Source organism: Pseudonocardia alni (genome assembly GCF_002813375.1).
GTDB classification, from domain to species: domain Bacteria; phylum Actinomycetota; class Actinomycetes; order Mycobacteriales; family Pseudonocardiaceae; genus Pseudonocardia; species Pseudonocardia alni.
This window is the reverse complement of sequence record NZ_PHUJ01000003.1, coordinates 5291390-5519352: the sequence shown is the minus strand read 5'-3', so window position 1 is coordinate 5519352 and position 227963 is coordinate 5291390. Positions and strand designations below refer to the sequence as shown.

Below are 227963 nucleotides of genomic sequence, written 5' to 3'. Positions count from 1 at the left end.
GTAGTCCCGCGAGGTACCGCCCGCGGAGTTGCGGAACTCAGGGTCGAGCGCGACGCCGGCGGCCGCGGCCGACTCGGCCCACTGGTACTTCAGGTGCTCGGTCGGGGTGACGACGGTGATCGCGTCGACGACCCGGTCGCGCAGCAGCTCCGAGGCGACGCGCAGGGCGAAGGTCGTCTTGCCCGCGCCCGGGGTCGCGACCGCGAGGAAGTCCCGCGGCGAGGTCGCGAGGTAGCGGGCGAGTGCGCTGCGCTGCCACGCGCGCAGCGGGCGGGTCTCGGGCGACACGAGCTGGGTCTGCGACACACGTCTCCCCTGGTCCGTGGGTCGTTCCCGGGCGGGAACCGGCGATCCCCGGCAGGTCCGCGGGTCGACGCCGACCGGGCTGCGGGGCGCGGATCAGGGTAGCCGGGGGCCGCACCGTCGCCGCCCGGTGGGCGGGCCCGGGGCCTCCCCGGCGGTGACGGGCCAGGTCAGCCCCGGGGCGGCCGCGGACGGCGGGCGGTGAGGACGAACGCGGGCGGGACGTTGGCGAGCACCGCGCGGCCGTGCACGACCTCCTCGAACGCCGCGGCGAGCCGCCGCCGGAGCCGGCGGGCGGGCGGCAGCGACCGGGTCACCGAGTAGCCGAACTGGGTCAGGGCGCCGTCGGGGTGCAGGCAGCCGGCGACGACGTCGGTCAGCCACGGCTCGTCGCGCGGGTAGGCCGCCCACGGCAGCCCGGAGACGACCACGTCGGCGCCGCCGAGCCCGCGGGCGGCGAGCAGCGCGGGCAGCTCGGCCGCGTCCGCGACGGCGACGTCGAGCCCGGGGTGGCGGGCCCGCAGCAGCGCGGCCAGGCGCGGGTTCAGCTCGACGGCCAGGTGGTGGCCGCGGCCGCCGAGGCGCTCGGCGATGACGTCGGTGAACGCCCCGGTGCCCGGCCCCAGCTCGACGACGACCGGGTCCCCGGTCGCGGGGACCGGTGCGGTGGCGGCGAGGGCCAGCGCCCGGGAGCTCGGCAGCGCCGACGCCGTGCGCAGCGGGTCGCGCAGGAACTCCCGCAGGAACGCACCCGTCCCGGCCGGGGACGCGTGCGGGGACGGGGTGGACGGGGCGACGGTGCTCATCGGGCTCCGGGGTCTCGTGCGGCGCGACCGGGCCACCGTGCCGGTCCGGTCCGAACGCCGCCCGACGACGGGGTGAACGCGCCGCGACCGGTGGCGGTGGGGATGATGGAGGCGATGAGCGAGCGCGACCGCACCCCAGCCGACGCCGGCCCCCTCGCGCTGCCCGCGGCGGGACTGCGGCTGGCGGCCGCGGTGTCCGCCCGGCCGCTGCTGCTCCTGCGCCGCGGCGGCGACTGGGTCGCCGAGCTGGGCCGGGTCGGCCTGGGCCGCTCCGCCCTCGCCCCGGACGTGCCGGCCGGTCCGGTCGCGCCGGTGGCGCGGTGCGCGGCCCAGGTGCTGCTCGCGACGACCGGGGCGGTCTCCGGGCTGCTCGACGACGCCGTCGCGAGCCCGGACGTGCCGCTGCCCGCCGCGGACGCCGAGCGGCTGCGCGCGACCCTCGCCGGGCTGGCCGCCCTCCTGCTCCCCGGCCAGGGTCCCCTCGTGATCACCGGATCGGAAGGGAACGGTGCCACCGACGGCACCGATCCCTGCCGGGACGACGATCACGGTCGAGTCGCCCCGGTGGCCGCTGCCCCATGCCCCGGCCCGACCATGATCACCGGGTCGGAGGGGAACGGTGCCACGGACGGCACCGAACCCCTCCCGGACGACGATCACGGTCGGGTCGCCCTCGGGACCGCAGGCACCCAGGACTCCCCGGCAGCGGCCGAGGTCGCGGACCGGGTCTTCACACCCCCCGGAGCCGACACCCCGCCGGTCCCCTTCGACACCGGCGCCCGCGACGCCCGGGGCGGCCCCGTCCCCGGCCGCGACGTCGCCGCCACGCCCGGCGCGGTCGTCCTGCGCACCCCGATGTTCGAGCTGCTGCAGTACCTGCCGCGGACCGAGACGGTGTACGACACCCCGGTGCTGGTCGTCCCGCCGCTGGTGCACCGCTACTGGCTGGCCGACCTCGCGCCCGGGTACTCGCTGGTCGAGCACCTGCTCGGGAAGGGCCTGCAGGTGTTCGCGCTGTCCTGGCGCCCGGCGGGCCCCGCCGACGCCGACCGCGACCTCGACGCGCACGCCGCCGCCGTCCTCGACGCCGTCGACGCCTGCGGGCGCATCACCCGCGCCCCGCGGGTGTCGCTGCTCGGCGTGCGCACCGGCGGGCTGCTGACCGCGGCGGTGCAGGCCCACCAGGCGGCGATCGGGCTCGACGACCGGGTCGCCGCCGCCGCCTACCTGGCGACCGTCCTCGACCAGTCCGACGCGCTGCCCGGCTTCGCCCCCGACCCTGCGACCGTCGCCGAGACCGCGGGCCTGGCCGCCCGCGACGGCGTCCTCGACGGTGCGACGGCGGTGCGGGCCTGGGCGTGGCGGCGCGGCCCGGACCGGGTGCTGCCGTGGGCGGTGCCGCGCGGTGGCGGGACCGCCGACCTGGACGGACGCGCCGCGCGGGCGATGCGGGCGTGGGTGTCCGACCTGCTGCCGCTGCCCGCCGGGCTGCACACCGACCTCGCCGCCCTGGCCGCGGCGTCCGGCGACGGCGGGGGCCCGGACCGACCCGACGTGCGGGTCCTCGGCACCCCCGTGCGGTTCGCCGAGCTGCGTCGCGACAGCTACCTCGTCGCCGCCGACGACGACCCGGTGCAGCCCTGGACGGGCGGGTACCGCACCGCGCAGCGCCTCGGCGGAGCCTGCCGGCTCGTCCTGGCCCCCGGCGACCAGGCGGGCGCGCTGATCGCGCCGCCGTCGGTGGCGACCGGGTTCCGCGCGGCACCCTGCTCCACCGGCGACGGTGCGGCGCAGCGGTGGCGGGCCGGGGCCGAGGCCGTCGAGGGCTCCTGGTGGGACGACCTGGCCGCCTGGCTGGTCGAACGCTCCGGCACGATGCGCGACGCGCCCCCGGAGCTGGGCGGACGTCGACTGCGCCCGCTGTTCCCGGCCCCGGGGACCTACCTGGGCGAGCCCGCCCCCGTCTGAGGGTGGGGTCCGGGATCGTCACACCCGGGGCCGTCCGCACCCCACCGCCCGGCCGCGGCACCTAGGCTCGGCGGTGATGACCACTTCCAGCTCCCGGCCCGTCGGCGGCGCGGGCCTCGAGGAGCACGACGTGCTCGTCGGCGGCCGTGCCCTGCGCGTCGTGCGTCGCCCCGCCTCCGGCCCGGGCCCCCGCCGCACCCCGCTGCTGTTGTGCAACGGCATCGGCGCCGCCACCGACGTGCTCGACCCGCTGGTCGCGGCGCTGCCCGCGGACCTCGACGTCATCCGGTTCGACCCGCCGGGCATCGGCGGGTCGGCGGTGCCGCGGATGCCGTACCACCTGACGTGGATGGCGCACCGGCTCGGGCAGGTGCTGACGAAGCTGGGCGTGCGTGAGGCCGACGTCCTGGGGTTCTCCTGGGGCGGGATGCTGGCCCAGCAGCTGGCGATCAGCCGTCGCCGCCGGGTGCGCAAGCTCGTGCTGGCCGCGACCGGCCCGGGGGCGCTGATGATCCCGGCGTCGCCGCGGGTGATGGCGGTCATGACCTCGCCGAAGCGCCACCAGGACCCGTCCTACGTCGACGCCGTCGCCGCCCGCATCTACGGCGGCTCGCTGCGCGACCACCCGGAACGGGCCGCGGAGGCGCTCGGCGCGGGGGCCCGGCGCGGCCCGATGCGCGGCTACTACTACCAGCTGATGGCGCTCTCGGGCTGGACCAGCCTGCCGCTGCTGCCGGCGATCACCGCGGACACCCTGATCATCGCCGGCGACGACGACCCGATCGTCCCGCGCGGCAACGCCACGATGCTGCACCGCGGGATCCGCCGCTCCCGGATCAGCCGCTACCCCGGCGGCCACCTGGAGCTGCTGCTCGACCCGGAGCCGTTCGCGGCGGAGATCGACGCCTTCCTGCGGTCCTGACCCCGCCACCGCGCTGCCCCCGGCCGAGCGGGACCGCGCGGATGGACGCACGATGGCCGGGTGGCGCCCCCCGCACGGACGACAGGTGAACGCACGACCCCCGCACGCCCGGCCCGGGACGCCGTTCTGCGCCCGTGGCGCGGCCCGGCGGACTCCGCCGCACTGGCCGCGCTCGACGACGGCGCCCCGGGCATCGGCGTCGCCTGCGGACCGGAGTGGCACGACGACGCCGCGGCCGACCCGGCGCGGCTGCACCTGCTCCTGGAACGTCCGGGCGAGCCCGGCCCGGTGGGCTACGTCGTGCTGGCCGCACCCCGCGGCCCGGAGCCGGGGGTCGAGCTGCACCGGCTCGTGGTCCACCCCGACCGGCGGGGTACCGGGGCCGGACGGGCCCTGCTCGGTGCCGCCCTCGCCGTCGCCGGGGTACCCGGAGCGACCGGCGACGCCCCCGACGGGCCGCCGTGGGCGGGCCCGGGGCGGTTGTGGCTCGAGGTGGCCGCGGACAACGTCGCGGCGCTGGCGCTCTACCGGTCGGCCGGGATGGTCACCGAGACCGTGCTGCGCACGGTGCCCGGCGACCCGTCCTCCACCCCGCTGCGGCTGCTGCTCGCGCGGGGCTGAGGGGTCTCACTCCCCGTCGCCGCCACCCGGGGGGAGCCCCTCGAAGATCTCCTTGCACCGCGGGCACACCGGCGATCCCGGCTTGGGCGACTTGGTCACCGGGAAGGTCTCGCCGCACAGCGCCACGACCATGTTCCCCAGGACCGCGCTCTCGGCGATCCGGTCCTTCTTGACGTAGTGGAACATGTCCGGCCGGTCGTCACCGGTCTTGTCGGTGGTCTCCGGCCGGGTGTCGACCTCGGGCAGCGTCGTCGTGGACATGGCGCCCATGATGCCCGAGACCGGCCTCAGGGCGGGGAGGCGGTGCCGCCTCCCGTGGTACCCGTGGGCTGTTCGTCGTCGGTGGTGGGCCGGGGGCCGGCGGGATCGTCGCCACCCTGGTCGATCACCGGACGCGGACCGGTCTCGATCGCCCGGTGGTCCTGCCGGTGCCGGTTGGGCGTCTCCGCCTTGCGCGGCAGCCGGTCGTTCGCGATGAGCACCGCGATCCACGGCAGCGGCACCGAGATCGCGAGCAGGGTCACCGCGACCCACGGGATCTGGTAGAAGACGCCGGCGAGGATCATGCACGGGATCCGCATGCCCATCGTCCACTTGTAGCGCCGCTTGCGGATCTCCAGTTCCTCTTCGTAGGACATCTGCGCGTCCGTGATGAGAACGGGGTCCACGCGTCGCCGCTCAGCCACTGTCGAACCACCTCCCTTTCCATGGTGACACCCCTACGCGATCCCCGCGCGGGCGCCCGCCGGTCGCCTCGCGCACACCCGCGGGCCCGCCGTCGACGGTGGGGTCGAGCGTCTCCCAGCGGCGCAGCCGCGCGGCGAGCAGCCGCGACCACCAGACGACGTCGTCCGGGGTCGCCGCGATCGACAGCGCGGCCGCGGGCAGCCGCTCCCGCAGGGTCTGCGCGGTGGACTCCGGATGGCCCGGGTCCCCGGTCCAGGCCAGTACCTGCACCGGCACCGTGATCCGCTCCAGCTCCTCCGGTGCGGGGAGGTCGGTGGCGGCCGCGCCGCGCAGGACCGCCGGGAGCAGGTCGGCGCGCACGTCGGGCCCGGTCCGCGGGCGGCCCCGGGCTGCCGGGGGCAGGTCCGCGTCGTCGGCACCGGCGTCGAGCGCCGCGACACCGTCGGCCTCCACGGCCGACGCGGACCGCTCGTAGTCGCGGGACCGGGCGCGGCGGGTTCCCCAGGCGGTCGGCGGCAGCATCAGGGTGAGGCTGGCGAACCGGGCCGGGTCGGCCAGCGCGGCGTGCAGCAGCGTCCCGGCGCCCATCGACGGCCCGACCCCGTGCACCCGCTCCCCCGGTACGACGTGGTCGAGCAGCCCCAGCAGGTCCCGGGCCAGCGCGGGCCACCGGTAGTCCGCGGGATCGGTGGTACCCCCGGAGCGGCCGTGGCCGCGCGCGTCGTAGCGCAGCAGCCGGACGCCCTCGACCCGGGAGGCGATGTCGAGCCGCATCAGGGCCTCACGGCGACGGCTGGAGGTGAGGCCGTGCAGCGCCACCACCGCCGGACCGCCGGAGGTGTCGCGGACGTCGAAGTCCAGTGTCGCCCCGGCGATCCCGAACGTGGCCATGCGCTACGCCTCCCGATCTTCGTCGGCCTAGGTTATGGCCATGCGGCTGACGAGCGTGACGCACCTGCGCCTGCCCTACGGGACGCTGCTCGGCTACGACGTCGCCGTCGGCCGGACCGGGCACCCGGTCCCGGTCTCGTTCGACCAGCGCCGCCACGTCGGCCGCGGGGACCGGCCGGGCTCGTGGATGGCGATCACCTGCCGGCTGCCCGCGGTGGACCTCGACGCGCTGGCCGGGGCCTGGCTGGCGGTGCTGCGCCGGCACGGGACGCTGCGCACGGTGTTCTCCCCCGGCCCGGACGGCCCCCGGCTGCACGAGGTGGACCTGCGTCCCGGCCGCTGGGTCACCCACCCGGTCGCGCCCGGCCAGGCCGTCGACGACGCCGTCCGCCGGATGCTCGACGAGCGCTGCACCCCCTACGCGGCGCCGTCGCACCGACTCTGCGTGATCCTCACCGCGGACCGGCCGACGCTCGTCGTGGCCGCCGACCACGCCCACGTGGACATGTGGTCGCTGCTGGTGGTCCTGCGCGACCTCGTGCAGGGCCTGGGCGGGACGCTGCCGCCCGGCCCCGTGCGCCCCTTCGCCGAGCACACCGCCGCCCTGGCCGGCCGGGAGCCGGCGCCCGACGGGGTCCGGCAGCGCTGGGCCGAGATCCTGGCCGCGGGCGGCGACGTGATGCCCCGCTTCCCGCTGCCGCTGGGCGAGCTCACCCCCGCTCCCCCGGAGCGCGTCGAGGTGCGTGACGTGCTCGGCGTCGACGACTGCGCACTGTTCGAGCGCCGGGCCCGCGGGTCCGGGGTCTCGACGCTGGCACTGGTCACCTCGGTCATGACCCGCACCACCCGGGAGCTGGCGCACGCCCCGTTGCGCGCGGTGTTCCCCGTGCACAGCCGCTACGACGACCGCTGGCACGGCTCGGTCGGCTGGTTCATCACCAACGCGGTGATCGACGCGCGCGACCCGGACCCGCGGGCCTGCGCCGACGCCGTCCGCGAGGCCGTGCGGCTCGGCTCCTGGCCGCTCGACGACGTGCTGGCCCCGTGGGGCGGGATGCCCGAGGCGCCCGGCATGTTCGCGATCTCCTGGCTGGACCTGCGACGGCTGCCGGTGCGCATCGACCACGCCGGGCTGGACGCGCAGTACGTCAGCTCGGCGGGCGACGCCGACGGCGTGATGGTGTGGTTCGTCCTCGACGAGGCGGGCCTGCACCTGCGCTGCCGTTACCCCGACACCGACGAGGCACGGGAGAACGTCGGCGCCTGGCTGGACCGGGTCGTCGACGGCGTCCGGTCCAGCGCCCACCCGGCGGGCGCGGACGTCGTGCCGGCCGGGGACCGGCTCGTCGTCGACCGGGCCACCCGGGCCGACGTCGCGGCGGTCGTCGCGCTGCTGTCGGGTTCCGGGGACGCCGACGCAGACGACCCGGACCTGGCGCCCTACGAGGAGGCCTTCGACGCCCTGGACCGCGACCCCGGCCGGTTCCTCGCCGTCGCCCGCGCCGGCGACGGCCGGGTGGTCGCGACCGTGCAGCTCACGATCCTGCCCGGGCCCGCCCTGCGCGGCGCGACCCGGCTGCAGGTCGAGGGGCTGCGGGTCGCCGTCGGGTGGCGACGGCGCGGGGTCGGGTCGGCGCTGGTGGAGTGGGCGCACGAGCACGGGCGGGCCCGCGGCGCCGTCCTGGCGCGGGCCGGGGACACCGCCGGGGACGGGCCGCACCGGTTCCTGGCGCGGCTGGGCTACGAGCCCGACCGGGCCGGGTACACGCGGCCGCTCTGACCCCCGCCGTGCCCGGGCCGCCGGTCAGGCGCCGTCGGGCCCGTTGCCGAGCAGCGGCTCGTCGGCGGAGCGGACCTCGGAGCCGGGCAGGCCGTCGGGGTGCTCGTCGCGGACCCGGTCCAGCGCGTCCAGTGCGATCCCGAGGTGCTTGCGCTTGCTCGCCTCGTAGAACGCCCGCGCGCCGCCGGCCAGCTTGGGCTCGGCGTGCAGCGGCTTGTCCGACACGCACAGCAGGGTCGCGTTCGGGATCCGGTAGCGGAACCCGTTGGCGGCGATCGTCGCGGACTCCATGTCCACCGCCACGGCGCGGGCCAGCCGCATCCGGTGCAGCGTCGCGGCCTGGTTGAACTCCCAGTTGCGGTTGTCGGTGGTGTGCACGACCCCCGGCCGCCAGGTCGCCTCGGCCGCGCCGAGCGCGTCCATCAGGTAGCCGTTGAGCCGGATGCTCGGGATGACCGGCACGTCGGCCGGGAGCACCTCGTCGAGCACGTGGTCGGCCCGCTGGTAGGCGGTGGCCAGCACGAAGTCGCCCAGCTCCTGGCGGTTCCGCAGGCCTCCGCAGTGCCCGATCATGATCATGGTGTCCGGGCGGAGCACGGCGAGGTGGTCGGTGACGGTCTTGGCGTTGGCCGGGCCCACGCCGATGTTCACCAGGGTCACGCCGTCGCCGTCGGCGCCCGGGTGGTGGTAGGCGGGCATCTGGACGCCGGCGCGGTCGGGCCGCTCGGCGTCGGGGAAGCGCTCCAGGAACGACTCGACGTGCATCGCGTAGTTGGTGAACAGCACGTGCCGCTGGAAGGACTCGGCGGGGGTGCCGGTGTAGTGCGAGAGGCGGTCCAGCGAGAGCGCCATGCGCTCCGGGCCGAACAGGAACAGCTTCTTGACCCGCAGGTCGAAGCGGTCCTCGTCGAGCGCGGCGAAGAACTCCGGGTCGGTGAACGCCCGGGCCGGGCGGGCCGCGCGAGCGGTGACGGTGGCCCCGGCGGCGAGCAGACCGCGCAGCTCCCGGTGCAGGTAGCGGCGGATCGCGCACGGGCGGGCGAACTCCCCGGAGATGCGCGGGTTGTGCGTCGACCAGGGGCGCACGACCTCGAGCTCGGGGTACCAGCCGTCGTCGTAGACCGACTGGAGGGCGTCGAGCAGCCGGGCGATCTCGTGGTCGAGCTTCTCCGCCGGGACCGGCGGGCGGACCTGCTCGATCATCGCGGGCGTCACGACGCTTCCCCGTCGTCGGCGCCGTGCGCATGCAGCGCGCCCGGGGCGACCGCGACCGCCGACACGATCTCCAGCACGCGGCGGGCGAGCCCGTCGGTCAGCCGGTAGCGGACCAGCCGCCCCTCGCGGTGGGCGGTGACCATGCCGTGCGCGCGCAGCAGGCGGAGCGCGTGCGAGACGGCCGAGTCGCTCATCCCGACGGCGACGGCGAGGTCGGAGACGCAGAGGTCCCCGGCGTGCTGCAGCGCGAGCAGCAGCGACAGGCGGTTGACCTCGCCCAGGACGTCCAGGACGGTCGCGACCTCGGCCACCTTGGTGGCGTCGGCGAGCACCGCGACGGCGTCGCAGACCTGGTCCGGGTCGATCACGCGTGCGCCGGCGAGCGCCTCCGGAACCTTGTGCACGCCCGTGATGCTAGCCCTGTCGGCGGATCACTCCGCCGCAGCGGCCTTCTTCTCGCGCGCCGCGGCCTTGATCGCCTTCTTCGTGTCGCGCACCTCGAGCAGGGTCCGGGAGTCGACGACGTCGGCCGCGGAGAGCCGGGTGCCGTCGGCGCCGTAGTCCCCGGCGGCCTCCCGCCAGCCGTCCGGGGTGACCCCGTACTGCTTGCCGAGGATCGCGACGAAGATCTTCGCCTTCTGCTCGCCGTAGCCGGGCAGCGCCCTGAGCCTGCGCAGCACCTCGCGCCCGTCGGGGTCGTCGCGGGTCCAGATCGCGGCCGGGTCCCCGTCCCAGTCGGAGACGATCGCGCGGCACATCTCCTGCACCCGCCTGGCCATCGAGCCGCCGTAGCGGTGGATGGCGGGCGGGGTGGTGGCCAGCGTCGCGAAACCCTCGGGGTCGTGGTCGGCGATGACGCGCACGTCGAGCCCGCCGAGGCGCTCGTGCAGCTTCAGCGGGCCGCGGAACGCGACCTCCATCTGGATCTGCTGGTCGAGCAGCATGCCGATCAGCAGCGCGAGGGGCTCGCGTTCCAGCAGCGCGTCGGCCTCCGGTTCCTGGGCGATGCAGATCCCGCTCATGCCGCACAGGATGGCACGCGACAATGGGGGGGTGCTCCCCCATCTCGACGCCGGTGACATCGAACGCGTCCGCGGCTGTCTGCTCGACGCCGGCTACACCCCGGACGGCGTGCGCGCCCTGCTGGGCCGCTCCGCGCACGACGCGCTGACCCGCGGCGAGCCGGAACCCGCCGCCCGGGCCAGCCGCGACGGCGGGGAGCTCGGCACCCTGGTGCGGCTGTTCCTGCTGGAGGACACCGAGCCCGAGCCGGCGGTGACCGCGGCGCTCGGCGACCTGGACCCGCTGCTGGCGGGCCGGATCCTGCGCCGCACCCCGGAGGGCATCCGGGCCGCGCTGGACGTGCGCCCCTACGGCGAGGGCCCCGGCGCCGACGGCGAGCCGGGCACCGACTGGTGGGTGGTGTCCGACATCGACACCCCGGCCGCGCGGCAGGACCGCGAGCACGTCACCGGCGTCGGCGGGGCGTCGCTGACGCTGGCCGCGGCGACCGTCCGCCGCCCGGTCGGCACCCTGCTCGACCTCGGCACCGGCTGCGGGGTGCAGGCGCTGCACGGCTCCCGGCACGCGCTGCGGGTCACCGCGACCGACGTGCTGCCGCGCGCGCTGGCGCTGGCCCGGCTGTCGCTGGGGCTGTCCGGGGTGGAGGTCGACCTGCGGGAGGGCCCGTGGTTCGCCCCGGTGGCCGGGGAGCGCTTCGACCAGGTGGTGTCCAACCCGCCGTTCGTGCCGGGCCCGCCGCGGGTGGACTACGTCTACCGCGACTCCGGTGCGGCCGGGGACTCCGCGCTGGCCGGACTGCTGGGTGAGCTGCCCGGCCTGCTCAACCCGGGCGGGGTCGCGCAGCTGCTGGGGTCGTGGCTGCACGTGCGCGGCGAGGACTGGCCGGACCGGGTGCGGTCCTGGCTGCCCGACGGCGTCGACGCCTGGGTCCTGCAGCGCGAGGTCGTCGACCCGGGCCTGCACGTCGGCACCTGGCAGCGCGACGCCGGGCTGGTCCCGACCTCCCGGGCGGCCCGCGAGCAGGCCGGGGCCTGGCTGGACTGGATGGCCGCCGAGCGGGTGGAGGGGGTCGGGTTCGGCTTCCTCATGCTGCGCCGCACCGACAGCGAGCCGACCGTCGTGGTCGAGGACCTGCCCGGCGAGCTGGGCGAGGGCCTGGGCCGGGAGATGACCGGCTGGCTGGACCGGGTGGACTGGCTGCGCGCCCACACCCGCGACGAGGACCTGCTCGGCGCGCGCCTGCTGCTCGCCCCGGAGACGGTGCTCGAGTCGGCCTCGTCGGTCGACCCGGACGGCGGCTGGGCCGAGCTGTCGACGACCGTGCGCCGCTGGGGCGGCCCCGGTTGGGAACACCCCGTCGACGCCCCGGCCGCGGCGCTGCTGGCCGGCTGCCGTGGCGACCTGCCGCTGTCCGAGCTGCTCGCGCTGCTGTCCTACGCCCACGACCTGCCGGTCGACGCGCTCGTCGCGGCGACGCTGCCCGCGGTGCGGGAGTTCGTCCGGCACGGCCTGCTCCAGCCGGTCGACGGCTGGCCGCACCCGGTGCCCGCGCGGACCGCGGCCGCGTCGCCGTCGGGGCCGGTCGGGTGAGGGCCGTCGTCGCCCGCGTACGACGGGCGTCGGTGACGGTCGAGGCGCCCGACGGCACACCGCTGCGGGTGTCCGGTGAGATCGGGCCCGGGCTGCTGGTGCTGCTCGGCGTGCACGCCGACGACGTCGGCACCGACCCCGCCGCGACCGCGCGGAAGGTCGACACGATGGCTCGCAAGCTGCACGAGCTGCGCATCCTGCGCGACGAGCGCTCGTGCGCGGACGCCGATGCCCCGCTGCTCGTGGTCAGCCAGTTCACCCTGTACGGCGGGACCCGCAAGGGACGCAGGCCGTCCTGGTCGGCGGCGGCCCGCCCGCAGGACGCCGAGCCGGTCGTCGACGCGGTGGTGGCCGCGCTGCGCGGGCGCGGCGCCACCGTCGGGACCGGGGAGTTCGGCGCGCAGATGGCCGTGGAGTCGGTCAACGACGGCCCGTTCACGGTCCTGGTCGAGGTCTGAGCCCGGTACCGGTCCCCGGTCTCAGCCGTCTCTCACCGGACTCTCAGCCGGAAAGGGGACGATGGAGACATGGTCGCCTACCTGCTGTCCTGGTTGTTGGGGCTGTTCCAGCTCGTGCTGGTCGCCCGGGTCGTCGTGGACTGGATCGACGTGCTCGGCTCCGGGCGCGGCGGCGCCGTGCTCGACACCGCCCGCCGCATCACCCACGGCCTGACCGAGCCGGTCGTCGCCCCGATCCGCCGCCGCGTCCAGCCGGTCCGGATGGGCGCGGTCGGGCTCGACCTGTCGGTGCTGATCGTGTTCGTGGCCGTGCTGCTGGCGCGGCTGGTCGTGGTGCCGCTGATCCCGTTCTGACCCCGGGCCCGGGGTCAGCGGCGTGGCCCGAGCCGCAGCGCGACGACCCGGCCGTCGTCGTCGAGGCCGGCCTCGGCCCGCCCGTCGGTGACACCGCCGTCGCGGTGCACCCGCACGGCCCACTCCGCGGTGTCGCGGGCGACCTGCTTGCGGGTCGGGTCGACGGTGAACTCCCCGTCGAGCAGCTCGCCGAGGTGGGCGAGCAGCGGCACCGGGGACGGCCGCTCCCGGAACGGTGCGGTCGAGGTCAGGGTCGCGTCCGGGGTGACGGCGGCCGCGAGCGCGACCGGGTCGCCGTCGCGCACCGCCCGTTCGAAGGCCAGCGCGCCGAGGAACCGGTCGGCCGCGGCGGCGCCCCGGCGCTGCAGGTGGTCGAGGAACGCGACGTCGCGGTCGATCTTGGAGGCGGCACCGAGCAGCCGGGACCGCACCGCGCCGGCCGGCATCTCCAGCACCCGGAGGGTCACCTGCCGGTAGCCCGAGTCCGGGCCGAGGCTCCCGTCGGCGAGCAGCCGGTCGATCGTCTCGATGAACCCGAGCTCCTGGTTGAGCGACAGGTTGCCGGCCAGTGCGTTGCGCCGGTCGGCGATCTCGATCGGGCTGCGCGGCTCGTCGTCGATCTCCGACGGGTTGATCTGCACGACCCACAGCTCGTCGGGGTCGGTGTCGAGCAGGTCGCGGGTGGGCGGGTTCTGCGAGAACAGCCCGTCCCAGTGAACGCCGCCCGCGGTGTGCACCGCGCGGAACAGGGTGGGGATCGCGGCCGAGGCGAGCACGGTCTCGGCGGTCAGGGTGTCGGTGCGGCTGGAGAACGCCCGGAACTCCCCCGTCAGCACGTCGACGGCGCCGAGCAGCAGCAGCGGCGCGGTGCCTGCCGGGTCCGGACCGATGGCGGCGAAGTCGACGTGCCGCGAGACCAGGTCGAGGAACTGGCGGGTGCCGTCGAACGGGCGCGGCACCAGGTACGGGGTGCCTGCCGGGACGAGCCCGAGCCCCTGCAGCGCACCCGCCGTCACCACGCCCAGGTTGGTGAGGCGCTCCAGCGGGGTGCGGGCGGCGTTGTCGGCCCAGAACTCCTCCAGCGCCGTCGCCGCGGCCTCGCGCCGGTCGGGGGTCTGGCCGTCGCGCAGCCGGTCCCAGGCGACGAGTGCGCAGATCGCGCCGCCCGAGGTGCCCGAGATCGCGACGACCTCGGCCGGGTCCGCGGCGGAGCCGAGCGCGTCCGAGCGCAGCAGCCGGGCCAGGACCCCCGCGGTGAACGCGGTGTGGCTGCCCCCGCCCTGGCAGGCGATCGCGATGCGGCGGGGCCGGGTACGGGGGCTCATGGGGCCACCCTCGCGCGGACAGGCGGACAGCGACAGCGCGACCCGGTCACACACGACGACGACCCCCACCCGGGAGCCGGGCGGGGGTCGTCGTCGGGCGGGGTCACTTGCCGGCGGCGCTCCGGGTGGCGCGCGCGGTCTTCTCCGCGGCGGCCTCGGTGCTGCGCCCGGCGTGCTCGGTCACGGCCTCGGCGGCCTTGGTGGCCTGCTCGGTGACCTGGTCGAACACCGAGGTGCCCGCGCCGACGACGGTACGGGCGAACTCGCGCTGGTGGCCGAGCACCTGCTCGTAGAAGTCGAAGACGCGCTCGACGGCGGCACCCGCGTCGGGCAGCTGCGGGCGGTCACCGGCGCCGAACTGGCGGGCCAGGCCGCTCGCGGCCTCGGTCCACCCGCGGACGGACTCGGTGACCAGGTCCTGGCCCCGCTTGGCGATGTCGACGAACTGCTCGGTGGAGGCGGTCATCGGTGCTTCCCTCCCGGGAGACGTTTCTCGGCGTGGACGGGGTGCTGACGTGCACCCCGGCATGCCAAGAAAACTACGCACGCCCGTTAAGTATGTCAAGCACGGCAGCTCAGTCCCGCTGCACGAAGCTCCGGTACACCCCCAGCAGGGCCGCCTTCTGCTCGTCGGACAGCCGTGCGTCGGCCTCGATCGCGGCCTCGACACCCGGCGGCGACTCGGCCACGGGGGCGGCCTGCTCGGCCGGGGCGGCGTCGCCCGCGACGTCCGGGTCGCCGACCGACCAGCCGGCCCGGCTGAGCATCTGGTCGGTGTTGAGGTGCAGCGCGTCGGCGATCGAGCGCAGCACCTTCAGCGACGGCTGGTGCAGCCCCCGCTCGACCTGGCTGAGGTAGGCGTTGGACACCTTGGTCATCGCCGCCATCTCGCGCAGCGAGAGCTTGGCCATCTGGCGCTGCGCCCGGATGAACCCGCCCAGGGCGTTCACCTGTGCACTCCACGCGTCCTCGGCGGCCCGGCGGCCGTTCTCGCGCAGCTCGTCGGCGGCGGTCTCCCCGGCGCTCCGCGGCCGGCGCCCGCCGTGCGTGGGGGCCTCCCCCGCGCGGCTCACGGCGTCCCCGCCCGGAGGGGCCCGCGCGGCGGTCGCCGGCGCGCGGGCACAGAACGTACGCGGTCCATGGCGACGCATTCTCCCCGCCGGACGGCGGTTGCGCACGCATCCGATGCAGCGTCGACAGTGGACAGCGCAGACGACCATCCATCCTGGACACGGCACCGCCCCGGTGACCAGCGGTGATCACCGGGGCGGCGGCGGGGTCCGGGTGGCGGCTCAGCCGCGCAGCACGTAACGGCCGGGAGCGGGCTCCAGCGGCGGGTGCGCGTCCGACCCGATCTTCTTGGGCGCCGCGACCTCCTTGCCCGCGCGCTCGGCGATCCACGGCGTCCAGTCCTCCCACCAGGAGGCCTTGCGCTCGGTGGCGTCGTCGCGCCAGTCCTCGGCGCGGGCCGGGAGGTCGTCGCTCTCGCCGAACCAGTGCCGCGACTTCGGCGACGGCGGGTTGACCACGCCGGCGATGTGCCCGGAGTTGGACAGCACGAACCGCACCGTGCCGCCGAGCTTCGACGCCCCGGTGTAGACCGACTTCCAGGGCGCGATGTGGTCGGACTCGGCGGTGACGATGTAGCTGTCGGGCCGGATGTCGGCCACGTCGAGCCGCTCCCCCGCGAGCTCCAGCTTGCCCTCGGCGAAGCGGTTCTCCAGGTACAGCGTGCGCAGGTACTCGGTCTGCATCGCGGCGGGCATGCGGGTGGAGTCGGAGTTCCAGGTCAGCATGTCGAACGGCTTCGGGTCCTCGCCGAGCATCCAGTCGTTGACGACGTAGTTCCAGACCAGGTCGGTGGCCCGCAGCAGGTCGAAGGTCGTCTTCATGCTGGTGGCGGGCAGGTACCCGTCCTTACGCATGCTCCGCTCGAGCCGGTCGACCGTCTTCTCGTCGGTGAACACGCCCAGCTGGCCCGGGCCGGAGTAGTCGAGCAGCGTGTTCATCAGGGTCAGCGAGTTGACGTGCTGGTCGCCCTTGGCCTCCAGCCACGCCGTCATCGCGGCGGACAACGCGCCGCCCAGGCAGAGCCCGGCGACGTTGACCGTGTCCCGGCCGGTGATCTCGCGGACGACCTCCAGGGCCGTGACCGGGCCCTCCTGCAGGTAGTCGCTCATCGTCACGTCGGCCAGCGACGAGTCCGGGTTGCGGTAACTGATCATGAAGACGGTGTGGCCGTGCTGCACCGCCCACTCCACCAGCGACTTCTGGGGCGCGAGGTCCATGATGTAGTACTTGTTGATCCACGGCGGGCTCATGAGCAGCGGGATCTCGTGGACCTTGTCCGTCTGCGGCTCGTACTGGATGAGCTCGATCAGCCGGTTGCGGAAGACCACGTGGCCCGGGGTGACCGCGAGGTCCTTGCCCACCTGGAAGGCGCCGGGGGTGACCTGGCGCGGCATACCCTGGTTCTGCACGGCGTCGCGCAGCATGTTGCGCGCGCCCCGCACGATGTTCAGCCCGCCGGTCTCGACGATCTTCTTCGGCCAGGCCGGGTTGGTGACGACCGCGTTCGGCGGGGCCAGCGCCTCGACGATCTGGCCGACCAGCCAGTCCAGCTTGCGGCGCGCGGTCGGCGAGACGCGGGCGGCCTGCGACAGCTCGGTCAGCCGGTCGGCCAGCAGGGTGTGCTCCTGGCGGGCCAGGTAGTACCAGGCGTTGCCCTCCCAGGCCGGGTCGGCGTAGCGCTTGTCCTTCTCGGGCAGCGACGCCGGACCTGTGGTCGTCCGGCCGACGGCACGCGCGGCCGCGGCGGACACGGCCTTGGCCGAGTCGACACCGAAGCCCAGACCGGTGCGCAGCACCGCGCCGGGCCGGGTGACCAGCGAGCGGGCGGCCTCGCCGAGCGCCCCGCCGAAGCCGACCGGGTCGACCTTCGCGGCGAGCCCCTCGGGGCTGGCGAGCTCGCGCAGGTCCCGCACGAGACCGGCCGCCTGCCGTCGCAGCACCTCCGCGGCCTGGTTCGACGCGGCGGCGCTGCCGTTCTCGGACTCGGGCTGGGATACGGGCTGCGTGGTCACTGTTCGTCACTCCTGACGGCCGGTTCGGTCTCCGTGCCTGGGTTCCCGCGCTCCCTCAGGGAACGGGAGGCGCAACGGGATGGACACATGGTGACCGCGTACTCACCGGTAGGCAGCCCCGGATTGTTGTAAGGCCTCTCACCTGCGCTAAGCGAAGCAAGCACTACTCCGGAGTAGGCCAGCGCTTGCTTGGCATACCGATCGCGTTTTACCGTTCGGTAACCCGGATAGCCCCCGGTCATCAGAGTTGATGGGAGAGGCCCATGAGCACGGCGATCACCCGACGGTCCGCACCCTCCAGGGAGCACGGACCGCGTGCCCTTCCCGAGACCCCCGTGGCCGCGGCCACCGGGAGCGACGACCGGCCGGACCCCCTCCGGTACCTCGTGTCGTACAACACCCGGAACCTGACCAAGGTGGTGGCCGAGGTCGGCCGGGCCACCGGCGCCTACTGGATCGACGCGGTCCAGCGGATCGCCCGGCCCGGCGACGCCGCCCGGCGCGGGCTGCTGTGGATCTCGGCGATGGCCGACCGGCGCGAGCCGACCTGGCACCTGGCCAACGAGGTCGTGCTGTCGACGCCGTTCGCGTCGCTGCGTGACTTCACCGCCGCCGAGCACCGCGACGACGACGTGGTCCCCACCCTGGTGCTGCCGCCCCAGGCCGGCCACTCCTCGACCGTCGTGGACTACTCGCCGCAGCAGAGCCAGATCGCCATGATCCGCGCCTCGGGCCTGACGAAGGTCTACGCGCTGGACTGGCGGCCCGCCACGACCGCGACGAAGAACGTCACGATCACCGACTACCTCGAGGTGATCGACCGCTCCATCCGGCGGATGGGCGGGAAGGCCAACCTGGTGGGCGACTGCCAGGGCGGCTGGCTGGCGACGATCTACGCCGCGCTGCACCCGGACCGGGTCAACACCCTGACCCTGGCCGGTGCGCCGATCGACTTCCACGCGGGCGAGTCGGTGATCGCCGCCTCGACCCGGCTGATGGCGGGGACGATGGGGATGGCGCCGTACAAGGCGCTGGTCGCCGCGGGGGGCGGCAACATGCCGGGCTCGGCGGTGCTGTCGAACTTCATCTCGATCCAGCCGCAGTCGGAGATCTCCCGGCAGCTGCAGCTGCTGGAGAACATCGACGACCCCACCCACGTCGAGCGCTACCGTGTGTTCGAGGACTGGTTCAAGTACACCCAGGACATCCCCGGCGCGTTCTACCTGTGGCTGGTGGAGAACCTGTTCTGGAAGAACCGGTTGATCAAGGGCACGCTCACCGTCGACGGCCGGACCGTCGACATGGGGGCGATCGGCTGCCCGCTGCTGCTGCTGGCGGGCTCCGCGGACCACATCACCCCGGCCCCGCAGCTGTTCGCGGCGGCGGAGAAGGTCGGGACCCCGGCCGCGGACGTCACCTACCGGACGGCGACCGCGGGCCACCTGGGGCTGTTCATGGGCCGTGACGCACTGCGCCACGACTGGCCGGTGCTGATGGAGACCGTCTACGGCCACTCGGTGCCGTCGAAGAAGGACACCGGGGCCGGCAAGGCGTCGCGGCGGCGCAGCAGCGTCCGCGCCGTGGCCGACCCACGGGACACCCCGCGGGTGCCCGCACCCTGACCGGTACGCCCGGCCGGGTCGCTCTCTAAGAGGACCCTGAGAGAACCGCAACTGCATGTGACCGACGACACGGCCCCGCAGGCACATTTCCGGCCTGCGGGGCCTCGTCGTGGGAACGATCCCCGGAACGGCTGCGTTGACCCCGTACAGGGCAAGCGGCGAGGCCCATCAATCGCCCGCCGCAGCCCGCGCAGGGGAGGAAATGCACATGACGGTGACCACGACCGCTCCGGCCGTACCCGGCCCGCGCCTCACGACCGAGGCCCCCGCTCGCGCCACCGTGTCGTCGTCCGGCGCGAAGCGGACCGCCCCCAAGGTCGCTCGCAGCTCCCGCCGTCGCACCGACGGCGACGGAGGCACCGCACTGGAAGCCACCGTACCCGGTGCCGCGGCCGCGGTGGCGGAGGATCTCGACGCCCAGAGTCCCGCCGCGGACCTGGTGCGCGTCTACCTCAACGGGATCGGCAAGACCGCACTGCTGACCGCGGCGCAGGAGGTCGAGCTCGCCCGGCGCATCGAGGCCGGCGTGTTCGCCCAGCACCGGCTGGACACCGCCGCCGCCGACGGCACGCTGGACGGGCTGGACCTGCAGTACCGCCGCGACCTGCGCGCGGTCGTCCGCGACGGGCTGCTGGCCAAGAACCACCTGCTGGAGGCGAACCTCCGGCTGGTGGTCTCGCTCGCCAAGCGCTACACCGGGCGCGGGATGCCGCTGCTGGACCTGATCCAGGAGGGCAACCTGGGCCTGATCCGCGCGGTGGAGAAGTTCGACTACACCAAGGGCTTCAAGTTCTCGACCTACGCGACCTGGTGGATCCGGCAGGCCATCACGCGGGGCATGGCCGACCAGGCCCGCACCATCCGGCTGCCCGTGCACCTGGTGGAGCAGGTCAACAAACTGGCCCGGATCAAGCGGGACATGCACCAGCGCCAGGGCCGCGAGCCCAGCGACGCCGAGCTGTCGGCCGAGTCGGGGATCCCGGAGCACAAGATCCAGGACCTGCTCGACCACGCCCGCGACCCGGTGAGCCTGGACATGCCGGTCGGGTCCGAGGAGGAGGCGCCACTCGGTGACTTCATCGAGGACGCCGAGGCGACCGACGCCGAGAACACCGTGATCTCGAGCCTGCTGCACGACGACCTCCGCCGGGTGCTGTCGACCCTGGAGGACCGCGAGCAGAAGGTCATCCGGATGCGGTTCGGCCTCGACGACGGCCAGCCGCACACGCTCGACCAGATCGGCCGCGCCTTCAAGCTCTCCCGCGAGCGGGTGCGCCAGATCGAGCGCGAGGTCATGTCGAAGCTGCGGGTCGGCGAGCGCGCCGACAAGCTGCGCGCCTACGCGAGCTGACCCGGGCCGGCCGGGCGTCCCCCCACCCGGCCCCCGGTGACGGACGGCCGGCGGAGCGATCGCTCCGCCGGCCGTTGCCGTCTCGGGCACCCCGGGGCTCCCCACGAGTTCGGGATGCACGGCACGGGGAGTTCTACCGGATCGATTCCGGAGCGGTCACGGCGACACGGTGGCGGCCGCGACACGGCACGGCGTGTTCCCCACCACCCGGGTCCGGATCGTTGGCCGAGCGCACCGTCCCCGCCTAGGGTCGGGTCATGTCGCGTTCCCTCCCCGGCCCGGTCACCCCCGGCGTGACCCCGGAGTCCATGCGCGACGCACTGGGCGCGTTCGCGTCCGGCGTCGTCGTCGTCACCGCGATCGGCCCGGACGGGCCCATCGGGTTCACCTGTCAGTCCTTCGCGTCGCTGTCGCTGGACCCGCCACTGGTGAGCTTCGCGCCGTCACGCGGGTCCTCGACCTGGCCGCGCATCCGCGAGGTGGGCCGGTTCTGTGTGAACGTGTTGGCCGCCGACCACGAGCACCACAGCGCCGGGTTCGCCCGCTCCGGGGTCGACAAGTTCGCCGGGGTGACCTGGGAGGCGGCCCCGTCCGGCTCACCGGTCCTCGACGGCGTCGGCGCCTGGGTCGACTGCACCCTGTGGAACGAGTACGACGGCGGCGACCACACGATCGTCGTCGCCCGGGTCGACGCGCTCGGCGCGGACCCGGAGCGGCTGCCGCTGCTGTTCCACCGCGGCACCTACGCCCTCACCCCGCGGGCCGAGTCGTGAGCGGCACCGTGGGCCGGATCATCGGGGTCGTCGCGGGCCCGGAGCCGGGCGGGCGCACGGCGGCCGCCGTCGCCGGGATCCTCGCCGGTACCGGGGCCGACACCGCCCTGGTCGAGCTGTCGCAGACCCCCGTCGCCGAGGTCACCGCGGCCTTCGCCGACGCCGACGCCGTCGTGTTCGGCAGTCCGGTCTACCGGGCCGGGCACACGGCGTCGCTGCGCGCGCTGCTGGAGGCCACCGAGCGCGGGAAGTGGGGCGAGAAGACCGCCCCGCTCCAGGGCAAGGCGGCCGCGGTCGTGCTGACCGGCGCGAGCGGGCACCACTTCCTCGCCGTCGACGGGCTGCGGTCGGTGCTGGCCGGGTTCTTCGCCGTCCAGGTTCTGTCCCCCGGGCTCTACCTCGACCATTCCGGCTACGTGGACCGCAACACCCTCACCGAGGCCTCCGCGGAGCTCGCGGCGGCGCACGGGCGGGCGCTGGCCGACCTGACCACGGCCGTACGCGGCTCCGAAGCGCTGCGGGCGATCACGCCCGTCGTCTGAGGAGCCACCGGCACGTCACCGCCCCGTCAGGGCGGTGGCGATCCGGGCGCCCAGTGCCACGTTGTGGCGGTACACCGCGACGTTGACCTCCAGGCTGGCGTCGCCGGTCGCGTCGCGGACCCGCGCCAGCAGGAACGGCGTCGCGTCCTGTCCGCCGATCCCGGCCCCGTCGAGCGCGGCGAGGGCGTCGGCCAGGGCGGCGTCATGGACATCGGGCGGGAGCTGCTCGGCGGCCGGGACCGGGTTCGCCACCAGCAGCGCCCCGGGCAAGCCGAGGTCGCGGGCGGCCCGCCAGGCCGCAGCGGCCTGCTCCGGCGACTCCACCCGCTGGCCGACCCGGTGCCCGGAGTCGGCGACGTAGAAGCCGGGGAAGGCGTGCGTGCGGTACCCGGCGACGGTGACACCGAGGGTCTCCAGCCGCTCCAGGGTGGCCGGCACGTCGAGCACCGACTTCACCCCGGCGCTCACCACCACCAGCGGCAGCGCGGCGAGCGCGGGCAGGTCGGCCGACTCGTCGAAGGTGCGCGCGGCACCGCGGTGCACCCCGCCGAGCCCGCCGGTGGCGAACACCCGGATGCCGGCCCGGTGGGCGAGGTGCGCGGTCGCCGCGACCGTCGTGCCCCCGCTCGCGCCGGTCGCCACGGCCACCGGCAGGTCCCGGGCGGACAGCTTCGCCACGCCGGGGGATCCCGCCAGCCGGGAGAGCTCGTCGCCGGTCAGCCCGACGACGACCTCGCCGTCGAGCACCCCGATGGTCGCCGGGACGACGCCGAGCGAGCCGACGAGCTCCTCGGCCTCCCGGGCGACGGCGAGGTTGCGCGGTGTGGGCAGGCCGTGGGTGACGATCGTCGACTCGCACGCCAGCACCGGGCGGCCTGCGGCCAGGGCGTCGGCGACCCGCTCCCCCACCCTCATGCGGCGGCCGGCGCACGGAGGGCGGCCTCGGCTCCGTCGACGGGCGAGGTGCCGAACGCGATCGCCGAGCCGGGCGCGTGCCGGTGCACCAGGTTCACCACCCGCTCGAACAGCTCCAGGCACTCCGGGGGCTTCCGGAGCCCGCCGCCGACGAGCACGCAGTCGTAGCGGCGGGCGGTCAGCGCCGCGGTGATCCGGGGCAGCTCACCGTCCGGCCCGACGAGGACCTCGGTCGCCTCGATCCCGGCCGCGCGGTAGGCGTCGCGGCCCCGTTCCAGGGCGGTGAGCACGGGCGCCGGGTCGTACCCGGGGATCCGCGCCGGGTCGAATCCGATCACCAGCAGGGTCGTCACGTCCCCGCACGCTGCTCGCCGCGGCACCGGCCGTCAACCCTGCGGCGCCGGGACCGGGGGGCGGGCTGCCGAGCGGGCGCAGGCCAGCGCGATGAGTGCGCCGAGCAGGGTGAACCCGGTCGCGACCAGCACGGCGACGTGCCAGCCGGCCAGCAGCACCGGCACCGGCTCGTCGCCCGCCGGTGAGGTCAGCACCGAGGTCAGCGTGACGCCGACGGCGGCGCCCAGGTAGCGGGTGGTGTTGTTGATGCCGCTACCGGTGCCCGCCCGGTCCGGCGGCACCGAGGCGACCGCCTCGCGGCCGAGCGTCGCGTTCACGACCCCGGTGCCGACGCCGACGACGACGAGCGCGGCCAGGACCGCCCCGGTGCCGGAACCGGTCGCGAGCAGCCCGAGCTGACCGGCCGTCATGACCAGCAGGCCCACGCCGAGACGGACCCCGCCGGTGACCCGTTCGCTGATCCGGCGGGTGAGCAGCGCGGTCACGATGCTGGTGCCCGACCAGCCGAGCAGCAGCAGCGCCGCCGTCGCGGGGGCGGTGCCGTGCACCGGGGCGAGCAGCGCGGGCAGGTAGGAGCTCAGCGAGATGATGCCGAGCCCGGTGGCCATGCTCGCGACGGTCGCCGCGACCAGCCCGGGATGGCGGAACAGCTCCGGCCCCGCCATCGGGTGCGCGACGACGAACTGGACGGCGACGAACCCCGCCAGCAGCGCCGCCCCGGCGACCAGCAGCACGACGGTCGTGGTGGTGACCGGCAGCCGCCGGGCCTCGGTGAGGCCGGCGAGCAGCACCGTCAGCCCGGCGGCGAGCAGCACCATCCCCGCGACGTCGACCGGGCGCGGCCGCCCGGCGGTGGACTCGGTGAGCAGCGTCGCGCCGGCGACGGCGAGCGCCAGCCCGGCGACCGCGACCGCGAGGTAGAGCACCCGCCACGGCAGCAGGCCCGCGAGCAGCGGACCGGCCGCGATCCCGGCGGCCAGCGCCGCGCCCCACAGCCCGGTGGCGGCCGAGCGGCGCGGACCCGGCGGCAGCGCGTGCCCGATCAGCGCGAGGCTGCACGCGACGACCGCGGCGGCCCCGACGCCCTGCCCGATCCGGCCGGCGACGAACCCGGCGGTGCCGGTGGCGAGCGCGCCGCCCGCCGAGGCCAGGGCCAGCACGACCGCGCCGGTCGTGAACACCGCGCGCCGCCCCAGCCGGTCGGCCAGGGTCCCCGCGGTCAGCAGCACCGCGGTGAGCCCCAGGCTCATCGAGCTGAGGATCCAGGAGCGCCCCGACGGCGAGGAGCCCAGGTCGGCCGCGATCGGGGCCAGGGTGGCCAGCGGCGCGGTGTAGCTGACCAGGGCCAGCATCGTGCCGAGCGACGCCACCGCCACCGTGCGTCGGGCCACGCCGCCACCCCCGTCATCACCGCGGACCGGTCAAGATCGGGACGGACGCTACGCCGTGCGGGCTCAGCTGGGGAGGCCGAGCAGCGCGGGCAGGTCCGCGACCGAGTCGATGACGGCGTCGGCGCCCGCCGCACGCAGCCGCGGCTCGCCGTGCGCCCCACCCCGCACCCCGACCGCGAGCCCCGCCCCCGCCCGGACGGCGGCGTCGATGTCGGCGGTCGCGTCACCGGCCACCGCGACCTGGGAGTGCTCGGTCCCGGCCCGCCGTGCCGCGGCGTGGAGCAGGTCGGGCTCGGGCAGGCCGCGGCCGTCGACGTCGGCGGGCGACAGGACCATGTCCGCCCGTTCGGTGAACTCCAGCGCCGACACCAGCCGGTCCCGCAGCTCGGGATCGAACCCGCAGGTCAGGGCCACGCTCAGGCCGGCGTCGCGGAGCGCGTCGAGGGTCTGCGCGGCGCCGGGGACCGGGCGGACGCGGCCCGCGTCCAGCGCGGCGTGCAGGTGGTCGGCGAACGCGGAGTGCGCGCGGCGGGCCCGGTACATGTCGCCGTCGAGGAGCTCGCCGAGCACCGTCATGACCGGGCGGTCCATCGTCGCGCGGGCCTGCCGGTCCAGCGCCGGGTAGCAGGGACCGTCGACGCGGACCCCGGCGGCGCGCAGGCCGGCCCGCAGGCCGGCGAGCACGAGCCCGTCGTCGACCATCGTCGTACCCGCCAGGTCGAGCACCGCCAGTTGCACGGGTGAACTCCACCGGCGCCGGATGACGATCACCCGACTCCTGGTCGACATCCGGGTGAACCGGCCGCGTCACTCCGGGGGCGTCACCACAGCTCGCCGTCGCGCCAGTCGCAGACCAGCGCGCGGGCCGGGTCGAGCGGCGCGTCGACGGGCAGGACGTGCACGGCGCCGCGCTCGTCGGGGGTGTCGACGACGCCGTAAGGGGTGAGCGCGGCGAGCGGGCCGCACCACGGTTCCCAGCCGTGCCTGCGGTAGAGCCGCGCGGCGCGGGCGGCCGCGCCGAGCGCCCCGAGCCGGTACCCGCCGCGCACGATCCGGTCCACCTCGGCCATGAGCAGCCCGCCGAGCCCGCCGCCCTGGCTCCCGGGCCGCACGGCCACGGCCTCGACGTAGCCGGTGCGCAGCGCGACGCCGTCGTGCAGCAGCCTGCGGCCCACGACGGCCGCGTGCCCGACCGGGTCGTGCAGCGGACCGGCCAGCACGTGCACCCCGCCGAGCGCGTGGTCGAACGAGGCGTCGTCGAACCCGCCGGCCCCGTCGGCGTCGGCGGGGAACGCGGCGTCGAGCAGGGCACGCAGGGCACGGAGCCCGTCGCGCCCGAGATCGGCGGTGGGCAGGACGGTCAGGCGCACCCGGGCGATCTTTCCGCAGCGCCCGGCGGCGTGGTCAGAAGGTCGGGAGCATCCATCCGAGCACCGGGGTCGACTGCAGGAACACCAGCACGCACAGCACCGCGAGCAGCCCGACGCTCCACAGGATCGTCCGCCGGAACAGCTCGGACTCCCGGCCGGCGACGCCCACGGCCGTCGCCGCGATGGTGAGGTTCTGCGGACTGATCATCTTCCCGACGACGCCGCCGGAGGTGTTCGCCGCGACCATCAGGTGCGGGTCCAGGCCCGCCTGCTCGGCCGCGGTCTGCTGCAGCGTCGCGAACAGGGCGTTGGCCGAGGTGTCCGAGCCGGTGACCGCGGTGCCGAGCCAGCCGAGGATCGGCGAGAGGAACGCGAACGCCGCGCCGGTCCCGGCGATCCAGGTGCCTATGGAGATCGTCTGCCCGGACAGGTTCATCACGTAGGCCAGCGCGAGGACGGTGGCCACGGTGAGGAAGGCGAACCGCAGCTTGTACGCGGTGGCGGCGAACTCCCGGACCGCCGTCGCGGGCGTGAGCCGGTACATCACCGCGACGCCGATGCCGCAGATCAGCAGCAGCGAGCCGGGCGAGGACAGCCACTGGACGCTGTAGGTCGTGGTCGACACCGGGTCCCCGGACGCGCCGAGGACCTGTCCGTCGAGCCCCGGCCAGCCGATCTCGATGTCGGTGCCGGTCAGGAAGGTCGACACCGGGCCGACCAGCTTCGCCACCGAGAACACCACGATGATCAGCAGGTACGGCGCGAAGGCCATGAACAGCCTGCCGACCGACAGCGCCTGCGAGCGCTCGGCGAGGGTGCGCTTCTCGGTCGCGACGGACCCACCGCCGTCGCCTCCCGGGTCCTCGACGGGTGCGTCGGCGGTGCGCTCGATGCGCAGCGTCTCCGTCGCCTCGGCGCCGCCGCGCGGCTGCCAGAAGCGCAGCAGGACCACGCCGGCCGCCAGCCCGGTCAGTGAGGCGACGATGTCGGTGAGCTCGACCGAGAGGTGGGTGGCGGCCAGCCACTGGGCGACGGCGAACGCGAGACCGATGACGAGCGCCACCGGCCAGACCTGGCGCACCCCGCGCCTCCCGTCGACGAGCAGCACCAGCAGCGTCGGCACGATGAACGCGAGCACCGGGGTCTGGTGTCCGACGACGGCGCCGATCTCGTTGTACGGGATCCCGGTGAGGGTGCCCGCGGTGATGATCGGCGTGCCGACCGCGCCGAACGCGACGGGGGCGGTGTTGGCCAGCAGCACGACGACCGCCGCCCGGACCGGGGAGAACCCGAGCGCCATCAGCATGACGCCGGTGATCGCCACCGGGGCACCGAACCCGGCCAGCGCCTCGAGCAGACCACCGAAGCAGAACGCGATGATGATCGCCTGCACCCGGGGGTCGTCGGAGATCAGCCCGAAGGCGGCGCGCAGGTCCTCGAACCGGCCCGCGGCGACGGTGAGCTGGTAGAGCCAGATCGCGGTGAAGACGATCCACATGATCGGGAACAGGCCGAACACCGCTCCCTCGGTGGCCGAGAGCAGGGCCAGGTGCACCGGCATCCCGAAGGCCGCCACCGCGACCGCGACGGCGACGACGAGTGCGGCCAGCCCGGCCCAGTGCGCCTTCCAGCGCAGGGCACCCAGCGTCACGAAGATCGCCACCAGCGGGAGCAGTGCGACGAGTGCGGACAGCCAGAGACTGCCGAGTGGTTCGGGATCTTGCTGGAACACGGATCTCCCCGGGGCGCCGTCGCCGATGACGGTTGCAGCCTGTCACGGTTCGCCCGGTGCCACCGGTCCGGCGGTCATCCGGGGCGTACCGGACAGGTGACGCGAAACGAGAGCACACTGTCGTTTGAGCGGTTACCGTGGGGTGCGACGCGCCCGCCGACCCTCCGGAGGCCAGCACCATGACCGACACCGCCACGGACTTCACGCTCCCGCTGCACATGCGCCGCGACCGGTTCCTGCCCGACGCCGAGCTGGAGCGCATCCGCGACTCCGGCGACGTCCCACGGGTGCGGACCGCCTTCGGCGCCGAGGCCTACCTCGTCACCCGCTACGACGACGTGCGGCACGTGCTCGGCGACGCCGCGACCTACTCCAACGCCGGGAGCGCCGAGCTGACCCGCCCGGACGCACCGCCGCTGTCGGAGCGCGAGCAGGAGCAGATGCGGGCCGGCCAGCTGCTGCTGCAGGACCCGCCGGAGCACACCCGGCTGCGCTGCTTCCTCACCCGCGAGTTCACCCAGCGCCGGATGGCCCGCCTGGAGCCGCGGATCACCGAGATCGTCGACGAGCACCTCGACGCGCTGGAGGCCGCCGGGCCGGGTGCCGACCTGGTCTCCCTGTTCGCCCTGCCGGTGCCGTCGATGGTCATCTGCGAGCTGCTCGGGGTGCCCTACACCGACCGCGACGAGTTCACCGCCCGGTCGACGCGCCTGCTCGACGTGTCCCTGCCCGCCCGGGAGCGGCTGGCCGTGGGCCGGGAGAACCGCGCCTACATGAGCCGGCTCGTCGACGCGGCTCTGGCCGACCCGGGCGAGGACATCCTCGGGATGCTGATCCGCGAGCACGGCGAGGAGATCAGCCACGACGAGCTGGTCGGGATCGCGTCGCTGCTGCTGATCGCCGGGCACGAGACGACGTCGAACATGCTGTCGCTGGGCACCCTGGCGCTGCTGGAGGACCCGGAGCAGGCCGCGCTGCTGCGCAGCGACCCCGAGCTGGCCCGGCCCGCCGTGGAGGAGTTGCTCCGGTGGCTGTCGATCGTGCACACCGGTGTGGTCCGGGTGACGACGACCGACACCGTCCTGCGCGACACCCCGATCCCGGCGCGGTCGCTGGTGATGTGCTCGCTGCCCACCGCCAACCGCGACACCGGGTCCGGGTTCGACGACCCCGCCCGGCTCGACCTCACCCGCGGCGCGGCCGGACATGTCGCGTTCGGGCACGGTGTGCACCACTGCCTGGGTGCCCCGCTGGCCCGGATGGAGATGGCGACGGCGTTCCCGGCCCTGCTCCGCCGCTTCCCGACGCTCGCCCCGGCCGGGCCGGTCCCGCCCGAGGCCTTCCGGGCCTACCACTTCGTCTACGGCATGCACACGCTGCCGGTGACCTGGTGAGGCCGGGCGATACCGTGCAGTGATGACCGCTTCGTCGCTCGACGGCTCCCCGGCGGGCCGTCCGCTGCGCGCCGACGCCGCCCGCAACCACCGCCGGATCGTCGACACGGCGGCCGCGGCGTTCGAGTCCGACGGAGCGGACGTCCCGCTGGAGGAGATCGCGCGCCGGGCCGGGGTCGGCGTCGCGACGCTGTACCGCCGGTTCCGGACCCGCGACGTGCTGGTGCGGGCGGTGCTGGACCAGGTGTTCGTCGCGGAGATCGAGCCGACCGCGGCCGCCGGGGACGGCGACCCCTGGGCCGACCTGGCCGGGTCGCTGGGCCGGGCGGTGGAGGCGATCGCCGGACGGCGGACGATCCTGCAGCTGGCCCGTGAGGCCGGCGCGTTCGACGTCGAGTCCGCCGAGCGCTACGGCCGGACGCTGACCCGGCTGCTGGACCGGGCGCGCGAGGCCGGTGCGGTGCGTCCGGAGCTCACCCCGCGGGACCTGTCGGCGGTACTGGTCATGGCGCTGGCCGTCGCCGAGGGGTCGGACGCGGCGGAGACGGCGTCGGGCGAGGACCGCGCCCGCTACCTGGCGCTGCTGCTCGACGGGCTGCGACCGGGCAACCCGCCGCTGCCCCCGGGCTCGGAGGAGCCCTAGCAACGATCGGGGCACGGTCGCTGTCGCGGGCGACGCGGACCCGCTACGGTTCCGGTCGTCCGCTCGGCAACGGCGCCGGGCGGATCCGCACTCCACCCCCGACCCGCCCGTCGCCGGGGCTCAGCCGCCGAACCGGTCGGGGTGCAGCCGCCGGGCGAGCGTCGCGACCGCGTCGGCGTTGCGGATGCCGGGGCTGATCTCGGCGAAGGTCGTGGTGAACACCTTCCCGTCGCGTACCGCGGGGACCGTCGCGAGCGCCGGGTCGTTCCGCAGACGCTCGGCCAGCGGCTCCGCGCCCTCCGGGCCGACGTCGCGCCCGCAGCAGGCCGGGATCACGATCACGTCCGGGCTCGCCGCGACGACGCCCTCCAGGGACACGGTGCGCTGCCGGCCGGCGAGGGTGTCGAACGCCTGCCGCCCGCCCGCGGCCTCGATGATCGTGGTCGCGACGTCGCCGGTGCCGAAGACCCGCAGTTCACCGGTACTGCCCGGGGAGTTCAGCATCGCCACCCGCGGACGGTCGGTGACGCCGTCGAGCCGGGCGGCGACGTCGGCGAGGGTGCCGCGCATGCCGGCGACGACCTGCGCGGCCCGGTCCTCGGCGCCCAGCAGGCGCCCGAGGTCGGTGAGGTCGCGTTCGACGCCGGCGAAGGACACGTCGTTGTCGCCGATGCTCTGCTGGTCGCCGCCGTCGGCGGTCGGGCAGTAGGCGCTGAACAGGAAGGTATGCGTGCCGGTGGCACCGAGCTCGGCGCGGGTGCCGAGACCCTCCCGGGTGAAGGCACCGGTGAAGCCGGAGACGACGAGGTCCGGGTCGACCCGCAGCACCTCCTCGCGCGACGGGTACTCCTCGGGCCAGTAGTCCTGCGGCCGGAAGTCCGGGTCGAGCTGTGCCGGCAGCGGGTTGTCCAGGTAGGCCGCGCCGACCAGCCGGTGCCCCGCCCCGAGCGCGAGGACGGCCTCGATGCCGTTCTGGAACATCGCGACGACCCGCTCCGGGCGCTGCACGTGCACGTCGACGCCGCAGTTGACGACCGCGTCGGCGGCGGGGCCCGTGCCGTGGTCGCCGTGCCCGGCGGGTGCCGCGACCGGGTCACCCGCGCCGCACCCCGCGAGGAGCACCAGTCCGGCGAGCAGCGGCGCCCAGCGGCGCGGGTTCCCGATCACCGCGACAGCATAGCCACGACACCTGAGCGACTCTTCAGATGTGCGGCTCTCGTCACGGCACGGTCCCCGCGCCGCCCGGCGTCAGAGCGCGTGCTGCAGGCGCTCCGCGAGCAGCCCCACGAACCGGGACGGGTCGGCGAGCTCGCCGCCCTCGGCCAACAGCGCCATGCCGTGCAGCAGCTCGACGGTGCCGCTCTCGTCCTTCCCCGCGGCGCGGGCGTCGCGCAGCCCGGTGACCAGCGGATGCGACGGGTTGAGCTCGAGGATCCGCTTCACCTTCGGCGGCTCCTGCCCCATCGCCCGGTACATCTTCTCCAGGGTCGGGGTCATGTCGAACTCGTCGCCGACGAGGACGGCCGGGGAGGTGGTGAGCCGGGTGGAGAGCCGGACCTCCTTGACGTCCTCGGTCAGCACCGCGGCCATCCAGGTGCAGAGGTCGGCGAACTCGGTCTGCTTCGCCGCCGCCTCCTCCTTCTCCTCGTCGGTCTGCAGGTCCACCTGGCCCTTGGCGATGGAGCGCAGCGGGGTGCCGTCGAAGCCGTCGACGGCGTCGACCCACACCTCGTCGACCGGGTCGGTGAGCAGCAGGACCTCGTAGCCCTTGTCCCGGAACGCCTCCATGTGCGGGGAGGCCTCGATCGCGGTCCGCGAGTCCCCGGTCATGTAGTAGATCGCGTCCTGGCCCTCGCGCATCCGCTCCGTGTAGGCGGCGAGCGAGGTCGGCGCGTCGGCGTCGTGGGTGGTCGCGAACGCCGAGACCCCGAGGATGGTGTCGCGGTTGTCGGCGTCGGACAGCAGTCCCTCCTTGAGCGCCCGGCCGCACTGCTCCCAGAAGGTCGCGTACTTCTCCGGCTCGTTGTCGCGCAGCGAGCCGAGCACCGACAGCACCTTCTTCACCAGGCGCCTGCGGATCGCCGAGATCTGGCGGTCCTGCTGGAGGATCTCGCGCGACACGTTCAGCGAGAGGTCCGCGGCGTCGACGACGCCCTTGACGAACCGCAGGTACTCGGGGACGAGCGCCTCGCAGTCGTCCATGATGAACACGCGCCGGACGTAGAGCTGGACGCCGCGGCGGGCGTCGCGCATGTGGAGGTCCATCGGCGCGACCTTCGGCAGGAACAGCAGCGCCTGGTACTCGAAGGTGCCCTCGGCGGCGAGCCGGATCGTCTCCAGCGGCTCCTGCCAGTCGTGGCTGACGTGCCGGTAGAACTCGGCGTACTCCTCCTCGGTCACGTCCTTCTGCGGGCGGGCCCACAGCGCCTTCATCGAGTTCAGCGTCTCGGGCGCAGCGTCGTCCGCGTCCCCCGCCGTGCGGGTTCCGGGAGGCATCCGGACCGGCCAGGTGATGAAGTCGGAGTAGGTCTTCACGATGCGCCGCAGCACCGAGGGGTCGGCGTAGTCGTGCAGCTGGTCCTCGGCGTCGGACGCCTTGAGGTGCAGGGTGACCGCGGTGCCCTGCGGGGCGTCGGCGACGGGCTCGATCGTGTAGGTGCCCTCACCGTCGGAGGTCCACCGCACGCCCTCGCCCGCGCCGGCCTTGCGGGTCACGAGCTCGACGCGGTCGGCGACCATGAACGAGGAGTAGAAGCCGACGCCGAACTGGCCGATCAGCTCCTGGCGGGCGTCGTCGCCGGCCTCCCGGAGCTTCGCGAGCAGCTCCGCCGTGCCCGACCTCGCGATGGTGCCGATCAGGTCGACGACCTCGTCGCGGGTCATCCCGATGCCGTTGTCGCGGACGGTGAGGGTGCGCGCCCCGGCGTCCGGCACGAGCTCGACGTGCAGGTCCTCGGTGTCGGCGCCCAGGTCCTTGTCCTGGTAGGCGGCGAGGCGCAGCTTGTCCAGCGCGTCGGAGGCGTTGGAGATCAGCTCGCGCAGGAAGACGTCCTTGTTCGAGTAGATCGAATGGATCATCAACCGCAGCAGCTGCCGGGCCTCGGCCTGGAACTCGATCGTCTCCCCGCCCGTCGTGTCGGAGTCGATCGTCTCGCTGGTCGACGGATCCGTGCTCACGTCAGTCGTCCTCTCTGGGTCGTCACGCTGGTGCGGTCGCGATTGTGCCGAACGGCGAGCGGCCGCGCGCCCGGTGCCCGACCCCTGCGCCGTCGTCGCCGGTGCGGTGACCGGTACCGTCGCCGCAGGAAACCCCCGAACCGGACGGATCACCCTCGTGCGCACGACCCGCAGCCCGGCCCGCCGCCTCGTCGCGGTGCTGCTGCTGTCGCTGGTCGCGGCGCTCGCCCCGATCGCCGGGTCGCTGACCGACGAGGCCGTCCCGGCCACGGCGGCGGCTTCGGTCGGGCAGGACGTCGCGCCCGCCGAGGCGCCCCGGCCCGCACTGCTGGGGCGCTCCGCGCACGACGGTCCGGTCGCCCCGGACGCGACCGGCCACCCCGGGCCCGCCCTGGACGTGCTGGTCCTCGACGCCGCCGGGCTCGGGCACGATGCGCCCGCGCCCGCCGACGACCGGACGACGGCCGCCGCCCCGAGGCCCGGGACCGGCGCGGACATCGGGTCGCGGGGCCCGCCGCGGGCCTGACCGGACGACCCCGCCGGTCGCCACCGCCCGCCACTCCCCCGCACCACCCCGCCGTGCCCCGGTCCCGACCGGGGCGCCCGCCGCCGAGGATCCCTGTGAAGCCACGCCCCGTGCTCTGGCGGGCGCTCATCGCGCTCGCCGTGCTCGCCCTGTCCTCCGTCGTCGCGCTCACCACCGCCCCCACGCTGGGGCTGGACCTGCGCGGCGGCACCCAGATCGTCCTGGAGACCCGCGACACCCCCGAGGTCGCCGCCGACGGCGAGGGCACCGACCGCGTGCTGGAGGTGCTGCGCGGGCGCGTCGACGGGCTCGGTGTCGCCGAGCCCAGCCTGGCCCGGTCCGGGGAGAACCGGATCATCGTCGAGCTCCCCGGGCTGACCGACCCCGCCGAGGCCGCGGAGACCCTCGGCCGGACCGCGCAGCTGACGATGCACCCGGTGCTCGGGATCGGCGACCCCGCCGCCGGGGGCGCCCCCGGCACCGACGAGCAGGGCCAGCCGCTCCAGCTCGGCCCACCGGCGCTGACCGGCGACATGGTGGGCTCGGCGATGTCCTCGCCCAACCCGCAGGGCGTCGGGCACATCGTGAACATCAGCTTCGACGGCGACGGCCCCGCCCGCTGGCAGTCCCTCACCGGCCAGGCCGCGTGCGCGCCGCCCGGCGACCCGCAGCGCCGGGTCGCGATCGTGCTCGACCAGCAGGTCATCTCCTCCCCGCAGGTCGTCGAGGACATCCCGTGCAACGTCGGCATGCTCGGCGGGCAGACCCAGATCACCGGCAACTTCTCCCCCGAGCAGGCCTCCGAGCTGGCCGTACTGATCGAGGGCGGCGCCCTCCCGCTGCCCGTGGAGATCATCGAGCAGCGGACCGTCGGCCCGACCCTGGGTGCCGACGCGATCTCCGCGAGCGCCTGGGCCGCGATCATCGGCTCGGCGCTGGCCGGGGCGTTCCTCATCGTGGTCTACCGGCTCGTCGGGTTGGTCGCCGTCGTCGCGCTCGGCGGGTACGCACTCGTCGCCTACTCGGTGCAGACCGGGCTCGGTGCCACGCTCACGCTGCCCGGCCTGGCCGCGTTCGTCCTCGCGGTCGGCATGGCCGTCGACGCGAACGTGCTGATCGCCGAACGTTCCCGCGAGGAGTACGCGGCGAAGCCACGCCTGGAACGCGCCTCGGAGATGGGCTATGCGAACTCGCTGTCCGCGGTCGGCGACGTCGCCGTGACCTCGCTGCTCGCCGCGGTGCTGCTGTTCGGGCTCGCGTCGGGCCCGGTCCGCGGGTTCGGTGTCACGCTGGTCATCGGTGTGGTGGTGTCGCTGTTCTCGGCGCTGGTGCTGTCCCGGCTGCTCACCCTGGCCGTCCTCCGGATCCCCGCGGTGAAGCGTAGGCCGGGCATCACCGGTATCACCGGGGTCGGCCCGGTCCGGCGCAGGCTCGAGGCGAGGGACCCCGGATTCCTGCGGCGGCCCGGGCGGTACCTCGCCGTCGCCGGGGTCGTGGTGGTCGTGATGGTGTCCGGACTGTTCGTGCGCGGCCTGGAGCTCGGCGTCGAGTTCACCGGCGGCCGGCTGGTCGAGTTCACGACGACGGACCCGGTGGGCGTGGAGCAGGTCCGCGACGCCGTCGCCACCACCGGGATCGGCGGGCTCACCGTCACCGAGACCGGCGACGGCGCGGTCGCGCTGCGCTCCGGCGAGCTCACCGACGCCCAGGTCGGGCAGCTGCGCGAGGTCGTCGGCGCGGCCGGTGGCGGCGCCGAGCTGCTGCGCGACGAGCTCATCGGCCCCAGCCTCGGTGCCGAGCTGGCCCGCGGCGGGATCATCGCGCTGGGCGTCGCGCTCGCCGCGCAGTTCCTGTATCTGGCGTTCCGGTTCCGCTGGACGCTCGGCGCCGGCGCGGTCGCGGCGCTGCTGACCAACGCGCTGGTCGTGGTCGGGGTGTTCGCCTGGACCGGGCGCACCGCCGACGGCGTGTTCCTCGCGGCGCTGCTCACCGTCATCGGCTACTCGGTCAACGACACCGTGGTCGTGTTCGACCGCGTGCGCGAGCACTGGGCACGCGATGCGAAGGCGCCGTTCCACCGGGCCGTGGGGTCGGCGGTGCTCTCGACGCTGCCGCGGACGGTGAACACCGGCATCTCGACGCTGACGATCCTGGTCATGCTGCTGTTCCTCGGCGGGGCGACCCTCGGGGACTTCGCACTGGCGCTGATCGTGGGCATCGTGGTCGGCACGGTGTCGACGATCGTCGTCGCCGGGCCGGTGTCGATCCTGCTGCAGCAGCGCTGGACCGGGCCCGCGCCGCGGACCTCCGGAGCGAAGCAGCCGGTCGGCAAGGCGGGACGGCGACACCCCTCGAAGGCCGACCGGGCACGGCGCCGCGCGGGCGACGGCGCGGTCGTCTGAGTGCGGCTCGCTCACGTGCGGTCCCCGAGGTCGAGGCGCTCGCCGCAGCGGTCGATCCCGGCGCGGATCATCGCGCCGTAGCCGTCGTCGGGCAGCGCCCCCACCCGGTCCCGGGCCCGGGTCAGGTGGTGGCGCGCCCGGTCGTCGCAGCCGAGGCGACGGTGCACGTCGGCCAGGTTCAGGTGCAGCGACGGCAGGAACCCGCCGACCGTCAGCCCGGCGTGGTGGCGCTGCGCCCGCTCGTCGGTCAGCTCCTCGGCGGCGGCCAGGGCGCGCTCGTCCCACACCAGCTCGGCGGCCGGGTCGTCCTGCACGTCCGCGGCGTAGTGGGCCAGCGTGCACCGGTGGAACGGGTCGCCGTCGGCGGTCACCTGCTCCCACAGGGCCTCGAACCGGGCGCGGGCCCCGGCCCGGTCACCGGCACGGCCCGCCTCGACGGCGGCGCCGACGGCGTCCATGACGGGGTCCGCGGTGACGGGCTGGTCCACGGGGGCCTCCGGTGCTCGGGGGTGGGTCGGGACGCATGCTGCACCGGACCCCCGACAGTTCCGCCCGAGCGGTTCCGCTCGCGCCGATGCGGACACCCGCTGTCCGCATCAGCGGCCAGGATGGTCGCCGTGACCCCGACCCTGCAGATCGCGTTCGACGCCGCCGACCCGCATGCCCTCGCGCGGTTCTGGGCGGCCGCCCTCGGCTACGAGGTGGAGGACCACACCGCCGTCGTCGACGGTCTGCTGGCCGCGGGCCACCTCGGCGAGGCCGACGTGCTCGTCGACGGCGACCGCCGCGGCTTCCGCGACGTCGCCACCGCCCGCGGGCCGGGTCCGCGGCTGTTCGTACAGCGGGTGCCGGAGCCGAAGTCGGCCAAGAACCGGGTGCACCTGGACCTGCAGGTCGGCCCGGAGGAGGCCCCCGCGGAGGTGGAGCGCCTGGTCGCGCTCGGCGCCCGGGTGCTGTGGACGACGGCCGACCGCGGCCCGGTCACCACCACCCTGTGCGACCCCGAGGGCAACGAGTTCTGCGTGTCCTGAGGTCGCCGCGACCGGCTCAGGCGGGCTCGAAGTCGTAGGTCCGCCCGCCGACCCGGAGCAGGTCGACGGCCGAGACCAGCCCGGCGTCGCCGCCGCCCTGGTTGAACCCGGCGGCGTAGGCGGTCATGTCCGGGTACGCGGCCATGATGTCGGCCAGCGTGCGCTGCTCGCCGCCGTCGCGGCACTGCCGGTAGGCGTCGACCCGGCCGATCTGCTGTGTCGTGCAGTAGGTGCCGGACCCGACGTCGTAGCGGGTCCAGGTGCCGGTCGGGGCCCGGTCGGGCAGGTAGGTGAGGACGTACAGGTCGCCGGCCTCCAGGGTGCCGCCGTTCACGTCGACGGCGATCGCGAACGACGGCATCGCCCCGCTCGACGACGCCGGGTCGCGGTAGGCCCAGTAGCTCGCGTCGGTGAACCGGGACAACGGCCCGGCGACCTCGTCGGTGACGTACTGACGCTTGTCCCCGTCGCCCGGGGTGCGCAGCTCGAGGGCTCCGCTGCCGCCGTCGGGCGGGGCGCCGTGGCGGGCGGTGAACCCGCGGCTGCCGGAACCCTCGTCGAGGGTCCCGGCGAACTGGTTCGACGCCGCCGGGGTGACGGTCACCCGCCCCGACGGGCCGAACGGGCCGACCGCGACGGCGGGCTGCAGCGAGGCGAGCCCCACGAGCGCGACGACGGCCGCGGCCGTGGCGATCAGTCCGTTCCGTCGTCCTCGACGCATCCGCCCTCCCCGAAGCCGGTCGTGGGGATCAACGACCGGGGACGCCCGGGGATACCGCCCGGTTCAGGCCAGCAGCGTGCCCGGCGCCGCCTCGTAGGGCTGGAAGAAGTCGTTGGCGGGCGCCCCGGCGAGGGTGAGCACCAGCGCGGGCACCGCGACGCCGTCGATCTGCTCGCGGAGGATGTCGGCGTGCCCCGCGTGCCGGGCGAACTCCTCGACCAGGTGCACCAGGTAGTAGCGGGCGTGGATCGGCCGCGCGTCGTGGATCCCGTGCCAGGGGGCGGGCGGGGCGGTCGAGTCGCCGGCCGGGTCGGTCTTCGCGACGGTGGCGAGCAGCTCGGCCCGGACCCGGTCGAACTCCTCGACGGTCGCGGCGACGGTCTCGTCGTCGCCGACGGTGAAGCTGCCGGTGAACAGGGCGACCGCGGCCGCGTCGAGCGGCTGCTCGGTGACGTCAGCGGTCAGCCGGTCCAGCGCGCCGCGCATGCAGTAGGCGGCGTGCTTGACCAGGCCACCGACGGACAGCGCGCTGCCGCACGGCGTCGCGCGGGCCTGTTCCTCGGTGAGGCCGAGGAGCGCGGAGCGGATCGCCGTGAGCTGCTGGTCGATGTAGTTCAGGAGGCCGGTGACCTCGTCGTGGCGGGCGGGTGCGTACATGGGGTCCTCCGGGTGCTCGGGGGCGGTTCGAGGACGACTGTGCCGCCCGATGCGGTCAGGTCCGGTCCTCGACGGCAGAGGAGCGCGTGCGGATCCGCTACCGGGCCGCGCCGATCCACGACAGCCACGCCGGCATCGCGAGCCGGGCGAGGCGGTCGTAGCCGTCGGCACCGGGGTGGGCGCCGTCTCCGTCGCGGACCCCGGTCGTCCACACCTCGTCGGCCGACAGCGCATCGAACACGTCGACGAAGGGCACCCCGGCGGCGTCGCACACCCCGAGGAACCGCGCGGTCAGGTCCCGCACCCGCCGGTTCACCGCGGCGTCGGCGATCGGCGGGGGTCCGACGACGAAGGCCGGCAGGCCCGCGGCCTCGGCCCCGGCGAGCAGCCGGGTCAGGTTCGCGACCGTGACGTCCGGCTCCACCCGGCACCGGCCGTCCTCCTCGACGCCGTCGTTCACACCGAAGGACAGGACCAGGCGCTCGTCGCACCCGGGGGCACGGCGTGCGCCCGTCTCGCGCTCCCAGCGGGCGAGGACGTCGCTGCTGGTGTTGCGGCGGATCCCCAGGTTGTAGGCGGTCGTCGGGACGCCCCGGCGCCCGACCGCCGCCACCAGGCGGCCGAACCACCCCCGGCAGTCGGGGTCACCGACACCGGCCACGACGGAGTCCCCCAGCGCGACGACGCGGAGGTCGCGGGTGCTGCTCACCGGCAGATCGTCAAACGTGCCCGGGGCGACCACGCCGCCACGCCCCCGTCCGCGCGGGGCCCCGGCCCGCGAGCCCGGTCCCGGAGCCGTCCGAGCGACACAGCACACCCGGGAATCCACTGGTCCGCAGACCGTCGCCGTGATTCGCTCCCGATCACCAGCCGTTCGGTGAGGAGTCGCCGTGATCGAACCGTCCGCAGCCCTGGGTGTCGTCGTGATCGCCCTCGGCATGGTCCTCACCCCGGGGCCGAACATGGTGTACCTGACCTCCCGGGCGATCTCACAGGGCCGGCGCGCCGGACTCGTGTCGCTCGCCGGTACCGCGGTCGGCTTCCTCTGCTACCTCCTCGCCGCGACAGCCGGGCTCTCGGCGCTGTTCGTCGCCGTCCCCGCCGCCTACACCGCGGTCAGGATCGCGGGGGGGCTCTACCTCGCCTGGCTCGCCTGGGGCATGCTGCGCCCCGGCGGACGGTCACCGTTCGAGGCCCGCGACCTCGCGCCCGAGCGCGACCGGCGCCTGTTCGGCATGGGGCTGCTCACGAACCTCCTGAACCCGAAGATCGCGCTGATGTACGCCGCGCTGCTGCCCCAGTTCGTCGACCCCGCCGACGGCGCCACCGGGAGCCAGCTCCTGCAGCTCGGAGCGGTCCAGATCGCCGTCGCGGTGACCGTCAACGGGCTGATCGTCCTCACCGCCGCGTCCGTCTCGGGGTTCCTGGCCGCACGGCCGCGGGCGATGACGGTCCAGCGGTGGGTGGCCGGCACCGTGCTCGGCGGGTTCGCCGTCAGGACCGCACTGGCCCCCGGCCCGGCGACGAGCTGACCCGACCCACGCGGGCCACAGGAGTCAGGCCGTCCCGGTCCTCCCCGGCGCCCCGGACGGCGTGGTCACGACCTCGCGCCGGTGCCGGCCCCGGTCGCGGACCGGGTGCCCGGCGGGGATCGGGCGCGGGCAGGGCTGGGGTGCGGACGAGCCGGTCTGTAAGCCGGATCCTGTTCCCGGGCACCTCACGGTGCTCCGTTCGGCGACCATCCATCTCGGCCTGCCGTCGCCGGCAGGCTCCAGCGGTCCACCCGCAGGCTCGGGCGGGCAGCCCTCATGCGCCTGCGCAGCCGTACACGTACGGCCTCTCGACCTTGCTCCGGGTGGGGTTTACCGAGCCACCCCGGTCACCCGGGGTGCTGGTGGTCTCTTACACCACCGTTTCACCCTTACCCCGCGGCTCCGGGGAGCCGCGTGGCGGTCTGTTCTCTGTGGCACTGTCCCGCGGGTCGCCCCGGGTTGCCGTTGACAACCACCCTGCCCTGTGGAGTCCGGACTTTCCTCGGCGGGACCCGGAGGTCCCGCCGCGGCCGCCCGACCGACTCGTCCGCGTACACGAGGATACTCACGCCGCGACGGCGGCCCGCACGACCTCCGCCAGTTCGTCGCCGCCGGGGCCGTCGGCGAGCGGCGCGCGCCATCCGCCCTGGTAGACGGCGCGGGCGAGCGGCTCCACCGGGTCGAGGGACTCCGGGCCGGCGAGCATCGCGAGGTAGGGCCCGAGCGCCGGCGCGATCCGCGGGTCGGCCGCCGCGGCGGCGAGGATCAGGTCGCTCGGGATGCGCCGGGTGAGGTCGACGTCGCCGCTACCGGGACTGGCTGGTCACGGTCGCGCAGTGCTCGCTGCTCACGTCCCGCAGAACGTCGTGAACGGCGGCGAGTCCGGCCCCGCGGGCTGGGCGTAGCGCTCGTAGCCCTCGCGCTCGGTGAACGGGTGCGCGAGGACCTGCAGCAGCCACTGCACCGGCTCCAGGTCCCCCTCGACGGCGGCGCCCAGCGCCTCCTCGACCAGGTGGTTGCGCGGCACGTAGACCGGGTTGACCCGGTCCATTGCGTCGGCGTCCGGACCGGCGGCCCGCCAGGACTCCAGCCACGGGTCCAGCGCGGCCGGGTCGGAGAGCAGGGCGCGGACCGGCCCGGCGTCGCCCCGGGCGGCCTCGGACAGCCGTCGGAAGAACAGGGTGTGGTCGGGCTTCTGGTCCTCGATCACCGCGAACAGGTCGGCGAGCAGCTCCGGGGTCCCGACGCCGATCTTGGCGAGGTAGCCGCGGTCCCGGGCGGCGAGGTAGGCGTCGGCGAAGCCCGCCAGCTCCTCGGTCGCGAGGCGCACCGCCTCCTCCTGGGAGTCGGCGAACAGCCCCAGCAGCGACTCGCCGAGCCGGGCGAGGTTCCACTGGGCGATGCCGGGCTGGTTGCCGTAGGCGTAGCGGCCACCGGAGTCGATCGAGGAGTACCAGGTCGCCGGGTCGTGGGCGTCGAGGAAGGCGCACGGGCCGTAGTCGATGGTCTCGCCGGAGATCGTCATGTTGTCGGTGTTCATGACGCCGTGCACGAACCCGATCTGCATCCAGCGCGCGACGAGCCCGGCCTGGACGGCGATCACCGCGCGGTAGAGCTCCAGCGGCGAGGACGCCTGCGGGTGGTGCCGGGCGATCGCGTACTCCGCGAGCCGGCGCAGCACGTCGATCTCCCCCGTGGCGGCCGCGAACTGGAAGGTCCCCACCCGCAGGTGGCTGGCCGCGGTGCGGGCGAGCACGGCGCCCGGCTCCGGGCCGCGGTCGCGCAGCACGGGCTCGCCGGTGGCGACGACGGCCAGCGACCGCGTGGAGGGCACCCCCAGCGCATGCATCGCCTCGGAGATCACGTACTCGCGCAGCATCGGCCCGAGCGGGGCCCTCCCGTCGCCGCCGCGGGCGAACGGGGTACGTCCGGACCCCTTGAGGTGCAGGTCGCGGCGGACGCCGTCGGGGGTGACCAGCTCGCCGACGAGCAGCGCACGCCCGTCGCCGAGCCGCGGCGAGTAGTTGCCGAACTGGTGCCCGGCATACGCCTGCGCGACGGTCGTCGCCGAGTCGGGCACGGTCGTGCCGGTGAGCAGCGCGACGCCCTCGGGGGTGCGCAGCTGCGCCGGGTCGAGGCCCAGCTCACCGGCCAGGGACTCGTTGAGCAGCACCAGCCGTGCGTCCGGCGCCGGGGCGGCCTGCCAGGGCAGGTAGAGCCCGTCCAGGTCGCGGACGAAGGTGTTCTCGAACGCGATCTCGGTGGCAGCGGTCATGGGTTCCAGGCTACGGACCCGCACGGTCGGCTGCCGGGGAGGACCGCGGCGTTGCACCGGGATACCGTCCGGTGGTGATCGACCTCTCCCAGCCGTGGGCGCTGGTGTTCCTGCTGGTGGCCGGGCTGCTCGCGGGTGCGGTGAACGCCGTCGCGGGCGGCGGGTCGCTGCTGGTGTTCCCGGCGCTGCTCGGGGTGGGGTTCCCGCCGCTGGCGGCGAACGTCACCAATTCGGTCGCCCAGTGGCCCGGCTACGCCGGGCTGGTGCTCGGGGCCCGCCGTGAGCTGCCCGGACAGGGCAGGCGGATCGCGGTCACCGCGGTCGCCGCGGCGCTGGGCAGCGGAGTGGGCTGCACCCTGCTGCTGGTGCTGCCCAGCAGCGTGTTCGACGCCGTCGTGCCCGTCCTGGTGATCCTGGCCAGCCTCACGATGGCGGTCGGGCCGTGGCTCAAGCGCCGGATCGGCGACCCGGCCGCCCGGGGGCGGGACCGCACCCCGGCACTGTTGGTCGCGGTGTTCCTCGCCGCGGTCTACGGCGGCTACTTCGGCGGCGCCCTGGGCGTGGTGCTGATCTCGGCACTGTCGCTGTTCGCCCACGACGAGCTGCGCAGGCTCAACGCGCTCAAGGGCGTGCTGTCGCTGGTCGTCGCGACGGTGACGGTCGTCGTGTTCGCCCTCGGCGCCCCGGTCGACTGGCTCGCCGTCGCGCTGCTCGCGCCGACCACGCTGGTCGGCGGCTACGTCGGCGCACTGGTCGCGCGGCGGATGCCGGAGACCCTGCTGCGCTGGGCGGTGGTCCTGCTGGGCCTGGCCGTCGGCGTCGCGCTGCTGTTCACGTGAGCCTCCTGCTGGCGGTCGCCCTGCTGGCCGCGGTCCTGGCCGCCGCGACGCTGCGCCCGTTCGGGCTGCCCGAGGCCGTGGTCGCGGTCCCGGCGGCACTGGTCGCCGTCGTCGCCGGGCTGGTGACCCCGGCCGGGGCGTGGACCGAGATCGGCGAGCTCGCCCCGACCGTCGGGTTCCTCGCCGCGATCCTGCTGCTCGGGCACCTCGCCGACGCCGAGGGCGTGTTCCGCTGGCTGGGCGCGCGGCTGGCGACGGCGTCGGCCGGGTCCCCGCGACGGCTGCTGGTCGCCGTCTTCGCCGCGGCGGCCGGGACGACCGCGGTGCTGAGCCTGGACGCGACGGTGGTCCTGCTGACCCCGGTGGTGCTGGCGACGGCGGCCCGGCTGGGGGTGGCGTCGCGGCCGCACTCGTTCGCCTGCGCCCACCTGTCGAACTCGGCGTCCGGGCTGCTGCCGGTGTCGAACCTGACGAACCTGCTGGCGTTCTCGGCGTCGGGGGTGGGGTTCCTGACCTTCGCGGGGCTGATGGTCGGGCCGTGGGTGGCGGTGATCGTCGTCGAGTACCTGGTGCTGCGGTGGGTGTTCCGGCGCGACCTCGCCTCGGAGCCGGAGCCGGCCCCGGCCGGTCCCGCGGTGCCCGCGCCGGCCGCGCCGGTCGTCGCGCTGGTGGTGCTCGGGCTGACCCTGGCCGGGTTCGCGGTGGCCTCGCCGCTGGGCGTCGAACCGGGCTGGGTCGCCGCAGCCGGGGCCGCGGTGCTGGCGGTGCGGGCGCTGGTGCGGCGCGAGACCGGGCCGCTGCGCCTGGTCGCCGCGGCCTCCCCCGGGTTCTGCCTGTTCGTGCTGGCCCTGGGCGTGGTCGTCGCCGGGATCGGTGCGCAGGGGCTGTCGGGCTGGATCGGTGCGCTGCTGCCCGCCACCCCGGACCTGACCGGGCTGCTGGTCACCGCGGCCGTCGCGGCGGTGCTGGCGAACGTGGTGAACAACCTGCCCGCGACGCTGGTGCTGCTCACCGCACTCGGCCCGGCCGCGCACCCCGGCCTGGTGCTGGCGATGCTGCTGGGCGTCAACATCGGGCCGAACCTGACCTACGCCGGGTCGCTCGCGACGCTGCTGTGGCGGCGTATCGCCACCGGTTACGGCGACCCGCCGCAGCTCGGCACGTTCCTGCGCCTGGGGGTGCTCACCGTCCCGCTGGGCCTGCTCGCCGCGACGACCGCGCTCTGGGCCGGGCTCGCGGTGCTTCCCCGGTAGCGGCACGGCCCGGACGGCACGACGGCCCCACCCGGAAGGGGCGGGGCCGGTCGCGGACGGTGGGCAGGGATCAGAACTCGTGGGCCATGTCGTGGCCGAGGTCGGTGTCCGGGTCCATCTCGCGGGCCGGGACACCCATCGGGCGTGAGCTGCCGCGCCGCTGCTGGGGCAGCCGCGCGATCACCTTCATCTCGTGTGCCAGGTCGTAGCCGTAGTCGTGCTCGTGGATCTGCGACATCGCTGTCCTCACCGTCTCCCTGTTCCCCGCCGACACCGAGACTGTCGTTCACGCTCCGTAGGTTGACCACCCCGTACGGTGCACACGAAGCATCGCTCAGGTGAGGAAGGGGGACAACTGTCCGGAGTCGACACCGCCCGAACGGGGCAGGACGGTATCGATCCAGCAGGCGGTGACGGGCCGGTGACTACCGGAGGTCGTCCAGGTAGGACGTCTCGTTGACCAGACGCACCGAGGCGCCCCCGTCGGGGTAGAAGTCGGCGATGTTGAGGCAGGCCAGGTCCAGGTGCATGCGGTAGAGCACCTCGTCGCCGGCGCCGAGCGCGGTGCGCAGCAGCATCTTGATCGGCGTGACGTGGCTGACCAGGACCACCGTCCGACCGGCGAACTCCTCGACGATCCGGGCCCGCTCGGCCTCGACCCGCTCCCCCACCGCGCGGAAGCTCTCGCCGCCCGGCGGTTCGACGTCGGCGGATCCGAGCCAGCGGCCGTGCAGCTCGGGGTCGCGCTCGCGGGCCTCGGTGAAGGTGAGACCCTCCCAGCCACCGAAGTCGGTCTCGATCAGGCGGTCGCGGACCTCGAGGTCGGCCCCGGTCGTCTCGGCGACGGCGGCCGCGGTCTGGCGGGCCCGGCGCAGCGGCGAGGACAGCACCACGGCCGGTTCGACGCCCTGGCCCGACAGCCGGGTCGCCAGCGCGCGGGCCGCGGCGGCGGCCTGCTTCTGGCCCAGCTCGGTCAGCTCGGGATCGCCGTGGCCGGAGTAGCGGCGCTCGACCGACAGCTCGGTCTGGCCGTGGCGCAGCAGGATCAGCCGCGTCGGGGAGCCCGTCTGCCCGGTCCACGCGGCCGCGGCGGCCGCGGAGTCCGTCGACGCGGTCGCGTTCGCGGGCGGCTTCGGCGCCGGTCCCACCGCGCCGGACGGGTCCAGGCTGGGGTTCGACTCCCCGTCCATCGCCCGGTTGGCGAGCGCGTCGGCGCGGGCGTTGTCCTTGCGCGGGATCCACACGAAGGTGACCGCGTCGAAGCCCGCGGCCAGCTCGCGGGCGGTGTCGGCGAGCTCCTGCAGCGGCGGGTGCTTGATCTTCCAGCGCCCGCTCATCTGCTCGACGACGAGCTTGGAGTCCATCCGCGCCTCGACCTCGGTGGCCCCCAGGTCGCGGGCGGCCCTCAGCCCGGCGATCAGGCCGCGGTACTCGGCGACGTTGTTGGTGGTGGTCCCGAGGCCGTCGTAGACCTCACCGAGCACCTGGCGTGCGCCGGCGTCGAGCACGACCGCGCCGTAGCCGGCGGGCCCGGGGTTGCCGCGGGAGCCGCCGTCCGCCTCGACGACCAGCCTCACCTGCCACGCACCAGGATCGCGCCGCACTCCTCGCAGTGGACGACCTCGTCGGCGGCCGCCGTGCGGACCTGCCCGAGGAAGGTCCGGTCGAGCTCGAGCCGGCACGCGCCGCAGCGGGACTCGCGCAGCTGTCCGGCCGCGACCCGGCCGCCGGCGCGGATGCGCTCGTAGTCGGCGAGCAGGTCCGCGGGCAACGCGGCGACGACCTCGGTGCGGGCGCGGTCGCGCCCGGCGCGGGTGGCGTCGATGTCGCCCTCGGCGGACTCGCGCTTCGCGGTCACCTCGCCGAGGGCGGTCTCGGCCTCGGCCAGCTCGCCGCGGGCGTGGTCGAGCTCGATCCCGACGGCCTCGCGCTCCTCCATGATCCCCAGCTGCTCGTCCTCCAGGACGCCCTGGCGGCGGGCGAGGGTGTCGAGTTCGTGCTGCAGCTCGGTGGCCTGCTTCGCGGAGATGCCCGAGCCGGCGAGCAGGGTGTGGTCGCGCTCGGTGCGGGCCCGGACACCGTCGATGTCGCGTTCGAGCCGGGCGATGTCGCGGTCGAGGTCACCGGCGCGGGTCTCGGCGCGGACCAGGGCGTCGCGCGCCGCACGGACCCGCTGCTCGGCCTCGTCCAGCTGCGCGAGTTCGGGCAGCGTCGAGCGCCGGTGGGTGAGCCGGCCGATCTCGGCGTCCACCTCGGCCAGCGTCACCAGCTTCGCCTGCGCGGTGGGATCGGCCTTCATGCACTCGCCTCCGGTTGTCCTGCTGTCGTGTCGGATCCGCTGCTCGGGGCGGCGGTGGTCCAGGGGTCGGTACGGGCCCGCGAGACCGCGACCGAGACGCTACCTGCGAGGGCCTCGGCCACGACCCCGGCCGCCTGCCCGCACCACGGCCACTCCGAGGCCCAGTGGGCGACGTCGACCAGCGCGGGGGTCGGGCCGCCGGGGCCGGTCCCGGCGAGCGCGTGCTCGGACGCGGGGTGGTGGCGCAGGTCGGCGGTGACGAACGCGTCGACGCCGGCCCGGGCGGCCGAGTCCAGGGCCGAGTCCCCGGCGCCGCCGCAGACCGCGACCCGGCGGATCGGGCGCTCCGGGTCCCCGGCACCGCGCACCCCCCATGCGGTGGCGGGCAGCGCCGCGGCGACCCGGCGGGTGAATGCCGCGAACGGCTCGGCGGCGGTGAGCTCGCCGACCCGGCCCAGCCCCAGCGACGACGGCAGCGGCGCCATCTCCAGCAGGTCGAAGGCCGGTTCCTCGTAGGGGTGCGCGGCCCGCAGCGCGGCGACGACGTCGCGGCGCCGCGACCGGGGCAGCACCATCTCCAGCCGGGTCTCCGCGACGCGCTCCAGGCGGCCGACCGACCCGATGACCGGGGCGGCGCCGTCGAGGGGAAGGAACTGGCCGGTCCCGGCGGTGGCGAACGAGCAGTGCGAGTAGTTGCCGATCGCGCCGGCACCGGCGTCGGACAGGGCGGTGTGCACGGCGGCGATCGACGGGCCGACCGGCACGAACGTGACGATCTTGTCCAGGGCCGGGCCGGGCTCCGGTTCCAGCGGGCCGGACACGGTCAGCCCGAGGGCGGCGGCGAGCGCGTCGGAGACGCCCGGGTCGGCGACGTCGGCGTTGGTGTGCGCGGTGAACAGCGCGACCCCGGCCCGGATCAGCCGGTGCAGCAGGGCGCCCTTGGGGGTGTCGGCGCCGACGCCGTGCACCCCGCGGAGCAGCAGTGGGTGGTGGGTGACCAGCAGCTGGGCGCCGGAGGAGATCGCCTCGTCGACGGTCTCCGGGGTGGGGTCGACGGCGAACAGCACCCGGGAGACGGTGTCGTCGGGGTCGCCGCAGACCAGGCCGACCGCGTCCCAGTCCATGGCCAGCCGGGGCGGGTAGGCGGCGTCGAGGGCGGCGACGACGTCGCGCACCGTGCTCACGCCGACACCGCCAGCCGGCGCAGTGCGGCGTCGAGGGACTCGACGAGGCGGCGGACCGTCTCCGGCGGGCGGACCGCGACGCGCAGGTGGTCGGGCCCGAGACCGGGGAAGGTGTCGCCGCGGCGCACCGCGATCCCGGCCTCGCGCAGCATGCGCCGCACCGCCTCGCCGGTGCCGTCGGGCAGGTGCAGCAGCAGGTACGGGGCGGGCCCCGCCGACACGCCGACGCCGTCGAGGCCCGACAGCGCCGCGGCCATGGAGACGCGGTGTGCGGCGAGCTCGCGGGCCGTCCGGTCCGCGGCGGAGACCGCATCGGGCTCGCAGCAGGCGATGACCGCCTCCAGGGCGGGGGTGGAGACCGGCCACAGCGGGCGGGTCGCGGCGAGCCGGGCCAGCAGCTCGGGGGCGCCGAGCGCGTAGCCGGCGCGCAGCCCGGCCAGCGCCCAGGTCTTGGTCAGCGAGCGGAACACCAGCAGGCCGGGCACGCCGGCGTCGCCGGCGAGTGTCTCCGGCTCGCCGGGGACGGCGTCGGCGAACGCCTCGTCGACGAGCACGGTCCGTCCCGGGCGGGCGAGCGCGCGCAGCGCGGCGGCCGGGTGCAGCACCCCGGTGGGGTTCGTCGGGTTCCCGACGACGACGAGGTCGGCCTCCTCGGGCACCGCGGCCGGGTCGAGCGCGTGCCCGGTCGCGGCGTCGGTCAGCACCCGCACCACGTCCACCCCGCCGCCGCGCAGCGCGGCCTCCGGCTCGGTGAACCCGGGGTGCACGACGGCAGCGAGCCGGGGGCGCAGCGACGGGAGCAGCGCGAATCCCTCCGCGCTGCCCGCGAGCACCAGCACCTCGTCCGCGTGGCGGCCGTGCCGCGCCGCGACGGTGGCGCGGGCGCGGGCGTCGTGGTCGGCCCGCGGGTAGCGGCCGAGACCGTCCAGGGTCGCGACGAGCCGGTCCCGCAGCCAGGGCGGGGGGCCGTCGCCGATCACGTTGACGGCGAAGTCGACGAGCCCGTCGGTGGCCTCGGCGTCGCCGTGGTGCCGCAGGTCGTGCCCGCCCGCGTGATCCGTCCCGGCCGCATGGTGATCGAACGGCATCGGGCCACCCTACGGCGCGCACCGGTGCGCGGTGGACAATGGCCCGGCCACCACACCCGAGCGTCAGGGTCGACGTCGGTGCCCCCGCTCCCCGGAGGAACGTCGCAGTGAACGTCGTCTTCGTCTGTACCGGCAACATCTGCCGGTCCCCGATCGCCGAGAAGATCCTCGCCGCCGAGGTCGAGGCCGCCGGGCTGGCCGACCGGGTGCGCGTGACCAGCGCCGGGACCGGCCACTGGCACATCGGGCAGCCCATGGACGAGCGCGCCGCCCAGGTGCTGGCCGAGCACGGTCACGACACCGCCCACAGCGCCCGCCAGGTCGACTCGGAGATCCTCTCCGCGGACCTGCTGGTGGCGCTGGACATGGGGCACCTGCGGACCCTCGAGCAGTCGGTGCCCGATCCCAAGCGGGTCCGACTGCTGCGCTCGTTCGACCCGGCAGCCCCCGCGGGTGCCGAGGTGCCCGACCCCTACTACGGCGGCCCGGACGGGTTCGCCGAGGTCCACGCCATGATCGTCGCGGCGATGCCGGGCCTGGTCGAGCACGTCACCCGGAACGCATGACCGACCGCGTCGCCCGGCTGACCGGTCGTGCGGTGCGCGACGGGCCGGCCGGGCACCCCCCGCACGCGACCCTGGACGACGGCACCGTCGTCGTGGTCAAGGACGCCTCGGCGGACCCGGGCGCGGCCCCGGCCGAGGCCGCCGGGATGCGCTGGATCGCGGTGCCGGGCGGACCGCCGGTCCCCCGTGTGCTCGGCGCCGACGACGCGGTCCTGGTCACCGAGCTCGTCCCCCCGGGCCGGGCGACGCCCGGCGCCGCGGAGCGGTTCGGCCGGGAGCTGGCGACGCTGCACGCCGCGGGCGCCGACGCGTTCGGTGCCCCGCCGCCGGGCGGGCCGGCGCGGGCGTGGATCGGGCACACGCGGATGGAGAACCGTCCGCACGACGGCCCGTGGGCCGACTGGTTCGCCACCGACCGGGTGCTGCCCTACCTGCGGGCCGCCCGGGACCGCGGCGCCCTCGACCCGGCCGGCGCCGCCGCCGTCGACGACGTGTGCGGGCGGATCGGTGCCCTGGCCGGTCCGGACGAGCCGCCGGCCCGGCTGCACGGCGACCTCTGGTCCGGCAACGTGCTCTGGTCGGGCGACGGGGGCGGCGACGGCGCTGCGTGGCTGATCGACCCGGCCGCGCACGGCGGCCACCGCGAGTCCGACCTCGCGATGCTGGACCTGTTCGGGCTGCCGCACCTCGACGTCGTCCTCGCCGCCTACGACGAGCACTCCCCGCTCGCCGACGGGTGGCGCGAGCGGGTCCACCTGCACCAGCTGTTCCCGCTGCTGGTGCACGCCGTGCTGTTCGGGGGCGGGTACGGCGCGCAGGCCGTCGCGGCCGCGCGCCGTCTCCGCCGACTCCCCTAGTACGCCCCGTGCTCCCCGCGCAGCGGGAACCCGGCGGCCCCGCCGTCGGCGAGCTTCACACCCAGCACCTGGTGCAGCTGGATGTTGTTCAGCTCGAAGCCCAGCCGGCACGCTGCCATGTAGAGCCGCCACACCCGGGCCCGCCCGACACCGACCTCGGCGACGGCGTCGGTCCAGTTGCGCTCCAGGTTCGCGCCCCAGTCCCGCAGCGTCATGGCGTAGTGCTCGCGCAGGTTCTCCTCGTGCCGGATCTCGAAGCCGGCCTCGTTCATCGCGTCCACCAGCGCCGCGACCGGCTCCAGCTCCCCGTCGGGGAACACGTAACGGTGGATGAACGGGTCGGTGTGACGGTGGTCGGGCCGGTGCGGCTGGGTGATGCAGTGGTTCAGCATCCGCCCGCCCGGCCGGAGCTTGGCGTACATCGACGCGAAGTAGGAGTCCAGGTTGGCCTTGCCGATGTGCTCGGTCAGGCCGATCGAGGACACCGCGTCGTAGACGCCGTCGGGGACGTCGCGGTAGTCGAGGTGCCGGACCTCGGCCAGCTCGGACAGGCCCTCCCGCTCGATGGCCTCCTGCGCCCAGGCGGCCTGCTCGCGGGACAGGGTCACCCCGAGCGCGCGGACGCCGTGCTCGCGGGCGGCGTGGCGGACCATGCCGCCCCAGCCGCAGCCGACGTCGAGCAGCCGCATCCCCGGCTTCAGGTCCAGCTTGGTCGCCACCAGCTCGTACTTGGTGGCCTGTGCGGTCTCCAGCGACGCGTCGGCGTCGGGGTAGGCCGCGCAGGTGTAGGTCATCGACGGCCCGAGCACGAACTCGTAGAACCGGTTGGACACGTCGTAGTGGTGCGAGATGGCCTGCGAGTCGCGCCGCTTGGAGTGCAGCAGCCCCTTGGGGCGGGCCTCCAGGTCGGGCGGCGGCATCCGGTGCTCGCGCCAGTAGGGCAGCAGCCGGCGCGCCAGCCACAGCTGCTCCCGGCGCGGGATCGAGTGCAACGTCACCTCGGCCATCGCCCGCAGCGCGGTGTAGAGGTCCCCCTCCACGTCGAGCTCCTCGGTCACGTACGCCCGGGCCAGCCCGAGCGAGCCCGGGGCGCTCACCAGCCGGGCCAGCGCCCGGGGCGATTTGACCCGCAACGTGACCGGGGCGTCGTCGGGCCCCGACCGCGACCCGTCGAACCCCTCCACCCGCAGCTCACGCGTGGAACCCAGGACGTGGGACAGGATCCCCGCCACCGGCTCGGTCGTCGCGGCCCGCCGTTCCAGTACTCCTGTCATCGCCGATCCCTCCCCTGTCGATCCCCGCGGTGCGCTCGTCAGCGGCCGGTGACCTTGGCGAACAGGTCGGGAGACCGACCGTCCGGGTCGTACCGCTGCTTCACCGCCCGGTAGGCCGCACCGTTGTAGTGCGACCAGAACTCGTCCTCGCCGTAGTGCACGGTCGAGTACAGCGACTTGTGCCCGCCCAGGTCGGCGACACACTCCTCGATCAGCCGGTTGTGTGCCCACCGGTCCCCCGGCTTCTCCGCCACCGAGGACCAGAAGCCGACATTGACGTAGAGCCGGCCCGGCTCCATCGGGTACAGCGGCCAGCTCCGCTCCCCGCGCAGCTGCAGCGGGCACAGCCACACCGGCTCGATCCGGATCTCCCGGTGGAAGAACTCGAGGAACTCCGGGAGCCGCTCCACCGGGATCTCCACGTCCTGCACGACCATCTCCTCGGCGGTCCCGCCGAGGGCCTCCCGGACCCGGTTCGACGCGCCGTGACGCTGGTCGAGGGCGACGAGACGGCGGTAGACGTCCGAGCGGCGCAGGCGGCGTGGCCAGAACCGGCGCACCACCGGGTGCTGCACGCCGAACGCCCGCGAGCACCAGAACCAGTCGGTGTCCCAGCGCCACAGGTAGTCGTGCACGGTGAGGTGGTCGACCGGGCGGCGCTGCAGCGACCGGTAGAACACCTCCTGACCGGTGTAGTCGGAGATCCGGGCGCCCGGCATCGGGGCGTCGACGAACTCCCCGGTGGTCAGGTACTGCTCGTCGGGGCCGAACACGACACCGTCGAGGAAGTCCACCTCGCCCGCCGCCACGAACCGCTCGATCGCCGCCGACGCGGCGGAGGCGCTCGCGTACCGGTGGTGGGTGAGCTTCACGAAGGGCTTCACGGGCGCCAGCTCGACGACCAGGCGGACCGCGTAGCCGAGCGTGCCGTAGGAGTTGGGGAACGCCGCGAACAGGTCGGCGTGCTCCCCGTCGGGGGTGACGTGCAGCAGCTCCCCGGCCGGGGTGAGGACGTCCATCTCGAGCACCGACTCGTGCGGCAGCCCGTCGCGGAACGACGTCGACTCGACCCCGAGCCCGGTGACCGCGCCGCCGAGGGTGATGGTCTTGAGCTGCGGGACGACCAGGGGCATCAGCCCGTGGGCGAGGGTGGCGTCCACGATGGTCTCGTAGGTCGCCATCCCTTGGACCTCGGCCGTGCGCCGGTCCGGGTCCACACCGAGCACACCGTCCAGCGCGGAGGTGTCGAGGCGTCGCGCGGCGGCGCCGGTGTCGCGGTCGCCGAACCGGAACAGGTTCGACGACGGCTTCCCCAGCTGGACGGCGCCGGCTCCGGCGCGCGCCCGGCGCAGGTTCTCCACCGCGGCGTCGTGCGCGGTTCGGGTGGCGGTCCCGGCGAGCATGGCGGTGACGATAGACCCATATCGTTTGCGACGCTCATGATTAACGGAGGGTCCTCCGTCACAGGACGCAACGATCTTCCCGGCGGGCGGTACCGGCACCGTCGTGATGTCATCGCGCCCGTGGCACACACCAACGAGAACCCCGCGCAGAACGTCACCTTCCCCTCCGGCGGCGACACCGCGCACGGCTACCTGGCCCTGCCCGAGTCCGGGGCCGGACCCGGCCTGATCGTCATCCAGGAGTGGTGGGGCCTGACCGACCACATCGTCGACGTGACGAACCGGTTCGCGGCCGAGGGATTCGTCGCGCTCGCCCCCGACCTGTACGGCGGGCGCACCACGCACGACTCCGACGAGGCGGGGGCGCTGATGGGTGAGCTGCCCGTCAACGGCGCCGCGACCGACCTGGCAGGGGCGGTGGAGTTCCTGCTCGGGCGCGACGACGTCACCTCCTCGGCCGTCGGCGCGGTCGGCTTCTGCATGGGCGGCGGCTTCGTGCTGGTCCTCGCCGCGCAGCAGGGCGACAAGGTCGCGGCCGCCGTGCCCTTCTACGGGGTGCTCAAGGAGGACTACCCGTCGTTCGCGAACCTGACCGCGGCCGTGCAGGGCCACTTCGGGTCCGAGGACACCATGGCCCCGCCGGACGCGGTGGAGTCCCTCGCCGACCGCATCCAGGCCGAGTCCGGCACCCGCCCGGAGTTCCTGCAGTACCCGGCCGGGCACGCGTTCTTCAACGACGAGAACCACATGGGCACCTACGACGCCGAGCAGGCCGAGATCGCGTGGACCCGCGCGACGCAGTTCCTGCGCGAGCACGTCAAGTAGCGGCTCAGCGGGAGCGCAGCAGCTCCCGGGCCACGGCGGGCAGCGTGGCGGGTCCGGTGCGCAGCCGGACCCGCTGCGCGGCCGCGGTGAGACCGACGTACTCGTCGGAGGTCAGCACGATGTCCGCCGCGGCCACGTTCGACTCCAGCTGCGCCACGCTCGACGCACCGGGGATCGCCACCGTGTTCGGGTGGTACACCACCCACGCCAGCGCGACCTGCGACGGCGTCGCGTCGTGCGCGGAGGCGACGTCGCGCAGAGCGTCGGTGAGCGGGGCCAGCGCGGCCAGGTTCTCCGGCAGCCACTCCGGCTTACTGCGGCGCACCGCGTTGGTGGGCCGGTGGCCGGCGTCATAACGGCCGGTGAGCAGGCCCTGGGCGAGCGGGCTGTAGGCCATCACGATGCGGCCGTGCGCGGCGGCGTGCGGGACGAGGGCCGCGACGGGCCTGCGGCGCAGGAGGCTGAACTCGACCTGGTTGGACAGCACGGGTCCGCCGAGCGCCTCCTCCGCGGCCAGCCAGCGGTCCAGCGTGTACGACGAGACGCCGGCGTGGCGGACCAGCCCGGTCCGCTGCAGCTCGGCCATCCCACGCATCGCCGACGCGTCGCCGACCAGCGGGTGCGGCTTGTGCACCTGGTAGAGGTCGATCTCGGTCACCCCGAGCCTGGCGGCGGAGGCGGCCGCACGGTGCCGCAGCACCGGGCCCAGGGGCAGGACCGGGAAGAACTTCGTCGCGATCACGACGTCGTCGCGCCACCCGGGGCCACCGCAGGCGCGCAGCGCGTCGCCGAGGATCCGCTCGCTGCGCAGCGGGCCGTAGAGCTCCGCGGTGTCGAACACGGTGACGCCCAGCTCGCGGGCGCGGGCGACGATCCGCCCGGCCTCCAGCGCGTCGCCGTAGCCCCACTCGCTCGTGCCGAACTGCCAGGTGCCCAGGCCCATCACCGACCAGCGTCGTGGACCGGGACCGGGACCGTCGAGGTAGCGCACCTGCGCCAGTGTCCCCCACCGTCCCGGTCCCCGCCCCGCGTCCGTCCCCTCAGCGGACCGGGGCCCCCGGGCCCAGTGGGATCCCCAGTGCCCACCAGGCGAAGAACAGCAGCGTCCAGACCGCCGTCATGGCAACGGCCAGGGGCAGCGTGTACGACGCGAGCGTCCCGATGCCCGCGTCCTTGCGGTAGCGCTGCAGGAACCCCAGCGCCATCACGAAGTACGGGCTCATCGGGGTGATCGCCGTCGAGCCGGAGTCGGCGATCCGGAACAGCGCCTGGGTGGTCTCCGGCGGCACCTCGACCAGCATCAGCATCGGCACGATCACCGGCGCCGCGATCGACCACATCGCCGTCCCGCTGGTGACCATCACGTTCACCACGGTGAGCACGGCCAGCACCATCAGGAACACGACCGGGATCGGGACGCCGGTGGTGCGCAGCGCGTCCGCGGCGACGACGGCGAGCACGTCCCCGACGTGGGTCCAGTCGAAGTAGGCCAGGAACTGGGCGATCGCGAAGAACAGCGCCAGCACGGGGGCCATCTGCCGGATCCCGTCGGCCATCAGCTTCGGGACGTCGGCGGCGGTGGCGATCGTCCCGACCGCGCGGCCGAAGACGATGCCGAGCAGGCCGAACAGCAGCGCGATGACCGCGCCGATGCCCTCGACCAGCGGGGACTCGACGACCGAGCCGTTCTCGCCGCGCAGCGGGGACCACTCCGGGGCCATGACCGCGGCGAGCAGGACGGCACAGCCGAGCAGGACCCAGCCGGCGCGGCGCAGGCCGGTCCGCTCGGCCGCGGACAGGCTCAGCCCGGCGACGTCGTCGTCGGGGGCGTCGGGGTCGGGGTCCAGGTCGGGCCGCTTGGCCAGGACGACCCGGGTGACCAGCGTGATCACCAGCGCGAGGACGACCGAGGAGGCGATGTTGAAGAACCAGTTGCCGACCGGGGTCACCACGACCGCCGGGTCCACGATCCGGGCCGCGGCGGTGGTGATGCCGGCGAAGATCGCGTCGTTCGGGGTGGGGACCGGGCTGGCGTCGTAGCCGGAGGCGATCGCGGTGTAGGCGACGACGATCCCGAGGATCGGCGAGCGCCCGACCGCCCGGAACGCGAGCCCGCCGAGCGGCACCAGGATCACGTACGCCGCGGCCGACGCGACGTGCGCGACGGTCCCGGCGAACGCGACCGCGAACACCACCAGCGACGCGGGCACCCGGGCGACGCCGGCGCGCATGGCCGCGGCGAGCAGCCCACTGCGCTCGGCGACCGCGACACCCATGATCACCGTGACGATGGTGGCCATCGGCGGGAACTGCGCGAAGTTGTCGATCATCGACGAGACGGCCATCGCGAGGCCGTCGCCGGAGAGCAGGTTCCGCACCGCCACGGGCTCGCCGTCGGGTGCGACGACGGCGACGCCCGCCGCCGCCAGCCCGGCGCTGACCACGGCGAGGATCGCCGACAGCACCCAGAACAGCCAGAACGGGTGTGGCAGCGCGTTCCCGACCCGTTCGACGACGGCCATCGCCCGCACGAGTCGGGGCAGCTCCCGGTCCTGGGTGGCGGCGGGGGTGCTCATCGCGGTCCCCCGAGGCCGAAGAAGTCCCCGACCAGGGCGGTGGCGCGGACCGTCTGCGTGGTGACGCCGCCGCCGGAGTAGGCGGTCGCGCCCGGCCAGGTGTGGCCGCCGCCGTCGACGGCGACGTGCCGCACCCGGGCCCCGTCCCGGCAGCCGCGCCAGGTCGCGATGGTCACGTCGGGCTCGATCCGGCGGGTCTGCGGGCGGGCCCGGCAGCCGTCGCGGGCGACCCACTCGGCGACCTTCGCCGGGATCGCGGGCAGGCCGCGGTCGGCGTCGCCGGTGTAGGGGATGGTGGCGTCGCCGGTACCGTGCACGAACAACGCCGGGACCGGCCGGCCGGGCCGGCACGGCGGTTCGCCGTCGCGGTAGTAGGCGCCCGCGACCGGGGCGATCGCGGCGATCCGGTCGGGCATCCGGCAGGCCAGGATCTCGGTGAAGCCGCCGCCGTTGGACTTGCCGGTGGCGAAGACCCGGCCGGGGTCGACGCAGAGCGTGGACTCCAGCTCGTCGAGGAGGTCACCGGTGAAGGCGACGTCGTCGACGCCCGGCGCCGAGTACGGGGCGCCCTGCCAGGAGCGCTTCCCCTCACCGCCGGGGACCCCGTCGGGGTAGGCGACGACGGCGGGCAGCCCGGACAGGCCGGAGAAGTCCTCGGTGGTGGCGCCGTCGTTGCCGCGTCCGTGGAAGACCAGGACCACCGGGGTGGGCCGGTCGGGGCGGTACCCCTCGGGCAGGTGGACGCGCACGGTGCGGGCCAGGCCACCGCCGTCCACGGTGCGGACGGCCGTGGTGCCCGGTGCCTGCGGTGGGGTGAGGCCGCAGCCGGGGCTCCGCGCTCCGGCCGGGCCGCCCGCCGGTCCGGCGGCCGCGCCGAGGCCGGCAGCTCCGGCAGGTCCGGCGGGTGCGCCGGAACCGGCGGGTCCGGCCGGCGCCCCGGATGCGGTCGGGGCCACGGCGGCGTCGGACGGTGTCGGGGCGACGGCGGCGCCGGTGGTCAGGGCGGCCGCGGCCAGGCAGGCCGCCGCCACGGCACGCAGGCGGCGTCCCCCGGGACGTCGCGTCGCGCCCACGCTCGGGCGTCCCGGAACGGGCGGTGTCGCTGCGGACGGTCTCGGTGCGGACATGGGGTTCCCTTCGGACGGCGTCGTCGACGGCCGGTGCTGTGGCCCCGCCCGGGTCGCGGGCAGGGTCGTGCGACGGGGGCACCGGGTGGCGCCACCGCGGGAGTGCTGTGGGTCCGTGCGGGTCGGAGGGGGCGTCAGTCCCTGAGCCAGGCCGTGACGAAGTCGGTGATCCGGTCGACGATCGCGGCGACGATCGCCTCCCCGTGCTCCGGATCGGCCCGGCGGGGGTCGCCGAGGACCCCGTTGCCGGACAGACGGTCGTAGGGCGCGGTGAGCCTCGGACCACCGCGCCGGCGGGCCAGTGCGCCGAAGGCGTCGAGCTCGGCGAGCCGGGTGGTCCCGGCCGCGAGCCGGTCGGTGTGCACCAGGTGCGGTGCGACGGCGAGCATCTGCGCCGTCTCGGCCTGCCCGCTGTGCCCGCTGACCTCGGGCGGCCCGGCCGCGGCGACGACGTCGGCGGCCAGCGTGGTGAGCGGGCTCCAGGCGAACTGCAGGTCCGGACGGGCCGCGAGGAGGTCCTGCGCGACCGTCGCGAGGGTGGCGTCGTTCCCGCCGTGCCCCGTGACCACGCAGATCCGGCGCCAGCCGTGCCGGTACAGACCGTCGACGTACTCGCGGACGAGCGTGGCGAACGTCGTGGTGGTCAGGCTGACCGTGCCCGCGAAGGCCAGGTGGTGCGGCGACACCCCGACCGGCAACGACGGCCCGACGACGGCGGTGCCGCCCAGTGCCTCGGCGACCCGGTCGCAGACCGCCTCGGCGCGGATCAGGTCCGTCGCGAGCGGCAGTCCCGGCCCGTGCTGTTCGAAGGCCCCGGCCGGCAGCAGCACCACCGGGCTGTCGACGACGGCGGCCGCGGCCTCGACCGTCGTCATCTCCCCCAGGCGCCGCGTGCTCACGCGCCCACCGCCGCGGCGATGGAGGCGAGGTGCTCGCGACACAGCCGATCGGCCAGGTCCGGGTCGCCCCCACGGACGGCCTCGAGCAGCGCGACGTGCTCGGCGTGGTCGCGCTCGCGGTCGTCGTAGCGGTGCCGGATCTCGACCTGGTCGTGCGCACGCACGTGCAGCAGCGCCTCCACCGTCTCCCGGAGGAGCGCGTTGCCGCTGGTCGCGGCCAGCGCGACGTGGAAGTGCACGGCCGGACGGAGGTCACCGACCGGCGGGTGCAGGGCGTTGGTGACGCTCTCCGCGAGCATCGCCAGCCCCGCGGCGTCGCGCTCCCGGGCCGCGGCGGCCGCGATCGGCGGCTCCAGGACGAGCCGGGCGCGGATCAGCTCGTGCACGCCGTCGGGGGTCCGGGACGGCCGGTGCGGGTTGGCGAGCAGCCGCCGCCCGACCCCGGCGCCGACGTAGGTGCCCGAGCCGTGCCGGAACTCCACCGCACCGGTGGCCTCCAGGCGGCGCAGCGCCTCGCGGACGGTCGGGGTGGTGACCTCGAACCGTCGCGCCAGGTCGCGGGAGGACGCGAGCTGGTCCCCCGGGCCGAGGTTCCCGGTCCGGATGATGTCCATGATGTCGTCGGCCAGGCGCTCCGACAGCGTCTCCCCTGCGGTCATAAAGTGACTAAATCACTTAGAGACCTGACCGGTCAACTCTCTCCCGCCGCCTCCGCACGCCGGTGATCGCGATTCCGCGCGCTGATCCGCTGGGCGCGCGCGTCCGGACGCACGCGGACCGCGGATCACCGCGCGAACTCCGGATCACCGTGCGGGCGGGCTGCGGACGGACCGGGGACGGCGAGGCGCCGTCGGCGGCGGACGAACCGGGCCGCTCGGGCGGCAGTGGTCGGAGCGGGCCGGTCAGGCCCCGGCGGCGGCGGCCGGGCCGTCGGCGTCGTCGGGGGTGTCCGCGGCGGCGTCCCAGTCGGCCAGGGCCCGGTCGAGCTCGGGCCAGGTCGTGTCCCGGGCCCGGCGCCCGGTCAGCACGCCCAGGTGCCCGCCCGGCGAGGTCGTGAACCGCACCTCCGGGCTGCCGGTCAGCAGCGGAACGCCGGCGCGCACCGCCCGCAGCGGGGCGATGACGTCGTCCCGCCCGGCGACGACGAGCACCGGCACCCCGACGTCGGACAGCTCCACGTCACGCCCGCCCAGGCGCAGTCCGCCGTCGGCGAGGTCGTTGCTGCGCAGCAGCAGGTGGAAGATCTGCCCGAACACCCGCCCCGGGTAGCCGTGCATGTTGCTCATCAGATGGTCGACGGCCTCGATCTGGGCCAGGCAGTCCCGGTCGTCGATCCGCGACGCGATCGCCAGCGGCTTGGTGACGAGCTTGTCCACCGCGGTCAGCTGGAACGCCCAGCTCACCATCGGCGCCGGGAAGCTGCCGACGCCCCGGTAGATCGAGGAGATCAGCCGGCCACCGGTGATCTGCGCGAGCGGCCGGATCGGCGCCACCAGCGGCACCCGGGAGATGTCGACCGGGGTGCCGATCGCGGCGACCGAGCGCACCGGCAGCGGGTCGCGGGCCTGCACCGCGGCGGCGACGGTGAGCAGGGCGAAGATCCCACCGAGCGACCAGGCGACGAGGTGTACCTCGTCGTCGGTCTCCTCGGCGACCCGGCGGATCGTGTCGGGCAGCAGCTCGTCGACCCAGCTCTCGATGCCCAGGGTGCGGTCGGAGAACGACTTGGGACCGTAGTCGATCAGGTAGACGGTCCGGCCCTGCTGCAGCAGGTGCTCCACCAGTGAGCAGCCGCGACGCAGGTCGTAGGCGAAGTCCGGGGCGCCCAGCGGCGGCACGAGCAGCACCGGTGCACCGCCGGAGGGGTCCACACCGGACAGCGGGCGGTACCGGAACAGGATGCCCTGCGGCGAGCCGACCACCGCGTCGCGCGGCATCCGTCGCAGGTCGGCGAGGTGACCGACCACGGCCCGGTCCCACACGTTGGCGGCGGCGTCGACGAGATCCACGGGCGCACCCTACCGGCACGCGCGGGTCACCGACGGCCCGTGAGGACGACCGGAGTTACCGACGGGTATGTGAGACTGCCGGGCATGCAGCGCGAGATCTTCGACGACGAACACGACGCGTTCCGCGACCTGTGCCGGACCTTCATCGCGAAGGAGGTCACCCCGCACCACGAGCAGTGGGAGGAGGACGGCCAGGTCGACCGCGCGGTATGGACCGCGGCCGGGGCGGCGGGCCTGCTCGGCACCGCGGTCCCCGAGGAGTACGGCGGCGGCGGGGTCGACGACTTCCGCTACAACGCGATCCTGGCCGAGGAGATCGTCGCCGCCGGGGCCAGCGGGATCGGTTTCCCGCTGCACAACGACGTGGTGCAGCCCTACCTGCTGCGCCTGTGCACCGACGAGCAGAAGCAGCGCTGGCTGCCCGGGTTCTGCAGTGGTGAGCTGATCACCGCGATCGCCATGACCGAGCCCGGCACCGGCTCGGACCTGCAGGGCATCGCCACCAACGCCAAGCAGGACGCGAACGGCGACTGGATCCTCAACGGCTCCAAGACCTTCATCACCAACGGCATCCTCGCCGACCTGGTGATCGTCGTCGCCAAGACCGACCCGGACGCCAAGCACCTCGGCTTCACCCTGTTCGTGGTCGAGCGCGGGATGGAGGGGTTCGAGCGCGGCCGCCGCCTGAAGAAGGTCGGCATGAAGGCTCAGGACACCGCGGAGCTGAGCTTCACCGACGTGCGGGTGCCCGACGCGAACCGGCTCGGCGAGGTCGGCCAGGGCTTCGTCTACCTGATGCAGAACCTCGCCCAGGAGCGGCTGTCGATCGCCGTCGCCTCGGTGGCCGGCGCCGAGGCCGCGGTGGCGATGACGCTGGAGTACACCAAGGAGCGCAAGGCCTTCGGCCGCCCGGTGGCGAACTTCCAGAACACCCGCTTCGAGCTCGCCGAGATGGACACCGAGGTCTCCATCGCCCGGGTCTTCGTGGACCGCTGCATCACCGAGCACAACCGCGAGGGGACCGAGCTGTCGGTGCCCGACGCGGCCAAGGCCAAGTGGTGGTGCTCGGACCTGCAGAACCGGGTCGTCGACCGCTGTGTGCAGCTGCACGGCGGCTACGGCTACATGCTCGAGTACCCGATCGCCCGCGCGTTCGTGGACTCCCGCGTGCAGGCGATCTACGGCGGCACGAACGAGATCATGAAGGAGATCGTCGGCCGGTCGCTCATCGGCTGACGGTGTCCAGGGCCCGCGCGATGTCGGCCACGAGGTCGCGCGGGTCCTCCAGCCCCACCGACAGCCGCAGGTGGCCGAGCCGGCGGAACTCCGGCGGGAAGTGCGCCGCGCGGCCCTCACCGCCCGCGCCGACGTGCACGATCAGCGACTCGTCGTGCCCGAGCGACACCGCCGAGGTGATCACGCGCAGTGCGGCGACGAACCGGTTCTGCAGCTCCGGCGGACCGTCGAGGGCGAAGGCGAGCATGCCGCCGTACCCGCCGTCGAGGGTGCGGGTCGCGAGCGCGTGCTGCGGGTGCGACGCCAGCCCCGGGTAGGCGACGTACGCGACCTCCGGGCGGGACTCCAGGTACTCCGCGACCTGCTGCGCGCCGGCGCAGTGCGCGCGCATCCGCATCGGCAGGGTCACCGCGCCGCGGGCGATCAGCCAGGCGTTGAACGGGCTGATCACTCCCCCGGCGTCGACCATCGCGTCGGCGCGGATCCGCTCGACCAGCTCGCGGCGGCCCAGCACGGCACCGCCCATCGCGTCGCCGTGGCCGTTGACGTACTTGGTCAGCGAGTGCACGACGAGGTCCGCGCCCCGCTCCAGCGGCCGTTGCAGCACCGGGGTCGCGAACGTGGCGTCCACGCTGAGCAGGGCACCCGCCTCGTGTGCGACGGCGGCGACGGCGTCGACGTCGGTGATCCGGGTCGTCGGGTTCGCCGGGGTCTCGACGTGTACCAGCCGGGTCTCCGGACGGATCGCGGCGCGCACCGCGTCCGGGTCGGAGGAGTCGACCAGGGTGGCGGTGATCCCCCACCGGGCCGGCAGCAGCTCGGTGAGCAGCCGATGGGTGGCGACGTAGGTGACGTCGGAGCTGACGACGTGGTCCCCGGACCGCAGGAACGTGAAGAACACCGCGTGCAGCGCGGCGACGCCCGAGGCGAGCGCGACCGCGGCACAGCCGCCCGGCGACACCCCGGAGGGATCCTCCAGGGCCACGAGCTTGTCCTCCAGCCAGCCCTGGTTCGCCCCGCCGTTGCGGGTGTAGAGCCGGGTCGCGGTGCCCGACCAGTCCAGCTCGGAGGGGTCCTCGGGCAGCGCGTAGGAGTTGGCCGCGACGATCGGGCGGCGGATCGCACCGGTCCCGGGATCGACGTCGTTGCCCGCGTGCACCGCGCGGGTGGCGAGGAAGGGCGGTCGGTCGCCGGAGGTCACGCCGGAGATCATGCCTCGGCGATCGGCTCCGGGGCACGCAGCGACGGGCCCGCGTCCGGCACGACCAGCGGGGTGCCGGTCACCGGGTCGGGCAGCACCCGCGCCCGCAGCCCGAACACCTCGGCCAGCAGCTCCTCGGTGACGATCTCGGCCGGCGACCCCGCCGCGACGATCCGGCCGTCCTTCATCGCGACGAGCCGGTCGGCGTAGCGGGCGGCGAGATTCAGGTCGTGCAGCACCATCACCACGGTGCGGCCCGCCTCGGACTGCAACCGCCGCACCAGCTCCAGCACGTCGACCTGGTGGGCCAGGTCGAGGAAGGTGGTCGGCTCGTCGAGCAGCAGCAGGTCGGTCTGCTGCGCCAGGGCCATCGAGATCCAGGCCCGCTGGCGCTGGCCACCGGACAGCTCGTCGACCGGACGCTCGGCGAGGTCGGACAGGCCCGTCCAGGTCAGCGCCTCGGCGACGGCGCGCTCGTCGTCCGAGGACCACTGCCGGTACCAGGCCTGGTGCGGGTGCCGCCCGCGGGCGACGAGGTCGCCGACGGTCAGCCCCTCGGGCGCCAGCGGCGACTGCGGCAGGATCCCCAGCACCCGGGCGACCTCCCTGGTCGGGGTGCGGTCGATCCGCTTGCCGTCGAGCAGCACCTGACCGGTCCGGGCGGGCAGCAGCCGCCCCAGCGCCCGCAGCACGGTGGACTTGCCGCAGCCGTTCGGGCCGATGACGGTGGTGACCGCGCCGGGCTGCACCTCCAGGTCGAGCCCGTCGACGATGGTGCGGTCGCCGTAGCCGAGCGTGACCTGCTCGGCCGACAGCCGGACCACACCGGGACGGACGGGGTCGCCCGCCGTCGTCGTCCGGGAGGTGGTGGCCTCCGCGACGCTGATGTCCTCGACGGTGCTCATCGACGGGCCTCCTGGCGGGTGCGGGCGAGCAGGTACAGCAGGAACGGGGCGCCGAGCACCGCGGTCACGATGCCGACCGGGAGCTCGACGGACCCCAGTGCGGTGCGGGCGATCAGGTCGGACAGCACGGTCAGTGCCGCGCCCAGCACGAGGGAGACCCCGATCGGCGGGGTCCCGACCCGGCAGAGCCGGCGCGCGATCTGCGGGGTGACCAGTGCGACGAAGGCGATCGGGCCGGCGGCCGCGGTCGCGACCGAGGCGAGCCCGACGGAGACGAGCAGCAGCGCGGTGCGGGCGCCGTTCACCCGCACGCCGAGGCCGCGGGCGGTGTCGTCGTCGAAGCGCAGGGCGCCGAGCAGGTGCACCAGGGCCAGCGCCGCGGGCACGAGCACCAGCATGGAGATCGACAGCGGGACGACCTCGTTCCAGCTGCGCGCGTTCAGGCTGCCGTTGAGCCAGACCTGGGCCTGGGCGGCCTGGTAGATCTGGGCGACGGTCAGCAGCCACTGCACCGCGGCGACGAGCACGGCCTGGATCCCGATGCCGATCAGCACGAGCCGGAAGCCCTGGATGCCCTTGCGCCAGGCCAGGACGTACACCGCGGCCGACGACACGAGCCCGCCGATCAGGGCGGCGAGCGGGATGCCGAGCGAGGCGAAGGCGCCGCCGACCCCGGCCACGCCACCCCCGAGCACGATGACGAACACCGCTGCCGCACTGGCGCCCCACTGGACGCCGATGATGTCCGGGCTCGCGAGGGGGTTGCGGGCGACCGACTGCAGGATCGCGCCCGAGACGGCCAGCGCGCCGCCGACCAGCGCACCGACCAGGGTGCGCGGGAGCCGCAGCTCGAGCACGACGAGCTGCTGACCGGCGTCACCGCCGCCGAACAGCGTCGCCAGCACGTCGGTGATCGCGATCGGGTAGTCGCCGCGGCCCATGTTGACCGCGGCGGCGAGCACCAGCGCGACGGCACAGGCGAGCAGCACGACCGCGGTGCGGATGCGCAGCACGCCGGAGAAGCGGCCCGCGCGGACGGCGCGACGGCCGGGGACGGCCACCGTGCTCGGCGGGCCGGGTTCGGTCACGGTGCTCACACGGCCCCCAGCTTGCGACGGCGCACGAGCGCGATGAAGAACGGCCCGCCGATCAACGCGACCACGATGCCGACCTGCAGCTCACCGGGGCGGGCCACCACCCGTCCGACGACGTCGGCGAGCAGCAGCAGCACCGCCCCGGCGAGCCCGGAGGCGGGCAGCAGCCAGCGGTGGTCGGGCCCGGTGAACACCCGGACGACGTGCGGGACGATCAGTCCGAGGAACACGATCGGCCCGCAGGCGGCGGTGGCCGCCCCCGCGAGCAGCGTGATCGCGACGACGCCGACCACCCGGGTCCGGCGGACCGAGTGCCCCAGCGAGGTGGCGACGTCGTCGCCGAGGGAGAGCGCGTTGAGGGCGGGCGCGCTGGCCAGCGCCAGCGCCGTGCCCGCGAGGATGAACCACACCACCTGGCCACCGACCGCGGCGTCGCGCCCGGCGAGCGAGCCGACCACCCAGAACCGGTAGGCGTCGAGGCTGGTCTCGTCCAGCAGCACCACCGAGGACGTACCCGCCTGCAGCAGGAAGCTGACCGCCGCACCGGCCAGGGCCAGCGACACAGGGGTGGCGCCGCCGGGTGCCCGGGTGCCGATCACGAACACCACGACGCTGGCGACCAGCGCCCCGGCGAAGGCGAACCAGACGTAGCCGAACAGCGTGCTGACACCGAAGACGTAGATGCCGAGGACGACGAAGAACGCCGCACCCGCGTTGACGCCCAGCAGGCCGGGGTCGCCGAGCGGGTTGCGGGTGAAGCCCTGCACGAGCGCGCCGGCCAGGCCGAGCGCGATCCCGACCAGTACCCCGAGCAGGGTGCGCGGGATCCGCAGGGAACGGATGACCACGTCGTTCTCGCTGCCGGTCGGGGCGACCAGCGCGGAGAACACCTCGTTCACCGGGATGACCTTGGTCCCGATCGCGATGCTGGCGAGTACCGCGAGCAGCAGCGCCGTGGTCAGGGCGGCGAGGCCGAGCAACCGCCTGCGCCGGAGCGACCGCCGTGGGGGCGCCGGTTGTTCCACCGACGGTGGTCGGACGCGGATCGCGTTCACCTTGCTCGTGGCCCCCTGCTCGACCGGATGCCCCACCCGTCCGGTGCGGCTCCGCTCACCATAAGTGAGGCTGCCCTACGACAGAACACCCCCGTGCGTCACGCCGCCCGCACGGCGGGATGCTCGGGCGGTGCCCATCGAACCCTCCGCGTCCGGTCCCCCGCCCGTCCGGCCGCGGGTCACCGCGGTCATGGTCAGCTCCGCCGACGGGGCCGTGACGGCAGGCGGAGCGGGGTCCGGTGGCCTGTCCACCCCGGCCGACCGCGACCTGTTCCGCGCCCTGCGACGGTCGGCCGACTGCGTGCTCGTCGGGGCGGGCACCGCGCGGGACGAGGACTACCGGGGCGTCCGGCCACGCCGCCCCGGGCCGGACGGGCGGCCGCCCGGGCCGCCCCCGCCGGTCGTCGTCGTGAGCGGGTCGGCCGGACTGGACCCGGGTGCGCGGCTGTTCACCGACACCGTCACGGCGCCGGTCGTGCTGACCACGGCCGCCGCCCCCGCGGACCGGCGCGCCGCGCTGCGCGCCGCGGGTGCCGAGGTCGTGCTGCTCGACGACCTCTCCCCCGCCGCACTGCTCGCCGCGCTCGCCCGCCGCGGCCACACCTCCGTGCTGTGCGAGGGCGGGCCGACCCTGCTCGGCGCGCTGGTCGGGGCCGACGTCGTCGACGAGCTGCGCCTCACCCTGGTTCCGGTGCTGGTCGGGGGCCCGGAGGGACGGATCGCGACCGGGCCGCGGCCCCTGCCCGTACCGCGCGCGCTGCGCCTGGCCGGCCACGAGGCGGCCGCCGACGGGACCCTGCTGCTGCACTACGTCCGCGCCGCCCCCGGGACCCCGGCTCCTCCGAACGAGTGAACCACCGTGAGGGAGGGCCACGGACGGGCATCCCACGGGGGACACCACACGCACCGCGGCGGGCCCCCACCCGGGGCCGGCCCGTGAGAGGAGCACCGATGACCTCCGGCACCCCGACCACCACCCCCGCCACGACCCCGGCCGCGCCCCCCGCGGGACGCCTCGCCGACGGCACCGGCCAGGGCCGCACCACCATCGCCGCGTCCGTCGTCCAGAAGATCGCCGGCATCGCCGCGCGCGAGGTCTCCGGCGTGTACTCCATGGGCTCCGGCGCATCCCGCGCCTTCGGTGCGCTGCGCGAGCGCATCCCCGGCGGCGGCACCAGCGGCGCCTCCACCGTCGCCGGCGTGGCCGTCGAGGTCGGCGAGAAGCAGGCCGCGGTCGACCTGGACGTCGTCGTCGAGTACGGCGTCGCCATCGCCGACCTGGCCTCCGCGGTCCGCCGCAACGTCGTCGGCGCCGTCGAGCGGATGACCGGACTGGAGGTCATCGAGGTCAACATCTCGGTGAACGACATCCACCTGGCCGGCGAGGACGACAACCGCGACGAGGCCCCGGTGGCTCCGGCCCCGACCGGCCGCGTCGTGGAGTGACGGTGTCCGAGCCGACCCCGCCCGACGCCCGGTCCCCCGCCGCCGTGGTCACCGGTCCGCCCGGTGCGGCGGAGGTCGCCGCGCAGCGGCGCCGGGAACCGGCACCGGCCACGCTGGCCGAGCTGGTCGCCGAGGCCGTCGTCGCGCACCCGTCGGTGGTGCGGCTCGACGGCGGCACCTTCGGGACCGTCGCGACCTGGCTGTCCGGGCGGCGGTTGGTCGGCGTGCTCGTCGGCAGTACCGACGAACCGGTCGAGATCGGGGTGGTGCTGCGCCTGGACCGGCCGATCCCGGCTACCGTCGCGGCGCTGCGGGCGTCCCTCGCGCCGTTGGTCGACGGGGTCCCCGTCGACGTGACGGTCGCGGACGTGGAGGTCCCCTGAGGTGGAGGTGGGTACGGGATGGACGAGCCGGATCCCGGCGGGCACGGGGGCCTGACCCCCGCGCAGCGGTCGGCCTACCGCTCGTTCGTCCGAACCCACCACCCCGACCGCGGCGGTGACCCGGAGGTCTTCCGCGCCGGGCTGGCCCGCTTCCGCGCGCTCGCGGCCGACCCGCACGCCGGCCGGACGCCCGACCCGGACGACCGCCGCTACGACGCACCGATCGAGATCGTGCCCGACCTGCCGCTGCCGACCCGGGTCCTGGTGGCCCTGATCCGCACCATCCGACGTCGCACGCACCCCCGGGTCGACCGGCCCGGCCGGCACGCCCACCGCTCCACCCGTCCCGGAGAGGACATTCCATGAACGCCACCCAGACCGGCCTGCTCGCCGGCCTCCTGCTCGGAGTCGCCGGTGCCACCGGCGGCTTCCTCGCCTTCGTCATCACCCTGGTGCTCGGCATCATCGGCCTGGTCGTCGGCCGGCTCCTCGACGGCGAGCTGGACCTGTCCGGCCTCGGCCGGGGCCGCGACCGGTGAGCACCCTCCCCGACCCCGCCGAGCGCGGTGTCCTGGAGATCGACCCGGCGGTGCTGCGCACGATCGTCGAGTACGCCGCGGACACCGCCCCGGCTACCCGGCACCGCGCCCGGCGGGTCGCCGGGCTCGACGTCGGCGAGTCCGGGCCGACCGCCCGGGTGACCCGGCGGCCCGGTCCGGCACGGGGCACGGTCGGGGCCGCCGTCGGCGCGGCGACCGGCGACGCCGGTGAGGTCGACGTCCGGCTGCGGCTCACCCTGGCCCACCCCGGGTCGGTGCGGGCCGCCGTCGCCGACGTCCGGGAGCGGATCGACGCCGACCTGCGTCGCACCACCGGGCACCGGCTGCGCGGCCTGACCGTCGAGGTCGAGGCCCTCCGGCCGGAGGACGCCCGGCCGCGCCCGGACGCCCCGCGCGTGCAGTAGAACCGTCGGATCCTGAACGAGTCGGAAGAAGGAGGCCGGGCCCCGTGCGTGTCCTGCTCCGCGTTCTCGCGCCGCTGCTGAGCCTGGTGGTGGCCGCGATCGGCGCGCTCGTCGTCGTCGAGGTGGTGGCCGCCTGGGTCGGCCGGGTCTCCGGCGCCGGGCTGCTCGTCCCCTGGCGGGACTGGCGCACCACCGTCCAGAACACCCTGTGGACCGCCGAGCCGGTGCTCTGGATCGCCGTGGGGCTGATCGTCGTCGGGGCCGTGCTGCTGCTCGTCGGGTTGCTCGCCCGCCGCCACGACGTCGCCCTCGACGCGCCGTCGCCCGGGCTCACCGTCGCCACCGCGCCGCGGGTGCTGGCCCGGCTGGTCGGCACCCGGGTCCGGGCCGCGGACCCGGTGACCGCGGCGTCGGTGACCGCGTCGGCCCGGTCGGTCGTGGTGAACGCCCGCGGCCGCGGCGACACCGACGCGCTGCGCGAGGCGGCCCGCGGTGCCGCCTCCGGCGTCCTCGACGCGCTGCCCCTCGCGCGGCGCCCGCGCCTGACCGTGCGCGCCACCCCGGAGCAGCCGGGCTCGAAGGGAGTGCAGTGATGGCCGACGCCGTGACCTCGACGGGGAGCACGCCGGGGACCTCCGGCCCGAACCCGCGCCGCGCCGCCCGGACCGCGCGACGCGCCCAGTACCGCTCCGCGGGCGGCGCCCGCGGCGGGCTCGTCCTGCTCGGCGTGGTGCTGCTCGCCGTCGGTGTGCTCACCGTGCTGCTGGTGACCGGGGTCTTCGGGCAGGGCCGCCCGCAGCGCCCGCTGCTGGACCCGCTGGTCGAGCAGTTCCTGCTGGCCAACGGCACCGCCGCCCGCCTGGTCGCGATCCTGGCCGGTCTCGTGCTGGTGCTGCTCGGGCTCTGGTGGACCGCGCGGTCGCTGCGCCCGGAGAGCCGGCCGGACCTGGTCCTGGACGGCGGCCCGGACACCGAGATCCGGATCGGCGCCTCCGCCGCGGCCGACGCCGTCGCCGACGGGGCCGCCACGCTGCCCGGGGTGACCCGGGCCCGCGCCCGGATGGTCGGCAGCACCTCCGCGCCCGCGGTGCGCGCCACCGTGTGGGTCGGCGAGGACGTCGCCGACGGGGAGGTCGCCGAGATCTGCCGCCGCCTCGACGCCGAGATCCTGCCCGGGATCCGCGACGCGCTGGGGATGGCGGACCTCCCCGTCGCGGTCCGTCTGGAGCTGGACGCGGCCCGCCGCGACGACCGCCCGCGGGTCTCCTGACCCACCGGCCGGGTCCGTGACCCGGCTCACAGGGGCCGGGCCGGTCGGCGACCGTACGGTCGTCGGCATGAGCGCAGTGCTGGACGGCAGGACGGCCCTCGTCACCGGGGCGGGCAGCGGGATCGGGGCCGCCGTGGCCCGCAGGCTCGTCGCCGACGGGGCGAAGGTGTACGCGGTGGACCTCGCCGAGGACCGGGTGGCCCTACTGGCCGCCCAGAGCGACCTGGTCACGCCGCTGGGCTGCGACCTGTCCGACCTCGACGCCGTGGAACAGCTGCCCACCGACGTCGACATCCTGGTCAACAACGCCGGCCGCCAGCACGTCTCGCGGCTGGAGGAGTTCGACCCGGAGATGTTCTCGAACATCCTGCGCCTGATGCTGGAGTCGCCGTTCCGGCTGATCCGCCGGTCGCTGCCGCACATGTACGCCCGTGGCTGGGGACGGGTCGTGAACATCTCCTCCGCGCACGGCCTGCGGGCCTCGCCGTACAAGTCCGCCTACGTCTCGGCCAAGCACGGCCTGGAGGGCCTGTCGAAGGTCACCGCGCTGGAGGGCGCCGAGCACGGCGTGACCAGCAACTGCATCAACCCCGCCTACGTGCGCACGCCGCTGGTCGAGGCGCAGATCGCCGACCAGGCCCGCACGCACGGGATCTCCGAGGACGAGGTCGTCACGAGGATCATGCTCACCCCGGTGGCGGTGAAGCGGCTGATCGAGCCCGCCGAGACCGCGGAGCTGGCCGCGCTGCTGTGGGGGCCGGCGTCGGCGTCGATCACCGGCACGTCGCTGTCCCAGGACGGCGGCTGGACCGCCCGGTAGGGGTGCGGCGCTCACCGCGGCCACACCCCGGTACCGGCATGATCGGTGCTCGTGCGGCGGTGGAGTGTGCTCGGGGTCCTGCTGCTCGCCGTACTGCTGCTCGCCGGGTGCGCCGTCGGGCCGTCGCAGCGGCCGCCGGTGGCCGTGCGGGGCGAACAGCTGCCTGCCGCTCCCCCGACGTCGGCCGCGGGCCCGCCCGCCGACCCGGACCTGCTGCCCGACTCCGACCCGGTCCGCACCACCGGGTTCACCGACTGCACCGCCGGCACGGCCGCGGCCCTGACCACGGCGGGCACCCCGCTGCCCGCCGGGCGCGTGCTGTCCGTCGGCTGCGCCCGGCTCACCGTGCCCGCCGACCGGGACCGTCCCGAGCTGGGCCCGGCCCGGCTCGGCCTGACCCGGGTCACGACACCCGGCGCGGCGGACGGGCGCCCGGCGCTGGTCGTGCTGGGTGACACCGGCACCGACGGGTCCGCACGGGCGGCGGTGAGCCTCGCCGCCCGGCTCCCCGCCGCCGTCCTCGACCGCTACCAGGTGATCGGCGTGGACCGCCGCGGCACCGGCGAGGACCTTCTCGACTGCGCCCCGGTCGACGCCCGCGCCGCCCTGCTCGACGCCGGACCGGACCGCCGCGACGAGGCCGCCATGACGGCACTGCTGGAGCGGGCCCGTGAGGTCGTGCAGGACTGCAACCTGCTGCTGTCGGGCACGTTGACCAGCTACCGCGCCGCGAGCGGTGCCGACGACCTGGAGTCGCTGCGGTCCGTGCTGGGCGCGGCCCGGCTGGACCTGCTCGCCGTCGGCGACGGTGCCGACGCGGCGGCCGCCTGGATCGGCGCCCACCCGGGCTCCGTCGGGCGGGTCGTGCTCGACGGGCCCGGTGACCCCACCCTCGACGAGCCGGCCCGGACCGAGACCACGACCGCGGCGGCGGAGAAGGCCTTCGACGCCTTCGCCGGGGCCTGCACCGCGTCGCCGACCTGCCCGCTGGGTCCCGACCCGCGCGGCTACGTCGACGAGCTCGTGTTCCGCCTGTCCCGCACCGCGCTGCCCGTCGGCGACGGCGACGCGGTCACCGCGGGCGCGACGCTGCGCGCGGTCCGGTCGGTCATGTCCCAGCCCGCGCGCTGGCCTGAGCTGCAGTCCGCGCTGGTCGCGGCCGGCGACGGCGACCCGGCGGGGCTGGTCCGCATCCTCGCCCCGCTCGGGGGTCCGCAGGGCCGTTTCGACGCCACCCTGGCCACCCGCTGCAACGACAGCCGGGTGCGGGTCACCCCCGGTGAGGCCGCGGACCTGGCCGGGCAGTGGGCGCAGCGCTTCCCGCTGTTCGGGGTCGCGGCGGCGCAGGAGCTCGTGGCCTGCGGGCCGTGGCCGTCGGGTGGACCGGTCACCCCGGCGGCGCCGCGGGGCGCTCCCCCGCCCCCGGTCGTCGTGATCGGGACCGCGCAGGACCCGCAGTCGCCGCAGAGCGGTGCCGAGCGGACCGCCCAGCAGCTCGCGACGGGGCGGCTGGTGCGCTGGCAGGGCAGCGGGACCGGGGCCTACCCGCGCACCCCGTGCGTCACCGACGTCGTCGACCGGGCGTTGCTGACCGGCCGGGCGCCCTCCCAGCCCGTGGTCTGCCCTCCGTAACCCCGTGCTCCGGGCGGCTCACCCTGGGTAGGTCCAGACCATGGTCGGGATGCGACGAAACCGGCGCAGAAGGTCACGATTGCGTATCCGCCGTTTTCCGGGGCGGTTGCGGGAACAGCGTTGTCGGCCATCCTCACCTGCGACAACGGGCGTACGAAACGTTTCCGGAATGGCTACGCCATCGTCGCGGAACGGTCCGTTCGGCTTACCGGTGCCGCCGTTCTGCGGCTAGGCTCCGTCCGGCGAGCGGGAGACCGCAGGTCGTGCCCACCGCACCGGTGGGCGTACGCGAACTCCCGGTCACGTCGTTCGGGTGGGTGTAACGCCGAACGGACCCGACGACGAGTGGTGCGGAAGGACCGTGCCCCTGCCCCGAGCGGCGGGCACGGACCCCGGGCGGAAGGAGCACGGTGGATTTCTTCACCTATGTCGGCAGCCAGCTGAACCAGTTGGTGTTCTACGGCCAGCAGCATTTCCTGCTGGTCGCGATCTCGGTCGGAATCGCGGTCGTGATCTCGTTGGTGGCGGGCACCCTGCTGCACACCAATCGGCTGACTCCCGAGTCGTGGAGCCGGCCGGTCCGGGCGGGCTCCCGTGAGGCGTTGCTGATCATGTTCTCCGCCGCGCTGACGATCCCGTCGCTGGCGCTGTTCGGTCTGCTGCAGCCGATCCTGGGGCTCGGCGTCACGCCGTCGCTGACGGCGCTGACGATCTACGCGATCTACCCGGTGCTGCGTAACGTCGTGGCCGGGCTCTCCTCGGTGGACGACGCCGTCCTCGAGTCCGCCCGCGGGATGGGGATGGGTTCGGTCCGGCGGATGTTCACCATCCAGCTGCCGCTGGCCTGGCCGGTGATCCTGTCCGGCATCCGGGTCGCCGTTCTGATCATCATCGGTATCGCGGTCGTCGCCGGCGCCATCAACGGCCCGGGCTTCGGCTCCTCGCTCTTCCTCGGCCTGCAACGGCTGGGATCGGTCAACTCGTTCAACCAGGTTCTGGCGGCCACACTCGGCTGCCTCGTCGTGGCTGCGGTCTACGAGCTCGTCTTCTGGATCGTGCAGCGTTTCACCACCCCGAGGGGGATCCGTGTCTGATTCCGGCAAGCCGATGATCGCCCTCGAAGGCATCAGCAAGACCTATCCGAAGTCCACCACCCCGGCCGTGCAGGAACTCGACCTGCACGTACCCGAGGGCACCATCTCGATGTTCATCGGGCCGTCCGGCTGCGGCAAGACGACCACGCTGAAGATGATGAACCGGCTCATCGAGCCCAGCACCGGCCGCATCCTGCTCGACGGCGACGACGTCACCGACGTCAACGCCGACGAGCTGCGCCGCCGCATCGGCTACGTCATCCAGCAGGTCGGCCTGTTCCCGCACTTCACGATCGGCGACAACATCGCCGTCGTCCCGCGGATCCTCGGCTGGGACCGCAACCGGATCACCGCCCGGATCGACGAGCTGCTCCACCTGGTCGGGCTCGAGCCGAAGACCTACCGCGACCGCTACCCCCGCCAGCTCTCCGGCGGCCAGCAGCAGCGCGTCGGCGTCGCCCGCGGGCTCGCCGCGGACCCGTCGGTGATGCTGATGGACGAGCCGTTCGGCGCCATCGACCCGATCACCCGCGAACGCATCCAGGACGAGTTCCTGGAGCTGCAGCAGCAGATCGCCAAGACCATCTGCTTCGTCACCCACGACCTCACCGAGGCGGTCAAGCTCGGCGACCGGATCGCGGTGTTCGGGCCCGGCGGCGCGCTGCAGCAGTACGACACGCCCGACATGATCCTGACCCACCCGGCCAACGACTTCGTCGCCGAGTTCGTCGGTTCCGGTGCCGCGGTGCGACGGCTGTCGCTGCTGGAGCTGTCCCGCCTGGAGCTGCAGTCGGTCGACCTCGACGGGACCGCCGCCCGTAACGGCTCCCCCACCTACGAGGCCGACGCCGAGGGCCGCCCGGTGCGCTGGGCGTACCTGCCGGGCACCGCCGACCTGCCGAAACTGGTGACGGTGCCGCGCACCGGCACCGTCTACGACGCCGTCGACGTCATGCTCGACTCCCAGACCGAGCTGGTCGGTGTGGTCGACGAGCAGCAGCGGCTGCAGGGCGCGCTCTGGTGGCGCGACCTGGTCGAGGGCCTCAAGACCAAGGCCGGTTCATGAGCGCCCCCGCCGCCGAGGAGACCGGCGCGGCCGAGCCGTCCGGGTCGCCCTCGGCCGAGCCGGTCGTCCGCCGGACCCGCCGGCTGGACCGGTCGCTCGTCGTCAACCCGCTCATCGCCGTCGCCGGCGTGGTGCTGGTGCTGGTCTACGCCGCGTCCCAGGGGCTCGACGGCGTCGAGGCCTCGGTCATCAACGCGTCCTCGCTCGGGCAGCGGCTCGGCGAGCACCTGATCCTGACCGGGCTGTCCACCCTCGTCGTGATCATCGTGGCGATCCCGGCCGGCATCGCGATCAGCCGCCCGTCCGCGCGTCGTATCCAGCGTCCGATCCTGGCCTTCACCGGGTTCATGCAGGCGCTGCCCGCGTTCGGTGTGATCGTGCTGCTCGCGTTCTCCCCGCTCGGTCTCGGCCTGCCGACGGCCGTCGTCGCGCTCGCGCTGGCCGCGCTGCTGCCGGTGCTCACCAACACCGTCGTCGGGCTCCAGCAGGTCGACAAGGCGCTGATCGAGGCCTCCCGCGGCATCGGGATGTCGGCGCGGCAGACCCTGCTGCGCGTCGAGCTGCCGCTGGCGACGCCGGTCATGGTCGCCGGTGTCCGCGTCGCGCTCGTACTGAACGTCGGCACCGCGGCCCTGGCCACCTACGTCGGCGCCGGCGGTCTCGGCGAGCCGATCAAGGGCATGCTCGAGCTCGGCCGCCCCACCGGAACCCTCGTCGCGGCGACCATCGTCGCCGCGCTGGCCCTGATCGTGGACTGGCTCGCCGGTCTCGCCGAGTACGCCGTCCGCCGCAACGCCGGCTGACGCGGGCCCCGCTCGCCCCCGAATCCCCGCAGTACCGCATTCCCTGGAGGACACGTGAAGTTCGGACGATCCCGGCGTCTCGCCCTGACGGCGATGGCCGCCGCCGCGGCGCTCGCCCTGGCGGGCTGTGGCGGCCTGAGCGGCAGCGGCCCCTCGGCCTCCGGCGGCTCCCTGGCCCAGGCCGGCGACCTGAGCGGACAGAACTACGTCGTCGGCGGCAAGAACTTCGACGAGCAGCTGGTGCTCTGCCAGATCACCGTCGCCGCGCTCGAGTCGGCAGGCGGCAACGTCACCGACCGCTGCAACACCGGTGGCACCGACGTCACCCGCCAGGCACTGCTGGCCGGGGACATCAACATCTACTGGGAGTACACCGGTACCGCCTGGGCGTCCTTCTTCAAGGAGACCCGCCGGATCACCGACGACAACGAGCTCTACGACCTCGTCGCCCAGCGGGACCTGCAGCAGAACCAGATCCAGTGGCTGGACAAGGCCAACTTCAACAACACCTATGCCTTCGCCATGACCGAGGCGAAGTCACAGGAGCTCGGCATCACGACGCTGTCGCAGATGGCGGACTACATCAAGTCGGGCAAGGCACCGGCCGGCTCGGTGTGCGTGGAGACCGAGTACAACTCGCGTGACGACGGCCTGCGCGGCCTGGAGAAGACCTACGGCTTCACCGCACCGAACCCGCAGGTCCTCGCCACCGGCGTGATCTACCAGGCGACCGCCGACAACAAATGCCTGTTCGGCGAGGTCTTCACCACCGACGGCCGCATCCCGGGCCTGAAGCTCAAGGTCCTCGACGACGACAAGAAGTACCACGTCACCTACAACGCGGCGCCGACGATCAAGGCCGACGTCTACAACGCCAACCCCGCCGTCCGGCAGGTGCTGGCGCCGATCGCCCAGGCCCTGGACTACAACACCATCCTCGACCTGAACGGCAAGGTGTCCTCCTTCGGCCAGAACGAGCGCGACGTCGCCCGTGAGTGGCTGACCCAGCAGGGCTTCATCGGCTGAGGTGCCCCGGTACGCCCACCGCGTCCCCGCCCCCGCTCCACCGGGTGCGGGGACGCGGTGTGTTCCGGGTCGATCACCGTGTGTGCGTGGGCGTTGCGCCGACGGACGGATCGTGGTCGGCTGGCCGGACCATCCTCATCCCCGCGAACCAGGACGATCCCGTGAGCCCCTTCCCCGGCCGCAGGCTGCGGACACTGGTCCCGGCCCTGCTCGCCCTCGCGCTGCTGGCGGGCGGCTGCACCGGGCTCGCCGGAGGCGGGCCGCGGGCCTCCGCCGGGTCACTCGCCCCGCGGGTCGACCTGTCCGGCCGGACCTACGTCGTCGGGTCGAAGAACTTCGACGAGCAGCAGATCCTCTGCCAGATCTCGATCGCGGCACTGGAGTCCGCCGGGGCGTCGGTGACCGACCGGTGCAACGTCGGGGGCTCCGACGTGACCCGGCAGGCGCTGCTGTCGGGGGACATCTCCACCTACTGGGAGTACACCGGCACGGCGTGGGCGTCGTACCTGCGCGAGACCCGCACCCTCCCCGACGACCAGGTCCTCGCCGAGCTGCGCACCCGCGACCGTGCGCAGAACGGCGTGGTGTGGCTGGACCGCGCCGGGTTCGACAACACGTACTCCTTCGTCGTCGACGGGGCGACCGCGGCGCGGCTGAACCTGAACACGATCAGCGACATGGCCGCCTACGTCCGCTCCGGGCAGCCCGGCGACGTCTGCGTCGAGACCGAGTACGCCTCCCGCGCCGACGGCCTCGCCGGGCTCCAGCGCGCCTACGGCTTCGAGCTCCCCCGCGACCGCCGCGAGACCCTCGAACAGGGTCTGATCTTCCAGTCCACCGCCGACGGTGTCTGCCTGTTCGGCGAGGTCGCCGCCACCGACGGGCGCATCCCGGCGCTGGGCCTGAAGGTCCTCACCGACGACCGCGGCTACCACATCACCTACAGCGCGGTCCCGGTCTTCCGGGCCGACGTGTTCGACCGGGCCCCGCAGGTCGCCGACCTGTTCGCCCCGATCACCGCGGCCCTGGACCAGCAGACCATGCAGCAGCTCAACGGCCGGGTCTCGGCAGGCGGGCAGAGCCCCCGGGACGTCGCGCGGGCCTGGCTGGCCGAGCGCGGGTTCATCGGGAGCTGAGCCGTGGCGCGCCGGCAGGTCGACGAGGTCCGCGACGGCGTGGAGCTCACCAGTCTCGACGCCGAGGCCTTCGACGGCGCCGGCGTCACCAAACGGGCCCTGCTCGACCACCTCGACGCCGTCGCCGCGCTGCTGCTGCCCGCGCTGGCCGACCGGCCCCTGTCGGTGGTGCGGGCCCGTCCCGGCCAGGCGCCGTTCATGCAGAAGAACCTCCCGCGCGGGGCGCCCGGCTGGATCCCGACCGTGGACGTGTGGGCGGACTCGTCGCAGCGCACCGTGCACTACCCGCTCTGCCACGACCGCCGCACGCTGCTGTGGTTCGGCAACCAGCGCGCCGTCGAGTTCCACCCGACCCTCGTGCCGCACGGTGCGACGACCACCGGCGAGCTCGTCGTCGACCTCGACCCGCCCGACGGCGCCGGCTTCGATCGGGTCGTCGCCGCCGCGCACCCGGTCCGGGCGGCGCTGGCCGAGCTGGGCCTCGCCGCCGCGGTGAAGACCAGCGGCGCGACCGGCCTGCACCTGGTGGTCCCGCTGTCGGAGCCGCTCCCGGTCGAGGACGCGTTCGCCGCGACCCGCGCGGTGTGCGCCCGTGCCGCGACACTGGCCCCCGACGTCGCGACGACCGCGTTCATCCGGGACGACCGCGGCGGCCGGGTCTTCCTCGACCCGACGCGCGTGGGCGGGGCCACCCTCGCCGCGCCCTACAGCCCGCGGGCCCGCCCCGGCCTGCCGGTGTCGTTCCCCCTCACCTGGGACGAGCTGGACCGGGTCACGCCCGCCGACTTCACGGTGGGCACGGTGGCCGGGCTGCTCGCGGGCCGTCCGACCTGGGCGGAGCTGCGGCCCGGGCCGGCCCCGCTGCCGGAGGTCCTGCTCACCGAGGGCAGGGCGATCCCGGTGCCGCGGGTCGCGGCCATGCACGAGGGGAAGCGCCGCAAGCGCGCCCGCGAACGCGGTGAGTGATCACCCGTCGTGGAGGATCCGGCCCGCCCCACGGACGCTGCGCTCCACCACCGGTGATCACTCGTCGATGTCGCCCCGGGCGCGCCGGTAGATCCACCGGTCGGCGTCGGCGTGCGGACCGATCAGGACGTAGCCCCTCGGGTCCCCACCGGGGTCGGACAGCTCGATCGTCCGCGGCGGACGGCCCGTGGCGTCGGGGTCGATGCGCACCTGCTCGCCGGCGTAGGGGCCGTCGTCGATGACCGCGTACATGGCAGACGATTGTGCCACCCCGGGCGCCCCGCCCGGCCCCGTCGGACGAGGGGGCCGGGCGGGGCGTGGACCCAGGTCAGTTCGCCGACCCGGTCCTGGTGATCGTGGTGATCGCCAGGGTGGGCGCGGTGGTCGAGCCGCCCATCGTGTTGCCGTGGGTGTAGGGCTGCCCGACGACCACCTCGGCGCGGAAGAGGTCACCCTGCACCAGATCGGCGAGGGCGCTCTGCTCACCGGAGAGCAGCGTGTTGGTCCTGTACTCGTACCACTTCGAGTGCCGGACACCGTCGACGGGCCCGTCCTCGCCCGCCCGCCTCACTGCTTGCGCGCCCGGCTCGGCTGCACCCGCAGCGGCTCGCCGGGCATCTTCGGGTACTCCGGCGGGTACGGCAGGTCCCCCAGCCCCCGTTCGGCCTCGTCCTCGGCGTACCACTCCAGCGCGGTCGCGCAGCTCCCCCGCTCCTCACCCGCGCCGGCGTGCGGGTCGCCGTGGCGCCCCAGCAGACCGGGCACGGTGCGCAGGGTGAACTCGGCGGGGTCGACCTCGCCGAGGTCGTCCCAGGTGACCGGCATGGAGACGGTCGCGGCGGGCAGCCCGCGCACCGACCAGGCCGAGGCGATGGTGCGGTCGCGGGCGGCCTGGTTGTAGTCGAGGAAGACCCGCTCGCCACGCTCCTCCTTCCACCAGTCCACGGTGGCCAGCTCCGGGATGCGCCGGCAGACGCGGCGGGCGATCGCGATCACCGCGTGCCGGACCTCGACGAAATCCCACTCGGGCCGGATCGGGCAGGCGACGTGCACGCCCCGCCCGCCGGAGGTCTTGGCCCACCCGGTCAGCCCGGCCTCGGCGAGGACCTCGCGCAGCGTCTGCGCGACGACGACGGCGTCGCCGAAGTCGGTGCCCGGCTGCGGGTCGAGGTCGATGCGCAGCTCGTCGGGGTGCTCGGTGTCGGCGCAGCGGACCGGCCACGGGTGGAAGTCGAGGGTGTTGAGGTTCGCCGCCCAGGCGATCGTCGCGGGCTCGGTGACCGACACCGACTCGGCGGTACGGCCGCTGGGGAAGGTCACCGTGCAGGTCCGCACCCAGTCCGGCGCGCCCTTCGGGACGCGTTTGACGAAGAACGGCTCGCCGGCCACCCCGGAGTTGAACCGCTTCAGGTTGGTGGGGCGGTCGCGCAGCGCGGCGGTCATGGGCTCCCCCACCGCGACGTAGTACTCGACCACCTCGCGCTTGGTGATGCCGAGCTCGCCGAACACGACCTTGTCCGGGCTGGTCAGGCGGACGTCACGCGGCCCGTCGGGCCCGTCCACCTGCAGCATCACGACCTCACGGCTCGCCACCCGGCGAACCTACCCCCGGCATCTATCGTGTGCCCATGAGTTCCGACCGGTCCCCCCGGTTCGACGACGACCTGCTGGGCCTCGACCCGGAGGACCCGGAGGCGCGGGCGTTCGCCGCGCACCTGGACCGCATGCAGCGCGTGCCGTCGTGCTCGGTGGAGGGCTACATCCGCGGCGTCGGGGACTTCGCGGAGTCGGCGAACCGGCTCCGGGGGCCGCAGCGCGCCGCCGCCGTCGGGGTGACGGTGCTGCTGTTGCTCGTCGCGGCCTGGGTCATCGCGAACGCGGCCGGGTTCGTCGTCGCCACCTGGGTCTGACGACCGGCGGCACACGACCGATCAACGGGTTACCGTGGATGCATGGGTCTGTTCAGCCGCAACACCACCACCTCCGACGCCGAGCTCCCGGCGGCGCCGGTGCAGAAGACCGACGACGAGTGGCGGGCCCAGCTCAGCCCGGACGAGTACGAGGTGCTCCGCAAGGCCGGGACCGAGCGCCCGTTCACCGGTGAGTACACCGACACGACCACCACCGGCGTCTACCGCTGCCGGGCCTGCGGGGCGGAGCTGTTCCGCAGCGACTCCAAGTTCGAGTCGCACTGCGGGTGGCCGTCGTTCTTCACCCCGCTCGCGGGTGAGGCCGTCATCGAGCGCACCGACTCCAGCCTCGGCATGACGCGCACCGAGGTGCTGTGCGCGACCTGCCACGGCCACCTGGGCCACGTGTTCGCCGGGGAGGGCTACGGCACGCCGACCGACCTGCGCTACTGCATCAACTCGGTGTCGCTGACCCTCGAGCCCGCCGCGGAGTAGGGGCCGCCGGCCGGCGGCCCCCACCGCCGGTCAGGGCAGGGACGCGACGAGGTCGCCGACCTCGACCCGCGGGCCGGTGTAGAACGGGATCTCCTCGCGGACGTGGCGACGGGCCTCGGTGCCGCGCAGGTGCCGCATGAGGTCGACGATGCGGTACAGCTCATCGGCCTCGAAGGCCAGGATCCACTCGTAGTCGCCGAGGGCGAAGGCCGGGACGGTGTTGGCGCGCACGTCGGCGTAGTCCCGGGCCTCCTTGCCGTGGTCGGCGAGCATCGTCCGACGCTCGGCGTCGGGCAGCAGGTACCACTCGTAGGACCGGACGAACGGGTAGACGCAGACGTAGCGCTTCGGGTCCTCACCGGCCATGAACGCCGGGACGTGGCTCTTGTTGAACTCCGCCGGGCGGTGCAGCGCGGTCTGGCTCCAGACCGGCACGCTCGCCCGGCCGAGCGCGGTGGTGCGGCGCAGGTCGGAGTAGGCGGCCTGCAGCGACTCGATCTCCGAGGCGTGCCACCAGATCATGTAGTCGGCGTCGTGCCGCACACCGGCAAGGTCGTAGACGCCGCGGACGGTGACGTCCTTGTTGGCGAGCGAGTCGAGGTACTCGGTCGCCTCGCGGGCGGCGGCCGAGCGGTCGTCGCCGAGGCGGCCGGGCTCGACCCGGAAGACCGACCACATGGTGTAGCGGATGGTGTCGTTGATCGCTTTGACGTCCACGCGGGCCATGTCCGGCATGGTACGCGGCCGGTGAGGGTGCCCTCAGCGACCGGTCCGTGCGGCGAGCAGGGCCGGGGCGAGCCGCTCGGCGGCGGCCCGGGCGGTCGCGACACAGGCGGGGACGCCGACCCCGTGCAGCATCGACCCGGCGACCTCCAGCCCCCCGACAGCGGCCACGGCGGCCTCCAGCGCGTCGACGACCGCTCCGTGCCCCACGCCGTACTGCGGCAGACCGCCGCCCCAGCGCTGCACGAACGACGCGACCGGGACGGCGTCGACGCCGTCGAGCACGGCCAGGTCGGCACGGACACGGGCGACGAGCTCGGCGTCGTCGACCTGCAGGCTCGCCTCCTCGCCGAAACGGCCGATCGAGGCCCGGAGCCGGACCAGGCCGTCCTCACCGAGGTGGGCCCACTTCGTCGACGCGTGGGTGACGCCCTTGACCGACAGGGGCTCGTCCGCGGCGACCAGACAGCCGGAGGTGCCGGGCATGCCGGTGACGTCGGCGGCCCGGAAGGCGAGCGCGACGACCGCGGAGGAGGCGAGTTCGATCCGCCCGGCCGCGGCGGCCGCGGCCGGTGCGACCGGCTCCAGCAGCCGGCGGGCGGCGGGTGCGGGGACGGCGAGGACGACGGCGTCGACGTCGAGCGCCTCCGGCTGCGGGACCGGTCCGAGGACGAGCCGCCAGCCGTCGGGGCGACGGTGCAGCTCCCGCACGGTGACGCCGGTGCGCACCCGGGCCCCGGACGCGGCGACGAGTGCGGCGATCATCTCGCGGTAGCCGCCGCGCACGGCGCCGAAGACCGGTCCGACGGCCACCGGCTGCGGCACCGCGGAGGGGCCGGCCCCGGAGCCCCCGGCGGCAGTCGGCACGGCGGCCCGGCTCCCGGCGACCGGCGGTGTGGTGGCGCCGCCCCCCGCCGCCGGTGTCCCGGCGGCGAGGGTGCCGCTGCGCTGGCCGGACGCGGCCATCCCGGTACTGGCCGCCTCGGTGAGCGACCCGGCCCCGGCGTCGAGCGCGGCGGCCAGCGCCGGAACGGTGGCGCGCAGGCCGAGCCGGTCGACCCGCCCGGCGTAGACACCGCCCAGGAGCGGGTCGGCGATCCGGTCGACGACCTCGGGGCCGAACCGGCGGCGCAGCAGCGCTCCGAGCGCGACGTCGGTGCCCGGCTCCCAGTCCAGCGGCGTGGTCGGCTCGGCGGCGACCGCGGCCCGTCCGGCGTCGGACAACACTCCCCCGAGGTCGGCGTCACGGCCGGGCACGCCCATCAGGGTGCCGCGGGGCAGGCCGACGGTCCGCCCGCCGGCGCGGATCGTCGCCGTCGCCGCGGCGGGGTGGGTGAGCGCGTCGGCCAGCCCGATCTCGGTGAGCAGCGCGGGGACCTCGGGGCGGCGGACGAGGAAGGCCTCGGCGCCGACGTCGAAGGGCGTCCCCGCGAGGTCGACCGTGCGCAGCACACCGCCGAGCCGGTCACGCTGCTCGAGGACGACGATCTCGGCGGCCGGGCCGAGCAGCGCGCGCAGCCGGTGCGCGCAGGCCAGACCGGAGACACCGCCGCCGACGACGGCGACCCGGGTCATCGCGACGGACGGTCGCCCGTCGGCCCGGCCACGGGCTGGGCGTGCACCGTCTCGACGGTCCGGGTGATCACGTCCGGGTCGGTGGGGGGCAGGACACCGTGGCCGAGGTTGAACACGTGCCCGCGGGTGCGGGCCCCCTCGGCGGCGATCCGCACGACCTCGGCGTCGACGGCCTCCTGACCGGCGAACAGCACCGCCGGGTCCAGGTTGCCCTGCACGGGCACCGCGCCACCGGCCCGTCGGGCCGCGACGTCGAGCGGGGTCCGCCAGTCGACGCCGATCACGTCGGCGCCGGCGTCGGTCATCGCGCCCAGGAGCTCGGCCGTGCCGACCCCGAAGTGGATCCGCGGCACGCCGGCCCCGGCGAGCGCGCCGAGCACGGCGGCGGAGTGCGGCAGCACGAACTCGCGGTAGTCGCGCTCGGACAGCGCGCCCGCCCAGGAGTCGAACAGCTGGACCGCGTCCACCCCGGCGGCGACCTGCTGCTGCAGGAACGTGCCGGTCAGCACGGCGAGCTTGCCGAGCAGGGCGTGCCACACGTCGGGGGCGGAGCGCATGAGGGACTTGGTCCGCTCGTGGTTGCGGCTCGGGCCGCCCTCGATGAGATAGGAGGCGAGGGTGAACGGGGCGCCCGCGAACCCGATCAGCGGGACGCGGCCCAGCTCGGGCAGCAGCAGGCCGATCGCCTCGGTGACGCGCGCCACCTGCTCGGGCGCGAGCTCGGGCAGCGCCGCGACGTCGGCGGCGGTGCGGACCGGCGAGTCCACGACGGGGCCGGTGCCCGGCACGATGTCCACCCCGATACCCGCCAGGTACAGCGGCACCACGATGTCGGAGAACAGGATGGCCGCGTCCATGTCGTGGCGGCGGACCGGCTGCAGGGTGATCTCGCAGGTCAGGTCCGGGGTGAGGCACGCCTCGAGCATCGCGTTGTCCCGGCGCAGAGCCCGGTACTCCGGCAACGAGCGACCCGCCTGGCGCATGAACCAGACCGGCAGCCGCGACGGCGTCGCACCGCGCACTGCGTCGAGGAACGGTGCTCCCGCGAGGTCGCGGCGGGCGGGGGGTGCGGAGACGATGCCTGCAGTCATGACCTCCTGATGATCCCACGCGGACCGGGCCGGTGCTCGGGCGCCCCGGCGCGCCTGCCAGGGACGACGGGTGTCGCACCCTAGAGTCCGACGCCGTGCCGGACCCGAACTCACCACCACCAGCAGCGTTCCGCAGCGCGGTCCGCTCGCTCGCGTCGGTCCGACCGCGCCCCGAGCTCGTGGTGCGGCCGCTCGAGGCCCCGCCCCGGCTCGCGCCGTACAGCTGGGCGACCAGCGTCGAGGCCGACATCGGGCACCGCGGCGACGGGACCGACGACCTCGACGAGCCGGACACCTCCGGCCGGTTGATCCTGCTCCACGACCCCGACGGCCAGGAACGCTGGGAGGGCACGTTCCGGCTGGTCTGCTTCGTGCAGGCCCGGCTGGAGCCCGGCCAGCTCGGCGACGACATGCTGCCGCGGATCGGCTGGTCCTGGCTGACCGACGCGCTCGAGCACGCCGGCGCCGGGTTCACCGCGCTCGGCGGGACCGTCACCCAGACCTCGTCGGTCCGCTTCGGCGGGCTCAGCGGCGGCGGTGTCGGCCCCGGCGAGGGGCCGCCGCGGGAGGACGACGTCGAGCTGCGCGCCTCCTGGTCGCCCACGGAGAGCGACGGTGATCTGTCCCGACACGCCGTCGCGTTCGCGTCCCTGGTGTCGACCGCTGCGGGTCTGCCGCCGGTCGGCGCAGTGCCGTTGAGCCGATCACCCGGCTGAACGTCGCAGGTCAACGGCATGCGTCGGAAATCTTTCACCCGGAGGGGTGGGACCGCGCCCACATGCATGTAACTTTCCAGGCCGGAAAGACGAATGCACACCAGACGTTAGGCCGCATGGAGGGATACCATCTCTTCCATGGCACCCGCCCGGGCGGCCGAGCGCCACTCTCCGTCCCTCGGGTTCCGGTGTTGGTCGGGGGCGTACGACCGACTCCAGGAAGGTTGACGACGTGGCTGTACTTGGCCAGCAAGTGCCGGCGCAGAGCTCCGGCAGCACCACCGCAGGTGGCGCTCCGATCGGTGGAGCAGTGCTCTCGCCGGGGATCGTCCCGCAGCCGCGGGAGGAGCTGTTCTCGGTTCTCGTCGTGGACGACCACCCGCTGCTCCGGGAGGCGATCGCCGGACGGCTGCGCTCCATGGGAGCGGGCACCGTGCACGAGGCCGCCTCGGTCACCGAGGCGCGGGCACGCGCCCACGCCGCGGGTCCCTGCGACCTCGCGATCCTCGACCTGACCCTGCCGGACGGCAGCGGGCTGGACCTGGTCAGCGAGCTCCGCTCGCTCGGCTGGAACCGACTGGTCGTGCTCGCCTCCTCCGACGACCCGTACGCGGTCCGCTCGGCGTTCCAGGCCGGCGCGCAGGCCTACCTGCTCAAGTCGGCGTCGCCCTCGGTCGTGACCGACGGCGTCAAGCGGGTGCTCGACGGCGGCGTCTACGCCGACCCGACGGTCGCCCCGCTGCTCGCCACCGGGTCCCGCGTGCCGGGCACCGACAACACCCCGCGCGAGCTCTCGGCCCGCGAGGTCGAGGTGCTGCAGCTCGTCGCGGACGGCCAGTCCAACAAGGAGATCGGTGAGGCCCTGAACCTCTCCGCCCTCACGGTGAAGAGCCACCTCTCCCGGATCGGCCGCAAGCTCGGCACCGGCGACCGCGCCCAGATGGTCGCGCTCGCCATGCGCGCGGGGGTCATTCGCTGACTCCCGGGACCGGCGCCGCCGGCGGTACGGACACGACCCGGCCGCCGGCCTCGGCGACTCCGGACGGTTCACCCGATCCGGTACCGCTGCTCCGTCCCGCCGACGGCCTCCCCCCGGTCACCGCGACCCCCGACGACCTCGCCCGCGTGGCGGCGGCGATCGCCGGGGGCAGCGGCCCGGTCGCCGTCGACGCGGAGCGCGCCTCCGGCTTCCGGTACTCCCAGCGTGCCTACCTCGTGCAGCTGCGGCGTGCCGGGGCCGGGTCCGCGCTGGTGGACCCGATCCCGCTGCGCGGCGAGCTGGGTCCGCTCGCCGAGGCCCTCGACGGGCCGGAGTGGGTGCTCCACGCGGCCTCGCAGGACCTCCCGTGCCTGGCCGAGCTGGACCTGCGCCCGGCGTCGTTGTTCGACACCGAGCTCGCCGGCCGGCTGGCCGGACTGCCCCGGGTCGGGCTCGGGCCGATGGTGGAGAACCTGCTCGGCCTCGGCCTGGAGAAGGGGCACGGCGCCGCCGACTGGTCGCGCCGCCCGCTCCCCGAGGACTGGCTGGTCTACGCCGCGCTCGACGTCGAGGTGCTCGTCGACCTGCGCACGGTCCTGACCCGGATGCTCGACGAGCAGGGCAAGCTCGACTGGGCCCGCCAGGAGTTCGAGGCGGTCCGCACCGCCCCGCCGTCCCCGCCGCGTGCGGAGCCCTGGCGGCGCACCTCGGGCATCCACAAGGTCCGCCGCCCCCGCCCGCTCGCCGCGGTCCGGGAGCTGTGGCAGGCCCGTGACTCCCTCGCCGCCGAGCGCGACATCGCCCCCGGCCGGGTCCTGCCCGACGCCGCGATCGTCGACGCCGCGGTGCGCAACCCCGACTCCCCGCAGGCACTGGCCGAGCTGCCGGTGTTCCGCGGACGCTCCCAGCGCAGGCTGGCCCGCTACTGGTTCGACGCGCTCCGCCGGGCCGCCGACCTCCCCGAGACCGAGCTGCCGCGCGGCGCCGCCACCACCGACGGCCCGCCGCCGGTGTCGCGCTGGGCCGACCGGGACCCCGACGCCGCGGCCCGGCTCGCCGCCGCCCGCGCGGCACTGGCCACGGTCTCCGAGCGGCACGACGTGCCGGTGGAGAACCTGCTGCAGCCCGACCTGCTGCGCCGGGTCTGCTGGACCCCGCCCACCGACGGCGACCTCCCGGCCGCCCTGGCCGCCGGCGGCGCCCGTCCGTGGCAGGTCGAGCTGCTCGCCCCGCTGCTCGAACCGGCTCTGGCCACCCGCGCCCGCTGAGCCGCCCCGGGCCGCGTCCCGGGTGAGGCACCCGGACCGGGTCGGCGTCCGGTCAGCGGGCGAGGACCGGGGCCCCGCCCGAGGGCTCCGGGGCCGTGCTGTCGTCGGGCAGCGCGACGTGCACCTCCAGTCCCCCACCGGGCACCGCCTCGGCGTGCACGGCCCCGCCGTGCGCGGTGGCCACCGACCGCACGATCGACAGCCCCAGCCCGGAGCCGCGGGTGTGGGCGGTACGGGCCACCGGGCCCCGCCGGAACGGCTCGAACAGCTCGGCCACCCTGTCCGGGGCCAGCTCCGGCCCGGACGACGCGACCCGCAGCACGACCCCCGGCCCGGGCGTGCCGGTCCCGCAGCCGACCTCGATCCAGCCGCCGTCGCGGTTGTGCCGCACCGCGTTCTCCAGCAGGTTCGCCACCATCCGGCGCAGCAGCGGCTCGTTCCCCCGGGTCGTCGCCGGCCGGGGGTCGGTGCGCACGACCAGGCCGCGGACGGCGACGTCCCCGGTCACGGCCGCGAGCTCCGCGGCGACGAGCGCGGCCAGGTCCACCGGCACCCGGTCGGAGCCCGGCATCGCTCCCCCGGCCTCGGTGCGGGCGAGCAGCAGCAGCCCGCTGACCAGCTCGTCGCAGCGGCGGCCCGCCTCCCGGACGACCCCGGCCATCCGGCGCAGCTCCTCGGCGTCGGCGTCGGGGTCCTGGAGCGTCACGTCGATCTCGGTGCGCAGCACCGCGAGCGGGGTGCGCAGCTCGTGCCCGGCGTTGGCGACGAACCGGGACTGCGCGTCGAACGCGGCCTGCAGCCGGTCGAGCATCGCGTCGACGGCGGCGGCCAGCTCGGCGACCTCGCCACGGGCACCGGCGAGCGCGACCCGCTCGTCGAGCGAGCTCGCCGAGAGCCGCGAGGTGGTCTCGACGACCCGGCGCAGCGGGTACAGCACCCGCCCGACCAGCACCCAGGACGTGACCGCCCCGGCCGCGACGACCAGCGGGAACGCGATCAGCCCGGCCCGCAGCACCTCGGCGCGGGCCGCGGCGGCGACCGCGTCGCGGGCGGTCTCGGCAGGCACGGCGACCCCGCCGACGAACACCGTCCCGGGCAGCGCCGGGGTGCCCGCGACCACCGCGCCGACCAGCATCCAACCGAGCCAGAGCAGCAGCGCGGCGACCGCGGCGACGAGCGCCGTCGCGAGCAGCGTCAGCCGCGGCCGGAGGGCGCCCACGCCGTCACGCCGTGGGGGTCCCGTCGGCGGGCACCCGGTACCCGGCACCGACGACGGTGTCGATCGGCCCCGGCGCGCCGAGCTTCTTGCGCAGGGTCATGACGGTGACCCGCACCGTGGTGGTGAACGGGTCGGCGTTCTCGTCCCAGACGCGTTCGAGCAGCTCCTCCGAGGACACCACGGCCCCGCCCGCGGCGAGCAGGACCTCCAGCACGCCGAACTCCTTGCGGGTCAGCTCGACCGGCCGCCCGGAGCGCAGCACGGTGCGCCGGGCCGGGTCCAGCACGACGTCGCCGGCCCGCAGCGTGGGTGGCACCGCCGGGGTCGCCCGGCGACCGAGCGCCCGGACCCGGGCGACCAGCTCGGGGAAGTCGAACGGCTTGACCAGGTAGTCGTCGGCGCCGCGGGACAGTCCCTCGACCTTGTCCGCCGGGGTGCCCGACGCGGTGAGCATCAGAACCCGGGTCAGGCCGCCCGCCGCGACGAGCTCGTCGCACAGGTCGTCGCCGCTGCGGCCGGGCAGGTCCCGGTCGAGGACGGCGACGTCGTAGCGGGTCACCGACAGCTTCTCCGAGCCCTCGTCGCCGTCGTAGGCCACGTCGACGGCCATCCCGTCCCGGCGCAGGCCGCGCACGACGGCGTCGGCCATCGCCGGCTCGTCCTCGACGACGATGACGCGCATCAGCGGGTGCGCTCCCGCCCGGGAACGGCACCCTCGGGGGTCGAGGGGACCGCCGCGGCCGCCCACTCGGTGATCCGGCGGGCCATGTCCTGCTCGGTCAGCCCGGTCGCGGCGAGCACGTCGTCGCGGCTGCCGTGCTCCAGGTACTCCTGGGGCAGCGCGAGGTCGCGCTGGCGCACGTCGAGCTCGGCGGCGCGCAGCGCGTCGGACAGCGCGGAACCGAACCCGCCGTGCGTGCCGCAGTCGGAGACGGTGACCACGAGCTGGTGGTCGGCGGCCAGCGTGAGCAGCTCCCGCGGGACCGGCAATACCCACCGCGGGTCGACGACGGTCACGTCGACGCCCTGGTCGGCGAGCCGCCGGGCGACGGCCACACCGGCCGTCGCGAACGCCCCGACGCAGACGAGCAGCACCTGGGAGCGCCCGTCGGACGGCTCGTGCAGCACGTCGACCCCGGCCGGGCCGTCGAGGCGGCGCAGCGCGGGCACCGAGCCGACCACCGAGCCCTTGGGGTAGCGCAGGGCGGTCGGGCCGTCGGTGACCGCGGTGGCCTCCCGGAACTCCTCGCGCAGCGTCTCCTCGTCGCGGGGGGCCGCGACCCGCATGCCGGGCACGATGCCCAGCAGCGACAGGTCCCACATCCCGTTGTGCGACGGGCCGTCGCTGCCGGTGACCCCGGAGCGGTCCAGCACCAGCGTGACGCGCTCGCGGTGCAGGCCCACGTCCATCAGCAGCTGGTCGAAGCCACGGTTGAGGAACGTCGAGTACAGCGCGACGACGGGGTGCCGCCCGGCCCGGGCCAGCCCGGCGGCGGTGGTCAGCGCGTGCTGCTCGGCGATCCCGACGTCGACGATGCGGTCCGGGTGGGCGGCCGCGAACGGCGCCAGGCCGGTCGGGCCGAGCATCGCCGCGGTGATCGCGACGACGTCGGTGCGCCGCGACCCGAGCGCCACCATCTCCTCGGCGAACACGTCGGTCCAGCCGGTGACCGGGGTACCGGTGGGCAGACCGGTCTCCGGGTCGAACGCGGCCGGGCTGTGCATCTGCTCGGCCTCGTCGTTCTCCGCGGGCGGGTAGCCGTTGCCCTTGCGGGTGACCGTGTGCACGATGACCGGCCCGCCGAAGCGCTTCGCCCGGCGCAGCGCGGACTCGAGCTGGCCGATGTCGTGGCCGTCGACCGGGCCGAAGTACTTGAGCCCCAGGTCGGAGAACAGCTCCTGGGGGGAGAGCGCATCCTTCACCCCGGCCTTGAACGCGTGCAGGCCGGCGTAGAGCGCGGGCCCGACCACGGGGGTGCCGCGGACGGTGCGCTTGCCGGCCTCGAGCACCCGCTCGTAGCCGGGCTGCAGCCGCAGCGACGCGAGCCGGTCGGCCAGCCCGCCGATGGTCGGCGAGTAGGAGCGGCCGTTGTCGTTCACGACGACCACGACGTTGCGGTCCTCGCCGGCCGCGATGTTGTTGAGCGCCTCCCAGGCCATGCCGCCGGTCAGCGCCCCGTCGCCGATCACGGCGACGACGTGCCGGTCGACCCCGGTCAGGGCGTGCGCGCGGGCGATCCCGTCGGCCCAGGACAGCGACGACGACGCGTGGCTGGACTCGACGTGGTCGTGCTCGGACTCGGCGCGGCTCGGGTAGCCCGACAGCCCACCGGTCTTCTTCAGCCGGTCCCAGCCCTCCTGACGGCCGGTCAGCAGCTTGTGCACGTACGCCTGGTGCCCGGTGTCCCAGATCAGGGTGTCCTGCGGGGACTCGAAGACCCGGTGCAGGGCGATACTCAGCTCCACCACACCCAGGTTGGGCCCCAGGTGGCCCCCGGTGCGGGACACGGCCTTGATCAGGAACCCACGGATCTCGGCCGCGAGCGAGGTCAGCTCGTCGGGCCCGAGCCCTCGCAGATCGGCCGGGCGCCGGATCGCCGAGAGTCCCCGGTTCGTCGTCACGTACTGCCTCCTCGCCGCCGGTCCCGTTCGGGTGTCCTCCACGGCGGAGGGACCGCAGGGAGGACCGGCATCGACTCGTGGTCCCACTCTACGGACCGGTAGCCGAGGCGACCCGATGGCGCTGCCGGGCGCGGCGGGCGTCGTCCGTCACCCGGACGGTGCCCGCCGCGTCCCGTGCTGCGACGCGGTACGTCCACTGTTCTCACCAACCCCAGTTGCGCATTGTCGATCTCCTTTCGCACTCGGACCCACAGTTGATCGACACAATGACCGCGGCCCTTACCGCGGACGCCTTCACCAACCCCAGTTGCGCATCGGACACCCCTTTCCTGATCGACATCCCGCACGTCGCGGCGCCGCCGTGACATCACGGGACAGCAATTACCGGCATACCGACATCGTCTCTCACGCATTCATCGGTGCCGCCGCCGGAAAGGGTGACCCGCCGCCGCCCCGCGAACAAACCAGGGAGCACCATTGCGATATCAACAATCACCGGCCCGGCCGTGCGGCCGGGCACTCAGCGTGATCACGCCACTCGTCCGAGCAGCTACGACGCGATCACGAAGCCGTATCGATCACTGACGGCGACGAGTGCGGTTAGGATCACGGAGGGGCGGCACGCCGGTCGCTGCTGTGGACGGGCAGGATCGGGTGGGACGACGCCGGCGAGGGAGGGACGTATGGCCCGGGAACCGGTCCGGCTGCACCAGGTCACCCGCTGGCCGATCTGGTCCATCCCGGGACGGCTGCTCGGCCCGGTCCTCGCCGTGGAACTGCTGGCGGTCTGCCTGGTGCTCGCCGGTCTGCTGAACCCGCCCCGGCTCGACCACGCGACCCTGGTGCTGCTCGCCACGCTGACCGTGGCCGGGATCCTGCACACCGAGGTCGTGGCCGGCGTCGAACGCATCCGGCGCTACACCGCCGAGACCCACCACGTGAACCTGACCTCGGTCTGGACCTTCGCCTCGGCCCTGCTGCTGCCACCGGTACTGGGCGCGTTCGTGGTGGTGGTGGTCTACACCCACCTCTACGTCCGGGTGCTGCGGCCGGTGCCGCCCCCGGACCGCAGGCCGGTCTACCGCGAGGTCTACAGCACCGCGACGGTCATCCTGTCCGTGCACGCGGCGGCCGGGGTGCTCGCCGCGACCCGGCCCGGCGAGCTCTACGGCAGCCTGCCCGGCACCCTCGCACTGCTGCTCGCGCTGCTGACCTACACCGTCGTCAACACCTGCCTGGTCCTCGGCGTGGTCGCGGTGGCCAGCCCGGACACCCGGGTGGTGCGCATCCTGTTCGGCGGCGACGAGCTCACCCTGGAGCTGGCGACCCTCTGCCTGGGGGCGCTGACGGCGGGGGCGCTGGCCGCGAGCGGGCCGTTCGTCGCGCTGCTCGCGGTACCGCCCATCCTGGCCCTGCACCGCACGATCCTGGTCCGCCAGCTGCGCGAGCGGGCCGACACCGACGCCAAGACCGGGCTGCTCAACCACGCGGCCTGGCACCTGCGCGGGACCCACGAGCTGACCCTCGCCGAACGCGAACGGCGGCCCGCGGCGCTGCTGATCCTCGACCTGGACCACTTCAAGGAGATCAACGACACCCACGGCCACCTCTACGGCGACCAGGTCCTCGCCGCCACCGCCCAGATGCTGCGCGAGGAGCTGCGCGACCACGACCTCGTCGGCCGGTTCGGCGGGGAGGAGTTCGTCGTGCTGCTCCCCCGGCTCTCCGGGAACGACGGGCGCGAGGAGGTCCGGCAGATCGCCGAGCGTCTGCGCAGGCGGATCGCGGGCGGCTCCGGCCCGGTGGCACCGCCGGACGGGGTCCCGGCCCAGCGGCTGCCCGCACCGTCCCCGGGCGCCGCCCGGACCGACGGCCGTCCGTCGCCCCGGGCCGGCGCCGGGATCACCGTCTCGATCGGCGGGGCGCTGTTCCCCGACGACGGCCACGCCCTGACCGGCCTGCTCGAGGTCGCCGACTCCGCGCTCTACGCGGCCAAGCGGGCCGGGCGCGACGCCGTGCGGATCGGGCGCCACACCTTCCCGGCCGAACCCGAACACGCCTGACGCTCCCGCGCCGACGCCGCCCCCTTCGGGACGGAGCCGATCAGCCGCCGCGGCCCGGCGCCCCCGGCGGCCCGGCGGCCCGGCGCCCCCGGCGGCCCGGCGCCCCCGGAGGCCCGGCGGCCCGGCGGCCCGGAGCCCGGCGACCCGGTGGCGTATGCCCCGTCGTCCCGTCGCCCACGTCGTCGTGGGGCGGCCCCGGTGCCCGGTGCGGCGGACCCGGTCGCGCGGGGGTCAGCGGCCGGGGACGCTCCCGTCGCGCCCGGTCCGGACCTGGTCGCGCCCGGCCCGCTTGGCCGCGTAGAGGGCGTGGTCGGCGACCTGCAGCAGCTCGTCGAGGGACTCGCCGTCGCCGCCGGTCACCGCGACCCCGACCGACACCGACAGGTCGCAGATGGTGATGCCGCCGCCCGGGCCGTCGACGTGCACAGCCAGCGACCGGACGGTCCGCCGGATGCGCTCGGCCGCGTTGTGGGCGAGCTCGCGTCCCTCCGGCCCCACCGGCAGCCCGGCCAGGAGGACGACGAACTCCTCCCCGCCGAACCGCCCGACCGGGTCGACCTCGCGGACCTGGGCCTTCAGCGTCCCGGCGACGGCGGAGAGCACCTCGTCCCCGGCGAGGTGGCCGTAGCCGTCGTTGACGGCCTTGAAGTGGTCCAGGTCGAGGATCAGCACCGCGACGGCACCGCGCTGGCGCCGCGCCCGGGCGAGCGCCCGGTGCGCGCGGCCCCGCCACGCGACGGCGGTCAGCAGGTTGGTCTTGGCGTCGGTGTTCGCCCGCTCCTCCAGCTGCCGGATCAGTACCGCCCGGTGCAGCACCAGCAGCGGAGGGAGGACCAGAAGCACGAGCAGCACCTGGCGCTGCACGGCGAGCGCGGCCAGTACCGCCAGACACAGCGTCGCGCCCTCCAGCACGTGGTCGTCCCAGTCCCCCACCAGCCGTCGCCACTGGGGGCGGTGCGGCGAGGACAGCGCCAGCGCGGTCGCGACGAGCAGCTGGTTGACCAGTCCGTAGACCGCCATGGCCAGCAGCAGCGACAGGTAGCCGACCACCCGGCTCCCGCCGCCGACCCCCGCGGCCGCGGTGAGCGACTCGGACGGGACGAGGACCGAGGCGGCCATCGCGGCGAGCACGACGGTCGCGGTGGTGTAGGCGTGCCGGTACAAGTGCGCCCCGGCGGGACGCCAGACCCGCCACCACAGGTGGCCGTAGACGGCCACGACCACCAGGCCCGCCATCCCCGGCGACAGCAGCAGCGCGGCCGCGAAGGTCCAGACCGTCGACAGGTCGAAGTAGGAGACGTGTGCGACCCGCCGGCGCACCCGCTCGATGCCGGTCGCCAGCTCGGTGTGCACCGCGCCGAGCGCCGCGAGACCGAGTGCGCCCAGTGCCAGCAGGCCGGTGTCGCGGTCCCACGGCAGCCGGGCCACATCGGTCACGACGAGCACCACGGCGGTGAGCTCGACGAGCACCAGCACGGCGAGCACCCGCGCCGGCAGGCCGCGGAAGGGCCAGCGGGGACGTTCGGGCTCACCACTCCGGATCCCGGTCACGAGCACCTACCCGAACGGACGGGACCGATCGGCACACCGCGTTCGTCCGACACCGTCGATGTCACCCGAACGGGTATAATGGACGTCGATTCGTCACGTTGAGTGACACGAATGGCGGCGGTGCCGTCGTACCGGACGACAGGAGGTGACATCGTGCGCAACCGAGGCTGGTGATCACCGGGAACCACGCGTGGCGGGGTCATGCGACCGCCCCCGGACCGGCCGACCGGAGCATCCGGACCGCGCCGAGGGCGAGCACGATCCCCACCGCACCGAACACACCGAGCGCCGTCGCCGGAGCGGTCCACTCGGCCAGCATCCCGCCGGCGAGGACCGCGACCCCCTGGGTCGCCACGAGACCCGACGCGGCGACGCCCACGGCGCTCCCGCGCACCGCGCTCGGCGTGGCCCGCGCGAAGCCCGACTGGGCGGCGATCAGGCAGGCCGTGGCGCAGGCTCCCGACACCGCCCAGAGTGCGACCGCCTGCCACAGGCCGGCCGCCAGCGGCGTCAGTGCGAGCGGTAGCGCCGCCCCGACGGCCAACGGCACCAGGCCGCGCTCGCGCAGCCGGGCCGGCAACACGTAGGCGACGAGCAGGGCCCCGACCGCGCTGCCCGCCGGGTCGGCCGCCATCAGGAGCCCGGTCGCCGCCGGGCCCGCCCCGATCGCGACGGCGTAGGCCGCCGCCAGCGCCTCGGGCAGCACGAAGATGCCGAGCATCCAGGCCATGAGGGCCAGCGAGCGCCGCCGGGGGTGGCCGAACACGACCGGCAGGCCGGCCAGCGCCGACCGCCACCAGGCGCCGGACCGGGCCGCCCACCGCGTCGCAGACCCGGGCTCCGACGCCGCCGCGGTCTCCGCGGCGGTCGCCGCCGACGGTCCGGCCGCGACCGCCGCGTGCCGGGACCGGACACCGAGGGCGACGAGCACCGCCGAGCCGACGAACGTCGCGGCGTCGACCAGCAGTGCGCCGCGCGGGGTCAGCGTCGCGACGAGCAGACCGCCCCCCGCGAAGCCCGCCACCTGCGCCACCTGCACCGAGACCTGGCGCAGCGCCAGGCCTCGGGCGAGCAGGTCTCCGGACAGCAGGTCGGGCAACAGGGCCGAGCGGGCCGCGGTGTGCGGGCCGCCCAGCAGGACGACCAGCACCAGCAGCGTCCCCAGGACCGGCAGCCCGGGACCGGGCACGGCCATGGCGACGACGAGACCGGCCCGGACCAGGTCGGTCCCGATCAGCAGCCGGCGACGCGGCCACCGGTCGGCGAGGTGGCCGAGCAGCAGCCCGCCGAGCAGCGCGGGCAGGAAGGTCAGCGCGTAGACCCCCGCCGACCACGCGACCGAGCCGGTCTCGCTCAGGACCAGGACGGTCAGCGCGACCCGCGCGACCTGGTCGCCGGCGACCGACAGGATCTCCGCGGTCCACAGCGCGCGGAAGTCCGGGACGGAGAAGGGGCCGCGGACGCCGGCGGCGGGATCGGGGTCGCGAGGCTCGTCGCCTCCCGTCCCGGAGCCGCCGCGCTCGACCATCGGCGTGGGGTCCCTTCGGAGTCCGGCGTGGGTGGCCCGCTGCGGACCCGGCACCCGACCTCGGCACGGGGCCTACCGCCTCGGCGTCGGTGGCGGGCAGGAGTTCCCGTCGAGCCTAGGTACACCCCGCCCGGCCGTCGCCCCGGATGATGCGCGTGAAGCCGGGCGGCGCAACGACGGCGGCGAACGGCGTATGAGCGGCGTCACAGGCCCGCCACGTGCGCCATCGTCGACGGCAAACGGTCGACGGCAAGCGGTCGACGCGACCGTCACACAACGGTCCGCACCGGGATCAGAGCAGGTCCGCGACGTGGGCCGTCTCGTTCACCGTCCGGACCTTGCGCATCCCGTCGCGGGCGCACACCACCCGCGAGATCCCGACGTAGTCCAGCGGGAAGGGCAGGTCCCGGCCGATACCCAGCACCTCGGCGAGATAGGCGTTGACCACGCCCGCGTGCGCGACGACGACCACCGTCGCCCGCCCCGGGTGCGCCGCGACGACCTCCTCGATCCCGGCACACACCCGGGCCCGGAACGCGGCGCCGTCGACGTGCTCGGGCAGGTACCCGGCCCGCATCCGCTCCCACGCCGCCGGGTCGGCCTGCGCCATCCGGGCGACCGGCACGTAGAGGGAGCGTTCGGCGTCGTACTCGCGCAGGTCGGAGCGGGTGTGCGGGGTGAGACCGCGCTCGCGCGCGAGCGGCTCGGCGGTCTGGACCGCGCGGAGCATCGTGCTGGTGTGCAGCGCGTCGACCGGGGTGCCGGCCAGCGCGTCGACCAGCTGGGCCGCCTGGTCACGGCCCTGCGGCGCGAGGCCCGGGTCGGCGTGGGTGCCGTCGTCGTGCTCGACGGCCTCGGGCAGCGCGTGCCGGACGAGCAGCAGGTGCACCCGCTCAGCCCGGGACGTGCGCGTCGTGCCCGGCGGCCCGCAGCGCCGTGCGCAGGGCCTCGGCGTGCCCGTCCTGCTCGGCGCCGTCGACGGTGGCGGCCGCGTTCGCGAAGTCGAAGGCCCGCATGTCCCAGGCCGGGAACACGTGGACGTGCAGATGGGGCACCTCGAACCCGGCGACCAGCAGACCGACCCGGGGCGGCGACCAGATCTCGCGCACCGCGAGCCCGACCGTCCGCGACACCTCGGTCAGGTGGGCGACGAGCCCGGCGTCGGCGTCGACCCACTGGTCGATCTCCGCCCGCGGTACGACGAGCGTGTGCCCCGGGCCGAGCGGGTTGATCGACAGGAACCCGACGCACTGCTCGTCGGCCCAGACGAACCGGCCCGGGATCTCGCCGTTGATGATCTTCGTGAAGACGGTGGCCACGGAGCCGGACCTTAGTGGCCCGCGGCGCGGGGTGAGGAACGGCGGGCGCGGGGCCCCCGGCCGCCCTAGGATTTCGGGCATGCCCCGCACCATCGCCCGCAACGACCGCGTCGACCGGGACGAGCTGCTCGAGTTCATCCGTCCCCGGCACCACATGGTGCTGATGACCACCCGTTCCGACGGCGGTGTGCAGGCCTCCCCGGTCACCGGCGGCGTCGACGACGACGGACGCATCGTGATCGCCACCTACCCCGAGCGCGCCAAGTCGGCCAACGTCGCGAAGGCCGGCCGGGCCGCGGTCGTCGTGCTGAGCGAGGAGTTCGACGGCGCCTGGGTGCAGGTCGAGGGCGACGCCGAGCTCCTCACGCTGCCGGACGCGCTCGAGCCGCTGGTCGACTACTTCCGTGCCGTCTCCGGCGAGCACCCGGATTGGGACGAGTACCGCCGCGCCATGTCCGACCAGGGGAAGGCCCTGATCCGCATCACCCCGGCCCGGTGGAGCCCGGTCGCCACCGGCGGCTTCCCCGCCCGGCTCGCCGACTCCTGACCGTTCCTGGGACGATCGACCGCCCCCGTCCGCAGCTGCTGCGGGACGCGGGGGTGATGTGGCGTGGACCGCTGACGGCCCCGCCCACCATGCGGCAACGGTGCCCGCCCGACACAGTGTGAGCGTGCCCCCGGTCTGCGGCCGGGGCGCGCGACGAGAGGACGCAGACCATGCAGGCCTGGCCCGGGCACGCCTATCCGTTGGGTGCCAGCTACGACGGCACCGGCACCAACTTCGCCCTGTTCTCCGAGGTCGCCGAGGGCGTGGAGCTGTGCCTGTTCGAACCCGACCCGGGAGCCCCCGGCGGGCTCGCCGAGACCCGGGTGGCACTGACCGAGGTCGACGGCTTCGTCTGGCACGGCTACCTGCCCGGCGTCGAGCCCGGCCAGCGCTACGGCTACCGGGTGCACGGCCCCTACGACCCCGCCCAGGGTCTGCGCTGCAACCCGAACAAGCTGGTCATCGACCCCTACGCCAAGGCCCTCGACGGCCCGGTCGACTGGGACGAGGCCGTGTTCGGCTACAACTTCGGCGACCCGGACTCGCGCAACGACACCGACTCGGCGCCGCACGTGCCGAAGTCGGTCGTGGTCAACCCCTACTTCGACTGGGGCTCGGACCGCCCGCCGAAGATCCCCTACAACGAGACCGTCGTCTACGAGGCGCACGTCAAGGGCCTGACGATCCGGCACCCGGACGTCGAGGAGGACCTGCGCGGCACCTACTCCGGTGTCGCGCACCCGGCGATGATCGAGCACTACAAGCGGCTCGGGATCACCGCCGTCGAGCTCATGCCGGTGCACGAGTTCGTGCAGGACCACCACCTCACCGAGAAGGGCCTGTCGAACTACTGGGGCTACAACACGATCGGCTTCCTGGCCCCGCACCACGCCTACTCGGCGGGCTCGGTCCGGTCCGGGTCGCAGGTCGCGGAGTTCAAGGCGATGGTGCGCGACCTGCACGACGCGGGCATCGAGGTCATCCTCGACGTGGTCTACAACCACACCGCCGAGGGTTCGGACATGGGTCCGACGCTGTCCATGCGCGGCATCGACAACCACGCCTACTACCGGCTGGTCGACGACGACGCGCGCTACTACATGGACTACACCGGCACCGGGAACTCGCTCAACGTCCGCAACCCGCACACCCTGCAGCTGATCATGGACTCGCTGCGGTACTGGGTGACCGAGATGCACGTCGACGGCTTCCGCTTCGACCTGGCCTCGACCCTGGCCCGCGAGTTCTACGACGTCGACCGGCTCTCGACCTTCTTCGACCTCGTCCAGCAGGACCCGGTGATCTCGCAGGTCAAGCTGATCGCCGAGCCGTGGGACGTCGGTCCCGGCGGCTACCAGGTCGGCAACTTCCCGCCGCTGTGGACCGAGTGGAACGGCAAGTACCGCGACACGGTGCGCGACTTCTGGCGCGGCGAGGCCGGCACGCTCGGTGAGTTCGCGTCCCGGATCACCGGCAGCTCGGACCTCTACCAGGGCGACGGCCGCCGTCCCTACGCCTCGATCAACTTCGTGACCGCGCACGACGGGTTCACCCTGGCCGACCTCGTGTCCTACAACGAGAAGCACAACGAGGCCAACGGCGAGGACGGCAACGACGGCGAGAGCCACAACCGGTCCTGGAACTGCGGCGTCGAGGGTCCCACCGACGACGAGACCGTGGTCGAGCTGCGGGCCCGGCAGCAGCGCAACTTCCTGGCGACGCTGCTGCTCTCCCAGGGCACCCCGATGCTGCTGCACGGCGACGAGGCCGGGCGTACCCAGGGCGGCAACAACAACGTCTACTGCCAGGACAACGAGATCGCCTGGCAGGACTGGGAGCTCGCGGGCAAGCACGACGAGCTGACCACCTTCACCGCAGGCGTCGCCGCGCTGCGGCACGCGCACCCGGTGTTCCGCCGGCGCCGGTTCTTCGCGGGCCGTCCGATCGGCCGGTCGTCCACCAGCGAGGACGTCGCCGACATCGGCTGGTTCACCCCGGCCGGGCGGGAGATGACCGAGGAGGACTGGGACAACGACCTGGGCCGCTCGGTGGTCGTGTTCCTCAACGGCAGCCAGATCGCCGACGTCGACCAGCGCGGCCAGCGGATCGTCGACGACTCGTTCCTGCTGTGCTTCAACTCCTTCTGGGAGGACATCGACACCACGCTGCCGCCCGTCGAGTTCGGGCAGGCGTGGGAGATCGTCGTCGACACCCACTCGGGCGAGGTGCACCCGCCGAACGCCGCCGGCGTCACCGGGACCGACCTCGACCCGGTGTCCGCGGGCTCGGTGCTGACCCTGCCCGCCCGTTCCCTGCTCGTCCTGCGATCGAAGGGCTGAGGCGTGACCCGCCTTCCGGGATCGACCTACCGGCTGCAGCTGTCGGCCGACCAGACCTTCGCCGACGCCGCCGCGCTGACCGGCTACCTGGACCGGCTGGGGATCGGGGCGCTCTACGCCTCGCCGCTGCTGGAGTCCACGGCCGGGTCCACCCACGGCTACGACGTGACCGACCCGACCCGGGTGTCGGGTGAGCGCGGTGGTGAGCAGGGGCTGCGGTCGTTGCTCGCGACGCTGCGCGAGCACGGGCTGACGATGCTGATCGACATCGTCCCCAACCACGTCGGCGTCGCGAAGCCCGCGGAGAACCCGTGGTGGTGGGACGTGCTCACGCACGGCGAGGCGTCGCGGTGGGCGGGGCACTTCGACGTCGACTGGGGCGCCGGGCCGATCCTGCTGCCGGTGCTCGACGCCGACGAGGAGAAGGCGCTCACCGAGCTCTCGGTGACCGACGGCGAGCTGCGCTACTACGAGCACCGCTTCCCGGTCGCGCCCGGGACCGGCGAGGGGACCGCGCAGGAGGTGCACGACCGCCAGCACTACCGGCTCGTGTCCTGGCGGCGCGGCGCCGCGGAGCTGACCTACCGGCGGTTCTTCGACGTCAGCGACCTCGCCGCGGTCCGGGTCGAGGACCCGGCGGTGTTCGCCGACGCCCACCGCACGGTGCTCGACATCGTGCGCTCCGACGACACCGTCGTCGGGCTGCGGGTGGACCACCCCGACGGCCTGTCCGACCCGGGCGGCTACGCGCGCCGGCTGCGCGCCGAGCTCGGCCCGGGCCGGTGGCTGCTCGTCGAGAAGATCCTCGCGGTCGGCGAGGAGCTCCCGATCTCCTGGCCGGTCGACGGCACCACCGGCTACGAGGCGCTGCGCGAGGTCTGCGGGGTGCTCGTCGACCCGGACGGGGCGGGGCTGCTCACCCAGTTCGCCGCCGAGCACACCGGGGAGAAGCGCTCCGCGCACGCCGTCGAGGACGACGGCCGCCACCTCGTGGTCCGGGAGATCCTGGTCGCGGAGGTGCGCCGGATCGCCGACGCCTTCCGCGCGGGACCCGGCGCCGACTCCGGCACCACCGGGCTCGACCTGGCCGACGTCGCCGCCGGGGACCTGCACGACGCGGTCGCCGAGCTGCTGTGCGGGTTCCCGGTCTACCGCTCCTACCTCACCCCGGAGATCACCGAGGGCCGGGCGGCCGCCGACACCGCGGTCGCGGTGGCGCGCACCCGTCGCCCCGACCTGGCCGCGGTGCTGGGTGCGCTGCACTCCGGGCTGGTCCGCGAGCCCGGGTCGGACTACGCGACCCGGCTGCAGCAGACCTCCGGGATGGTCACCGCGAAGGGCGTCGAGGACACCGCCTTCTACCGGTACAACCGGCTCGTCGCGCTGAACGAGGTCGGGGGCGACCCGGCCCGCTTCGGGGTGACGCCCGCGGAGTTCCACGCCGGACTCGCCCGCCGGGAGGCCGGGCGGTCGCGCACCATGACCTCGCTGTCCACGCACGACACGAAGCGCTCCGAGGACGTCCGGGCGCGGCTCGCCGTACTCGCCGAGCGTCCCGCGTCGTGGGCGGCGAAGGTCCGCGAGTGGTCGGTGCGCCACCCGCTGCCGGACCGGTCGCTGGAGCTGCTGGCCTGGCAGTCGCTGGTCGGGGCGTGGCCGATCCCGGCCGACCGGCTCGCGGGCTACCTCGGCAAGGCCTCCAAGGAGGCCAAGCTGGTGACCTCGCACATCGACGCCGTCTCCGAGGTCGACGAGGCGGTCGCGGCCTGGCCGGAGCAGATCCTCGCCGACATCGAGCTCGTCGCCGAGATCGAGGCGTTCGTCGCGGAGATCGCCGAGCCCGGCTGGTCGAACTCGCTGGCCCAGAAGCTGCTGCAGATGGCCGGGCCCGGCGTGCCGGACGTCTACCAGGGCACCGAGCTGTTCGAGTACTCGCTGGTCGACCCGGACAACCGGCGCCCGGTCGACTGGGACGCGCGGCGCGCGATCCTGGAGCGTCTCGACGCCGGCGAGCAGCCACCGGTCGACGGAGGCGGTGCGGCGAAGCTGCTGGTCACCTCGGCGACGGCGCGGCTGCGGCGGTTCCGCCCGGAGCTGTTCAGCGGCTACGGCCGGGTCGACGCCCAGGGCACCGCGGCGGAGCACGCCGTCGCGTTCTCCCGCGGCGGGGGCGCGCTCGTCGCCGTCGCGACCCGGCTGCCCGAGGGGCTGGCCCTCCGCGGCGGGTGGGGCGACACCCGGCTGCCGCTGCCCGGCGGCTTCGACGACTGGCACGACATGATCGCGAACCGTCCGGTGGACGGTCCCGCGCCCGCCCTGTCGGACCTGCTCTCGCGCTACCCGGTCGCGCTGCTGGTGCGCCCGGCCTGACCCGGCACCGCCCCACCCTCCGGGCGGTCCCCAGGGGAACCCTCGTAGCGCTCTACGCCACGAAGGTTCCCCTGGGGGCACCCGTGGCGGGGGTCAGGGCTCGTCGACGACGTGCACGGCGGCCTCCTCGGCCGACGCACCCGCCCCGTCGATCCCGGCGTCGCCCGCCACCAGCTCCTTCTCGCCGCCGTCGCTGCCGTCGACGCTCGCGTCGTCGATCGTGAGGCGCCCGGCGCGGCGGTCGCCCACCTCGTCGTCGGCGAGCAGCTCGCCGTCGGTACCCGGGGCGTCCCCGAGCAGGTCGCCGGTGGCGTCGTCGACGTCGGAGAAGTCCTCCCGGGAGTCCGGGTCACCGACCACCCCGGCCGCCCGGGCGTCGTCGCGGCCCTCCGCGTCGGCGGTCGCGTCGAGCTCGGCCGCCCAGGTGTCGGGCTCCTCGTCGGCGAGGCGCTCGTCGAGGGTCTCGTCGTCGCGGTCGTTCCACGGGCGCTCGGGCGGTGAGTAGCCCTCGTCGAGCACGTCGGTGACGCCGCCGTACTCGAGGGTGTCCTCGGGCTGCAGCTGCGCGTCGGAGTCGAGGTCGTCACCGGAGTCGGGGTCGCTCATCACAGCAGCGTAGCGACGCGTGAGCCGACCCACCCCCGCCGGACGCGCCACGCGCCGCAAGGTGCGGAAGGATCGGCGTCCGTGACGGAGTTCGCCGTGTGGGCCCCCGACAGGAACCGCGTCAGTGTGCTGGTGGGTGAGCAGCGGATCGCGCTCGACCCCGCCCCGGGGGGATGGTGGCACACGGACCAGCCCGACCACGGGCACGGGACCGACTACGCGTTCCTGCTCGACGACGACGCCACGCCGCTGCCCGACCCCCGCTCCCGCTGGCAGCCGAAGGGGGTGCACCAGCGCTCCCGCGTCTACGACCACGACGCGTTCTGGTGGACCGACGACACCTGGACCGGCCGCGCGCTGGCCGGGTCGGTGCTCTACGAGTGCCACATCGGCACCTTCACCGACGGCGGCACGTTCGACTCCGCGATCGGCCGGCTCGACCACCTGGTCTCGCTCGGGATCGACCTGGTCGAGGTGCTGCCGGTCAACGCCGTCGACGGCCCGGTGAACTGGGGCTACGACGGCGTCGGCTGGTACGCCGTCACCGAGAACTACGGCGGCCCCGACGCCTTCAAACGCTTTGTCGACGCCTGCCACGCGCGCGGCCTGGGCGTGGTCCTGGACGTCGTCTACAACCACCTCGGGCCGTCCGGGGCCTACCTCGACCGGTTCGGGCCGTACTTCGCCGGCTCCAACATCTGGGGCCCGTCGCTGAACCTCGATGCCGCGGGCTCCGACGAGGTCCGCCGCTACATGATCGACAACGCGCTGATGTGGCTGCGCGACTTCCACGTCGACGGGCTGCGCATCGACGCCGTCCACGCGCTGCGCGACACCCGGGCCCAGCACGTGCTGGAGCAGCTCGCCGTCGAGGTGACCGCGCTGGAGGCACACGTCGGCCGCCCGCTGTCACTGATCGCCGAGTCCGACCTCAACGACCCGAGGATGATCACCGCCCGGGAGGGCGGCGGCCACGGCCTCGACGCCCAGTGGGCCGACGACGTCCATCACTGCCTGCACACCGTGCTCACCGGCGAGTCCCAGGGCTACTACGGCGACTTCGCCGAGGCGGGCCTCGACGGGCTCGCGCACGTGCTCACCCGCGGGTTCCTGCACGAGGGCACCTGGTCCTCGTTCCGGCGGCGCAGCCACGGCGCCCCGATCGACACCGCCCGCATCCCCGGCTCGCGGCTGGTCACCTACCTGCAGAACCACGACCAGATCGGCAACCGCGCCACCGGCGACCGGCTCACCCACACGCTGCCCCCCGGCCTGCTGGCCTGCGGCGCGGCGCTGCTGTTCACCTCCGGGTTCACCCCGATGCTGTTCATGGGCGAGGAGTGGGGCGCGCGGACGCCGTGGCAGTTCTTCTCCCGTTTCGGCGACCCGGGCCTGCAGAAGGCCGTCCGCGACGGCCGTCGCGCCGAGTTCGCCGACCACGGCTGGGACGACACCGCCGAGGTGCCCGACCCGAACGCCGAGTCCACCTTCACCGACTCCCGGCTCGACTGGTCCGAGCCCGAGCAGGAGCCGCACGCGACGCTGCTGCGGATGCACCGCGAGCTCATCGCGCTGCGCCGCGCCTGGCCGGAGCTGTCGGACCCGTGGCTGGACCGGATCGGGGTCGACGTCCACGAGCAGGCGCGCACGCTCGTCGTCGCCCGCGGGCGGATGCGGGTGGTGGTGAACCTCGGTCCGGAGCCGGTGACGCTGTCGCTCGGGTCGGAGATCACCCGGATCCTGCTGGCGTCCGAGCCGACGACGAGTGACGGCTCCTCGTTCACCGTTCCGGCGGAGGCCTTCGCCATCTGCCGCGTGGCGGAGTAGCGAGAGCCTCTCGCGTCACCCGTCCGAGTGTCGTCGTTCACCTGTTCGCCGGACACGTGACACGGCCGGGCCACACGAGACTGCGAGGGTCTGCGAGGTCGCGACGGTGCGATCCCGCGTTCGCCCCTGCGACAGACGTGAGGTCACGTGACGTCCACCCCCACCCGGTCCGCCTCGACGCCGACGGCGCCGGGTACGACCTCGCACCCCCCGCCGCGGCGACGGCGACGCTTCACCGCCCGGGACCGGCACGACTTCTGGGTGTTCCTCGCCCTGGTGCTGCCCAACGCCGCGCTGATCGTCGCCTTCGCCTATCGCCCGGTCATCGAGAACGTCCGGTACTCGCTGCTGAACTGGACCCTCGGGTCACCGTCGGCGACGTTCGTGGGGCTCGGGAACTACGTCACGTTCCTGACCTCGCCGTCGTCGGCGGAGATCGTCTGGACGACGTTGGTGTTCACCGTCGTTACCGTCGGCGGGTCGATGGTGCTGGGTCTGCTGATCGCGCTGGCGCTCAACCGGCGGGTGCCGGGGACCGGCGTCGCGCGGGCCGCGGTGTTCTCCCCGTACGTGCTGTCCGGGGTCGGTGTCGGGCTGGTGTGGCTGTTCGTGTTCGACCCGTCGATCGGGGTGCTCGGCGCGGTCGTCCGCGCCTTCGGCGGGACCGCACCGGACTTCTTCAACGACCCGTCGATGTCGCTGACGATGATCTGCATCGTCTACGTCTGGAAGAACATGGGCTACGCCGCGGTGATCTACCTGGCGGGCCTGCAGTCGATCCCGAAGGACCTGCTGGAGGCCGCGGCGCTGGACGGGGCGTCGTCGACGCGGACGTTCTTCCGGGTGACGCTGCCGCTGCTCTCACCGGTCACGTTCTTCCTGGTCGTGACCAGCGCGCTGAACTCACTGCAGGCCTTCGACCTGATCCGGATCATGACCCCGCTCGGGCAGGGCACGACCACGCTGATCTACGAGGCCTACCTGCAGGCGTTCGGGTCGAGCAACCGGGCCGGCTACTCGGCGGCGGTGTCGACGGTCCTGTTCGTGGTGCTGGTGGTCTTCACCCTGGTCCAGCTGCGGTGGATGGAACGGCGGGTGCACTACGCGTGACCACCACCGCTCCGGAGCCCCGGTCGTCCCGCGCGCTGTCGCCGCGGGCCCTGTTCGAGGTCGTGACCAGCGCCTACGTCCCGCTGCTGGTCGCCGTGCTCGTCGTGTTGTTCCCGCTGCTGTGGATGACGCTGTCGTCGTTCAAGCCGCTGACCGAGATCATCACCCAGACCCCGGCGCTGCTGCCCGCCGCGCCGACGACGGAGAACTACTCCACCGTCGCCGAGCGCCTGCCGTTCGGCCGGGTGTTCCTCAACTCGGTACTGGTCACCGCGGTCGGTGCCGCGCTCAAGGTGGCGCTGGCCGTGTTCACCGCCTACGGGCTGGTGTTCGTCCGCTTCCCGTTCAAGAACTGGATCTTCGCCGGTCTGCTGGTGACTCTGATGGTGCCGCCGCAGGTGGCGCTGCTGCCGAACTACACGCTGATCACCGCGCTCGGTGGCGCGGACACCTACTGGGGCATCATCCTGCCCGGTCTCGGGACGGCGTTCGGCACGTTCCTGCTGCGCCAGCACTTCCGCACGCTGCCGCCGAGCCTGCTCGAGGCCGCGGAGCTCGACGGCGCCGGGCACTGGCGCCGGCTCACCCGGGTCGTCCTGCCGGTGTCCGCGCCGACCGTCGCCACCGTCGCGCTGATCACCATCGTCTACGAGTGGAACGACTACCTCTGGCCGCTGGTGATCATTTCGAAGCCGGAGATGATGACGTTGCCGGTCGGGCTCACCCTGCTGGCCAACGTGGACAACCGGGCCGCGGCCTACGGCCAGCTCATGGCCGGGTCGGTCGCCGTCATCGTGCCGGTCCTGATCGTCTTCATCGCGCTCCAGCGCCACATCATCGCCGGGCTGACCCAGGGTGCGGTCAAGGACTGAGACCGCTCCCCGCTCCTCCTGCCCTCACCCCGAAAGGACCCCAGCTGCCATGCATCTCGACCGTCGCGGATTCCTGAAGTTCGCCGGCATCACCGGCGCCGCCGCGGCGCTGGCCGCCTGCGGTGGCCCCTCCACCGGCGGCGGCGGGCCCGCCGCCGTCCCGGAGGTCGACTACTCCGGTGTGCAGCCGGCGAAGGAGATCACCTGGTGGACGAACAACCCGGGCAGCTCGGAGACGGTGTCGCGCCAGATCATCGACGCCTACCAGAGGGCCAACCCGGGCACGAAGGTCAACCTGGTGACCGCGGGCGCGACCTACGAGGAGATCGCGCAGCGCTTCCAGACCGCGCAAGCGGGCGGCGGCTCCCAGCTGCCCGACCTCGTCGTGCTCTCCGACGTCTGGTGGTTCCGCTACTACATGCAGCGCTCCATCGTGCCGATGGACCCGCTGATCGCCGCGACCGGCATCGACACCGCCGACTACCGGCAGCAGCTGATCGAGGACTACCGCTACGACGGCAAGCTCTGGGCGCTGCCCTGGGCCCGCTCGACGCCGATCTTCTACTACAACAAGGCGCACTGGCAGAAGGCCGGTCTGCCCGACCGCGCACCCGCCACCTGGGCCGAGATGGCCGAGTGGGGCCCGAGGCTGCAGGCCGCCGGCACCGGTGCGCAGAAGGCGTACCAGCTCCCCGCGCTGGCCGACTACGCCGGCTGGTCGTTCCAGAACAACCTCTGGGGCGAGGGCGGCGCGTGGTCGGACGAGTGGGACGTCACCTGCGACTCCCCGGAGGCCGTGCGCGCGGTCTCGGCCCTGCAGAACGCGGTGACCTCGGGCTGGGCGGGCGTCGCCGCCACCGACGGCACCACCGACCTGGGTGCCGGGGCGGTGTCGGCGACGGTCGGCTCCACCGGCTCGCTGGTCACCGTGCTCGACGCGGCGCAGTTCGACGTGGGTGCCGGCTTCCTGCCCGCGGGCCCGGTCGCCGGGCCGGTGTGCCCGACCGGCGGCGCGGGGCTCGGGATCCCCGCCGGGGTCCCGCCGGAGCGCCAGCTCGCCGCGGCGGCGTTCGCGAAGTTCCTGACCAGCCCGGAGAACACCGTGCTGTTCTCCCAGGCCACCGGCTACCTGCCGCTGCGGACCTCGGCCGACACCGGCCCGCTGCTCGCCGAGACCCCGCTGCGCAAGATCGCCATCGACCAGCTCGACCGGACCCGCACCCAGGACCGGGCGCGCGCGTTCTTCCCGGGCGCCGACCAGGAGATCGCGCGGACCTGTGCCAACATCCTCAACCAGCGGGCCGACGTGCAGGGCGAGCTCACCACCCTCAAGGGCACGCTGACCCGGATCTTCGACACCGACGTGAAGCCCAACATCTGATGGCGGGACGCTGACATGGCAACGGTCACCTACGACTCGGCGACGCGGATCTACCCCGGGTCGGACACCCCCGCCGTCGACGGGCTGGACCTGGAGATCGCCGACGGCGAGTTCCTCGTGCTCGTCGGGCCGTCCGGCTGCGGGAAGTCGACGTCGCTGCGGATGCTCGCGGGCCTGGAGGACGTCGACGCCGGCGCCATCCGGATCGGCGACCGCGACGTCACCGACGTCCGGCCCAAGGACCGCGACATCGCGATGGTGTTCCAGAACTACGCGCTCTACCCGCACATGACGGTCGCGGCGAACATGGGCTTCGCGCTGACCAACGCGGGCCGCCCGAAGGACGAGATCGCCCGCCGCGTCGCCGAGGCGGCGACGATCCTCGACCTGGAGGGGCTGCTGGACCGCAAGCCGCGTGCCCTGTCGGGCGGGCAGCGTCAGCGGGTCGCGATGGGCCGGGCCATCGTGCGCGAGCCCGCCGTGTTCTGCATGGACGAGCCGCTGTCCAACCTGGACGCGAAGCTGCGGGTGTCCACCCGCACCCAGATCGCGTCGCTGCAGCGGCGCCTGGGCGTCACCACCGTCTACGTCACCCACGACCAGGTGGAGGCGATGACGATGGGCGACCGCGTCGCGGTGCTCTCGGGCGGGGTGCTGCAGCAGTGCGCCACGCCGCGCGAGCTCTACAAGCGGCCGGTGAACGCCTTCGTCGCCGGGTTCGTGGGGTCACCGGCGATGAACCTGGTGACGGTGCCCTCCCCCACCGACGGGTCGGTGTCCCTCGGTGGGGTGCGGATCCCCGTGCCCGGCGGGGCGTCGGACACGGTCACGGTCGGGATCCGTCCGGAGGACCTGCGCCCGGCCGGGGCCGGGGACGGGCTGGAGGTGACCGTCGACGTCGTCGAGGAGCTGGGGGCCGACGCCTACGTCTACGGCACCCTCACCGACGGCTCCGGGACCTCGCTCGTCGCCCGTACCGACGCGCGGGTCCCCCCGGGGCGCGGCGACCGGTTGCGGCTCGCCCCGGACCCGCAGCGCATCCACGTCTTCGACGGCGGGACGGGCGGGCGCCTGGCCTGACGCCCGGCGCCGTACGGGGCCCACAGCTGATCCGTTCGCGTTCGCCCCGACCCCGTTCGGCACCGATCGGCGACCGCTGGTTCCGGCCCCCTTGCGATGCCCCGTCGCGCCAGCGATGCTCCGAAGGGCCCCGCGCACGGACCGGGAACCGGCCCCGGGCGGGCGGGGCCGCCAGGAGCGGGTCCGACATCGCCGGCGCGATGCCCACGGGGACCGGCCGGGGCGTCGACGCCCCTGTCCGACCGGGGGCGGCGGGGCACGATGGACGGTCGCCCGGGGAGGACGACGATGCCCGAGAACCCCGACACCCACGTCTACCGCACCTACGACCAGATCCTGGCGGGCGCAGGGTCCGGCGCCGAGGCCACCCACCTGCGCCCTCGGGACTGGTGGCCACAACGGCTCGATCTCGCACCGCTGCGCAGACCGCACCCGCGTGACGACGACTACCCCTCGCGCTTCGCGACCGTCGATCTCGACGAGCTCGCCCGGGACGTCGACGAGGTGCTCACCACCTCGCAGGACTGGTGGCCCGCCGACTCCGGTCACTACGGACCGCTGGTGCTGCGCATGGCCTGGCACGCGGCGGGCACCTACCGCGCCGGTGACGGCCGGGGCGGAGCCGCCGCCGGCATGCAGCGCTTCGCCCCGCTGAACAGCTGGCCGGACAACCGCAACCTCGACAAGCCGCGGCGCCTGCTCTGGCCGGTGAAGCGCAAGTACGGCCGGTGCCTGTCCTGGGCCGACCTGATGATCTTCGCCGGCAACCGTGCACTGGAGTCGATGGGGCTCACGACGCTCGGGTTCGCCGGCGGGCGCCCGGAGGTGTGGGAACCGGACGACACGTACTGGGGCCCCGAGCGCAAGTGGTTGTCGGAGCGGCGCTACACCGGTCTCCACGAGCTCGACGAGCCGCTGGGTGCGAGCGAGATGGGGCTGATCTACGTCGACCCGCAGGGTCCGGCCACCAACCCCGACCCGAAGCTGTCCGCGCGCGACATCCGTCAGACCTTCCGCCGGATGGCCCTGGACGACGCCGAGACCGTCGCACTGATCGCGGGGGGTCACACGTTCGGCCGGATGCACGGCCCGGCGGACCCGATGGTCACCGCGGGACCGGAACCCGAGGCAGCTCCGCTGACCGCCCAGGGCATGGGCTGGAGCGGTGGTCACGGCACCGGCCTCGGCCCGGACACGGTGACCGCCGGGCTGCACGGCGCGTGGACCCGCACCCCGACCCGCTGGGACCACACCTACCTCGAGACGCTCTTCGAGTACGAGTGGGACGTCGAGCTGAGCCCCGCCGGCCTGTGGCAGTGGGTCCCCCGCGACGGCGGCGGCGCGGACACCGTGCCGGACCCGTTCGACCCCGGGGTCCGCTCGCACCCGGTCATGCTCACCACCGACCTCGCGCTCCGGGCCGATCCCGGGTTCGAGTCGATCGCGCGTCGCTACCTCGACGACCCGGACGAGTTCGCCGACGCCTTCGCCCGGGCCTGGTTCAAGCTCACCCACCTCGACATGGGCCCGGCCCGCAGATACCTGGGTCCCCTCGTCCCCGAGCAGCCGTTCCTCTGGCAGGACCCGGTCCCCGAGGTCGACCACGAGCTGGTCGACGACGACGACGTCGCCGCTCTCAAGCGGATGGTCCTCGGGTCCGGCCTGACCGTCGCCCAGCTCGTCGGCACCGCGTGGGCGTCGGCCTCGACCTACCGCGACACCGACAAGCGCGGAGGCGCCAACGGAGCACGGATCCGGCTCTCGCCCCAGCGTCACTGGGCGGTCAACGACCCGGAACAGCTCGACGAGGTCCTCACCGTCCTGGAGGGGGTCCGGGAGCGGTTCGAGGGGGCGCACACCGGCGGCAGGCGGATCACGATGGCGGACCTCGTCGTGCTCGGCGGGTGCGCGGCGGTGGAACGCGCCGCCGCGGACGCCGGGCACGAGGTCGTGGTGCCGTTCCGGCCCGGGCGCACCGACGCGACGCAGGAGTGGACCGACACCGGATCGTTCGCGGCCCTGCAGCCGCGCGCCGACGGGTTCCGCAACTGGGTCGGGGACACCTCCGGCATCGCGCCCGAGCACCTGCTGGTGGACCGGGCCGCGCTGCTGACGCTGACCCCACCGGAGATGACCGTCCTCGTCTCCGGGCTCCGTGTACTCGGAGCCACCCACCGCGGTTCCCGTACGGGCGTGCTGACGACGTCCCCGGGGACGCTGACCAACGACTTCGTCGTGAACCTCCTCGACGGTCGCACCCGGTGGTCGGCGAGCCCCGACGGCGACGGGTCCGTGTTCGAGGGCCGGGACGTGGACACCGGTGAGCTGCGGTGGACCGCGAGCCGGGTCGACCTGGTCTTCGGGTCCAGCTCGGAGCTGCGGGCGCTGTGCGAGGTGTACGCCGCGGACGACGCGGCTGACCGTTTCGTCCGCGATTTCGTCGCGGCATGGGTCAAGGTCATGGAGCTCGACCGTTTCGACTTGATCTGATCCTGCGCCCGGACAAGCGATCGTGGGCGGTCCGGGAAATTGCGTCCGAACGCGTCTGCGGGACCGGCGATCTCCGTGTGGGAGATCAGGCCCGGCCGGCGGCCGGCGCCGCCGGACGCACGGGACGCGGCCCCGGCACACGACGCCGGCACCGCCGGAGGCCGTCCCGCGCGGTGCCGGCCGCGGCGGCGGACCGGCCGCTCCCAGCGTGTGGACGTCGTCTCCGCACGGGCGGGGACCGGCGCGACCGGCAGGACCGGAGATCGGCTGCGCCCAGGACCAGCCGGAGTGGTCGCGACGGCCTCGGTACCCCCGTGACGTGCGGTTCGTCCGTGTCCACGGCTCCGGACCGGGCCGCGGCGACACCGCCGGGGCAGCGGCCCCGGGACTGCTCCGCGGGCTCCGAGGGGTACGAACGGTAGGCCGCGACCGGCGAACGGGGTCTGTTGCCCCGTCAACGGCGAGCCATACCGCAACACCCTCGTGCGATGTAACGTGTGTTGCGCGGCGGGTGATGGCAATCACCACCGGAATGGTGGCCGGATGATCGTCCCATTCCCGCAGCGGCTGTTGTATCGCAGTCGGCCGGCGCGCGGGACGCGCGTGTTCCGCACACACCGGCGCCGCCGAATTGCTTTTTTCTCAACGACGAGGAGGCGAAGCGATGACATCCATTCAGGACCGCGAGGACTCGGCCCAGGACAGCCGGGAGGAACTCCTGGCCGAACTCAGCGGGCAGAACCGCGCGACCATCGGCGCGGTGCTCGGGACCGGCTCGGTCGCCCGGGCGACCGAGCGTCCCGACGGCGTGATGGAGGCGACGATCAGGATCCCCGAGGACGCCATGACGTGGGATCCGGCGATCTTGATCATGCCGCACAGCGGCACGCTCGAGCTGACCATCATCAACGACGACAAGAACACCCACGCGTGCCTGCTGCCCAGCAACGGGGACCGGCAGTTCATCGGCCTGGTGAACCACTCCAAGGGGAGCGCGACGATCGAGCTCGACGGTCCCGGCTGCTACTGGTACGGCTCACCCGCGGGTAACGACGAGGGCCGTGGTCTGACCGCCGCGATCGTGGTGACCGGTGAGGTACCACCGGAGGCGAAGCTCGACCGTCCTGCCCAGCCGCGACCGTAAGAAGGGCGAATCACCATGACCATCGAGTACGTGGACGCAGGCAAGGCGTTCGACCACAGCAAGCTCTCGAACCTCCCGCACAGCGCACCGGACGTGACACGCGGGCTGGACTACGACCGGATCCTGCAGGCGCGCAGCGAGTCGCACAACTGGATCACCTACTACGGCGACTACGACGGCAAGCGCCACAGCCTGCTGGACCAGATCAACACCGGGAACGTCAAGGACCTGAAGGTCGCCTGGATCTTCCAGGCGAGCGCCACCGGCATGATGGCCTCGACCTCCACCTACGCCTTCGAGGCGTGCCCGATCGTCGTCGACGGCGTCATGTTCGTGACGGGCTGGGACGGCCAGATCTGGGCGCTCGACGCCGTGACCGGCGAGCAGCTGTGGCGCTACAAGCACGCCATCCCGATCGACGTGACGCTGTGCTGCGCCAACGTCAACCGCGGTTGTGCGGTCGCCAACGGCAAGGTCTACATGGTGACCCAGAACGCGCAGCTGGTCGCACTCGACGCCACCACCGGGCGCAGGGTCTGGCAGAAGACCATCGGCGACGTCCGCGCCGGCGAGAGCGCCTCGATCGCGCCGCTGGTCATCAAGGACTTCCTCATCACCGGCTCCGCCGGCGGTGAGTACGGCGTCCGAGGCCACATCGACGCCTGGGACCTGGAGACGGGCGAGCAGCGCTGGCGCACCTACACGGTGCCGAAGCCGGGCGAGCCGGGGTCCGAGACCTGGCCCGACGACGGTGAGGCGTGGCAGCGCGGCGGCGCGAACCACTGGGTCACCGGCACCTACGACCCCGAGCTGAACCTGTACTACGCGGGCACCGGCAACCCGGCCCCGGACTTCGACGGCGAGGTGCGCCCCGGCGACAACCTCTACACCGACAGCGTCGTCGCGCTGGACGTGGACACCGGCGAGATCAAGTGGCACTACCAGTTCACGCCGCACGACCTCTGGGACTACGACTCCACGATGGAGATGACCCTGTTCGAGCGGGACGGGAAGAAGCTCCTGGCCCACTTCGACAAGAACGGGTACATGTTCGTCCTGGACCGGACGAACGGCGAACTGCAGCACGTCACCCCGTTCGTGGACCGGATCGACTGGGGCGTCATCACGCGCGACGGCAAGGTCACCCCGCGCAAGTACCCGGACAAGGAGGGCGAGCCCTGCCACTTCTTCCCGGGACCGGCGGGCGCGAAGGAGTGGACCCACGCGTCCTACAACCCCGACCACGACCTGTTCTACGTCCCGGTCGCCGACGTCGGTGCCACCGCCACCCGCCGGCGCCGTGAGTTCAAGGAGGGCATGCCCTACTGGGGTGCCGCCGTCGAGGTCGACATCGACAACATGGCCGGTTCGGTCAGCGCGTTCGACTCGCACGGCGAGGAGAAGTGGCGCTACCGGCTCAAGGACATGCCGATGGCCGCCTCGACCCTGAGCACCGCGGGGAACCTGGTGTTCGCCGGCACGCCGGCGGGCGAGTTCCTGGGGCTGCACGCCGAGACCGGCGAGAAGCTCTGGAGCTTCCAGTGCGGCAGCGGCCATCACAGCAGCCCGAGCACCTTCACCGTGGACGGCAAGCAGTACATCGCGGTCCCGGTCGGATGGGGCGGCTGGCTGGAGGGCATCGTGCCGGGTCTGTCCGGACAGGGACACGGGGCATCACTGATCGTGTTCTCCCTGTGACACCGGTCCTCTGACCAGCACCCGGCCGGTGGGGACGTGGTCGCGTCTGCGGCCCCACCGGCCGGGTGTACCGGCCCGACCACGGAAACCGACGGTGATGACGATGACCCAGACCCCGGCCACACGACCGCGGCAGAACCTGCCGTGCATGCTGTGCGGCGAGCGCTTCGGGCCCGAGGACATGGCCCGCCACACCGAGCCGGTGGAGTGCGGCCCCTGCATCACCTGCGTCGGGAAGCCCGAATGCTTCGAGTGCCGGCTGATGTACTGCGTCTGCGACGTGCACCGTTACCGCGGCTGAAGGCCGCGGCCCGGGTCAGAGTTCGAGCGCGCGGCGGACCGTCGGGATGTTGCGGCGGGACACCGGCACGACCGTCTCGGCCGGGTCGTCCATGACGAGCACCAGCTCGCCCTTCTCCCGGCGTTCGACCTCCCGGATCCGGCTGAGGTTCACCACGAACTGGCGGTGCACCCGTAGGAAGCCGGCGCCGTTCAGCTCGGACTCGAGCCGGTCGAGCCCCAGCGACGCGGACCGCATCTGCCCCTCGTCGGTGGTCAGCCACACGTCGTTGCCGTCGGACTGCGCGAACGCGACCTCCGCCAGGCGCAGCAGGACCATCCTGTTCTCGCGGGCCGCGACGAGCCGGCGCGGCGGGGTCTGCGGGGCGGCCGGCGCGTCCGGGGCGTCCGTCGACGCGGGAAGCGGCTCGCCCTCCGAGACACCGAAGGAGACGACGTTGCCGACCAGGTGCCCGGCGAGGAACACGGGACGGAAGCTGATCGTCATCGGCTCGCGGGAGAGCCGGGTGAGGATCTGCGTCGAGCCGGTCCAGCCGGCGTCCCTGCCCGCCTGCCCCGCGGCGTACCGGGCGGCCCGGATGAACTCGGGCAGCTCGGGCCTCCACCGGACCGCCGGGTCCGGCGCCGGTGTGGAGCCGGGGATGCCGAGCAGCACCCCGGCGGTGTCGTCGGCGACGACGACCCGCCCGGCCGGGTCGACGCCGGCGAGCGGAGCTGTCGTCAACGACCGCGCGTGGTTGACCGCGGCGATCAGCTCGGTGCCGTCGCCCCGCGCGCGCTGGCGCAGGATGCGCTGCGTCGCGGACGCCGCGGTGCCGAGCCATCCCTGCGCCGACCGGGGGAGCTCGCGCCGCCAGCAGGAGATGTTCAGGACCGCCACCGGCTGTCGGCTCACCGCGTCGCGGACCGAGACCCCGGTGCAGTTCCAGTCCTGGAACGCCCCGCACCAGTGCTCGGCGCCGCGGACCGTGACGGGGGTGTGCGACGCGAGCGCGGTCCCCATGCCGTTGGTGCCGACCGAGCTCTCCGACCAGCAGTACCACTGCGCGAGGTTGGCCTCGGCGGCGAGTGCACGGGTCGCCTCGTCGCCCCACTGCGCGAGCACCCGGCCGTTGGCGTCGGCGATGGTGACGATCCCGCCCTCTCCACTCAGCTCGTGGGCGATGGGGCCGGCCCGGAACCCGAGCTCGGCGATGACGACGTCGTGTTCCAGGGTGTGGACGACCTCGGTCACGGCGGCCGGGGCCTCGGAGATGAGCGGGTCGACCCCGTACTGGTCCCGGCACCGGTGCCACGACACCGCGATCTCGGGCCGGATCCCGCTGAGCGCGTCGTCACCGGCGGCGAACCGCTCCCAGGCCCGCCGCACGTCGGCGTCCTCCGGGCCGGTGCCGGGACGCACTACCTGTGGCATGGCGACCGCCTTTGGTCTGTCTCGCTCGAGCGCGGTGATGCAACCTGACTCGCACGCTAAACGCACGGTCGAATCGAGGGCAAGCGGACTGCGCCGGGAGATCACGAACGGCGGGGAATGCGTGACAGGCGGGCGCGGCGCGCTCTCCGGGAGAAGCGTCCGATCACTGCGCCGTCGAAACGGCACACGCTTCCCCCGCATGCCGGACGTCGTCGGCTGAGTGTGCCGGCGCGGACGTTCCCGCGGATCCGGCACATGGCGCCGGCACCGTACGTGCCGGCGGGAGGAAATGCAGAACGGATGTGGGTGGCCGGGGCGAACTGACCCCGGCGCCCGGCGACAAGGAGGTCGCGATGACGGGGAGAGTCCCACCGCTGGTCCTGGCTCCGGAGCGGAGCGGGAGCCGGAACGTCGCCCCGCGGGGTCCGCTCGTCGCGGCGTCGTCGGTCCGCGAGGTCGCACGGACCTGGGAGGACTTCGCCGCGGGCAACGAGGTCAGGACCGGGGTGCGTCCCGAGATCCTCGCGTCGTGGTACCGGTGCCGGGACCGCTACGGGGTCGACAGCACCCTGGACGTCGCCCCCGGAGCCGGCAGCGGCGCGGAGAGCCCCCGGGTGGACGACGGCGTGGTGTTCACCGCCCTCGGTGGGCTGGGCGCGATGGCGGGCCGCGAGATCGAACGCGACGGGGGCGTCGTCACCGTCGCGGACAGCCGGGGGCGGGTGCTGGGCGCCTGGGGCGACTCGTCGGCGCGGCGCCGCGCCGAACTGCACAACCTCGCTCCGTGGTCGTCGTGGTCCGAGGCGTGTACCGGGACCAACGGGATGGGCACCTCGCTCGAGGTGGACGGTCCGGTGACCGTGACCGGTCCGGAGCACTGGTGCCAGGGGTTCCACGACTGGGCGTGCGCGGGCATCTCGGTGCGGGACGTGGTGACCGGCGCACCCGTCGCCTCCATCAACATCTCGCGGTGGAACGCGTCCCTCCCGCCTCTCGTGCTGCCGTGGCTGACGGAGGCCGTCGCCTGTGTCGAGCAGGTGATCCGCCGGCGGGCCGCGTACGAGGCAGATGTCGTCGTCACCGCGTTCGAGGCGCGGGCGGCCCGGACGCGGGGCGCACTCGTCGCGATGGACCGGGGCGGCAGCGTGATCGCCGCCGACGACGAGGCGGCCGTGGCACTGGGGCTCACCGGCGCGGCACCCGTCGTCGGGACGAGCGCGACCGCGGCGCGCCGGGTGCCCGACGTCCCCGGTCTGCCCGAGGTGGTCCGCTGGGCGATCGAACGGTCCGGGTGCGGCCCGGACTGGTGCGGACACGCCCGCCTGGCGGTGTGTCCCGGCGAGGCGGAGGTCCCGCTCACCCTGTGGCCGGTCGTCGACGGCCAGGGCGTGGTGGGACTGCTGTGCGCCGTCGGGGTCGCGGACGGGGAGGCCTACTCCCCCGGTGACGCCGGTGGCCAGGCCTCCGAGGTGCTCCCGCGGCGGGTGATCGGCGTGCGTGACGACCGGCTGGTCCTGCTGACCCCGTCGGAGATCCGCTACGCCGAGGCCGACCGCAACACCGTCTGGCTGGTCACCGAGCGGGGCCGGATCCAGTCCGCCACCCGCGGGCTGGACAACGTCGAACAGGCTCTCGCCCCGTTCGGGATCCGACGGGTCCACCGGCGCTACCTGGTGAACCTGCGCCGTGTGGCCGAGATCGAGCGGGGTCCGCGCGGTGAACTGTTCCTGATCACCGACGGCCGGTCGCACGAGGGCGTGCCGGTCTCCCGGCGCCATGCCCCGGACGTCCGGCGCAGGTTCGGCATCTGATCACCGACGCCGGTCGCGGACGGCGTCGACCTGGCGGCGCAGCCCCTCCAGCGCCCGTGCCGGATCCGCGGCCGAGTAGACCGCGGATCCGGCCACGAAGCAGTCGACGCCGGCCTCCGCCGCCTGCTCGATCGTGTCGGCGTTGATGCCACCGTCGATCTCGACGACCAGGTCCAGGTGTCCGGTGTCGACCAGTGTGCGGGCCCGGCGGACCGTGTCGAGGACATCCGGGTCGAAGGCCTGACCGCCGAACCCGGGCTCCACCGACATCACCAGCAGGGTGTCGAAGTGCCGGAGCACCTCGAGCCAGGGATCCAGGGGGGTGCTGGGCCGGATCGCGAGCCCCGCGCGGGCGCCTGCCGCGCGCAGGTCCCGTGCCAGGGCCACGGGATCGGCGGCGGCCTCGGCGTGCACCGTGACGTTGTGGGCACCCGCCTCGGCGTAGCCCGTCGCCCAGCGGTCCGGGTCCTCGATCATCAGGTGGCAGTCCAGCGGCAGGTCGGTCGCGGCGAGCAGCGAGGAGACGACCGGTAGGCCCAGGGTCAGGTTCGGCACGAAATGGGCGTCCATGACGTCCACGTGCAGCCAGTCGGCGCCCCGGCCGTCGACACCGCGCACCGCGTCCGCCTCCTCGGCGAGACGGGCGAAATCGGCGGAGAGGATGGACGGGGCGAACAGCGTTCTTCTCGACGAATGTCTCGACACCATTCGATCGTAGGGCGGCCGTTCCGGTTGTGGGGGTATTCGGGGTGCGGATCGGGTGATCGGTTTTCCGGATGTGTGGTGGTGTTGTGGGTGGGTGTCGGCGGGGCGACGGTGGGGGTGTTGTTCTTCCTGTTGTCGTGGTGAGGAGTTCGTCGTGCAGTTGCAGGTGGCTTTGGATGTTCTGGATCTTCCGTCGGCGTTGACGCTGGCGAATCGGGTGTCGGAGTTCGTGGACATTCTGGAGTTGGGGACGCCGTTGGTGAAGTCGGCGGGTATCGCGGCGGTGACCGCGGTGAAGGCGGCGCATCCGGACAAGTTGGTGTTCGCGGACCTGAAGACCGCCGATGCCGGTGAGCTGGAGGCGGATCTGGCGTTCGGTGCGGGTGCGGATCTGGTGACGGTGATGGGGGTGGCCGACGACGACACGGTGCGGGGTGCGGTCGCGGCCGGTGCCCGGCACGGGAAGCGGGTCGTGGCGGACATGATCGGGGTGGTGGACGGGCGGGTCGAGCGGATCCGTCAGGTCGCGGAGCTGGGTGTGGCGTTCGTGGAGATCCATGCGGGTCTGGACGAGCAGGCGCGTCCGGGGTACTCGATCGACCGGTTGCTGGCCGACGGTCGGGCGGCCGGGGTGCCGTTCTCGATCGCCGGTGGGGTGAAGGCGGACACCATCGGGTCGGTGCGTGAGGCCGGGGCGGTGGTCGCGGTGGCCGGTGGGGCGATCTACAACGCCGACGATCCCGCCGCTGCCGCCGCCGAGCTCCAGAAGCGCATCGTCTCGTGAGTGGAGCGCCCGTGGAGATACGACGAACGAGTCCGGAGACACCGGTGAACGCCTACGGCGACCTGATGCTGCAGACCGCACGGGTGGTGCGGATGCGCTACGTCCGCTGCGCCCGTGACCCGCGGTTGTCCCCCGCCGAGGCGGACGTGCTGGCGGACCTCTTCGAGCGGCTCGCCCGGGGCGACTCCGGTGTCGATCAGATCGATCCGAACGAGGCCATCGGTCTCGCGTTCCGCATCCTCGACGACGACAATCCGGAGTTCTCGAGCCTCTGGCCACGGCGCCCCTGAGCCCGGACGGCCCGTGGGCCGATGCGACGACGGCGGCCCGGGACAGGTACCTGTCCCGGGCCGCGGTCGTGCGATGTCCTCCCCCGGCGCGGGCGGGTCCGTCCCCGCAGCGGCGGGCAGGCTCAGCAGAACCCCGCGTGGAGGGGGTGTGCGCCGGCCGCGCCGAACCCGGCGGGCTGGCAGGTCGCCTCCAGCACCGACAGCCACATGTCGCCGTTCGGGTCGACCTGGTTGCGACGGCTGGTCATCAGGGTCAGCGGGACGTGGACGAACCGGCGACGCCAGCGCGCGACCGCGGCCTCGGTGCGTCCCGCCATGGCCGCGTGCACCGCGGCGTGCGCCAGGCGCAGGCAGTAGACGCTGTCGTAGGCGTTCGCGGCCACGCTGCGGATCGCGTAGCTGGGGTCGATGTAGCGGATCGTGGGGGCGAGGCCCGCGTCGGTGAGGTGCGTGCCGACGCGCTCCCGCAGGAGCTCGGCGACGTCGCCCAGCCGGACGTTCCCCGAGGCGTCGGTCGCCGACCCGGCCACCGGGTGCTCCGCCAGCAGGTCCTGACCCGCCCCCTCGGCGAGGACGATCACGACGTGTCCCGCGGTCCGCACGTGCCTCTCGACGTGCGCGAGGAGGCCGTCGTCACCGTCCAGGGCGAACGGCACCTCGGGGATCAGCACGATGTCGGCCAGACTCGAGGCCAGCGCCGCGTAGCTCGCGATGAACCCCGAGTGGCGGCCCATGAGCTTGACGATGCCGACACCGTCGCGGCTCGCGGCGGCCTCGACCGCGACCGCGGTGATGAACTCCGTGGCCCGGGCGAACGCGCTCTGGAACCCGAACGACTGGTCGGTGAAGGGCAGGTCGTTGTCGATCGTCTTGGGGACGCCGATGACGGCGATGTCGAGGCCCCGTGCCCGGATCGCCGTGCTGATGCAGGTGGCCGCGCGCATCCCCCCGTCGCCCCCGACCACGAACAGCATGTCGACACCGCGGGACACGAGGCTGTCGACCATCTCGTCCGGGTCGTGGCCGCCGCGCGAGCTGCCCAGGATCGTGCCCCCGGAGTTCTGGATGTCGCGGACGTCGTCGAGGGTCAGCTCGACCGTGTCGTCGACACGGGCCGCCGTCAGTCCCTCCAGACCGTTGCGGAAGCCGAGGATGCGCTCGACCCCGTAGTGCACGGTCAGCTCCTGCACCAGGCCGCGGATCACGTTGTTCAGGCCGGGGCAGAGCCCTCCGCAGGTGACGATCCCGGCGGTGACCCCCTCGGGCCGGAAGTAGATCCGCCGACGCGGACCTGCCGCCTCGAAGCTCGCGGCCTCGACGGAGGGCCGGTCGTGCTCGGCCAGCATCGAGACGGTGTCCTCGAGGAGGACCCGGTCACCCTCGGCCACGTAGTGCGGTGAGGTCTGTTTGGCGGTGAGCAGGCCCGCCATCGGCGAGTCGTAGCGGCACTCACCCAGTTCGCGGACCCGGAGGTCGTCCCGGTGCAGGGTCACGGCTGCTCCCTCCTCGTCCCGGTGGCCCGGTCGAAGGTCGTGTGGGTGACATGGCGGATCTGCCCGTCGGTGATCAGCAGGGACTCGACGACGGTGGTGCCGCCGCTGCTGCGGGGCCTGCCGAGCAACGGGCCCCCGTTCACCCCGGAGGCGGCGAAGAAGGCCGTGTCCGCCACCAGCTCCTCACAGCGCAGGATGCGGTCGGTCGACCGGCCCGCGGCGCGCAGGGCCACCGCCTCCGCCTCGCGCTGCGGTGCGAGCCGGCCCAGCATCCCGCCGCCGAGCGCGCGGACGGCGGCTGCCGTCAGCACACCCTCCGGGGTGCCCCCCACGCCGAGCAGGAGATCGACGTCGAGGGTCGGCGTCAGTACCGCCAGGCTCCCGCCGACGTCGCCCCCGGCCGGGGTCTGCACCGCCGCACCGGCCCGCAGCACCCGGGCGATCAGCTCCGCGTGGCGTGGCTTGTCCATGATCATCACACGCAGGTCGCCGACCTTCTTGCCCACGGCCTCCGCCACCTTGGCGACGGTGCGCTCGGGCGGGTCGTCCAGATCGACGACGTCGCGCGCGGCAGGCGGAACGACGATCTTGTCCATGTAGAAGCCGGGGCCGGGCGACCAGAACGATCCCGTCCGGCCGAACGCGATCGTCGCCAGCGCCCCGGGCAGGTCCCGGGCACAGAACGACGTGCCCTCCAGGGGGTCGACGGCGATGTCGAAGTCGGGCCCGTCACCGGTCCCGACGATCTCGCCGTTGAACAGCATGGGGGCGTCGTCCTTCTCCCCCTCCCCGATGACCACCGTCCCCCGCCCCGGTGCGCGGGCCAGCGCTGTGCGCATCGCCTCGGTGGCCGCTGCGTCGGCCGCATCCTGATCGTCACGGCCGGCCCACGGGTAGGCGGCCACCGCGGCGCTGCGGGTCGCCTCCAGGGCCACCGCCTCCAGTGTGCTGATGTCGGGTGCCGACATGTCGGGCTCCTCGGGTCGGTCGGGCGGGCACGGCGGTCGGACTCACTCGAGGTTGGCGTGCAGCCGCCAGAGGTCGCGGGCCTGGCTGTCCCCGGACTTCCAGAGCGTGTGGAACAGCGCGTCACTGATCAGCAGCACCGACTGCTCGAAGAGGCTGCCCGCGTACTGGACGGAGGCGCTGCCGTCGAAGTCCTGCTTGTCGGCGGCCGGCACCACCAGGGTCTCGGTCGCGATCTCGGCCAGCGGCGAGCCGGCCGCCGTGGTCAGTGCGATCACGTCCGCGTCCTGGGCCCGGGCCGTCTCGGCCGCCCGGACCACACGTCCCGTCGTGCCCGAGCCCGACGCCGCCACCAGGACGTCGCCCGCTCCGATCGCCGGAGCGGTGACCTCCCCGACGACGTGGGTCGGCAGCCCGAGGTGCATGAAGCGCATCGCGGCCATGTTCAGCGCCAGACCGCTGCGCCCGGTCCCCACGGTGAAGACCGTGCGGGCGCGCAGCAGCAGGGCGCCCGCACGGGTCCATGCCTCGGGCTCGATCCTGGCGCTGACCCGCTGCACCTCGTCGACGACGGCGCGGGTGGCGACCGAGAACTCGCCCGGGGTCAGGTCGTGGGTCATCTGGCGGGTCATCGCGTTCTCCCTCTCGTCGTCGTCCCGGTCATGCCCGGCCGACCGATGCCAGGCTGCGCCGGGCGGCCTCGGCCACGGCCGCGGCGGTGATGCCGAACTTCTCGAACAGCGTCGCGACGTCGGCCGACGCCCCGAAGTGCTCCAGCGAGACGATCTCGCCGGCGTCCCCCGCGATGCGGTGCCAGGGCTGCGCCACACCGGCCTCCACGACGACCCTCGCCCGGACCGACGGGGGCAGTACCCGGTTCCGGTAGTCCTCGTCCTGGCCGTCGAACCACTCCAGGCAGGGCAGGGAGACCACCCGGGTGGCGACGCCCTCCGACTCGAGCATCCGCCGCGCCCCGAGGGCGAGCTGGACCTCCGACCCGGTGCCCACGAGCACGACGTCCGGACGTCCCGACGAGGCCTCTGCGAGCACGTACCCGCCCCGTGCGACGCCCTCCCGCGAGGTGCCCTCCAGGGTCGGCACGGCCTGGCGGGTCAGGGCCAGGCCGGCCGGGCCCGCGTTCTCGAGCACCGTCCGCCAGGCGTACGCGGTCTCGTTCGCGTCGGCGGGGCGCACCACGGACAGGCCGGGGACGGCGCGCAGCGAGGCCAGCTGCTCGACGGGCTGGTGGGTCGGCCCGTCCTCGCCGAGCCCGATGGAGTCGTGCGTCCACACGAAGACGACGGGCAGCTCCATCAACGCGGCCAGGCGCACCGCGGGCCGCATGTAGTCGCTGAAGACGAGGAAGGTCCCGCCGTAGGGCCGGGTGCCCCCGTGCAGCGCGATCCCGTTGAGGATCGACCCCATGGCGTGCTCGCGGACGCCGAAGTGCAGCGTCCGTCCGTGGGGCCGGGCGCTCCAGCTCGACGTCGAGATCCCGGCCGGGCCGAAGGAGTCCGCGCCGGCGATCGTCGTGTTGTTGCTCCCCGCCAGGTCCGCCGAACCACCCCACAGCTCGGGCAGCCTGTCGCCGAGCGCCGCCAGCACCGTCCCCGATGCCTTGCGGGTGGCGACACCGGCATCACCGGGCTCCCAGACCGGCAGGGCGTCCGCCCAGCCGGGGGGCAGCTCGCGTCGCCGGAGCCGGTCCAGCAGCGCCGCACGTTCCGGGTTCGCCCGGGCCCACGCGTCCGCCTCGACCTGCCACGCGGCGCGGGCGGTACGGCCGCGGTCGGCCGCCTCCCGCGTGTGCCGCAGCACGTCGTCGTCGACCTGGAAGCTGAGCTCCGGGTCGGCACCGACGCTGCGCTTGACCGCGGCGAGCTCCGCACCGCCCAGTGCGGCGCCGTGGACGGCGCCGGTGTTCATCAGCCCGGGGGCCGGATAGCCGATCACCGTGCGCAGCACGATCAGCGTCGGGCGGGTGCTGTCGGCCCTGCTGTGCTCGACGGCGTCGAGGAACGCCGCGACGTCCTCGCCGCCGTCGACGGTCAGGACCTGCCACCCGTAGGCCTCGTACCGTGCCGCGGTGTCCTCGGACAGCGCGATACGGGTGTCGTCCTCGATGGAGATCTCGTTGCTGTCGTAGATCACCGTGAGGTTTCCGAGCTGCTGGGTCCCCGCCAGCGACGACGCCTCGGAGGTCACCCCCTCCTGGATGTCGCCGTCGGAGGCGATCACGTAGATCCGGTGGTCGAACACGCTGGTGCCGGGCTCGGCGTCCGGGTCGAGGAGGCCGCGTTCACGCCGGGCGGCCATCGCCATCCCGACCGCGTTGGCCAGGCCCTGCCCGAGCGGGCCGGTGGTCGTCTCGACACCGGCCGTGTGGCCGTGCTCGGGGTGGCCCGGCGTCCGCGAGCCCCATGTCCGCAGGGACCTCAGGTCGTCCAGCTCCAGGCCGTACCCGCACAGGTAGAGCTGGATGTAGAGGGTGAGGCTGGAATGACCGGCGGAGAGCACGAACCGGTCCCGGCCGAGCCAGTCCGGATCGGTGGGGTCGTGCCGCAGGACCCGCTGGAACAGCGCGTGGGCGACCGGCGCGAGGCTCATCGCGGTCCCGGGATGGCCGCTCCCGCACCGTTCGACCGCGTCGGCCGCCAGCACGCGTGCGGTGTCGACGGCGCGCCGGTCGAGGTCGGTCCAGTCGGCGGGGACCCGGGGGGCGGTCAACCGGGCCAGCTCGTCGTCGGAGCGCGGCGGGGACACGGACGCCCCCGGCGGCGCGGTACGGACGGTCACCGGCCGATGCGCTTCTGGAGCTCGGCGGCGGCAGCGGCGGGATCGTCGGCGTTGTAGATCGCCCCACCGGCCACCGCGACCACCGCCCCGGCCTCACGCACCGACCCGATGGTGTCCGCCTTCACCCCACCGGCGATCGAGAACGGCACCCCGGCCGCCCGACCGTCGGCCAGCAACCGGTCGATCGAGTACCCCGGACGCGCCTGCTCGTCCAGACCCGCATGGATCTCCACGAACGCCACACCCAGCTCCGCGACCTGACGGATCCGCTCGACCCGCCCGTCCACCACCCCGATCATGTCCGCCACGACCCGCTTCCCGTGCCGGGCACCGGCCGCGACCGCACCCCGCACCGTGTCGTCGTCGGCCACCCCCATCACCGTCACCAGATCCGCACCCGCACCGAACGCCAGATCCGCCTCCAGCTCACCGGCATCGGCGGTCTTCAGGTCCGCGAACACCAACTTGTCCGGATGCGCCGCCTTCACCGCGGTCACCGCCGCGATACCCGCCGACTTCACCAACGGCGTCCCCAACTCCAGAATGTCCACGAACTCCGACACCCGATTCGCCAGCGTCAACGCCGACGGAAGATCCAGAACATCCAAAGCCACCTGCAACTGCACGACGAACTCCTCACCACGACAACAGGAAGAACAACACCCCCACCGTCGCCCCGCCGACACCCACCCACAACACCACCACACATCCGGAAAACCGATCACCCGATCCGCACCCCGAATACCCCCACAACCGGAAGGGCCGTCGGCGTACCCCGGTGCCGGAGGGGCGTCGTCGCGCCGGCGAGGGGATCCCGCCGCAGTTCGGACCGGGTCGGTCCGTCCCGGAGCTCCTGGCTGCGCCGCCACCCGATGCGCGTGTTCCGGGACGAACGGCGACCTAGGAGGAACGAACGAAGCAGTGTCGGGAACCGGCGGAGAACGGGGACGGAAAATACCCTCCGGTCCTCGTCACGCACCGCAGGAGACGCGAATCCCGCCTCTCGTACACGGATCACGTGCGTTCGTGTCCGTGCGGTTGACCCGTTCTCCCCCGGTCCGCATCATCGCCGGGCGCCGCGTTTCGACGGAGTTTCGCGGGCGGAGCGAGAGGACAAGAACGTTGGTGATTCCGTCCCGGATGCCTCAGCTCGCAGACCTCGATCTCCTGCTGTCGGTGGCGAGCCGTGGCAGTGTCGGAAAGGCAGCGCAGGAACACCGCATCTCCCAGCCTGCCGCCAGCACGCGGATCAGTGCGATGGAGAGACGACTCGGTCTCCGGCTGCTCGAGCGGTCGCCTGCCGGGTCGACGCTGACCACGGAGGGCGAGGTACTGGCGCGCTACGCACGCAACGTGATCCGGGCGGCCGACGAGCTGCTCGAGTTCGGCTCACGTATGGGGTCCACGGAGGCCCGCAGGCTCCGCATCGCGGGCAGCCCCGCGATCTCCGAGCACCTGATCCCCGACTGGCTGAACCACGCCGGCTCCACCACCGACGACGTCCTCGTCGAGGTGCGGACCGGCAACCTCGAGACGCTCCACCGCCTGGTCCTGGAGAGCCGGGTCGACCTCGCGTTCGTCGACGGATGGTGCGGTACCGGCGACCGGACGGGCGCGGCGCACCATGACGAGCTGGTGACCCGAGACATCTGCGACGACCGGCTGGCCGTCGTCGTCGGGCCCCGGCACCCCTGGGCGGACCGGAGGACACCCGTCACCGTCGCCGAGCTCGCGGGTGCACCTCTGGTGCTGCGGGAGCGCGGGTCGGGCCTGCGCGCGTTCACCGACGAGCTCCTCGCCCCGCACCGGCCCGCCGGCGGCCAGGTCGAGCTGCCCTCCAGCAGCGCGCTCAAGCTCGCCGTCGCCACGAGCAGACGGGTGACCGTCCTGAACGTGTCGACTGTCCGTACCGAGATCGCGGACGGTCGGCTCCACCTCGTCGCCGTGGACCACGAGATGCCCGGGCGTCCCATCCGCGCGACCTGGAACCGGCAGCGCGGGCTCACCGGGCACGCGGAAGCCCTCGTCGAGATCGCCGCGGCGAAGGGCTCGCCGCCGCCCGGCCCCCACGACGACCCGGAGACCGGAGGCACGCCCGGACGCGACCACGCAGGCCACCGGGCGATCGCATGACCGCCCGCGACCGTCAATTCCCAGGAGGGGACGAAGTGTCAGCTCTGAACAAGATCGCCCGCACGATGGTCTCGCACCGGCGGGGGATCCTCGCCGCCGACGAGAGCATCGGGACCATGTCCGCCCGGCTCGAGTCGGTCGGCGTCGCCCCGACCGAGGAGAACCGCCGCGTCTACCGCGAGCTCATCGTGACCACACCGCGGCTCGCCGAGTCCGTGAGCGGGGTCATCCTCGCGGACGAGACCTTCCACCAGCAGCTCGACGACGGGCGGTCGTTCCCCGAGTACCTGTCCGACATCGGGATCCTGGCGGGCATCAAGGTCGACACCGGGGCGAAGCCGCTCGCCGGGGCGTCCGGCGAGAAGATCACGGAGGGACTCGACGGGCTGCGCGAGCGCATCGCGGACTACGTGCGGCGCGGCGCGACCTTCGCGAAGTGGCGGGCGGTCATCACCATCGGCGACGGGCTGCCGTCGGACCGCGCGGTGCGCGCCAACGTGCACGCGCTGGCCCGCTACGCCGGCCTGTGCCAGGAGGGCGGGCTGGTGCCGATCGTGGAGCCGGAGGTGCTCATGGACGGCGACCACTCCCTGGCCCGGTGCCGGCAGGTGACCACGGAGACCCTCGAGGAGCTGTTCGAGGAGCTCGACCTCCTGCAGGTACAGCTCGACGGGATCGTCCTGAAGCCGAACATGGTGGTCCCCGGCTCCGGCAGCGGCGAGCAGGTCACGGTCGCCGACGTGGCCGAGGCCACGGTCGAGACACTGCGGGAGACCGTGCCCCCGGCCGTCCCGGGCATCGCCTTCCTGTCCGGGGGCCAGGACCCGGAGGTGGCGACGGAGCACCTCGGGGCGATGCAGGGTCTCGACCCGCTGCCGTGGGAGCTCACCTACTCCTTCGGCCGGGCGCTGGTCGGGCCCGCGCTGGAGGCGTGGCGGGGGCAGGAGCAGAACCGGGACGCCGCCCAGTCGGCCCTGTCCGCCCGTGCCGTGGCCAACGCCGCGGCGCGCTGACCGGCGCCTCGTGGTGCGGACGGCACACGGTGACGGGGTGGACCCGCCACCCGACGAGGTGCTGATGCTGGAACTCGTCCGCGCGACCGAGTCGGGCGCCGTGGTGGCCGGGCGGTGCTCCGGCCACCACGGCGCCGCCGGGACCAGGGGCGACGACCGCGACCCGGACCGGGACCGGGCGGTCGCCGCGATGCGCGCCCGTCTCGCCGACGTGGGCCTGCCCACCGCCGTCGCGCTCGGACGTGACGGCCCGTCGGGGCGCGCGCCGGCGTGCACCGCGGCGTTCGGGCTGACGCGCGGTACACCGTCGGCCGGTGGAGGGGCGCCGGCCGCGTTCGCCGCCGCGGTCGTGGCCCGGTCCGGAGCGGTCCGGGTGCCGCCCCCCGGCGAGCACGGTCTGGTCCTCGCCGTGGGCGCCGGCGTCCACGGTGCGGAGGTGGGTCACCCGGTGCCCGACATCCTGCGGGCTGTGGCCGCGGCGCGAGGGGTCCGCGTCACCGACCTGGTGGTCGCGTGCGCGGACACGGCGGGGCGGGGACCCGCCGACGCCGTCCGTGCCGAGGGCGCGCGGGCCGTCGTCCCGGCCGGGGGCGTCCTGGAGGGAGCGATCACGGCCGCGTGCCCGACGCGGCCCGTGGACCTGATGCTCGGGCACGGTCCCGCCGCAGAGGCCGTCCTCGCGGCGGCCGCGGTGAGGTGCCTGGGTGGTTCGGTGCAGTTCCGGACCGGTGCCGGCGGTCTGCGGCGCGCCGAGGACCTCGTGGGGAGCGGCGGGGTCGTGTTCTGCGCCACCGCGGTGGGCGACGGCACCCTGCTGCGTGGTGTGCGGGTTCGGGCAGGGCGCGTCATCACCCGGTCGCTGACGCTGGCGTCGGCTCCGCGGTCGGCCCGGCTGGTCGAGACCGAACACGGGCTGCGACCGGCTCCGGGCACCGCCGGGACCAGCGCACGGGCCGCGGACGGCGTCCGTCCGCGGCCCGTGCGGGGTGGCGGTCTCAGATGAGGCCGAGCGTGGCGACGGTGTCGCGCTCCTCGACCAGCTCGGCGACGCTCGCGTCGATCCGCCCGCGGGAGAACTCGTCGATCTCCAGGCCCTGGACGATCTTCCACTCGCCGTTCTCGGAGGTCACCGGGAACGAGGAGATGATGCCCTCGGGGACGCCGTAGGAACCGTCCGACGGGATCGCGGCGGAGGTCCAGTCGCCGGCCGGGGTGCCGTTGACCCAGTCGTACACGTGGTCGACGGCGGCGTTCGCGGCCGACGCGGCCGAGGACGCGCCCCGGGCCTCGATGATCGCGGCACCGCGCTTGGCGACGGTCGGGATGAAGTCGTTCTCCAGCCACTCCCGCTCGACCTGCTCGGCGGCGATCTTGCCGCCGACCTCGGCGTGGAAGAGGTCCGGGTACTGGGTGGCCGAGTGGTTGCCCCAGATCGTGAGCTTGCTGATCTCGTCGAGGCCGACGCCGAGCTTCTTCGACAGCTGCGCCAGCGCGCGGTTGTGGTCGAGGCGGGTCATCGCGGTGAACCGGTCCGCCGGGACGTCCGGCGCCGAGGCCTGGGCGATGAGGGCGTTGGTGTTGGCCGGGTTGCCGACGACCAGGACGCGGACGTCGTCCGCGGCACCGGCGTTGATCGCCTTGCCCTGCGGGCCGAAGATGCCGCCGTTGGCCTCGAGCAGGTCGCCCCGCTCCATCCCCTTGCTGCGGGGACGGGCGCCGACGAGCAGCGCGACGTTGGTGCCGGAGAACGCGGCGTTCGCGTCGTCGAAGATGTCGATGCCGCGCAGCAGCGGGAAGGCGCAGTCGTCGAGCTCCATCGCGGTGCCCTCGGCGGCCTTCACGGCCTGCGGGATCTCCAGCAGGTTCAGCTTCACCGGGGTGTCGGGCCCCAGCAGCTGCCCGGAGGCGATCCGGAAGAGCAGCGCGTAACCGATCTGGCCAGCGGCTCCGGTGACGGTAACGGTAACGGGGGTAGCAGACACGCCACGGACCCTAGCCCTGATCGCGCCCGCGTACCGCGACGGGGAGCACACCCACCGCCACGCGTGGCGGGAACCACACCGCCGGTAGCGTAGGGCGTGATGCGTGACGTCCCGGTGACCGGTCGTGCACCGGCGCCGGACCTGGCCCGCGGCGCGGCGCTGCTGCTGATCGCCGTCGCGAACGCCCACACCTTCGTCACCCACCGCGGCATCGGGGTGCGCGCCTACCCGCTCGACCCGACCGGCGTCGACGCCTGGCTCGCCGCGGCGCAGCTGACCCTGGTCGACGGCCGGGCCTATCCGCTGTTCGCGCTGCTGTTCGGCTACGGCATCGCCGGGCTCGCCCGCCGTGCGGCCCGCGACGGTGCCGGGCCCGACCAGGTCCTGGCGCTGGTGCGTCGCCGGGGCGGGGCGCTGTTCGCCGTCGGTGCCGCGCACGCGGTGCTGCTGTGGCACGGGGACTTCGTCGCCGCCTACGGGCTGATCGCGGTGGTCCTCGCGCCGGTGCTGGTCCGTGGGTCGACCGCGGTGCTGGTGCTCACCGGGGTGGCCGCGACGACGCTGCTGGCGCTGCTCTACGCCCCCGTCGCGCTGACCCGGTCCGACGCGGCGTCGGCGTCGCCCTCGCTGGTCGCGCCGGACGTGCTGTCGGCGGCGGTGGAGCGGTTCGGCGAGTGGTTGTTCGGCAACCTGCTGATCAGCGCGCTCGGGCTCCTGGGCGCGGCGGTCGCGGGGGTGCTCGTCGCCCGCGCCGGGTGGCTCGACGCCCCGGCCCGGCACCGGCGGGCGCTGCGCCGGGTCGCCGTCGCGGGGATCGGGGCCGGGGTCGTGGGCGGCCTGCCGCTGGGTCTGGTCGCCGCCGGGGTGTGGGTGCCCTCGGAGCCGGTGGCGCTCGTGGTCGGGGTGCTGCACGCGGTGACCGGCTACGCGGCCGGGGCCGGGTACGCCGCCGCCGCGGCGCTGGTGGTGGCCCGGGGGTCGGCGACCCGGCCGGTCGCGGGCGCGCTGGTGGCGCTCGGGCGACGGTCGCTGAGCGGGTACCTGGCGCAGTCGGTGGTGTTCGTCGGCCTGTTCCCGGCGTGGACGCTGGGGCTGGGGGCCGGTCTGCCGTTGTGGGCGGCGACGCTCTGCGGGGCCGGGGTGTGGCTGCTGACCGTCGTCGCGGCGGTGGTGTCCCGGCAGCGCGGCCGGCGCGGGCCCGCGGAGGTGCTGCTGCGGCGGCTGACCTACGGCCGCGCGTCCGCCGCGGCCCGCTGACCCCGCGCCGGTCCACCCGGGCCGGCGTCGACGGCCGCGGGGCCGCGGCCCGCCTCGCTACCCTCGCCGCATGAGCGGCACCCGCGGCGACGGCACCCACGGCGACCGGGCGGGCGACGGCCGGGACGGCGGCGCCGCCGTCCCGGGCTCCGGGCCGGACGGTCTGCCGCCCGCGTGGCAGGGCGCGACCGGCTGGTCCGGGGTGGACCCGCTGCCGTCCGGGTCCGCGGAGGTCGGGCCGCACGCCCCGCTGCCCGGCGCGCCGCCGTACCCGCCGGGCACCGAGCCCGAGCGGGCCGCGGTCGCCGACCGGCCGGCGGCGCTCCCGCGGCCGGCCGCGGTGCTGCCCCGGTGCCTGGCCGCGACGGCCGGCTGGGTCGCGGTGGCACTGCTGCTCGCGCTGGCCACCGGGGTCGCGTCCTGGCCGCTGCGCGGCGTCGCCCTGCTCGTCCCCTGGGGGCTCGCCGCCGTCGCACTGGTGTTCCCGGCCCGGCGCGGCGTGGGGCCCGGCGGGCTGGTCGCCCTGGCGTTCGCCCCGTTCTGGCTGGTCCACGCGTTCCTGGTCGGCCTGCTCGGCTGGTGAGCCGGATCAGCCCGCCGGAGGGACGTTGACGTTGCGGTGGAAGACGTTGTCCGGGTCGTAGACCGCCTTGACCGCAGCGAGCCGTGCATAGTTGGGGCCGTAGGTGGCGCGGACCCGACCGGCGTCGTCGCCCATCATCGAGTTGACGTACACGCCGGCGCCGAGCGCGTGCGGGGCCATCGCCGCGGCCAGGCCCCGGACCCACTCCCGCTCCGCGCCGAGGCCCTGCGGGTCGGTGGTGAGCCCGACCGCGAACAGCCCGAGCCGCGGGCTGCGCCCGCCGCCGAACGCGGTCGCGTCGTCGTCGACGGCGGAGAAGGCGCCGTCGAGGGTGTACAGGTGCACGACCGACATCGGCGAGACCTTCCGCGCGACGTGCGCGGCGAGGTCCTCGACGGCCGCGTCGGTCAGCGACGGCAGGAAGCAGCCCTTCTCGTAGCAGTGCACGCCCCAGCCGTTGGGCTCGTCGAACATCTGCTGCAGCGCCGTCCAGGGCATCGGGGTGCAGAACTCGAACAGCCGGTCCGGCAGCGTCGCGCGGAGCAGGTCGTGCACCTGCTCCGCGTCCGGGTCCGGGACGGCTCCGGTGGTGCCGACGACCATCACCGCCCATCCGGGACGCAGGCGCACCTCCTCCGGGACGAACGGGGCGGGCGGTGCGTTCACGGCGACGATCTGGAACCCGACCGTCGACGGCAGCCGCCCGATCGCGTCGCGGGCGGCGCGCAGCAGGGCCGGCCCGTCGTCGAGGCCGCAGAAGAACATCCCGACCGACACGAGCGGGCCGACCGGTACCGCCGTGAACTCGAACTCGGTGACGATGCCGCAGTTGCCGCCCCCGCCGCGCAGCGCCCAGAACAGGTCGGGGTGCTCGTCGGCGGCGGCCCGCACGACCCGGCCGTCGGCGAGCACGACCTGCGCCGACACCAGGTGGTCGACGGTCAGCCCGGCCCGCCGGGTCAGCCAGCCCATCCCACCGCCGAGGGTCAGCCCGCCGACACCGGTGTGCCCGATCTCGCCGGCCGGGACCGCGAGCCCGTGCTCCTGGGTGGCGGCGTCCATCCCGCTCAGCAACGCGCCACCGCCCACCCGCACCCGGCGGGCGTCGGGGTCGACGACGACGGCGTCGAGGTCACCCAGGTCGATCACCAGGGCGCCGTCCCCCGCGCTGTGCCCGGCGGAGTTGTGTGCGCCACCGCGGACGGCGACCTCCAGCCCGGACCTCCGGGCGTGGTCGAGGGCGGTCACGACGTCCTCCACGTCGGCGCAGCGGACCAGGACGGCAGGTCGCTGGTCGATCGCGGCGTTCCAGACCCGCCGCGCGGCGTCGTAGCCGGGGTCGGCGGGTCCGAGGACGGGGCCCCGCACCCGGGCGCGGAGGAGGGCGACGTGGTCGACGGTGGCGGTCATGGCGGTTCCCCCGGATCTGCGGGTCGATGGACGACGGCGGTCCACCGTGTCCCCCGTCACAGCCGCTGTCACGGTCCCGACCCGGATTTCGTCACGGTTGACGACGGCGGACCGGACCCGCGCCACGAATGGCGCACGTCGCTGCGGCGCGCAATGATGCCCGTCACGCCACCGAAGGAGGCCCCCGTGGACGGTCACGACCCGCAGGTGCTGATGATGGCCGACGTCGCCGACCGGTGGGTGGTGCGCTGCGACTGCGGGTGCGGGGTCCTCACCCAGTACGCCACCCGGGAGGAGGCCGACGAGGCGGCGGAGCAGGCCCGCGCCGAGGCCGGTCCCCCGGCGGCGAGCGAGGAGGTCGTCGACGACGCCGGGCGGGCCCCCGAACGGATCTGACCGCCGGGGGCACCCGGGTCAGTCCCGGCGCCGCGAGGTGATCACTCCGGTGTCGAACCCGGCCAGGTGCAGCCCGCCGGCGAAGCGCGCGTGCTCCACCTTGAGGCACCGGTCCATCACCACGGTCAGGCCGGCGGCCTCCGCGCGGCGGGCCAGCCCCTCGTCGAACAGGCCGAACTGGAGCCAGAACGTCGACGGCGCCGGGTCGAGGGCGAGCACCTCGTCGAGCACCCCGTCGAGGTCCTCGGGGCGGCGGAACACGTCGACCAGGTCCGGCACCACCGGCAGCTCCGCGAGCGAGGGGTACACCGGGCGCCCGAGGATCGTGGTCGCGTTCGGGTTGACGAAGTACACCTCGAACCCGGTCGAGGCCAGCAGGTAGGTGGCGACGAAGTTGCTGGCCCGGGCCGGGTTGGGGCTCGCCCCGACGACGGCGACGGTGCGGGTGTCGCGCAGGATCTGCTGCCGCCGCCACGCGGGCGGGTTCTCCCAGGTCACGCGGTCTCCTTCTGCGAGGCGGTGAGGGCCTGGTCGAGGTCCCAGACGATGTCGTCCGGGTCCTCCAGCCCGACCGAGATCCGGATCATGTCCTCGGGGACCCCGGCGTGCTCCAGCTGCTCGGTGGTCAGCTGCTGGTGGGTGGTGGACCCGGGGTGCAGGACGAGGGTGCGGGCGTCGCCGACGTTGGCGAGGTGGCTGCACAGCTGCACCGACTCGATGAACCGCGCCCCGGCGGCCCGGCCACCGCGCACCCCGAACGCGAACACCGCGCCCGGTCCCGCGGGCAGGTACCGGCGAGCCCGCTCGTGGTGGCGGTGCGACGGCAGCCCGGGGTAGGTCACGTACTCCACCCGCGGGTCGGCCTCGAGCCACTCGGCGACCTTCTGCGCTCCTGCCACGTGGGACTCCATCCGCTGCGGCAGCGTCTCGACGCCCTGCATCAGCAGGAACGCCGAGTGCGCGGACAGCGTGGCGCCGACGTCGCGCAGCTGCTCGGCACGCAGCTTGGTGAGGAACCCGAGCTCCTGGAAGTTGCCCCACCAGGTGAGCCCGCCGTAGGACGGGACCGGCTCGGTCATCCCGGGGAAGCGACCGTTGCCCCAGTCGAAGCGGCCGGACTCGATCACGACGCCGCCGAGGGTGGTGCCGTGCCCGCCGAGGAACTTCGTCACCGAGTGGATCACGATGTCCGCGCCGTGCTCCAGCGGCCGGCACAGGTACGGCGTCGCCAGCGTCGCGTCGATGATCAGCGGGAGCCCGGCCGCGTGCGCGACCTCGGCGAGCCCGGCGATGTCGGCGACCTCGCCACCCGGGTTGGACACGACCTCGGCGAAGACGAACTTGGTGTTGTCGCGGATCGCGGCGGCGTAGTCGGCCGGGTCGGTGCCCGGCACGAAGGTCGTGTCGACGCCGAAGCGGCGCAGCGTCACGTCGAGCTGGGTGATGGTGCCGCCGTACAGCCCGGCCGCGGCGACGGCGTGGTCCCCCGCCCCGGCGAGCGCGGCGAAGGTGAGGAACTCGGCGGCCTGCCCGCTGGCCGTGCACACCGCGCCGATACCCCCGTCGAGGCTGGCCAGGCGCTCCTCCAGCGCCGCCACCGTCGGGTTGGCGATCCGGGAGTAGATCAGCCCGTACTTCTGCAGCGCGAACAGCGCCGCGGCGTCGTCGGTGTCGCGGAAGACGTAGCTGGTCGTCTGGTGGATCGGCACCGCCCGGGAACCGGTCGCGGCGTCCGGCACCGTCCCCGCGTGCACGGCCCGGGTGCGGAAGCCCCAGGCCCGGTCCTGCTGATCATCGCGCTCGCTCACACCCCCCATCCTGCCCCGGCTACAGGTGGTCGCGCAGGAAGGCCCGTACCCGCTCCGTCGCGTCCGTCGCCGACGGCTCGTGGTACTCCGCGTGCAGCGGCGTCCGGCGCGCCACCGCGCCCTTCACACCCGGCGTGCGCGTCATGAACGAGTGCCCGGCCTCGGGGTAGACGACGACGTCGTGCGGGATCCCCCGCTCGGTCAGGTCGGCCTCCAGGCGCTGCGGGTAGCCGTCGGCGAACTGCGCGTCCCGCCCGCCGAAGCTGGCGACGACCGGGCAGACCGGTTCCACCTCGACGCCGGCGCGGCCGTAGAACGGCACCGCGACCCGGTACAGACCGCTCTGGGACAGCAGCATCGCGAACCCGCCGCCCATGCAGAACCCCATGACCCCGATCCGGTCGGCGTCGACGGTGGGCTGGTCGGCCAGCCAGCGCCGCGCGGACTCGCAGTCGCCGAGCGCGGCGCCGCGGCCGGTGGCCATCGTCGCCACCGTCGAGGCGATGCACAGCGGCTTCACCCGGCCGCGGGCGAACAGGTCCGGGATCAGCACGGTGTAGCCCTCGCGGGCCAGGTCACGGGCGACCCGGCGCATCTCCGGGGTCATCCCGAAGATCTCGTAGATCATCACGATCGCCGGGCCCGGGGTGGTGGTCTCGGGGCGGGCCAGGAAGCCGGGCAGCCTGCCGCCGTTGACACTGGGCAGTGAGATCTCGGACTCGACGGTCATGGGCGTGCGTCCCTCCCGGCGCGCGGGACCCGGACGAGTCCCTCCTGCATGGTGGTGGCGACCAGGCGGCCGTCGGCGGTGAAGAAGCGGCCGCTCGCGAGGCCGCGCCCGCCCGACGCGGCCGGCGAGAAGCACGAGTACAGCAGCCACTCGTCGGCCCGGAACGGCGCGTGGAACCACATCGCGTGGTCCAGGCTCGCCATCTGCAGCCCGGTCCGGGGCACGTCGTGGCGGGCGACGACCGACCCCAGCAGGGTCAGGTCGCTGGCGTAGGTGAGCAGGCAGACGTGCAGCAGCGGGTCGTCGGGCAGCTCGCCGTCGGCGCGCAGCCACAGCCGCAGCGGGTCGTCGGACGGACCGGGGTGGTCCTGCGACCAGGACGGCTCGTCGATCAGCCGGATGTCCAGCGGGCGCGGCAGCCCGGCCATCCAGCCTCCGTCGCCGCGGGCGGCGCGGGTGCCGAGGTCGTCGACGGCATCCGGCGCGGGGACGTCCGAGGGCATCGGCTGAGAGTGCTCCAGGCCGTTCTGCGGCAGCTGGAACGACGCCGACAGCGAGAATATCGGCTCGCCGCGCTGGATGGCGAGCACCCGGCGGGTGGTGAACGACCGGCCGTCGCGGACCCGCTCGGTCTCGTAGACGATCGGAATGCTCGGGTCCCCGGGCCGGATGAAGTAGGCGTGCAGCGAGTGGACGCCCCGGTCGGCCGCCACCGTGCGGCCCGCGGCGACCAGCGCCTGGCCCGCGACCTGCCCGCCGAACACACGGGGCAGCGACACCGGCGGGCTCACCCCGCGGAAGAGGTTGTCCTCCAGCCGCTCCAGGTCCAGCAGTGCGACCAGGTCGTCGAGGACGGCCTGGCCGCGCGGTTCACCGTCGGCTGCGGTCTGCGCGGTTGCGGAATCGGCACTCACGGTCGGTGAGTATGCCCAACCGGCCTCAGGCGTGGTCGTTCTCGCCCAGGCGGTGCACCCGGATCAGGTTGGTCGAACCGACCGTGGAGGGCGGCGACCCGGCGACGACGACCACCAGGTCACCCGGCTTGAACCTGCCGATCGACAGGATCGCGTGGTCGACCTGGCGGATCATCGCGTCGGTCGAGTCGACCTTGTCGACCAGGAACGTCTCGACGCCCCAGGTCATCGCGAGCTGACTGCGCACCGCGGGCTCCGGGGTGAACGCCAGCAACGGGAGCCGGGTGTGCAGCCGGGCCAGGCGGCGGACCGTGTCACCGGACTGGGAGAACGCGACCAGCGCCCGCGCCGAGAGCCGCTCGCCGATGTCGCGGGCGGCGTAGGACAGCACGCCACGCTTGGTGCGGGGCACGTGGTTGAGCGGCGGCACGTCGGCCGGGCCCGCCTCGACGGCCTCGACGATCTCGGCCATCGTCCGCACGGTCTTGATCGGGTAGCGGCCGACGCTGGTCTCGCCGGAGAGCATCACGGCGTCGGTGCCGTCGAGGACGGCGTTCGCCACGTCGGAGGCCTCGGCGCGGGTCGGGCGCGAGCTGGTGATCATCGACTCCAGCATCTGGGTCGCGACGATGACCGGCTTGGCGTTCTCCCGTGCGATCTGCACCGCGCGCTTCTGCACCAGCGGCACGTTCTGCAGCGGCAGCTCCACGCCCAGGTCACCGCGGGCGACCATGATGCCGTCGAAGGCGAGCACGACGGCCTCGAGGTTGTCGACGGCCTCCGGCTTCTCCAGCTTCGCGATCACCGGGACGCGGCCGGCGCCGGTGTTGTCCATGATCTTGTGGACGAGGTCGATGTCCGCGGGGCTCCGCACGAACGACAGCGCGACGACGTCGGCCCGCAGCGACATCGCGAACTCCAGGTCCGCGATGTCCTTGTCCGACAGCGCGGGCACCGAGATGTTCATCCCGGGCAGCGACAGGCCCTTGTTGTCCGAGACGGGGCCGCCCTCGGTCACCCGGCAGACCACGTCGTTGCCGTCGACGGCGACGACCCGCAGGCCGACCTTGCCGTCGTCGACGAGCAACCGGTCGTCGACCTGGGCGTCCTGGGCGAGGCCCTTGTAGGTGGTGGAGACCCGGTCGGGGGTACCTGCCACGTCGTCGACCGTGATCCGCACCTCCTCGCCGGTCGCCCACTCGGTGGGCCCGTCGGTGAAGCGGCCGAGCCGGATCTTCGGGCCCTGCAGGTCGGCGAGGATGCCGACGGCCCGCCCGGTCGAGTCGGCGGCGTCGCGGACCATCTCGTAGACGCGCTTGTGGTCGGCGCGGTCCCCGTGGCTGAAGTTCAGCCGGGCCACGTCCATGCCCGCTTCCACGAGGTCACGGATCCGGTCCGGGGTCGCCGTGGCCGGACCGATGGTGCAGACGATCTTGGTTCGACGTGTCACGGCTATCAGGGTAGCGCTGTCTGGAACGATCAGGACGACGGGAACCCGGCCTGTCGGCGTCCGGTTCGACGGTGTTCATCCCGGCGGTCACCGGTGGAGCAGACTGGGGGCGTGCGTGTCCAGCCGTTCGTCCTGTCGGTCCTGTTGAGCCTGGTGGTCCTGTTCACCCCGGCGTCCGGGGTCCCGACGGCACCTCCGGTTACCGACAAGGTCGTCCACCTGCTGCTGTTCGCGCTGCTGGCGTGGACCGGGCGGGCCGCCGGGATCCGGGTGTGGCAGCTGCTGGGCGGGCTCGTCGTCTACGCCGCGGCGTCGGAGGTCGCGCAGGCGTTGCTGCCGATCGGGCGCAGCGGGGACGTCCTCGACGCGCTCGTCGACGTCGCCGGGGCGGCGCTCGGGGTGGGGCTGGCCGTGCTGGTGGCGCGCCGCCGGCCGGGCCGCGAGACGTCATCGCGGCTCTGAGGCGGACCGGCCCCCACGGCCGCCCGTGGGACCCGGTCGGGCCGGCTCAGCCGGCGGGGCGCTGGGTGGCGTCGGCGAAACGGGCCAGGGTCGCCGCGATCGCCCGGGTGTAGCGGTCCAGCTTCACGGTGTCGACGTTGCCGATCCGGTCGCAGGCCGAGTGGTAGCAGCCGTCGTAGGCCCGGCCCGCCTCACCGCCCCAGAGCTGGGCCTGGGAGCGGGACTTGGTGTCCTCGTCGCCGGTGACCGCGCCCGCGACCGGGATGCCGACCTCGGCGAAGGGGCCGTCGTCGTCGCCGTAGAGGCCGATGGTCTCGGGCTGCGGGGCGCCCGCCGCGGCCAGCTCCTCGGCCAGCACCGAGGCGACGACGCCGGAGCCGGACGGGCCCCGCTCCTCGTCGTCCTCGCCGCGGCCGCCCTGCACGAAGTAGCCGCCGTTGGGCGAGCCGAGCATGTCGGCGTTGAGGTAGAGCAGGTGGTGCTCGCGCTCCTCCTCCGACAGGGACCGCACGTAGCCGGTCGAGCCCTGCAGGTCGTCCTCCTCCGAGCCCCAGAACCCGAAGGAGACGGTGGCGCCGACGCCCGGCTGCGGGCCGAGCGCGGTCGCCGCGGCGAGCAGCCCGGCGATGCCGCTGCCGTCGTCGTTGATGCCGGGGCCTGCCTGCACGGAGTCGAGGTGGGCGCCGGCGAGCACGATCCGGGCGGGGTCGCCGCCGCGGGTGCGGGCGACGACGTTGCGCAGCTCGCGGCCGTCCCCGGCGTCGTAGGTGGGGGTGGTGACGTCGAAGCCGGCGTCGCGCAGCACGCCGGCGACGTAGTCGACCGTCGCGTCGTAGCCGGGGGTCCCGGCGGCGCGGTTGCCGCCGTTGTCGTCGGCGATGCGTTCCAGGGCCCGCAGGTGCGGCACCGCGGCCTCGCCGGTCGCGGCGCCTGTGACCTGCTGGGACAGCGCCCCGGCGGGCGGCGGCGCGGTGGCGGGCCCGGCCGCGGTGCACCCGGCGACGACGAACGCCGCCGTCACCAGTGCCAGCAGCCCGTCACGGGTGCGCCGGCCCCGCGTCCGCCCCTGCACTCCCATGCCCACTCCCCCGTGCGTCGCCCCGGACCGCGTCGGCCCGTCCGCGGTGTTCGTACCCCGGTCGTCGTCCGGATCACCGCGCAGGTTGTCGACCGTGTCACGGAAACCCGTCCGGCGCCGCCCGGGCCGTCGGCGCGGCACGGTGACTCGGCCCGGCGACAGCGCGGCAGCGGTACGGCGGCGGCACGGCGCGGCACGGCACGGCGACAGCGCGGCGGCGGCACGGCGCGGAGACGGCGCGGCCGCGGCGGGTCAGCGGCGCGGGAGCTCGCTGGGACCGACGTGGTCGTCGAGCCACTCGGTGACCGGGCGGGAGGCCCGCCAGACCGTGCGGACCCGGTCCCGGGCCCGCGGGCCGTGCAGCACGTCGTCCGGCGGCCAGTTCCGCGACACGTAGAGCCCCTTGTGCCGCAGCAGGTCCAGCCGCGGATGGCCGGGGTCGGTGCCGCGCGGGCGGGTCTTGAGCGTCGCGCCGTCGACGGTGAACCCGGCGGCGCGGGCGGTGTCGAGCCGGGCCCGCAGGTCCTCGCCGCGGCGCTGGTCGTCGACGCTCTCGCGGTAGCGGGTCAGCTGGTCGGGCGCCATGTGGTAGTAGCCGCCCGCGGCGAGCATCCCGTCCGCGGACACCTCGACGTAGAACGGCTCGGCGAAGCCGCCGCAGTGGGTCTTGTACGGCGTCTTGTCCGCGGCGAAGCGCACGTCGCGGTAGGGCCGGAACACCTTGCCCGCCCCGAACTCCGGTTCGAGGTCGGCGAGCAGCGCCGTCATCGGGCCGCGGACGTCGCTCTCGTAGACCTCGCGCTGGTCGGTCCAGTACGCCCGGGAGTTGTCGGCGAGCAGGCCGTCGTAGAACTCGACGGCGCCGTCGCCGAAGCCCGCGAACGCGCTCACGCGTCCTCGCGCTCCTGGGGCGTGCCCTGCTCCCCGGGAGCGGTGGTGTCCTCCGGCTCGGGCGCGACGAACTCCTCGCGGCCGCGCCGGGCGAACGCGACGTAGAGCACCGCCCCGACGAACACGACGGCCGAGACGACGACGTTGATCCGGACGTCGCCGAACACGCGGGTCGCCGGATCCGTGCGCATGAGCTCGATGAAGAACCGGCCGAGGGTGTAGCCCGCGACGTAGAGCGCGAACACCTTGCCGTGGCCGAGCCGGAACCGGCGGTCGGCCAGCACGATCAGCGCGGCGACGACGAGGTTCCACAGCAGCTCGTAGAGGAAGGTGGGGTGCACGACCGCGATCGGCGTGGGGTCGAGCGCGACGCCGCCGAGCGGGTCGTCCAGCCCGGTCGCGGGGTCGACCCGACGGTAGATCTCCAGGCCCCAGGGCAGCGTGGTCGGGCCGCCGTAGAGCTCCTGGTTGAACCAGTTCCCGAGCCGCCCGATCGCCTGGGCGACGATGATGCCGGGCGCGACCGCGTCGGCGAACAGCGGCAGCGGGACGCCGTGGCGGCGGCAGCCGATCCAGGCCCCGACCCCGCCGAGCGCGATGGCGCCCCAGATCCCGAGCCCGCCGTTCCAGATCTCCAGCGCACCCCACGGGTTGCCGCCGGGGCCGAAGTAGGTCCGCCAGTCGGTGGCGACGTGGTAGAGCCGCCCGCCGAGCAGGCCGAACGGCACCGCCCACACCGCGACGTCGAGCACCGTCCCGGCCCGCCCGCCGCGCGCCTGCAGCCGACGCTCGCCCCACCACAGGGCGACCGCGATGCCGGCGATGATGCACAGCGCGTACGCCCGGATCGGGACCGGGCCGAGGTGCCAGACACCGCGGTCCGGGCTGGGGATCGAGGCCGGGAGCGCGGCGGGCAGGACGGTGGCGAGCGTGACGAGCACGGCTCAGCCGCCGTTGCGGCTGCAGGACGGGTGGAACCCGGCCGCGACCAGCCCGCGCACCGCGGCCGACGGGTCACCGCTGGTCACCAGGCCCTCGCCCACCAGCACCGCGTCGGCTCCCCAGCCCGCGTAGGTGAGCAGGTCACCGGGGCCACGGACGCCGGACTCGGCGACCTTGAGCACGTGCGACGGCAGCCCGGGGGCGATCTCACCGAAGACCGACCGGTTCACCTCGAGGGTGTGCAGGTTGCGGGCGTTCACCCCGATCAGGGTGGCGCCGGCCTCCAGGGCGCGGTCGCACTCCTCCTCGGTGTGCACCTCGACCAGCGGGGTCATCCCGAGCGACTCGACGCGGTCGAGCAACGAGGCGAGCACCGGCTGCTCCAGCGCGGCGACGATCAGCAGTACGACGTCCGCGCCGTGCGCACGGGCCTCGTGCACCTGGTACGGCGTGACGACGAAGTCCTTGCGCAGCAGCGGGGTGTCGACCCGGGCGCGGACGGCGTCGAAGTCGGCCAGCGAGCCGCCGAAGCGGCGCTGCTCGGTGAGCACGCTGATCACCCGCGCGCCGTTGGCGGAGTAGGCCTCGGCGAGGTCGGCCGGGTCGGGGATGTCGGCGAGCGACCCCTTCGACGGGCTGGCCCGCTTCACCTCGGCGATGACGCCGACACCCGGCTCGCGCAGGGCCGCCATCGCGTCCCGCGGCGGCGGCGCGGCCGCGGCCCGCCGTTTGATCTCGGCGAGGTCGACGACGCTCTCGCGCTCGGCGAGGTCCTCCCGGACTCCGTCCACGATGGACTCGAGGACGCTGGGTACGCGACCCGGTGTCCCGTTCGGGTGTCCGGCAGTACCGGCAGTGCCCGTAGTGCTCACAGGGCCGACTCCTCCTCCGCTCGCGCGTCGCCCGGACGTCGAGGTCATGCTAGTTCTCCCCCTCACGCGGGCCGACGGTCGGGTCGCCGCCGGCGTCGAGCCGTTCCCAGGCCGCCCGGTCGGGGTCGGCCGGTGTCGTGGCCGCCTGCGTCCCCGGTGCGGCGTACCGGGCGCCGAGCCGCGGCAGCCGCGGCTCGCGGACCACCAGCAGCACCGCCGCGGCGAGCGCGACGACCCCGCCGGCGACGGCCAGCCAGGGCCACGGCGTCGCCGAGACCGCACCGGAGCCCGCGGGGGCGTTCGGTGCGGTCAGCCCGGAACGGGCCGAGGCCAGCTCCACCGCCGACGGCGGCACGGCGACCAGCCGCAGGGTCAGCACCACCGCGGCCGCCCCGGCGAGCCCGACCAGCACGCCCAGCACGCGGCGGGCGATCCCGGACAGCGCGACCAGCGCGGCGACGGCCGCCACCAGCAGCGCCGCGACCGCGGTGACGGCGGGCTGCAGCTGCGCGCCGGTGGCGCCGAGCTCGACGGTGCCGCGGGTCGCGGTGGGCACCTCCAGCACGAACCACTCGGCCGCACCGGCACCCCACAGCGCACCGGCGCCGAGCAGCAGGCCGAGCACGGTCAGGCCGAGTGCCCGCCGGTCGGTGCGGCCCGCCGTGGGCGCGGCGGCGCCGTCGTCGCCGGGCGCCGTCACGCGCTGCCCGGGACCGGCGGGGGTGACATGGACCCGGCCGCGGCGACGGCCGAGAGCACCGCCCGGGCCTTGTTCAGGCACTCCATGTCCTCCGCGGCCGGGTCGGAGTCGGCGACGATCCCACCGCCCGCCTGCACGTACGCGGTCCGGTTGCGGATCATCGCGGTGCGGATGGCGATCGCGGTGTCGGCGTTGCCCGCGAAGTCGAGGTAGCCGACGATGCCGCCGTACTGACCGCGCCGGGTCGGCTCCAGCCGGTCGATGACCTGCATGGCCCGCACCTTCGGCGCCCCGGACAGGGTGCCGGCCGGGAAGCAGGCGACGACGGCGTCGAACGCGGTGCGGTCGCCGCGCAGCAGCCCGGTCACCGTCGACACCAGGTGCATGACGTGGCTGTAGCGCTCGATCTCGAAGAAGTTCCGCACGGTCACCGTGCCGGGCTCGCACACCCGGCCGAGGTCGTTGCGGCCGAGGTCGACGAGCATCAGGTGTTCGGCGCGCTCCTTCTCGTCGCCGCGCAGCTCCTTCTCCAGGAGCTGGTCCTCCTCGTCGGTCGCGCCGCGCCAGCGGGTGCCCGCGATGGGGTGCGTGGTGGCACGCCCGTCGAGCACGCTGACCAGCGCCTCCGGGCTGGACCCGACGATGGAGAACGGCGGCCCGCCCGCCGCGTCGTCGAGACGCAGCAGGTACATGTACGGACTCGGGTTCGTGGTGCGCAGGATCCGGTAGACCTCGAGCGGGTCGGCGTCGCACTCCATCTCGAAGCGCTGCGAGAGCACGATCTGGAACGCCTCGCCGGCGCGGATCTGCTCCTTGGCGTCCTCGATCGCGGCGTGGTGCTGCTCGGGGGTGCGCCGGCGGAGGAACTCCGGGCGGGTCGGGGTGTACACCGCGACCGAGCTGGGCGCGGGCACGGCGAGCTCGCCGGTCATCCGGTCCAGCCGGGCGACGGCGTCGTCGTAGGCCTGGTCGACGCGCTCGTCGGTGGCGTCCCAGTTGATCGCGTTCGCGATCAGGGTGACGGTGCCCTCGTGGTGGTCGAGCGCGGCCAGGTCGGTGGCCAGCAGCATGACCAGCTCGGGCAGCGCCAGGTCGTCGACGGCGGGGTCGTCCGGGTCCGCGATGCGCTCGACGCGGCGGACGATGTCGTAGCCGAGGTAGCCGACCATGCCGCCGGTCAGCGGCGGGAGCCCGGGCAGCGGCTCGGAGTGCAGCTCGGTGACCACGGTGCGCAGCGCGTCGAGCGGGTCGCCGGTGGTGGGCAGGCCGTCGGGCACCTCCCCGGTCCAGACCAGCTCGCCGTCGACGGCGGTGAGCGCGGCGGCGCTGCGGGCCCCGACGAACGACCACCGCGACCAGGACCGGCCGTTCTCGGCGGACTCCAGCAGGAACGTGCCCGCGGTCCCGCCCGCGAGCTTGCGGTAGACCCCGACCGGGGTCTCGTCGTCGGCCAGCAGCCGCCGGGTCACCGGGATGACCCGGTGCGCGCGCGCCAGCTCCCGGAACTCCTCACGGGTGGGGCTCACCGCGCCCAGGGCGGCGGCCGCGGGAGCCGCGGGGGCGGGGGCCCCGGTCGTCGTCGCGCCACCGGATGCGTTCTGGGTCCGCTGGGTCATGCGACTCATTGTTCCCGAGCAGTGACGGCCGCCCTCGCGCGGGTGAGGATGGGGCGCATGACCGATCCGAGCGCCACCGCACCCCCGGACCCGGGGGCGTCGCCACGGCGTCGTGGCCGCCGGTCCGGCGGCGCGGACACCCGGGCCGGGCTGCTCGCGGCCGCCCGCGCCGAGTTCGCCGACCGCGGCTTCGACGGCGCCACGGTCCGCCGGATCGCCGAGCGGGCCGGGGTGGACCCGGCCATGGTGAACCACTGGTTCGGCGGCAAGGAGAAGCTGTTCCTCGCCGCGCTGGACCTGCCGGTCGACCCCGGACGGATCCGGCGGATGGTGCTGGACGGCCCCGCCGACCGGGTCGGCGAGCGGATCGTGCGGGGGTTCCTGACGGTCTGGGACACCGGCGGCGGCGCCCCGATGGCGGCGGTGCTGCGCAGCGTCGCGGGTCACGACATCGCGGCCCGGATGCTGCGTGAGTTCGTCGGCGGCGCGATCCTGCGCCCGGTCACCCGGGCGCACTCCCCCGACCGGCCCGACGAGCGGGGCGCGCTCGTCGGCTCCCAGCTGATCGGGCTCGGCATGATGCGCTACGTGGTGCGGCTGGAGCCGCTGGCCTCGGCGCCGCGCGAGGACGTCGTCGCCGCGGTCGGGCCGACCGTGCAGCGCTACCTGACCGGGAACCTGGGGTCGACGAACCCCGAGGAGTAGGCGGCGACGACGGCCTGGGTCCGGCCCCGCGACCCGGTCTTGGCCAGCACCGCGGCGACGTCGGTCGTCACCGTGCCCACGTCGAGCGCCAGCTCCCCGGCGATCTCGGCGTCGGACAGCCCGCGCGCCATCAGTCGCAGCACGCCGGCCTCGCGCGCGGTCAGCCCGGCGGCGGCGAGCCGGTCGCCGTCGTCGGTGGCGAACCCGGCCACGAGCTCGCGCACCGCCGCCGGGAACAGCAGCGACTCCCCCGCGGCGACCGTGTGCACGGCCCGGACCACGTCGCGCGGCGGGGTCCGCTTCAGCAGGAAGCCACCGGCCCCGGCGCGCAGCGCGTCCAGGACGTGCCGGTCGTGGCCGAAGGTGGTGAGCACCAGCACCCGGGGCGGGCCGGGGCGGCGCAGCAGCGCCCGGGCCGCGGTGCCGCCGTCGACGGCGGGCATGCGGACGTCCATCACCACGACGTCCGGCGCCAGCCGACCGGCCAGGCCCGGCACCTCGGCGCCGTCGGCGCTCTCGCCGAGGACGGTGATGCCGGGGTCGGCATCGAGCACCGCGCGCAGACCGGTACGGATCGGCGCATCGTCGTCGACCAGCAGGACGCCGATGCTCGCGTCACCCGTCATCGCTCCCCCCGGGGCCCGTCCCCGCCCTACCGCGCCCGTCGGTGTGTCCCCGTCCCGCCACGCCGACGTGCCGGCGACGGGTCCGCCCCACATCCACGGCGACGATCGTCGCAGATCGAGACGGTCCCGGGACCCGCCGCGGAAGCGCGGCGGGCGGGAGCGACCGACGTCTCGTACACAATCGACGCCGCCGGCGCGGCGAAAGCGGCACCAATCCCTTGATAAGGATCTTCCGCCCTCCTACTTTGTACACAATCACGAAGGGGTGGGTGATGACGGCGAACCACGGAGCACCCGCGGTCGACCGCGTGCACACCGCTCTGCGGGCCGAGATCCTCGACGGTGTGCGCCCCGCGGGGTCCCGGTTGCGGGAGGAGGAGATCGCCGAGGCCCACGGCACCAGTCGCACCCCCACCCGGGAGGCGATCCGTCGCCTCGCCGCCGACGGTCTGGCCGAGCTGACCCCACGGCGCGGCGCCGTCGTACTGGCGTGGGACGACGACGACCTCGACGAGCTGTTCGACCTGCGCGTGCTGCTCGAGGGCCACGCGGCGGCCCGCGCGGCAGTCTCCGGGCGGGCCGACCTCGCGCGGATGCGGGATCTGTGCGCGGCGATGGAGGCCGTCGAGGACCCGCCCGATCACGCCGAGATCACCCGTCTCAATCTGGCGCTCCACCACGAGATCCACCGGGCAGGCGGGCGGCGCGCCCTGCGTGAGCTGGTCGGACGAGTGGTCGAGGCCCCGCTGGTACGGACGACCTTCCGCCGCTACACCGCCGAGCGGCTGGCCCGCAGTTTCGCCCAGCATCGCGAGCTCGTGGCAGCCCTCGCCGCCCGCGACCCCGAGTGGGCCCGCGCCGTCATGACCGCGCACCTCCGCGCGGCCCGCGAGGTCGTCCGCGACCGCGCAGGCCCTCCCGACCGGACCGCGGCCGCCGACCGGCGGCCGTGACCACCGACTCTCCGCCGACGACGACGAGGAGCACCGTGGACCAGCACCACCCCAGCGCCGACAGCGCCGAGACCACACCACCCGATCCCGTCATCGTCCCCGGCGGCCGCGAACCGGTGCGCCGACCGTGGCTGTTCGCCGTGCTGCTGGTGATCGTGCTGGCCGGTACCCCGCTCTGGTACCCGACCGGGACGATCCGGCCCGTCGTTCTCGGGGTGCCGCTCTGGTTCGCGATCTCCGTGGCGAGCACGTTCGCCTTCGCGGCGTTCGTCTCCTGGATCTGCTTGCGGCAGTGGAACCTGGTCGAACCGGCCGAAGAGGCGGCCCTGCGGAGCGGGGAGGCCGACCGGTGACCGAGCTCGTCTTCGCCGGCCCGAGCGGGGTGGCCATCCTCTGCGCCTACGCCGTCGTGATGCTGCTGATCGGGTGGTACGCGGGCCGCGGCGGGTCCACCGGCACAGCACGCGGCTACTTCACCGCGGGTGGCGGCCTCGGCATGGTGACGCTGTTCTTCACCCTCTACGCGACCCAGTACAGCGGGAACTCGGTCGTCGGGTACCCGCCCCAGGCGTACCGGTCGGGCTTCCTGTGGTGGCAGTCGGTCCCTTTCATGATCGCCGTCATCGCGGTGTACCTGCTGTTCGCACCCCGTCTGTACGTCGTGGCGAAGCAGAGGGGTTTCGTGACGCCGACCGACTTCGTGCGGGACCGGTTCGGCTCGACGAAGCTGTCACTGCTCACCGTGGCCCTGATGCTGTGGGGACTCGGCAACTACGTGCTGGAGCAGCTGGTCGCCATGGGCCACGCCATCGCCGGGCTGACCGGCGAGACGATCCCCTACGAGGTCGGCGTGATCGGCTTCATCGTCATCATGCTGGTCTACTCGTGGACCGGTGGGATGCGTGCCGTGGCCATGACCGACGTCCTCCAGGGCATCGCCATGCTGGTCGGGATCGGCGCACTCCTGACCGGGGTGGTGACGCTGACCGGCGGGCTCGGCACCCTCACCACGTACCTGACCGAGACCTCGCCGGAGCTGGTCGGCGTCCCGGGCACCGCGGACGCCGTCAACTGGCTCGCAATGATCGTGATGATCGGTTTCGGGGCTGCGGTCTACCCGCACGCGATCCAGCGGGTGTACTCCGCCCGCAGCGAGCGGACGCTGAAGCGGTCCCTGGCGCTGATGGCCTGGATGCCGCTGGCCACGACCGGGGTCGTGTTCGTCGTCGGCATCGCCGGCCTGCAGCTGTTCCCCGGCCTGGACACCGGTGCGTCCGAACAGCTCGTCGGTCTGATCGCCAACGAGGTCGCGGCCCAGAACACGGTCTTCTACCTGCTGATGATCCTCCTGTTCGGCGGTGTCGTGTGCGCCATCGTCTCGACGGCGGACTCCGCGGTGCTGGCGTTCTCCTCGATCGTGGCGGGCGACCTCTACGGCCGCCACGTCGCACCCGGGGCCACCGACCGACGCAAGGTACTGGTCGGCAAGCTCGTCGGTGTCGCGATGGTGTTCGGCCTGCTCGCCGTCGCCTGGAACCCGCCCGGCACGCTGTTCAGCATCTTCGTGCTGAAGTTCGAACTCATCGTCCAGCTCGCCCCGGTCTTCATCCTCGGGCTGTACTGGAGGCGGATGGCGCCCGGCCCCACGTTCTGGGGGATGCTCGCCGGGGCCGTCGTCGCGGGTGGCGCCACGCTGCTCGACCTCGGGCCGTTCGGGGGCGTCCCCGCCGGGCTGGTCGGGCTCGCCGCCAACGTCGTCATCTGCGTCGTCGGATCGATGGCGGTCACCCGCACCTCGCGTACCGAGCGGATGGGCGCCGTCATCTGACCGCCGGTGCCGCGGCCGGCGGACGATCCGGGCAGCGTCGGGTCGGATGCCGCGTGACCGGTGGCCGCCGTCCGGGCCCGGCCGCACACTGGACCCATGGTCGATCTCTCCGCCCGGCTCCCCGACGCCGTCACCGACCGGCTCGCGACCCTGCGGTCGCGGGTCGGGTCGGCGGTGTTCAGCCGGGTCGCCGGGGACGAGGGCTCCGGCCGGCGAGCCCGCATCCTCGGCGCCGAGGGACCGCGCTGGTTCGCCGAGGACGCCGCCATCCGGACGGTGCACGGCGACGCGTCGATGTTCGTCGGCGGGCTGCGGGCTTTGCTGTTGCAGTCCCTGCACCCGCTGGCCATGGCCGGGGTCGCCGGGCACTCCGGGTTCCGCGGCGACCCGTGGGGACGACTGCAGCGCACCTCGTACTTCCTGGCCGCGACGACGTTCGGGCCGGCCGAGGAGGCCGAGCGGGTGATCGCGCGGATCAAGCGGGCTCACGTCCACGTCCGCGGGACCGCGCCGGACGGGCGCCCGTACTCGGCGTCGGACCCGCACCTGCTGCGCTGGGTGCACGTCGCAGAGATCGACAGCTTCCTCTCCGCGCACGACCGCTACGGCAGCACCCCGCTCGACGCCGCGGGTCGCGATGCCTACGTGGCCGACACCGCCCGCGTCGCCCGCGAGCTGGGCGTGCCGGACCCGCCCGAGTCCACCGCGGAGCTGCGGGCACAGCTCGACGGCTACCGGCCCGAGCTGGCCGGGACACCCGCGGCCCGCGACGCCGCGCGGTTCCTGTTGTGGGAGCCGCCGCTGCCGCTCTCCGCGCGGGTGCCGTACTCGGTGCTGGCCGCTGCGTCGGTGGGGCTGATGCCGCGCTGGACGCGGATGCCGCTGCGGCTGCCGTGGCTGCCCGTCGCCGAGGCCACCGTGGTGCGGGCCGGGGGGCACGCGATCACTGCCGGGATCCGGTGGGTCACCTCGGCACCCGCCCAGCCGCCACCGATGCCGCCGGTGCACCCGTGAGCGGTCAGACCCCGCCGCCACCTCCGAGCCGGGTCACGAGGTAGGTGCGTTCCTGCTCCTCGCGGCGTGCCTCGGCCTCGGCGAGCGACTCCGGGATCGGGTCCGTGTCGTGCTCGGCGACCCACTGCTCCGGACGGATCGGCTCGGGCATGGTCCGCCAGCGGGCACGCGGGTCGTCGCCGTCCTGCGTGTTCTCTTCGGGATCCATCTCCCGAGGGTGCCCGATCCGCCCCGTCGTCGCACCGGGGGACTCACACCCGGGCGCCGTCCCCGGCGAGCAGGACGTCGGTGCTCATGCGCCGTCCCCGGCGAGCAGGACGTCGGTGTCGAAACAGGTCCGGGTCCCGGTGTGGCAGGCCGGCCCCTCCTGGTCGACGACGACGAGCACCGCGTCGCCGTCGCAGTCCAGCCGCACCTCGTGCACGTGCTGCACGTGCCCCGACGTGCCGCCCTTGACCCAGTACTCCTGTCGCGACCGCGACCAGTAGGTCCCCCGGCCGGTGGTCAGGGTGCGGTGCAGCGCCTCGTCGTCCATCCAGCCGACCATCAGGACCTCGCCGGCGCGGGACTGGACGACGGCGCAGACCAGGCCGTCGGCGTCGCGCTTGAGCCGGGCGGCGACCGCCGGGTCCAGCGCGGACTCGGCCGCGGAGAGGCGCACGCTCTGTGCCGTCATCGGATCTCGACCCCCTCGCCCCGCAGGGCGTCCTTGACCTCGCCGATCCGGAGCTGTCCGAAGTGGAACACGCTGGCGGCGAGCACCGCGTCCGCCCCGGCGCGCACGGCCGGGCCGAAGTGCTCGACCGCGCCGGCGCCGCCGGAGGCGATCACCGGGACGTCGACGACCTTCCGGACCGCGGTCAGCATCTCCAGGTCGAACCCGGCGCGGGTGCCGTCGGCGTCCATCGAGTTCAGCAGGATCTCCCCGACGCCGAGCTCCTGGCCGCGCCGGGCCCACTCGACCGCGTCGATCCCGGCGGAGCGGCGCCCGCCGTGCGTGGTGACCTCCCAGCCCGACGGCTGCGGCTCACCGCCCTCCGGGACGCGGCGGGCGTCGACCGACAGCACGATGCACTGGCTGCCGAAGCGCCGCGACATCTCGTGCAGCAGCGTGGGCCGGGCGATCGCGGCGGTGTTCACCGAGACCTTGTCCGCGCCCGCGCGCAGCATCCGGTCGACGTCGTCGGGGGTGCGGATGCCGCCGCCGACGGTCAGCGGGATGAACACCTGCTCGGCGGTGCGGCGTACCACGTCGATCATGGTGCCGCGCTCCGACGACGACGCGGTGACGTCGAGGAAGGTCAGCTCGTCGGCGCCCTCGGCGTCGTAGACCCGCGCCATCTCGACCGGGTCGCCCGCATCGCGGAGCTCCTTGAAGTTGACGCCCTTCACCACGCGCCCGGCGTCGACGTCCAGGCAGGGGATGACGCGGACCGCGACGCCCATCAGGCGCTCACCGCCCGCACGGCCGCCAGGGCCTCGGGCAGGGTGAACCGGCCGGCGTAGAGCGCCTTGCCGATGATCGAGCCCTCGATGTTCACGCCGGTCGCGGCGACCTCGGCGAGCCGGGTCAGGTCGGACACCTCCGAGATCCCCCCCGACGCGATGACCGGCGCGGTCGTGGCCTGCGCGACCTCGGTGAGCAGCTCGACGTTCGGGCCCTGCAGGGTGCCGTCCTTGGAGACGTCGGTGACGATGTAGCGGGTGGCGCCGTCGGCGTCGAGGCGGGCGAGGACCTCCCAGAGGTCGCCGCCGTCGGAGGTCCAGCCGCGCCCCGCGACCCGGCGCCGGCCGTCGATCATCTTGACGTCGAGCCCGATCGCGATCTTCTCGCCGTGCTCGGCGAGGACCCGGCGGCACCACTCGGGCTGCTCCAGCGCCGCGGTGCCGAGGTTGAGCCGGGCCGCGCCGGTGGACAGCGCGCGCTCCAGGGACTGGTCGTCGCGGATGCCGCCGGACAGCTCGACCCGCAGGTCGAGCTTCCCGACCACCTCGGCCAGCAGCTCGGCGTTCGAGCCGCGGCCGAACGCCGCGTCGAGATCGACCAGATGGACCCACTCGGCGCCGCCGGCCTGCCAGTTCAGGGCAGCGTCCAGGGGCGAGCCGTAGCCGGTCTCGGTGCCGGCCTCGCCCTGCACCAGCCGGACGGCCTGCCCGTCGACGACGTCCACCGCGGGAAGCAACGTGAAGCTCACCGCGCCAGGGTATCCGCGCCGCTCGTAGCCTCCGGGGGTGGCCGAGGGGGACAGCATCTTCCGGCTCGCGGCGCGGCTGGACGCGGCGACCGCGGGCGCGGTGATCGCACGCTCCGACGTGCGCCACCCCCGCTTCGCCGGCGCCGACCTCGCCGGGGAGGAGATCACCGGCTGGGTGCCGCGCGGCAAGCACCTGCTGGCCCGCACCGCGGGCGGCTGGACCGTGCACTCGCACCTGCGGATGTCCGGGCGGTGGTCGGTGCTGCGGCCCGGGAGGCGGCTCCCCCGCGTCGTCGCGGCCGACCTGCGGATCGCGCTGCACCTCGTCGACGGCCGCACCCTGGCCGGGATCGGGCTGCCGGTGCTGGCGGTGCTCCCGACCCGCGACGAGCACACCGTCGTCGGACACCTGGGCCCGGACCTGCTCGGCGGCACCTTCGACGGCGACGCGGCCCTCGCCCGGCTGCGCGCCGACCCCGGCCGGGCGGTGCTGGCGGCGCTGCTGGACCAGCGCGTCGTCGCCGGGCTGGGGAACATGTGGGCCCAGGAGCTGCTGTTCCTGGAGCGGATCTCCCCGTGGCGGGAGTGTTCCGCGGTCTCCGAGCCCGGCACCCTCCTCGTGCGCGGCCGCGCGCTGCTGCGCGACGCGGTCGTCCGCAACCCCGCGCAGAACACCACCGGCCGGGTCCGGCCGCGGCACTTCGTCTACGGCCGTTACCGGCGGCCCTGTCTGCGCTGCGGGACCGCGGTGGCGTTCGCGCCGCCGGAGCGCACCCCGCACGGTCGCGAGACCTGGTGGTGCCCGCGCTGCCAGCGGTGAGCGCGCGGCCGTCGCCGGTCCGCCCTACCGTCGGATCATGGAACTCTCCGGGGCGCGGACGCTGGTGGTCGGGGCGACGGGCGTGCTGGGCGGCGCGCTCACCGAGGCGCTGCGCGACCAGGGCGCGACGCTCGCGCTGGCGGGCCGCACCGATCCCTCCGGGGCCGACGGCGAGCCCACGTTCGCCGTCGACGCACTCGACCTGGAGCGCTGCGCCGCCGTCGTCGACGAGGCGGCGGACGCCCTGGGCGGGCTGGACCTGGTGCTCGTCGCGATCGGGGTGGCCGGGTTCGGGGAGGAGTCGGAGAACGACGTCGTCACCGAGCACCTGCTGACGGTCAACGCGCAGGCGCCGATGGCGATCGGCCGGGCCGCGCTCGCGCACCTCACCGACTCCGGTGGCACGCTCGCGATGATCTCGGCGATCCTGGCCGACGTGCCGACGCCGGGGATGGCGGCCTACTCGGCGTCCAAGGCGGCGCTGTCGGCGTGGCTCACCGCGACCCGCGGTGGCGTGCGCAAGCAGGGCGTGCGGGTGCTCGACGTACGGCCGCCGCACATCGAGACCGGGCTCGCCGACCGCGCCGTCGCCGGGACGGTGCCGTCCGGCATCAGAGCGGGTTCCGACGTCGCGACGCTCGTCGGACAGGTGCTCGAGGCGCTGCGCTCGGACCGGCGGACGGTGACCTTCGACCTGCGCTCCGGGGAGTACGCGCTGGGCTGAGGCGCGTTCCGCGGAACGGCCACGGTCGTCGTGCGCGGCCGTCACACTCGCCGCCGTGCCTTCCCTCCGTTCCCGCAAGCGGGCCCGTGACTCCGACCGGACCGCGACCTGCGACCGGCTCGACGTCGCCTTCGCCGAGGGCCAGATCGACGGCGTCGAGCACCGGACCCGGGTCGCCGCCGCACTGCGGGCGGCGCACATCGGTGACCTCACCGCGCTCACCGCTGACCTGCAGCTTCCCGGCGTCGGGCGAGTACGGCGAGGGCTGTCGCCGGCCCGGAGCGTGGCGGCCTCCCCCACACGGCCGGACCGGGACGCGCCGGGCTACTGGCCGGTGCGGATCGGGGTGGCCGTCGCGCTGGTCGCGGCGATGGCCGTCGCGCACGCCGTCGTCTCCCGTCCGGTGCACCGGCCACCGGTGCCGCCTCCCACGGCGGCCGCGCCCGTCCCCGTCACCGCCCCGGTCGTCGTCGAGCCGGTCGACCTGCGGACCGACCGGGGACTGACCGAGCTGGTCGCGGCCGTCCGTCGCGTCTCGGGTGGCACCGTCGTCGACTCGCTGTCGGTACGCGGCCCCGACGACGGCGGGGTTCGGATCGCCGAGCCGGGGAACCGGCGCGCGGACCGGACCTACACCTGGACGCCGGGGGCCGGGCTCACGAGGCTCGACGTCGTGTCCGCGATCGCCCGTGACCCCGATCAGCGCACCGTCGACCTGGGCGGCCTCGACACGACCGCCCTCGCGGGGCTGCTCGCCGACGCACCTCGCGCGACCGGTGTGCCCGGCGCCCGCTCCGTGCGGCTGATGGTGTTCGACCCCGGCTCGGGCCCGGCCGTCGAGATCACCTGCACGGACGGCGCGGCACGGCGCGGCACGGTGACCGCGCGACCCGACGGCAGTGGGGTCGCGGTGTTCGCCGCGTCCTGACCCGGCGGCCCGTTCAGCCCGTGACCGACCGCAGCCAGTTCTCCAGGACCGCGGCGCCGGCGTCGCCGGACTTCTCCGGGTGGAACTGGGTCGCCGACAGCGGCCCGTTCTCCACCGCGGCGACGACGTCCTCGCCGTGGTGGGTCCAGGTGACCTTCGGCGGGGCGATCGCGTGCGAGGGCTCCAGGGTCCAGCGCCGGACGCCGAACGAGTGCACGAAGTAGAAGCGGGTGTCGGCGTCCATCCCCGCGAACAGGGTGGACTCCTCCGGCATGCGGACGGTGTTCCAGCCCATGTGCGGCAGCACGTCGGCCTGGATCCGCTCGACCGTGCCGGGCCACTCGCCGCAGCCCTCGGTGTCCTCGTCGAACTCGACGCCACGCTCGAACATGACCTGCATGCCGACGCAGATCCCGAGGACCGGGCGGCCGCCGGCGAGCCGACGCCCGATGATCTGCGGGCCACGGACGGCGTGCAGGCCCTGCATGCACGCCGCGAAGGCGCCCACCCCGGGGACGACGAGACCGTCGGCCTCGGTCGCCGCGTCGAAGTCGGACGTCACGGTGACGTCCGCGCCGACGCGTTCGAGGGCGCGCTCGGCGGAGCGCAGGTTCCCGGAGCCGTAGTCGAGGACGACGATGCGTGCCACGCGACCAGCGTAGTCGCCGCCTCGCGCGGCCCCCCGCGGCCCGGGGGCGGCGCCGTGATCATCAGTACCTGTGCGCTGCTCCGCCGGACCGGCGACGGCGCTCAGGTACTGATGATGACGATCGGACCGTGCGCGCCGCGGTCACCGCACCGGCGAGGACGGCGACGAGCAGGCACGTTCCGGCGGCGAGGGCGGTCACGCCGGCGTCGGGCACCGGGGCCACCGCGGTGCCGGTGGCCGTTGACAGCCCTGAGGCGAGGGCGGCCAGGGGCGGCACGGCCACCGCCAGGCCGAGCACGATCCCGAGCGTCGCGGCCGTGCCGGTCTCGACGGCGACGGTCGCGACGATCCGGGCCCGGGTCGCCCCGGCCGCGACGAGGACGGCCAGGTCGGCCCGCCGGGTCCCGGTGGCGGCCACGACGCCCGCCGCCACGGCCAGCGCGCCGTGGCCCGCCGACACCGCGACCAGCAGCGTCGCCAGCAGGCCGGTCAGCCGGGCGTCGACGGCGTACCCGGCGGCCGCGTGGGCCGCCGCGTCCCGCACGGTGACCCCGGCCGGTGGCGGGTCGGGCACCGCGCCCACCGGCAGGAACGCCGTGCGGGTGAGGGCCGCCGGATCGTGCGCGCGCACCTGGGATCGGTCGACGACGAGGTCCCCGCGCTGCTCGTCGGGTGGCAGGATGCGCGCGACCCGCAGCGGAACGACACTGCCGTCGGCGAACCGGGCGTCGAGAATCGCGCCCCCGGCGAGGCCGAGCGCGGCGGCCGTCGGGCTGGACAGGACCACCTCCCCCGGCCGCACCAGGCCGGGGTCGGCGGTCCCGACCGCGTCGACGGCGGTCGGTCCCGCAGGTCCTCCGACGACGAGCACGGTCGGCAGCGGGATCCGGGCGCCGGGGACGGCGAGGGCATGGGCGACGTCGTCGGGCAGGCCGGGCGTGCCGTCGCGCTCCACGGTCACCTGCCCGGCGAGCTGTGCGGTCCGCTGCGCCGGGTACGCGGCGGCGGAGGTCGCGACGAGCCCGCCGAGCAGCACCGCGAACCCGACCGCGACGACCACCGGCGCGACGACCGCGCCCGCCCGCTCCGGGTTCGTCCCGAGCTCGGCGCGGACCAGCGCCACGGTGACACGGCCGCCCGGGCGAGCGGTGCCGGCCCGCGCGAGCACGCCCACCAGCGCCGGCGCGAGCAGCGCGGCCGCGACCACCGAGGCAGCGCCGGTCGCGAGGGCGAGCCCGACACGGCCGTCGCCGGTCACCGCGGCGGTCCGGACCGCGAGCAGGGCCCCGGCGGCGAGCGCGAGCAGCCCGCCGACGAGCCGGCCCCGCGCCGGTCCGCGTCCGGAACCGGTGTCGTGGACGACGTCCAGCGGCGCCGCCCGGGCCGCCCGGCGCGCCGCGGCGAGACCACCGGTGACCGCGAGCAGCACCCCGGCTGCGCCCGCGGCGGCGAGCGGCCCGGCGACGGCGGGTACCGGAGCCGGCCGTGCGGCGTCGGCGGCGACGAGCACGGCGTGCAGCGGTGCGGCCGAGACGACCGCGAGCACCGTGCCCGCCGCCACGCCGAGGACCCCGACCAGCGCGGACTCGGTGAGCACGAGGCGGCGCACCCGGCCGGGCAGCGCCCCGGCGGCACGGAGCAGGCCCAGCTCACGGCGGCGCCCCGCGACGGCCGTGGACAGCGCGGCGCCGACCACGACGACGGTCGTGACCACGGTGAGCAGCCCGAGCGCGCCGAGGAGCTGGTCGCCGCGCCACCGCACCCGGGCGTCCTGGACCGGCTCGACGGCAGCGCGGTCGTCGCCGGTCAGGACGGTCGCGCCGGGCGGCGTCGGTGGGACCGCACCGAGGATGCCGATCGTCCGCACGCCCGGGGTGAGCCGGGCGGCCACGGCGTCGTCCACCCACAGGCCGGGGCCGTCGGTGGTGCCGGAGACGACCATCGTGCGGACGGTGTCGGCGAACTGCACCGCGAGCCGGTCGCCCGGACCGACGCCGAGCGTGCGCGGGACGAGGGCCTCGGCCGGGCCGCGGGGACGCTCGCCGGCCGTGACGCGGTGGCCGCCGAGGGCGAGCGACGCGACACCGTGACCGCCCTCCAGGTCGTCGGGGTCGCCCACCGGGCGTCCGCCGGGCAACGCGACCGCGGGGAACGTGCGGTCGGGCACCGCGGTCGTGCCGGGCGTCGCCGCGAGGCTGGCGGCGAGGGCGTCGGCCGCCGGGACGCTCCAGGGGATCCGCCCGTGCGAGCGCGGGGTCGTCGACGTCGCGACCGGCGGGGCGACGACCAGCGCGGACGTGACCGCGAGGCGTTCCTGCACCGCGGGGCGGGACGCGGCAGCGGCGAGCAGCACCGCCCCCAGCAGCCCGACCCCGACGGCGACGGCGAGGACCGCGGCGAGGAGCTCCCGCCACCGGCCGCGCACGCTCGCGACGGCGATCACCGGACACCGTCCCCGGCCGGCCCGGCGGGCCCGGTGAGCCGGTGCGCGACCGCGGCCGCGGCCGCACGGTCCCCGGGTGGGCCGGGCACCGGGAACCGGTCGGCGAGGCGCCCGTCGCGCAGCACCACGACCTCGTCGGCCCAGGCCGCGGCCGCCGGGTCGTGGGTGACCATCAGCGTCGTCGCGCCGCCGTCGACGGCGCAGCGGCGGAGCAGCGCCAGCACTCCGGTGGACGCGGCCGAGTCGAGCGCGCCGGTCGGCTCGTCGGCGAACAGCACCGCGGGCCGGGTGAACAGGGCGCGCGCGATCGCGACGCGCTGCTGCTGCCCGCCGGACAGCTGGGCCGGACGGTGCCCGGCCCGGTCGGCCAGCCCGACCTCGTCGAGGGCCGCGGCGACGGCGCGGCGCTCGACCCGGCGCCCGGCGAGCCGCGCGGGCAGGGCGACGTTCTGGGCCGCAGTCAGCGCGGCGACCAGGTTGAACGTCTGGAACACGACGGCGGTGCGCTCCCGGCGGGCCAGCGTGCGTCGCCGTTCGGACAGCGCCGCCAGGTCGGTGCCGCCGAGCAGCACGCGGCCCGACGTGGGGACGAGCAGCCCGGCAGCGCAGTGGAGCAGGGTCGACTTGCCCGATCCCGACGGGCCCATCACGGCGGCCACGGTGCCGGGCCGGGGCCGCAGCGAGACCCCGGCCAGTGCGCGGACCGGGGGCGCCCCGCGGGGGCGGTGGACGTGGTGCAGGTCGTGGAGCTCGATCGTCGTGGTCGGCATGTGCCGAGTGGACCGCCGGGGCCGGGTCCCACGCGGTCACCCGGACGGGAGTTCCGGGGTAGTGCCTGCGCTACCGCGCCCGGAGCGGGTGTCCGGCTACGTTGCCCGGCGTGCGGATCGTGACGGCCTGGCAGGCGGTGGACCAGCAGCCGCTGCGGTTCCTCGCGACGGCGTGGCCGTGGCGCTCGCTGGCCTTCCTCCTGACCGGTGCGCTGCTGGGGGCCGGGCTCGTCGGCGTCGTCGCGGTCGTGACGTCCGGGCTCGTCCTCGGCGGACCGTGGGTCGCCGCCGGCACCGCCGTCGTCCTGGTGGTGTCCGTGGGCCTGGCGGGCCGGCCGCTCGCCGTTCTGGAGCGGGCCCGGTTGCGCCTGGTCGACACCGCACCGCTGCCGGCCCCGCCGCGCCCCGCCGGGCGGTGGTGGTCGGCGGCCCGGTGGCGGGCCCCGCTGACCCGGCGCGAGATCGGGTTCGCGCTGCTCGCCGCGACCGCGCTGGCCGCGCTCGACGCCGGCGTCCTCGGCTTCTCCCTGGTCCTGCCGGTGCTGCTGTTCGTCTCCCCCGTCGACGACCCGACCGCCTGGCCGCTTGTCGCCCTCGGGGTCCTGCTGCTCGCCGCGACCCCGCGGACGGTCACCGCGTGGGCCGGGGCACGGGCGACCCTGACCCGCACCGTCCTCGGTCCGCGCGGCACCGAGCTGGGCCCCGACCTGTCCGACGTCTCGACCCGGCGGCTGCTGGGCGCGTTCGCGACCGAACGGGCCCGGATCGAACGGGACCTGCACGACGGCGCCCAGCAACGGCTCGTCGCGCTCGGGGTGACCCTCGGTCTGGCCCGCCTCGACGCCGTCGACGGCTCGGCCTGCGCGGCACGGCTCGACACGGCCCGCGACGAGCTCGGGCTGGCGCTGACCGAGCTGCGTGACCTGGTCCGGGGGCTCGACCCGGCGACGCTGGCCGACAACGGGCTCGCCGTGGCCGTCGCGGACCGGGCCCGGCGCTGCCCGGTGCCGGTCGAGGTGGACCTGCACCTGCCCGCCGAGCTGCCCCCGGCCGTCGCCGGGACCGCGTACTTCGTGCTCACCGAGGCGCTCACCAACATCGCCCGCCACAGCGGTGCCACCACCGCCTCGATCGGCGGGGGCCGGCACGCCGACCAGCTCGTCCTGGAGGTCCGCGACGACGGCCGGGGCGGCGCCGACCCGGCGGGCGGGACCGGTCTGTCCGGGCTCGCCGAGCGGGTCGCCCTCGCCGGCGGCCGGCTGCGACTGTCCAGCCCAATGGGCGGACCGACCCTGCTGCGGGTGGAGCTGCCGTGCGGGTGACCGTCGCCGAGGACTCCGTGCTGGTGCGCGACGGGATCGTCGGGGTGCTGACGCGGTTCTCCCACACCGTCGTCGGCGCGGTCGGCGACGCCCCGGCTCTGCTGGCGGCGGTCCGGGCCGACCGGCCCGACCTGGTCCTGACCGACGTCCGGATGCCCGCGGGCCCGGAGAGCGGGCTGCGGGCCGCGGTGGAGCTGCGCCGGGCCGACCCCGGCCTGCCCGTGCTGGTGCTGTCCCAGGTGGTCGCCCCGGTCGCCGCGGAGGAGCTGCTCGACACCGGCGACGGTGCCGGTGTCGGCTACCTGCTGAAGGACCGGGTGGCCGACGTGGCCGGGTTCGTCGCCGCCGTCGAACGGGTCGGCACGGGCGGGACGGTGCTGGATCCCGAGGTGGTGGCCCGGCTGGTGCGCCGACGCCGTGATCCGGTCGCGCGGCTGTCCCCGCGCGAGCGCGAGGTCCTGGATCTGATGGCGCAGGACCGGTCCAACGCCGAGGTCGCCGCAGAACTGGTGTTATCCGACGCAGCGGTGAACAAGCACGTCCGGTCGGTGTTCACCAAGCTCGACCTGCCCGCGGACGTCTCCGGGCACCGTCGGGTGCTGGCGGTGCTCGCCTGGCTGCGGTCGGCGGGCTGACACCGCCCGCAGGCGACCCCACCGGGCCTTGCGCACCACCGCGTCCGCCGCGCCTGCGGACGGGTACTCAGGGCGGTGAGTGCGGCGCCGGAGCCCGGGCCGCACTCTGGGCCGCGAGGGCGGCGACCAGCCGGGCCGCGGCCCGGTCCAGGGTGACGCTGCGGTCGGCCCGGCCCCGCCGGGTGCCGGTGAGCACCGCCGCCGCGACCGTCTCCCCGCCCTCCTCCACCGGGACGGCGACGGCGCGGATCGCCGGGTCCGCCAGCCCGTCGCTGCGGGCCAGCCGGGTACGGACGATCTCCGGTCGCTCGGCGAGGTAGGCCGCGACCGCCGGCGGGTCGTCGACCCCGGCCAGCGCGCGGGCGGACTCCCCGGGATCGCCCAGGGCCAGCAGCAGCCGTCCCGCCGCGGTGCGCAGCGGCGGGCGGGGCCGGTGGTCGTCGGTCACCCGTTGCAGCCGGTCGGGGGCCCGAGGACCGGCGTGGTCGACGTAGCGCACCTGCCCGCCGACCAGCACGGCGAGCGCCACGGGGGCCCGGGCGGCGCGGCTGAGCGCGTCGAGGTCGGTGTGCGTGAGCGCGGTCGGCGGGCCCAGCCCGGCGAGGAGTCCCAGCACGTACGGCCGGTGGCCCAGGACGTGTCCGCGCCCCCGCAGCCGTACCCAGCCGGTGACCCGCAGCTCGCGCAGCAGGTCCGCGGTGGAGCTGAGCGGCAGGTCGAGTGCGCGGGCCACCGCGGTCACCGACGGGGGTGTCGCAGCGGTCGCGACCAGCTCCAGGATGCGGTCGGCCCGGCCGACCGCGCGGGCGGAGGCGACAGGTCCGGACACCCGACCGACTCTACGGATATACGGAGAACGTGGAGAGTTCCGTCGTCCCGTCGCAGGCTGGAGTCATGACCACGACGACCCCGCCCGCACGGTTCCCCTCCGCCGCCGACACGGCGGCGGCCCTGCTGCCGGACGCTCGCCCGGTGCGCTCGACGCTGCGGGTGACGGGCTCGGACCCGCTCACGCCGTCGGTGCACCGGCTCGCCGACGCCATGTCCGCGGCTGCCGGGGCGTTCGGGCTGCAGGTCTGCGGCCTCGCCGAGGACGCCGGCGGCGCGCCCCGCGAGGTGACCGTCCGGGCGTCCGACGCGATCGACACGCTGCGGGCTCCGTTCCTGACGACCCTCGGCGGCGTGGACGTGCAGTCCGTGGCCGAGGACCCGACCGCGCTGGCGAACAACGGGTTCCGTCGGACCGCCGACGGCTGGATCTTCCTGATCACCACCTACCCGCACCAGCGCGACGCGGTGTGCCGGGTGCTGGACTGCCCGCCGCTGGGCGGGCGCATCGCCGAGGAGGCCGCCCGGTGGCGGGCGGTCGAGCTGGAGGACGCCGTGTGCGACGCCGGCGGGGTCGCCGCCGCCGTCCGGACCGGGGAGCAGTGGGCGGCCCACCCCGCCGGGAGGCATCTCGCCGGCCGCCCCGTGGTCGAGATCGAGCGGATCGGCGACGCCGCACCCGCCCCGGTCCCGGACCGGCTGCGCGTGCTCGACGACACCCACGTGATCGCCGGGCCGGTCGCCACGAAGCTGCTCGGCACCTTCGGCGCGGACGTCCTGCACGTGTCCCGCCCGGACCTGCCCGACCCGCTCGCGATGGTCGCGCTGACCGGCGGCGGAAAGCGCAACACCTGGCTGGACCTGCGCGAGGCGGCGCAGGCCGGGCGGATGCGGGAGCTGGTGGGCGGGGCGGACGTGTTCGTCAACGCCTACCGGGGCACCGCCGCCCGCGGCTTCGGCCCCGCCGACCTGGCCGCGCTGCGGCCCGGGATCGTCGCGCTGGACCTGCACTGCTGGGGCGCCGACGGGCCGTGGGCCGCGCGCGGCGGGTTCGACCAGCTGGCCTGCTCCGCGACCGGCTTCGCGGTCGAGGAGGGCCGGGACGGCACCCCGTCGCTACCGCCGACGCATCTGCTCAACGACTACCTCGCCGCCTGGCTCGGTGCCACCGGGGTGCTCGCGGCGCTGCGCCGGCGCGCCGTCGAGGGCGGCTCGTGGCGGGTGCGGGTCACCCTCGCCGGGGTCTGCACCTGGGTCCGGGGGCTCGGGATGTTCACCGCGGCGGAGGTCGCGGACCTGCCCCGGCCCGGTACGGCGACCATCGCCACGCACGCCGTCGACGGGCCGATGGGCCGGCTCGTCGAACCCGTGCTCCCGCTGGAGTTCGACGGCCGGCCCGCGCCGCTGCCCGGCCCGCCTCAGCTGCTGGGGACCGCCGCCGCCACCTGGTGACCGGCCGCCGCCCAGCCGATCGCCGGGGCGACCCGCTCGGCGATCGAGCGCAGCAGGTGCGCGTTGTACTCGACACCGAGCTGGTTGGGCACGGTGAACAGCACGTAGTCCGCCTCCCGCACCGCGGCGTCCTCGGCGAGCTCGGCGGCGATCCGGTCCGGGTCGCCGACGTAGCTGCGGCCGAACCGGGACCGGGCGCCGTCGAGGACCCCGACCTGGTCGTCCTCGCCGCGCTCACCGAAGTAGCGGCGGTCGAGGTCGGTCGTGACCGGGATGACGCTGCGCGACACCGACACCAGCGGGGTGCGGTCGTGCCCGGCGGCGGCCCAGGCCTCGCGGTAGCGCAGGATCTGCTCGGCCTGCAGCCGGTCGAACGACTCGCCGGTGTCCTCGGTGAGCAGCGTCGAGCTCTGCAGGTTCATGCCCTGGGTCGCGGCCCACTCGGCGGTGGCCCGGGTGCCCGCGCCCCACCAGATCCGGTCGCCGAGGCCCGGGGACTGCGGCTGCACCGGCAGCGCGACGTGCCGCCCGCGGGTGCGGGACGGGTCGGCGGGCGCCACCCCGGCACCGCGGATCGCGGCGAGGAACACCTCGGCCTTGGCGCGGGCGGCGTCGGCGTGGGTCTGCCCGTCGGCGGGCCGGTACCCGAAGGCCTCGGCGCCGTTCAGCGCGATCTCGGGCGAGCCCCGGCTCACGCCGAGCTGCAGCCGCTCGCCGGAGAGCAGGTCGGTCGCGGCGGCCTCCTCGGCCATGTAGAGCGGGTTCTCGTAGCGCATGTCGATCACGCCGGTGCCCATCTCGATCCGGCTGGTGGTCGCCGCGATCGCTGCGAGCAGCGGGAACGGCGCGGCCAGCTGGCGCTCGAAGTGGTGCACGCGCACGAAGGCGCCGTCGATGCCGATGTCCTCCGCGGCACGCGCCAGCTCCACGGTCTGGCGCAGCGCGTCGGCGGCGGTGGGGGTCCGGGACCCGGGGACCTCTCCGTGGTGCCCGAACGACAGGAACCCGATCTTCGTCATGCCCTCTGCAACAGAAGTTGAGGGCTCAACATTCCGTCAGAGGGCGCCCTTGGTGGACGGCACCCCGGTGACCCGCGGGTCGGGCTCGGTCGCGGCCCGCAGCGCGCGGGCGACGGCCTTGAACTCGGCCTCGGTGATGTGGTGCGGGTCGCGGCCGTCGAGCACCCGGACGTGCAGGGCGAGGTGCCCGTGGAAGGCCAGGGACTCGAAGACGTGCTTGTTCAGCACGGTCGGGTAGTGCCCGCCGACGACGAAGCCGCGCATCATCTCCGGCTCGCCGGTGCACACGGTGTAGGGCCGGCCGGAGACGTCGACGACGGCCTGGGCGAGGGCCTCGTCCATCGGGATCCAGGCGTCGCCGAAGCGGCGGATGCCCTTCTTGTCCCCCAGCGCCTGGCGGATCGCCTGTCCCAGCACGATCGCGACGTCCTCCACGGTGTGGTGGGAGTCGATCTCGATATCGCCCTCGGCGTGCACGGACAGGTCGAAGCTGCCGTGCTTGCCGAACGCGTCGAGCATGTGGTCGAAGAACGGGACCGTGGTGGTGATGTCGGTGCGCCCGGTGCCGTCGAGGTCGATCTCGACGACGATGCGGGTCTCCTTGGTGACGCGTTCGACGCGTCCGATGCGGCTCACCTTGTCGGTCATCACAACAGCTCCTGGGTGGCGAGGTCGGTGGCGGCGGCGAGGAAGGCGTCGTTCTCCTCCGGCGTGCCGACGGTGACCCGCAGCCGCTCGGGGATGCCGACGTCGCGGATCAGCACGCCCTGGTCGAGGAACCCCTTCCAGGCGCGGCCGGCGTCGGCGAAGCGTCCGAAGAGGATGAAGTTGGCGTCGGAGGCCACGACGTCGTAGCCGGCGGCGGCCAGCTCGCCGGAGATCCGGTCCCGCTCGGCGGCGAGCAGCGCCACCGAGCCGAGGGTGGCCTCGGCGTGGCGGAGCGCGGCCCGCGCGGCGGCCTGCGACAGCACCGACAGGTGGTAGGGCAGTCGCACGAGCTGGAGTGCGTCGATCACCGCGGGCGCGGCGGCGAGGTAGCCCAGCCGACCGCCGGCGAAGGCGAACGCCTTGCTCATCGTCCGCGACACCACGAGCTTGTGGCCGTGCGTCGCCAGCAGGGTCGTGGCGCTCGGGCGGCCGGTGGCCTCGGCGAACTCGGCGTAGGCCTCGTCGACGACGACCATGCCGGGGGCGGCGTCGACCAGCCGGGCCAGGTCGGCCGGGGCGACCGACTGCCCGGTCGGGTTGTTCGGGCTGGTCACGAACGTGACGTCCGGGGCCTTCTCGGCCAGGACGGTGACGGCCGCGTCGATGTCGAGGGTGAAGTCGTCGCGGCGCGGCACCGGGACGAACTCGGTCTGCGTACCGGAGGCGAGGATCGGGTGCATCGAGTAGCTGGGCACGAAGCCGAGCGCGGTCCGGCCGGGACCGCCGAAGGTCTGCAGGATCTGCTGGAGGATCTCGTTGGACCCGTTCGCGGCCCACAGGTTCGCCGTGGTCAGCTCGACCCCGGTCTGCCGGGACAGGTAGGCGGCGAGATCGCCCCGCAGCGCGACGAGGTCGCGGTCGGGGTACCGGTGCAGCTCACGGGCCGCCTCCTCCACCAAGGCGGCGACGTCGGCGACAAGCTCGGGCGGCGGCGGGTACGGGTTCTCGTTGGTGTTGAGCCGCACCGCGACGTCGAGCTGCGGCGCGCCGTACGGGCTCTTCCCGCGCAGGTCCTCGCGCAGCGGCAGGTCCGCGAGCCGGACCGTCGACCCGGCGGTCACGCCCCGGCCCCCTCGAACCGGGCGGTCACGGCCTCGCCGTGGGCGGGCAGGTCCTCGGCGTTCGCCAGGGTCACGACCCGGCCGGCGACCTCGGCCAGCGCCGCGCGTCCGTAGTCGACGACGTGGATGCCGCGCAGGAACGTCGCCGTCGACAGCCCGCCGGAGTGCCGCGCGCAGCCCCCGGTCGGGAGCACGTGGTTCGACCCGGCGCAGTAGTCGCCCAGCGACACCGGCGACCAGGCCCCGACGAAGATCGCACCGGCGTTGCGGACCTTCGCCGCGTCGCCCCCGGAGTCGGCGGTCTGGATCTCCAGGTGCTCGGCGGCGTAGGCGTCGACGACGGCGACCCCGTCGGCGGTCGAGGACACCAGGATGACCCCGGACTGCGGCCCGGTCAGCGCGGTGCGCACCCGCTCGGTGTGCTTGGTCGCGCCGACCCGGGTCTCCAGCTCGGCCTCGACCCGCTCCACCAGCGCGTCGGAGGTCGTGACCAGCACCGATGCGGCGTTCGGGTCGTGCTCGGCCTGCGAGATGAGGTCCGCGGCGACGTGCGCGGCGTCCGCGGTGTCGTCGGCGAGGATCGCGATCTCGGTGGTGCCGGCCTCGGCGTCGATCCCGACCAGGCCGCGCAGCATCCGCTTGGCCGCGGTGACGTAGACGTTGCCGGGGCCGGTGACCATGTCGACCGGCTCCAGCTCGGCGCCGTCGGTATCGGTGCCGCCGTAGGCCAGCAGCGCGACGCACTGGGCGCCGCCGACGGCCCACACCTCCTCGACGCCGAGCAGCGCGGCCGCCGCCAGGATCGTCGGGTGCGGGCGTCCGCCGAACTCCGCCTGCGCCGGGGAGGCGACGACCAGCGACTCCACGCCGGCCGCCTGCGCCGGGACCACGTTCATGATCACGCTCGACGGGTAGACCGCCAGCCCGCCCGGGGCGTAGAGCCCGACCCGGCGGACCGGGACGAACCGCTCGGTGACGGTGCCGCCGGGGACGACCTGGGTGACCACGTCGGGCCTGCGCTGCTCGGCGTGCACGATCCGGGCGCGCTCGATCGAGGTCTCCAGTGCCGCGCGCACGTCCGGGTCGAGATCGCGCAGGGCGGCGGAGATCGCCTCGGCCGGGACGCGCACGGTCTCCGGACGGACCCGGTCGAAGCGCTCGGTGGCGTCCAGCGCGGCGGCGGCGCCGCGGTCGCGCACGTCCTCCACCAGCGGGCGGGCACGCTCCAGAGCGGCGTCGATGTCCAGCTCGGCGCGCGGCATCATGCCGCGCAGGGTGGCCGGACGGGGCAGCGGTTCGGCTCGCAGGTCGAGGCGGCGGAGCATGGCCCCCAGGATACGGCGGCGGTCCGGCACGGTCCCATCCCGGCGGGGTGAGCCACGTCCTCGCCGTCGGTGGGCCGTGGCAGTCTCCGCGGCGTGACCCGCCACGTGAGCGACGCCGAACGCCGGGCCCGGCTGGTGACCCGGCACCGGCTCGCCCCGCACACCCGCACCGACGACGTCGTCGCGATCAGCGACGACCTGGTCGCGCTGCACTCCACCGACCCGGTCTCGGTGTACCTGTCGGCGGCGGCCCGGATGGCGACGCCGTCGCTGGCGCCGGTCGCGGCGGCGCTGCACGAGGACCGGACCCTGCTGCGCCACCACGCGATGCGCCGCACGCTGTGGGTGTTCAGTCGTGCCCACGCCGCCCTGGCCCACCACGCGGCCACCGTGGACGTCGCCGCGGTGCAGCGCCGTGACCTGCTGCGGCAGCTCGCGGCGGACGGCGTCGACGACCCGCAGGCCTGGTACGCCGAGGCCGCCGACCGGGTGCTGACGCTGCTGCGCGAGCACGGCCCGACCCCGGCCCGCGCGGTCGGCGTCGCGCTGCCCGACCTCGCCGCCCGGCGGGTCACGCTGCCCGGCGGCGGGACCCAGCCCGCGCACGGCCGGGTGCTGCTGGTGCTCGGCTTCGAGGGGCGGGTGCTGCGCGGCGAGCCGGTCGGGACCTGGGTCAACGGGCAGTACCGGTGGGCCGCCGCCGACGACTGGGTGCCCGGCGGCATCGGCGCTCCCCCGCCCGCCACCGCCGACGACGGCGTGCGCCGCGCCGCGGCGGCCGGGCTGGCCCGTGCCCACCTGCGCGCGTTCGGCCCGGCCACCCGCGACGACCTGCGGTGGTGGGCCGGCTGGACGGTCGCCACCACCCGCACCGCGCTGGCCGACGTCGGCGCCGTCGAGGTCGGGCTCGACGACGGCGGCACCGGTCACCTGCTCCCCGACGACCTCGACCCGGTCGCCGACCCCGGGCCGTCGGTGGCGCTGCTGCCGAGCCTGGACCCGACGACGATGGGATGGAAGGCCCGCGGCTGGTACCTCGACCCGGCGCACGCACCGCTGCTGTTCGACCGCAACGGCAACGGCGGCCCCGCGGTCTGGGTGGACGGCGCCGTCGCCGGGACCTGGGTGCAGCGGCCCGACGGCGCCGTCGTGACCCGGCTGTTCGGCGACGTCGACCCAGCCGCCCGCCGGGCGGTCGACGACGCCGCGGAGCGCCTGCGGGCGTTGCTGGGCGGGGCGCGGGTCTCCGCCCGCTTCCCGGCCCCGGTGCAGTCGGAGCTGCTGGCCGGGCCGTGAGCCGGGTGCTCACCGCGGGAAGACGACCAGGTTGCCGGCTCCGCTCCACGGTGTGGCGACGTCGACCCCGTCGGGAAAGGTCCCACGCCGCATCATCAGCGTGCTCGTCCCGGGGGTGTACCGAGCAGGGCGCACGAAGAGGTAGTTGACCCGCAGCAGGGCGCCGAGGACAGGGCCCGAGCGGTCGATCCGGTCCCGGACCCGCCCCAGCAGGGCGGCACGTTCGGACAACGGATCGTCGATCGCGCACCGGTCCTCGCAGAAGTAGGCCAGCGCACCGACCTCCCCCGCGCTGACGACCTTGCCGTGCAGCCCGCCCGCCACCCGTGCGTACTCCTCGGACGTCGCGTGGTTGGTGGAGATCGGCGCGATCCGCCAGCGCGCCCCGTCGTGCCCCGCGTAACCCGCCGAGAGGAGCACGAGCAGGACGACTGCCCCGCAACCCGCGCGGACCACGACCGGGGCGATCTCGGGCGCGTGCGCCCAGGCCCAGCCGGACACCGCGGCGAGCGCGAACACGACCAGTACCGACAGCGCACCGACAGCGGGGCCGTAGTACCAGTGGTACGGCGCCGTGCCGAGCAAGCAGAAAACCAGCAGGTGCGCGGCGGAACCCGCGCCCAGCACCAGTGCGGGAACCGCGCGGACTCCCTGCGCGAACACCCACAGCACCCCGGCGACCGCCCCTGCGACCGGACCGATCAGCGCGAGCGGGGTCGCCACGGGGAACACCCGGAGATAGAGACCGAGACCGTTGAGGACCGTCGTGCCACCCCAGTCCGCCCCCACCTTCCACAGCATCGTGTCGGGCACCGCCGACCCCAGGAGGATCCAGGCCAGCACGAACCACGGCAGGGCGGTCGTCACCGCGGCGGCGAACACGACCTGGGCCCGGCGCATCAGCGCCGGCACCGCGGCCGTCGCGGCAACGACGACCACGGCCAGATCCGGGCGGGTGAGCACGAGCAGCCCGCCCAGCACCCCGGCCGCACCGGGCCGTCCCACGGTCGCCGCCCAGCAGAGCCCGACCAGGAGCGCGACCGCGAGGTGGGTTTCCAGCCCGACGGTGGACACCAGCAGCGGGTTCACCAGCACGACCGCCGCGGCCACGGGCCCGGTCCACACCGGCCAGCTCCGCACGGAGGCGGTCCGCGCCGCCCACCAGCCCGTCGCCGCGACGCAGAGCGCGAACACGACTCCCGCCGCCACGACCGGTTGCCGCACCACCGCTGCCACGGCCGCGAGCAGCAGCACGTTCAACGGCGAGGTCGCGGTGTGGGCGACACCGTCGAGGTTCACCCCCCAGTGCGCGTGGAACGCGAGGTTCCGGGCGTAGGTGAGGGTGATGTAGGCGTCGTCAACCAACGCCCCGGACACCAGCGGGAACACCGCGAGCGTGGTGACGCCCGCACCCGCCGCCACGAGCAACGGCACCGACGGCACGAGCGGCCGGAACGGACGGCGACGGCGCCGTGCCGGTACAGCTGCCGTCCGGTACCGCAACGGGCCGGCGAACTCGGGGGGAGCGATGGCCATGCGGGATTGTGACACCATCGCCCAAGATCACGGACGCGGTTCGCGACGTGTCCGCGATCCGTACCCGTCAGTGGTCCCACCTCGACGTTCCGTAACGCAGAGTCACCGCGAGGTCGTTCGTCAGGATCCGGGAACGAGGTCCAGCCCCAGGTCCAGCGCGGTCACCGAGTGGGTCAGCCCGCCCACGGCCAGGAAATCCACCCCGGTCGCCGCGTAGTCCCGCGCGACGTCGAGCGACAGCCCGCCCGAGGACTCCAGCAGCGTCGGTCCGGCGCCGCGCCGGCGCACCGCCTCGGCGGTCTGCGCGACGGTGAAGTTGTCGAGCAGGACCAGCTCGGCGCCGAGTGCGAGGACCTCGTCGAGCTGGTCGAGCGAGTCGACCTCCACCTCGCACGGCAGATCCGGCGCCAGCTCCCGGGCCGCGGTCAGTGCGGCGGACACCGACCCCGCGGCGGCGACGTGGTTGTCCTTGACCAGCACCGCGTCGCCCAGGCCGAGCCGGTGGTTCACCCCGCCGCCGCACCGCACGGCGTACTTCTCCAGCAGCCGCAGGCCCGGCAGGGTCTTGCGGGTGTCCCGGATCCGGGCGCCGGTGCCCGCGACGGCGTCCACCCAGGCGCGGGTGGCCGTCGCGACCCCGGACAGGTGGGTGAGCAGGTTCAGCGCCGTGCGCTCGGCGGTGAGCAGCCCACGCACGGGGGCCCGCACGGTGAGTGCCGGGGCGCCGGCGGTGAGCCGGTCACCGTCGGCGGCCTCGGCGAGCACCGCATAGCCGCCCGCCCCCAGCACCTCGTCGAGCACGGCGCGCGCGGCCGGGGCCCCGGCGAGCACGCCGTCGGCGCGCGGGGTGAACGAGGCGAGGGCCACGGCGTCGGCGGGGACGGTGGCCGCCGACGTCGCGTCCGGGCCGTAGCGCAGGTCCTCCTCCAGCGCCGTGCGCACCACGCGCCGCAGGTCCGCCGCGTCCGGGGCCCCGATGCCGGTGGCCCCGCCGACCCCGGCGGCGACCCGGGTCATGCCGCACCCACCAGGGCGTCGGCGACGACCACCGGCCGGCCGGCCGCGTCGAGGCGCACCCGCAGCGACGACGCCTGGTGCACGTCGTCGCGGTCCGGGAAATCGGTGCGCACGTGGCAGCCCCGCGACTCGCGCCGGGTCCCCGCCGCGGCCAGCACCGCCTGCGCCAGCAGGGTCAGCGCCGCGTCCTCCACCCCCGCGCGGCCCACCGGGACACCGACGACGGTGGCGGCCTCGACCGCGTCGGACGCGGCGGCCAGCCCGGTCGCGTCCCGTCCGATGGCGGCGTGGCGCGACAGGGCGCGCTGCAGGGTCGCGCGGTCCGCGACCGGCAGCGCCGGGGCGGGCTCGACCGGCGCGGTGAGCAGCGCGGGCCCGGCCGCGGCCCGGTCCTCGCAGACCGCGCGGACCACCCGCTCCCCCACGACCAGCCCCTCCAGCAGCGAGTTCGACGCGAGCCTGTTGGCCCCGTGCAGCCCGGTGCGGGCGACCTCGCCCGCCGCGTACAGCCCCGGGACGCCGGTGCGGCCCCAGGTGTCGGTGACGACGCCGCCGCAGGCGTAGTGCGCCGCCGGGTTCACCGGGATCGGCTCGGTCCGCGGGTCGATGCCCGCCTCCCGGCAGGAGGCGAACACGGTCGGGAACCGGGTGGCGAAGCCCGCCAGACCGGTCGCGTCGAGCCAGGCGCACTCGCTGCCGGTCTCGGCGGCGTGCCGGGTGATCGCCGCCGCGACGACGTCGCGCGGGGCGAGGTCGGCCAGCGGGTGCACCCCGGCCATGAACGCGTGCCCGGCCCGGTCGCGCAGGACCGCGCCCTCGCCGCGGACGGCCTCGGTGACCAGCGGGCGGCGCCCGACCGCCGGGCCGGTCCAGAGCACGGTCGGGTGGAACTGCACGAACTCCAGGTCGGCCGCCGTCGCCCCGGCACGCAGCGCGATCGCGACGCCGTCGCCGGTGGAGGTCGCCGGGTTGGTCGTCGAGGAGTAGAGCTGCCCGTACCCACCGGTGGCCAGCAGGACCGCGGGGGCGCGCAGCACGCCCGTCTCCGCACCGCCGTCCCCGGCCAGGACGGAGAGCCCGACGACCCGGCCGGTCACGTCGCGCAGCGCGTCGTCGGCCACGTGCCCGTCGAGCACGGTGACGCCCGCCTCCCGGGTCGCCGCGACCAGCGCCCGCTCGACCTCGGCGCCGGTGGCGTCGCCGCCCGCATGCACCACCCGGAACGCCGAGTGCCCGCCCTCGCGGGTGCGGTCCAGGCGGGCGCCGCGCGCGTCGAACAGGGCGCCGCGCTCGCGCAGCCGCCGCACGGCGCCGGGCCCGCCGCGCACGATCACGTCGACCGCGTCGGCGTCGTTGAGCCCGCCGCCCGCGGCCAGGGTGTCCGCGACGTGCGCGCCGAGCGAGTCCCCCGCGACGTCGCCGAGCACGACGGCCACCCCGCCCTGCGCCCAGCGGGTGGCGCCCTCGTCGATGCCGTCCTTGGTGACCACCACGACGCGCAGCCCCGCGGCGGAGGCGTCCAGTGCGGCGGTCAGCCCGGCCACCCCGGACCCGACGACGACCAGGTCGGCGCCGGCCTCCCAGCTCACCCCCCGCGCCGTCACTCCCCACCTCCCGGCTGACCGATCTCGATCATCCGCTGCACGGCGGCGCGGCCGCGGGCGGCGAGGTCGGGGTCGACGTGCACCTCGTCGGTGCCCTCGCGGACCGACCGCAGCAGCGCCTCGGCGGTGATCATCTTCATGTAGGGGCAGGACGCGTTCTCGTTCACCGCGCGGAACTCGATCTCCGGGGCGGCCAGGCGCAGCTGGTGCAGCATCCCGACCTCGGTCGCGACCAGCACCTCGGTCGCGCCGGTCGCCCGCGCGGCGTCGATCATGCCGCCGGTGGAGAGGATCCTGACCTGCTCCTGCGGCACCGCGCCGGTGCCCGCCAGGTAGAGCGCCGAGGTGGCGCAGCCGCACTCGGGGTGCACGAACAGGTCGGCGCCCGGGTGCGCGGCGGCCCGCTCGGTGAGCTGCTTGCCGTTGATGCCGGCGTGCACGTGGCACTCCCCGGCCCAGACGTGCATGTTCTCCCGCTCCAGCGTGCGGCGGACGTGCGCGCCGAGGAACTGGTCGGGCAGGAACAGCACCTCGCGGTCGCGCGGGATCGAGTCGACGACCTCGACGGCGTTGGAGGAGGTGCAGCAGATGTCGGTCTCGGCCTTCACCGCGGCGGTGGTGTTGACGTAGGAGACGACGACGGCGCCGGGGTGCTCGGCCTTCCACTCCCGCAGCTGGTCGGCGGTGATCGAGTCGGCCAGCGAGCAGCCGGCCCGCGCGTCGGGGATCAGCACGGTCTTGTCCGGGCTGAGGATCTTGGCGGTCTCGGCCATGAAGTGCACGCCGCAGAACACGATCGTCGACGCGTGGGACTCGGCCGCGATCCGGGACAGCGCGAGCGAGTCCCCCACGTGGTCGGCGACGTCCTGGATCTCGGGCAGCTGGTAGTTGTGCGCCAGCAGGACCGCGTCCCGCTCGCGGGCCAGCGCACGCACCTCGTCGGCCCAGCCGGGGTCGGTCCCCGTGCGGCCGGGTGCCGTCAGCGTTCCGGTCATTGCGCCCTCCCGGGCCGTGTCGGGTTTTCGCCTAGCGGGCGGAAACTGATCGGATGGTAGCACCGCTCGCGCGCCACCGGCACCTCCGTCGTGACCGGGGCCTCACCTGACGGACACCCCGCCGTCACGTCCCGGTGCCGCGGCCGGTCCGCCCTAGGCTGGCCCCGTGACACCGCCACCCGCCCTGCACGAGGTCCTCGCCGTCGTGCTCAGGATCCGGGAGGGCCGGGCGGGCGCCCTGCTCTGGCAGCGGGCCCTGGACCCGGACGCCGGACGCTGGGCACTGCCCGGCGGCACCCTGGGTCCCGACGAGGACGTCGAGACCTCCGTGCGCCGCCAGCTCGCCGAGAAGGTCGACGTCCGCGAGGTCGCCCACGTCGAGCAGCTGTCGGTCTTCTCCGACCCGGCCCGCGTGTCCGGGAAGCGCCGCATCGCCACCGCGTTCCTCGGCCTGGTCCCCTCCGACGCGGACCCCGAGCTGCCCGGGGACACCGCGTGGCACGACGTCGAGGACCTGCCCGCGACCGCGTTCGACCACGCCGCGATCGTCGCGGCGGGGCGGGACCGCCTGCGCGCCAAGCTGTCCTACACCAACCTCGGGTTCGCGCTCGCCCCCGCGGAGTTCACGATCTCGGCGCTGCGCGAGCACTACGTCGCCGCGCTGGGCCACGAGGTGTCGGCGACGAACCTGCAGCGGGTCCTCACCCGTCGCGGCCTGCTGGAGCCCACCGGGGAGGTCGTCCCGTCGGGCCGTTCCGGCGGCCGCCCGGCCGCGGTGTTCCGGTTCACCGACCGCGGGATGCGGGTCACCGACGCGTTCGCCGTGCTCCGGCCACCTGCGCGACCCGGCGGGCCCCGCGAGGGCGTACTACCGTGAGCCGGTGTCCGCCATGCTCCCGCTGTTCCCGTTGGGGACGGTGCTGATGCCGGGTGCGGCGCTTCCCCTCCACATCTTCGAGCCCCGCTACCGCCAGCTCACCGTCGACCTCCTCACCGGTGCCGTCCCCGACCGCGAGTTCGGTGTCGTCGCGGTGCGCGAGGGCCATTCGCCGGACCGCTCCGGGGCCTCCGGGATGCACGCCGTCGGCTGCACGGCGGTGCTCATCGACGCCCGCCGGCTGCCCGACGGCCGCTACGACGTCGTCACCCGCGGGGCCCGCCGCTTCCGGCTGCTCGACCTCGACACGGACTCGCACTCCTACCTCAGCGGCGAGGTCGAGTTCCTGCCCGACGACACCGGCGACGAGGCCGACCCGCGGCTGGTGGCGATGCTGGAGCGTTCCGCCCGCGCGGCGCACCGCGAGTACTGCGACACCGCGTGGCGGACCGGTGACTGGTCCGAGCCCGCCGACGACACCCCCACCGCCGACCTCGCGCACCTGCTGGCCGGGGACTGCCTGCTGCCCCTGGGCGACCGCCAGCTCCTGCTGGAGCAGACCAGCGCGGTGCAGCGGCTCCGGGAGATCCGCCGGCTGCTCGCCCGCGAGCGCGGCCTGCTGGAGACCCTGCGGGCGGTGCCCGCGCCGCTCGGGTCGTTCTCCGACGAGCACAGCCCGAACTGAGCTCACCCGCCGACGGCGAGGTGCGGCCCCTCCCAGCGCCGGCGCAGCCACCGGTCGTGCGAGGTGACGACGACGGTCCCCGGCGCAGTGCCGAGCGCCGACTCCAGCTCCCCGGCCAGCCGCAGCGAGACGTGGTTGGTCGGCTCGTCGAGCAGCAGCAGGTCCGGGGCGTCGGCGACGGCGACGGCCAGCGCCAGCCGCCGCCGCTGGCCGAGGCTGAGCTCTCCGACCGCGGTGCCGTGCTCACGCGGGTGCAGCAGCCCCAGCTCGCGCAGCGGGACGGTCTCCGCCCGCTCCGCGCCGACGGCGTCGGCGTAGGCGGTCGCGGCGCTGCGGTCGGGCGGGCCGACGTCGGGGTCCTGGGCCAGCAGCCCGACCCGGCGCGCCCGCACGTCCACGGTGCCCGCGTCCGGTAGGAGGTCGGAGTGCAGGACCGCCAGCAGGGTCGACTTCCCGGCCCCGTTCGGGCCGGTGACCAGCAGCTTCTCCCCCACGGCCAGGTCGAGCAGGCTGAGCCGTAGCCGTCCGTCGACCCGCAGGTCCCGCACGCACACGGCGAGCCCGCCGGCCGCGGCGTCGCCGGTGAGGTGCCCGGCGAACTCCAGCGGCCGGGGCGGCCTGCGGACCGCCTCGCGCTCGGCGGCCTCCAGGCGGCGCTGCGCGTCGTGGACCCGGCGGGCCCGGGTGCGTTCGACGCCCGCCCCCTTGAAGGCGTGGATGAACTTGTCGTTGTCGCGCGGGCCGCGCCCGGGGGCGATCGTCGACAGTCCGGCCCGCGCCTTGTCCCGCAGCGCGGCGATCTCCTCCTGCTCCGCGGCGAAGCGCTCCTCCCAGCGGCGGCGGCTCGCCGCGGCGGCGTCGAGGCACTCGGTGAACGAACCTCCGTACCGGCGCCCGCCGTACCCGTCGGTGCCGAGCTCGCCGGCATCGAGGTCGAGCAGCTCGGTGCAGACCCGGTCGAGGAAGGTGCGGTCGTGGCTCGCCGCGACGACGACGCCGGGCAGCTCCACCAGCGAGCGTTCCAGCAGCTCCAGGGCGGCATCGTCGAGGTGGTTGGTGGGTTCGTCGAGCAGCAGCACCGCGGGGCGGCGGACCAGGGCGGCGGCCATCGCGAGCCGGGTGCGCTCGCCCCCGGACAGGGTAGCGACCGGCCGGTCCCGCTCCAGATCGGCGACACCGAGCGTGCCCGCGGTGACCTCGGCGCGCCGGTCCGCGTCCCACGCGTCGTGGGCGATCGCCCAGGCCAGCACCCGGTCGTAGGCGGCGGCACCGGTGCCGTCGGCCAGACCGGCGGCCAGGCGCTCCAGCTCGGCGACGGCGTCGTGCAGCGGGCGCAGCGCCGCGTCGAGCAGGTCGCCCACGGTCCCTCCGTCGCCCAGGTCGGGTTCCTGCGGCAGGTACACCCGGTCCGCGGGAACCGTGAGCGTCCCGCCGTCCGGGGTGTCGAGGCCGGCGAGCAGCCGCAGCAGTGTGGACTTGCCCGAGCCGTTCTCCCCGATCAGGCCGACCCGGGTGCCCGGCGCGGCGACGAGGTCGACGCCGTCGAGCACCGGCGGACGGCCGGCGCGGGTGGCGTGGGAACGGACCAGCCCGCGGGCGGTGACGGCGTGGACCTGCTCGGTCGATGACATGACGACGACTCCGGTGGAGACGGAGGAGGACCGCAGGGGCGTGTGCCGCGTCCGCGGTCGAGGGGGTCGTCAGTGCCTCATGATGACGGCGACCGTACCGGGTGCGCCCGTGCGGCGCACCCGGGTTTCAGCGCCAGCCGTAGCGCGCCCGCAGCTCGTCCGCGACCCGGTCGAACCGTGCCCGGTCCAGCACCGCGCCCTCCCGGCGGATGCCGTGCTCCTCGACCTCCAGCACCCGGTCGAGCCGGATGTAGGAGTCGCGGCCCTCGCGGTCCCAGGCGCCGGAGCCGATCCCGACCCAGTCCGGGTCGTGGGCCCGCTTGTCCTGGCTGGACAGCATCAGCCCGAGCAGCTCGCCGGCCGAGCGCCCGACGACGAGCAGCGGCCGGTCCTTGCCCTGGCTCGCGTCCTCCTCGTAGGGCACCCAGGTCCAGACGATCTCGCCGGGGTCCGCGGCGCCGTCGGGCTCGGGGGCGTAGGCGATCCGGCGGGCGCGGTCGCCGGTGGGCGCGGTGCGCACCCGCCCGGCCGTCGGCGGCGGGCCGGGCCGGGCGCCGCCGCCGTGACCGCGCCGCGGGGCCCGTCCGTCCTTCTGCGAGTCCTTCAGGAACTGCACCGCCAGATCCGCGGCCTTGCGCAGCACCGAGCCCCAGTTGATCGCCATGCCGCCCAGCCTGCCGCACGTGCGGCACGTCACGACGACCGGGCGCGCATGAACGGTTCCGCATACGGGAAGGCCGGGGGCATGAAGGCGACTCTGATCCACGGCACGCACGACATACGGGTCTCGTCCGACGTACCGGACCCGGTCATCCGTGACGACACCGATGCGATCGTGCGCGTGCTGCGCTCCTGCATCTGCGGCAGCGACCTGTGGCCGTACAACTCGGCCGACGACAACCCGCAGGGCGACCGGATCGGCCACGAGTTCCTCGGCGTGATCGAGGAGGTCGGGTCCGGGGTGCGGAACCGCACTGCGGGCCAGCTCGTCGTCGCACCGTTCGTCTGGGCCGACAACACCTGCGACTTCTGCGCGCAGGGGCTGCAGACCTCGTGCCGGCACGGCGGCGGCTGGGGCTCCGACGGTACCGACGGCGGTCAAGGCGAGGCGGTGCGCGTCCCGTTCGCCGACGGCACCCTGGTCCCGATGCCGGGCGAGCCGGACGACGCGCTGCTCGCGTCGATGCTCACCCTGTCCGACGTGTTCTCCACCGGCCACCATGCCGCGGTCTCGGCGCGGGTCCGCCGCGGGGACACCGTGGCCGTCGTCGGCGACGGCGCGGTCGGGCTGTGCGCGGTGCTCGCGGCGAAGCGCCTCGGCGCCGAGCGGATCATCCTGCTCGGCCGGCACACCGACCGCACCGACCTGGGCCGCGAGTTCGGCGCCACCGACGTCGTGGCCGAGCGCGGCGACGAGGCGGTCGAGAAGGTGCGCGAGCTGACCGGCGGCGACGGCGTGGACGCCGCGCTGGAGTGCGTCGGCTACGTGGAGGCGATCCGCACCGCCATCGAGGTGACCAAGGACGGCAGGCTGGTCGGTCGCGTCGGCGTCTCGCAGTACTCCGACATCCCGCTCGGCGTCGGCGAGTTCATGCGCAACGTCGGCGTGCACGGTGGCGTCGCCCCGGCGCGCGCCTACATCGAGGAGTTGCTGCCCGACGTGCTGGAGGGCCGCATCCAGCCCGGACGGGTCTTCGACCGCACCATCGGTCTCGACGAGGTCCCCGACGGCTACCGCGCGATGAACGACCGCGAGGCGCTGAAGGTCCTGATCAAGCCCTGACCTGCGCGGACGCCGGCGCGGCCCCCGCCACCGCGGGGGCCGCGCGCGGCGGCGGATCAGGACGAGGCGCGCTCGCCGTGCCGGCTGCACCGGGCCGTCCAACCGACCGGGTGGACCTGCACCACCATCCGCCGTGCGCAGTCCGGGCAGAACCGCGGCGGCTCCAGCTCGCGCCGCGCCGCGCACCGGTCGTGCCCGGCCGCGGGGTCCGGCGACCCGCACTGGTCGCAGTACCGGTCCCCGTCCTCGCGGGTCGGCGTGCCCACCGGCGCCGTCACAGCGTCTCGTTGAGGGCCTTGATCGGCATCTCCAGCTCGCCGAGCAGGTCGATGTCGGACTCGGCCGGACGCCCCAGCGTCGTCAGGTAGTTCCCGACGATCACCGCGTTGATCCCGCCGAGCAGGCCCTTGCGGGCCCCCAGGTCGCCGAGAGTGATCTCGCGGCCACCGGCGAAGCGCAGGATCGTGCGCGGCAGCGCCAGGCGGAACGCGGCGACGGTGCGCAGCGCGTCCGGCCCGGACATCGGCTCCAGGTCCCCGAACGGGGTGCCCGGGCGCGGGTTGAGGAAGTTCAGCGGCACCTCGTCGGGCTCCAGCTCGGCGAGCTGCCCGGCGAACTCGGCGCGCTGGTCCAGGGTCTCCCCCATCCCGACGATGCCGCCGCAGCACACCTCCATGCCGGCCTCACGGACCATGCGCAGGGTGTCCCAGCGCTCCTCCCAGGTGTGGGTGGTGACCACGTTCGGGAAGTGGCTGCGGGCGGTCTCGAGGTTGTGGTTGTAGCGGTGCACGCCCATCGCGGCGAGCTCGCCGACCTGCTCGGCCGTGAGCATCCCCAGCGAGCAGGCGATGTTGATGTCGACCTCGTCCCGGATCGCCGCGATGCCGGCGGCGACCTGGGACATGAGCCGCTCGTCGGGCCCGCGGACGGCGGCGACGATGCAGAACTCGGTGGCACCGGTCTTCGCGGTCTGCTTGGCGGCCTCGACGAGCATCGGGATGTCCAGCCAGGCCGAGCGCACCGGCGACGCGAACAGGCCCGACTGGGAGCAGAAGTGACAGTCCTCCGGGCATCCGCCGGTCTTGAGCGAGATGATCCCCTCGACCTCGACGTCCGGCCCGCACCAGCGCATCCGCACCTGGTGGGCCAGCTCGAGGAGGTCGTCGAGACGGTCGTCGGGCAGGTCGAGCACCTCGCGCACCTGGGTGACGGTGAGGCCGCGACCCTGGTCGAGGACCTGGTCGCGCGCGACGGTGAGGACGTCGGTCCGGGCGGTCGTCATGCCCGTGGATCCTGCCAGTCACCCGGCTGGATCGGACCCAGTGTGTCCCGGGCCACCGCGGCGAAACGGTCCGGTGTCACCCGTCCGAGGCCCTCGGGCAGCAGGCCCCGGACCAGCACCCGGGTGATCATCGGCAGGTCCTGGAGGTTGCAGCGCTCGGCCAGGTCCGGCTCCGCCGGCCAGGACCCGATCACGATCCCCGCGCAGGTCAGGCCGCGCACCCGGAGTGCCTCGACGGTGAGCGCGGTGTGGTTGAGCGTGCCGAGCCCGGCCGCCGCGACCACCACGACCGGGGCGTCGAGCAGCCGGGCGACGTCGGCGAGGGTGCCGCCCTCGTCGGTGAAGCGGACGAGCAGCCCACCCGCACCCTCGACGAGGACGAGGTCGTGGTGGTCGGCCAGCGTCCGCGCGGTCACCGCGGCCTGCTCCGGGGTCACCGGGCGCGCCCCGCAGCGCCGGGCCGCGGTCGCCGGGGCCAGCGGGTCGGGGTAGCGGGCCAGCTCCCGGGTGGTGACCTCGGGGACGAGGCGGGCGACCTCGTCGACGTCGCCGGGGTCGTCCCGGCCGACCCCGGTCTGGGCGGGCTTGAGCACCGCCACCCGCTCCCCCGCCGCGACCGCGACGGCGGCCAGCGCGGCGGTGGCGACGGTCTTGCCGACCCCGGTGCCGGTACCGGTGACGACCACGAACCGCCCGGTCACGCCGGGGCCCCCGTCCGGGCGTCGGCGAGTACCTCGGCGAGCACGCCGGTCGCGAACGACAGCTGCGCCCCGGTCAGCCCGGCGCGGGCGGTGAGCCGCAGCCGGGACGTGCCCGGCGGGACCGACGGCGGCCGGAAGCAGCCCACCCGCAGACCGCGTCGCAGGCAGGCGGCGGCCGCGGCGACCGCGGGGCCGGGCTCGCCCAGCACCACCGGGACGACCGCGGACACCGGCACCGCCGCGTCGCAGGCGGCGGCGAGCGCACCGGCGACCCGCAGCACGTCCGCGGCCCGCTCGGGCTCGGAGGCGAGCACCCGCAGCGCGGCCAGCGCCGCGCCCGTCGCGGCGGGGGCGAGGCCGGTGTCGAAGATGAACGAGCGCGCGGAGTCGACCAGGTGCGCGGTGACCGCGGCCGGGCCGAGTACCGCACCGCCCTGGCTGCCGAGCGCCTTGGACAGGGTCACGGTGGCGACGACGTCGTCCGCCCCGGCCAGCCCGGTCTCGGCGAGCAGGCCGCGCCCGCCCGGACCGCGTACCCCGAGACCGTGGGCCTCGTCGGCGAGCAGCACCGCGCCGCGGGCCCGGCAGACCCGGTGCAGCGCGGCGAGCGGGGCGAGGTCGCCGTCGGCGGACCCGACCGAGTCGGTGACGACGAGCGCGCGGGTCTCGGTGCGGGCGGCCAGCGCGGCGTCGACGGCGTCGACGTCGGCGTGCGGCACGACGACCACCCGGGCCCGGGAGAGCCGGCAGGCGTCGACCAGGGAGGCGTGCGCGGCGCCGTCGGACACGATCAGCGCGCCGGGGCCGGTCAGCGCGGTGACCACCCCGAGGTTGGCGGTGTAGCCGGAGGAGAAGACCAGGGCGTCGTCGTGTCCGCAGAACGCGGCGAGCTCGGCCTCCAGCTCGGCGTGCAGCGCGGTCGAGCCGGTGACCAGCCGTGACCCGGTGGCGCCCGCACCCCAGGTGCGCAGCGCCTCGGTCGCCCCGGCGACGACCCGCGGGTCGGTCGAGAGCCCGAGGTAGTCGTTGCCGGCGAGGTCGAGCGCGGGCCCGCCCGCGGGACCGGCCGGACGCGGGGACAGCCTGCGGCGCAGACCGGCCTCGGTTCGGGCGCGGGCGTGGGTGTCGAGCCAGGCCAGCGGGCGGGGTCCGGGCGGCGTCGGGTCGGGGCCGGTCACGCCCACACCCTAGGCACGACGGAGCCCCGCCCACCCTGGGGTGTGCGGGGCTCCGTGGGTCGTGCGGACGCCGGGTCAGGCCTGCGGCGCCTCGCCCTGCTGCTTCTCCTGCTCGGCGACGGCGGCACGGACCTCGTCCATGTCGACCGCCTTCACCTGGCCGATCAGGTCCTCGAGGGCCTCGGCGGGCAGCGCGCCCGGCTCGGAGTAGAGCACCACGCCGTCGCGGACGGCCATCACGGTCGGGATCGAGGAGATCCCGAACGCGCCGGCCAGCGCCTGCTGGGCCTCGGTGTCGACCTTGCCGAAGGTCACGTCCTGGTGCTTCTCGGAGGCGGCGTCGTAGACGGGGGCGAACTGGGTGCACGGCCCGCACCAGGACGCCCAGAAGTCGATGAGCACGGTCGTCCCGGGCGCGCCCACGACGTCGTCGAAGTTGTCGGTGGTCAGTTCCACGGTGGCCATACGGTCCCCAACGACGTCGTGGGTGCGGATTGTTCCCGGATGCGGGCTCAGACCTTCAGCAGCCGGCGGGCCGCGGCGGCGGTGACCCCGTGCCCGTGTCCGGCGGCGATCCGGTCGAGGTCCGAGCCCCCGGCGCCGAGGTCGGCGCGGGGCTCGACGAACCGGCCCGCGTCCTCGTCGAGGACGAGCACACGGGCGCTGCGGATGTCGTAGAACAGGCCCAGCACCTCGGCGCCGGAGTCCTGCGCCCGCAGCATCTCCAGCTGCATCGTGACGTTCACCATCGCCAGCTGGTCGGCCTCGCCGAAACCGTCCCGCGCGGCGGCGACGGCGACCGGGTGACCGTTCTCGTAGGCACGCAGCACCGGCCGCGCCTCGCGCAGCCACTGGCCGAGCGCGGAGTCCCCGTTCGCGCCGCCGGCGAGCAGCCCCTGCATCGCGCCGCAGCCGGAGTGGCCGCAGACGGCGACGATCGGGACGTCGAGGGTGCCGGTGGCGAACTCGACGGCGGCCGCGGTACCGGGCCCGACGACGAGGTTGCCGACGTTCTGCACGGTGAACACGTCGCCCGGACCGCTGTGGGTGATGACGTGCGGCAGCACCCGGGAGTCGGCGCAGGTGATCATCATCGCGGACGGGGACTGCCCGTCGGCGAGCCCGGTCATGGTCGGGAGGATCGCCTCGGAGGTGTTGTCGTGGTACGCGGCGACGCCCGCCATCAGCGTCCCCGACGCGCGCCCCTCGGTCTCCCTGCCCTGCCACTCGCCCCAGGTCAGGAAGCCGGCGCCGGGCGCGGTGGCGCGGCGGGCCTGCTCGGGCTCGATCACGGTCACGGTGGCGCCGGTGCCTTCGTGGCGGGCCTTCCAGGCGAGCAGGTGGTCGTAGGCGGCGTGGTCGAGGTAGTCGGTGACCAGCCGGACGGTGACGTCGCAGCCGCGCGGGACGGAGTTCAGCTCGCGGGACAGCCGCGGCACGGCCAGGAAGCTCAGCGAGCCCTCGACGACGAGCTCGCAGCTGCCGTCGTCGGCCTGCTCCAGGTGCGGGCGGGACCGGACGGCGCGCCAGAGCAGCATCAGCCCGGCCAGGACGAGCCCGAGGACGACGCCCTCGAGCAGGTTCAGGAACACGACGCCGAGCAGGGTGGCGGCGTAGATGGCCAGCTCACCGTGCTGCCGCGCGGTGCGGATCTCGGCCGGCTTGACCAGCCCGACACCCATCATGACCAGCAGACCGGCCAGCGCGGCCATCGGGATGAGCTCGATGACGCCGATCAGCACGATCGCGAACAACGCGATCCAGACGCCGTGCAGCACCGCCGACGCGCGGGTCTCGGCACCGGCCTTGACGTTCGCGGCGGACCGGACGATCACGCCGGTGATGGGCAGGCCGCCGATCATGCCGGAGACGGTGTTGGCCGCACCCTGGCCGAGCAGCTCGCGGTCGGTGTCGGTGCGGGTCCCGGGCCTCATGCGCTCCACCGCGACGGCGGACAGCAGCGACTCGACGCTCGCGATCAGCGCGATGGTCAGCATGCCGAACAGCACGCCACCCCAGTTCGACTCCGGCAGCGCTGGCAGCGACAGCGCGTCCAGGAGCGAGCCCCCCAGCTGCACCCGGACGACGTCGGCGAAGGCGAGGGAGACGACGGTGGCCGTGACGATCGCGACGAGCGCGGCCGGGACGACGGTCAGCTTCGCGGGCAGCCGGTTCCAGGTCAGCATGATCGCGATGACGATGCCGCCGAGGAGCAGCGCGGGCCAGGACAGGTTCGCGATCGCGCCGGGCAGCGCGGCGATCGAGTTGACGCCGCCGGTCTGCGCCTGACCACCGAACACGACGTTCAGCTGGCCGAGGGCGATGGTGGCGCCGATGCCCGCGAGCATGCCGTGCACGACGGCGGGCGGGATGGCCTGGGCGAACCGGGACAGCCGGGTCAGCCCGAAGACGATCTGCAGGACACCGGCGCCCGCGGTGATCAGCGTGGTGACCTGCCAGCCGAAGGTGTTGACCAGCTCGGCGACGATGACGGTCAGACCGGCGGCGGGACCGGAGACCTGGAGCCTGGAGCCGCCGAGCAGACCGGCGACGACGGCACCGACGACGGCGGCGATGAGGCCGGCCAGGATCGGGGCGCCGGAGGCGACGGCGATGCCCAGCGAGAGGGGTACCGCCACGAGGAACACGACGATCGAGGCGGAGAAATCCGCCCGGGCGTGCGGGAACGTGCGGCCGAACCAGGAGCCGCCCGGCGGCGAGTGCTCACCGCGGCCGGACTCGGCCGGGGCGTGCTCGTGGTCCTCCACACGGTGTTCGGTGTTACTGGTGGGGCTGGTGGTGCTGGAGTGACTGCGCGTGGGCACCGGATCCTCCGTGTCGGTCCGTGGGGGGCGCCGGACCGCGACGGTGCGGTCGACTGAGGCGGGTCGCGCGGTGCGCGACCGGCGGAGCGGGTGCGGCCGACCGGACGAATGCGATCGGCCGACACCGTTTCACCCCGACCACGGAAACGGATCATGATGAGAGCGCTTCTCATCGTTTCGGACGTCCACGACGAAACGCCCGGTCAGCGTCGTTCACCTCTGCGTAACGTGAGGTGGAACACACCGAAGTCCACCGGATCGGTGGTCCGGATCACGGTCTCAGCGCTGGTCCCGCTGCCCGGCAAGGGCTGCGGCCCGCATCCCGGCGGCGATCAGCGCCACGTCGTCGCGGCTGCTGACGAACGGCGGCATCGCGTAGACGAGGTTGCGGAAGGGCCGTAGCCAGACCCCGGCGAGCACCGCGGCGGCGGTCGCGGCGGCGACGTCGACCTCCTCGGCCATCTCGACGACACCGATCGCGCCCAGGATCCGGACCTCCCGCACGCCCGGCAGCGACCGGGCGGGGGCCAGCCCGGCGCGCAGCCCGGCGGCGACGTCCTTCACCTCGCGCCGCCAGTCACGTTCGAGCAGCAGCGACACCGAGGCGTGGGCGACGGCGGCGGCGAGCGGGTTGCCCATGAACGTCGGCCCGTGCATGAGCACACCGGCCTCGCCGTCGGTGATGCCGCGGGCCACCCGGGTGCTGCACAGGGTCGCGGCCATCGTCAGGTAGCCGCCGGTCAGCGCCTTGCCGACGCACATCACGTCCGGGGCCACGGCGGCATGGTCGGCCGCGAACAGCTCGCCGGTGCGGCCGAAGCCGGTCGCGATCTCGTCGAACACGAGCAGCACGTCGTGGGCATGGCACAGCTCGCGCAGCACGTGCAGGTAGCGGGGGTCGTGGAAGCGCATCCCCCCGGCGCCCTGCACCACCGGCTCGACGACGACCGCGGCCAGCTCGTCGGCGTGGGTCTCGACGAGCTCGGCGAGATGGGCGACGTAGTCGTGGGTGAAGTCCTCGGGCGGGGCGTCGGCGAACACCTGCTGCGGGAGGACGTCGGACCAGAGCGAGTGCATGCCGCCGTCGGGGTCGCAGACGCTCATCGCGCCGAACGTGTCGCCGTGGTAGCCGCGCCGCCACGTCATCAGCCGGTGCTTGCCGGGGCGGCCGCGGGACCGCCAGTACTGCAGGCACATCTTGATGGCGACCTCGACCGACACCGAACCGGAGTCGGCCAGGAACACGTGCTCCAGCCCCTCCGGGCTGACGTCCACGAGCAGCCGGGCCAGGTCGACGGCCGGGCCGTGGGTCAGGCCGCCGAACATCACGTGGCTCATCCGGCCGAGCTGGTCGCGCACCGCCGCGTCGAGCCGCGGGTGGCGGTAGCCGTGGATGGCCGACCACCACGACGACATCCCGTCGACGAGCTCACGGCCGTCGGGCAGCCTCAGCCGCACCCCCTGCGCGGACTCCACGACGATCGGCGCCCGGGTCGCCGGCATCGGCGCGTAGGGGTGCCAGACGTGGTCCCGGTCGGTGGCGAGCAGTGCCCCCGTGTCGAGCGGGGATCCGGAGAGGGTCGGGTCCGGGACACGCCCGGGGCCTGCGGTGGTCACGGACGCCCACGCTAGTGCCGACCCTCTACGCTGGCCCGACCATGGCCACGCCCGACTCCGTGTACGAGCCGGAGGGGCCCGACGGGTCGGCCCTGCGCCGTCGCGAGCTCGGGCAGACCTCCGCCCGATCGTTGCTGCTCACCGTGCTGGGCGAGTTCGTCCTCCCGGCCGGGGAACCGGTCTGGACCCGGGCCCTGCTCGACGTGCTCGGCGCGCTCGGGGTGGAGGCCAAGTCGGCCCGCCAGGCGCTGGCCCGCACCGCGGGCGAGGGTCTGCTGACCTCCGACCGCGACGGCCGCCGGGTCCGCTGGTCGCTCACCCCCGCCGGGTCGGAGCTGCTGTCCGACGGCGCCGCCCGCATCTACGGCTTCGGCCGTCCGACGACCGGCTGGGACGGCCGCTGGCTGGTCCTGCTCGCCTCGGTCCCGGAATCCCGCCGGCGCCTGCGCCACCGGCTGCGCACCCGGCTGGCCTGGGCCGGGCTGGGCTCCCCCGCCCCCGGGGTGTGGGTCAGCCCCGACCCCGGCAAGGAGGCCCAGGTCGCGGCGGTGCTCGACGAGCTCGACCTCGCCGGGTCCGGGTACTCCTTCGTCGGGCACTACGGCGGCATCGGCCGCGCCGACGACATCGTGGCCCAGGCCTGGGACCTCGACGTCGTGGAACGGGCCTACTCGGAGTTCCTCGACGAGTTCGGCCCCCACCTCGACCCGGCCTGCGACGCGTCCGCCGCGGCCGCCTCCGATCGCGGGGCCGGCGCGTCCGACGCCGACGACGGCGGCGACGTCCTCGCCCGCCAGGTCCGTCTGGTCCACGCCTGGCGACGGTTCCCGTTCCTGGACCCCGAGCTGCCCGCCGAGCTGCTGCCCGAGCAGTGGGCCGGGTCCCGCGCGGCGGAGCTGTTCACCACGCTGCACGAGCGCTGGGACGCCCCCGCCCGCGCCGCCTGGGCCGACCTGGCCCGCCGGGCCTGAGCCCTGCCCACCGCGACACCACGCCACGCCCGGGCCACCCGTCGCGCGCCGGCGGCACGGGCCGGTCGGCGCCGCACCCACACCCGTTGCCCGGCGGCCACCCCCGTGGCAACGGGTGTGGACGCCCGGGGAGGGGTGTGGGCGGTCAGCCGCCGAGGCAGCCGGGACCGAGCAGGGCCTTCAGGTCCCCCATCAGCGCCGAGGTGTGCATGACCTTGAGCGAGTCGTCCAGCCGCAGGGCCGTCATCTTCGTGCCGTAGACCAGGGTCAGGTGCACCTCGGACGTACCGGGGTGGTGGGTCAGCACCTCCTTGAGCTTCGCGACGCGCTCGGGGGTGCACTGGTCGGTGCGCAGGCTGACCCGGATCGGCAGCCCGGCCTCGCCGGTGGCCAGCTCGGGCACCGCGAGGTCGTTCGCGATCAGCGAGACGCGGTCGTCGCGCTTGTTGACCCGCGCCTTGACCAGCACGATCGCGTCCTCCGCGACGTCGACGCCGACCACCTGGTACGCCCGCGGGAAGAACAGCACCTCGATGCCGCCGGCGAGGTCCTCGATCTGCGCCGACGCCCACGGCTCGCCGTTCTTGTTCACCCGGCGGTTGACGTTGGCGAGGATGCCGCCGACGGTGACCTGCGCACCCTCGGCGACCGAGCCCTCGACGATGTCGGCGATCGAGGTGTCGGACTTCGCGGCGAGCGCCTGCTCGAGGCCCTGCAACGGGTGCCCGGACACGTAGAGGCCGAGCATCTCCCGCTCGACGGCGAGCTTGTGCTTGGTGTCCCACTCCTCGTCGGGCACCTTCACGTCGAAGATGCCACCGAGACCGCCGTCGTCGCCCTCGCCCGGGCCGTCCAGCGACCCGAACAGGTCGAACTGGCCCAGCGAGGCCGCCTTCTTGGTGCTCATCACCGCGTCGATGGCGTCGGCGTGCACGAGCAGCAGGCCCTTGCGGGAGTGGCCGAGCGAGTCGAACGCACCCGCCTTGATCAGCGACTCGACGACCTTCTTGTTGCAGACGACCGCGTCGACCTTGCGCAGGAAGTCGGAGAAATCGACGAAGTTCCCCTTCTCCCGCCGCGCGGCGACGATCGCGTCGACGACGTTGTGCCCGACGTTGCGGATGCCGCCGAGGCCGAAGCGGATGTCGTCGCCGACCGGCGCGAAGTTGCGCACCGAGTCGTTGACGTCGGGCGGGAGGACCGTGATGCCCATCCGGCGGCACTCCGCCAGGTAGACCGCGGCCTTGTCCTTGTCGTCGCGCACCGAGGTGAGCACGCCGGCCATGTACTCGGCCGGGTAGTTCGCCTTGAGGTAGGCCGTCCAGTAGGACACCACGCCGTAGGCGGCGGAGTGGGCGCGGTTGAAGGCGTAGTCGGAGAACGGGAGCAGGATGTCCCAGAGCGTCTTGACGGCGTCGGCGGAGTAGCCGTTGTCCTTCATGCCCTGGGCGAAGCCGGCGTACTCCTTGTCCAGGATCTCCTTCTTCTTCTTGCCCATCGCGCGGCGGAGCAGGTCCGCCTGGCCGAGCGTGTAGCCCGCCAGCACCTGCGCGATGGACATGACCTGTTCCTGGTACACGATCAGGCCGAAGGTCTCACCGAGGACGTCCTTGAGCGGCTCGGCCAGCTCCGGGTGGATCGGCGTGATCTCCTGCCGGCCGTTCTTGCGGTCGGCGTAGTCGTTGTGCGCGTTCGCCCCCATCGGGCCCGGGCGGTACAGCGCGCCGACCGCGGAGATGTGCTCGAACTCGCTGGGCGCCATGCGGCGCAGCAGGTCCCGCATCGGGCCGCCGTCGAGCTGGAACACACCCAGGGTGTCCCCGCGGGAGAGCAGCTCGTAGGTCGTGCGGTCGTCGAGCTCGACCTCGTCCAGGTCGACGGCGGGCTTGCCGTTGAGCTCGATGTTCTCCAGGGCGTCGTCGAGGATGGTGAGGTTGCGCAGCCCCAGGAAGTCCATCTTCAGCAGGCCGATGGTCTCGCAGACGCCCATGTCGAACTGCGTGATGATCGCGCCGTCGGACTCGCGGCGCTGGATCGGGATCACGTCGATCAGCGGCGTCGAGGACATGATCACGCCCGCGGCGTGCACACCCCACTGCCGCTTCAGTCCCTCGAGGCCCCGCGCGGTGTCGACGATCTCCTTGACCTGCGGGTCCGCCTCGTAGAGGGCGCGGACCTCGGTCGCCTCGGAGTACCGCTTGTGCGACGGGTCGAAGATGCCCGACAGCGGGATGTCCTTGCCCATCACCGCGGGCGGCATGGCCTTGGAGATGCGGTCGGCGACGGAGTAGCCGGGCTGGCCGAACAGCACCCGCGCCGAGTCCTTGATCGCGGCCTTCGCCTTGATCGTCGAGTAGGTGATGATCTGCGCGATCCGGTCCTCGCCGTACTTCTCGGTGACGTAGCGGATCATCTCGCCGCGCCGCCGCTCGTCGAAGTCCATGTCGATGTCGGGCATCGACACACGGTCCGGGTTCAGGAACCGCTCGAAGATCAGCTTGTGCCGGATCGGGTCGAGGTCGGTGATGCCCAGGACGTAGGCGACCAGCGAGCCCGCCGCCGACCCACGGCCGGGGCCGCAGCGGATGCCGACCGACTTGGCGTGCTGGATGAGGTCCGCGGTCACCAGGAAGTAGCCGGGGTAGCCCATCTTGATGATGACGCCGACCTCGTAGTTGGCCTGCTGCCGGTACTTCTCGGTGACGCCGTCGGGGAACCGCATGTGCAGTCCCCGCTCGACCTCCTTGATCAGCCAGGACTCCTCGGTCTCCCCCTCGGGGACGGGCGCCTTGGGCTGGAGGTCCTGGCCGGTGGTGAAGTCGATGTTGCAGCGCTCGGCGACGAGCAGCGTGTTGTCGCAGGCCTCGGGGTGGATCGGGTCCCAGAGCCGGCGCATCTCGGCGGCGGACTTGAGGTAGAAGTCCTGCGCGTCGAACTTGAACCGGTTCGGGTCCGCGAGGGTCTTGCCGGTCTGGACGCAGAGGAGCACCTCGTGCGCCTTGGTGTCGTCCGGGTAGGTGTAGTGCAGGTCGTTCGTCGCGAGGCCGGGCAGGTCGAGCTTGTCCTTGAGCCGGAACAGGTCCTCCTGGACCCGCTTCTCGATCTCGATGCCGTGGTCCATCAGCTCCAGGAAGAAGTTGTCCTTCCCGAAGATGTCGCGGTAGTCGCTCGCGGCCTGGCAGGCGGCGTCGAAGTCGTGCTGCTGGAGCAGGCGCGCGACCTCGCCGGACGGGCAGCCCGTCGTCGCGATCAGGCCCTTGCCGTACTTCTCCAGCAGCTCGCGGTCCATACGCGGCTTGTAGTAGTAGCCCTCGAGGCTGGCCAGCGAGGAGAGCCGGAAGAGGTTGTGCATCCCCTCCGTGTTCTCCGCGAGCAGCGTCATGTGGGTGTACATGAGGTCGGGGTTGTTCTCGCTGCCGTTGCCCAGCGCGGTGCGCTTGCGCTCGTGCCGCGACCCGGGCGCGAGGTAGCCCTCCATGCCGATGATCGGCTTGACGTCGTGCGCCTTCGCCTTGCGCCAGAACTCGAAGGCGCCGTAGACGTTGCCGTGGTCGGTCATCGCGATGGCCGGCATCTCGTGCTTGGCGGCCTCGGAGAACAGGTCGTCGAGCCGGGCGGCACCGTCCAGCATCGAGAACTCGGTGTGCGTGTGCAGATGGACGAAGGAGCGACTCCCGGATCCGGCACTGCCCATGTGTGTCCCGCGCTCCTCTCCCGCGCCGCTGGGACGGCGCGGACCTCCGCTGGTGCGCACGCCCGTCGGGGCGGACGTGCCGACACCGGGCCGGCGGCGCGGACGGGCAGGGACATCGGCGCCGGTGCGCGGACCTGGCGGGGCCCGCTCGCCGGAGCCGGTGGACCCTGCGGGTCCGGACCGACCGGATCGGTGAGGGGCCCAGCGTAACGGTGGGGTCCGACGGTTCCGGCGACGGCGGCCGGGCACGATCGGGCTCCGCGTGTCGGGCCTGCTCACCCCCTGTCCACCCCGGACGACGGCGTGTCGCGGACGGTCCGGCGGCGGGTTAGGGTCGGGCCACGATGCCCACCGCCCCCGAGCCGACGACACCGCCGACCACGGTGGTGTTCGACCTCGGTGAGGTGCTGGTGCCGTCCGCGGGCCTGGAGCGCCGGCTGGCCGGGGTGTTCGCCGTGCCCGAACCCGTGCTGCGCGAGGCGTACTGGCGCCACCGCGCCCGGCACGACCTGGGCGACCCGCCGGACCGCTACTGGACCGCCGTCTGCGCCGACCTGGGCCTGGCACCCGAGCGCGCCCGGATGGACGCCGCCGAGCGGGTGGACGTCACGTTCTGGTCGACGCTGCCGCCGTCGTTGTCGATGCTGATCGCCGACCTCGCGCGGGCCCGGGTGCGCCTCGCCGTGCTGTCCAACGCGCCGCGCGGGCTGGCCTCCGCGGTGCGCGCCGCGGCCTGGAGCAGCCCGTTCGACCGGTTGCTGTTCTCCGCCGACGTGGGCGCCGCGAAACCGTCGCAGGACATCTTCCGGCGCGCCGACGTCGAGTTCGGCACCGCACCGGAGCAGGTGCTGTTCTTCGACGACCGCGTCGACAACGTCCGCGCCGCGTCCGCGCACGGCTGGGACGCCCACCGATGGGAGGGCGCCGCCCGGGCCGTGCGGGTGCTGCGCGAGCGCGGGGTGCTGGGCTGACCGGTCCCCCGGGACCCGGCGGCAGCGACGGTCGTGCACTGTCGTGCACTGCGATCAGGGGGTCCGCCGACCCCGGGCACCGTCGGGCTCGTGATCGCCACGCGTGCAGCGATCGGTGCCACATCCGGCACCGATCGGCTCGGTTGTGCTGATCATGGGCGGGCAGCCGGGGCGACCGGGGCCGCGCGGCCGGACGGGGCCGGGTCCGGGCGGGCGGAAGCCCGGGGGTGCCCGGAGGCCGGGGCCGGCCGGAGACCGCGAGGCCGGACGAGGTCCGCGGCCGGCCGGGGCCCGGGTCGGACGAGGACCCGGGCCTGACGAGGACCCGGGCCTGACGAGGGCCGGGAACGCGGCTCGGGGACGGGCGCGGCTCAGGGGACGGGACCGTCGTCGGGCGGCGGGCTCGCGGTGGTGGTCTGCTCGGGCAGCAGCGGCGACAGCGCGAGCTCCGGTGCGCTGGTCCCGGCCGGCGCGGCCTGCACGCCGCGCACGCCCGGGCGCGCGGCGAGCGCCTCGAGCCCGGCCCGGTCGGCGGTCACGACCAGCGCGACCACGCAGGCGCAGCCCGGGTCGGCGAGCGCGCGTCGCTCGGCCGCGGCCACGGCGGCCCGCCGGGTCAGTGCCGCGCGGGCCTCCGGGGTGGCCGCTCCCCCACCGTCGCGGGTGGCGCGGTCGGCGTCGGCCTCGGCGGCGTAGGCGGCCCGCTCCCGGGCGACGCCGAGCGCGGCCGACGGGTCCCCGGTGCCGGTGACCGGCTCGAACCGCAGCGCGGTCTGCACCCGGTCGAACGGCACCCGGAACACCGCGGTCGTGGTCGTCGTCCCGGAGCCCGCGGCCGCGGCGTCGGACGGGGCCAGCGGGCGGGTGAACTGCACGAGCGCGGGCACGGACACCCCCGGTGCGGGCAGCGTCGCGGGCAGCCCGGCGAGGTAGCCGGCGACGTCCTGGCCGGGGTCGGGACCCAGCCGCACCGACCCCGTCGCCGCCGGGGGCCCGGCCGACGGCCCGGACCCGGCGGCCCAGACGGCGCCGAGGAACACCACCGCCATGACCGCGGCGATCCACGCGAGCGCGCGGGTGCTCAGCCCCCTCACGCCGCTCAGTCCCGCAGGACGTCCAGGGCCGCGTCGAGGTCGGCCGGGTAGGGGCTGGTGAACTCGACGTGCCGACCGTCGGCGGGGTGGGCGAACCCGAGCGTGCGGGCGTGCAGCCACTGCCGGGACAGCCCGACCCGCTTGGCCAGCGTCGGGTCGGCGCCGTAGGTGATGTCGCCGACGCAGGGGTGGCGGAGCGCGGAGAAGTGCACCCGGATCTGGTGGGTGCGCCCGGTCTCCAGGTGCACGTCGAGCAGGCTCGCCGAGCGGAACGCCTCGATGGTGTCGTAGTGGGTGACGCTGGGCTTGCCGCTCTGCATCACCGCGAACCGGTAGTCGTGGCGCGGGTGCCGGTCGATCGGGGCGTCGATCGTGCCCGAGGACGGGTCCGGGTGCCCCTGCACCACCGCGTGGTAGCGCTTGTCGACGGTGCGTTCCTTGAAGGCCCGCTTGAGCTCGGTGTAGGCGTGCTCGGAGGTGGCGACGACCATCACCCCGGTGGTGCCGACGTCGAGCCGGTGCACGATGCCCTGCCGCTCGGCGGCGCCGGAGGTGGACAGCCGGAACCCGAGCGCGGCGAGCCCGCCGGTCACGGTCGGCCCGGTCCAGCCCGGGGAGGCGTGCGCGGCCACCCCGACCGGCTTGTCGACGACGACGATGTCGTCGTCGGAGTGCAGCACCGTCAGGCCCGCGACGACCTCCGCCGGACCCTCGATGACCGCGGGTGCCGGGGCGTCGGGCAGCTCGACCTCCAGCCAGGACCCGCCGGGCAGCCGGTCGGACTTGCCGGCCTCGCGGCCGTCGACCGAGATCCGGCCGGACTCGGCCAGGGTCGCGACGACGGTCCGGGACAGGCCCAGCAGCCGGGACAGCCCGGCGTCGATCCGCATGCCGTCCAGCCCGTCGGGCACCGGCATGCTGCGTACCTCACCCACGTTCGCGGCTCCCGTCGATCTCGATGCCGCGCACGGCCATCAGCACCAGCAGGATGCCGCCGCACACGATGCCGGTGTCGGCGATGTTGAACACGGGGAAGACGCTCCCGTCCGGGGAGAAGAAGGCCAGCATGTCCACGACGTGCCCGCGCATCGGTCCGGGTGCGCGGAAGAACCGGTCGACCAGGTTGCCCAGCGCGCCGCCGAGGACCAGGCCGAGACCGATCGCCCAACCGGTCGAGGCGAGCCGCCGCGCGATCCGGATGATCACGCCGACGACGACCACGGCGACGATCGTCAGCACCCAGGTGTAGCCGGTGGCCATGGACCAGGCGGCGCCCGGGTTGCGCAGCAGCGTGAGGTAGAAGAACCCGTCGATCACGGTGACCGGCCGCTGCCCCTCCAGCGTGGCGACGGCGGCGATCTTGGTGACGAGGTCGAGCGCCAGCCACACCGCGGCGATGCCCGCCAGCAGCGCCACACCGCGCCGTCGTACGGCGGGGTCGATCGGCGCGGTGGGGGGTGGGGGGTCGGCACTCACACCCGTGATTATGCGGGTCGCCCCGACACCGCCGACCGGCCGGTCAGCCGGCCCGCCCGCTCGGCCGGCCCCGGCCCTCGTGCCAGCGGACCAGTTTGCCGCCGCGGTCGACGTCGCGGATCCGCCGCTCGGTGTCCTCCCGGTTCTCCCGGGTGCTGACGACGAGGAACTGGTCCCCCTCGCGCAGCCGGGTGTCCCCGCCCGGGGAGAACGCCTCGGCGTCGCGTACGACCAGGCTGACCGTGGCCCCGCGGGGCAGCCGCAGCTCGCGCAGGTAGACGCCGTGCAGCCGGGACCCGGGGGGCACCTTCACCTGCAGGAGTTCGGCGTCGACCTCGTCGAGCGGGGCGGCGTCGACCTCGACGCCGCGGGTGTCGGTGCGCGAGACCACCCCGAGCAGCCGCGCCACCCAGGGCAGGCTGGTGCCCTGGACCAGGGTGAGCAGCACGACCAGCACGAACACGACGTCGACCAGCCGTTGGTTCTGGCCGCCGCCCTCGGTGACCGCGACGAGGGCGAGCACGATCGGCACGGCTCCGCGCAGCCCCGCCCAGGACAGGAACGCCTGTTCGCGCCAGGGCACCCGGAACGGCAGTGCGGCGGCGGCCACCGACAGCGGCCGCGCGGCGAGCAGGACGACCGCCGCGCAGATCAGCGCGGGCACCACGGCGGCGGGCAGCCGCTCGGGCACCGCGTACAGGCCGAGCAGCACGAACAGCCCGATCTGGGCGATCCACCCGGTGCCCTCGGCGAAGGAGACGACACCGCTGCGGTGCGGCAGCCGGGAGTTCCCCAGCACCAGCGCGGCGCAGTAGGTGGCGAGCAGCCCCGAGGCGTGCACGCCCTGCCCGGCGGCGAAGGCCAGCAGGCAGGACGCGATCGCCGCGAGCGGGTACAGGCCGGTCGACGGCAGCGCGGCGCGGCGCAGCGCCCAGGCCGAGCCCAGCCCGAGCAGGACGCCGACGACGGCGCCCGCGACGAGCTCGTAGACGACCAGCAGCGGCGTCGTCCAGCTGATGGCCTCGGTCCCGGCCAGGACGACGACGGCGATCACCACCGGCGCGTCGTTCATCCCGGACTCGAGCTCCAGGGTCCCGGCGAGCCGTTGCGGGACGGCGACCCCGCGCAGCACGGAGAACACCGCTGCGGCGTCGGTGGAGGACAGCACCGCGCCCCACAGCAGCGCGGTGCGCCACTCCAGGTCGAGCAGCAGGTGCAGCAGCCCGCCCGCGACGGCGATCGACACCAGCACCGACAGCGTCGACAGCAGCAGCCCGAGCCCGAGCGCGGGCCGCACCGCCGACCAGCGGGTGGTGAGCCCGCCCTCGGTGAGGATCAGCACGAGCGCGGTGAGGCCGAGGGACTCGGTGAGGCCGGTGTCGTCGAACCGGATGCCCAGCACGGACTCGCCGAGCAGCACGCCGATGCCCAGGTAGAGCAGCAGCGACGGCAGGCCGAGCCGCACCGAGACGCGCACCGCGAGCACGCCGAGCAGCAGCACCCCCGCGGAGATGCCGAGCATCAGTTCCAGACTCACCGGGGCCCCCTGCTCAGGGCGACCAGGTCAGGGTGACGGCGTCGGTGCGCCGGGGCGGGAGGTCCACCAGCGCGGCGGCGACCTCCTCGACGCGGTCGGCGGGCAGGCAGAGCCGGCGGGTGACCCAGGCGGCGTCGTGCGGCAGGCGGGCCGCACGGGTCCAGGTCAGGACCTCCGGGGCGACGCCCTGCTGTTCGCGCAGCACCGCGACGGCGTCGTCGTGGGTCGCCGACGGCGGCCGGACCACGTCGTGGAAGCGCTCCCACAGCGGGTCCAGCCAGGCCAGCGGGTGCTCGGTCAGCATCTCGACCACGACGCCGCCGATCCCGCCGCGGGTGCGGACGGCGCCGGTCAGCGCGGCGAGGAACGGGGGCAGGTCGACGACGTTGTGCAGCACGTGGTGGCAGACGACGACGTCGTGCCGCCCGGCGTCCCCGGCCGCGTCGGGCCAGCTGCCGTGCACGGTGCCGTGGGGCAGGTCCCGGGCGCGGGCCGCCGCGGCGAACACCGCCAGCATGTCGGCCTGCCGGTCGACGCCGACCACCCGCGCCACCGGCGACGGCTCGGGCCACGCCGCTCCGAACACGGCGTCCCCGCCCCCGCAGCCGACGTCGAGCACCGACGCCCCGGCGCAGGTCCACGCGGCGGCACGCTCGGCGATCGCCCGCGCCGCCCGGTGCGACGGCGTGTCGGCCGGCTCCGCGGGCGGGGTGAAGTCGGCGGGGTCGTGGGTCCACGGGTCGGCGGGGGCGTACCGGAGGACGTGGTCGGGGATCCCGCGGCCGAGCTGGCGTTCCCGCCACCGTTCCGCCGCGTCACCCATGGGGTGAGGATAGGGCCCGGTGGTTCTGCGGAGTTCCGGCCGGTCCCGGTCCGCCGGACCGTCCCCGCGCTGCCCGCCGGTGCCCGAGGGCGCGACGGTCGTGTGCCGGGTCGACGGGGTCCCGGCGACCGTCGAGGTCACCCCGGTCTCCGGCGCCGACCACCGCGTCCGTCACACGGTGGCACCCCGCCCCTGAGCGGTGGTCGGCGCCGGTACCGGTCAGGCCCGGGCGACCGCGGCCGACAGCGTGACCGACGCGCCGTCGGGGCCGACGACCTGCCCGCTCGACGCGCCGTCCCCGGCGGCGCCGTAGGCGACCGAGGTCGCCAGCACCTCCCCGGCGACGAACGCCTCGTGGGTCCGTACGGCGTCGAGCACCGCGTCCGGACCGTCGAGGGTCAGCGCGATCCGGTCGGACACGTCCAGACCCGCGTCACGGCGGGCCTGCTGCACGACGCGCACGACGTCGCGGGCGGTGCCCTCCGCGGCCAGCTCCGGCGTCACCGTGGTGTCGAGGACGACGAGCCCCGCGTTCCCGGGCAGGGCCTGGGTCCGCTCCGGGTCGGCGGCGACGAGCTTCTCGGTGAACTCGCCCGGCTGCAGCGCGATCCCCGCGGCCACGACGGTGTCGCCCTCCTGGGACCATTCCCCCGCCTTGACCGCGCGGATGCAGGTCTGGACGTCCTTGCCCAGGCGCGGTCCGGCGACCCGGGCGTTGACGGCGATCTCGAACCGGCCGTGCGTGGCGACGTCGTCGGTCAGCTCGACCGAGCGGACGTTGACCTCGTCGGCGAGCAGCCCGGTGAAGTCCTCCAGCGCCGTGGCGTCGCTCGCGGCGACGGTCAGCGCGGGCAGCGGCTGGCGCACCCGCACCTTCGCGGACTTGCGCAGCGACAGCGCCGCGCTCGCGACCTGCCGGATCCGGTCCATCCCGGCGACGAGGTCGGCGTCGTGCGGCAGCCCGGCTCCGGCCTCGCGCTGCGAGACCGACGGGTCGGACCCGGCGGGCCAGTCGGTGAGGTGCACCGACCGCTCCCCCGTGAGACCGCGCCAGATGGCCTCGGTGGTCAGCGGCAGCAGCGGCGCCGCGACCCGGCAGGTCACCTCCAGCACGGTGTGCAGGGTGTCGACGGCGTCCTGCCGCACGGCCGCGTCCCCGGACCAGAACCGCTCCCGGGACCGCCGGACGTACCAGTTGGTGAGGGTCTCGGCGTGGTCGCGGATGCGGTCGCAGGCCCCGGCGATGTCGTAGGCGTCCATCGCCGCGGTGACGCCGTCGACGAGGTCGGCGGTCTTGGCCAGCACGTACCGGTCGAGGACGTACGGGCTGTCGGTGCGGAACGTGCCGCGCTCCCCGCCGGCGTAGAGCGACAGGAAGTACCAGGTGTTCCACAGCGGCAGGATCGCCTGGCGGACGCCCTCGCGGATGCCCTGCTCGGTGACGACGAGGTTGCCGCCGCGCAGGATCGGGCTCGCCATGAGGAACCACCGCATGGCGTCGCTGCCGTCGCGGTCGAAGACCTCGTTGACGTCGGGGTAGTTCTTGCGCGACTTGGACATCTTCGCGCCGTCGTCGCCCAGGACGATGCCGTGCGCGACGCAGTTGCGGAACGCGGGCCGGTCGAACAGGGCGGTGGCCAGCACGTGCAGCGTGTAGAACCAGCCGCGGGTCTGGCCGTTGTACTCGACGATGAAGTCGCCCGGGTAGTGGTGCTCGAACCAGTCGCGGTTCTCGAACGGGTAGTGGACCTGCGCGAACGGCATCGAGCCGGACTCGAACCAGCAGTCGAGCACCTCCGGCACCCGGCGCATGGTCGAGCGCCCGGTCGGGTCGTCCGGGTTGGGCCGGGTCAGCTGGTCGACGTACGGCCGGTGCAGGTCTGTCGGGCGCACGCCGAAGTCGCGCTCGATCTCGTCGAGCGAGCCGTAGACGTCGGTGCGCGGGTGGCGCGGGTCGTCGGACTGCCACACCGGGATCGGGCTGCCCCAGTAGCGGTTGCGGGAGATGCCCCAGTCGCGGGCGCCCTCGAGCCACTTGCCGAACTGGCCGTCGCGCACGTGCGCGGGCGTCCAGTCGATCTCCTGGTTGAGCTCGACCATCCGGTCCCGGAACCGGGTGACGCGTACGAACCAGGAGTCGACGGCGCGCTGGATCAGCGCGTTGCCGCAGCGCCAGCAGTGCGGGTACGGGTGGTCGTAGGTCTCGTGGCGCAGCAGGACGCCCTGCGCGTGCGCGTTGCCGTCCTTGAGGTCGCGGATGACCTGCGGGTTCGCGTCGAACACCTGCATGCCGGCGTACGGCGGGACCTCCGTGGTGAACTCGCCGCGGGAGTCGACCGGGTTGACGACCTCGATGCCGGCCGCGTCGGTGACCTCCTTGTCCTCCTCACCGAAGGCGGGGGCGATGTGGACCAGCCCGGTGCCGTCCTCGGTGGTGACGTAGTCCGCGGCGAGCACGCGGTGGGCGTTCTCGCGGCCGGTGAAGAAGTCGAACGGCGGGGTGTAGCTCGCGCCGAGCAGGTCCGACCCCGTCACCCGCGCCAGGACCGGCGGCTCCTCCCCCAGCTCGCGGGCGTACGCGGCGACCCGGGCCTCCGCGAGCAGCCAGCGCTCGGAGTTCGCCTCCACGACCACGTAGTCGACGTCGGGGTGCACGGCCACGGCGAGGTTCGACGGCAGGGTCCACGGAGTGGTCGTCCAGACCAGGGCGAGGGCGCCGTCGGTCTCCGGGCGGTCCGGCGTCGACAGGCGCAGCCCGACGGTGACGGCCGGGTCCTGCCGGTCGGTGTAGACGTCGTCCATCTTGGTCTCGGTGGCGCTGAGCGGTGTCTCGCAGCGCCAGCAGTACCAGAGCACCCGGAAGCCGGAGTAGACGAGACCCTTGTCCCACAGCGACTTGAACGCCCAGAGGACGGACTCCATGTAGTCCAGGTCCAGGGTCTTGTAGTCGTTGTCGAAGTCGACCCAGCGGGCCTGGCGGGTCACGTAGTCGCGCCACTCGCCGGTGTAGCGCAGCACGGACGTACGGCACGCCTCGTTGAACGCGGCGACGCCCATCTCGTCGATCTCGGACTTGTGCTTGATGCCGAGCTGGTTCTCGGTCTCGACCTCGGCAGGCAGGCCGTGGGTGTCCCAGCCGAAGCGGCGCTCGACCCGGTGGCCGCGCATGGTGCGGTACCGCGGGACGACGTCCTTGACGTAACCGGTCAGCAGGTGGCCGTAGTGCGGGAGGCCGTTGGCGAAGGGCGGGCCGTCGTAGAAGACGTACTCGTCGGCCCCGTTCTCGCCGGCGGGGCGCCGGTCGACCGACGCGCGGAAGGTGTCGTCGGTGTCCCACGACGCGAGCACGTCCTGCTCGAGCGTCGGGAACGACGGGTGCGCCGGGACGTCGGGATAGCCGCTCACGTGTGTCGCTCCTCGTGCGTGCTCTCGCTTCGCACGGGGACGACGACGGCTCTGGAGAGCCGGGCCGCGGTACCACCCCGCTTGCCCGTGCACGGGTGTGCACGGGCCTCTCTTTCGACGGCGATGACGGGCCGCACCCGTCCGGTTCTACTCCGGCCCGGGGCCGTTTCTTCCGGAGGCTCCCCGGTGATGGCCGGATCGGTGCCTGTGGGACCAGGGTAGCGCGCGGTCGCGCCCCGTTATTCCGTGGGGCGCGCCGCGCTGCTGGTCAGCGGGCCTGGGCGGGGTGGCGGTCGCCGAGGGTCCGGTTCGGTGCGCACCAGCCGCACGGGGTGAACCCGAGCTCGACGGCCTCGCTGACCGGCAGCGGGATCACCGGGCGACCGGTGAGGGCCCGGCAGGTCTGCACGTGGTACCGGGGGTGTTCGTCGATGACGAGCACCTCGTCGGGCAGGCGCGCGGCGAGTGCGGCGAGGGTCGGGTCGCGCGGCTCCTCCGGGGAGTCGCCGTCGGTCCCGGTGGGCGCGTCGGCCCCGACGGCGTCGGTCGGGGTGCCGTTCGTGTCCACGCCGGCTCCGGCGGGCGTGCCCGCCGGTGTCCCGGCCCGGTCGTCGTCGGCCGGGGCCCCGGATCCGGCGGCCGCGGCGCCCACGGGGGCAGCGGCGTCGGGAAGGCCTGCGCCGGACGGGCCGCCCGCTCCGACCGGTCCGCCGGGGCTGCCCGCGTCCGGCCCGCCGGGTGCGCCCGCGGCGCGGGTCGCCGTGGTGGTGTCGGCCGCTCCGGGGGTGCGGGTCGCAATGGTCGCGTCCGCCGCCCCCGGGACGTGGTCCGCCGTGGTGGCGTCCGCCGCTCCCGGAGCGCCGTTCGCGGTGGTCGTGTCCGCCGTTCCCGGGGTACGGGTCGCGGTGGTCGCGTCGGAGGGGCCGGACCGGCCCTCCGGGCTGTCCGGCCGGTCGGATCCGGCGGCGGGCGGGGTGCCCGTGCCAGCATCTCCCGTGCCGTCGGCGCCCGAGCCGGTGCCCGAGCCCGAGCCGAAGCCCGGGTCGTCGGCACCGTCGTGGGCACCGGAACGTGCTGCCGGGTCCGAGCCCGACCCGCCGTCGCGGCCGGCTGCCACGGCACCGGCCGTCCCGGCGGCGACCGCGCCTGCGGCTGCCGCCGTCACGGCCGACGTCGTGCCGGCGGCGCCGGTTCCGGTCGGCCGCGAGTCCGTCGCCCGCGTCGTCGCCTCGGCGGGCGGTTCCGCGGTGCCGGGTTCGCCGGGGCCGGACCGTGCCGGGTCGCCGCCACGACCCGCACCGTCCTCCCCGTCCGGTCCCGCCGGGGCGCCCGCGTGCGACGCGGCCACCCCACTCGGGTCGGCCGCGTCCTCGGCACCGGATTCGGTCACCGTGCGTGACGAAAGTCCACCCGATCGAGATGCGCCGGGCGGTCCCTCCGCAGAGCCGGACGGCCTGACAACCGGCATCTGGATGGTCTGGTCGGTCGCGTTCTGCGCCGCCTCGGGCGTACCCGAGGCCGCGCCGCTGTCCGGCCGGACGACCGGCAGGACCTGCGTCGCGGGCTCCATGTCGGCGCCGTAGCGCGCCTCCATGTCGGCCCGGTCGGCCCGGTCCGGCGCCGCGGGGGCACCGGTGCCACGACCGGAGGCGTCGGCCTCCGCCCGGTCACCTGCCTTCACCGCGGCACGGGTCTGCCACCAGTCGTAGGCGAGCACCAGGCCCGCGATCAGACTGATGACCACCGATGTCCACGCCAGTGCCACCACGTGCAGGAACCATCCTGCGAGCAGCAGCACCAGCGCGATGACCACGAGGATCAGGACCAGCACCAGCATCGGCGAACTCCGTCGGTCGGCAGCGGCACCTGTCCGCTACCCGGTCGTCGTCGGTCGTCCCCGGCACCTCGGAGGCGCCGTGGGGCGGTCAGCTCCCGGTGTCGGCCCGCTGGCCGTACCCGGAGGCGGCGTACCCGCCGTTCGAGCCCGACCTGGTGGCACCGGTGCCGTCCGACGGGGCAGCCGAACCGCGACCCTCCAGGTCACGCAGCTGCGACTCCAGGTAGGTCTTCAGACGGGTGCGGTACTCCCGCTCGAAGGTCCGGAGCTCGTCGATCTTCTTCTCCAGAACGGACTTGTCGCGCTGGATGGCGCCCATGATCTCGTTCTGCTTGCGCTCGGCCTCACTGACCAGGCCGGACGCCTTCTCGCGCGACTGGCGCTCGAGCGTCTCGGCCCGCGTGCGGGCGTCGTTGAGCATGGTCTCGGCACGCGAGCGCGCGTCGTTGACCAGGCCGTCGGCCTTCGTCCGGGCGTCCGACAGGAGCTGCTCGGACTTGTTCCGGGCGTCCGACAGCATCGTGTCGGCCTCGTTCTTGGCCTCCGCGGTCAGGCGGTCCGCCATCTCCTGGGCGAGGCCCAGGACCTTGGCGGCCTGCACGTGGTGGTCACCGCCGTCGGCATCGGCGGGGCCGGCACCGGCCAGCTGCGGAGCGGGAGCACCCGCACCACGGCCCATCGGCGACGGGGAGGCGGCCAGGGCCTGGGTCTGCGCCGGAGCCGGCTGGCTCCGTGCCTCCTCCAGGTCGGCCTCGGCATCGCCGAGACGCTGCTCCAGCTGCGCGACCTGGTCGCGCAGGTCGTCGTTCTCCCCGATCAGCCGGGCCAGTTCGGCCTCGACCAGATCGAGGAAGGCGTCGACCTCGTCCTCGTTGTAACCCCGCTTCCCGATCGGGGGTTTGCTGAACGCGACGTTATGAACGTCGGCGGGCGTCAGCGGCATCGGATCACCTCATGCGGTCCTCGGCGGCACTCCCGGGTGACTGGGGCTCATCCCAGGAGCTGTGATCTGACGGCGCTCATCGAGATGAACACCACCAGCAACAGAACCATAATCGACAGGTCCAGTCCTACGCCTCCGATACGGACCACGGGGATCACTCTCCGCAGCAACTTGACCGGAGGGTCGGTCACGGTGAAGACGACCTCGAGCGCCACGGCGGGCGCTCCGGCGGGTCGCCACTGGCGCGCGAACGACCGGACCATCTCGACGACGATGCGGGCCGCGAGCAGCAGCCAGAAGAAGAACAGGACGTAATAGATCAGCGTCAGGATCGGGTCGGCCACGACTCAATCCTGTCGGAAAGCTCCGCGCTCGGCGAGCCTCCGCGCGTCGTCCGCGGAGACCTCGACGTCGGCCGGCGTGAGAAGGAACACCCGATCGGTGACCTTGTCGATGCTCCCGCGCAGGGCGAACGCCAGGCCCGCGGCGAAGTCCACCAGGCGTTTCGCTGCCGCGCCGTCCAGATCCGTGAGGTTCATGATGACGGGCACACCGTCGCGGTAGCGCTCACCGATGGTGCGGGCCTCGTTGTAGCTGCGGGGGTGCAGCGTCGTGATCGACGCCGGTCCCGCGGCCGCCCGGTCGCGCTGCTCCGGCACCGGCGCGGGGGCCACGACGGGCTCGTTCCGCTCCTCGCGTGCCGGACCCCGGAGGGTCTCCGGGTCCATCGCCAGCGCCCCGCGGACAGCCGCTCCGGGGCCGCCTCCGAGGGGAGTGGGAAGGTTCCCGCGCTCCGGGACCAGCCCGAGCGTCTCCCGCTCGCCGCGCGGATCCTGCCGCACGGCGCGCGCCGGACGGAGGGCCTCCCGCGCCGGGCGGGCGCCCCATCCGTCCTCGTAGCGGACCGCGGTCTCGTAGCGGTCGCCGTCGTAGGACGCCTGGTCGGCGAACCGACCGGCCCCGGCGGACCAACGGTCACCGCGCGGGCCGGCGTGGTGCTCGTGGCCGCCCCGGTAGTGATCCGGTTCGTCCACATAGTCCATCTCGTCGGCCGGGACCATGCCGAAGTACGCCTTCAGCCGGTACATCGCGCTCATCCGCTGTCCCCTCGCAGTACTGCTCGACTCCGTACGCGTCCCAACCGCACGCGCACCCCGCGTTCTGGCGACGGTCTCGCCGACGGTGCGGTCTCCGCCACCTGCTCAGTACCCACACCCACCAGCGATTACTCGGAGGCTATCCGCCGATCCCCCACAAGGGCCGTACCGACACGCACCACCGTCGATCCGTGACCGATCGCCGACTCCAGGTCCCCGCTCATCCCGGCGGACAGGACCGTCGCCCCGGGGTGCCGCCCGACGGTCTCCCGGTGCGCCTCGGCGATCCGCTCGAACGCCGCATCGGGCTCCCAGCCCAGCGGCGCGACGGCCATCAGCCCGGCCAGTTCCAGCCCCGGCAGCTCCGTGACCAGGTCCGTCAGCTCGACGAGCCCCTCCGGGGCGACGCCGCCGCGGTCGGCGTCGCCGTCGACGCTGTACTGCACGAGCACCGGCAGCGGGCCGCCGCGCTCCCCCGCGTCGCGGGCCTTCGCGACCTCCTTGTCGATCGCGCGGGCCAGCCGGGGCGAGTCGACGGAGTCGATCCGTGTCACCCACGGGAGCACCGTCCGTACCTTGTTCCGCTGCAGCCCGCCGACGAAGAACCAGTCCGGGGAGGCGTCCGGGCGCAGCGCCCGGACCTCGTCCACCTTGGACGCCGCCTCCTGCGCGCGGTTCTCGGCGAAGGCGTCCAGCCCGAGGTCGACCAGCGCGGCCACGTCGGCGGCCGGGATCGTCTTGGTGACGGCGAGCAGCCCGACCTCGGAGGGGTCGCGGCCGGCGGCGCGGCAGGCCTCGGCCACCCGCTCGCGGACGGCGGCCAGTCGGTCGGTCAGTTCGCCGACACGGTCGGCGGTGGGGGTGCGGGGATCGGACACGGCGTCCATCGTTCCCGCCCGCGGGGGCGCCCGCGAGCCCCGCGTGGCGTGGATCGCCGGACCGGGCCGCCGGTCAGCGCGGGTCGAGCCAGGTGATCCCGGCCTGGCGGCCGCAGCGGCCGTCGCGGCGGTGGCTGAACAGGTCCGGGTCCTCGACGGTGCAGCGCGGGTCGGTCGCGACCTTCGTGACGCCGAGGTCGGCGAGGCGGCGGGTGAGCCCGGCGCGCAGGTCCAGGCCGGCGGTGCCGGTGCGGGTGGTGGACGCGCTGCCCGGCAGCGCGGCGTCGACCTCGGCGCGCATGGCCGGGGGCACCTCGTAGCAGCGGCCGCAGACCGACGGCCCGAGCAGGACCTCCAGCCGTGCGGGCTGCGCGCCCAGTGCGGTCATCTCGGTCACGACGGCGTCGACGACGCCCGCGGCCGCGCCGACGCGGCCCGCGTGGGCGGCCCCGACGACGCCGGCGACCGGGTCGCCGAACAGCACCGGTACGCAGTCGGCCGCGAGCACCGCGATGCCGAGCAGCGGCACGTCGGTGACGACGGCGTCGACGTCGGCGATGTCCGGGGCGACACCACCGGTGCCGGGGCGGGCCCGCGGGGGCTCGCGCAGCACGGCGACGTCGCGGCCGTGGACCTGGTTCAGGAACACCAGTCCGGACAGGCCGAGCTCACGCACGACGCGGGCCCGGTTCCCGGTCACCGCGGCCGGGTCGTCCCCGACCCCCGACGACAGGTTGAACGAGGTGAACGGGCCCTCGGACCGGCCACCGGCCCGGGTGGTGGTGACCCGGCGGATCCGCGCGCGGCGGGTGCCGCCCACGCGGGCCGCCGTGGCCGGCGTCGGTAAGTCCGGCACGCGGGTCAGCGCCGCATGAACGGCGGGACGTCCACCTCGTCCTCGACCGGCTCGGCCGGACGCGCCGCGGGGTTCCCGCCGACGGTCCCGTGCTGGGCCGGGGCCGACGTCGGCGAGGCCGGCGCGGACATCGGACCGCTCGGAACGGCCGCGCCGTCGCCGCCGTGGTGCTGGGTGTCGCCCTGGCGCGGGGCCGGGGCGGTGGGCTGCGCGGGCGGCAGCGTCCCGGTGCGCTCGGGGGCGTGCGCCGTGGCGGGCAGGTGCGGCGCCGACGGGGTGGTCGCAGTCGTCGCGGCCCAGCGGGACTGGCCCTGCGGCTGCTGGCCCTGGTGCTGCTGGGTCTGGTGCTGCTGGGTCTGGTGCTGCTGGGTCTGCTCGGCCTGCTGCGGTGGCGCGGCCTGCGGTGCGGGCTCGGCGGACTTCTGGGTGCCGCGGGAGAACACGGCGGGCTCGAGCTTCTTGTGGGTCGGTGTGCCGCCCTCGAAGCCGGCCGCTATCACGGTGACCCGCACCTCGTCACCGAGCGAGTCGTCGATCACGGTGCCGAAGATGATGTTCGCCTCGGGGTGCGCGGCCTCCTGGACCAGCGACGCCGCCTCGTGGATCTCGAACAGACCGAGGTCCGAGCCGCCCGCGATCGACAGCAGCACACCCTGCGCGCCGTCCATCGACGCCTCGAGCAGCGGCGAGTTGATCGCCTTCTCGGCGGCCTGCACGGCGCGGCCCTCGCCGCGTGCGGACCCTATTCCCATCAGCGCCGACCCGGCCCCGGACATGACCGACTTGACGTCGGCGAAGTCGAGGTTGATCAGTCCGGGGGTGGTGATCAGGTTGGTGATGCCCTGGACACCGGAGAGGAGCACCTCGTCGGCGGAGCGGAAGGCGTCCATCAGCGAGACGCCGACGTCGCCGAGCTGCAGGAGCCGGTCGTTCGGGATGACGATGAGGGTGTCGCACTCGTTGCGGAGCGCCTGGATGCCCTCCTCGGCCTGCCCCGCGCGACGGCGCCCCTCGAAGGTGAACGGGCGGGTGACGACACCGATGGTCAGCGCGCCGAGCTTGCGGGCGATCGAGGCGACGACGGGTGCGCCGCCGGTGCCGGTGCCGCCGCCCTCGCCCGCGGTGACGAAGACCATGTCGGCCCCCTTGAGGACCTCCTCGATCTCCTCGGCGTGGTCCTCGGCGGCCTTGCCCCCGACCTCGGGGTTGGCGCCGGCACCGAGGCCGCGGGTCAGCTCACGACCGATGTCGAGCTTCACGTCGGCGTCGGACATGAGGAGGGCCTGGGCGTCGGTGTTCACCGCGATGAACTCGACGCCCTTGAGGCCGACCTCGATCATCCGGTTGACGGCGTTGACGCCGCCGCCACCGATGCCGACCACCTTGATCACTGCCAGGTAGTTGTGCGGGGGCGTCATGCGCGGCACCTTCCAGTCGCTCGGGGTCCGGGGTTCGGGTGGGTCAAGCTCCGGGTGCCCCGGGCCTTCGGGTGCGCACGCTAAGTGGAGTGCGGTGCCCGGGTCCAGCAGGCGCGCCGCACGACGACAACACCCCGCCCGGGTGGTTCGACCTCGCCGCCGGTGGAAACCCGCACGGTCGTCGGACGGTCACCCGCCGCAACCATCGGGTCGGGTGCGGCGGGTCAGCGCTGCCGGACGGTGACCAGCGACGGGCTGGAGACGTCGTAGACGGCGCCCTCGCGCTGCAGCACCGGTCCGAGGACCCGGGCCCGGGCGGCGGTCCGGTCGGTGTCCGGCCACGGGCCCCACAGGACCCGCCGGTCCTCGGTGAGCCCCAGCTCGAAAGTGGATCCGCCCCCGCCGAGCGACAGCGACTGCACCTGGTCGCGGACCGGGACCGGCAGTGCCTGCAGGACACCGACCGCGGCGAGGGTGGCGGGGTCGTCCGGGGCGACGCGCGGCAGCTGGAGCCGGGGCAGCCGCACGTCGGGCGGGGCGTCGCGGTAGACGAATCCGGCGACGTCGACGAGCTTCGGTCCGTCCGGGGTGTCGAGCAGCGCGGCCGGGGTGCGTTCGGTCACGGCCACCACCAGGGTGTCCGGCCAGGACCGGTCGACCTCCACCGCGGCGACGCCGGGGATGGCCGACACGCGGGCGGCGACGCCGTCGGTGTCGACCGCGGCGAGCGGGACACCGGTCTGGTCGCCCGCGGCGGCCTCGACGTCGCGGACGGGGATCTGGCGGGTGCCGTCGACCCGCACGGTGGCCACCGGGGGGCCGTACCGGCCCAGCGCCCACCAGCCGGCCGCGGACACCCCGAGGAGCACGACGACGGCGGTGGCCAGCAGAGCGACGAGGCGACGGCGCCGGTAGCGCGGGTCGCGGCTGCGGGACCGTTCGACCGCGCGGGCCGCCGTGCGCTCCCGGACCGCGGCAGCCGCGCCGCGTCCGCTCCCCCGGTCCGCCGGCTCGGCCACCTCGCCGGTGTCGGCGGCCCGGTCGCCGGCGTCCTCGGGCTCGTCGGGGCCGTCGGCGGCGGGGGTCCCGGCGGCGGCACGGCGTTCGGCGGCGCGGCGCTCCCGGATGCGACGGGCGCGCTCGGCGGCGCGGCGCTCCTGCTCGGGGTCACGGCGGCCCGGCGACCGGGCACCGTCCCGGGCCCGGTCGTCTCCGGTGTCCTGCTCGTCGCTGCTCATCGTGCCCCCGCTGTGCCGCCGCCGTGTCGCGCGCTCACCCCTCGCCGGCGAGCTCCCGCAGGATCTCCGGCCCGAGCGCGGTGACGTCACCGGCGCCCATGGTGATCACGACGTCGCCGTCGGTCGCGAGCGCGGCGATCGCCGCGGGTGTCCGCTCCCACGAGGGGGCTCGGTGCACCCGCCCGGCCGGCAACGTCACCGCGTCGGTGATGAGCGCCGGACCGACGCCGGGTTCGGGATCCTCCCGGGCACCGTAGACGTCGAGCACCATCACCTCGTCCGCCAGCGACAGCGACGCGCCGAACCCGGCGGCGAACAGCCGGGTGCGGGAGTACAGGTGCGGCTGGAACGCGACCAGGACGCGGCCGCGTCGCCCCTCGCGGACCGGCGCGGCCTCGCGGGCGGCGCGCAGGGTGGCGGCGACCTCGGTGGGGTGGTGGGCGTAGTCGTCGTAGACCGACACGCCGCGGGCGCGGCCCTTGAACTCGAACCGGCGCTGCACCCCGCCGAACCCGGCGAGGCCCTCCAGCAGCACGGCCGGGTCGGTCCCGACGGCGACGCCGGCGAGGAACGCACCGAGCGCGTTGAGGACCATGTGCTCGCCCGGGACGCCGAGGGTGAGCTCGTGCTCGGCGTCGCCGGTGCGGAACCGCGCACGGCAGCCGGTGCCGTCCGGGGTGAACTCGAGCAGCCGGGCGTCGTGCGGACCGGTCGCGGTGCGGCCGTAGCGCAGCACGGTGACGCCCGACTCCTCCGCCCGCACCGCGACCTCGGCGGCCCCCGGGTCGTCGACGCAGGCGACCAGCGTCGCGCCGGGGACGAGCCGTTCCAGGAACCGCTCGAACACCGCCCGGTAGGCGGCCTCGTCGCCGTGGTGGTCGAGGTGGTCGGGCTCGACGTTGGTGACGATCGCGACCGACGGGGCGAACGCGGTGAACGAGCCGTCGCTCTCGTCGGCCTCGACGACGAACACGTCGCCGCTCCCGTGGTGGGCGCCCGACCCGGACACCGACAGGTCGCCGCCGATCGCGAACGACGGGTCGGCCCCGGCGTGCTGCAGGGCGACGGTGACCATCGACGTCGTCGAGGTCTTGCCGTGCGTCCCGGCGACGGCGACCAGCCGCCGTCCCTCGGTCAGCGCGGCCAGTGCGACCGCCCGGTGGACGACGTCGTAGCCGCGCTCGCGGGCGGCGGCCAGCTCCGGGTTGGTCTCCCGGATCGCGGTGGAGACGACCACGGTCGGCGGGGTCTCGCCGCCGTGGCGCAGGTGGCCGGCGTCGTGCCCGGTCTCGACGCGTGCGCCGAGCGCGCGCAGCGCGGTGACCGTGCGGGAGTCCCGCGCGTCGGACCCGGAGACGGTCGCTCCGCGGGCGAGCAGGATCCGCGCGATCCCGCTCATCCCGGCGCCGCCGATCCCGATGAGGTGGACGTGGTCGGAGAGCACGCTCACCGGCCCGCCACCTCCATGACGATGCGGGCGATCTTCTCGTCGGCCTCGCCGTGCCCGGCGGCGCGGGCGCGGCGGCCCATCGCGAGGGCCAGGTCGGGGTCGGTGAGCATCGGCATCAGCTCGTCGATCGCGCGTTCGCCGTTCATGTCCTCGTCCTGCACGAGCTTGCCGCCCCCGGCCTCGACGACCGGGCGGGCGTTGAGCGCCTGCTCACCGTTGCCGTGCGGCAGCGGCACGTACACCGCGGGCAGCCCGACGGCGGTGAGCTCGGCGACGGTGGTCATGCCGGACCGGCCGAGGACGACGTCCGCGGCGGCGTAGGCGAGGTCCATCCGCTCGATGTAGGGCACCGGCACGTAGCCGGGCCGTGGGTCGGCGGGGGTGCCGTTCTTCCCGTACGCGTGCAGGACCGAGATGCCCCGCTCGGTGAAGGCGGGCAGGGCCCCGGCGACCGCGTCGTTCAGGGTCCGGGAGCCCTGGGAGCCGCCGAAGACCAGCAGCACAGGGCCGTGCGGGGGGAGGTTGAAGTACGTCCGGGCCTCCGGCCGCAGCGACGCCCGGTCCAGGGTGGTGATCGAGCGGCGCAGCGGCATCCCGACCACCTCCTCGTTCGCGAGTCCGGTGCCGGGCACCGCGACGCAGACGGCGGAGGCGAACCGCGCGCCGACCTTGTTCGCGAGCCCGGCGCGGGCGTTGGCCTCGTGCACGACGATCGGCACCCGGCCGCGGGCGCCGAGGTAGGCGGGCAGCGAGACGAACCCGCCGAACCCGACGACGACGTCGGCCTCCGCCGCCTCCAGCACCTCCCGGACCCGCTTCACCGCGCCCCGGACGTTGCCGGGGAGCTTGAACAGGTCGGCGGTGGGCTTGCGGGGCAGCGGCACCGGCGGGATCAGCTCGAGCGGGTAGCCGCGGGCCGGGATCAACTGGGTGTCGAGGCCCTTCTCGGTGCCGAGCGCGGTGACCCGGGCTCCCGGGACGAGCCGCCGGATCGCGTCGGCGACGGCCAGCGCGGGCTCGATGTGCCCGGCCGACCCACCCCCGGCGACGACGACCGACAGGCCGCCCCGCACCGGCGCCGGCGCCTGCTCCCCCGCGGGTCGCGTGGTGGCGGGGCCGAAGGTGCGGGTCGCGTCGGGGCCGGTGGGTCCGGGCACGCCGGGCCCGGGCACGCCGTCGCCCTGCGGGTTCTGCTGCGGGCCGTTCGGCTGAGGGCCGGGTCCATGGGGGCCGGGTCCCTGAAGGCCGTGGGGCCGCGGACCGCCGGGCCCCTGGGGGGCAACCGGGCTCTGCGGTCCGGGTGCGACCGGGCCACCGGGGCCCTGCCACCCCGGTGCACCGGGCCCGCCGGGGCCGTACGGCGCGGGGGTGCCGGGGGCGGCCGGACCGAACCCGCCGGGGCCGACCGGGCGGAACGGCCCGGTTCCCGCCGTCCCCGGTCGGCCGGGGCCCGCGTACCCGGGCCCCTGACGTGCGGTGCCCTGTGGACCCGGCGCCTGCGGACCGGGACCCTGCGGACCCGGGCGGGCGGTGCCGGGGCCCTGCTGTCCGGGGCCCTGCTGCCCGGGGCCCTGCTGTCCCAGGCTCTGCCGTCCGGGGGCGGCGGGGCGGTACGGGCCGGTGCCGGTCAGGGCGTTCGGGCCCGCCGGGCCGGGACGCCCGAACTGCTGCGGGCCGGGGCCACCGGGGACGGGGCCGTGGGGACCGGCGCCGGGACGTCCGGGCGCGTACGGACCGGGGGCGGACCTGCCGTGCGGCGGGACCGGGCCACGGGGACCGGTCGCCGACAGCGCGCCCGGCTCGGGCCCGCTCTGCGGACCGGTGGCGGTGACGCCGGCGTGCTCACGCTCGCCGGGCTGCGCCGGGCGCTGCTGCGGGGCCGACGGGGTCCGGGCCTGCTGCCACCCGGTGCCCGACGGCGCGTCCGCCGAGGCGGCGGCCGGGAGCGCGGCGGCGTCGCCCGCGGGGTGCGCGACGGTCGGCGGCTCGCCGGCCGACTGTTCCCGGCGGGCCGGGGTGGATCCGGTGGAGTCCGGACCCGGGGTCGCCGGGCCGGTCTGCCGGGGCTCCTGCGGGCCGGTCCGCTGCGGGGTGCTCCCACCGGGGTCGGTCGCCGTGGGGTCCTCGGCCCCTGCGGTGCCCCGGCCGTCGGCGACGGGCTGCTGCGGGCCCGTCCCGGCGTCCGGTCCGGTCGTGTCGACCGTGTCCGGGCCGGTGGCGGCGTCGCTGCGGCCGCCGGGGGCCCGGGTGCCGTCGGTACCGGCGCCGGAGGGCGCAGCACCGTTCAGGCCGGCACCGTTCACGCCGGCACCGTTCACGCCGGCGCCGTGCGGGGCCGCCGCGTGTGGTCCGGTGGTGTGCGGCGTGGTGACGGTGGGTCCGGTGTCCGTCGCCGGGGCGCCGGGGACGTGCGGCCCCGGACCGGCGGGTGCGGGGCCGGCGGCGGGGCCGTCCTCCCCCGGGCCGGTGCGCGGCACGCCGTCCGCCGGGGCACCCGACCGGGTCGGGTCCGGGCCTCTGCGTCCGGTGCTCCCGCGAGGGGTGAACAGGTCGTCGGCCGCGCCGGGACGCGACGGCATCGCTCCGGGCGGCACCGGCCCCCCGGGCCGGCGGCGCGGCAGGCCGCCCGGCTGCTGTCCGGCGTCGTCGGCGGGTCGCGGTGCGCCGTCCAGGCCGCGCGGACCACCGTCCGGAGCGACGCCGTCCGGTCCGTGGGACACGCCGTTCGGGCCCTGCGGAGCGCCCTGGTCCCCGCCCTCGGCAGCGCCGCGCGGGACACCGTTGCGCGGGGCGCCGTTCCGGGAGCCGCCGCTGCGGGGGGCACCGTTCTGCGGTGCGGCGCTCTGCGGGGTGCCGTTGCGCAGGTCACCGGTGCGCGGGGCGTCGTGGTGGTCGGCACCGTTGCGTGCGACACCGTTCCGCGGGCCGTCGGTGTGCGGGCCGTCGTGGCGGTCGGCGCCGTCGGACCCGAGGCCCTCGTGCGGGGCGCCGTTCGCCGGCCGGGCCGCGCTGCGGTCGCCGTGCGCGACGCCATTCGTCCCCTGCGGCCCGTCGCCGCTGCGGGGGGCGCCCGGGCGGCGGGACTGCGCGTGCGGGTCCCACCCGGTACCGGGCAGCCGCTGCGGGCCACGCGGACCCGGCTCCACGGACGGCTGCGACGCGGGGACCTGCGCCGACGGGGACTCCGGAGCAGCAGAGGCATCGAACAGGTCGGCACCCGACGGGGACTCCGTGGGCCAGCCCGGCCGGCCGCCCGTGCCGCCCGCCCCGTCCGGGCCACCGAAGACCACACCGTCCGGCCGGACCTCGTGGGGCCCGGGAGCACGGCCGCCCATGGTCGGACGCCGGCCGGGCTCCCGGCCCGAGCCGGTGCCGTCGTTCCCGCCGGTCTGATCCGTACCCGTCACGCTCTCGTGCCCCTTGCGTCGTCCGTCGTGTCCGCTCCCACTCGGAGTGGGAGCGCCCTAGCGCGCCGCCCACCGCGACACCGGTGCCGGTGCGCGGTAGGGCTGCGGCAACGGCAGGCGCAGCAGCTTCGCCAGCCGCCCCTGCCCGTCCTTCCGGAGCGCGGCGACCGCCTCCGGCTCGTGCCGGGCCGCGTTCGTGAGCAGCCCGAACAGGAACATGGTCACCACCAGCGAGGTACCGCCGGAGGAGATCAGCGGGAGCTGCAGCCCGGTCACCGGCAGCAGTCCCACGACGTACCCGATGTTGATCGACGCCTGCACGACCATGCCCGCCGTCGACGTCGCGACGACGATCCGCAGCCACGGGTCGGTGTTGCGGGCGGCGATCCGCATGCCGGTGTAGGCCAGCGTCGCGAAGAGCGCGAGTACCGCGCCCGCCCCGACCAGGCCCAGCTCCTCGCCGATGATCGCGAAGATGAAGTCGTTGTGGGCGTTGGGCAGGTAGTCCCACTTCGCCCGGCCCTGGCCGAGGCCGACGCCGAACAGGCCGCCGTCGGCGAGCGCATACAGCGCCTGCGTCGCCTGGTAGGCCGGGCCCAGCGGGTCCGCCGACGACGACAGGAACGCCGTGATCCGGCTGGCCCGGTACCCGGCGGTCAGCCCGAGGATCACCGCGCCGGCCAGGCCGCCGCCCGCGATCAGCGCGAGCAGCTTCACCGGGGCGCCGCCGAAGTACAGCAGCGCGAGCATGATGATCCCGACCGAGATCGTCATACCGAGGTCGGGCTCCAGCACGAGCAGCGTGAAGATCACCAGCGTCACCGGGACGACCGGGTTGAGGGCGTGCTTCCAGCGGTGCATCACGGCGCGGCGGGCGGCGAGCACGTGGGCGCCCCACAGCGTCAGCGCGATCTTCACGCCCTCCGACGGCTGCAGCGAGACCGGGCCGAACGCGAACCAGGACCGGGCGCCGCCGCGCAGCGCACCGATCCCCGGGATCAGCACCAGGACCAGCGCGACCAGGCCGATGATCAGCAGTACCGGTGCCGCGGCGCGCAGGCGACGCGGGGGGACCCGCAGGCCCACGTAGAACAGCACCAGCCCGACCGCGCAGAACATCAGCTGACGGGTGAACACCGAGTACGACGAGCCGTCGCCGACCGACGACGCGGACAGCACCATCACCAGCCCGAACAGGGTCAGCAGCCCGAAGACGCCGAGGATCAGGTGCAGCGAGGTCAGCGGGCGGCGCAGCCAGCGCCGCAGCCGCAGCACGGCCCCGCGGGTGCCGGTCACGGCGGCCTGACCGAGCGTGCGGTCCGGCGCGGCCGGGCTCACCGGGACACCCCGGCCGCGGCCAGGCCGGCGACGGCGGCGGCGAACGCGTCGCCGCGGTGGGCGTAGTCGCGGAACTGGTCCATCGAGGCGGCGGCCGGGGCGAGCAGCACGACGTCGCCGGGGCGGGCCAGGCCGGACGCGCGGCGGACCGCGGCCGGCATCGGGTCCTGCAGGTCGGAGGGCGCCATCGGACCATCGTGTCCCGGCGCGACCTCCTCGACCGGGAGGCCGGGTGCGTGTCGCGTCAGCGCCTCGACGATCGGTGTCCGGTCCGTCCCGATCACGACGATCCCCGCCAGCCGCTCGGCGTGCGCGGCGGCGAGCCTGCCGAGCTCGGCCGGGTCGACACCCTTGAGCAGCCCGCCGACCACCCAGACGGCGCGGGCACCGGGCCGCCGGGCGGCGACGGCGGCCAGCGCGGCCCCGGCGGCGTGCGGGTTGGTGGCCTTGGAGTCGTCGAGGTAGGTGACACCGGCGTGCTCGCCGGCCGGGGCGCTGCGGTGCGGGCCGGGGGTGAACGCCGCCAGGGCGGCGCCGATGTGCTCCGGGTCCACACCGTGCGCGCGGGCCAACGCGGCCGCGGCGAGCGCGTCGGTGATCCCGGGCGGCCCCGGGGGGACGACGGCGTCGGCCGCCAGCAGTGCCCCGCCGCCGAACGCGCGGTCGGTCAGCACCCCGTCGGCGACACCGAGCTGTTCCGGTCCGGGCGGGCCGAGGGTGACCCCGACGCGTCGCGGTGCCGGGGACTCCCCGAGCAGCCGTGCGGCCACGGGGTCGTCGACCCCGCCGACCGCGACGTCGCCCAGCAGCGCGCGTGCCTTGGCCGCGGCGTAGGCGTCCGTCCCGCCGTGCCAGTCCAGGTGGTCCTCGGCGACGTTGAGCACCACGCCCGCGGCCGGGCGCACCGACGGCGACCAGTGCAGCTGGAAGCTCGACAGCTCGACCGCGAGCACCGCGTGGCCCCCCGCGACCGCGGTGACCACCGGGTGGCCGATGTTGCCGCAGGCGACGGCGTCGACCCCGGCGCGCGCGAGGATCGCGGCGAGCATCTCGGTGGTGGTGGTCTTGCCGTTGGTGCCGGTCACGACCAGCCACGACGGCGGTGTGTCGCGCAGCGCGCCGAGCCGCCAGGCGAGCTCGGGCTCCCCGATGACCTCGACGCCGAGCCCGGTGGCCTCGGCGACCAGCGGGTGGTCCGGCCGGCGCCCGGGCGAGGTGACGACGGTGCGGACCCCGTCGGGGATCCCGCCGCCACGCCACGGCTCGACACCGTCGGGCAGCGCGGACAGCGCGTCCGCGCGGTCGTCGGACAGGAGCACCCGGGCCCCCGCAGCCACCAGGGCCGTCGCGGCCGCGAGACCGGAGACACCGGCCCCCGCGACCAGGACCGGGTCCCCGCCGAACGGGCCGCTCACCCGGAACCCGACATGGACAGCCACTCGGAGTAGAAGATGCCCAGCCCCATCGCCGCGCAGATCGCGGCGAGCAGCCAGAACCGGATGATGACGGTCGTCTCGGCCCATCCGGCGAGCTCGAAGTGGTGGTGGAACGGTGCCATCCGGAACAGCCGGCGGCGCGAGGTGCGGAACACGATGATCTGCAGCGACACCGACAGCGCCTCGACCACGAACACGCCGCCGATGACGACGAGCAGCAGCTCGGTGCGGGTCACCATGGACAGCCCGGCGAGCAGGCCGCCCAGCGCGAGCGACCCCGTGTCGCCCATGAAGATGCGGGCCGGGGCGGCGTTCCACCAGAGGAACCCGATGCAGCCGCCCATCGCGGCGGCGGCGACCAGGCCGACGTCGAGCGGGTCGCGGACCTCGTAGCAGCCCGCGGTCGCGGCGATCGCGCAGTTGTTGCGGAACTGCCAGAACGCGATGATCACGTAGGTGCCGAGCACCATCGCGGCGGTACCGGCGGCCAGGCCGTCGAGGCCGTCGGTGAGGTTCACCGCGTTCGACCAGGCGGCGACGATCAGGTTGCACAGCAGCACGAACCCGACGACGCCGAAGCTCAGCACCGTGATGTCGCGGACGAACGACAGGCTCTCCGAGGCGGGCGCGAGGTTGCGCTCGTTCACGAAGCGCACCGCGAGCACACCGAAGATCGTCGCGGTCAGGACCTGGCCGACGATCTTGGAGGTCTTGTTCAGCCCGAGGTTGCGCTGACGACGGATCTTGAGGAAGTCGTCGAGGAACCCGACGACGCCCAGCGCGGTGGTCAGGAACAGCACCAGCAGCGCCGAGGCCGTGATCGGCTCCCGGGTGAACGCGTGCGAGCCCAGGTAGCCCACCCAGATGGCGAGCAGGATCGCCACGCCGCCCATCGTCGGCGTACCGCGCTTGGACTGGTGGCTCTGCGGGCCCTCCTCGCGGATCTCCTGGCCGAAGCCCTGCCGCGCGAAGAAGCGGATCAGGTACGGGGTGAGCAGGATCGACACCGCGAGCGCGAGACCCGCGGCCAGGAACAGGCCCCTCACCGGCACACCAGTCCTTCGGTCGTCAGCAGGCCGGCGGCGAGCCGCTCGAGCCCGGCGCTGCGGGAGGCCTTGACCAGCACGACGTCGCCGGGCCGGGTCCGCTCCCGCAGCAGGATCAGGGCGGTGGGCACGTCGGCGACGTGCTCGGCGCCGGGCCCGTAGTCGGGTGCGCCGACGGCGACCACCCGGGCCCCGGCGGCGCGGGCGTTCTCCGCTGCCGCGGCGTGCTCGGCGGCCGCGCCGTCCCCGATCTCGGCCATCGGGCCGAGGACCGCCCAGGCCCGGCGGTCCGGGCCGGCGATCTGCCCGAGCGCGACGATCGCGGCACGGACGGACTCGGGGTTGGCGTTGTAGGCGTCGTTGACGACGGTCACCCCGTCGGCGCGGTCGGTGACCTCCATCCGCCAGCGCGACGCCGGCGTCGCGGCGGACAGCGCCGCCGCGATCCCGTCCGGGGTGCCGCCCAGCTCGAGGGCGACCGCGGCGGCGGCGAGCGCGTTGGAGACCTGGTGCTCCCCCACCAGCCGCAGCGCGACGTCGGCCGAACCGGCCGGGGTGACCAGCCGGAACGACGCCCGGCCCGCGCTCAGGGTGACGTCGGTGGCCCGCACGTGGGCGTCCGCGGCGCGTCCGAAGGTGACGACCCGGGCGGGGGTGCGGGTCGCCATGGCGGCGACCAGCTCGTCGTCGGCGTTGAGGACGGCGACGCCGCCCCGCCCGCCGGGCAGGTCGCCCGGCGGCAGCGCCTCGACGAGCTCGCCCTTCGCCGTGGCGATCGCGGCGCGGGAGCCGAACTCGCCGAGGTGGGCGGACCCGACGTTGAGGACGACCCCGATCCGCGGTGGCGCGACCGCGCACAGCGCGGCGATGTGGCCGATCCCGCGGGCGGAGAACTCCAGCACGAGGTTGCGGGTGCCCGCGTCGGCGCGCAGCGCGGTGTACGGCGTCCCGAGCTCGTTGTTGAACGACTCCGGCGGCGCGACGGTCGGCCCCAGCGGGGACAGCACCGCGGCCAGCAGGTCCTTGGTGGAGGTCTTGCCCGCCGACCCGGTCACGCCGACGACGGCGAGCCCCGGCAGGGCGCCCAGCACGTGCCGGGCCAGGCGGCCCAGCCCGGCCAGGACGGCGGCGCCGGTCCCGTCGGGGTCGACCGCACCGAGGTAGGTGTGGCTGTCGCGGACCTCGACCGGCGGCACGACGACCGCGGGGGCGTCGACCTCGCGGCCCGCCAGCACCGCGGTCGCACCGCGGGTGACGGCCTGCGCGGCGAAGTCGTGGCCGTCGGCCCGCTCCCCCGGCAGCGCCAGGAACAGCCCGCCCGGCCCGATCCTCCGGGAGTCGAACTCGACGGCGGTGACCGGCGCGGCGGCGGTCTCGGTGTCGATGCGGTGCAGGCGGCCGCCGGTCACGGCCGCGATCTCCGCCGGCGTCATCTCGATCATCGCCCGCTCGCCTCCACCGGTCCGATCCGTCCTCCTGCCCGTGCGCGGTTCGTGCCGGGTGCCGGCACGCCCTGCCCTGTCGCCCCGCGGCGCGTCACGTCGCCGCCCGGATCGCCGCCACCAGCTCGTCGGTGTCATCGAACGGGTACTTGACGCCGTTGATCTCCTGGCCGGCCTCGTGGCCCTTGCCGGCGACCACCACCGCGTCGCCAGGGCGGGCCGAGCGGACCGCGTAGACGATCGCGCTGCGCCGGTCGCCGATCTCGATGACGTCACCGCGGGCGGGCTCGCCGAACGCGCCGTCGAGCATCGCGCGGCGGATCGCGCCGGGCTCCTCGCTGCGGGGGTTGTCGTCGGTCACGACGAGCACGTCGGACCGGATCGCGGCCGCGGCGCCCATCAGCGGGCGCTTGCCGGTGTCGCGGTCCCCGCCGCAGCCGAGCACGGTGATCACCCGCGCGTGCGGGCGGACCTGGCGGCGCAGCGCGTCCAGCAGCGCGGCGACGGCGGCCGGCTTGTGCGCGTAGTCGACCACGCCCAGCCAGGGCTGACCGGCGTCGACGCGCTGCATCCGGCCCGGCACCGACGCCCGGGCGAACCCGGCCGCGGCCACCTCGGGGTCGATCCCGTCGGCGTCCAGCACGGCCAGCGCGACGAGCGCGTTCGCGACGTTGTAGCGGCCGGGCAGGCTCAGCGTGACCGGCACCGCGAGCCCGCCGGGGCCGACCGCGGTGAAGGTCTGGGTGCCGTCGGGGTGGGCGGTGAGGTCGCGGACCGTCCAGGTGGCGGGCGCGCCGCGCGGGTCGGAGGAGACGGTGACCGCGTCCCGGTGGCGGGCCGCCAGCCGGCGGCCCCACTCGTCGTCGACGCAGACGACGCCGTGCCGCGCGGCCTCCACGCCCGCCCCGCCGCCGCCGAACAGCCGGGCCTTGGCCTCGAAGTAGTCGGTCATCGTGGGGTGGAAGTCCAGGTGGTCCTGGGACAGGTTGGTGAAGGCCCCGGCGGTGAACCGGGACCCGCCGACCCGGCCGAGCGCGAGCGCGTGACTGGAGACCTCCATGGCCACGTCGGTCACGCCGGCCTCGACCATGACCGCGAACAGCGCCTGCAGGTCCGGTGCCTCGGGGGTGGTGAACGCGCTGGGCAGCGCCCGGGCCGGGTGGCCGGGGACCTGGACCCGGGTCCGCACGGTGCCGAGCAGACCGGTGGCCCTCCCGGCCGCGGTCAGGCCCGCCTCCAGCAGGTGGGCGACGGTCGTCTTGCCCGAGGTGCCGGTCACCCCGAGCACCCGCAGGCGGGCGGTGGGCTCGCCGTAGACGGCGGCCGAGACCGGGCCGAGGACCTCGCGCGGGTTCGGGTGCACCAGCACCGGGAGCCGGGAGTGCCGGATCTCGGGGCGGTCCGCGCCCGCGCCGTCGGTGAGGATCGCGCCGGCGCCCGAGGCGATGGCCTGTGCGGCGAAGTCGGCGCCGTGGGCGCGGGCGCCGGGCAGGGCCGCGAACAGGTCGCCGGGGCGCACCGAGCCCGCCCGCAGGGTGGCGCCGGTGACGGTGTGCGGTCCGGCCGCGGGGTCGAGCAGCGGGCCGGGCCCGCTGCCCGCGGTGCGCGGGTTCAGCTCGGCGCCGGCGAGCCGCCCGAGCAGGGCGACGTCGACCGGGCGCACCTGCGACGGGCGGTCCGGCAGCGACTCGAGGGATCCCGCCACGTCACCCGTCCCCGTCCGGTCGCCCTGCACGCCACCCGGCCCGCCGCCGAGCGCGGATCCGCCGGTGCTCCGGGAGCGGGCGGTGGCTGCGGTGTGGAGGTCGGGCACAGGCCGGAGGTTACCGACCGGCGCGGGCCGCCCCTCGTCCCGGTCAGGCGCCCGCGACCGCTCGCGGAGGAGGTCGCGGCGGGCGGCGGAACGACGACCGGCACACGGCCGTCCGACGAGCCGGATACGGCCATCCGGCGCAGGTTCCGGGCCGGTGGGCGGCTCGTCGGGCGGGGTGCACGGCGGCCCGGCCGGGCCCCGTACGGGTGGGCAGCGGCCGGGACCGTCCGACGCAGCCGGACCGCACCCGGCCGCGCCGTCACCGGATCTGCAGGGTCTGCACCGGCTGCGGCGCGGTCTGGACCGGCACGGCGTCGCGCTGGGCCAGGTAGGAGGCGATGTCGTGGAACAGCGGCGCCGCGCTCGTCCCGCCCTTCGGGGCGTCGAGCATGATCCCGATCACGAACCGCGGGTCCTGGGCCGGGAGCATCCCGGCGAAGGTGATCCAGTACTGGGAGCGCGAGTAGGCCCCGGTCGCCGGGTCCACCTGCTGGGCGGTGCCGGTCTTGCCCGCCACCTCGTAGCCGGGCACCGCGGCGGCGGGCCCGGTGCCGGACTGGCCGTGCGCCTTCTGGGTGACGGCGGTGAGCATCGTCCGCAGGGTCTGCGCGGTCTGCGGCGACATCACCTGTACCGGCTCGGGCGCCTCGGTCGGTACCCGGACGCCGTCCGGGCCGGTCGTCGCGGCGACGATCCGCGGCGGTACCCGGACGCCGTCGTTGGCGATGGCCTGGTACATCCCGGCCATCTGCAGCACGGTCATCGACAGGCCCTGCCCGATCGGCAGGTTGCCGAAGGTGGAGCCGGACCAGGTCGCGCGGGCCGGGACCCGTCCGCCGCTCTCGCCGGGCAGCCCGACACCGGTCTTCTGCCCGACGCCCATCTTCGCGAGCATGTCCGAGAAGCGGTCCTCGCCGACCTTCTGCGCGGTCATCAGGGTGCCGACGTTGGAGGACTTCGCCAGCACGCCGGTCAGCGTGTAGCGGTCGACGCCGTGCGCCCAGGCGTCCTTGATCGTGCGGTCGGCGACCTCGATGCTGCCGGGCACGTCGAGCACGTCGTCGGGCTTGGCGACGCCGGCCTCCAGTGCGGCGGCCATGGTGACGACCTTGTTGACCGAGCCGGGTTCGAAGGGCGTGGTGACGCCCTTGTTGCCCAGCGAGTTCGGGTCCGCGGACAGCAGCTGGGCCGGGTCGAACGAGGTGTTGTCGGCGAGCGCGAGCACCTGCCCGGTGGCCCGGTCGAGGACGACGGCCGAGCCGCTGCGCGCCTCGGCGCGGCCCGCGTAGTCCGCGAGCATCCGCTGCACCTGGAACTGCAGGTCGGAGTCGATCGTCAGCTGCACGTCGGAGCCGGACACCGCGGCCTGCTCGGAGCGGACGCTGCCGGGGATGACGGTGCCGCTGCCCTCGGCGGTGTCGGCGATCTGGAAGCCGTCGCGACCGGCGAGCAGTTCGTCGTCGGAGGACTCCAGGCCGATCCGGCCGATCAGCTTCTGCGCGTCGGCGCTCCAGGTCGCGGCGCCGATGATGTTCGAGGCCAGCGTCCCGTTGGGGTACTGGCGCGCCTCGCGGCTCTCCTCGGCGATCTCCGGGAACTGCGTCCGGAGGTCACGGGCGGGACCGGGGTCGACCGCGGTGGCCATCACGACGTAACCGCGGTCGCTGTTCAGCGCCCGCTTCAGTTCCTCGGGGTCGCCGTGGGTCACCGCGGCGACGGCGTCGGCCATCCGGTTCTTGTAGGCCACCGCGTCCGCGCCCTTGGTGGAGTTGATCAGGCGCGGGTTGGTGACGAGCGCCTTGGACTCGGTGGAGAACGCCAGCACGGCGCCGTTGCGGTCGCTGATCGCGCCGCGCTCGGCCGGGATGACGATCCGGCTGGCGCGTTGCTTCTCCGCGTCCGCGGTCAGCGTGCCCGCCTGCACCGTCTGGACGACGACGAGCTTCGCCCCGGACACCAGCAGCAGGGCGGCCAGCGCCACCCAGGCCAGGCGCAGCCGGAACCGCGGGTCGTCGGCCGGGGACCGGCGCCGGCCGCCCCGCGGACCCTGCCCCCGCGGCCGGGGGCGCGGCGGCGCGTAGACCATCAGTTCCCGCCCGCCGCCCGGGTGTCGGCCGGGACCTCGTGCTCGGTGCCCTCACCGGCACCGGCGGCGCCGCCCGCGGCGGCGCCCGGAGCGGCGTCACCGCCCTCGGCGGCCGGGTCGGTGGTGGCCGCGCCCGGCTGCTGCCCCTGCTGCGCGGGAGGGGCCTGCGGGGCCGGTGCGTCGGCGGCGGGCGGGGCGGGCGGCGCCGCGGCGACGGCGGCACTCGGCTCCCCGACGACGTCGACGCGCCCGTCCGGTGCGACCACCAGGCGTGCCGGGTCGGTCACCCGGACCATGCCCTGAGCCGCGGCGCGGTCGGCGAGCGAGCCGGGGCTCTGCAGCACCGTGACCTCCTTGCGGAGCGCCTCGGACTGCTCGGTGAGCGACGCGGTCCGCTCCCGTGCCGCCTGAAGCGAGTAGGAGTCGGCCGCCGCGGCGGTCGACAGCCACAGCGTCGCGATCAGACCCGAGACCAGCAGGACCATCACGACCAGCACGAACTTCGCGCGGCCGGTGTTCTCCCTGGCCGCGCTACGGCGGCGCTGGTCGGCCACCCGTCGGGCGTCGCCGGGGCCGCGCTGGGCCGGGATCCGCGGAGGTGCCGCGGTACGACGGCTCTGGCGGGTGTCGGGCCGCTGCCGGCCACCGCCCGGGGTGCCCGGGCGCTCGATGACGGGTGTGCTCATCGGGGGTTCCTGCCTCTCCGCCGTGCCGGTGCTGCCTGCGTGCTCGGATCCGTGCCACGGGTGCTCACGGCCCGTCCTCCACGCGTTCCGCCGCGCGCAGCCGTACCGGGGCGGCCCGCGGGTTGCGGGCGATCTCGGAGTCGGACGCCTGCTCGGAGCCCCGGCTGAGCAGCCGGAACTCCGGTCCGTGTCCGGGAAGCTCCACCGGCAGGTCCACCGGCGTCCGCGAGCGGACGCGCTCGGCGAGCACGCGCTTGGTGATCCGGTCCTCCAGCGAGTGGTAGGACAGGACGACGATCCGCCCACCCGGGGCGAGCGCGTCCAGTGCCGCGGGCAACGCGTCGCGCAGGACCTCGAGCTCGCGGTTCACCTCGATGCGCAGTGCCTGGAAGGTCCGCTTCGCCGGGTGCCCGCCGGTGCGCCGGGACGCGGCCGGGACCACGCCGTAGAGCAGCTCGACGAGCTCGGTGCTGCGGGTGAACGGGCGCTTCTCCCGGGTCCGGACGATCGCGTTGGCGATCGGTCCGGCGAACCGCTCCTCGCCGTATTCCCGCAGGATCCGGCGCAGTTCGCCGGCGGCGTAGGAGTTCAGGACGTCGGCGGCTGTCGGCCCGGTGGTCGGGTCCATCCGCATGTCGAGGTCGGCGTCGCGGGAGTAGGAGAAGCCACGGGCGTCCTCGTCGAGCTGGAGCGAGGAGACGCCCAGGTCGAACAGGATGCCGTCGGCGGCGGGCACGCCCGCCTGCTCCAGCGCGCCGGCGACGTCGTCGTAGACGGTGTGCACCCGGTGCAGCCGGTCGGCGTAGGCGGTCAGCCTGCGGCCCGCGAGCTCGAGGGCCTGCGGGTCGCGGTCCATGCCGACGACGGTCAGCCGGGGGTGCGCGGCCAGCAGCGCCGCCGCGTGGCCGCCCATGCCGAGAGTGGCGTCCACGTAGACGGCATCGCGGTCGCGCAGCGCGGGGTCGAGCAGCTCGGAGACGCGGTCCAGCAGGACCGGGGTGTGCCGGTCACCGGGCGCGCGCTCGTCGCGCGGGGTGGCGCCGTCGCCGGAAGTACCGTCCACGTCCCACCCCCCGGTGCGCCGTCCGTCCCCGTGTGGTGCGTGCGTGTCGTGCGGGCCGTCGGTGCGGCGGCCGTACCCGGTCCCGGCCACGGGGGCCGGGACCGGGAGGGTCGATGTCCGTGGGTGTGGCGTGCCGGCTCCCACAACCGGTCCGCTCCACGCCCGAAGACGCGCGGGCGCCACCGCGCCACCCGAACTCCCCAGTCGGGGTGGGCGCCGGCGCCGTCCCCACCCGGGGGCCGTGCCGAGACGGACCTGGCACCGGGGAAGGTGTGCCAGGGCCGACTCGATCACGGCACCCGGGTCGGGGCGGCGACGGTGGTGTCGTCCGCTGTCGGTCGTGCTGTCCTGCTCAGGTACTGCCACCATCCGTCGTCCCGCCCGCCAGCGGAACTCAGAACAGCCCGGGCAGAACCTCCTCCTGGGCCTTGGCGAACTCGTCCTCGTGCCGCTCCTGGTACTCCTGCCAGGCCTGCGCGTCCCAGATCTCGGCGCGCGTGAACGCGCCGATCACCACGCAGTCCTTGGACAGTCCGGCGTACCGGCGCAGCTCGGACTGGATCGCGATCCGGCCCTGGCCGTCGGGGTTCTGCTCGTCGGTGCCCGAGAAGAGGTTCCGCTGGAACACCCGCGCCGACTCGTTCGTCAGCGGGGCCGCGGCGATCTTGCGCGCCATCTCGGTGAAGGCGTCACGGGTGAACACGTAGAGGCAGTGGTCCTGCCCTTTCGTGATCATGCAGCCGCCTCGCAACTCGTCGCGGAATTTTGCGGGCAGCGTGAGCCGCCCCTTGTCGTCCAGCTTCGGGGTGTAGGTGCCGAGGAACACCGACCCCACCTCCACCTGGGACCCCTGTTCGTCCCAGCGATCACCACACTACCCCACACTCACCCACCGTCAACCCGAGACGGGCGGATCTCCGACCACCGGTCCGATGTCTTCGCAGGTCAGAGGTGGTGGGGGACAGTGGGGGTGCGCGACGCGCCACCCGGTCGCGCGACGCCCGGAGGCCGTTTCCGGCCACTCCGGCCGCACCTGCGCCCACCGCTCCCCCACCGGCGTCGTCCCAGGTCAGGGACGGTTCTCGGGCCGATCGGGTCGTCCGGGGTGGGGACGGGTGGGGAGCCGGTGGGGGGACCGTGGTGAGCCCGGGTGGGGGGCGGTGGGGGGATCGGCGGACGCGCGGTGGAGCGGCGTGGGGAACCACCGTGGGGCGCCGTGGGGGCCTCGTGGGAGACCTCGCGCCCGGGGCCGCCGGGGCGAGTCCCGGAGCGCTCCGCGTTCGGCCGTACGGGGCAGCGGCGCGAGGCGGGTGGCGGCGCCCGGTCCCGATCGGGGGACGTTTGACAGACTGGGGTCACCCGAGCCGTCTCCTGAGGAGGCCCGTTGTCGTCGAGCGCGCCGTCCGCGCCCTCCGTGCCACCCGTCCCGTCGCCGTCCGGTGGTCCCCTCCGCCGGGCCGAGGCCGGCGGTGCGCACCCCGGTTTCGCGCCCGAGCCGATGGACGCCGCCGCCGTCGCCGACGCGGCGGGCCGGATCGCCGCCGCGATGGCCCGGATCATCGTCGGCAAGCCCGACACCATCCGGCTGGCCCTGGTCGCGATGCTCGCCGAGGGGCACCTGCTCGTCGAGGACGTGCCGGGCGTCGGCAAGACCACGCTGGCCAAGGCACTCGCCCGGGCCGTCGACGGGGCGGTGAGCCGGGTGCAGTTCACCCCGGACCTGCTGCCCGGCGACATCACCGGCTCGTCGGTCTACAACCGGCAGACCTCGGAGTTCGAGTTCCGGCCCGGCCCGGTGTTCGCCAACGTCGTGATCGCCGACGAGATCAACCGGGCCTCGCCCAAGACCCAGTCGGCGCTGCTGGAGTGCATGGCCGAGCACCAGGTCACCGTCGACGGCGGCACCTACCCGCTGGGTGACCCGTTCATGGTCGTCGCCACCCAGAACCCGGTGGAGATGGACGGCACCTACCCGCTCCCCGAGGCCCAGCAGGACCGGTTCACGGTCCGCGTCTCGGTCGGCTACCCGGACCCGGCGGCCGAGCTGGCGATGCTGGAGGAGCACGGCTCGACCGACCCGCTGGAGCGGCTGCGGCCGGTGACCGACCTGCGCACGCTGCGGTCGATGATCGCCGGGGTCCGCGGCCTGCACACCGCGGCGGAGGTGCGCCGCTACTGCGTCGAGGTCGTCGGGGCGACGCGGCGGCTGCCCGAGGTCCGCCTCGGTGCGTCGCCGCGCGCGACCCTGCACCTGCTGCGGGCCGCCCGCGCCTGGGCGGCGACCGCCGGGCGCGGCTACGTCGTGCCCGACGACGTCCAGGCCGTCGCCGTCCCCGTCCTCGCGCACCGGCTGGTGCTGGGCCCCGAGGGGGTCGCGGCCCGCCGGACACCGGCGGACCTGGTGCGGGCCGCCGTCGCGCGGGTCGCGGTGCCGTCCCCGCCGCGGAGCTGAGGTGGCGCCGACCGCGCCGCCGTCCGGGCCACCGGCTCCCGCCGAGCCCGGTGACCCGGCGGCACCCGGGTCGTCCGGGTCGTCGGCGCCGCTCGCGGCCGGCGCCGCGCCGCGCCGGGAACGGCGGGCCGGACTGACCGTGCGCGGGCGCTGCCTGCTCGCCGGCGGCGCCGCGATGGTCGTCTCGGCGATCGTGCTCGACGAGCGCGACCTCGTCCGGATCGGGGCGTTCGTGCTGTTGCTGCCGCTGCTGGCACTCGTCGTCGCGCTGCGGTCGCGCCGCTCGCTGCAGGTCGGGCGCACCCTGGAGCCGGCGCGGCTGGAGGCGGGCAGCGGCGGCACGGTGCTGCTGCGGATCGCCGGCGGCGCCCTGCTGGGCGCACTGCGGATCGCCGACCACGTGCCCGACGCCGCCGGTCCCGCCGACCGCTACCCGCCGCGGTTCACCGTGCACCGGCTCGGCCGGCGCGGTGCCCGGGTCGGCTACCCGGTGCGGCCCGCGGCCCGCGGCGCGTACCGGATCGGTCCGCTGCGCGGTCGCGGCACCGACGCGCTCGGCCTCGCCGAGTTCCGCCACGACCTGCTCCCCGCCGACCGGCTGCTGGTCCTCCCCCGGGTCACCCCGCTGACCGGGCGCCCGGCCCTGACCTCCACCGCCGCCGGGCGCGGCGCCGAGGGCGGCAGCCGTCCCGGCCCCGGCACCCCGGACGTGCTCATCCGCCCCTACCGCCAGGGCGACGAGCTGCGCCGTGTGCACTGGCGCTCCAGCGCCCGGCGCGACGAGCTGATGGTCCGCCTCGACGACCGTCCCGACCCGTCCGGCGTCACGCTGCTGATCGACCGGCGCGACAGCGCCCACCGCGGACACGGGCCCGCCTCCAGCCTGGAATGGGCGGTGGCGTTCACCGCCAGTGTCGCGGTCCATCTGCTGCAGCGCGGCGAGGCTGTCGCACTCGTCGACGAGTCCGGCGACACCGTCGGCGACGTGCCGCCCGGTGTGACCGGTGCGGACGCCGTCCCCCCGCGGCTGGAGTCGCTCGCGCTGCTGCGGCCCTCGGCGAGCACCGGGTTCACCGCGCCCGGCCCCGGGCCCGGGCACCCGGAGGGCGTGCTCGCGGTGCTCGGCGGGACCGCGCCGCAGGACGTCACCGCGCTGGTCTCGGCCTGGCCGCGCGGCGGGCACGCCGTCGTCCTCGACGTCGACACCTGGTCGGCCGCGACGCGGTCCCGCCCGGCGTCGGTCGCGGCGGCCGCACTGCGCCGCGCCGGCTGGCACGCCACCGTCGTCACCTCCGACATGACCGTCCAGCGGGCCTGGTCGGACGCCTGCGGCTCGGCCGGCATCACGGGGGCGACCGGATGAGCGCGCCGACCCGTCCCCCCGTCCGGCCCGCGCCGCCGCCCGCCGCGCCCGTCCCCGACGCC

At 74.8% G+C, this 227963-nt stretch carries 217 protein-coding genes and 1 other RNA gene (2 of these 218 running past the window's edge); 88 read left to right on the top strand and 130 right to left on the bottom strand.

Translation table 11 applies throughout. The features are described 5' to 3' along the window. Nucleotides 1–306: the 5' portion of a DEAD/DEAH box helicase gene (locus tag ATL51_RS27095; RefSeq protein ID WP_073577043.1), read on the bottom strand. The gene continues 1422 nt to the left of window position 1, outside the view; only the first 306 of its 1728 coding nucleotides appear in the window; it begins with the start codon at nt 304–306; its stop codon lies off the left edge, out of view. A gap of 167 nt (nt 307–473) precedes the next feature. Further along, the gene (locus tag ATL51_RS28515; RefSeq protein ID WP_157818546.1) at nt 474–1109 is read right to left on the bottom strand and encodes a class I SAM-dependent methyltransferase; all 636 of its coding nucleotides are present in this window, start codon (nt 1107–1109) and stop codon (nt 474–476) included. A gap of 114 nt (nt 1110–1223) precedes the next feature. Here ATL51_RS28515 and ATL51_RS27085 point away from each other — a divergent pair, with 114 nt between their 5' ends. The 3 genes from ATL51_RS27085 (at nt 1224) to ATL51_RS27075 (ending at nt 4620) form a co-directional block, all read left to right on the top strand. Further along, nucleotides 1224–3077: a class I poly(R)-hydroxyalkanoic acid synthase gene (locus ATL51_RS27085; RefSeq protein ID WP_157818545.1), complete on the top strand. Its 1854-nt coding sequence runs from the start codon at nt 1224–1226 to the stop codon at nt 3075–3077. Nucleotides 3078–3153: 76 nt separating this feature from the next. After that, the gene (locus tag ATL51_RS27080) at nt 3154–3999 is read left to right on the top strand and encodes an alpha/beta fold hydrolase (RefSeq protein ID WP_062404658.1); all 846 of its coding nucleotides are present in this window, start codon (nt 3154–3156) and stop codon (nt 3997–3999) included. Between the two features lie 60 nt (nt 4000–4059). Continuing rightward, nucleotides 4060–4620, top strand: coding sequence for a GNAT family N-acetyltransferase (locus ATL51_RS27075; RefSeq protein WP_100880329.1), 561 nt, complete (start codon nt 4060–4062; stop codon nt 4618–4620). Nucleotides 4621–4626: 6 nt separating this feature from the next. Here the strand turns inward: ATL51_RS27075 and ATL51_RS27070 are convergent, their stop codons facing one another. From ATL51_RS27070 to ATL51_RS27060, 3 genes are read right to left on the bottom strand one after another with little or no spacing between them, the layout of a single operon-like run. Next, entirely contained in the window at nt 4627–4881 is a 255-nt protein-coding gene (locus ATL51_RS27070; protein ID WP_073577143.1) for a DUF3039 domain-containing protein, read from the bottom strand. A gap of 26 nt (nt 4882–4907) precedes the next feature. Next, a complete protein-coding gene (locus ATL51_RS27065) occupies nt 4908–5288 on the bottom strand; it encodes a DUF3099 domain-containing protein (protein WP_307799113.1) in 381 nt (126 codons plus the stop codon). A gap of 10 nt (nt 5289–5298) precedes the next feature. Continuing rightward, nucleotides 5299–6198, bottom strand: a complete 900-nt coding sequence (locus tag ATL51_RS27060; protein WP_100880328.1) for an alpha/beta fold hydrolase — start codon at nt 6196–6198, stop codon at nt 5299–5301. Between the two features lie 40 nt (nt 6199–6238). Between ATL51_RS27060 and ATL51_RS27055 the strand changes: the two genes are divergently transcribed. Further along, nucleotides 6239–7978: a GNAT family N-acetyltransferase gene (locus ATL51_RS27055; RefSeq protein ID WP_100880967.1), complete on the top strand. Its 1740-nt coding sequence runs from the start codon at nt 6239–6241 to the stop codon at nt 7976–7978. A 24-nt stretch (nt 7979–8002) separates the two neighbouring features. On the opposite strand, the gene ATL51_RS27050 is transcribed toward ATL51_RS27055, so the two are convergent. From ATL51_RS27050 to ATL51_RS27040, 3 genes are read right to left on the bottom strand one after another with little or no spacing between them, the layout of a single operon-like run. Continuing rightward, entirely contained in the window at nt 8003–9193 is a 1191-nt protein-coding gene (locus tag ATL51_RS27050; RefSeq protein ID WP_100880327.1) for an AMP nucleosidase, read from the bottom strand. Continuing rightward, nucleotides 9190–9597: an ArsR/SmtB family transcription factor gene (locus ATL51_RS27045; protein ID WP_100880326.1), complete on the bottom strand. Its 408-nt coding sequence runs from the start codon at nt 9595–9597 to the stop codon at nt 9190–9192. The genes ATL51_RS27050 and ATL51_RS27045 overlap by 4 nt, the downstream gene beginning before the upstream one ends. Before the next feature lie 27 nt (nt 9598–9624). Continuing rightward, complete coding sequence (locus tag ATL51_RS27040; RefSeq protein ID WP_100880325.1) at nt 9625–10215, bottom strand: HhH-GPD-type base excision DNA repair protein; 591 nt, start codon at nt 10213–10215, stop codon at nt 9625–9627. A 31-nt stretch (nt 10216–10246) separates the two neighbouring features. Here ATL51_RS27040 and ATL51_RS27035 point away from each other — a divergent pair, with 31 nt between their 5' ends. From ATL51_RS27035 to ATL51_RS27025, 3 genes are all read left to right on the top strand, one after another. Then, nucleotides 10247–11806 carry a DUF7782 domain-containing protein gene (locus ATL51_RS27035; protein WP_301549214.1) on the top strand — a complete coding sequence of 520 codons (1560 nt, stop codon included), beginning with the start codon at nt 10247–10249 and terminating at the stop codon, nt 11804–11806. Continuing rightward, entirely contained in the window at nt 11803–12264 is a 462-nt protein-coding gene (dtd, locus tag ATL51_RS27030; RefSeq protein ID WP_100880323.1) for a D-aminoacyl-tRNA deacylase, read from the top strand. Before ATL51_RS27035 ends, dtd begins: the two co-directional genes overlap by 4 nt. A 69-nt stretch (nt 12265–12333) precedes the next feature. Next, on the top strand, nt 12334–12618 hold the full coding sequence (locus ATL51_RS27025) for a YggT family protein (protein ID WP_062402520.1): 285 nt from the start codon (nt 12334–12336) through the stop codon (nt 12616–12618). A gap of 14 nt (nt 12619–12632) precedes the next feature. Here ATL51_RS27025 and ATL51_RS27020 read toward each other — a convergent pair whose 3' ends face one another. From ATL51_RS27020 to ATL51_RS27005, 4 genes are all read right to left on the bottom strand, one after another. Further along, nucleotides 12633–13943 carry a patatin-like phospholipase family protein gene (locus tag ATL51_RS27020; RefSeq protein WP_100880966.1) on the bottom strand — a complete coding sequence of 437 codons (1311 nt, stop codon included), beginning with the start codon at nt 13941–13943 and terminating at the stop codon, nt 12633–12635. A gap of 103 nt (nt 13944–14046) precedes the next feature. Then, nucleotides 14047–14409, bottom strand: coding sequence for a hypothetical protein (locus ATL51_RS27015; protein WP_062402515.1), 363 nt, complete (start codon nt 14407–14409; stop codon nt 14047–14049). A gap of 109 nt (nt 14410–14518) precedes the next feature. Next, nucleotides 14519–15016: a helix-turn-helix domain-containing protein gene (locus ATL51_RS27010; protein ID WP_301549213.1), complete on the bottom strand. Its 498-nt coding sequence runs from the start codon at nt 15014–15016 to the stop codon at nt 14519–14521. A gap of 219 nt (nt 15017–15235) precedes the next feature. Further along, a complete protein-coding gene (locus ATL51_RS27005) occupies nt 15236–17026 on the bottom strand; it encodes a PHA/PHB synthase family protein (RefSeq protein WP_083658881.1) in 1791 nt (596 codons plus the stop codon). Nucleotides 17027–17361: 335 nt separating this feature from the next. Here ATL51_RS27005 and ATL51_RS27000 point away from each other — a divergent pair, with 335 nt between their 5' ends. From ATL51_RS27000 to ATL51_RS26985, 4 genes are all read left to right on the top strand, one after another. Further along, complete coding sequence (locus tag ATL51_RS27000; RefSeq protein WP_157818544.1) at nt 17362–18648, top strand: alpha/beta fold hydrolase; 1287 nt, start codon at nt 17362–17364, stop codon at nt 18646–18648. A gap of 202 nt (nt 18649–18850) precedes the next feature. Then, nucleotides 18851–19999 (top strand): sigma-70 family RNA polymerase sigma factor, encoded by a 1149-nt coding sequence (locus ATL51_RS26995; protein WP_226356376.1) that lies wholly within the window; start codon nt 18851–18853, stop codon nt 19997–19999. A 257-nt stretch (nt 20000–20256) separates the two neighbouring features. Beyond that, nucleotides 20257–20772, top strand: coding sequence for a flavin reductase family protein (locus tag ATL51_RS26990; RefSeq protein ID WP_073577054.1), 516 nt, complete (start codon nt 20257–20259; stop codon nt 20770–20772). Then, nucleotides 20769–21314: an NAD(P)H-dependent oxidoreductase gene (locus tag ATL51_RS26985; protein ID WP_253068943.1), complete on the top strand. Its 546-nt coding sequence runs from the start codon at nt 20769–20771 to the stop codon at nt 21312–21314. The genes ATL51_RS26990 and ATL51_RS26985 overlap by 4 nt, the downstream gene beginning before the upstream one ends. 15 nt (nt 21315–21329) lie before the next feature. On the opposite strand, the gene ATL51_RS26980 is transcribed toward ATL51_RS26985, so the two are convergent. The 6 genes from ATL51_RS26980 to ATL51_RS26955 all read right to left on the bottom strand — a co-directional run bounded on the left by ATL51_RS26980 (nt 21330) and on the right by ATL51_RS26955 (nt 27076). After that, nucleotides 21330–22229: a pseudouridine-5'-phosphate glycosidase gene (locus tag ATL51_RS26980; RefSeq protein WP_073577055.1), complete on the bottom strand. Its 900-nt coding sequence runs from the start codon at nt 22227–22229 to the stop codon at nt 21330–21332. After that, nucleotides 22226–22582 (bottom strand): hypothetical protein, encoded by a 357-nt coding sequence (locus tag ATL51_RS26975; RefSeq protein WP_073577056.1) that lies wholly within the window; start codon nt 22580–22582, stop codon nt 22226–22228. The genes ATL51_RS26980 and ATL51_RS26975 overlap by 4 nt, the downstream gene beginning before the upstream one ends. A gap of 33 nt (nt 22583–22615) precedes the next feature. Continuing rightward, nucleotides 22616–23974: an MFS transporter gene (locus ATL51_RS26970; protein WP_208623079.1), complete on the bottom strand. Its 1359-nt coding sequence runs from the start codon at nt 23972–23974 to the stop codon at nt 22616–22618. Between the two features lie 63 nt (nt 23975–24037). Beyond that, nucleotides 24038–24712: an HAD family hydrolase gene (locus ATL51_RS26965; protein ID WP_083658883.1), complete on the bottom strand. Its 675-nt coding sequence runs from the start codon at nt 24710–24712 to the stop codon at nt 24038–24040. Nucleotides 24713–24795: 83 nt separating this feature from the next. After that, entirely contained in the window at nt 24796–25344 is a 549-nt protein-coding gene (locus ATL51_RS26960; RefSeq protein WP_073577059.1) for a GNAT family N-acetyltransferase, read from the bottom strand. A gap of 34 nt (nt 25345–25378) precedes the next feature. Next, a complete protein-coding gene (locus ATL51_RS26955) occupies nt 25379–27076 on the bottom strand; it encodes an L-lactate permease (protein ID WP_073577060.1) in 1698 nt (565 codons plus the stop codon). Between the two features lie 179 nt (nt 27077–27255). Between ATL51_RS26955 and ATL51_RS26950 the strand changes: the two genes are divergently transcribed. Both ATL51_RS26950 and ATL51_RS26945 read left to right on the top strand, forming a co-directional pair. Continuing rightward, on the top strand, nt 27256–28470 hold the full coding sequence (locus ATL51_RS26950; protein WP_100880319.1) for a cytochrome P450: 1215 nt from the start codon (nt 27256–27258) through the stop codon (nt 28468–28470). Nucleotides 28471–28492: 22 nt separating this feature from the next. Further along, nucleotides 28493–29113: a TetR/AcrR family transcriptional regulator gene (locus tag ATL51_RS26945; protein WP_062402483.1), complete on the top strand. Its 621-nt coding sequence runs from the start codon at nt 28493–28495 to the stop codon at nt 29111–29113. A gap of 120 nt (nt 29114–29233) precedes the next feature. On the opposite strand, the gene ATL51_RS26940 is transcribed toward ATL51_RS26945, so the two are convergent. Both ATL51_RS26940 and htpG read right to left on the bottom strand, forming a co-directional pair. Next, nucleotides 29234–30280, bottom strand: a complete 1047-nt coding sequence (locus ATL51_RS26940) for an ABC transporter substrate-binding protein (protein ID WP_301549212.1) — start codon at nt 30278–30280, stop codon at nt 29234–29236. Between the two features lie 81 nt (nt 30281–30361). After that, the gene (gene htpG, locus ATL51_RS26935) at nt 30362–32290 is read right to left on the bottom strand and encodes a molecular chaperone HtpG (RefSeq protein WP_167410058.1); all 1929 of its coding nucleotides are present in this window, start codon (nt 32288–32290) and stop codon (nt 30362–30364) included. Nucleotides 32291–32447: 157 nt separating this feature from the next. Between htpG and ATL51_RS29640 the strand changes: the two genes are divergently transcribed. Then, nucleotides 32448–32816, top strand: coding sequence for a hypothetical protein (locus ATL51_RS29640; protein WP_167410057.1), 369 nt, complete (start codon nt 32448–32450; stop codon nt 32814–32816). A gap of 95 nt (nt 32817–32911) precedes the next feature. Continuing rightward, nucleotides 32912–35218, top strand: coding sequence for a protein translocase subunit SecD (gene secD, locus ATL51_RS26930; protein ID WP_161152093.1), 2307 nt, complete (start codon nt 32912–32914; stop codon nt 35216–35218). Between the two features lie 11 nt (nt 35219–35229). Here secD and ATL51_RS26925 read toward each other — a convergent pair whose 3' ends face one another. After that, a complete protein-coding gene (locus ATL51_RS26925; RefSeq protein ID WP_322789694.1) occupies nt 35230–35706 on the bottom strand; it encodes a hypothetical protein in 477 nt (158 codons plus the stop codon). 129 nt (nt 35707–35835) lie between these two features. On the opposite strand from ATL51_RS26925, the gene ATL51_RS26920 reads away from it, so the two are divergent. Further along, entirely contained in the window at nt 35836–36249 is a 414-nt protein-coding gene (locus tag ATL51_RS26920; protein WP_208623078.1) for a VOC family protein, read from the top strand. A 16-nt stretch (nt 36250–36265) separates the two neighbouring features. On the opposite strand, the gene ATL51_RS26915 is transcribed toward ATL51_RS26920, so the two are convergent. The 3 genes from ATL51_RS26915 to ATL51_RS26905 form a co-directional block, all read right to left on the bottom strand. After that, nucleotides 36266–36970 (bottom strand): hypothetical protein, encoded by a 705-nt coding sequence (locus ATL51_RS26915; protein ID WP_073577064.1) that lies wholly within the window; start codon nt 36968–36970, stop codon nt 36266–36268. Between the two features lie 63 nt (nt 36971–37033). Beyond that, on the bottom strand, nt 37034–37627 hold the full coding sequence (locus ATL51_RS26910; protein ID WP_073577065.1) for a DinB family protein: 594 nt from the start codon (nt 37625–37627) through the stop codon (nt 37034–37036). 97 nt (nt 37628–37724) lie between these two features. Next, on the bottom strand, nt 37725–38336 hold the full coding sequence (locus ATL51_RS26905) for a GDSL-type esterase/lipase family protein (RefSeq protein WP_208623077.1): 612 nt from the start codon (nt 38334–38336) through the stop codon (nt 37725–37727). 181 nt (nt 38337–38517) lie between these two features. On the opposite strand from ATL51_RS26905, the gene ATL51_RS26900 reads away from it, so the two are divergent. Then, nucleotides 38518–39159, top strand: coding sequence for a LysE family translocator (locus ATL51_RS26900; RefSeq protein WP_073577066.1), 642 nt, complete (start codon nt 38518–38520; stop codon nt 39157–39159). A 143-nt stretch (nt 39160–39302) separates the two neighbouring features. Here ATL51_RS26900 and rnpB read toward each other — a convergent pair. The 3 genes from rnpB to ATL51_RS26890 form a co-directional block, all read right to left on the bottom strand. Further along, nucleotides 39303–39705, bottom strand: an RNA gene (rnpB, locus tag ATL51_RS26895) — RNase P RNA component class A. Nucleotides 39706–39724: 19 nt separating this feature from the next. Beyond that, nucleotides 39725–39865: a hypothetical protein gene (locus tag ATL51_RS28510; protein WP_157818543.1), complete on the bottom strand. Its 141-nt coding sequence runs from the start codon at nt 39863–39865 to the stop codon at nt 39725–39727. 141 nt (nt 39866–40006) lie between these two features. Further along, on the bottom strand, nt 40007–41434 hold the full coding sequence (locus ATL51_RS26890) for a protein adenylyltransferase SelO (protein WP_073577067.1): 1428 nt from the start codon (nt 41432–41434) through the stop codon (nt 40007–40009). A gap of 74 nt (nt 41435–41508) precedes the next feature. On the opposite strand from ATL51_RS26890, the gene ATL51_RS26885 reads away from it, so the two are divergent. After that, nucleotides 41509–42273, top strand: coding sequence for a sulfite exporter TauE/SafE family protein (locus ATL51_RS26885; protein ID WP_083658913.1), 765 nt, complete (start codon nt 41509–41511; stop codon nt 42271–42273). Beyond that, nucleotides 42270–43526 carry an SLC13 family permease gene (locus ATL51_RS26880; protein WP_167379095.1) on the top strand — a complete coding sequence of 419 codons (1257 nt, stop codon included), beginning with the start codon at nt 42270–42272 and terminating at the stop codon, nt 43524–43526. The genes ATL51_RS26885 and ATL51_RS26880 overlap by 4 nt, the downstream gene beginning before the upstream one ends. A gap of 70 nt (nt 43527–43596) precedes the next feature. Here ATL51_RS26880 and ATL51_RS28505 read toward each other — a convergent pair whose 3' ends face one another. From ATL51_RS28505 to cobC, 5 genes are all read right to left on the bottom strand, one after another. Then, entirely contained in the window at nt 43597–43764 is a 168-nt protein-coding gene (locus tag ATL51_RS28505; RefSeq protein ID WP_020622575.1) for a hypothetical protein, read from the bottom strand. 187 nt (nt 43765–43951) lie between these two features. Next, nucleotides 43952–45097, bottom strand: a complete 1146-nt coding sequence (locus tag ATL51_RS26870; RefSeq protein ID WP_202416250.1) for a bifunctional RNase H/acid phosphatase — start codon at nt 45095–45097, stop codon at nt 43952–43954. A gap of 2 nt (nt 45098–45099) precedes the next feature. Next, complete coding sequence (locus tag ATL51_RS26865) at nt 45100–45825, bottom strand: zinc ribbon domain-containing protein (protein WP_073577069.1); 726 nt, start codon at nt 45823–45825, stop codon at nt 45100–45102. Then, the gene (locus tag ATL51_RS26860; protein ID WP_434094288.1) at nt 45822–46949 is read right to left on the bottom strand and encodes a Nif3-like dinuclear metal center hexameric protein; all 1128 of its coding nucleotides are present in this window, start codon (nt 46947–46949) and stop codon (nt 45822–45824) included. The genes ATL51_RS26865 and ATL51_RS26860 overlap by 4 nt, the downstream gene beginning before the upstream one ends. A gap of 56 nt (nt 46950–47005) precedes the next feature. After that, complete coding sequence (cobC, locus tag ATL51_RS26855) at nt 47006–48097, bottom strand: Rv2231c family pyridoxal phosphate-dependent protein CobC (RefSeq protein WP_073577071.1); 1092 nt, start codon at nt 48095–48097, stop codon at nt 47006–47008. 107 nt (nt 48098–48204) lie between these two features. Between cobC and ATL51_RS26850 the strand changes: the two genes are divergently transcribed. Next, nucleotides 48205–48663 carry a low molecular weight protein-tyrosine-phosphatase gene (locus tag ATL51_RS26850; RefSeq protein WP_073577072.1) on the top strand — a complete coding sequence of 153 codons (459 nt, stop codon included), beginning with the start codon at nt 48205–48207 and terminating at the stop codon, nt 48661–48663. Next, nucleotides 48660–49520: a fructosamine kinase family protein gene (locus ATL51_RS26845; RefSeq protein ID WP_100880315.1), complete on the top strand. Its 861-nt coding sequence runs from the start codon at nt 48660–48662 to the stop codon at nt 49518–49520. The genes ATL51_RS26850 and ATL51_RS26845 overlap by 4 nt, the downstream gene beginning before the upstream one ends. Here the strand turns inward: ATL51_RS26845 and ATL51_RS26840 are convergent. Then, on the bottom strand, nt 49517–50794 hold the full coding sequence (locus tag ATL51_RS26840; protein WP_237454038.1) for a class I SAM-dependent methyltransferase: 1278 nt from the start codon (nt 50792–50794) through the stop codon (nt 49517–49519). The two genes, ATL51_RS26845 and ATL51_RS26840, sit on opposite strands and share 4 nt — an antisense overlap. A gap of 38 nt (nt 50795–50832) precedes the next feature. Next, a complete protein-coding gene (locus tag ATL51_RS26835) occupies nt 50833–52197 on the bottom strand; it encodes an FAD-binding oxidoreductase (RefSeq protein WP_073577075.1) in 1365 nt (454 codons plus the stop codon). Nucleotides 52198–52317: 120 nt separating this feature from the next. On the opposite strand from ATL51_RS26835, the gene ATL51_RS26830 reads away from it, so the two are divergent. Beyond that, nucleotides 52318–53022 carry a dienelactone hydrolase family protein gene (locus ATL51_RS26830; protein ID WP_073577076.1) on the top strand — a complete coding sequence of 235 codons (705 nt, stop codon included), beginning with the start codon at nt 52318–52320 and terminating at the stop codon, nt 53020–53022. Between the two features lie 4 nt (nt 53023–53026). Here the strand turns inward: ATL51_RS26830 and ATL51_RS26825 are convergent, their stop codons facing one another. The 6 genes from ATL51_RS26825 to ATL51_RS26800 form a co-directional block, all read right to left on the bottom strand. After that, nucleotides 53027–54013: an aldo/keto reductase gene (locus ATL51_RS26825; RefSeq protein WP_073577077.1), complete on the bottom strand. Its 987-nt coding sequence runs from the start codon at nt 54011–54013 to the stop codon at nt 53027–53029. 49 nt (nt 54014–54062) lie between these two features. After that, nucleotides 54063–55598 (bottom strand): AbgT family transporter, encoded by a 1536-nt coding sequence (locus ATL51_RS26820; RefSeq protein WP_073577078.1) that lies wholly within the window; start codon nt 55596–55598, stop codon nt 54063–54065. Then, nucleotides 55595–56671, bottom strand: a complete 1077-nt coding sequence (locus ATL51_RS26815) for an alpha/beta hydrolase family esterase (protein WP_301549211.1) — start codon at nt 56669–56671, stop codon at nt 55595–55597. The genes ATL51_RS26820 and ATL51_RS26815 overlap by 4 nt, the downstream gene beginning before the upstream one ends. A 188-nt stretch (nt 56672–56859) precedes the next feature. Beyond that, nucleotides 56860–57624 carry a creatininase family protein gene (locus ATL51_RS26810; protein ID WP_073577079.1) on the bottom strand — a complete coding sequence of 255 codons (765 nt, stop codon included), beginning with the start codon at nt 57622–57624 and terminating at the stop codon, nt 56860–56862. Further along, nucleotides 57621–58283: a FadR/GntR family transcriptional regulator gene (locus tag ATL51_RS26805; protein ID WP_073577080.1), complete on the bottom strand. Its 663-nt coding sequence runs from the start codon at nt 58281–58283 to the stop codon at nt 57621–57623. The genes ATL51_RS26810 and ATL51_RS26805 overlap by 4 nt, the downstream gene beginning before the upstream one ends. Before the next feature lie 243 nt (nt 58284–58526). Further along, nucleotides 58527–59633 (bottom strand): alpha/beta fold hydrolase, encoded by a 1107-nt coding sequence (locus ATL51_RS26800; protein WP_073577081.1) that lies wholly within the window; start codon nt 59631–59633, stop codon nt 58527–58529. An 84-nt stretch (nt 59634–59717) separates the two neighbouring features. Here ATL51_RS26800 and ATL51_RS26795 point away from each other — a divergent pair, with 84 nt between their 5' ends. Continuing rightward, entirely contained in the window at nt 59718–60869 is a 1152-nt protein-coding gene (locus ATL51_RS26795; RefSeq protein WP_073577082.1) for an acyl-CoA dehydrogenase family protein, read from the top strand. Here ATL51_RS26795 and ATL51_RS26790 read toward each other — a convergent pair. The 4 genes from ATL51_RS26790 to ATL51_RS26775 are packed head-to-tail and all read right to left on the bottom strand — an operon-like array spanning nt 60859 to nt 65049. Further along, nucleotides 60859–62070: a trans-sulfuration enzyme family protein gene (locus tag ATL51_RS26790; protein WP_301549210.1), complete on the bottom strand. Its 1212-nt coding sequence runs from the start codon at nt 62068–62070 to the stop codon at nt 60859–60861. The genes ATL51_RS26795 and ATL51_RS26790 overlap by 11 nt on opposite strands. 8 nt (nt 62071–62078) lie before the next feature. Next, nucleotides 62079–62975, bottom strand: coding sequence for an ABC transporter ATP-binding protein (locus ATL51_RS26785; RefSeq protein ID WP_083658891.1), 897 nt, complete (start codon nt 62973–62975; stop codon nt 62079–62081). After that, nucleotides 62972–64072 (bottom strand): FecCD family ABC transporter permease, encoded by a 1101-nt coding sequence (locus tag ATL51_RS26780; RefSeq protein ID WP_083658892.1) that lies wholly within the window; start codon nt 64070–64072, stop codon nt 62972–62974. Before ATL51_RS26780 ends, ATL51_RS26785 begins: the two co-directional genes overlap by 4 nt. After that, nucleotides 64069–65049: a FecCD family ABC transporter permease gene (locus ATL51_RS26775; RefSeq protein ID WP_202417136.1), complete on the bottom strand. Its 981-nt coding sequence runs from the start codon at nt 65047–65049 to the stop codon at nt 64069–64071. The genes ATL51_RS26780 and ATL51_RS26775 overlap by 4 nt, the downstream gene beginning before the upstream one ends. A 205-nt stretch (nt 65050–65254) precedes the next feature. On the opposite strand from ATL51_RS26775, the gene ATL51_RS26770 reads away from it, so the two are divergent. The 16 genes from ATL51_RS26770 (at nt 65255) to ATL51_RS26700 (ending at nt 77730) form a co-directional block, all read left to right on the top strand. After that, on the top strand, nt 65255–65977 hold the full coding sequence (locus ATL51_RS26770) for a dihydrofolate reductase family protein (RefSeq protein ID WP_301549209.1): 723 nt from the start codon (nt 65255–65257) through the stop codon (nt 65975–65977). A 98-nt stretch (nt 65978–66075) separates the two neighbouring features. Continuing rightward, nucleotides 66076–66570, top strand: a complete 495-nt coding sequence (locus ATL51_RS26765) for an Asp23/Gls24 family envelope stress response protein (RefSeq protein ID WP_073577084.1) — start codon at nt 66076–66078, stop codon at nt 66568–66570. A 2-nt stretch (nt 66571–66572) separates the two neighbouring features. Continuing rightward, nucleotides 66573–66953: a hypothetical protein gene (locus ATL51_RS26760; protein WP_301549208.1), complete on the top strand. Its 381-nt coding sequence runs from the start codon at nt 66573–66575 to the stop codon at nt 66951–66953. Nucleotides 66954–66971: 18 nt separating this feature from the next. Beyond that, the gene (locus tag ATL51_RS26755; RefSeq protein ID WP_073577085.1) at nt 66972–67319 is read left to right on the top strand and encodes a hypothetical protein; all 348 of its coding nucleotides are present in this window, start codon (nt 66972–66974) and stop codon (nt 67317–67319) included. Further along, nucleotides 67316–67492, top strand: coding sequence for a hypothetical protein (locus tag ATL51_RS28765; protein ID WP_167410056.1), 177 nt, complete (start codon nt 67316–67318; stop codon nt 67490–67492). Before ATL51_RS26755 ends, ATL51_RS28765 begins: the two co-directional genes overlap by 4 nt. Then, a complete protein-coding gene (locus ATL51_RS26750) occupies nt 67489–67917 on the top strand; it encodes an Asp23/Gls24 family envelope stress response protein (protein WP_073577086.1) in 429 nt (142 codons plus the stop codon). The genes ATL51_RS28765 and ATL51_RS26750 overlap by 4 nt, the downstream gene beginning before the upstream one ends. A gap of 44 nt (nt 67918–67961) precedes the next feature. Next, nucleotides 67962–68510, top strand: coding sequence for a DUF6286 domain-containing protein (locus tag ATL51_RS26745; protein ID WP_100880314.1), 549 nt, complete (start codon nt 67962–67964; stop codon nt 68508–68510). After that, entirely contained in the window at nt 68510–69187 is a 678-nt protein-coding gene (locus ATL51_RS28500) for an alkaline shock response membrane anchor protein AmaP (RefSeq protein WP_157818542.1), read from the top strand. Before ATL51_RS26745 ends, ATL51_RS28500 begins: the two co-directional genes overlap by 1 nt. Before the next feature lie 67 nt (nt 69188–69254). Next, a complete protein-coding gene (locus tag ATL51_RS26735) occupies nt 69255–70007 on the top strand; it encodes a 3-hydroxybutyrate dehydrogenase (protein WP_100880963.1) in 753 nt (250 codons plus the stop codon). A 51-nt stretch (nt 70008–70058) separates the two neighbouring features. Continuing rightward, nucleotides 70059–71639: an alpha/beta hydrolase gene (locus tag ATL51_RS26730; protein ID WP_073577165.1), complete on the top strand. Its 1581-nt coding sequence runs from the start codon at nt 70059–70061 to the stop codon at nt 71637–71639. A gap of 410 nt (nt 71640–72049) precedes the next feature. Beyond that, nucleotides 72050–72733 carry an ABC transporter permease gene (locus ATL51_RS26725; RefSeq protein WP_073577088.1) on the top strand — a complete coding sequence of 228 codons (684 nt, stop codon included), beginning with the start codon at nt 72050–72052 and terminating at the stop codon, nt 72731–72733. Beyond that, on the top strand, nt 72726–73799 hold the full coding sequence (locus tag ATL51_RS26720) for an ABC transporter ATP-binding protein (RefSeq protein ID WP_392567389.1): 1074 nt from the start codon (nt 72726–72728) through the stop codon (nt 73797–73799). Before ATL51_RS26725 ends, ATL51_RS26720 begins: the two co-directional genes overlap by 8 nt. After that, nucleotides 73796–74602 (top strand): ABC transporter permease, encoded by an 807-nt coding sequence (locus ATL51_RS26715; protein WP_073577090.1) that lies wholly within the window; start codon nt 73796–73798, stop codon nt 74600–74602. Before ATL51_RS26720 ends, ATL51_RS26715 begins: the two co-directional genes overlap by 4 nt. 54 nt (nt 74603–74656) lie before the next feature. Continuing rightward, complete coding sequence (locus ATL51_RS26710) at nt 74657–75628, top strand: glycine betaine ABC transporter substrate-binding protein (RefSeq protein WP_253067901.1); 972 nt, start codon at nt 74657–74659, stop codon at nt 75626–75628. A 161-nt stretch (nt 75629–75789) separates the two neighbouring features. After that, the gene (locus ATL51_RS26705) at nt 75790–76764 is read left to right on the top strand and encodes a glycine betaine ABC transporter substrate-binding protein (RefSeq protein WP_301549207.1); all 975 of its coding nucleotides are present in this window, start codon (nt 75790–75792) and stop codon (nt 76762–76764) included. A gap of 3 nt (nt 76765–76767) precedes the next feature. Continuing rightward, entirely contained in the window at nt 76768–77730 is a 963-nt protein-coding gene (locus ATL51_RS26700; protein WP_100880312.1) for a DNA polymerase domain-containing protein, read from the top strand. Between the two features lie 57 nt (nt 77731–77787). On the opposite strand, the gene ATL51_RS26695 is transcribed toward ATL51_RS26700, so the two are convergent. From ATL51_RS26695 to ligD, 3 genes are all read right to left on the bottom strand, one after another. Then, on the bottom strand, nt 77788–77982 hold the full coding sequence (locus tag ATL51_RS26695) for a hypothetical protein (protein ID WP_062402385.1): 195 nt from the start codon (nt 77980–77982) through the stop codon (nt 77788–77790). Between the two features lie 76 nt (nt 77983–78058). Further along, nucleotides 78059–78301, bottom strand: coding sequence for a hypothetical protein (locus ATL51_RS26690; RefSeq protein ID WP_100880311.1), 243 nt, complete (start codon nt 78299–78301; stop codon nt 78059–78061). Then, on the bottom strand, nt 78298–79302 hold the full coding sequence (gene ligD, locus ATL51_RS26685) for a non-homologous end-joining DNA ligase (protein WP_100880961.1): 1005 nt from the start codon (nt 79300–79302) through the stop codon (nt 78298–78300). Before ligD ends, ATL51_RS26690 begins: the two co-directional genes overlap by 4 nt. Before the next feature lie 56 nt (nt 79303–79358). Here ligD and ATL51_RS26680 point away from each other — a divergent pair, with 56 nt between their 5' ends. Both ATL51_RS26680 and msrB read left to right on the top strand, forming a co-directional pair. Continuing rightward, nucleotides 79359–79640 carry a hypothetical protein gene (locus ATL51_RS26680; protein ID WP_073577094.1) on the top strand — a complete coding sequence of 94 codons (282 nt, stop codon included), beginning with the start codon at nt 79359–79361 and terminating at the stop codon, nt 79638–79640. A gap of 42 nt (nt 79641–79682) precedes the next feature. Further along, a complete protein-coding gene (gene msrB, locus ATL51_RS26675; protein WP_100880310.1) occupies nt 79683–80135 on the top strand; it encodes a peptide-methionine (R)-S-oxide reductase MsrB in 453 nt (150 codons plus the stop codon). Between the two features lie 30 nt (nt 80136–80165). On the opposite strand, the gene hemQ is transcribed toward msrB, so the two are convergent. Genes hemQ through hemE form a run of 3 tightly spaced genes read right to left on the bottom strand, consistent with a single transcriptional unit; the run spans nt 80166 to nt 83524 of the window. Continuing rightward, nucleotides 80166–80861 (bottom strand): hydrogen peroxide-dependent heme synthase, encoded by a 696-nt coding sequence (gene hemQ, locus ATL51_RS26670; protein WP_062404609.1) that lies wholly within the window; start codon nt 80859–80861, stop codon nt 80166–80168. Nucleotides 80862–80894: 33 nt separating this feature from the next. Beyond that, the gene (gene hemG, locus ATL51_RS26665) at nt 80895–82433 is read right to left on the bottom strand and encodes a protoporphyrinogen oxidase (protein ID WP_100880309.1); all 1539 of its coding nucleotides are present in this window, start codon (nt 82431–82433) and stop codon (nt 80895–80897) included. Then, complete coding sequence (gene hemE, locus ATL51_RS26660; RefSeq protein ID WP_100880308.1) at nt 82430–83524, bottom strand: uroporphyrinogen decarboxylase; 1095 nt, start codon at nt 83522–83524, stop codon at nt 82430–82432. The genes hemG and hemE overlap by 4 nt, the downstream gene beginning before the upstream one ends. A 95-nt stretch (nt 83525–83619) precedes the next feature. Between hemE and ATL51_RS26655 the strand changes: the two genes are divergently transcribed. From ATL51_RS26655 to ATL51_RS26645, 3 genes are all read left to right on the top strand, one after another. Beyond that, on the top strand, nt 83620–84240 hold the full coding sequence (locus ATL51_RS26655) for a DUF3000 domain-containing protein (RefSeq protein ID WP_100880307.1): 621 nt from the start codon (nt 83620–83622) through the stop codon (nt 84238–84240). 310 nt (nt 84241–84550) lie between these two features. Continuing rightward, nucleotides 84551–85219, top strand: coding sequence for a LuxR C-terminal-related transcriptional regulator (locus ATL51_RS26650; protein WP_073577098.1), 669 nt, complete (start codon nt 84551–84553; stop codon nt 85217–85219). Nucleotides 85220–85305: 86 nt separating this feature from the next. Continuing rightward, on the top strand, nt 85306–86487 hold the full coding sequence (locus tag ATL51_RS26645; RefSeq protein WP_301549279.1) for a ribonuclease D: 1182 nt from the start codon (nt 85306–85308) through the stop codon (nt 86485–86487). Between the two features lie 52 nt (nt 86488–86539). Here the strand turns inward: ATL51_RS26645 and ATL51_RS26640 are convergent, their stop codons facing one another. From ATL51_RS26640 to dxs, 3 genes are read right to left on the bottom strand one after another with little or no spacing between them, the layout of a single operon-like run. Then, on the bottom strand, nt 86540–87706 hold the full coding sequence (locus ATL51_RS26640) for a HAMP domain-containing sensor histidine kinase (protein ID WP_301549206.1): 1167 nt from the start codon (nt 87704–87706) through the stop codon (nt 86540–86542). Nucleotides 87707–87710: 4 nt separating this feature from the next. Continuing rightward, nucleotides 87711–88388, bottom strand: a complete 678-nt coding sequence (locus tag ATL51_RS26635; protein WP_073577170.1) for a response regulator transcription factor — start codon at nt 88386–88388, stop codon at nt 87711–87713. Further along, nucleotides 88388–90328: a 1-deoxy-D-xylulose-5-phosphate synthase gene (gene dxs, locus ATL51_RS26630; protein WP_100880305.1), complete on the bottom strand. Its 1941-nt coding sequence runs from the start codon at nt 90326–90328 to the stop codon at nt 88388–88390. The genes ATL51_RS26635 and dxs overlap by 1 nt, the downstream gene beginning before the upstream one ends. Nucleotides 90329–91011: 683 nt before the next feature. Here dxs and ATL51_RS26620 point away from each other — a divergent pair. Then, complete coding sequence (locus ATL51_RS26620; protein ID WP_100880303.1) at nt 91012–92391, top strand: GGDEF domain-containing protein; 1380 nt, start codon at nt 91012–91014, stop codon at nt 92389–92391. 231 nt (nt 92392–92622) lie between these two features. Here the strand turns inward: ATL51_RS26620 and ATL51_RS26615 are convergent, their stop codons facing one another. The 4 genes from ATL51_RS26615 to ATL51_RS26600 form a co-directional block, all read right to left on the bottom strand. Beyond that, entirely contained in the window at nt 92623–93942 is a 1320-nt protein-coding gene (locus ATL51_RS26615; protein WP_157818541.1) for a GGDEF domain-containing protein, read from the bottom strand. A gap of 199 nt (nt 93943–94141) precedes the next feature. Continuing rightward, the gene (locus tag ATL51_RS26610; RefSeq protein WP_073577103.1) at nt 94142–95470 is read right to left on the bottom strand and encodes an MFS transporter; all 1329 of its coding nucleotides are present in this window, start codon (nt 95468–95470) and stop codon (nt 94142–94144) included. Between the two features lie 292 nt (nt 95471–95762). Further along, nucleotides 95763–96359, bottom strand: a complete 597-nt coding sequence (locus ATL51_RS26605; RefSeq protein WP_073577104.1) for a histidine phosphatase family protein — start codon at nt 96357–96359, stop codon at nt 95763–95765. A 4-nt stretch (nt 96360–96363) separates the two neighbouring features. Further along, nucleotides 96364–96789 (bottom strand): HIT family protein, encoded by a 426-nt coding sequence (locus ATL51_RS26600; protein ID WP_062402348.1) that lies wholly within the window; start codon nt 96787–96789, stop codon nt 96364–96366. A 79-nt stretch (nt 96790–96868) separates the two neighbouring features. Between ATL51_RS26600 and ATL51_RS26595 the strand changes: the two genes are divergently transcribed. The 3 genes from ATL51_RS26595 (at nt 96869) to treY (ending at nt 102045) form a co-directional block, all read left to right on the top strand. Then, entirely contained in the window at nt 96869–97336 is a 468-nt protein-coding gene (locus ATL51_RS26595; RefSeq protein ID WP_073577105.1) for a PPOX class F420-dependent oxidoreductase, read from the top strand. A gap of 170 nt (nt 97337–97506) precedes the next feature. Next, nucleotides 97507–99675, top strand: coding sequence for a glycogen debranching protein GlgX (glgX, locus tag ATL51_RS26590; protein ID WP_100880301.1), 2169 nt, complete (start codon nt 97507–97509; stop codon nt 99673–99675). Between the two features lie 3 nt (nt 99676–99678). Next, nucleotides 99679–102045 carry a malto-oligosyltrehalose synthase gene (gene treY, locus ATL51_RS26585; RefSeq protein ID WP_100880300.1) on the top strand — a complete coding sequence of 789 codons (2367 nt, stop codon included), beginning with the start codon at nt 99679–99681 and terminating at the stop codon, nt 102043–102045. 93 nt (nt 102046–102138) lie between these two features. Here the strand turns inward: treY and ATL51_RS26580 are convergent, their stop codons facing one another. Continuing rightward, nucleotides 102139–102651, bottom strand: coding sequence for a DUF5709 domain-containing protein (locus ATL51_RS26580; protein WP_073577108.1), 513 nt, complete (start codon nt 102649–102651; stop codon nt 102139–102141). An 81-nt stretch (nt 102652–102732) separates the two neighbouring features. Here ATL51_RS26580 and treZ point away from each other — a divergent pair, with 81 nt between their 5' ends. The 9 genes from treZ to ATL51_RS26535 all read left to right on the top strand — a co-directional run bounded on the left by treZ (nt 102733) and on the right by ATL51_RS26535 (nt 114554). After that, nucleotides 102733–104478, top strand: coding sequence for a malto-oligosyltrehalose trehalohydrolase (gene treZ, locus ATL51_RS26575; RefSeq protein ID WP_100880299.1), 1746 nt, complete (start codon nt 102733–102735; stop codon nt 104476–104478). Between the two features lie 147 nt (nt 104479–104625). Beyond that, nucleotides 104626–105588, top strand: a complete 963-nt coding sequence (locus ATL51_RS26570; protein WP_100880298.1) for a carbohydrate ABC transporter permease — start codon at nt 104626–104628, stop codon at nt 105586–105588. Further along, entirely contained in the window at nt 105585–106460 is an 876-nt protein-coding gene (locus ATL51_RS26565; protein ID WP_202416725.1) for a carbohydrate ABC transporter permease, read from the top strand. The genes ATL51_RS26570 and ATL51_RS26565 overlap by 4 nt, the downstream gene beginning before the upstream one ends. 49 nt (nt 106461–106509) lie before the next feature. Further along, nucleotides 106510–107841 (top strand): ABC transporter substrate-binding protein, encoded by a 1332-nt coding sequence (locus ATL51_RS26560; protein ID WP_100880297.1) that lies wholly within the window; start codon nt 106510–106512, stop codon nt 107839–107841. Between the two features lie 15 nt (nt 107842–107856). Next, nucleotides 107857–108921, top strand: a complete 1065-nt coding sequence (locus ATL51_RS26555; protein WP_100880296.1) for an ABC transporter ATP-binding protein — start codon at nt 107857–107859, stop codon at nt 108919–108921. Nucleotides 108922–109209: 288 nt separating this feature from the next. Further along, the gene (gene katG, locus ATL51_RS26550) at nt 109210–111411 is read left to right on the top strand and encodes a catalase/peroxidase HPI (protein WP_100880295.1); all 2202 of its coding nucleotides are present in this window, start codon (nt 109210–109212) and stop codon (nt 111409–111411) included. A 664-nt stretch (nt 111412–112075) separates the two neighbouring features. After that, the gene (locus ATL51_RS26545) at nt 112076–112555 is read left to right on the top strand and encodes an MSMEG_3727 family PQQ-associated protein (RefSeq protein ID WP_062402320.1); all 480 of its coding nucleotides are present in this window, start codon (nt 112076–112078) and stop codon (nt 112553–112555) included. 15 nt (nt 112556–112570) lie between these two features. Next, nucleotides 112571–114253 carry a PQQ-dependent dehydrogenase, methanol/ethanol family gene (locus tag ATL51_RS26540; RefSeq protein WP_100880294.1) on the top strand — a complete coding sequence of 561 codons (1683 nt, stop codon included), beginning with the start codon at nt 112571–112573 and terminating at the stop codon, nt 114251–114253. Nucleotides 114254–114356: 103 nt separating this feature from the next. Further along, a complete protein-coding gene (locus tag ATL51_RS26535; protein WP_073577173.1) occupies nt 114357–114554 on the top strand; it encodes a recombination activating protein 1 in 198 nt (65 codons plus the stop codon). Between the two features lie 15 nt (nt 114555–114569). On the opposite strand, the gene ATL51_RS26530 is transcribed toward ATL51_RS26535, so the two are convergent. Further along, nucleotides 114570–115967, bottom strand: a complete 1398-nt coding sequence (locus tag ATL51_RS26530; protein WP_100880293.1) for a DNA-binding protein — start codon at nt 115965–115967, stop codon at nt 114570–114572. A gap of 353 nt (nt 115968–116320) precedes the next feature. Here ATL51_RS26530 and ATL51_RS26525 point away from each other — a divergent pair, with 353 nt between their 5' ends. After that, nucleotides 116321–117778, top strand: coding sequence for a DNA-binding protein (locus ATL51_RS26525; protein ID WP_100880958.1), 1458 nt, complete (start codon nt 116321–116323; stop codon nt 117776–117778). Here ATL51_RS26525 and rpe read toward each other — a convergent pair whose 3' ends face one another. Then, entirely contained in the window at nt 117779–118456 is a 678-nt protein-coding gene (gene rpe / locus ATL51_RS26520; protein WP_100880957.1) for a ribulose-phosphate 3-epimerase, read from the bottom strand. A 181-nt stretch (nt 118457–118637) separates the two neighbouring features. On the opposite strand from rpe, the gene hxlA (ATL51_RS26515) reads away from it, so the two are divergent. Next, nucleotides 118638–119267, top strand: coding sequence for a 3-hexulose-6-phosphate synthase (hxlA, locus tag ATL51_RS26515; RefSeq protein ID WP_100880292.1), 630 nt, complete (start codon nt 118638–118640; stop codon nt 119265–119267). A gap of 44 nt (nt 119268–119311) precedes the next feature. Next, nucleotides 119312–119557, top strand: coding sequence for a hypothetical protein (locus ATL51_RS26510; RefSeq protein WP_301549205.1), 246 nt, complete (start codon nt 119312–119314; stop codon nt 119555–119557). Between the two features lie 122 nt (nt 119558–119679). On the opposite strand, the gene ATL51_RS26505 is transcribed toward ATL51_RS26510, so the two are convergent. From ATL51_RS26505 to hxlA (ATL51_RS26485), 5 genes are read right to left on the bottom strand one after another with little or no spacing between them, the layout of a single operon-like run. Continuing rightward, nucleotides 119680–121050, bottom strand: coding sequence for an ATP-dependent 6-phosphofructokinase (locus ATL51_RS26505; RefSeq protein ID WP_100880290.1), 1371 nt, complete (start codon nt 121048–121050; stop codon nt 119680–119682). Continuing rightward, nucleotides 121047–122018, bottom strand: coding sequence for a fructose-bisphosphatase class II family protein (locus tag ATL51_RS26500; RefSeq protein WP_100880289.1), 972 nt, complete (start codon nt 122016–122018; stop codon nt 121047–121049). Before ATL51_RS26500 ends, ATL51_RS26505 begins: the two co-directional genes overlap by 4 nt. 42 nt (nt 122019–122060) lie before the next feature. Continuing rightward, nucleotides 122061–122648: a 6-phospho-3-hexuloisomerase gene (hxlB, locus tag ATL51_RS26495; protein ID WP_073573858.1), complete on the bottom strand. Its 588-nt coding sequence runs from the start codon at nt 122646–122648 to the stop codon at nt 122061–122063. Between the two features lie 28 nt (nt 122649–122676). Next, nucleotides 122677–124779, bottom strand: coding sequence for a transketolase (gene tkt / locus ATL51_RS26490; RefSeq protein WP_208623217.1), 2103 nt, complete (start codon nt 124777–124779; stop codon nt 122677–122679). A gap of 29 nt (nt 124780–124808) precedes the next feature. Next, on the bottom strand, nt 124809–125438 hold the full coding sequence (gene hxlA / locus ATL51_RS26485) for a 3-hexulose-6-phosphate synthase (protein ID WP_100880288.1): 630 nt from the start codon (nt 125436–125438) through the stop codon (nt 124809–124811). Between the two features lie 514 nt (nt 125439–125952). On the opposite strand from hxlA (ATL51_RS26485), the gene ATL51_RS26480 reads away from it, so the two are divergent. Genes ATL51_RS26480 through ATL51_RS26470 form a run of 3 tightly spaced genes read left to right on the top strand, consistent with a single transcriptional unit; the run spans nt 125953 to nt 128961 of the window. Further along, nucleotides 125953–126945: a LysR family transcriptional regulator gene (locus ATL51_RS26480; protein ID WP_100880287.1), complete on the top strand. Its 993-nt coding sequence runs from the start codon at nt 125953–125955 to the stop codon at nt 126943–126945. Between the two features lie 35 nt (nt 126946–126980). Then, complete coding sequence (locus tag ATL51_RS26475) at nt 126981–127958, top strand: class I fructose-bisphosphate aldolase (protein WP_073573862.1); 978 nt, start codon at nt 126981–126983, stop codon at nt 127956–127958. Nucleotides 127959–127995: 37 nt separating this feature from the next. Further along, on the top strand, nt 127996–128961 hold the full coding sequence (locus ATL51_RS26470; protein WP_157818540.1) for a fructose-bisphosphatase class II: 966 nt from the start codon (nt 127996–127998) through the stop codon (nt 128959–128961). Here ATL51_RS26470 and ATL51_RS26465 read toward each other — a convergent pair. Further along, nucleotides 128954–129940 (bottom strand): malate dehydrogenase, encoded by a 987-nt coding sequence (locus tag ATL51_RS26465; protein WP_073573864.1) that lies wholly within the window; start codon nt 129938–129940, stop codon nt 128954–128956. The two genes, ATL51_RS26470 and ATL51_RS26465, sit on opposite strands and share 8 nt — an antisense overlap. Before the next feature lie 99 nt (nt 129941–130039). Here ATL51_RS26465 and ATL51_RS26460 point away from each other — a divergent pair, with 99 nt between their 5' ends. Further along, nucleotides 130040–131197, top strand: a complete 1158-nt coding sequence (locus tag ATL51_RS26460) for a DUF418 domain-containing protein (RefSeq protein ID WP_157818539.1) — start codon at nt 130040–130042, stop codon at nt 131195–131197. Between the two features lie 70 nt (nt 131198–131267). Continuing rightward, nucleotides 131268–131780 carry a hypothetical protein gene (locus ATL51_RS26455; RefSeq protein WP_100880284.1) on the top strand — a complete coding sequence of 171 codons (513 nt, stop codon included), beginning with the start codon at nt 131268–131270 and terminating at the stop codon, nt 131778–131780. Between the two features lie 6 nt (nt 131781–131786). On the opposite strand, the gene ATL51_RS26450 is transcribed toward ATL51_RS26455, so the two are convergent. Continuing rightward, nucleotides 131787–133190 (bottom strand): FAD-binding oxidoreductase, encoded by a 1404-nt coding sequence (locus tag ATL51_RS26450; protein ID WP_100880283.1) that lies wholly within the window; start codon nt 133188–133190, stop codon nt 131787–131789. Nucleotides 133191–133376: 186 nt separating this feature from the next. On the opposite strand from ATL51_RS26450, the gene ATL51_RS26445 reads away from it, so the two are divergent. Beyond that, nucleotides 133377–133586, top strand: a complete 210-nt coding sequence (locus ATL51_RS26445; protein ID WP_157818538.1) for a hypothetical protein — start codon at nt 133377–133379, stop codon at nt 133584–133586. A gap of 18 nt (nt 133587–133604) precedes the next feature. Here the strand turns inward: ATL51_RS26445 and ATL51_RS26440 are convergent, their stop codons facing one another. The 5 genes from ATL51_RS26440 to pyk are packed head-to-tail and all read right to left on the bottom strand — an operon-like array spanning nt 133605 to nt 138488. Continuing rightward, nucleotides 133605–134084: a CoA-binding protein gene (locus ATL51_RS26440; protein WP_100880281.1), complete on the bottom strand. Its 480-nt coding sequence runs from the start codon at nt 134082–134084 to the stop codon at nt 133605–133607. Beyond that, complete coding sequence (locus ATL51_RS26435; RefSeq protein ID WP_392567387.1) at nt 134081–135394, bottom strand: O-acetylhomoserine aminocarboxypropyltransferase/cysteine synthase family protein; 1314 nt, start codon at nt 135392–135394, stop codon at nt 134081–134083. Before ATL51_RS26435 ends, ATL51_RS26440 begins: the two co-directional genes overlap by 4 nt. 19 nt (nt 135395–135413) lie before the next feature. After that, nucleotides 135414–136124: a dienelactone hydrolase family protein gene (locus ATL51_RS26430; RefSeq protein ID WP_073573870.1), complete on the bottom strand. Its 711-nt coding sequence runs from the start codon at nt 136122–136124 to the stop codon at nt 135414–135416. Then, entirely contained in the window at nt 136121–137038 is a 918-nt protein-coding gene (locus ATL51_RS26425; RefSeq protein WP_100880279.1) for an acyl-CoA thioesterase, read from the bottom strand. Before ATL51_RS26425 ends, ATL51_RS26430 begins: the two co-directional genes overlap by 4 nt. A gap of 25 nt (nt 137039–137063) precedes the next feature. Next, entirely contained in the window at nt 137064–138488 is a 1425-nt protein-coding gene (gene pyk, locus ATL51_RS26420; RefSeq protein WP_100880278.1) for a pyruvate kinase, read from the bottom strand. 111 nt (nt 138489–138599) lie between these two features. Here pyk and ATL51_RS26415 point away from each other — a divergent pair, with 111 nt between their 5' ends. Continuing rightward, on the top strand, nt 138600–138950 hold the full coding sequence (locus ATL51_RS26415; RefSeq protein ID WP_301549204.1) for a VanZ family protein: 351 nt from the start codon (nt 138600–138602) through the stop codon (nt 138948–138950). 46 nt (nt 138951–138996) lie between these two features. Here ATL51_RS26415 and ATL51_RS26410 read toward each other — a convergent pair whose 3' ends face one another. The 6 genes from ATL51_RS26410 to ATL51_RS26385 all read right to left on the bottom strand — a co-directional run bounded on the left by ATL51_RS26410 (nt 138997) and on the right by ATL51_RS26385 (nt 145049). After that, nucleotides 138997–140028, bottom strand: a complete 1032-nt coding sequence (locus ATL51_RS26410; protein ID WP_301549203.1) for a M28 family peptidase — start codon at nt 140026–140028, stop codon at nt 138997–138999. Between the two features lie 252 nt (nt 140029–140280). Then, nucleotides 140281–140919 (bottom strand): DUF2461 domain-containing protein, encoded by a 639-nt coding sequence (locus tag ATL51_RS26405; RefSeq protein WP_100880276.1) that lies wholly within the window; start codon nt 140917–140919, stop codon nt 140281–140283. Beyond that, the gene (gene lgt, locus ATL51_RS26400) at nt 140916–141860 is read right to left on the bottom strand and encodes a prolipoprotein diacylglyceryl transferase (protein ID WP_100880275.1); all 945 of its coding nucleotides are present in this window, start codon (nt 141858–141860) and stop codon (nt 140916–140918) included. The genes ATL51_RS26405 and lgt overlap by 4 nt, the downstream gene beginning before the upstream one ends. A gap of 3 nt (nt 141861–141863) precedes the next feature. After that, complete coding sequence (trpC, locus tag ATL51_RS26395; RefSeq protein WP_301549202.1) at nt 141864–142733, bottom strand: indole-3-glycerol phosphate synthase TrpC; 870 nt, start codon at nt 142731–142733, stop codon at nt 141864–141866. A 49-nt stretch (nt 142734–142782) separates the two neighbouring features. After that, on the bottom strand, nt 142783–143433 hold the full coding sequence (locus tag ATL51_RS26390) for a Trp biosynthesis-associated membrane protein (RefSeq protein WP_083658010.1): 651 nt from the start codon (nt 143431–143433) through the stop codon (nt 142783–142785). Then, nucleotides 143430–145049, bottom strand: a complete 1620-nt coding sequence (locus ATL51_RS26385; RefSeq protein WP_301549201.1) for an anthranilate synthase component I — start codon at nt 145047–145049, stop codon at nt 143430–143432. Before ATL51_RS26385 ends, ATL51_RS26390 begins: the two co-directional genes overlap by 4 nt. A gap of 57 nt (nt 145050–145106) precedes the next feature. Between ATL51_RS26385 and ATL51_RS26380 the strand changes: the two genes are divergently transcribed. Then, the gene (locus ATL51_RS26380; RefSeq protein WP_100880273.1) at nt 145107–145754 is read left to right on the top strand and encodes a TetR/AcrR family transcriptional regulator; all 648 of its coding nucleotides are present in this window, start codon (nt 145107–145109) and stop codon (nt 145752–145754) included. On the opposite strand, the gene ATL51_RS26375 is transcribed toward ATL51_RS26380, so the two are convergent. Continuing rightward, nucleotides 145712–146380, bottom strand: a complete 669-nt coding sequence (locus ATL51_RS26375) for a response regulator (protein WP_100880272.1) — start codon at nt 146378–146380, stop codon at nt 145712–145714. The genes ATL51_RS26380 and ATL51_RS26375 overlap by 43 nt on opposite strands. A 272-nt stretch (nt 146381–146652) precedes the next feature. Between ATL51_RS26375 and ATL51_RS26370 the strand changes: the two genes are divergently transcribed. The 4 genes from ATL51_RS26370 (at nt 146653) to ATL51_RS26355 (ending at nt 150175) form a co-directional block, all read left to right on the top strand. Next, nucleotides 146653–147333: a GntR family transcriptional regulator gene (locus ATL51_RS26370; protein ID WP_073573879.1), complete on the top strand. Its 681-nt coding sequence runs from the start codon at nt 146653–146655 to the stop codon at nt 147331–147333. A 35-nt stretch (nt 147334–147368) separates the two neighbouring features. Continuing rightward, nucleotides 147369–147686 carry a hypothetical protein gene (locus tag ATL51_RS26365; protein WP_208623075.1) on the top strand — a complete coding sequence of 106 codons (318 nt, stop codon included), beginning with the start codon at nt 147369–147371 and terminating at the stop codon, nt 147684–147686. Continuing rightward, nucleotides 147683–149161: a sodium:solute symporter family protein gene (locus ATL51_RS26360; RefSeq protein WP_100880271.1), complete on the top strand. Its 1479-nt coding sequence runs from the start codon at nt 147683–147685 to the stop codon at nt 149159–149161. Before ATL51_RS26365 ends, ATL51_RS26360 begins: the two co-directional genes overlap by 4 nt. A 96-nt stretch (nt 149162–149257) precedes the next feature. Beyond that, complete coding sequence (locus ATL51_RS26355) at nt 149258–150175, top strand: oxygenase MpaB family protein (RefSeq protein ID WP_100880270.1); 918 nt, start codon at nt 149258–149260, stop codon at nt 150173–150175. 4 nt (nt 150176–150179) lie between these two features. Here ATL51_RS26355 and ATL51_RS26350 read toward each other — a convergent pair whose 3' ends face one another. The 4 genes from ATL51_RS26350 to priA all read right to left on the bottom strand — a co-directional run bounded on the left by ATL51_RS26350 (nt 150180) and on the right by priA (nt 152370). Then, nucleotides 150180–150383 (bottom strand): hypothetical protein, encoded by a 204-nt coding sequence (locus ATL51_RS26350; protein ID WP_100880269.1) that lies wholly within the window; start codon nt 150381–150383, stop codon nt 150180–150182. Nucleotides 150384–150467: 84 nt separating this feature from the next. Beyond that, a complete protein-coding gene (hisI, locus tag ATL51_RS26345; protein WP_073573883.1) occupies nt 150468–150851 on the bottom strand; it encodes a phosphoribosyl-AMP cyclohydrolase in 384 nt (127 codons plus the stop codon). Further along, nucleotides 150848–151621 (bottom strand): imidazole glycerol phosphate synthase subunit HisF, encoded by a 774-nt coding sequence (gene hisF / locus ATL51_RS26340; RefSeq protein WP_100880268.1) that lies wholly within the window; start codon nt 151619–151621, stop codon nt 150848–150850. The genes hisI and hisF overlap by 4 nt, the downstream gene beginning before the upstream one ends. Next, a complete protein-coding gene (priA, locus tag ATL51_RS26335) occupies nt 151621–152370 on the bottom strand; it encodes a bifunctional 1-(5-phosphoribosyl)-5-((5-phosphoribosylamino)methylideneamino)imidazole-4-carboxamide isomerase/phosphoribosylanthranilate isomerase PriA (protein ID WP_100880267.1) in 750 nt (249 codons plus the stop codon). Before priA ends, hisF begins: the two co-directional genes overlap by 1 nt. 37 nt (nt 152371–152407) lie before the next feature. Between priA and ATL51_RS26330 the strand changes: the two genes are divergently transcribed. The 3 genes from ATL51_RS26330 to ATL51_RS26320 are packed head-to-tail and all read left to right on the top strand — an operon-like array spanning nt 152408 to nt 154842. Further along, nucleotides 152408–153190: a DNA-formamidopyrimidine glycosylase family protein gene (locus ATL51_RS26330; RefSeq protein WP_100880266.1), complete on the top strand. Its 783-nt coding sequence runs from the start codon at nt 152408–152410 to the stop codon at nt 153188–153190. 37 nt (nt 153191–153227) lie between these two features. Then, entirely contained in the window at nt 153228–153914 is a 687-nt protein-coding gene (locus ATL51_RS26325) for an SDR family NAD(P)-dependent oxidoreductase (RefSeq protein ID WP_100880265.1), read from the top strand. 55 nt (nt 153915–153969) lie between these two features. After that, complete coding sequence (locus ATL51_RS26320) at nt 153970–154842, top strand: DUF1707 SHOCT-like domain-containing protein (RefSeq protein WP_100880264.1); 873 nt, start codon at nt 153970–153972, stop codon at nt 154840–154842. 13 nt (nt 154843–154855) lie between these two features. On the opposite strand, the gene hisH is transcribed toward ATL51_RS26320, so the two are convergent. From hisH to ATL51_RS26305, 3 genes are all read right to left on the bottom strand, one after another. Further along, nucleotides 154856–155491 (bottom strand): imidazole glycerol phosphate synthase subunit HisH, encoded by a 636-nt coding sequence (gene hisH / locus ATL51_RS26315; protein WP_100880263.1) that lies wholly within the window; start codon nt 155489–155491, stop codon nt 154856–154858. 61 nt (nt 155492–155552) lie between these two features. Next, nucleotides 155553–157934, bottom strand: coding sequence for an ABC transporter permease (locus tag ATL51_RS26310; RefSeq protein ID WP_100880262.1), 2382 nt, complete (start codon nt 157932–157934; stop codon nt 155553–155555). Further along, the gene (locus tag ATL51_RS26305; protein ID WP_100880261.1) at nt 157931–158704 is read right to left on the bottom strand and encodes an ABC transporter ATP-binding protein; all 774 of its coding nucleotides are present in this window, start codon (nt 158702–158704) and stop codon (nt 157931–157933) included. The genes ATL51_RS26310 and ATL51_RS26305 overlap by 4 nt, the downstream gene beginning before the upstream one ends. A 110-nt stretch (nt 158705–158814) precedes the next feature. Here ATL51_RS26305 and ATL51_RS26300 point away from each other — a divergent pair, with 110 nt between their 5' ends. After that, entirely contained in the window at nt 158815–160026 is a 1212-nt protein-coding gene (locus ATL51_RS26300) for a sensor histidine kinase (protein WP_100880260.1), read from the top strand. Further along, entirely contained in the window at nt 160017–160661 is a 645-nt protein-coding gene (locus tag ATL51_RS26295; RefSeq protein WP_100880259.1) for a response regulator transcription factor, read from the top strand. The genes ATL51_RS26300 and ATL51_RS26295 overlap by 10 nt, the downstream gene beginning before the upstream one ends. Before the next feature lie 67 nt (nt 160662–160728). On the opposite strand, the gene ATL51_RS26290 is transcribed toward ATL51_RS26295, so the two are convergent. After that, nucleotides 160729–161490, bottom strand: a complete 762-nt coding sequence (locus tag ATL51_RS26290; protein WP_100880258.1) for a helix-turn-helix domain-containing protein — start codon at nt 161488–161490, stop codon at nt 160729–160731. 65 nt (nt 161491–161555) lie between these two features. On the opposite strand from ATL51_RS26290, the gene ATL51_RS26285 reads away from it, so the two are divergent. Beyond that, nucleotides 161556–162941 (top strand): CoA transferase, encoded by a 1386-nt coding sequence (locus tag ATL51_RS26285; RefSeq protein WP_100880257.1) that lies wholly within the window; start codon nt 161556–161558, stop codon nt 162939–162941. Here ATL51_RS26285 and ATL51_RS26280 read toward each other — a convergent pair. The 4 genes from ATL51_RS26280 to hisD are packed head-to-tail and all read right to left on the bottom strand — an operon-like array spanning nt 162908 to nt 167054. Beyond that, nucleotides 162908–163960 carry an LLM class flavin-dependent oxidoreductase gene (locus tag ATL51_RS26280; protein WP_100880256.1) on the bottom strand — a complete coding sequence of 351 codons (1053 nt, stop codon included), beginning with the start codon at nt 163958–163960 and terminating at the stop codon, nt 162908–162910. The genes ATL51_RS26285 and ATL51_RS26280 overlap by 34 nt on opposite strands. A gap of 36 nt (nt 163961–163996) precedes the next feature. Beyond that, complete coding sequence (gene hisB / locus ATL51_RS26275; protein WP_208623216.1) at nt 163997–164596, bottom strand: imidazoleglycerol-phosphate dehydratase HisB; 600 nt, start codon at nt 164594–164596, stop codon at nt 163997–163999. Nucleotides 164597–164607: 11 nt separating this feature from the next. Then, the gene (locus ATL51_RS26270) at nt 164608–165729 is read right to left on the bottom strand and encodes a histidinol-phosphate transaminase (protein ID WP_100880255.1); all 1122 of its coding nucleotides are present in this window, start codon (nt 165727–165729) and stop codon (nt 164608–164610) included. After that, nucleotides 165726–167054 carry a histidinol dehydrogenase gene (hisD, locus tag ATL51_RS26265; protein ID WP_100880254.1) on the bottom strand — a complete coding sequence of 443 codons (1329 nt, stop codon included), beginning with the start codon at nt 167052–167054 and terminating at the stop codon, nt 165726–165728. The genes ATL51_RS26270 and hisD overlap by 4 nt, the downstream gene beginning before the upstream one ends. Before the next feature lie 93 nt (nt 167055–167147). On the opposite strand from hisD, the gene ATL51_RS26260 reads away from it, so the two are divergent. After that, entirely contained in the window at nt 167148–168350 is a 1203-nt protein-coding gene (locus ATL51_RS26260) for a winged helix DNA-binding domain-containing protein (RefSeq protein WP_208623074.1), read from the top strand. A 9-nt stretch (nt 168351–168359) separates the two neighbouring features. Here the strand turns inward: ATL51_RS26260 and ATL51_RS26255 are convergent, their stop codons facing one another. The 4 genes from ATL51_RS26255 to nadA form a co-directional block, all read right to left on the bottom strand. Beyond that, nucleotides 168360–169886, bottom strand: a complete 1527-nt coding sequence (locus ATL51_RS26255) for a hypothetical protein (protein WP_157818537.1) — start codon at nt 169884–169886, stop codon at nt 168360–168362. Between the two features lie 120 nt (nt 169887–170006). Continuing rightward, nucleotides 170007–170903 (bottom strand): carboxylating nicotinate-nucleotide diphosphorylase, encoded by an 897-nt coding sequence (gene nadC / locus ATL51_RS26250; protein WP_100880251.1) that lies wholly within the window; start codon nt 170901–170903, stop codon nt 170007–170009. Continuing rightward, nucleotides 170900–172507, bottom strand: coding sequence for an L-aspartate oxidase (locus ATL51_RS26245; RefSeq protein WP_100880250.1), 1608 nt, complete (start codon nt 172505–172507; stop codon nt 170900–170902). The genes nadC and ATL51_RS26245 overlap by 4 nt, the downstream gene beginning before the upstream one ends. After that, nucleotides 172504–173502, bottom strand: coding sequence for a quinolinate synthase NadA (gene nadA, locus ATL51_RS26240; RefSeq protein ID WP_100880249.1), 999 nt, complete (start codon nt 173500–173502; stop codon nt 172504–172506). The genes ATL51_RS26245 and nadA overlap by 4 nt, the downstream gene beginning before the upstream one ends. Before the next feature lie 166 nt (nt 173503–173668). On the opposite strand from nadA, the gene ATL51_RS26235 reads away from it, so the two are divergent. Both ATL51_RS26235 and ATL51_RS26230 read left to right on the top strand, forming a co-directional pair. Then, entirely contained in the window at nt 173669–174379 is a 711-nt protein-coding gene (locus ATL51_RS26235) for an NUDIX hydrolase (protein WP_100880248.1), read from the top strand. Between the two features lie 13 nt (nt 174380–174392). Beyond that, nucleotides 174393–175064 carry an LON peptidase substrate-binding domain-containing protein gene (locus ATL51_RS26230; protein WP_167410109.1) on the top strand — a complete coding sequence of 224 codons (672 nt, stop codon included), beginning with the start codon at nt 174393–174395 and terminating at the stop codon, nt 175062–175064. Nucleotides 175065–175066: 2 nt separating this feature from the next. On the opposite strand, the gene ATL51_RS26225 is transcribed toward ATL51_RS26230, so the two are convergent. Next, complete coding sequence (locus ATL51_RS26225) at nt 175067–176695, bottom strand: ABC-F family ATP-binding cassette domain-containing protein (RefSeq protein ID WP_100880246.1); 1629 nt, start codon at nt 176693–176695, stop codon at nt 175067–175069. Between the two features lie 127 nt (nt 176696–176822). Beyond that, nucleotides 176823–177359, bottom strand: coding sequence for a type II toxin-antitoxin system PemK/MazF family toxin (locus tag ATL51_RS26220; RefSeq protein ID WP_100880245.1), 537 nt, complete (start codon nt 177357–177359; stop codon nt 176823–176825). Between the two features lie 81 nt (nt 177360–177440). On the opposite strand from ATL51_RS26220, the gene ATL51_RS26215 reads away from it, so the two are divergent. Beyond that, entirely contained in the window at nt 177441–178478 is a 1038-nt protein-coding gene (locus ATL51_RS26215; protein ID WP_100880954.1) for a zinc-dependent alcohol dehydrogenase family protein, read from the top strand. Nucleotides 178479–178534: 56 nt separating this feature from the next. On the opposite strand, the gene bsaP is transcribed toward ATL51_RS26215, so the two are convergent. The 7 genes from bsaP to ATL51_RS26180 form a co-directional block, all read right to left on the bottom strand. Beyond that, nucleotides 178535–178756, bottom strand: coding sequence for a biotin synthase auxiliary protein BsaP (bsaP, locus tag ATL51_RS26210; protein ID WP_073573903.1), 222 nt, complete (start codon nt 178754–178756; stop codon nt 178535–178537). Beyond that, the gene (gene bioB, locus ATL51_RS26205) at nt 178753–179760 is read right to left on the bottom strand and encodes a biotin synthase BioB (RefSeq protein ID WP_073573904.1); all 1008 of its coding nucleotides are present in this window, start codon (nt 179758–179760) and stop codon (nt 178753–178755) included. The genes bsaP and bioB overlap by 4 nt, the downstream gene beginning before the upstream one ends. After that, nucleotides 179757–180461, bottom strand: coding sequence for a dethiobiotin synthase (bioD, locus tag ATL51_RS26200; protein WP_301549200.1), 705 nt, complete (start codon nt 180459–180461; stop codon nt 179757–179759). Before bioD ends, bioB begins: the two co-directional genes overlap by 4 nt. Beyond that, entirely contained in the window at nt 180458–181639 is a 1182-nt protein-coding gene (locus tag ATL51_RS26195) for an 8-amino-7-oxononanoate synthase (RefSeq protein ID WP_100880952.1), read from the bottom strand. Before ATL51_RS26195 ends, bioD begins: the two co-directional genes overlap by 4 nt. A 75-nt stretch (nt 181640–181714) precedes the next feature. Then, the gene (locus ATL51_RS26190) at nt 181715–182104 is read right to left on the bottom strand and encodes a thioredoxin family protein (RefSeq protein ID WP_020623876.1); all 390 of its coding nucleotides are present in this window, start codon (nt 182102–182104) and stop codon (nt 181715–181717) included. 47 nt (nt 182105–182151) lie between these two features. Further along, nucleotides 182152–184464, bottom strand: a complete 2313-nt coding sequence (locus ATL51_RS26185; RefSeq protein ID WP_100880244.1) for a SulP family inorganic anion transporter — start codon at nt 184462–184464, stop codon at nt 182152–182154. Nucleotides 184465–184743: 279 nt separating this feature from the next. Then, nucleotides 184744–186012: an adenosylmethionine--8-amino-7-oxononanoate transaminase gene (locus ATL51_RS26180; RefSeq protein ID WP_100880951.1), complete on the bottom strand. Its 1269-nt coding sequence runs from the start codon at nt 186010–186012 to the stop codon at nt 184744–184746. A gap of 110 nt (nt 186013–186122) precedes the next feature. Here ATL51_RS26180 and ATL51_RS26175 point away from each other — a divergent pair, with 110 nt between their 5' ends. Then, on the top strand, nt 186123–187052 hold the full coding sequence (locus ATL51_RS26175; protein WP_100880243.1) for a PaaX family transcriptional regulator: 930 nt from the start codon (nt 186123–186125) through the stop codon (nt 187050–187052). A gap of 145 nt (nt 187053–187197) precedes the next feature. Here ATL51_RS26175 and dnaE read toward each other — a convergent pair whose 3' ends face one another. Further along, nucleotides 187198–190746, bottom strand: coding sequence for a DNA polymerase III subunit alpha (gene dnaE, locus ATL51_RS26170; protein ID WP_100880242.1), 3549 nt, complete (start codon nt 190744–190746; stop codon nt 187198–187200). Nucleotides 190747–191090: 344 nt separating this feature from the next. On the opposite strand from dnaE, the gene ATL51_RS26165 reads away from it, so the two are divergent. After that, nucleotides 191091–191717, top strand: a complete 627-nt coding sequence (locus ATL51_RS26165) for an HAD-IA family hydrolase (RefSeq protein ID WP_100880241.1) — start codon at nt 191091–191093, stop codon at nt 191715–191717. A 371-nt stretch (nt 191718–192088) separates the two neighbouring features. Here ATL51_RS26165 and ATL51_RS26160 read toward each other — a convergent pair whose 3' ends face one another. From ATL51_RS26160 to ATL51_RS26140, 5 genes are read right to left on the bottom strand one after another with little or no spacing between them, the layout of a single operon-like run. Continuing rightward, the gene (locus ATL51_RS26160; RefSeq protein WP_083658015.1) at nt 192089–192811 is read right to left on the bottom strand and encodes a hypothetical protein; all 723 of its coding nucleotides are present in this window, start codon (nt 192809–192811) and stop codon (nt 192089–192091) included. A 5-nt stretch (nt 192812–192816) separates the two neighbouring features. Then, nucleotides 192817–193728: an RluA family pseudouridine synthase gene (locus tag ATL51_RS26155; protein WP_062404557.1), complete on the bottom strand. Its 912-nt coding sequence runs from the start codon at nt 193726–193728 to the stop codon at nt 192817–192819. A gap of 10 nt (nt 193729–193738) precedes the next feature. Next, nucleotides 193739–194287, bottom strand: coding sequence for a signal peptidase II (gene lspA, locus ATL51_RS26150; RefSeq protein ID WP_073573910.1), 549 nt, complete (start codon nt 194285–194287; stop codon nt 193739–193741). 43 nt (nt 194288–194330) lie between these two features. After that, nucleotides 194331–195809 (bottom strand): potassium/proton antiporter, encoded by a 1479-nt coding sequence (locus ATL51_RS26145; protein ID WP_100880950.1) that lies wholly within the window; start codon nt 195807–195809, stop codon nt 194331–194333. A gap of 28 nt (nt 195810–195837) precedes the next feature. Further along, entirely contained in the window at nt 195838–196647 is an 810-nt protein-coding gene (locus ATL51_RS26140; RefSeq protein WP_073573912.1) for a class I SAM-dependent methyltransferase, read from the bottom strand. A 19-nt stretch (nt 196648–196666) separates the two neighbouring features. Between ATL51_RS26140 and ATL51_RS28760 the strand changes: the two genes are divergently transcribed. Continuing rightward, on the top strand, nt 196667–196843 hold the full coding sequence (locus tag ATL51_RS28760) for a hypothetical protein (RefSeq protein ID WP_167410055.1): 177 nt from the start codon (nt 196667–196669) through the stop codon (nt 196841–196843). 23 nt (nt 196844–196866) lie between these two features. Here the strand turns inward: ATL51_RS28760 and ileS are convergent, their stop codons facing one another. The 20 genes from ileS to mraZ all read right to left on the bottom strand — a co-directional run bounded on the left by ileS (nt 196867) and on the right by mraZ (nt 224912). Next, the gene (gene ileS / locus ATL51_RS26135) at nt 196867–200052 is read right to left on the bottom strand and encodes an isoleucine--tRNA ligase (protein ID WP_100880240.1); all 3186 of its coding nucleotides are present in this window, start codon (nt 200050–200052) and stop codon (nt 196867–196869) included. A 268-nt stretch (nt 200053–200320) separates the two neighbouring features. Further along, the gene (locus tag ATL51_RS26130; protein WP_100880239.1) at nt 200321–201889 is read right to left on the bottom strand and encodes a hypothetical protein; all 1569 of its coding nucleotides are present in this window, start codon (nt 201887–201889) and stop codon (nt 200321–200323) included. Between the two features lie 88 nt (nt 201890–201977). Then, entirely contained in the window at nt 201978–202832 is an 855-nt protein-coding gene (wag31, locus tag ATL51_RS26125; RefSeq protein WP_073573917.1) for a DivIVA-like cell division protein Wag31, read from the bottom strand. Nucleotides 202833–202879: 47 nt separating this feature from the next. Then, entirely contained in the window at nt 202880–203176 is a 297-nt protein-coding gene (locus ATL51_RS26120; protein ID WP_373324230.1) for a YggT family protein, read from the bottom strand. Between the two features lie 3 nt (nt 203177–203179). Then, nucleotides 203180–203929: a cell division protein SepF gene (locus ATL51_RS26115; RefSeq protein ID WP_073573918.1), complete on the bottom strand. Its 750-nt coding sequence runs from the start codon at nt 203927–203929 to the stop codon at nt 203180–203182. A 128-nt stretch (nt 203930–204057) separates the two neighbouring features. Beyond that, nucleotides 204058–204816, bottom strand: a complete 759-nt coding sequence (locus tag ATL51_RS26110; protein WP_073573919.1) for a YggS family pyridoxal phosphate-dependent enzyme — start codon at nt 204814–204816, stop codon at nt 204058–204060. 64 nt (nt 204817–204880) lie between these two features. Then, the gene (gene pgeF / locus ATL51_RS26105) at nt 204881–205627 is read right to left on the bottom strand and encodes a peptidoglycan editing factor PgeF (RefSeq protein WP_100880238.1); all 747 of its coding nucleotides are present in this window, start codon (nt 205625–205627) and stop codon (nt 204881–204883) included. Nucleotides 205628–205668: 41 nt separating this feature from the next. Continuing rightward, a complete protein-coding gene (gene ftsZ / locus ATL51_RS26100; protein ID WP_100880237.1) occupies nt 205669–207081 on the bottom strand; it encodes a cell division protein FtsZ in 1413 nt (470 codons plus the stop codon). Nucleotides 207082–207305: 224 nt separating this feature from the next. Continuing rightward, a complete protein-coding gene (locus ATL51_RS26095; RefSeq protein ID WP_100880236.1) occupies nt 207306–208319 on the bottom strand; it encodes a cell division protein FtsQ/DivIB in 1014 nt (337 codons plus the stop codon). 34 nt (nt 208320–208353) lie between these two features. Then, nucleotides 208354–209718 (bottom strand): UDP-N-acetylmuramate--L-alanine ligase, encoded by a 1365-nt coding sequence (gene murC, locus ATL51_RS26090; RefSeq protein ID WP_392567412.1) that lies wholly within the window; start codon nt 209716–209718, stop codon nt 208354–208356. A gap of 47 nt (nt 209719–209765) precedes the next feature. Then, nucleotides 209766–210842 carry a UDP-N-acetylglucosamine--N-acetylmuramyl-(pentapeptide) pyrophosphoryl-undecaprenol N-acetylglucosamine transferase gene (locus ATL51_RS26085; RefSeq protein WP_208623214.1) on the bottom strand — a complete coding sequence of 359 codons (1077 nt, stop codon included), beginning with the start codon at nt 210840–210842 and terminating at the stop codon, nt 209766–209768. A 2391-nt stretch (nt 210843–213233) separates the two neighbouring features. Continuing rightward, nucleotides 213234–214514, bottom strand: coding sequence for a putative lipid II flippase FtsW (gene ftsW, locus ATL51_RS26080; RefSeq protein WP_100880234.1), 1281 nt, complete (start codon nt 214512–214514; stop codon nt 213234–213236). Beyond that, nucleotides 214511–215929 (bottom strand): UDP-N-acetylmuramoyl-L-alanine--D-glutamate ligase, encoded by a 1419-nt coding sequence (gene murD / locus ATL51_RS26075; RefSeq protein ID WP_301549198.1) that lies wholly within the window; start codon nt 215927–215929, stop codon nt 214511–214513. Before murD ends, ftsW begins: the two co-directional genes overlap by 4 nt. Further along, complete coding sequence (gene mraY, locus ATL51_RS26070) at nt 215926–216996, bottom strand: phospho-N-acetylmuramoyl-pentapeptide-transferase (RefSeq protein ID WP_062404548.1); 1071 nt, start codon at nt 216994–216996, stop codon at nt 215926–215928. The genes murD and mraY overlap by 4 nt, the downstream gene beginning before the upstream one ends. Continuing rightward, entirely contained in the window at nt 216993–218438 is a 1446-nt protein-coding gene (locus ATL51_RS26065; protein WP_100880232.1) for a UDP-N-acetylmuramoyl-tripeptide--D-alanyl-D-alanine ligase, read from the bottom strand. Before ATL51_RS26065 ends, mraY begins: the two co-directional genes overlap by 4 nt. A 94-nt stretch (nt 218439–218532) precedes the next feature. Next, the gene (locus ATL51_RS26060) at nt 218533–220143 is read right to left on the bottom strand and encodes a UDP-N-acetylmuramoyl-L-alanyl-D-glutamate--2,6-diaminopimelate ligase (protein WP_167410107.1); all 1611 of its coding nucleotides are present in this window, start codon (nt 220141–220143) and stop codon (nt 218533–218535) included. A 367-nt stretch (nt 220144–220510) separates the two neighbouring features. Beyond that, a complete protein-coding gene (locus ATL51_RS26055) occupies nt 220511–222337 on the bottom strand; it encodes a peptidoglycan D,D-transpeptidase FtsI family protein (protein WP_100880231.1) in 1827 nt (608 codons plus the stop codon). Further along, entirely contained in the window at nt 222337–223023 is a 687-nt protein-coding gene (locus ATL51_RS26050; protein WP_100880230.1) for a septum formation initiator, read from the bottom strand. Before ATL51_RS26050 ends, ATL51_RS26055 begins: the two co-directional genes overlap by 1 nt. A gap of 64 nt (nt 223024–223087) precedes the next feature. Continuing rightward, nucleotides 223088–224086 carry a 16S rRNA (cytosine(1402)-N(4))-methyltransferase RsmH gene (rsmH, locus tag ATL51_RS26045; RefSeq protein WP_073574078.1) on the bottom strand — a complete coding sequence of 333 codons (999 nt, stop codon included), beginning with the start codon at nt 224084–224086 and terminating at the stop codon, nt 223088–223090. Nucleotides 224087–224480: 394 nt separating this feature from the next. Further along, the gene (gene mraZ / locus ATL51_RS26040) at nt 224481–224912 is read right to left on the bottom strand and encodes a division/cell wall cluster transcriptional repressor MraZ (protein ID WP_043276508.1); all 432 of its coding nucleotides are present in this window, start codon (nt 224910–224912) and stop codon (nt 224481–224483) included. Between the two features lie 672 nt (nt 224913–225584). On the opposite strand from mraZ, the gene ATL51_RS26035 reads away from it, so the two are divergent. The 3 genes in view from ATL51_RS26035 to ATL51_RS26025 are tightly spaced (at most 1 nt apart) and all read left to right on the top strand, a layout consistent with a single transcriptional unit that may run on beyond the window. After that, complete coding sequence (locus ATL51_RS26035) at nt 225585–226538, top strand: AAA family ATPase (protein ID WP_073574079.1); 954 nt, start codon at nt 225585–225587, stop codon at nt 226536–226538. A 1-nt stretch (nt 226539) separates the two neighbouring features. Then, nucleotides 226540–227901 (top strand): DUF58 domain-containing protein, encoded by a 1362-nt coding sequence (locus tag ATL51_RS26030; protein ID WP_100880229.1) that lies wholly within the window; start codon nt 226540–226542, stop codon nt 227899–227901. After that, nucleotides 227898–227963 carry the beginning of a transglutaminase TgpA family protein gene (locus tag ATL51_RS26025; protein ID WP_167410054.1) on the top strand. Its footprint extends 2277 nt past the window's final position, so the window shows 66 of its 2343 coding nt (coding positions 1–66); it begins with the start codon at nt 227898–227900; its stop codon lies off the right edge, out of view. The genes ATL51_RS26030 and ATL51_RS26025 overlap by 4 nt, the downstream gene beginning before the upstream one ends.

Bases quoted from the DNA above. Each gene is read 5' to 3' on its own strand.
- ATL51_RS28515 (WP_157818546.1), bottom strand. From the start codon at position 1,109: ATGAGCACCGTCGCCCCGTCCACCCCGTCCCCGCACGCGTCCCCGGCC.
- ATL51_RS27085 (WP_157818545.1), top strand. From the start codon at position 1,224: ATGAGCGAGCGCGACCGCACCCCAGCCGACGCCGGCCCCCTCGCGCTG.
- ATL51_RS27080 (WP_062404658.1), top strand. From the start codon at position 3,154: ATGACCACTTCCAGCTCCCGGCCCGTCGGCGGCGCGGGCCTCGAGGAG.
- ATL51_RS27070 (WP_073577143.1), bottom strand. From the start codon at position 4,881: ATGTCCACGACGACGCTGCCCGAGGTCGACACCCGGCCGGAGACCACC.
- ATL51_RS27060 (WP_100880328.1), bottom strand. From the start codon at position 6,198: ATGGCCACGTTCGGGATCGCCGGGGCGACACTGGACTTCGACGTCCGC.
- ATL51_RS27055 (WP_100880967.1), top strand. From the start codon at position 6,239: ATGCGGCTGACGAGCGTGACGCACCTGCGCCTGCCCTACGGGACGCTG.
- ATL51_RS27040 (WP_100880325.1), bottom strand. From the start codon at position 10,215: ATGAGCGGGATCTGCATCGCCCAGGAACCGGAGGCCGACGCGCTGCTG.
- ATL51_RS27025 (WP_062402520.1), top strand. From the start codon at position 12,334: ATGGTCGCCTACCTGCTGTCCTGGTTGTTGGGGCTGTTCCAGCTCGTG.
- ATL51_RS27020 (WP_100880966.1), bottom strand. From the start codon at position 13,943: ATGAGCCCCCGTACCCGGCCCCGCCGCATCGCGATCGCCTGCCAGGGC.
- ATL51_RS27015 (WP_062402515.1), bottom strand. From the start codon at position 14,409: ATGACCGCCTCCACCGAGCAGTTCGTCGACATCGCCAAGCGGGGCCAG.
- ATL51_RS26995 (WP_226356376.1), top strand. From the start codon at position 18,851: ATGCACATGACGGTGACCACGACCGCTCCGGCCGTACCCGGCCCGCGC.
- ATL51_RS26990 (WP_073577054.1), top strand. From the start codon at position 20,257: ATGTCGCGTTCCCTCCCCGGCCCGGTCACCCCCGGCGTGACCCCGGAG.
- ATL51_RS26980 (WP_073577055.1), bottom strand. From the start codon at position 22,229: ATGAGGGTGGGGGAGCGGGTCGCCGACGCCCTGGCCGCAGGCCGCCCG.
- ATL51_RS26950 (WP_100880319.1), top strand. From the start codon at position 27,256: ATGACCGACACCGCCACGGACTTCACGCTCCCGCTGCACATGCGCCGC.
- ATL51_RS26945 (WP_062402483.1), top strand. From the start codon at position 28,493: ATGACCGCTTCGTCGCTCGACGGCTCCCCGGCGGGCCGTCCGCTGCGC.
- ATL51_RS26915 (WP_073577064.1), bottom strand. From the start codon at position 36,970: ATGCGTCGAGGACGACGGAACGGACTGATCGCCACGGCCGCGGCCGTC.
- ATL51_RS26910 (WP_073577065.1), bottom strand. From the start codon at position 37,627: ATGTACGCACCCGCCCGCCACGACGAGGTCACCGGCCTCCTGAACTAC.
- ATL51_RS28510 (WP_157818543.1), bottom strand. From the start codon at position 39,865: ATGCTCGCCGGCCCGGAGTCCCTCGACCCGGTGGAGCCGCTCGCCCGC.
- ATL51_RS26890 (WP_073577067.1), bottom strand. From the start codon at position 41,434: ATGACCGCTGCCACCGAGATCGCGTTCGAGAACACCTTCGTCCGCGAC.
- ATL51_RS28505 (WP_020622575.1), bottom strand. From the start codon at position 43,764: ATGTCGCAGATCCACGAGCACGACTACGGCTACGACCTGGCACACGAG.
- ATL51_RS26865 (WP_073577069.1), bottom strand. From the start codon at position 45,825: ATGAAGGCCGATCCCACCGCGCAGGCGAAGCTGGTGACGCTGGCCGAG.
- ATL51_RS26860 (WP_434094288.1), bottom strand. From the start codon at position 46,949: ATGGACTGGGACGCGGTCGGCCTGGTCTGCGGCGACCCCGACGACACC.
- cobC (WP_073577071.1), bottom strand. From the start codon at position 48,097: ATGCCGTTCGATCACCATGCGGCCGGGACGGATCACGCGGGCGGGCAC.
- ATL51_RS26845 (WP_100880315.1), top strand. From the start codon at position 48,660: ATGACCGACCGCGTCGCCCGGCTGACCGGTCGTGCGGTGCGCGACGGG.
- ATL51_RS26840 (WP_237454038.1), bottom strand. From the start codon at position 50,794: ATGACAGGAGTACTGGAACGGCGGGCCGCGACGACCGAGCCGGTGGCG.
- ATL51_RS26835 (WP_073577075.1), bottom strand. From the start codon at position 52,197: ATGCTCGCCGGGACCGCCACCCGAACCGCGCACGACGCCGCGGTGGAG.
- ATL51_RS26820 (WP_073577078.1), bottom strand. From the start codon at position 55,598: ATGAGCACCCCCGCCGCCACCCAGGACCGGGAGCTGCCCCGACTCGTG.
- ATL51_RS26805 (WP_073577080.1), bottom strand. From the start codon at position 58,283: ATGACCGCAGGGGAGACGCTGTCGGAGCGCCTGGCCGACGACATCATG.
- ATL51_RS26795 (WP_073577082.1), top strand. From the start codon at position 59,718: ATGCAGCGCGAGATCTTCGACGACGAACACGACGCGTTCCGCGACCTG.
- ATL51_RS26785 (WP_083658891.1), bottom strand. From the start codon at position 62,975: ATGAGCACCGTCGAGGACATCAGCGTCGCGGAGGCCACCACCTCCCGG.
- ATL51_RS26765 (WP_073577084.1), top strand. From the start codon at position 66,076: ATGACCTCCGGCACCCCGACCACCACCCCCGCCACGACCCCGGCCGCG.
- ATL51_RS26755 (WP_073577085.1), top strand. From the start codon at position 66,972: ATGGACGAGCCGGATCCCGGCGGGCACGGGGGCCTGACCCCCGCGCAG.
- ATL51_RS28765 (WP_167410056.1), top strand. From the start codon at position 67,316: ATGAACGCCACCCAGACCGGCCTGCTCGCCGGCCTCCTGCTCGGAGTC.
- ATL51_RS28500 (WP_157818542.1), top strand. From the start codon at position 68,510: ATGGCCGACGCCGTGACCTCGACGGGGAGCACGCCGGGGACCTCCGGC.
- ATL51_RS26735 (WP_100880963.1), top strand. From the start codon at position 69,255: ATGAGCGCAGTGCTGGACGGCAGGACGGCCCTCGTCACCGGGGCGGGC.
- ATL51_RS26715 (WP_073577090.1), top strand. From the start codon at position 73,796: ATGAGCGCCCCCGCCGCCGAGGAGACCGGCGCGGCCGAGCCGTCCGGG.
- ATL51_RS26695 (WP_062402385.1), bottom strand. From the start codon at position 77,982: ATGTACGCGGTCATCGACGACGGCCCCTACGCCGGCGAGCAGGTGCGC.
- ligD (WP_100880961.1), bottom strand. From the start codon at position 79,302: ATGCTGCAGGTGGACGGGCCCGACGGGCCGCGTGACGTCCGCCTGACC.
- ATL51_RS26680 (WP_073577094.1), top strand. From the start codon at position 79,359: ATGAGTTCCGACCGGTCCCCCCGGTTCGACGACGACCTGCTGGGCCTC.
- msrB (WP_100880310.1), top strand. From the start codon at position 79,683: ATGGGTCTGTTCAGCCGCAACACCACCACCTCCGACGCCGAGCTCCCG.
- hemQ (WP_062404609.1), bottom strand. From the start codon at position 80,861: ATGGCCCGCGTGGACGTCAAAGCGATCAACGACACCATCCGCTACACC.
- hemG (WP_100880309.1), bottom strand. From the start codon at position 82,433: ATGACCCGGGTCGCCGTCGTCGGCGGCGGTGTCTCCGGTCTGGCCTGC.
- hemE (WP_100880308.1), bottom strand. From the start codon at position 83,524: ATGACTGCAGGCATCGTCTCCGCACCCCCCGCCCGCCGCGACCTCGCG.
- ATL51_RS26635 (WP_073577170.1), bottom strand. From the start codon at position 88,388: ATGCGCGTCATCGTCGTCGAGGACGAGCCGGCGATGGCCGACGCCGTC.
- ATL51_RS26620 (WP_100880303.1), top strand. From the start codon at position 91,012: ATGGCCCGGGAACCGGTCCGGCTGCACCAGGTCACCCGCTGGCCGATC.
- ATL51_RS26610 (WP_073577103.1), bottom strand. From the start codon at position 95,470: ATGGTCGAGCGCGGCGGCTCCGGGACGGGAGGCGACGAGCCTCGCGAC.
- ATL51_RS26595 (WP_073577105.1), top strand. From the start codon at position 96,869: ATGCCCCGCACCATCGCCCGCAACGACCGCGTCGACCGGGACGAGCTG.
- glgX (WP_100880301.1), top strand. From the start codon at position 97,507: ATGCAGGCCTGGCCCGGGCACGCCTATCCGTTGGGTGCCAGCTACGAC.
- ATL51_RS26580 (WP_073577108.1), bottom strand. From the start codon at position 102,651: ATGAGCGACCCCGACTCCGGTGACGACCTCGACTCCGACGCGCAGCTG.
- ATL51_RS26560 (WP_100880297.1), top strand. From the start codon at position 106,510: ATGCATCTCGACCGTCGCGGATTCCTGAAGTTCGCCGGCATCACCGGC.
- ATL51_RS26555 (WP_100880296.1), top strand. From the start codon at position 107,857: ATGGCAACGGTCACCTACGACTCGGCGACGCGGATCTACCCCGGGTCG.
- katG (WP_100880295.1), top strand. From the start codon at position 109,210: ATGCCCGAGAACCCCGACACCCACGTCTACCGCACCTACGACCAGATC.
- ATL51_RS26545 (WP_062402320.1), top strand. From the start codon at position 112,076: ATGACATCCATTCAGGACCGCGAGGACTCGGCCCAGGACAGCCGGGAG.
- ATL51_RS26540 (WP_100880294.1), top strand. From the start codon at position 112,571: ATGACCATCGAGTACGTGGACGCAGGCAAGGCGTTCGACCACAGCAAG.
- ATL51_RS26535 (WP_073577173.1), top strand. From the start codon at position 114,357: ATGACCCAGACCCCGGCCACACGACCGCGGCAGAACCTGCCGTGCATG.
- ATL51_RS26530 (WP_100880293.1), bottom strand. From the start codon at position 115,967: ATGCCACAGGTAGTGCGTCCCGGCACCGGCCCGGAGGACGCCGACGTG.
- ATL51_RS26525 (WP_100880958.1), top strand. From the start codon at position 116,321: ATGACGGGGAGAGTCCCACCGCTGGTCCTGGCTCCGGAGCGGAGCGGG.
- ATL51_RS26500 (WP_100880289.1), bottom strand. From the start codon at position 122,018: ATGTCGGCACCCGACATCAGCACACTGGAGGCGGTGGCCCTGGAGGCG.
- hxlB (WP_073573858.1), bottom strand. From the start codon at position 122,648: ATGACCCGCCAGATGACCCACGACCTGACCCCGGGCGAGTTCTCGGTC.
- ATL51_RS26480 (WP_100880287.1), top strand. From the start codon at position 125,953: ATGCCTCAGCTCGCAGACCTCGATCTCCTGCTGTCGGTGGCGAGCCGT.
- ATL51_RS26460 (WP_157818539.1), top strand. From the start codon at position 130,040: ATGCGTGACGTCCCGGTGACCGGTCGTGCACCGGCGCCGGACCTGGCC.
- ATL51_RS26455 (WP_100880284.1), top strand. From the start codon at position 131,268: ATGAGCGGCACCCGCGGCGACGGCACCCACGGCGACCGGGCGGGCGAC.
- ATL51_RS26450 (WP_100880283.1), bottom strand. From the start codon at position 133,190: ATGACCGCCACCGTCGACCACGTCGCCCTCCTCCGCGCCCGGGTGCGG.
- ATL51_RS26430 (WP_073573870.1), bottom strand. From the start codon at position 136,124: ATGACCGTCGAGTCCGAGATCTCACTGCCCAGTGTCAACGGCGGCAGG.
- ATL51_RS26410 (WP_301549203.1), bottom strand. From the start codon at position 140,028: ATGGGAGTGCAGGGGCGGACGCGGGGCCGGCGCACCCGTGACGGGCTG.
- ATL51_RS26385 (WP_301549201.1), bottom strand. From the start codon at position 145,049: ATGACCCAGCGGACCCAGAACGCATCCGGTGGCGCGACGACGACCGGG.
- ATL51_RS26380 (WP_100880273.1), top strand. From the start codon at position 145,107: ATGACCGATCCGAGCGCCACCGCACCCCCGGACCCGGGGGCGTCGCCA.
- ATL51_RS26375 (WP_100880272.1), bottom strand. From the start codon at position 146,380: ATGACGGGTGACGCGAGCATCGGCGTCCTGCTGGTCGACGACGATGCG.
- ATL51_RS26370 (WP_073573879.1), top strand. From the start codon at position 146,653: ATGACGGCGAACCACGGAGCACCCGCGGTCGACCGCGTGCACACCGCT.
- ATL51_RS26355 (WP_100880270.1), top strand. From the start codon at position 149,258: ATGGTCGATCTCTCCGCCCGGCTCCCCGACGCCGTCACCGACCGGCTC.
- ATL51_RS26350 (WP_100880269.1), bottom strand. From the start codon at position 150,383: ATGGATCCCGAAGAGAACACGCAGGACGGCGACGACCCGCGTGCCCGC.
- hisI (WP_073573883.1), bottom strand. From the start codon at position 150,851: ATGACGGCACAGAGCGTGCGCCTCTCCGCGGCCGAGTCCGCGCTGGAC.
- hisF (WP_100880268.1), bottom strand. From the start codon at position 151,621: ATGGGCGTCGCGGTCCGCGTCATCCCCTGCCTGGACGTCGACGCCGGG.
- ATL51_RS26325 (WP_100880265.1), top strand. From the start codon at position 153,228: ATGGAACTCTCCGGGGCGCGGACGCTGGTGGTCGGGGCGACGGGCGTG.
- ATL51_RS26305 (WP_100880261.1), bottom strand. From the start codon at position 158,704: ATGCCGACCACGACGATCGAGCTCCACGACCTGCACCACGTCCACCGC.
- ATL51_RS26285 (WP_100880257.1), top strand. From the start codon at position 161,556: ATGACCACGACGACCCCGCCCGCACGGTTCCCCTCCGCCGCCGACACG.
- ATL51_RS26280 (WP_100880256.1), bottom strand. From the start codon at position 163,960: ATGACGAAGATCGGGTTCCTGTCGTTCGGGCACCACGGAGAGGTCCCC.
- hisD (WP_100880254.1), bottom strand. From the start codon at position 167,054: ATGCTCCGCCGCCTCGACCTGCGAGCCGAACCGCTGCCCCGTCCGGCC.
- ATL51_RS26255 (WP_157818537.1), bottom strand. From the start codon at position 169,886: ATGGCCATCGCTCCCCCCGAGTTCGCCGGCCCGTTGCGGTACCGGACG.
- nadC (WP_100880251.1), bottom strand. From the start codon at position 170,903: ATGACCCGGGTCGCCGCCGGGGTCGGCGGGGCCACCGGCATCGGGGCC.
- nadA (WP_100880249.1), bottom strand. From the start codon at position 173,502: ATGACCGGAACGCTGACGGCACCCGGCCGCACGGGGACCGACCCCGGC.
- ATL51_RS26230 (WP_167410109.1), top strand. From the start codon at position 174,393: ATGCTCCCGCTGTTCCCGTTGGGGACGGTGCTGATGCCGGGTGCGGCG.
- ATL51_RS26225 (WP_100880246.1), bottom strand. From the start codon at position 176,695: ATGTCATCGACCGAGCAGGTCCACGCCGTCACCGCCCGCGGGCTGGTC.
- ATL51_RS26220 (WP_100880245.1), bottom strand. From the start codon at position 177,359: ATGGCGATCAACTGGGGCTCGGTGCTGCGCAAGGCCGCGGATCTGGCG.
- ATL51_RS26215 (WP_100880954.1), top strand. From the start codon at position 177,441: ATGAAGGCGACTCTGATCCACGGCACGCACGACATACGGGTCTCGTCC.
- bioB (WP_073573904.1), bottom strand. From the start codon at position 179,760: ATGACGACCGCCCGGACCGACGTCCTCACCGTCGCGCGCGACCAGGTC.
- ATL51_RS26190 (WP_020623876.1), bottom strand. From the start codon at position 182,104: ATGGCCACCGTGGAACTGACCACCGACAACTTCGACGACGTCGTGGGC.
- ATL51_RS26175 (WP_100880243.1), top strand. From the start codon at position 186,123: ATGGCCACGCCCGACTCCGTGTACGAGCCGGAGGGGCCCGACGGGTCG.
- dnaE (WP_100880242.1), bottom strand. From the start codon at position 190,746: ATGGGCAGTGCCGGATCCGGGAGTCGCTCCTTCGTCCATCTGCACACG.
- ATL51_RS26165 (WP_100880241.1), top strand. From the start codon at position 191,091: ATGCCCACCGCCCCCGAGCCGACGACACCGCCGACCACGGTGGTGTTC.
- ATL51_RS26155 (WP_062404557.1), bottom strand. From the start codon at position 193,728: ATGCCGGTGCCCGACGGGCTGGACGGCATGCGGATCGACGCCGGGCTG.
- ATL51_RS26145 (WP_100880950.1), bottom strand. From the start codon at position 195,809: ATGCTCGGCATCTCCGCGGGGGTGCTGCTGCTCGGCGTGCTCGCGGTG.
- ATL51_RS26140 (WP_073573912.1), bottom strand. From the start codon at position 196,647: ATGGGTGACGCGGCGGAACGGTGGCGGGAACGCCAGCTCGGCCGCGGG.
- ATL51_RS26130 (WP_100880239.1), bottom strand. From the start codon at position 201,889: ATGCTGGTGCTGGTCCTGATCCTCGTGGTCATCGCGCTGGTGCTGCTG.
- wag31 (WP_073573917.1), bottom strand. From the start codon at position 202,832: ATGCCGCTGACGCCCGCCGACGTTCATAACGTCGCGTTCAGCAAACCC.
- ATL51_RS26115 (WP_073573918.1), bottom strand. From the start codon at position 203,929: ATGAGCGCGATGTACCGGCTGAAGGCGTACTTCGGCATGGTCCCGGCC.
- ATL51_RS26110 (WP_073573919.1), bottom strand. From the start codon at position 204,816: ATGGACGCCGTGTCCGATCCCCGCACCCCCACCGCCGACCGTGTCGGC.
- ftsZ (WP_100880237.1), bottom strand. From the start codon at position 207,081: ATGACGCCCCCGCACAACTACCTGGCAGTGATCAAGGTGGTCGGCATC.
- ATL51_RS26095 (WP_100880236.1), bottom strand. From the start codon at position 208,319: ATGAGCAGCGACGAGCAGGACACCGGAGACGACCGGGCCCGGGACGGT.
- murC (WP_392567412.1), bottom strand. From the start codon at position 209,718: ATGAGCGGGATCGCGCGGATCCTGCTCGCCCGCGGAGCGACCGTCTCC.
- ATL51_RS26065 (WP_100880232.1), bottom strand. From the start codon at position 218,438: ATGATCGAGATGACGCCGGCGGAGATCGCGGCCGTGACCGGCGGCCGC.
- ATL51_RS26055 (WP_100880231.1), bottom strand. From the start codon at position 222,337: ATGGTCTACGCGCCGCCGCGCCCCCGGCCGCGGGGGCAGGGTCCGCGG.
- ATL51_RS26050 (WP_100880230.1), bottom strand. From the start codon at position 223,023: ATGAGCACACCCGTCATCGAGCGCCCGGGCACCCCGGGCGGTGGCCGG.
- ATL51_RS26035 (WP_073574079.1), top strand. From the start codon at position 225,585: ATGGACGCCGCCGCCGTCGCCGACGCGGCGGGCCGGATCGCCGCCGCG.